Source organism: Streptomyces sp. NPDC046900, from assembly GCF_040644975.1.
Taxonomy (GTDB): domain Bacteria; phylum Actinomycetota; class Actinomycetes; order Streptomycetales; family Streptomycetaceae; genus Streptomyces.
In genome coordinates, this window is sequence record NZ_JBEYXD010000011.1 from 1 (window position 1) to 208598 (window position 208598).

The following is a 208598-nucleotide window of genomic DNA, read 5'->3' on the forward strand; positions in this document are numbered from 1 at the left end:
GGTCGCGTGAACATGATTGCGGCGCAGCACGTCCAGGATCCGTGGCGTCCAGACGGGGTCCGGGCCGTCGTCGAAGGTCAGCGCGATGGTACGGGACTTGACCCGGGCGGTATGCGGAGAGGTGGCGGCGTCCGCGATCACCGGGCCACCGTGGACCACCTGGGTGGGCACCGTGTCGTTGCGGCCACGGGCGCCGGTCACGCTGTCCGAGGTGATACCGAACATGTGGTGGGTGTAGCCCTGCAGCAGCAGGGCCGTCGACAAGGTCACCGCGAACACACTCAGCAGCAGCCAATGGGCGCGAGGTGTGATCTGGCGGATGCGGCTGCGCCGACGGGGACGAGCGTCGTGGCGTCTTCGGTTGATCACGTCAGTGGGCCTTGGGTCACTTCACGGGGTTGTGGGACGAGCCGACCGCGCGGCCCTTGGAGTGGGGATTGGTAGTGGCGGTGGCGGTAGCGGTGGCGGATGCGGTCGGCGTCGAGGTCGGGGACGCGACACCGGTGGACGCCGCAGTAGGACCGGGTGCGGCCGCCGCAGAGGCGGCGGAGGCTGCCGACCCGTCGGTGGAGCCGGGGGCTTTCTGCGTCGGCGTGGGGCGAGAGTTCGTCTGCGCCGCGGCAGGACTCTCATTCCTCGCGGAGTGGTCGGTGCCGGAAGAGGCGTCGGGAGAGGTCGCCCGGGGCGTGTGCGGGGAGTCCGGTTGCGGGACGAACGGGGCGTTGAGGGTGGGGCCGCCCAGCAGGGCGCTGATCAACAGGGCCACGTAGCCGCCGGCGGGGATCACCAGCAGCCGGGCGGCGCGCAGCACGCGACGCTGGCGTCGCCCCGAGGAGTCGACGAAGACGGGCCGAACCGACTCGCTCTTCGGCGCACCCGGTTCTGGTGCGGGAGGGCCGGACGGGTCGAGTTCTGGAGGCGGCACGGTGAGCACGTCGCCATGGGGAGCGTCCCACCCCGTAGTGGCAGGGTGTGGCCCGGCGGCGTAGGGATCCGTAGCGATGACGTAGAGATTCGGCCTGGTGGTGTAGGGGTCCGTCCCCTCCGCAGAGACGTCTTCATGCATCGGGGTTGTCCGCTGCGCGAGTTGTTCCAGGTCCCGAGGCGTCGTGGCTGTGTCAGTGGTGGCGCTGCCGCCGTGCTCGTAGCCGTAGGCATCCGCGTGCCCGATGCCGCCGTACGGGTCCTCGCCGTACGACCTGCCGCTTTCGTCCGTGCGCTGCACGAGTCGTGCTCCTTGTCCTGGCCGACCGACACAGTCGCCCGCATAGACAGAGCGAACTCGACCAGAAGTGTTACACCTGACCTCCGAGCATTGAACGAATCGATTGAAAGGGATGAGTCGGTCGGCAAAAGGGGCCAACGCGGCGACGGAGTGAGGAGGGCTTCCGCCGCTCCCCCGCACACGGCTCGCTGCGGCTGTTGTGCCGGCTCGCGACGGCGGGCGTATCCGCACCCCCCGGGACCGGCGGCCCCGACGAGGACCGCGACCCCGCCTGACGTCGATCCCCCTGACGTCCCGTCTGAACCACCGTCGGTGCGAAGCGCGTGGGGCTGCCGGAACACTTCACCCCGCCGGCCGACTGACGCAGGCGGGTGACCGGTCACCGGTCGCGGATCGGGTCACCGGCCGCCGTGCGCGTGGTGCGGCAGCCGCTGGTTCAGCCGGCGGGCCGCGCGATCGTTGAGGGCGCTGCGTGGAAGGCATGCGCGTACTTCGTAGCCGATTCGTGACGCTGGCAAATGCCCTCTGTTCGACGCCGCCCCCGGCCACCCTTGACCGACGGGCCGTGCAGTCGGATGTCGGGGCGGCCGGCCGCGCGGCCCGGACTGCAGGCAGGTGGCCAGCGGCGAGCGGTCAAAGTTGAGTGAGGTCAGTCAGGTTCAGTGAGGTCGGACAGCCGCCGCCCCTGCCTCGAAGAGCTGGCCTGGGCGCATCACGTGGCAGTGGCGCCCATCTTTCTCTTCAGTGTGCGGGGTGGCTCGGCCGCACACCGGACTGCAACGGGCGACTAAGACTTGTCCCGTAACTGATCTTCGACTGCAGCAGGTGGATCCCCTGCACTCGGGAGCTCCGAGCCATGCGACCAGAGTGGGTTGTGTAGGTGGCGGCGCCAAGCATGGCGTGGACGGCGTCGTCCTTGATGTGGTAGCCGCGAGGGAACTTAGGCTTGGGTCGCGCTGCTGGGCACTTGCTGGCTGAAGCTGCTGCTCGTGGAGGAGCGGAGTCTCAGCTGTTCTGGATGCGCCGGGCCGCAGCCACGAGTTCGGCAGGCAGCGCGGGACCAGCACACGCGTGATCAATCAGCAGGTCCCGGTACGAGTCGTTCGGCAGATTCGGCGCCAGTTCGATGAGTTCGCTCAGATCGGCAGGCGAGCCGGTCAGTCGTGCACGGTAGGCAGCCCCGGCCGCGCGAAGTGAGAGCTCAGTCGGCTCGTACCTCATCCCCTGATCGATCAGCCGGACCGCAGAGGTGAAGTCGCCCTGCTCAGCACGCACATCGGCCAGGTCGAGGTAGAGCGACCAGTTGGCCGGTTCTAGGGCAAGAGCGCGCTCGAACGCCGCCACGGTCTGCTGAACATCACCCTGCTTGCGCCACGTGCCCGCTCGCACAACCTCCGTCAGCATGATCCGTTCAACGGAGTCTGCCTGGTCGCAGAGGGCAAACGATGCATCGGTGAGACCGCATGCCCGCAGCAGGATCGCCATCTTGGCCAACGCCTCCGGCAACGGCTGACGGGCAGAGACCACGTCGATGGCTTCGAACCAGGGCCGAAATCGTTCCCGCATGCTTTCGGTGTCCAGATCATGGCCATAGTCCATCGTCCGCATCGCGGCCTCGGCCAGCGCATCGGCACTCACCACACCGAGAAATCGTTCATCGCTGAACCAAGGGGCTTCGGCCCAGGCGATGTCGGGTCGCACACCCGTGACCGATCCGATCGCCAGCGCCGCGCCGTCCATGTCGTCCTGAAGGAAGCTGATGTACGACTGCGCCAGTACCGTCCTCAACGAGTCGGCACCCTGAACGACCTCGGCCAGCTCCGACGACTTGTCCCTCCACAACTCGGCAAGAACCGTATAGGGCTCGGGGTTCTCAGGTGCGGAGGCGATGGCACCCGCCAGATAGTGCACGGCTGCTGATGGGCTGCCCCCGCAGTGCGCCATCACCCGCGCGAGACCTACTCCAGCTGCTACCGCCCGATTCGACATCGTCCGAGGGTATCCCTGGCCCGAACTCTGTCGGCCGTCCCCCCTGGCTCGCTGGACACGATGCCATGACCTGCTGTCCCGCTTCTGTTGAACCTCCGCGTTGGCACTTGGAGCAAACCCCGTCAGTGGCAGATGGCACGCTTACGGCGTGCTGATTGAGGGATACAACAGCGGCCCGCTGGTCGCCGGAGAGCCACTGGTAGACCGTCCGGGCTTCTGGTCGAACCACCTGTGGGGCCCGTGTTGTCGCGATGCGGGTGCCGAGCCCGAGTGGTTCGGCGATGACGGAGCTGATGTCGACGCCATGTCCGACCTGCTCATGGACCCGGAGCGGTGGCCGGTGTTCCGGATGCCGGTTGAGAACGGGTACGAGGCCGTGGTGGTCTACCGCAATCTTGTCGGCGACTACGGAGTCGACTACATGTTTACGCATCCGAGCTGGAGCAGCGCCCAGCAAATCGCCAGCTGGGACGGCGACTTGCATGGGGACACACTGATGTGGCGTGAACTCATCCGCATCGTCGACAGTCCGAGCTCAATAGCCGAAGGGATCGAGGACCCAGCTGCCCGTCTCCTGCTGCTTCTTCCCTTGCTCACCGACCATGCCCTATCGGACGAGGCAGTTGCGACGCTTACCGCCGCTCTGATTGCGGTAGGAGCCTCTCAGGACACCGCCCCGACCACTGCACAGCACCTGCTCGAGCACTCAGCCGGGAGCGCGTGGCATGACCCCACGTGGGGCTCGCCCCTCAGTGGTAGCTCAGGCCCTCCTAGCCCTACCGTAAGCGGAGTCCTGGCGCGCCTGGGCATCACCTGAGAGCACTCGATCCATTCCTCCGCACCTCAAAGACCAGCCCGTCTGCACTTACGGCTCCGCCAAGACCGTCCACATCCACAGCGGTAGAGCCGAGTGGAATGATCACTGTGGTCGTCGCCGCCCGAAGCAGCCACGACAGCGCCGTCACTCGTCGAAGGACAGATCGATGTCCGGTCGGCAGACGGCGCACGGGTCCAGGCCCTCGCGCAGCGCAGCGAGGGCATCGTGCGCGTCGACCTGGTGGGCCGGACCGGCGTCGACGTCGCAGGCGCCGATGTGCAGGGTCAGCCGTGCCGGTTCGTTCTCGCCTCCCCGCTCGACGACCTTGAAGGCGGGCCTGTGATCGCCGGTGGAGGTCGGCAGCGAGGTGGGGCGCGGCGGCCTCGCCGGCGGCGGCGGTGCCGGCGCCGGTGCCGGCCGCTCGGTGGGCTGCTGCTCGCCCTCCGCCTGCTCGAGGGCCTGGGCGACGGTGTCGCGCTGCAGCCGCAGGAAGATGCCGACGGTCTCGTTGTCGGTGACCTGTTCCTCGAGCCAGGCCAGGATGACGCGCAGGCGCGCGGGATCCGGTGGCAGCTCGCTCATGGGGGTCATTCTTCCGCGTGGCGCCGGTAGGCGCGGCGGCCCTCGAGGGCCTGGGCGATCGTGTCGCCGTACCAGCGGCGCGCGCTCGGAGTGGTCGTGCGGCTCAGGCCACCGTCCCGAGCCGCACGTGGAATGGCCAGCGCAGTTACCGCCTGACGTCGAGCTCGGTATACATACCTGCGGCGTAGTGGCCGGGAAGGTTGCACACCAGCTCGTACCGGCCGGGCTCCAGCGTCACCGTGGACCAGCCTGTCGCACCGGGGGCAATGCCGTCCCCGCTACCCGTGCCGCAAGTCCGCGAGGCTTCGCCGAGGCTGCCTGTCTCGGCAACTTTGCCGTTGGAGCCGACGGCACGCTCCCCCACAACCTGGCCCGCCGGCAGCGGCAAGACGACGACCTCGTGCGTGAGCGCACCCCTGTTGGACACCCGCAGTGTCACCTTCCCGGCCGAGACCGTAGATGGGTGGGCCACCAAGCGCATCATGCCCATGCCCTGCCAGGCCGGACGGCCACCCGTCGGCGTTGGCCCGCCTGGGCCACGCATCATGCGCCCCATGTCGTCCACCGTCACGTCCACCACGCGAGCTACCGACGGGGGTGCACTACACCGTGTGCCCTGTGTGGATGCGGGTCTCGTAGCGCGGAATGCGCCGGTGGCGGCTAGGAATGCCGTCGTGGCGAGGCCCAGCACCAACGCGGCGGCCATGGCGATCAACAACCACATTCCTCGGCGGCGGCCGGTGATCACGAGTGCTCCCGCAGTACTGTGAGACGGCGTCGGTACTCGTCCTCGTCGATTTCCCCGCGGGCAAACCGCTCAGCAAGCAGGGCCTCAGCTCGCTGGCTCCCCCCTCGGGGTTCGCCGGAGGGCGGTCGCGTGCCGGGCTGCTGATGGTGATGAGTGCCGGTGAGGTAGCGCACAAGTGCGATGACTCCGGCGATGATCAAGGCCCAGAACAGCACCAGGAACACCGCCATGGCGAACCAGCCGCCCCACCCCCATCCGCCGTCGTACCACATCATGCCGATCACGTCCCTCGGCTGGTGGCCCCGTGAATTCCAGCGTGGGCCAGCGGAGCGTCGGCGGAGTAGGGCCGTAGTTCCCAGCCAGGGGGCCGGACGACCCCATGCGGCGGCTCAAACCTCTCCGGGAACGCTGCCGACAAGGGCATGCCCGCCCGGGAGGACACTCGCCCCGTGCCCTATCACAGGGCCCATCACGGGGCAGAGTCCGCCGGTGTGTTGCGCTGACGGCTCGGGCCGGGTGGAGGAGCCGGATGCAAGGGTTCCTTAGGGCCGTTCACGCACCTGAGCAGGTGGAACGCGTGACCGACAGCAGCGTGATCACCGTGCGTATTCACTCAAAAGGGTCACGTGAAGGGGCGGCGGTGTACGTGTGCGGGTCGCATGGGACGGGGCGCCCACGCAGAGGAGTGCCCCGGAAGGAGACATCATGTTCCGCCACTCGATACGAACGCTTGTGGTCGGCCTGTGCACCCTGACCGCCGCGTCCCAGGCTGCAACAGCCGTGGCGCTTACCCTGCCGGGTGATCACCACCAGGCCACGTACGCCGCCACCCAGACTCTCCGCTCGCAGACCCTCTCCGACCTGACGACCGCCATGGAAGGGGAGGCGTTCGCCTACGCCTCCTACAACCTCTTCGGTACTCAAGCCGACAGCCAGGCCTACCCGACCGTCGACGAGCTCTTCCGCACCACGGCACAGACCGAACTGAACGAGCACCTGCACGAGGCGGCCACCCTGGCCGGTGTGGTCGGCACGAACGCGGCCAACCTGCGCCAAGCCATCAACGGCGAAACCTACGAGCACCAGGTCATGTACCGCCGCTTCGCCGACCAGGCCCGCAACGACGGAGACCTCGAGGCCGCGAAGCTGTTCACGGAGATCGCCGCGGACGAGGGACGCCACCGCGACGCCTACCGCACCGCGCTGACGGTCCTGACCACCGGCCGAGGCACCATCCCGGCGCCGCCGAAGGCCGACACGGTGTCGGTCCCCGCCGGACTGCCGAAGGTGAAGGCCGCCCGCACCCGGGCCAACCTCGACACCGCCATGCACGGTGAGGCGCTCGCACACGCCAAGTACATGCTCTTCGCCGCACGCGCCCAGCAGACCGGCAATCCTGCGCTGGCCCACCTGTTCGAAGGGACCGCCGGGGTCGAACTGCACGAGCACTTCGCCGGCGAAGCGGTCCTGGTCGGCCTGGTCAGCGCGACGAAGGACAACCTGAGCAGGGCCATCGCTGGAGAGCACAACGAAGCGACCATCCTGTACCCCGGGTTCGCCAAGCGAGCCACCGCCGTCGGCGACACCGCCGTCGCCGGCTACTTCCGCGACACCGCCGCCGACGAGGCCAAGCACGCCACCGCCTTCCAGCAGGCACTCGACCAGCTGCACTGATCCTGGTCGAAGGAACGCCCGGCCGGTCGACGTCGCATGGCCCGGCCGGGCTGCCACGTCACCCCCTGGAGCCAGATCCGCTTGTTGAGAAACGGCCATGCCAGAACGCCTTCACGCCGGAGTCACCGATGCGGTACACGTCCGCCGCGAAGCCGCCGCGGGAAGTGGTCTCACTTTTGGCATCGCCGTCGCCGCGAACACCGACGCCTTGCCACCCAACCGGTCGCCCGCGACGACCTCCGTACCGTCCGCTGCAATGATCGACTCGTCGTTGACGGACCAGGGGCCCTCGGTGGCCGCGCGGGCAATCCGTGCGTCCTCATCGAGTTGGACGCGCAGCCACTCAATCACCATCTGCCGCTGCATCCGCGACGGCGCCAGCCGGGAAAGGGCACGACGGCACAAGGGCCAACCGCACAAGGCCGGGCACGGCGCCGGCGAGGGCAAGGGACGGAACTCGGACGATTGACGGCCCTGGCGGCGCGTCGGGGCGCTATGGCGTCAGACGACGTCAGATCCGTTAAAGCAATTGGCACGAGTCCTCGGCGATGACACGTATATGGGCGACCACTACATCCCGCGCAAGCACGGCCGTGGCCGCACGCCTGGAGGCGAAGCTGTGTCAGCCTCGGCCTGCGGTGCCGTCGTCTGAAGTCGCCCAGGCGGGTCGGGCGGGCGAGGCCGCCTGCCGCGGTCGCCGTGGCAGGCCGGAGCGCAAGTGGGAAGCAGGGGCGGCGCCCGGCCGCGTAAGCGCGGACATGGGGGCGCGATGCCCTGCGCTTTGCCCTGGGCCGGCGGTCGTCGAGCCGCGTTGTGGCGTGAAGTGGGCCACCTCGCTCGGGGGCATGCCGAGCAGACGCGCGGCATCACCCTGGCTCACGTGCAGCTTGTCTACGAGCTCGTGAACAGCTGCGGTGATCGCCTGATCCTCGGCGGCGACCGCGGCCCCCCGACGGTGCCGCGCTTCGGCCACCAAATCGAGCACGGGCGCGAGTTCGGGCACCACCATGTTCAGGACGATCACCTCCGGAGGCACCCCGACGGCTTCAGCGACCAGGCCGCGCGCCAGGTCCTCCGCACCTTCCAGCGTGCGGCACTGGGTGTGGAGGTCGAGGCTGGGAATGCCGACGGCCCACCATCGGCCGATGCGGCGCAGGAGGACTTGGAATTCGTCGCGGGGACTCATGGGCTCTGCCTCCTCTCCTTCTGGGGCCGTTGCTCACAGACTGACACACAACCCCGCGAACTCCGAAAATCGTTCGACCGTGAACGGATCGGGTGCAGGCGTGGTCAGCCAAGGCACAGTCCGAGCAGACAGACCTCCGTCGGCGATGTCGATACCCGTGCGGGGCCTGTCTGGGACGTACCCGAATCCGTGCGGTCGGTGGGCGCGGGCGTCGACGGCTGTTGCGCCGTTGTATCGGAGCGGTCGGGAGCTCTGTCGCCGGCAGACGGGGCGGTGCTCTGCGGCTGTCGGGTCGGCGTCGCTGCCGGGCGGGAAGGCGCGGACGGCTCTAGCCGGTCGATCGGCGGCGTCGCGCGGGGCGAGACCGCGCGGGTCTGCGCTCGCGAGGTATTGGTCCTCGTCGGCGGCCGCGGCCGGGAAGGGGCGTGTGACGACCGATGAGTGCGCTGATCGGTCACTGGCGCCGAGACCGAACGATTCTGCTCGGGCGTCTGCTCCTCCACTGCGCCGCTGCTCTGGTCGTCCGGCGCCGTGGCTGCCTCGGCCCGGTCTGCGGAGGTCCGGTCCATCATGGCGACGGTCAGGCCGCCCCCGACGAGTGCGACAGCGCCTGCGACCGCCGCCCGGCGCTTGTTCTTCTTCCAGCGGGCCAGCTGGCGCCGGCGTGCCGCACGCCCCTGCCGCGCGGGCGGCAGGTCCTCAACCTCGGCGGTAACGTGCGGGGCCCCGTCAGTGGCAGCGTTGGACTCCGCGTCACCGTCGAGGAATGTGTCATGCCACGTGTCGGCGGTCGCAGTGTCCCGGTGAGCAGTTGTGGCCGGTCCGGCGCTTGCGCTCGTCAACTTCGGGGCCGACCTGCTGCAGCCGTCGGCGGCGTGCGGGTCTATGTCTGGGGCGTAGGCGCCGCACCCGGGGCACACCAGGGCGCCATTGAGATGCCGACGGCATGAGGTGCAGTAATTCATCCGCGGTCTTCCGGCCTTTCTGGTTCGGCGCGCCGTCGGCCCGCCTGAGCCACGGCCTGGTCACGTTCGCACATGTAATCGAGCAGCCAGCAACGCTAACGAGGCTCCCGAAACGCTATGTGCAGCATGTGTGATGCTCCTGCGCGGATTCCTTGTGTGGAGACGGGATAGTTGGAGGTATCCGCGCCGGATCCACTTGCGGCGGTGACCCGCGCCACTCTCGCTAACCAGCCGCAGCGGCTCCAGCCGAGGGCCGCTTCCTCGACAGGTATGTCGGTGGGCTTCTTTGGTTACAGCCCGCAGGATCCGCGGTCGAGGTGGAAGTATCGGGCGTTGGCCCAGCGGCACAGCCGGATGCCGGCGGTGACGCCGACGATGGTGACCAAGGCGGGCAGGTATCCGCTGGCGGCCTGGACGATCGGGATTGCCGGGCATCCACCTGAGATCGCCCAGCCCGTACCGAACAGGACCGCGCCGGGGATCACGCCGGCGTGGATGCGCCCCGGGGTGCGGCGGACCCGCAGCAGAGCGAATGCGCACACGATGATTACGACGGCGCCCGCGAAGGACAGGAGCATGCGCAGGTCTTGGAAGGTGAACATGCGGTTCAGCTCGGCGTAGTCGCCGAAGCCGATGTTGGAGACGGTGTAGCCGAGCGTCAGTCCGGTGATGATGTTGGCCAGCAGGAGCGCGCCCCGAGTACGCATCAGATCACCTTCCACAGCAGGAACGACACCGCGACGGCGGTGGCGAAGAACACGGCGGTCGCGACGAGGCTGACCGGGCGTAGGCGGCCGCATCCGTTGAGTCCGTGGCCGGAGCTGCACCCGCCGGCCAGCCGAGTGCCGAAGCCGACCAGCACGCCTCCGACGAACAGCAGGACGATCATGGTGGTTGGATTGGCGGTGACCAGGTTCTTGAATCCCGGGCCCATGTCGAAGCGGAGGTGGAACCGCCCGGAGGTGACCGCGGCAATCAATCCGCCGAGGAAAATCGATATCAGCAGGGCAGCCTGGGTGGCCAGCGGGGCCGGGCCCGGGGCTGTTACCGAGGTGTCCTCGCTTGCCGTTGGTTCGACTTCCGTTTCGAGCTGCTGGGACGTCCCGTGCGGGCTCGGCGGCACCGCGGGCGCGGCGGGGCTGGTGCCGAAGTGCTCCGCTGTAGCTGCGGCGAGAGCGTCAACGAGAGCACGCTCGTCGGTGAACTCCTCGTCCATCTGCTCGAGCCGGCGCTCCCTGCGCCAGTGCAGCACGCGATCCCACGCGGACGACACCCCGAAAGAGCGGTCCGTGGTGAGGGCGTAGTTGATGGTGACCAGAGCGAGCCCGGCAGCGCCGGCCCACCAGGGCCAGTAGTTACTCATGCGGGGCCTCCCATCCATTCGGTGAATCGGGCCCACCATCCGCGCTTCGTGCTGGGCGCTTGCCGCGCGTGTTGGGAGGGGCGGTCTGGAGGCTGGGGAATCTGTAGGGGTGGTGACGGTTGGTGATGCGAGACCGGTATCGGTGGAGATGCCGCCCCGAACTGAGCCACGGTCTCCGGTGCCGCGGTCACGGGTACATGCGGCTGAGGTAGCTGGGCCGGCGCTGACTGCGACCAAGGCGCGCTCTCCGCTGACCATGGATCGTGCGGTGGAGGCGGGGCCTGCTGGGATCTCTGCTCTGGGTTGGCGGCGCCGTACCGGTCCGCCTCGGCCGCGTCTTCGAGGTGTCGCGCGCGGGCCCCGTTGGGCAGCAGACTGATCGGCACGCGCTCACCGGTGAGCGACAACTGGTAGCGCGCACAGCCGAGCCACTGATCCTCGCTGTCGCAGTAGTAGTCACGCCAACCTTGCAAGCTCGCCCTAAGCAGCGGGAAAAGGGGGCATCCTACGGCGTGCGAGCAACCCACGTTGCTCCCTTCCGAGCGGCCCACACCACCCATTCGGTGAGGGCGGTCGCCGTTCTCGAAATCTTGCCCTCGCCGCGCCCGGTCGACGATCTCAAAACGACGCGATGACGGCCTGTCACACTACGGAGCTGTGCCTCCCTTCTTCGACCGGGCGTGATGGAACCATTGATTCGGCGTCCCAAGCAACCTGAAGGAGGAATCCAAGCGTGACTGCTGGATATCGCTAAGTGAGATATACCGCACCGCGCTTACGTTTCTTTTTGTCGCTCATGTCAGGATTTTCCCGCCCGAAACGCGAGCCTACTTGGAGCGTGATTGGATCTCAGGGCTAGCCCTCGCGCCAGCCGTAGGGCAGTTGTTTGTAGAGCCGGTGCGAATATGGGCGCCAGTCGTGGCGAAATTGTGAATTTTGCTGTGACGAAACTGTTGCTTTGCAAGTCGTAGATGAAGACGCTGATGCGGGGAAATCATGTGCCAACGTGCTGTCTGTCCGTCGTGCGGGAAGGTGACCTATGAGGGCTGCGGGAGACATGTAGAGCAAGTGCTCGCCGGCGTTCCAACACTTCAGCGGTGCATGTGCGAGTCGACGGAGCGCAGTCATGCACGCGCAGCCGAGGGGGTGACTCGATCGGGGACGGTGCCGGTCCGGCCGGGTGAGTCGGCGCGACGCACACATATTCCTCGACGCTCAGACAGTTCACCGAGCCGATCGAAAGATGGCTGGTGGGCCCGGCTCCTCGTTTGGGCGAAAACGCCGGCATGAACCGGAACCATCCACCACACGGGCCGTCATACGCGCTGGTCACGGGCGCCAGTCGTCGCGGTAGCCGGGCCGGTCCACGTAGGGCAGGGCGAGCATGCGCAGCAGGTCGTCCCAAACGCCACCTGTGGGTGGCAATTCCGTCCGTCGGACGTGGTTCCCGCGCACCTCGAACTCGTACAGCAGCCGCTGCTTGGCGTCGACCTCGCGCATCACCCGCACCGGATCATGCTCCACGATATGCAGGGCATCCGCCGTCGACGCGAACACCGACGCCTTGCCACCGGACCGGTCGTCCGCGACGACCTCCGTACCGTCCGCTGCAATGATCGACTCGTCGTTGACGGACCAGGGGCCCTCGGTGGCCGCGCGGGCAATCCGTGCGTCCTCATCGAGTTGGACGCGCAGCCACTGGATCAAGTCATCCATGACGTTCACTCTGCGCCGGTAGACGCGTCAGCGCTCGACGGCCTGGGCGACGGTGCCGCTGTACCAACGGTGTGCGCGGATCACGTCGTCTATGTGCAGGGACGTTGCGGCCCCGGGGGCCGCTCGACGGCCGTGCGGTCGACGTGATCACGGAGGAACACGGCGACGGTGGCCGCGTCATACGTCTGCTGTTTCGTCGAGCTCGCGTGAGGGCTCACCGCGTCTCGATCATGCGAGCGCGCCTCCCACCCCATCGTGTCGCGAAGTTGCGGGGTGGGAGACGCGCGCGGCGTGGACAACCGGCAGCCGGAGTTCGCGACCGCGTGGCGTCACGCCCAGCCTGACCCGGCAGCACGACGGCGGCCACCCGGAGCAGCCATACGGGGAAGGCAGCACGATGAAACGCCCCCGCATAGCCCGCGCCAAGCCGGAAGCATGCGCATTCGACCTCGCGAGCGAGGCCGAAGCTATGGCTTAGTCATGGGGCCGCCCTCGCACGATTGCAGTCGTTGGGGTGGCCTGCCATGGAGGGTTAAGTAACCTTTAACTACAGGCGCCGAAGGATAGCTGCAGAGGCTAGTGACGGCGGGCGATACATCACACGGCAGGCTTCCGTGATCATCAAGGACGTTGGGTTTTTCCTTAGCATCCTAGGGATCATTCTTGTGGTTGCCGGCGTCGTCTTTCTAATTACCGGCCGAGGTTCTGTCAAGGTGGAGAAAGGGGCGGCACTTATCGGCCTAGCGATAGGAGCAGTCGGCCTTTGGCTGCAAGTTCACCCGCCTGGACAGAAGTCCCAGGAGCTTGGCAGCTTGGATCAGCTCACCCAATACTGTCAGTCCAAAGGATATGCGAGAACCAGCTATCCGCGAGACGTTAAGTACGTTAAGGACTGGCAGTGCGTCGGGCCGGGAAAAACGGCGACATACATCACTAACCATGGATATCTGAAGTGGGATGATGCGTGCGCATTCGAGTACGGTCTCGGCGCATATGCCGTAGGTACAGACGCCTGGGACACGGCCTTCGGCGTGAAATGCATGAAGTGAATCTGGCCTTGCAGGGCCATGCATACGTCACTCCATGCTCCTCAATCGGCGGCGTGTTCGGTTCCGTCCTGGAAGTACACAGCAGTGCCCACCTGGGGCGCGATACCGCGGGGGCATTTCTCGTAGTCCCACGCAGTGCGGTAGGACTCGGCTCGTCGACGTCTGGAGGTGCCAGCGGCGTGTAGGCGGCGACGATGACGGTGGTGTGCCGGCCCGGGGTGCGGTCGGCGAGCCGGTGTCGGTCGGCCATGGTGATGCGGGCGGCTCTGCGGCCGGGGCGGGCTGCGGCTCGGACTGGGGTGGCTCGGGGGCGAGGACGTGCAGGCAGCGGTGATGCTGGGCAACGCTTCGCTCGGCTCCCCTCCGATACCTGATGATCAGGGGCTCAGTGTGGCGCTGCGCGGGCTTTCCGTGGAGGAGTGTGGCGGCGTTGTGATGTGCGCAAGTGACGCCTTTTACATGGACGTTGATCTCGCGCCGATCCGCCGTCACCTGTGACACTCCACTCGCACGGAGCGCTGGAGAGAGTGACCCCGGGTGGGGTTCAGGCGCCCGCCTTCTTGGGGGAGGCTCACGGGCGCCGTCGTGCAGGGGCAGGCTCGTATCCCCCGTGACGGGTGTGCCCCTGCACGAAAGGGCCGGCCTGGGCGCCCAACACGTGGCAGGGCGCCCAGGCCTTCATCGTTGACGGAGTGTGCGGGCTCGCCGCCTGGTCGCCCGAACACCCCGCAGCGGCTCGGGGTCAAATTGGCACCTTCGAATGCCACACCGACACGTCCGAACGCAGGCGTCAGTTTGATCCAAATGGGTGGGGGTTACTCGGTGATGGTCGCCGGTGGCAGTCGCTACCGCGGATCTCGTGCGGAAGCGGCCGCCGGGCTGGAGCGATAGCCAGGGATAGGCAAAGGAGCTGGTCAGGGTGAGTGTGGCGGCAGCGCAAGGCGGGGGTGGGGGAGGCTCCAGTGGCCTGTACGACGTACTAGAGCTAGTTCTGGACCGAGGGTTGGTGATCGACGCGTTCGTGCGCGTCTCCCTGGTCGGAATCGAGATCCTGAAGATCGATGTGCGGGTCGTGGTGGCGAGCGTGGACACCTATCTGCGGTTCGCCGAGGCTTGCAACCGCCTGGACCTGGAGGCGGGGCCGCACAAGCCAGCCGGTCTACCGGAGTTGGTCGGCGGCCAGCCCACCGGTTCCGGCAGTCAAGCCAAGACGAAGGGGGCTCTGTCCGGCGCTGAGCAGACCATCTCGGATGCTTTCCAGCAGGGGCGTGACGACGGCCGCGAGAGGGAAACCGCACGGCCGCGCCACCGCCGGGATGAGGAACGGTGAACGCTTGGGTCTACGGCCTCATCCACAGCTCACATCGCCCGGTGCCTGAGCGCACGGCCGTCATCGGCGAGCCGCCAAGCCCAGTGGTGCGCATTCTTCGGCAGGGCGACTGAACACGCGCGGGGCCTCGCCACCGCTGTGCGACTGGCGTCACGGCCCTAAGCGGCCGACCACGGCACCGCCCGGATCATCGGCCAGCACGATGGCTGCGGTGATCCGCTTGCCTACCGGCTCGCGGTAGACGGCGAAACTGGCGGAGACCGCCATCACAATCTCCAGACCATGCTGTCCCACCCGGCCCGGGTCGCGCGCCAAGACTGTCGGCAGTGTCGTGCTGCTGTCCCACACACTGATCTGCACGGCCCCGTCTTCGATCTCCAGCGTCAGCAGGCACGGCCCGGGCGCGTATTTGCGGACATTGGTCACCAGCTCGCTGACCACGAGCTGCGCCATGCCCATCGCACGCCCCGACACGGGAAACCCGTGAACGGCCTGCGCATCGGTCAGGAAGGAGCGGGTCAGGTCCCGGGCCTCAGCGATCTCACCGCTGCCCTCGAAGGCCGCGGACACAGAAATCGACCCACCGACCAGCGACATCGAGTCGCCGTCCCCCGCTTGATCCATAGGGTCCGTCCTGATCTCCTCACAGCCATACGTCACCTGCCGCGCTTACCCGGAAAACGTCATGCAATGCAGCGGGGTCCATCAATCAGTCGTCCGTCGCAGACGAGCATCTCTTCATCGGTCAATAGCCACGGCGCCGTCGCCGCTCTCGCGGGAGCGGTCGGCGGCGCAGCGGCGTTCGACGCGGCCTCTGAGTGCGCAGCCGGGCACAGGCCAAAGGCGTCGCGGTAGAGGCGGCAGCGTTCCTCCTCCAGGGCGGCGATCTCGGGCGGCAGGAAAAACCTGCGCCTGCCTGCGCAGCCGTGCAGGCATGGCTGCGGCATACACGAGGTCGGCACGGTCTCGGCGACGACACACTCGCACTGGCGTTTGAACGTAGGTTGTGACGGCTACTCGCACCCCGGAAGCCTCGTAGCCAGGGACGGGAACACCGAGGCCAACGCACCGCTACCGGAAGTCTCAGCCGACGGGACCACACAAGACAGATGACAAGGGGTGGTCGCTATGACCGTGGCGACGACGCAGCAGGGCGGCGGGGGCGGTTCCAGCGGCCTGTATGACGTTCTGGAACTCATTCTCGACCGCGGGCTGGTGATCGACGCGTTCGTGCGGGTGTCCCTTGTCGGTATCGAGATACTCAAGATCGACATACGGGTCGTGGTCGCCAGCGTCGACACTTACCTCCGCTTCGCCGAGGCGTGCAACCGCCTCGACCTGGAGGCAGGGCCCCGCAAGCCGGCCGGGCTTCCGGAGCTCACGGGGAAACTGACGGAGTCCGGCGCCCGAGGCAAGACCAAGGGAGCCCTGTCCGGCGCCGCGGAGACCATCTCCGATGCCTTCAAGCAGGCGCGCGACGAGGGCCGGGAGCGTCAGGAGGACCGGGCCGCACGCAGGAGAGGGGAATGAGAGATGAGCACCTATGTCTACGGGATCATGCGTGCTTCACACTCCCCGCTCCGCCAGGACTTGGACGGCATCGGAGACCCGCCGCGGCCGGTACGCCGGCTGCGCCAGGGCGAGTTGGCCGCGATCGTTGGTGACGCCCCCGAGGAGCTCCGGCCCAAGCGCCGTGATCTGCTGGCGCACCAGCGTGTGCTGGGCGAAGCCGGAGCGGATGGCGTGGTGTTGCCGATGCGGTTCGGCAGCGTCTCTCCGGATGACGACACGGTGACCACGGTGCTCGCCGAGCGTGCAGACCACTTCCTCGAGCGCTTGGAGGCACTGGACGGCACGGCGGAGTACAACATCAAGGCAAACCATGACGAGGAGTCCATGCTCCGACTGATCATGGCCGATCACGAGGACATCCGGTCCCTCGCGGAAGCGAACCGCGAGGCCGGCGGCGGCACGCAGGAGCAGAAGATCTCGCTCGGGGAGATGATCGCCGCCGCCGTCCAGGAACGCGAGGCGACGGACGCAGAGTTGCTTCACCAGGCGCTGACACCGATTGCCAAGGCAGCCAGCGCCGGACCGCACAGCACCGGCTGGCTGGCCAACCTCTCCTTCCTGGTGGAGCGCCGATCAGCGGAGCACTTCCTGGCCGCGGTCGACGAATTCCGCCACAAGCACCCGCACCTCGAACTCCATGTCAACGGCCCGCTGCCGCCATACAGCTTCGTGGAGCCCTCATCCCAGCAGCCCGAAGGCGCTACCGCGGAAGCGTTCAGGAACGCGGCAGCCCAGCCGAACGAATGAGAGGCGCCCCTCGCTCGACCGCGCGCAGAGGGCCTACCTCAGGTCATGATCCAATCGCGTGAGACCGTTGCCGGTGAGGTGGCGGATCCGGCGATTGTGCGACTCCTGCGGGCCTGCGCGGCCCACACCAGCCTGGCTCACCGCCTGCGTCGAGAGCCCCTCGAACCTAGGCCGCCCTGATGCGGAATGGCCATGCAGTAGGTGCTGTCTTCCGGCTGCGGTTGGGCCGCCCACCTGGCGGGGCGGCCGGCCGGGGGTGGGGGTGGGGTCAGTAGGTGGCGGGCTCGGCAGTGGTGCGCTTACGGGCGTGACGCGGCTTGGGCTCGCTCTCGACAACAGCTGGGGGGCTGCCTTGGGGCGGCGGGTCCCCTTCGAGGCGGGCTTCTACTCGGGCGCGGGCTTGGCAGCGGGCTTGGGCCGCTCGGCCGGGTCCTACGGCTCGGCTGGGTGTGCAGCAGCGGGCCGTGTGCCGAGGAGGATGCGCGGGGGCGTTTGGTCAGGCGAACGGCTGTCTGCACGTACGAGGTGTGGAAGCCGTTGGCAGCGATGACCTGGACCAGGCATGGGTCATCGCCCGGGAGGTCGCACCGGCGCCCCGCCGGCGCTGACCTGTGCGGCTGGAAGATGGGGCACACACACTGGTGTAGCCCCTTTCACCCGGGCAACAAACGACCCCGGCCGGTAGCCATCCGACCGGGGTCTCTCTATGCGTTGTTACTCGGGGCGGATGTGCTCCGCCTGCGGGCCCTTCTGCCCCTGCGTGACATCGAACGTGACCCGCTGGCCCTCTTCCAGGGAGCGGAAGCCGGAGGCGTCGATGTTCGAGTAGTGGGCGAAGACGTCGGGGCCGCCGCCGTCCTGCTCGATGAAGCCGAAGCCCTTTTCGCCGTTGAACCACTTGACGGTACCGCTGGCCATGCCTGTCTCCCTCAAGGAAATTCGAGATCCCGCACCGTGCGGGATCCGGAGGTGATCGCCTTGGTCCGGAGAAGTGCTGAACAGCGAGAACGCCCGAGACATGTGTCACGGGCGATCGGGACTTCGGAACCACGACTACTGGTATCGACGCTACACCGGGCACAGCCACCGTCACAGGCCTTAACGGGATCGCATGAGCGAGACGCTGGGTCACGGCGGCCGCGCAGGTCAGGAGCCGAGCTGTGGCTGCCTCGCCGTCCGCTACCGGCTGACGTCGCGGCGGCTGCGGACGGCTTTTCACGCCAACCAGGTGAGGGGGCGTGAGATGACAGCACGACGGCGACGGGGACTACCGGCGAGCCGTCACAGCACGGGGCTGGGGGGCAGGCGAAGGCCGCTTGCCCCGTCGTAACGGCCGAGGCTCTGGCTGGTGTTGAGACCGTCGGGGTCGGTGACGTGGACGGCGATGGTGTGGGTGCCCCGGGTGAGGGTGCGTACGTCCAGGGAGCCGCCGCCGGTGGTTGTGGGTGCGCCGTCGACGAGCCAGGTGATGGCGGTGCCGGTGAGGGCGCCGTGCTGCGGGGAGGTGCCCTGGGCGTACAGCAGCGGGCCGTCGGTGGTGCCGAGGAGGATGCGCGGGGGTCGTTTGGTGAGGGCGAACTGCGGTGTCTGCACGTACGAGGTGTGGAAGCCGTTGGTGGCGATGACCTGGACCAGGCAGCGGTCGTCGCCCGGAAGGCCGCGCAGGTCGAGGTCGAAGGAGGTGTCTGTGAGGTTCACCCCTACCCATTGGGCGATGGTGCCGGCCGCATTGGTGAAGCGGACGTAGTAGGTGGCCGGTGAAGTGCCTGGCCCGTCGCCGACGGGCCGCCAGCGCAGGTGGAGTACGCCTTCGGTGTCGATCTCGTGCAGCGCGTCGCCGTGGGTGAGAACGAAGTGGGGCGGGTTCGGCGGGACGACAAGGGCGCCGAGTTCGGTGCCGTCGCGGCGCAGGACGATGCGGTGGGTCCGCGCCTGGTAGGGGAGACGGGCGCTGAAGAGGGCGCTGTCGAACTCGGCTGACCAGAAGACGGGGTCGGTCGGAACGGTGGCCAGGACGTGCCCGGCATGGTCCTCCAGCGAGACCGTGTAGGCCGGGGCGGCAGCCGCGTCCGTCGCTTTCAGCTGCTGGGGTGGTGGGGCGGTGAAGGTGCGCACGGCGGGGCTGAAGCGCACGCTGCCGGAGCGGGAGAGGCGTCCGCGGATGCGCACGTAGGGGCCGGGGAAGGGCCGACTGGCGGCGATGGAGTGGGTCGGCATCGCGGAGGGGGGCGAGGCGGCCTCGTCGGCGGTGTCGGCGGCCAGGGGGAAAATGGGGTGGTTCAGCTGCAGCCACAGTTTGGTCCAGTGGTAGCCGCTGATCCACCTGAACTCGGGCGGGCCGCACTCACCCATGAGGTCGAAGGTGGAGGCCGGCCAGGGAAACATGAGGTGCGGGTCGACTCCGACGTCGCCAAGTGTGCCGTCCGTGGGCACGAAGTGGTCGTCGACGGAATCGGCGGTGCCGCACGGTGCGTGGAGGAGGCCCCACAGGTGGGCCAGCTCATGGGCGAAGACGGCCACGCCCGTCAGTCCGAAGGCGACGTGATCGGGCGGGTGGGAAATGCCTTCAATGCCGTCCAAGTCCACGGTGTTGGCCACCATCGCGTACATGAAGTGGGAGTCGGGGGCCTCTTCCTGGATGTCCTCCAGGTCCTCGAGGAACTCATGGTGGCCGTCATGACTGGTCAGATCGCGGTTGCAGGTGATGACCTCCTGTCCGGGCAGGATCCAGTACCGGATGCTGGTGGCGGGGTCGTCGGCGATCGGGTAGTAGCGCAGCGGGAGGGTATTGCCGGTCCTGATGTAGTCGGCGTCCGACGGTGGTGCGATCGATCCGACCTGGACCCGCACCTCGAGGATGTCGATCACCGGGGACGGGTGGAACTCGACCGTGATCTCCATGGGGTTGCTGACCGTGCCCGCCACGGTGGCCTGTGCCATCAGTGTGACTGTCCCGGTTGCTTTGTCGGCCGGGATGAGGAAGTTGAGGGTGTGGGCGATGTTGCTGCGGTCGACCTGGGCGATCGGGCGGGCCGTGAAGGGGTCGGTGGGCCCGGTGCTGAAGGCGCCGCCGTTGACGGTCAGGGTGCCGGTCACTCCGTCGACGGTGCCGCCGCCCTCGCTGGGGTCGATTCCTGAGTCGAGGTAGGCCCGCACGAGAGTCGCTTTTCCCGCGACCAGGGGCAGGGAGTTGTCGGCGCCGAGCGTGGAGTGGAAGTGCTGGATGGCCTGGGTGACTTCCAGACCGGTGATCTCCAGGTCCGGGGTGGCGTCGAACGGCAGGACCTCGCTGGTCATGGTGATCAGGAAGCCGGCGTTGCCGTTGTCGGTCTCCGTGGGGCCCAACTGCCGGTTGCCCAGGGTGAGCGGATCGGCGGGATCGATGACCGCCACGGCGCCACCGAGCACGTTCTCGTGGGTGGCGTTGTCGGGCCAGTCATTGTCGTCGGCGGCGTAGCCCAGCACGGCGATCTGGGTAGGCCCACCCACGGTCAGGTCCACGACCGGGGTGACGGCACCGGTGCTCATCGGATAGCTGTGCACCTCGTCGACCTTGGCGCCACCGTTGTTCCAGCGCAGCAACTCCTCGTCGATGGCCTCCACACCGCCCTGCGCCGGGGCGAAGGCGCGGATGTAGACGGCCACATGCGTGTCGCCGGCCTCCTCGTCCTCCAGCAGGAGCAAATCCTTGAAGGTCAGGCGTATCTGGGCGCGTTGTGATGGCTCCACCACGCGGGCCTGCACCGTCATGTCGTAGCCGGTGTTGCCCTGGTCGGTGGTGGTCGGGCCCAGCAGGAGACGTCCCAGCGTGCTGGGATCGCGCGGGTCGATCAGCGCATCCGCGGTGCCGAGGAAGTTCTCGTGTCCGCCTGCGTCGGGCCACGGATTGGCGTCGTCCGTGTAGCCGTTGACGGTGATCGTGGCGACCGAGTCCAGCTCGAAGTCGACCACCGGTGAATTCGTCGTGTCGACCTGCAGGCTGTAACTGCGGACCTCGTCGACCTTCTGGGACTGGTTGTTCCAGCGGAACGCAGCCAGTTGATTGCCGGCCGTGTCCTTGACTGTGACGTACACCGCCATGTGGGTGTCGCCGGCCTCTTCGTCTTGGAACAGCGTCAGGGATTCGAACGTCAGACGGATCCGTGCCATGGTCGTGCCTCCGACGGTGAAGCGGCAGCGCAGGGCCATAGACCCGCCTGGGGCGGAACTGCTGCCGTGGCCTCGAAAAACGCTCCTCCCCGACCTGGAGGACCGTCAAGACGGAACGGAATTAGTAGTACGGAACTAGGGCGCGAATTTGATTGTGATCAAGGGGTGGTCCGTGTGAGGACCTTGATCCAGATCATCGAGGCATGAAGGTGGAGGCCGACGAGGTAGCTTTGGAGGGCTTGTCGTAGCGAGTGGTGATGTCTCGCCAGGCCATCTGCGGTAAGCAGGTAATTCGTGTGCCTGCTCCTACTCGCGTGTCGCGATGGTCGCGCGGACAGTGAGGGTCATGCCGAGCGAGCCAAGGCCGAAGATGTCCTCGCCGACCGGTCAAACTCCTCCCGAACGGCGGCGTCGCCCTCGGCACCGACCTCGCCACCTTCTACCGGCCCGCCGGTGGCACCCAGTGGCAGGTTCTGGGCCACAGCCTGCCCACCACGGGCGTGATGCAGCTGCGCCTCGGCCTGGACGGCAATCTCTACGCCGCCCACGGACGCGGCATCTGGTTCTTCGACGTACCGCGCCTCAAGGGCCGTAGCGGCTGGCTACGACGGACGCCCGTCATACGGCGACGGCCGGTGCGAACCCCCTTTCGGGGGCGCATCGGCCGTCTGACGTTGTAGCTCACTGCACCGGATACGCCGCAACGTTCAGCCGGAGCATGAAGGCGGGCGCGCTCTGCGGGCCCCAGGTCACCGTCACCGATCCGGTACGCGCGGCCCGCACGGTGACGCGCGTGACGCCGTTGCCGTCGGTACTGGTTGAGGTCACGAGCGCGAACATCGGATTGCTGCTGCGCGGCTGGGGCCAGGGGCCCTCGGGGCGGGGCTCCAGGACCACGGTCACGGTCGCGCCGGGGCGCATGCACAGGGTGTGGGTGGAGGCGTCCCCAGGGCCGTGGGTGACGATGGCAGAGCCTGCGATGCAGCTGGGTGACGCGGGGGCAGTGCTGGGTGCTCTTCCGGGCCCCGTCGGGGTTTCTGCCGGGGTCGACGATGGCCTTGCCGGTGGTGTCGCGGAGGGTGAGCTCGGGAGTGGCGGCGCGCTGGGGCCAGGCTCCGACGGCGTCGCGCTGAGGGGATCGGCGGATGGGCTCGGCGGTGCCGAGTCGGCCTGTGAGCCGCTGCCGCTGCCTCCGCAGGCGGTCAGGAGACACGAAACAGCAACCAGGACAGCCCCGAACCAAGGCCAGGTCGTCCCATGTCCGCGGCCGCGTCTGCCGTACTTCATCGCCACAACTGCCCCCTTACGCCTCCGCACGCCACTGTGACGTCCTGGCCGGTGGCTCGGTTCCTGGGGTTCCAGCCCGGCCAGGATCCCATGCCCCAATCAGGCGTGAGGTGCGTTCCGGGGGATGCCGGAACGCACCTCACGTGGTGGAGTCGGAGCCTCAGCGGCGGGTCGGGCAGGGGCCCGGTTACGGACCCGTGCGGTGCGGAAACGGTGGCCGCGCCGTGGGTGGTGGAGGCCAGGCTGCCGCCGGTGGCAGAGAGCGGGCCAGCCGTGTAGAGCGCCTCGTCAAAGGCCTGCCCGTTGGTCGGAGCCTTCCGACGGCGAAGACGGAGACCGGCTTGCCGCCGACGACGGAGGTGGAGATGTAGTCGCCGACTGCTCCCCTGAGTACTGCTGGCGATCTGGGACAGGGACATGGGGCCGGCGATGGTGGTCGGGCTGCTCCAGGTGCTACCGCCATTGGCAGATGAGACGTAGCCGACCTCCAACTGGCAGGTGGAAGCTGAACAGTTCGCGGTCGGGTAGAAGTAGTAGTACAGGCCGATCTTCGCTGTGCTGCGGGAGGTAGTGGGGTCGACGCCGATACCGGGGATGAAGTGGTCCACGCCGCTGGTGGTGGCGCCGATCGGCACCCGGGTTACGGCCGACCAGCTGGTGCCGTTGGTGGAGGTGGCGTACACCATGTCGTTGGCTGGGCAGCCGGAGCGGAAGCGGCAGTCCTGCCAGGCGACGTAGAGCTTGCCGGATCCGTCGATCTCGGCGGACGGCAGGCCCTCTCCGTCGCGCAGGTTGCCGGTCACACCGTGGCTGGAGACGTTGGCGACCAGTGTGCTGGAGGACCAGCTGGAGCCGCCGTTGGTCGAGTTGAAGGCGCGCACGGCGCTGCCGTTGGCGGAGTAGGGGACGACGACCGTGCCGTTGGGCTGGACCAGGGGCTGGCCGCCCAGGCCGGTGGGGGTCCCGGAGGGCGAGGCGGGCGCGGACCAGGTGGCGCCGCCGTCGGTCGAACGGCTCATCACCACGGCATTGCCCGAGGACGTGACGTCGAGGTGATGTAGTACGCGTCCGGCCACACCGAGAGCTTCGGGTAGTCCGGGAAGTTCGAGTACTGGAACGAGTATGCGGGCTGCGGTCGCTTCTCTTTCCAGGATGCTGAAGGCCTTCTCAGCCGTGGCCACTGGCCCGGCGAGCCGACCTGCATCTGCGATCTTGGCGATGCGACGACAGGTCCGACCCTGGGGCTTCTGGTGAGGCCTATGCCCTCTTCCGTCGAAGGTCGTGACCGACGCTGATGGCCGTGGCGGTCAGAAAACCCAGTGCCAGCGTCTCGGCGAGGGAGGCCGGGCGAGGAGCGGTCTCGATGGCGGCGAGGAGGTTCTGGCCCGTTGCGACGGCCAGTCCGGTCCCGATGCACAGAAGGGCCGCGGACAGCCGGCGTGCGGTCGGCAGGGCGGCGGCCTGGGCAATGCGGGCGACGAGGACGCACAGGCGGAGTGCGACGAATCCGAGCGTGAGCCAGTAGTAAATGACGACGACGATGTCGGCGAAGCCGGTGAGATGTTCGGCCATGCCACTCCATGCCGCCAGGCACAGGACCACGACCGCGGCGGTTGGGGCGGCCAGGGTGCGGACCGCAGTGGCGGTCATGCTGCGAAGTGCCCGTCCGTTCAGTGGTGGAAGCGGTGCCGCGAGGACGACGCCCAGCAAGAGCGGGATCAGCCAGAGGCTGGTCGCGGGGTGACGGATGTCGGCGGTGAAGGTTGTGGAGGGCTCGGCAGAGCGCAGCAGCAGCCCGGTGGCCGCGGTGAGCGCGAACAGGGCGACGGTCAGCACCCGGCGGGTCTGGCCGGTGAATGTCTCGGGCCAGTCTGCTGGGTGGAGCCAGAGCCGGGCGGCGCCGGTGAGAGTGTCGGGCCAGGAGCGAATTCCGCAGGCGGACACCGCGTTACTGATGTCCTCGCCCCATCGCTCGCGCACGGCCGGCGGGTAGAGCCGGGTCAGGAGTGGGGCCGCGTTCATGCCGGGGCGATCCCGAGTGCGCGCAGGCCGGAGGCGGAGATGCGGGCCATCTGCTGGAGTTCGGCTTGCAGTTGGTCGCGGCCCGCATCGGTGATCCGCATGGTGCGGTGCCGTTCCCGGGCATCGCCCTCTTCGCCCGCGGCCTGGATAAGCCCGCGCCCCTCAAGCCGGGACAGCGCGCCGTAGAGGCTGCCGGGGCCGAGCCTGCGGCCGGTCAGTTCCTCGATCGCGGCGTTGATGGCGTATCCGTGCAGCGGCCGGTCCGCGAGGACGGTGAGCACGAGCATCTGGGCGTCGTTGCTGTGCATGGGTCTCCTTGGCTTCCGTCCTCATACTACGATCCGCGATACTACTTGTCACGTAGTACGAGGCGCGTACTATGGCGGCTCATGGAAAGCATGGAGGAGAGCGGGCGAGTATCCTCGGCCGTGGTCTGGGTGCCCCTCGGTGCCGCCGCTGTGTTCGAAGCGTTGACGGTGCTGGAGACCCAGGACAAGCCGGTCAGGGCGGCGAGCCCGTGGCAGGACGACCCGTACGACGTGATGGTGTCCCTGGCTCAGTTCACGGTGCCGATGCTCGCGCTGGTCATCGCCTTACGACTGCTCGCGTGGCGGGCGCCGTGCGGTGCGGACCGGGCGCAGCAGACGGTGCGTGCGGCGGGAGCGATGCTCACGCTGACCGGGCTCACGCTGGCCTCCGAGTGGGCTGCGGTCGTCGCCAGGAGCCCTTTCCCAGTCTCGGGATGGGCATCGGTACTGATCGGCGGGCTGGTCGTCAACTCCGTGCTCACCGTGGTGGCAGCGGCATCGCTCGTACGATGGCGCCGCCGGCTCGGGTCGTCCGGCGGTTGGCGGCACGACTGGCTCGGCGATGCCGTCATCGTCTGCCGGCGCGTTCCCGTGCTGCGGCGCTGGGTCGGTCCGGACGTCACGGCCTGGGTGCGCCGCCGCGCAATGACTGTGTTCGTCGTGCTGAGCATGCTGGCAGCCGCAGTGGTAACGGGTGCGCAGGCCATCGGCGAAGGCTGGACGAATCCGCTGCTCGTCGCCTGGTTTCTCGTCGTCGCGGCCACCTCCAACCTCGCGTTCTGCGTGATCAGCAACGCGGTGGCCGGATTCATCGCGCGTCCGCCGCGCACCAGGCTTCGCCGCATCGGCGAGGCGTCGGTGGTCGCCGGCTGCGTGGCGGTCAGCGTGGCGACCGCGTTCCGCGATGCGCTGTGGCCCGTCTCCGGAACGGGATCGCTGACGTCCGTACCGGCTCTGGTCGCTCTCACGCTCGGCGCCGGTCTGGCCACGTCCATGATCACGGCGGTACTCCTGCTCGCCCGCGCGCACGGCGCCTCGTCTCGAGATCGCCACGGTGCCGCTTCGGCGTGATCGCTGCCGCCCATCCCACATCCGACGTTCCGTTGCGCACCGGCAAAACGCGGGCCCATCTGTTCGCCCCCGCCGAGCCCGCCCGCTTCGGTGGGGGGGCATCGTGGTCCAGGTCGCCACCATCATCCCGGCGTCCTGTGCCGCCGTCCTCGAGCTCTTCCGGCGGGCGCAGCCTGACCGCGTGGTGCGCCTGCGATACCCGAAGTCCGCGACGCTGCCTGCCTGCGAACCGGCGCCGTGGGTGAGGCAGTACCCACCGCCGCGTCGGCCGCAGCTGCTGCGACGCGCCTACGCGGCGGCGATGACGATGTAAAACGTCACCGCAGCGAAACGCTCCTCCAGCCACTCCTGCAGGAGAAGTTGCCCGGCCAGCCCATGCGGCGCCATACGGCGATCCGCACCCATCTGCTTCTGGTAGGGCATCTCCAGGCCCGCCACGCGCATCGCATCCGCCAGCCCATCCACCTGACACGGGAACGCCGGCGTCGCCTTCCCCACGTCATGAATCCCGGCCAGCCACACCACAAGCCGTCGCGCGTCCGCCTCATCCCCGGCAAACGGCTCGGCCACCATGCGCCGTGCCGCAGCCGGCAGCCACCGGTCCCACAACAAACCGGCTACCGCCGCGCTGTCGTCGATGTGCTGCCACAGCGGCAGCCACCCATCAGAGGCCCGGTCATGCTTCGCCCATACTCGACGCGTCGGCCCGGCCAGCCGACCCCCCAAGCCCGCCCTATCAAACCCCACCGCAACCGCCATCCCACCCCAGACAGCAACTGAACACCCTCATCGACACAGATTGCAGGAGCGTTGCTTTCTGCACTATCCCCGCGGAAGCGGGGACGAGGCGTGCGGGCAGCTCCTCCCCGCGAGATCGAGATCCATCCATGGCGCGGTCACCAATTACAACGGGGCTTCAGGGTGGGCATGAGAACTGAACACAGGCTTCGACGCGGTCGTCGGCGAGCCAGTTTGACGACACGCGCGTAGGCGGCGCTAGATGCCGACGGACAGCATCGCCCCGACCGACACCGCGACGGCCACAACAGACAGCGACGAGCGGGATCGCCGAGCGAGCGCGTCGTCTGCTCAGAGACGATGAGGAACGCGACGAGGAAAGCTGGGTGAGCGTCGACCGTCAGCCACGTGCGCAGCCCGCCTACACCCTCAACCGCGAAGGGCCCGTAAAGGATGCTCGGCCGGATCTTCGGCTGGCCGACGTAGCCGGAGTCATGCGAGCGGGGCACCTACTTCCACGGCTGCACGTGTGGTCCTGACCGGTCCCCTCCCAGGGGCATCTGAACGGCGTACTAATCTGACCGTCCCTCATTTGCCCACAACAGAGGATGGTTAATGTCCCGTACCACCCGTCTTGCCGGTGCCGCGCTGGTTGCCGGCCTGGCGCTGGCCGTCTCGGGCTGCTCCAGCAGCGGCACGGCGACCGGCGGTGCTGCTGCCTCCCCCGCCGCCTCCACTCCGGCCCCCGCAGCCTCGGCGCCGGCTTCTGCGTCACCTGTCGACCACACGCTGACCAAGGCTGCGCTGCAGCAGGCCCTGCTGACCAGTGCGGAGGTACCGGCCGGCTTCAAGGCGTCCAAGCCCGACAAGGGTGAGGACATGTTCGGCAAGGCCGACACCACAATGCCCGCCAGCTGCCAGCCCATCGCCGACATCGCGGCCAACGACGCGGTCATCAGGCCGTCCGCCGCGGTGGACCAGGACTATCCGCAGCCTGCGAAGGCATCAGCGATGATCTTCAGCCGCCTCGTCTCTTACCCGGCGGGCGACGCCGAGAAGGCCATGACCGCCCTCAAGGTGGCTGTGAAGTCCTGCCCCACCTACAAGAGCAAGAGCCCGGACGACGGGAGCCTCACCCGGGTGCGGCTCGCCGTCCAGCCGGGTCCCGCGCTGGGCGACGACGCCGTCACCCTGGACGCGACGGGCGACGTCCAGGGCCACGCCCTGACGATACGCCTGGTCGACATCCGTATCGGCTCGTCCATGGCCGTCTTTGCGAGCTTCGACTTCAAGGCCGCCAAGGTGCCTGCGGTTCCGCAGCTGCTGATGGCCAAGCAGGTCGAGAAGCTGAAGGCGGCAGCCACCGGCTGACTCGGGACCGGTCCGGTGGTGCGCGGCCGCACCACCGGTCCGGACATCCCACCGACCCTGAGAGGCATTGGCGGTCAGTGGTCGTCGGTGAGGTCGGCGCGGATGGCCTCCATATCGGCGATGTACTGCTGGGCACCGGCGACGTCGTTGCGGCGGGACAGGAGGAGGGCGTCGAGGAGGTACCGCTTGCGGGCCGGTGTGAAGTCGGCGGGGGCGATGACCGGGTTGGGGTGCAGCTCGGTGGCGGGCGGAAGGATGCGGAGCCGGCAGAAGGTTTCAGTGATGTGCCAGCAGTTGGCGTCGGTGGTGAGGGGCCATAGGCCGTGTTCCATGTCGCCGGTGAGGATGAGGGCCACGGGCAGGTCGGCGATGGCGACGGCTGCCTGCTCGGGGTCGAGGTGCAGGGCGAGGGAGTAGTAGAAGAACTCGCCGGTGGGAGCGGTGCGGTTGCCGTAGGCGGTGGTGTGCTCGCCGCTGTAGGCGACGTACCGGCCTGCGTTGTGCTCCAGGGCGGTGACGGGGCCCAGTTTGTCGCGGGTCACGGGTTTTCTTCCTTCCGGATGGGGGCGGCCCGGCCGGTTGGCCGGGCCGTGTGGGTGGTCGGGTGTTGGTCAGGCGATGAGCGAGCCCATGGCGTCGATGAGGGCTTTGTTTTTGGTGGCCACGGTGTTGTCGTCGGCGCTGTCCCAGTGGCCGCTCATGACCTGGTCGCCGCCGTGCTGGTAGAGGGCCCAGGACCACATCTCGCCGGGGAAGTCGGTGAGTTCCATGCGGGCGGACTCGGTGAGGGTGATGGAGGAGGCCCAGCAGTTGCCGCCGGTGTTGATGGTTTGGGCGCGGACGCCGAGGGCGACGAGCAGGGCCGTCATCGCTTCGGCCGACTGGTGCTCGCTACGTGAGGGGTCGGGCTTGGCACCGGTGTCGGGCGCGATGGCGGGCGATTGCGGGCCAGCCTGGCGCTGTTCCCGCAGTCGGCCCTGGGCCACGATCAGGTGGCTGCGGACCTGGGCGATGGTGGTACACGGGCTCCACGTGCAGGAGCAGGCCAGTTCCCCAGTGCTGGGCCCGCTCCTGTATGTGCGCAGGGCGGCCCGGGCGCCTACACCGATAGCTGAAGCGGACCACCGCCCACGAGTACGAGCGCGACATGGAGCTGTACCTGGTGCCGCACCTGGGCGCGCTGAAGATGCGCGACCTGCGCGCCCGCCACGCCCAGGGTATGTTCGACTGGATCATCTCCGACAACGAGCGCCGTCTGGAGCACCGGGCCACCGTCGAGCAGCTGCAGCAGGCCGCCGACAAGGCGTCCGCCGCCTGGCGCGAGGCACCCACCGGCACACCCGAGGAGAAGAAGGAACGGGCGCGCCGGCGGGCGGCGTGGACGCAGGCCCGCGACCAGTACCTCGCCGAGCGCAAGCAGCTGCAGCGGGCCACCGGCCCGGCCACCATGGTCAGCATCAAAGCCACCCTGTCCTCGGCGCTCAGCGACGCGGTGAAAGAGGAGCTGATCGCCAAGAACTACGCCGCGCTGGTGACCCTGCCCAAGGTGACCAAGCCGCGCGCCTTCGCCTGGACCCCGCCGCGCGTGGCCCGCTGGAAACGCACCGGGGAGAAGCCGTCCCCGGTGATGGTGTGGACGCTGCAGCAGACGGCCGAGTTCCTCGACTTCATCGTCGACGACCGCCACTTCCCCGCCTGGCACCTGGTCCTCTTCCACGGCCTGCGCCGCGGCGAGCTGGCCGCCCTCGCCTGGGACGAGGTGGACCTGGCCGAGGAGATCATCCACATCAGTGAGCAGCTGGTGTCGATCTCCTACGAGGTCCACGAGGACGACCCGAAGGCCGACAGCGTCCGCGACATCAAGCTGAACCGGGACTCGGTGATGCTGCTGAAGGCGTGGCGCAAGAAGCAGGCCGCCGAACGCGAGGAGTGGGCGTCGGCCGTGGTGCCCGCAGAGTCCGCAACCGGCTCTTCACCAGGGAGGACGGTACGACGTACCACCCGCAGTCCTTCACCGACCGCTGGGACCGGCTGGTGGAACTGTCCGGGCTGCCGCCGATCCGGCTCCACGACGGCCGCCACGAGGCGGCAAGCCTGGCACTGGCCGCAGGCGTCGCCCCGAAGGCCGTACAGGCGATGCTCGGGCACGCCTTGATGCGGATGACGACCGACACCTACCAGACCGTCCTGCCCGAGATGCACGCCGCGACCGCCTCGGCCTCCCTGGACCTCATCACCGCCTACCGGAAGGCGGAGGAGGCGGCGAAGGTGACACTCGGGGAGGCCGCGGTGGAAACAACCGACAGCTACCAGGTGCAGCCCGCGCAGCCAGGGAAGGCGGCCGTGAAGAGGGCGAAGAGACAGCGCAGGCGGGTGGCCTGACAGGCCGCGGGGCCCCACTGGGCCCCGCGCGGGCCCCATCTTGGCCCCATCGGGCCGCTTTCCGGATCTCACAGGGCAGTGGGCTGGACCGCGAGCCGATCAAGGAAACAGTAAAGGCCCAGGTCAGAGTAGGTGACCTGGGCCTTTGTGGATGAGCCGCTTTCGGGATTCGAACCCGAGACCTACGCATTACGAGTGCGTTGCTCTGGCCATCTGAGCTAAAGCGGCACGCTGCCCGCACTATGGTGCGATCAGCAACGTCGGTAAGTCTACACAGTTTCCCGGGGCGCTCCGACCAGGCCCCCGGAGGCGTCGGCTCCGGGGGCGCCAGGGCGGCTACGAGCAGCGCTTCCCCTTCGCCGGAGGCATGCCCTGGAGCAGATAGGTGTCGACCGCCCCCTCGACGCACTTGCTGCCCCGGCCGTAGGCGGTGTGGCCGTCGCCGTCGAAGGTGAGCAGCCTGCCGGAGGCGAGCTGGGCGGCGAGGGACTGCGCCCAGCGGTACGGAGTCGCCGGGTCCCGGGTCGTGCCCACCACCACGATCGGCGGCGCTCCCTTCGCTTGGATCCGGTGCGCCTGACCCGTCGCCCTGACGGGCCAGTAGGCGCAGTTCAGTGCCGACCAGGCCAGCCCCTTTCCGAACACCGGTGACGCCTTCTGGAACTCCGGGAGCGCCTTCTCCACATCCTCGGGACTCGAGAACGCCGAAGGCAGATCCAGGCAGTTCACGGCCGCGTTCGCGAACATCAGGTTGGAGTACCTGCCGTTCGCGTCCCGCTCGTAGTAGGTGTCCGACAGGACGAGCAGTCCCGCGCCGTCGTTGCTCTTCATCGCCGAGGTCAGCGCCTCCCGCAGCTGCGGCCAGGTCGCCTGGTCGTACATCGCGGCGATCACCCCGCTGGTGGCCAGGGCCTCGCCGAGCTTGCGTCCGTCCGCGTCGCCGGCCGGGATGGGGGACGCGTCCAGCTTCGTGAAGAAGGCCTCGAGGTTCTCGCCGACCTTCGCCGGTGTCGTGCCCGGGCCGCCCAGCGGGCAGTCCGCGTGCTTGACGCAGTCCTTCGCGAAGGACCGGAACGCCGTGTCGAAGCCCGCGGTCTGGTCCTCGTTCAGTTGGCGGGCGGACAGGGAGGGGTCCATCGCCCCGTCCAGCACCATCCGGCCCACGCGCTCCGGGTACAGCCCCGCGTACGTCGCCCCGAGGAACGTCCCGTACGAGGCCCCCACGAAGTTCAGCCTCCGGTCGCCCAGCACCGCGCGCAGGACGTCCATGTCCCGGGCGGCCTCCACCGTGGAGACATGGCGGAGCAGGTCCCCCGACCGCTGCCCGCAGCCCTCGGCGAACTGCCGGTACGCGTCGACCAGCTGGTTCGTCTCCCGCTGGTCGTCGGGAGTCATGTCGGTCTGTGTGAACGCGTCCATCGCGCGGCCGCCCAGGCATTCGACCGGATCGCTGCGCCCCACGCCGCGCGGGTCGACGGCGACCATGTCGTAGCGGGCGCGGACCTCCGCCGGGTAGCTGACGGCCGCGTACTGCTGTAGATAGCCGATGGCCGACCCGCCCGGGCCACCCGGGTTCACCAGCAGCGAGCCGAGGGACTGGCCCAGACTGCCCGTGGCCCTCTTGCGGGAGACGGCCAGACTGACGTCGCCGGAGAGCGGCTTGTCGTAGTCGAGCGGCACCTTCATCGTGGCGCACTCGAAGCCGGAGGCTCCACAGGAGCGCCAGTTCAGCCTCTGCGCGTAGTAGGGAGACAGCGCCGACGGTGTGGACCGGGGCAGCGCGGGCAGCGCCACATCCACCGTCGCGGATGTCAAACTCCCAGCTGAGCAGGCCGACATGAACAGCGCGGCGGCGGCCAGCAGCGTGCCGCCCGCCCGCCTCACCTGATGCGGGCGGGCGGAAGGGAGAGAGCGGGTCCGGCGGGGACGGCGAGATGGTCCAGGAATGCGCCTGATGTGCATCTGGTGAGCGTAACCCTGCGCAATGGATTGATCACGACAGGTGGCCAAGGCACTTCGTACGAGTGACGAAGTCAATCCCCCGCAGGCGGTATCAGCCTGCCCGCAGGGCCATGGTCATCGCTTCGACCGCCAGCAGGGGGGCCACATTGCGGTCCAGGGCGTCCCGGCACGCGGCGATCGCCTCGATACGGCGGAGCGTGGACTCGGGCGTGCCGCCGCGGGCCAGGCGCTCCAGCACCTCCGTGTCCGCGGTGGCCAGGGCGAGGCGGGAGCCGAGCTGCAGGGCGAGGACGTCACGGTAGAAACCCGTGAGGTCGGAGAGCGCCTGGTCCAGGCTGTCCCGCTGGGTACGCGTCCTCCTGCGCTTCTGCCGCTCCTCCAGCTCCTTCATCACGCCCGCGGTGCCGCGCGGCATCCGGCCGCCCTGCACCGCGCCGAGCGCCACCTTCAGCTCCTCGGTCTCCTTGGCGTCGACCTCCTCCGCGAGCTGTTTGGAGTCCTCCGTGGCCGCGTCGACCAGCTCCTGGGCCGCCCTGAGGCAGTCACCGATGTCGTCCGTCCTGAACGGAAGCTTCAGTACGGCGGCGCGGCGGGCACGGGCGCCCTCGTCCGTGGCCAGCCTGCGGGCGCGCTCGACGTGCCCCTGCGTGGCGCGGGCGGCGGCGAGGGCGATGTCCGGCTCGATGCCGTCGCGCCGGACGAGCATGTCCGCCACCGCGTCAGCCGAGGGCGTGCGCAGGCTCAGGTGGCGGCAGCGGGAGCGGATCGTCGGCAGGACGTCTTCCAGGGACGGGGCGCACAGCAGCCAGACCGTACGGGGAGCGGGCTCCTCCACGGCCTTCAGGACCGCGTTGGCCGATCTCTCGTTCAGCCGCTCGGCGTCCTCGACGAGGATCACCTGCCAGCGGCCGTTCGCCGGCGCGGTGAACGACTTGCGGACCGTGTCGCGCATGTCGGCGACGAGGATCTGGGTGCCCACGGCGGCGACCGTGGACACGTCCGCGTGCGTACCGACCAGAGCGGTGTGGCAGCCGTCGCAGAAGCCGCAGCCCGGGGCGCCGCCGAGCGCGCGGTCGGGGCTCACGCACTGCAACGCGGCCGCGAAGGCCCGCGCCACCTGCGTATGCCCCGCACCGGGCGGTCCCGTGAACAGCCACGCGTGCGTCATCTTGGACGCCTCGGGCGGCGGGGCTCCGTCGGCGGCAGCGGTGACCAGGGCGTCGGCGTCACGGGCAGCCGCGCCGAGCTGCTCGCTCACCTTCTCCTGTCCCACCAGGTCGTCCCACACGGTCATGGGACACCGCCCTTCCGTCGCACTCCGCCCAACGCGATCCATTGTGCGGGTGACCACTGACAACGAACGAGGCACCCGCACGGCCCCGGGCCCCTCCGCCACGCGAGGCACCCCTTGTGGCCACGAGGCACCCCAGGGCGCGACCGGCTCAGCGCCGCACCGCGCCACGTGCCCGGCTCAAGCCGCGACCCGTGTCGCGCCGGGCTCAGCGGCGCCGACCGCGCCGCGGGCCGTCGTCGTCCCGCTCCTCCTCGTCCCGGGGACCGAGCAGCTCGTCCGCCAGGCTCGGGAGGTCGTCCAGCGAGGTCTCCTCCGCCCACTCCGGGCGAGACCGGCGCTGGGGGCGGCCCTCGGCGTCCAGCTGCGGCAGCTCGCGCGTGCGCTCCTCGGCTCCGTCGGGACGCGCCGCGGGGCGCTCGTCGCGGAAGAAGCCCGGCGGCACCCGGTCCTCGGGAGCACCGGCACCGCCGTCCCGTACCGCAGGCAGCACGGCCGTCTCGTCGGCGGCACCCGGCACCACCGGCGGGAGCACCGCCGTCTCGTCGGCCGCGCCCTTCGGCTCGGGCGGCTTCGGCAGCTTCGCCGTGGTCTCCGCCTCGGTCTCCCGCCCGCGAACCTGAGGCAGGACGGCGGTCTCGTCCACCGGACCGCCCGACGCGTTCGTCGGCGTCACGAACGGGGTGGGGACGGTGATCTCGTTGTCCGGCGAGGAGCTCTTCGGGGCAGCGCCCCCCGCGTCACCGGCAGCGGACGCGGAAGCACCGCTCGCCGCACCGGAACCGGACACCGTGGCGCCGGGACCCGCCGTGTCCGAGGCCGCCACCGCGGCCGACGCCGCCGCCTCGGCCGCGGCCCGGCGCGCCTCCTCGGCCCGCAGCAGCGCCTCCTCGGCCTTCCGCTGCTTCTCTATCCGGCGCGCCTCGGCCTCGGCCCGCAGCCGGGCCTCCTCCTCGGCCTGCTTGCGGCGCCGTTCCTCCTCGGCCTTCCTGCGCGCCTCCTCGGCCGCCCGCGCCTGCTCCTCCGCGAGCAGCCGTGCCTGCTCCTCCTCGGCACGCCGACGGGCTTCCTCGGCCCTCTGCCGGGCCTCCTCCGCCTGGCGCTCGGCCTCGCGGCGCTGAGCCTCCTCGAGCTCGCGCCGTTCGCGCTCCTCCTCCTCGGCCCGCAACCTGGCGAGCTGCTCCTGGCGCTCTCGCTCCAGCCGCTCCTCCTCGGCCTTGCGCGCGGCCTCCTCCTCGGCCTTGCGCCGAGCCTCCTCCTCGGCCTTCCTGCGTGCCTCCTCCTGGGCCTTCACCTCGGCCTCGGAGAGCGGAAGCATCTGGTCGAGCCGGTGCCGGATCACGGTCGTGACCGCCTCGGGCTCCTGTGCGGCGTCGACGACGAGATAGCGCCCGGGATCGGCGGCGGCCAGCGTGAGGAAACCGGACCGCACGCGCGCGTGGAACTCGGCCGGCTCCGACTCCAGCCGGTCCGGTGCTTCGGTGAACCGCTCGCGCGCCGTCTCCGGTGCCACGTCGAGCAGAACCGTCAGATGCGGCACGAGGCCATTGGTCGCCCACCGATTGATGCGGGCGATCTCCGTCGGGGACAGGTCGCGCCCGGCTCCCTGGTAGGCGACGGAGGAGTCGATGTAGCGGTCCGAGATCACGACCGCGCCCCGCTCCAGGGCCGGCCGTACGACCGTGTCCACGTGCTCCGCGCGATCCGCCGCGTACAGCAGTGCCTCCGCGCGGTGCGACAGCCCGGCGCTCGAGACGTCCAGCAGGATCGACCGCAGCCTCTTGCCGACCGGCGTCGCACCCGGCTCGCGGGTCAGCACGACCTCGTGCCCCTTGGCGCGGATCCACTCGGCGAGCGCCTCCGCCTGGGTGGACTTCCCGGCGCCGTCGCCGCCCTCCAGGACGATGAAGAATCCGCTCACCGCGGGCACTTCCACGGGTTCGTCGCCGCCGCGCAGCGCATCGCGCAGGTCGTGCCGCAGCGGCACGCCGGAACGGTCGTCGGCCTTCGCGAGGACGAGCGCCGCCACGGGCAGCAGCAACGCGCCGACCAGCATCAGCGTGAAAGCAGCGCCCCCGTGCGCGAACACGAACTTGCCGTTGTCCAGCCGGTGCGGCCCGATGCCTCCGGCGACCACCGGGGCCACCAGCGCACCCACGGCGATGAAGACCCGGACGACCGCGTGCAGATGCTCGGTCGTGCGCACCCGCCGGTGGTCCTCGGCCTCCTGGTCGAGCAGCGTGTGCCCGGTGTTGGCCGCGACACCGGCACCGATGCCCGCGAGAGCCAGGACGAGCAGCACGGTGGTGACGTCCGGGACGAGCCCGGCGGCGAGCAGCGCGACGCCGGTGAAGGCGATCGCCAGCGCGAGCAGCCGGCGCCGGGACAGCGACGGCAGCATCCGGGGCGCCGTACGGATGCCCACGCCGGTGCCGCCGGTCACCGCGAGGACCAGCAGGCCGTAGAGCACCGGGCCGCCGCCCAGGTCCTTGGCCTGCAGCACGGCGACGGCGACGGAGGCCGAGACCGCCCCCGCGACGGCCGCGCAGGCCGGCACCAGCAGCGGGATCGCGCCCGTACGGCCCTTGTCGACGCCCGTACCCGTCCTGGGGCGGCGCAGCCCCTCCAGCGGGGACCGCGCCCGGGGGGTGCGGGTGGCGGGCAGTTCGAGGGAGGTGATCACCGACAGCGAGGCGGCGAACAGCCCGGCGGCCACGTACGAGGCCAGGGCCACCTGGTGCTGGTCGAACCAGGCGACGCCCGTGCCCAGCAGGTTGTTCAGCAGCGACACGACGGCGAGCCCGGCGGCGGCCAGCGGGACCGCCATGAATCCGGTACGCAACGTCAGGCGCCGCAGCGCGTCCATGTGGTCCGGCAGCGGCCGCACCGTCGCGCCCTCCAGGGGCGGCGCGGGCAGCAGGGCGGGGGCCGCGCTCTCGCGGCACACCGCCCACAGACGCTCCGCCACACCGGTCACGAACGCGGTGACGAGCACGAGCGCGAGCGCGGTGTCCGGCGTCCACTCGATCCACAGGGGGGCGACGATCAGCAGGGCGGCCCGCAGCCCGTCCGCGCCGATCATGCTCCAGCGACGGTCGAGTGGCCCTTCCTTGGAGGTCAGCGCGTTGAGCGGACCCAGCAGGACGGCTCCGAACAGCAGGACCGCGAGGATCCGCGCGCCGAAGACAGTCGCGATCGCGAACGCCACGCCGCGGTAACCGCCGCCGAAGGAACCCTGGGCGATGGCCGCCTGGAGGGCGAGCGCGACCAGGACGAGCAGGGCGAGGGAGTCTCCGATGCCGCCCACGAGCTGGGCGCTCCACAACCGCTTCAGCTGCGGCCGGCGCAGCAGGGCGCGGACGGCGCGCTCTCGGGAATCTGCGACCAGGGCGTCGTCGGGGGCCGGATTCTGGGCCGTTGGCTGCTCGGCTCGCGTCATGCGTTCAGCCTATCGGCAGCCGCCGACAGCCCGGGGCCGCCGCCCGAACGTGCGCACGCCCCGACACCAAAATGATGCCGGGGCGCGCGTTTCGCGAACGGGTTGTGAAGAACTCGCGTCGGTTGTTCGGCCCGCGCGCCCGGCTCTCCCACCCGGACCCGCGGCCGACCCGTGTCCTCAGCCCTCGGCGCCGTCCTTCGACGCCGCCGTCTTCGCGGCAGCGGTCTTCTTCGCCGTCGTCTTCTTGGCGGCCGTCTTCTTAGCAGCGGTCTTCTTGGCAGCGGTCTTCTTCGCCGCCGTCGCCGCCGTCTTCTTGGCCGGAGCCTTCTTCGCCGTCTTCTTGGCCGGTCCCTTGGCGCGCTTCTCCGCGAGCAGTTCGAAGCCCCGCTCCGGGGTGATCATCTCGACGCTGTCCGCGGAGCGCAGGGTCGCGTTGGTCTCGCCGTCGGTGACGTACGGCCCGAAGCGGCCGTCCTTGACGACGACCGGCTTGCCGCTGACCGGGTCCTCGCCCAGCTCCTTCAGCGGCGGCTTGGCGGCCGCCCGGCCACGCTGCTTGGGCTGGGCGTAGATCGCGTGCGCCTCCTCCAGCGTGATCGTGAAGAGCTGGTCCTCGGACTGCAGGGAACGCGAGTCCGTGCCCTTCTTCAGGTACGGCCCGTAGCGCCCGTTCTGCGCCGTGATCTCGACGCCTTCCGCGTCGGTGCCGACGACCCGGGGCAGCGACATCAGCTTCAGCGCGTCCTCGAGCGTCACCGTGTCCAGGGACATCGACGCGAACAGCGAGGCCGTACGCGGCTTGATCGCGTTCTTGCCCGTCTTCGGGGTGCCCTCGGGGAGGATCTCCGTGACGTACGGGCCGTAGCGGCCGGCCTTGGCGACGATCGGCCGTCCCGTGTCCGGGTCGGTGCCCAGCGGGCGCTCGCCGCTGGGCTTGGCGAGCAGTTCCTCGGCCAGCTCGACGGTCAGCTCGTCCGGCGCCAGGTCGGTCGGGATGTCGGCGCGCTGGTGCTCCTCTGTGTCCTTCTCGCCGCGTTCGATGTACGGGCCGTAGCGGCCGACCCGCAGCACGATGTCGTTGCCGACGGGGAACGACGACACCTCGCGCGCGTCGATCGCGCCCAGGTCGGTCACCAGTTCCTTGAGGCCGCCGAGGTGGTCGCCGTCGCCGTTCCCGGCGTCCGCGGCGACTCCCTCGACCGTGCCCTCACCGAAGTAGAACCGCTTCAGCCACGGCACGGCCTGCGCCTCGCCGCGCGCGATGCGGTCGAGATCGTCCTCCATCTTGGCGGTGAAGTCGTAGTCGACGAGCCGCCCGAAGTGCTTCTCCAGGAGGTTGACCACGGCGAAGGACAGGAAGGACGGCACGAGGGCCGTGCCCTTCTTGAACACATAGCCGCGGTCCAGGATCGTGCCGATGATCGACGCGTACGTCGACGGGCGGCCGATCTCTCGCTCTTCCAGCTCCTTGACCAGCGAGGCCTCGGTGTAACGGGCCGGGGGCTTGGTCGAGTGGCCGTCGGCGGTGATCTCCTCGGCGGTCAGCGCGTCGCCCTCGGTGACCTGCGGCAGCCGGCGCTCGCGGTCGTCCAGCTCGGCGTTCGGGTCGTCTGCGCCCTCGACGTACGCCTTCAGGAAGCCGTGGAAGGTGATCGTCTTGCCGGACGCCGTGAACTCGGCGTCCCGCCCGTCGGCGGCGATGCCGCCGATCCTGACGGTGACCGAGTTGCCGATCGCGTCCTTCATCTGGGAGGCGACGGTCCGCTTCCAGATCAGCTCGTAGAGCTTGAACTGGTCACCGGTCAGTCCCGTCTCCGCCGGGGTGCGGAAACGATCACCCGAGGGCCGGATCGCCTCGTGCGCCTCCTGCGCGTTCTTGACCTTGGCCGCGTAGGTGCGCGGCTGCTCGGGCAGGTAATCGGCGCCGTACAGCTGCGTGACCTGCGCGCGGGCGGCGGTGATCGCCGTGTCCGACAGGGTCGTGGAGTCCGTACGCATATACGTGATGAAGCCGTTCTCGTACAGCTTCTGCGCGATCTGCATGGTCGCCTTCGCGCCGTAGCCGAGCTTGCGGCTGGCCTCCTGCTGCAGCGTCGTCGTACGGAACGGCGCGTACGGCGAGCGGCGATAGGGCTTCGACTCGACCGACCGGACCGAGAACCGCGTGTCCTGAAGGGCGGCGGCGAGCGCACGGGCGTTCGCCTCGTCGAGATGGAGGGTGTTCGCGCCCTTCAGCCGGCCCAGCGAGTCGAAGTCACGGCCCTGCGCCACGCGCTTGCCGTCGACCGTCGCCAGCCGTGCCAACAGCGTCGACGGGTCGGACGGGTCGCCCGCGCGGCCGGTGCCGAAGACACCCGTCAGGTCCCAGTACTCGGCGGAGCGGAACGCGATGCGCTCGCGCTCCCGCTCCACGACGAGCCGGGTCGCCACGGACTGCACGCGGCCCGCCGACAGGCGCGGCATGACCTTCTTCCACAGGACCGGCGAGACCTCGTAGCCGTAGAGGCGGTCGAGGATGCGGCGGGTCTCCTGGGCGTCGACGAGCTTCTGGTTCAGCTCGCGCGGATTGCGCACGGCCTGCTGGATCGCGTCCTTGGTGATCTCGTGGAACACCATCCGCTTGACCGGGACCTTGGGCTTGAGCACCTCCTGGAGGTGCCAGGCGATGGCCTCGCCCTCGCGGTCCTCATCGGTGGCGAGGAAGAGCTCGTCGGAATCCCGCAGCAGGTCCTTGAGCTTCTTGACCTGCGCCCGCTTGTCGGCGTTGACGACATAGATCGGCTGGAAGTCGTGTTCGACGTCCACACCGAGGCGGCGCACCTCACCCGTGTACTTGTCCGGCACCTCGGCGGCGCCGTTCGGAAGGTCGCGGATGTGCCCGACGCTCGCCTCGACGATGTAGCCGGGGCCAAGGTAGCCCTTGATCGTCTTCGCCTTGGCAGGCGACTCGACGATGACGAGTCGGCGGCCGCCCTGTGCGGTCTCGCTGGTCGGGGACAACTTCGCTCTTCTCTCCGGTCGACTGCGGCCTCCCCAGGCCTTCGTCCCGGGGTCGGGTCATGGTGACGCTGCGGAGTGTGACGGTACAGCCCGCCCCCGTGTCAAACGGGAAAAGCCCGCAACGGCCACTCGAACGGTAACCCGACTACCGGCATTCCTGCCGCCCGGAGTGGCCGGCAGCCCCATCGGCTCTATCCGGAGGGTAATCCGCCGGTTACCGGGGCCCCGTCGTGCTGCGGACGGGAATCGCGATGTCACAGCAGCGTGAAGCACCATGCGCCGAGTGCGAGCGCGGCCATCGCGGCGAGGCTTGTGAGGGCGGCGGATGCGACGCGGTTCACACCCTCGGCGACGGGCTCGCGACGTCGCAGCCGGGCCGCGGTCCAGGTCAGCAGCCCGATACCGAACACGCTGAACACTGTCCCCGCGTAGGCCGCCGGTCCGCTCCCCATGTCCCGCTCCTTCCGATTCCTTCCGATCCTGGCCGCCCGCGACAGGAGGCTGACCCGCACCCGCAGCACCCTGGCGACCTCGGAGAGAGCGGGCGGCGCGAGTCCGTCCGTCGCCGCCCTGGACATCCGGGACGGGGTTCGGGTCGCGCCGGAGGGTGATGCCGGGAGTCCCTGACGCGCGACCGACCGTATACGCCGAGGCGGGGACGCGGGGCGGGTTCGCGCTCCCGACTCGGCTCGAACTGGTCGCTGCGGGGCCGGTTCCGGCGCCCTCCGGAGGATCCAGGTGTCCGGTGACACCCGGTTGCCGCCGCAGGAGCCCTCGCTCCCGTGGATCCCGCGCTCCGCACGATCATCTGACTCACCCACAGATTCGTGTACGAAACCCGGCCCGGGACGCAGCCGGGCGGCGGACAAAGCCGCCGGGGCCCCGGGGTGTGCCCCCGCGCTCCCTTGCGCGCCGGTTACCGCGCGGGCTCCAGGAACCCCTGTTCGACCAGCAGCCGGATCTGAGCAGGCGTCCGGTCACGCAGCAAGACGGGGTCCTCGCCGACCAGTTGAGCGATGGCGTCGAGGATGCGCCCCGCGCTCAGCGTGCCGTCGCAGACGCCGGCGAAGCCCGCACCGACCGTGTCCACCTTGGTGGCCCGGCGCATTCCGCGGTTCTGGCGCAGCACGACGTGCTCGGGGTCCTCGGCACCGGGCAGCCCGACCTGCTCCTGGACGACCTCGGCGGCGAGCTTGAAGTGCCCGGCGAGCAAGGCCGCGTCGTCGTGCGTCCGCAGGTAGTCGATGCGGTCGAAGTGCGCGCGCACCGTGTCGCCGAGCGGCTGCTCGACCGGGTGCGGCCACTCCTCGACCGTGATCGAGGGCTCGGCGGCGTCCGTCCGGTGCAGTGCGATCCAGCCAAAGCCGACCGCCCGCACCTTGCGCGCCTCGAACTCGTCCAGCCACGCGTCGTACCGCGCCTGGTACCGGGCCGTCTCGTCGCGGTGGTCGCCCGCGTCCCGCAACCACAACTCGGTGTACTGCGTGATGTCCTGGACCTCCCGCTGCACGATCCAGGCGTCGCATCCGCGCGGCACCCACGAACGCAGCCGATCCTGCCAGTCCTCCCCCTCCACGTGCTGCCAGTTGGCGAGGAACTGCGCGAACCCGCCCTCGTTCAGCCGCTCCCCCGCCTGCTGAACGAGCGTCCGGCACAGATCGTCCCCGCCCATCCCGCCGTCCCGGTAGGTGAGGCGGGCGCCGGGCGAGATCACGAAGGGCGGGTTCGACACGATCAGGTCGAACGTCTCGTCGTCCCTGACCGGCTCGAAGAGGGAACCCTGGCGCAGGTCCGCGGCCGGGACAGCGGACAGGGCCAGGGTGAGCCCCGCGATGTGCAGGGCGCGCGGATTGACGTCGGTCGCGGTCACGCGGGTGGCGTGCCGGGCCGCGTGCAGCGCCTGGATCCCGGAGCCGGTACCGAGGTCGAGGGCGGAACCGATGGGGGTCCGCACGGTGATTCCGGCGAGGGTGGTGGAGGCGCCGCCGACCCCGAGGACGACATCCTCGTCCCGGCTGCCGATGCCGCCGGCTCCGCCCACCGCGCACCCCAGGTCCGAGACGATGAACCAGTCCTCGCCCCCAGGCCCGCCGAACGGCCGGACGTCGACCGTCGCGGCCACCTCGTCGCCGGCGGTGCGGACCAGCCAGCCGGCGTCCAGGCATGCGTCGACAGGCAGCACGTCCGCCACGCGCGCGTACGGCACGGGCTGTTGCAGCAGGAAGAGCCGTACGAGCGTTTCCAGCGGCGTGTCACCGCGTGTCGCCCGGAGCGCAGGCACTGTTTCGCTCCGGGCGAGCGCCGCGTACGCGGGCGCACCGAGCAGGTCGAGCAGCCCGTCCGCGGTGAACGAGGCCGCGAGCAGGGCGTCCCGCAGCCACGCGATCACGTCGGTGCGGTCGTTGGAGGGCAGGGTGGCCGGACTGGAGTTACTCACGCCCCCATTGTGGCGCGGGCGCCCCCGCGACGCGCCGCTCAGCCGGCCGTCGCCGAAGCCGAGGCAGAGGTGGACTTGCAGCTCGCCTGCTGCGCCATGGCCTTGCCGACGTCGCCGGCCTCCAGCTCCTTCAGCGCGTCGTTGCCGCTCTGGCTGAGCTTGTCGAGCCGGGTCGCGATGTTCTTCAGGCCCTCGGCGAACTTCCCCTGGTCCTTCGTGTCGAGCCCGTCCACCTGCTTCTTCAGGTCGGCGTAGGCGGTGGAGATGTCGTTGAGCTCCTTGACCGCGTTCTTCTGCTTCGCCGCGCCGTTGTCGACCTCGGGCGCGCCCGCCCCCTGGACGGCGGCGCCGATCGCCTTGTAGGCGTCGGACATGTCCTGGAAAGCCTGCGAGTCGGTCTTCTGGACCTGATCCGGCGTGCTGTTGTCCGAGGTCTCCTTCTGGATCGCGGTGCTGGCGGACGCAATCTTCTTGGCCTGCGGCTGCACCGCGTCGCACACCTGCTTGGCCCAGGTGCTCAGCTTGTCGTCGACTGCGCCGCTGCTGCTGCTGGAGCATCCCGACAGCGCCAGTACCAGTACCGCACCGCCGGACAGCGCGGCCGCGAGCTTCTTGTTCACCGGATTGGTCCCTTCCATGGCTCTCTCGGCCCCGGAACATACACGCCAACCGGGTGACAGCCGCATGCTGAATATTACTTATGTCAGCCATTGCGGCCATAAGCACCATGCGAGAGAAGGCTCACGAAGAGGCACGGGACACGGACAGGGCGGGCGTACGGCTCCCGAAGACGCCGTACGCCCGCCCCTTGATCCTTGTCCGACCAGCCGGAAGCCCGGAGGCCGGAGGAACCGGCTAGGAAACCACCGCCGGATCCGCCGAATTGGACACCTGCTCGGCGTTGCCTTCGTCACCCACGGCGATCCCGCGCCGCTTGGAGAGGTACACCGCCACCACGATCACGACGATCGCGAGCACGGCGATCAGGATCCGCACGCCGAGACTCTTGTCGCTGCCGTACGAGAACCTGACGATCGCGGGCGCGATGAGCAACGACACCAGGTTCATCACCTTCAGCAGCGGGTTGATCGCGGGCCCCGCGGTGTCCTTGAAGGGATCGCCGACCGTGTCGCCGATCACCGTCGCCGCGTGCGCCTCGCTGCCCTTGCCGCCGTGATGGCCGTCCTCGACGAGCTTCTTGGCGTTGTCCCAGGCACCGCCGGAGTTGGCGAGGAAGACCGCCATCAGCGTGCCCGTGCCGATCGCGCCCGCCAGGTACGCGCCGAGCGCGCCGACACCGAAGGTGAACCCGAGTGCGATGGGCGCCAGGACAGCGAGCAGACCGGGGGTGGCCAGCTCCCTGAGGGCGTCCTTGGTGCAGATGTCGACGACCCTGCCGTACTCGGGCGTCTCCGTGTAGGTCATGATCCCGGGCTTCTCCCGGAACTGCCGGCGCACCTCGAAGACCACCGCGCCCGCCGACCTGGACACCGCGTTGATCGCCAGCCCCGAGAAGAGGAAGACGACCGCCGCGCCCACGATGAGGCCGACCAGGTTGTTGGGCTGGGAGATGTCCATGACGAGGCTCAGCGGGCCGCCGTCGCCGACCTGCACGCCCACGTCCTGCGCGGCCGTGGTGATGGCGTCGCGATACGAACCGAAGAGCGCCGACGCCGCGAGTACGGCGGTGGCGATGGCGATGCCCTTGGTGATCGCCTTGGTGGTGTTGCCCACCGCGTCCAGGTCGGTGAGGACCTGAGCGCCCGCGCCCTGGACGTCACCGGACATCTCGGCGATGCCCTGTGCGTTGTCCGAGACCGGCCCGAACGTGTCCATGGCGACGATCACCCCGACCGTGGTGAGCAGACCCGTGCCGGCCAGCGCCACCGCGAACAGTGCGAGCATGATCGACGTGCCACCGAGCAGGAACGCGCCGTACACCGCGAGTCCGATGAGCAGCGCCGTGTAGACGGCCGACTCGAGACCCACGGAGATACCGGCGAGCACCACGGTGGCGGGGCCGGTCAGCGACGTCTTGCCGATGTCCCGCACCGGCCGCCGGGCGGTCTCGGTGAAGTAGCCCGTCAGCTGCTGGATCAGGGCGGCGAGCACGATGCCGATGGCCACCGCGACGAGCGCGAGGATCCGCGGATCCCCGTCCTTGAGCCGGATCGCCGAGTCGGTGACGCCCTTGAGGTCGGCGTACGAGGACGGCAGATAGCTGTAGACGGCCGCCGCGACCAGTGCCAGCGAGATCACCGCGGAGATGAAGAAGCCCCGGTTGATCGCGGACATGCCGCTGCGGTCGGAGCGGCGCGGAGCCACAGCGAAGATGCCGATCATCGCGGTCAGGACCCCGATCGCGGGCACGATCAGCGGGAACGCCAGCCCCGAGTCGCCGAACGCCGCCTTGCCGAGGATCAGCGCGGCGACGAGCGTCACGGCGTACGACTCGAAGAGGTCGGCTGCCATGCCCGCGCAGTCGCCGACGTTGTCGCCCACATTGTCGGCAATGGTCGCGGCATTGCGCGGGTCGTCCTCCGGAATGCCCTGCTCGACCTTGCCGACCAGGTCGGCGCCGACGTCGGCGGCCTTGGTGAAGATGCCGCCACCGACACGCATGAACATGGCGATCAGTGCCGCGCCGAGACCGAAGCCCTCCAGGACCTTCGGTGCGTTCGCCGCGTACACCAGCACCACGCAGGAGGCGCCCAGCAGACCGAGCCCCACCGTGAACATGCCGACGACGCCACCCGTGCGGAACGCGATCTTCATCGCCTTGTGCGAGACAGCGGTGAGATCCTTTTCCGGCTCACCCTTCGCCGGTGTGGCCTCACGCGCCGCCGCGGCGACCCGCACATTGCTCCGTACGGCAAGCCACATGCCGATATAACCGGTGGCCGCGGAGAACGCCGCACCGATCAGGAAGAACACCGACCGTCCGGCGCGCTGACTCCAGTCGTCCGCGGGCAGCAGCATGAGCAGGAAGAACACGACCACGGCGAATACGCCGAGCGTGCGCAGCTGCCGGGCCAGATAGGCGTTGGCGCCTTCCTGGACCGCCGCCGCGATCTTCTTCATGCTTTCGGTGCCCTCGCCCGCCGCGAGAACCTGGCGCACCAGGATCCCGGCGACCACCAGGGCCGCGAGGGCCACGGCCCCGATGACCACGATGATCAGGCGGTTGCTGTCGGTCAGGACAGCGGCTGCGAGGGTTGTGGGGTGATCAAACTGTTGAGGGGTAGAAAGCCCCGCCATTCGTCCTCCTTGACGCTTGGGCTGAGCTCAAGAGATGTGGACGGATTGTAGGTACCGGAACCTGATCAAAACAGTGCTCGGCAAACGGAATTGGTCTTCACGCGCTCTTCAGCTAAAGATCGCAGGGCAGTTACTGAACCCGAAAGTGGTAATGCCCCAAAACCATTGACTGGGTTGGCCCTTGATCCAATTATCACGCGATTGATCGTGAAGCAATTCACGACCACAGTGCGACTGTACAAAAAAGAAGAGCCCTGCACAGGCAGGGCTCTTCGAAACCGAACGAGAAGTACGAGGCAGGGAGGCCTACGGGAAGGTCAGGCCGGGAGCGTGGCGGGCGGCAGGGTCGGCCAGCTCATCCTGATCTGTCCGCCGCTCTCCCCAGCGGTGACCTCGACGTCGTCGACGAGACCGCTGATGACCGCGAGGCCCATTTCGTCCTCTTCGGCCTCGGCGTCCGTCTCGTGGGCGCCCCCGGCACCCGGCGACCTCTCGCCGGGCACCGCGTGCGGCGCCTCGTCGCCGACCTCGATGGAGAACTGCTTCTCCTCCTCCGTCAGCAGCACCCGCACCGGCGCCGAGATGCCGTTGCTCTGGTGCAGTCCGACGGCTCGGGTGCAGGCCTCGCCTACGGCGAGCCTGACCTCGTCGAGTACGGCCTCCTCCACTCCAGCCCGGCGCGCCACCGCTGCCGCCACGAGTCGGGCGGTCCTGACGTGTTCGGGCAGCGCGCTGAAGAGGAGTTCAACGGTGGCCATGCATCCCCCTCGGTACTTCGGGCGTGCGGTCAGGGGGCCGGGCCGCAAAACAGTCCGGCCCCCCGCCTTGCTTCTGCCGTCCGGGCCAAGCGGCCCGGCACGGGTCAGTCGGTGGCCGCCACCGCTTCCTCGACCGAGGTGTGAATCGGGAACACCTTGGTGAGGCCGGTGATGCGGAAGATCTTGAGAATGCGCTCCTGGTTGCACACCAGGCGCAGGGAGCCCTCATGGGCCCGGACACGCTTCAAGCCGCCCACCAGAACTCCGAGCCCGGTGGAGTCGAGGAAGTCCACGCCCTCCATGTCGACGACGAGGTGAAAATTCCCGTCGTTCACCAGCTCGACCAGCTGCTCGCGCAGCTTGGGCGCGGTATATACGTCGATTTCGCCACCGACCTCGACGACCGTACGATCGCCGACGGTACGGGTCGACAGGGACAGGTCCACGGATCCTCCAGCACCTTGCTATCGAGCGGTCGCCCCTCGGGACACCTCGGCGGAGCCCCGGGACGGTTCGCCAGCCGCGATGGCATTCAATCACTTACCGGCAGGCGTGCACGACGCCTTGGTCCCATTGTCCGTCACGCCAGTGACACACTCGGTGCCGATGGCCAAGAATCACCGATCCGATCGACCCTCGACGGGCCCCGTGTCCCGCCTGTCGCCGAGCACAGTCCTGGACCGGCTCAGCGCAGGACCGAGCCGAGCTGCGCGCATCACTCATACGGAGCACTTGCCCCCGCGAGAGGGCCGCCATGCCGTCTGGCCGGACCGGATCCGCGCCGAGGTCATCGCCGCCGTGCAAGCCGCGGGCATCGAGCACCCCTGGGCCCATCAGGCGCTCGCCGCCGAGCACGCCCTCGACGGCGACTCGGTGGTCGTCGCCACGGGCACCGCGTCGGGCAAGTCGCTCGCCTACCTGGTCCCGGTCCTCTCCCGTCTGCTGGACGGCGCACAGGCCCCGAACGGGCGTGGCGCGACCGCCCTCTACCTCGCCCCGACGAAGGCCCTGGCGGCGGACCAGTGCCGATCCGTGAAGGAACTTTCACAACCTCTGGGGCCGGCAGTGCGCCCAGCGGTGTACGACGGCGACACGCCGCCCGAAGAACGCGAATGGGTGCGCCAGTACGCCAACTACGTCCTGACCAACCCCGACATGCTGCACCGGGGCATATTGCCCTCACACCCGCGCTGGTCCTCCTTCCTGCGTGCCCTGAAGTACGTCGTCATCGACGAGTGCCACACCTACCGCGGAGTCTTCGGCTCGCACGTCGCCCAGGTCCTGCGCCGCCTGCGCCGCCTCTGCGCCCGCTACGGCGCCTCCCCCGTCTTCCTGCTGGCCTCCGCGACCGCCGCCGACCCCGCGGTGGCCGCACGGCGCCTCACCGGCCTTCCGGTCGTGGAGGTCGCCGACGACGCCTCCCCGCGCGGGGAACTGGTGTTCGCCCTGTGGGAGCCCCCGCTCACCGAGCTGCACGGGGAGAAGGGCGCGCCCGTCCGGCGCACGGCCACCGCCGAGACCGCCGACCTGCTGACCGACCTGGCCGTGCAGGGCGTGCGCTCGGTCGCCTTCGTCCGCTCCCGGCGCGGCGCCGAGCTGATCTCGGTCATCGCCCAGGAACGCCTGGCGGAGGTGGACCGCTCCCTCGCCCGTCGTGTGGCCGCCTACCGCGGCGGCTACCTTCCCGAGGAGCGCCGCGCCCTCGAGCGCGCTCTCCACTCCGGAGAACTCCTCGGCCTCGCCGCCACCACCGCCCTGGAGCTCGGCGTCGACGTCTCGGGCCTGGACGCCGTGCTGATCGCCGGATACCCGGGGACCCGGGCGTCGCTGTGGCAGCAGGCCGGGCGCGCCGGCCGGTCCGGGCAGGGTGCCCTGGCGGTGCTGGTCGCCCGGGACGACCCGCTGGACACCTTCCTCGTCCACCATCCCGAGGCCCTCTTCGACCAACCGGTGGAATCCACCGTCCTCGACCCGGACAACCCGTACGTCCTCGCCCCGCACCTGTGTGCGGCGGCCGCCGAGCTTCCGCTGGCGGAGGAGGACCTGGAGCTGTTCGGCCCGGCCAGCGCGGAGCTGCTGCCGCAGCTGGAGGCCGCGAAGCTGCTGCGCCGCCGGACGAAGACCTGGCACTGGACCCGCCGGGAACGGGCCGCCGACCTAACGGACATCCGTGGGGAGGGCGGGCGCCCCGTGCAGATCGTCGAGGCCGGCACCGGACGGCTGCTCGGCACGGTCGACGCGGGCTCCGCCCACACGACGGTGCACGAGGGGGCTGTCCACCTGCATCAGGGCCGTACGTATCTGGTGCGGACGCTCGACCTGGAGGACTCCGTCGCCCTGGTCGAGGAGGCCAACCCGCCGTATTCGACGGTCGCGCGCGACACGACCTCCATCTCCGTCCTGGAGACGGACACCGAGATCCCCTGGGGCGAGGGCCGGCTCTGCTACGGCTCCGTCGAGGTCACCAATCAGGTCGTCTCCTTTCTGCGCCGGCGTCTGATCACCGGTGAGGTGCTGGGCGAGTCGAAACTCGACCTCCCTCCCCGAACGCTGCGCACGCGCGCGGTGTGGTGGACGGTCACCGAGGACCATCTGGACGAGGCCCGGATCAACCCCGAGATCCTCGGCGGCGCCCTGCACGCCGCCGAACACGCCTCGATCGGCATGCTCCCGCTCTTCGCCACCTGCGACCGCTGGGACATCGGTGGCGTCTCCGTCCCGCTCCATCCCGACACCCTCCTCCCCACGGTCTTCGTCTACGACGGCCATCCCGGCGGCGCGGGCTTCGCGGAGCGCGCCTTCCACACGGCCCGTGCCTGGCTGACCGCCACCCGTCAGGCCATCGCGTCCTGTGAGTGCGATGCGGGCTGCCCGTCCTGCATCCAGTCCCCCAAGTGCGGCAACGGCAACGATCCGCTGCACAAGCGGGGCGCCGTCCGGCTCCTCACGGTGCTCTTGCGCGGAGCCCCGGAGGAGACGGAGACCCAGACGCACGGCCCGCGAACGGCAGGGAACACGACGGACCGTAGGGACAGGGCCGGGGACGAGGCGGTGGCCGCAGTGACTATGGACGAGAAGAAGACCGAGGCGGGGGCCCCGCAGGTCCCCGCGGCGCCGTCGGTTCCGCCGGGCCGGCCCTCGCCCTAACCTCGGCAGCGAACGGCCCCGCGACCGACGCCGTCGTGACATCGGAGACCTGGCCCACCACGGCCCACCGCACAAGTCGGCTGCCCTGAGCCACTGCGACGCGCACCGCCGTGTCGCAAGCCTGCTTGTCACCCTCGATCCAGTGGTCGGCGGCCACGAGCGCCGCCAGGTTGGCCGCTCCGGCCGGACCAGGACGGCCTCGCCCTGGGCCACAGCACCCCGAACACGGCACACAGCGCGCCGATCACGCACACGACCCATACCGTCGCCGGGGCCCCGGTCCCCGGCCGGCTGACGACGACCCACCGTCCCTCTCATCAGCTGACGGCACCTCACCACTCCACCCCTTCCTCACCCCGCGTACCTCCTCCGCACCCAGCGCCCTCTGAGGGCCACACCCCTTCATCCGTCCGGCTCCCGCCATCGGTTCACGTCCCGTCACCGATTCACTCCCACGGTGTCCTCGGCCAACGCCACCGCCTCGTGACGCAGTTCGAGCGGCAGCGCGTCCGGGCCCGGCGGGCGGACGATCACCAGCGCATGAACCAGGTCGCTCTGACGGCTCACCGTGACCCTCGCGCCGTCGGGCGCCGCCTGCCGGGCGACCTCCCGCACTACACCCGGCGGCTCCTACCGCGCCGCCGCCCGGGCCCCTGCCCGGGCCGCGTCCACGCACTGGATCTGCGCGGACGCGGCCAGCAGGGCCCAGACGAGGGCCGTCGCGAACAGCACCAGGGCCGCCAGGACGACGGCTGTCTCCGCCGTCACAAAGCCGCGGTCCCGGGCAGGCGCCCTCCCCGGCGGCCCCGCACCCCTTCACATCCGGACATCGAGCGCCCGAGGCCCCTGACCGCTTCCCACGTGGGAGGTGGCCAGGGGCCTTTCTGCCATCAACGGCTGCCTGTCACCAGGTTGATTCGGTGAGGGCTTCCAGCGGCTCCTGGTCCAGGCCTAGACGCTCCCCGCGGAGGTCTGCGACCAGGGCCGCGTCTTCCACGGCGCGTGCGAGGTACTGGACGGCCATGCGGAGTTCAGCGCGCGACGCTGCCGAGTCCGCTGCGAGGGCCTGGGCCCGCCGGACGTCGTTGCGTGCCGTAACCAGGATGCTGGCCTCCATGGCGTCCGCGATGGCGTTCACGGGACCGTCGCCGGGCGTGACGTAGGCCGGCTTGCCGTTGTCTTCCCAGGGAAGGCGTCGAAGATTGCTCATGCTGCTGCTGCCCCCTCCACGGCTTCCGCGGCCGACGCTGCGAGGCCAGCGCTGCGAGGCCAAGTCACGCTCTTGTTCGCGTGCTCCGTCCACTGGTCGTGTCCCCGGGCCAGGAAGCAAGGTTCCAGGCCGTCTCGTGTCAGGCCCTCCGCCAGGTCCGTGGGTACGGCCGCGTCGCATGTGTTGTCCAACGTGCTGTCCGCTGACGCCCAGGGCATGCCCAGCACGTCCCTGTGGTCCCCGTCATGCCCTTCGCCGCGGAGGCACGGCAGGCTGGGAATGTGGCCCCGGTCCAGGCATCGGGGACGCTGGCTTATTTTGTCTGCGATCAGGAACTTCATGCCACACCTGCCTGGGGGCCGTACGGGTAGTCCACGCCGAACGAGGCCAGCGCTGCCGCCGTACGCCTTTCCCGCTGTGCTTCCCGCTCCTGCCTCCGCTCCCAGGCGACCAGGTACGGACGGACCAGCGGCAGAGTGTCAGCGTCGATGGCGTCTCCGGCCGGACGCTGGGCAGGTGCGCGCAGGATCGGCGCTGCCGGCTCAGATTCGGCCCGGCGCTTCCCCTGCGCGGGGAGGAGGAGGCTCAGAAGCCATTCCAGTAGGGTTCGCATTGTCAGTCGCTCCTTCGTAGCGCTGGCCATGCCCCGGGACGTTCGCCGCGTCGCCGGGGCTCTTCGTCGCTCATCATACGCCACGGTTAGCCATGGTGCACCATGGTCTGTCAATGCGGACCCCGGTAGGCCACGCGACGCTGAAGCCATGGCCGAATACACCTGGGAGCGCGTAGCACGCGAGATTGCCCAAGACATCAGCTCAGGGCGTATCCCGGCAGGCGCAGCCTTGCCCAGCATCATCCGCCTGGCCTCGCAGTACGGCGTAGCCGATCACACGATCAGGCGTGCGCTCCGGGACCTACGTGAGCGGGGACTCATCGAAACGCTGCCGCACAAGGGCAGCTTCGTGACCGCGGGGAGCGGGGAGGGCAGCGGCGGGAGCCTCCCGTTAACGACTGACTCCTGTAACGGTTGTCCCGATCAGCCGCCCTTGTGACCGGTGTTGAGCGCTGCCAGCAGGGAGACCACCTCACGGCCGCGTACCTCGCCGACGACGAGCCGCTCGGGTCTCGTCCGCAGCGCCTGCCGCACCAGATCATGGAGCTCGACGAGTCCCACGCCTTCCTGGTTCGCGGGCCGTCCTTCGAGGCGCGCCACATGCGGGTGGTCGGGCCGCAGTTCCGCCGAGTCCTCGGCCAGCACGATCCGTTCCGTGGGCCTCACCACCCCGAGCAGCGCGCTCAGGAGCGTGGTCTTGCCCGAACCGGTGCCGCCGCTGATGACGTAGGAGAGCCGCGAGGCGATCAGTGCCCGCAGCACCCGGTCCCCGCCCGGCGGCACCGTCCTCGCGGCCACCAGCTCGTCGAGGTGAAGGCCCGCGGCCGAACGACCCGGAGGGACAGGCACGTGGAGCCGACCGCGACCGGCGGCAGCACCGCGTGCAGCCGGGTGCCGTCCGGCAGATGGGCGTCGTCCAGCCGCCGCCCGGCCACCGTCGCCAGCCGCTGAGCGAGGCGTCGTACGGCCGCCGCGTCGGCGAAGGACACCGCGGTCAGCTCGAGTCCGCCGCCCCGGTCCACCGACACGCGATCGGGTGCCGAGACCAGGACATCGGTCACGGAGGGATCGGCGAGCAGCGGTTCCAGCGGTCCGCTGCCGACCAGCTCCGAGCGCAGCTGCCGTGCCGCGCTCAGCACCTCGGCGTCCTCGAGCACCCGCCCCTGCTCACGCAGCGCCTGTGCCACGCGCGCAGGGGTCGGCTCGGCCCCGCTCTCGGCCAGCCATTGGCGTACTCCGTCCAGCAGCCGCGTGCTCTCACTGAGTCCGGCCGCCTGCTCACGGCTTCCGCTCACCCCGGCACCGCCTGCCGCGCCGCGTTGCGCCATCGCCGTCACGCCCCAGCCCGTGTTCATACGTCAGTCACCCGCCTCGGCCAGCGCCCGCTCCCAGAAGGCGGAGCAAAACCGGGCGAGCGGCCCCCGCGCCGCTCCTCCGGGCGGCACGGACCGTCCTGCGGCGGTGTGTCGAAAGGCACCTCACCGACCAGCGGCAGCCCCAGCAGACGGGCCACCTCGCGGTCGTCCAGTCCCGGGGCGTGCGGCCCCCTGACCGCGATCCGCAGGTCGCCGAGGACCATGCCGACGGCCGAGGCCACCCGCCGTGCGGCCGCGACGGCTCGCAGCTCGGCGGGAAGGACCAGGATCCCGACGTCCACCTGGGCGAGGACTTCGGCGACCCCCTCGTCGACACGGCGCGGCAGGTCGACGACGACCGCACCGCCGCGCCGCCGGGCCGCGGCCAGAACCGCGCGCACCGCCTGCGGCGGGACCGCCACGGTGTCGCCGCGGTCCCAGCTGAGCACCCGCAGCTCGGGCAGGGACTCCTCCAGAGCGCCTCCGCCGACCCGGCCACGGGAGGCGGCGAACGCCGGCCCAGCGCAATCCTGCGGTGGTCTCGCCGCCGAGGAGCACGTCGAGTCCGCCGCCCAGGGGATCCGCGTCCACGAGCAGGGTGTGCCTGCCCTCACGCGCGGAGGTGACGGCCAGCGCGCAGGCGAGCGTGGACGCACCGGCCCCGCCACGGCCGCCGATCACGCCCACGGTGAGCGCCGGACGGCCGACGCCCTCCGCCACGTCGGCGATACGGTCGACGAGCCACTGCTCGCCGTCCGGCAGCAGCAGGACATGGTCGGCGCCGATTTCCACGGCACGCCGCCACACGCCGGAATCGCCCTGATCCCGCCCCACCAGCACGACCCCTCGCCTGCGCACGGCTCCCCGCACGCGGCACGCCGCATCGTCGCCGACCAGGACCAGCGGCCCCGCCTCCCAGCTGCCGCGATGTCGCGGGACGCCGGGGTGCACCTCCGGTCTGGCACCCGCGGCCGCGCACAGACGGAGCAGGTCGTCGAGGAGTTCCGCGTCCTCGGTGACGATCAGAGGTCCGCTCCGACGCCCCTCTGCGACGGCCGACCCGTCGCGTGTGATGGCTCCCGCCACGATCTCCAGCCCCCTTCACTGCTTCGTCCGCGGCGCCCACTTGAACCCCGCGCTTCCCGTTAAGGTGAAGAACCGGTAACCGGTCTCCTTATGAGAGGCCGATAGGAACCGGCCATACGCCTCCGGGAAACGGAACGGTCATGAACTCGCCGCCGCCGGACGCGCTGGAATCACGGTGCGGCGTTCCGGAAAATCATGTGGATCTTGGTCGAAAACTGTGGACAACTCAGTGGATGTGAATATCGCCTTCACCCCTACAGCGCCGGCCTGGGCGACTTTCACAGAGCAGCGATGTGACTACTGAGCGTGTCGGATCATGGGCATGCCGCCGCCGCGCCCGCGAGGCCGCACCACGGCCGCGAGACCGCACAGGAAACGGGGAAAATGCATCCGGACATGCGACGACCCCCGCCGGGGGGGAGAGCGGGGGTCGTCCCCACGGCCGACTCGGGGGGGGAGGAGTCGGGCCGGGTTAGCACGGTCGCGAACGATCCGTGACTTCCATGGTGTACCCGAGAGGCCTCTCAGGCAAACCCACGCGCCCCACCTTACGCCGAATGGTGGGCGCCTATGCTCAGGCCCGTGGAAAACCACTCCTTGCCCCGCACAGCGGCCTTCTTTGACCTGGACAAGACGGTCATTGCGAAGTCAAGCACGCTCACCTTCAGCAGGTCCTTCTACCAAGGAGGACTGATCAATCGCAGGGCCGCGTTGCGTACCGCCTATGTCCAGTTCGTGTTCCTGGCGGGCGGCGCGGACCACGACCAGATGGAGCGGATGCGCGAGTACCTGTCCGCGATGTGCCGCGGCTGGAACGTCCAGCAGGTCAAGGAGATCGTCGCCGAGACGCTCCACGACCTGATCGACCCGATCATCTACGACGAGGCCGCCTCCCTGATCGAGGAGCACCACACCGCCGGACGCGATGTCGTGATCGTGTCCACGTCCGGCGCGGAGGTGGTCGAGCCGATCGGCGAACTGCTCGGCTCGGACCGGGTGGTGGCCACCCGCATGGTCGTGGGCGAGGACGGCTGCTTCACCGGCGAGGTGGAGTACTACGCGTACGGCCCGACGAAGGCCGATGCGATCAAGGAGCTCGCGGAGTCCGAGGGATACGACCTCGCACGCTGCTACGCGTACAGCGACTCCGCCACCGATCTGCCGATGCTGCGGTCGGTCGGCCATCCGCACGCCGTGAATCCGGACCGGACCCTACGACGCGAGGCGCTCGCGCAAGGCTGGCCGATTCTGGACTTCCACCGCCCGGTCCGGCTGAAGCAGCGGCTGTCCGTGCCGCCCAGGCCGGCACTTCTCGCCATGGCGGCGATAGGCGCGGCGGCGGCCACCGCGGGGTTCGTCTGGTACACGAGCCGACGACGCGCATCGGCCGTGTGAACCGCGTACCGCCACGGACACGCCCGTCCGATTCACTCCTCTTTGAACCTGAAAGTAAAGAAGTGCATCGAGGGCTTCCGCTTGGCCGACCCCAGGAGTACAAAAGGGGTTAGCGGCCCGCGAGACCAAAGGACATCCGAAAGGATCACCTTTAATACACGCAATTGGCCCCACGGACCGAGCATGGACGCAGGGCACCCACGCGACGTCGACCCGTCGATTACGGGCCAGCCGCACCAGGTGACGGGCAAGAGTTCCCGACCTGATGGGCGACATATCGAGGACGCTTGGTAACTCTGCGGGCGTGCCAGCGGCGGTACGAGCCCTCGTACCGCCGCAACCATGCGCTGGGCCCCCAGGGGCCCTTTCCCATGTCCGGCCGTGGCCGCCCGAGAGCTACGCCGCTCCGCGCTGCAAGGCCTCGCAGACCGCGGTCGACTCGCGCGCCCCCAGTTCGACTGCCTTCGCGCAGTGGGCGATCCACGCCGCCATGCCGTCCGGGGTCCCCGACACATAACCGTCGAGCGCGGCCACATAGGCCGCGCGGCCCAGTTCGGCGTGGCCGACCTCGGCCGCACAGATCGCCTTCGGGTCGAGCCCGCTGCCGACCAGCACGATGCGCTGCGCCGCACGCGCGACGAGGCCGTTGTGAGAGCCGAAGGGACGCAGGGCGAGCAGTTCGCCGTGCACGACGGCCGCGGTCACGAGAGCCGGGGCCGAACCACCGGCGACGATCAGCTCGGAGAGCCCCTCGAGGCGGCCGGAGACCTCGGCGGCGCCCGGCAACGGCAGTTCGATGAGCGGCTCGTCCACCGGTTCGCCGTCCTGGCGCGGGCGTCCCACCCGCGCGTCGGACTCCGCGGCCGCCACCAGGTGCAGCCGCGCCAGCACCCGCAGCGGTGACTGCCGCCAGATGGACAGCAGTTGCCCCGCCTCGGCGGTCAGCCTGAGAGCCGCACCGACCGTCCGGGCTCCGTCGTCGCCACTGAAGTCCGTACGCCGGCGCACCTCCTCCAGCGCCCAGTCGGCGCCGGACAGTGCCGCCGAACCGCGTGCGCCGCGCAGCGCCGCCTCGGAGGTGATCTCGTTGCTGCGGCGTCGCATGATCCGGTGCCCGTAGACCCGGTCCACGGCTTTGCGCACGGACTCCACGGACTCGGCCACACCGGGCAGCGCCCCCAGGACCGCGAGCGGATCGGCTGTCGCACCTGTCGTACTCATGAGTACGACACTACGCACCTCCACGCCCGCTCCTTCGATGGAGTGGTCTTCCTCACCTATGACTGTCACTCATAGCTACATCAAGACTACCCTTGGTGAACATGAAAATTGCTTTCGTAGGGAAGGGCGGCAGCGGCAAGACGACCCTGTCCTCCTTGTTCATCCGCCACCTCACCGCCGTCGGTGCGCCCGTGGTCGCCATCGACGCCGACATCAACCAGCACCTCGGGGCCGCGCTGGGCCTCGATGAGGACGAGGCCGCCGCGCTGCCCTCCATGGGCGAGCGGCTGGGGCTGATCAAGGACTGCCTGCGTGGCTCCAACCCGCGGATCGCATCAGCGGAGAGCATGATCAAGACCACGCCGCCCGGCGAGGGCTCGCGGCTGTTGCGGGTGCGGGAGGACAACCCGGTCTACGACGCGTGCGCCCGCCCGGTGGAACTCGACGGCGGCACCGCCCGTTTGATGGTCACCGGCCCCTTCACCGATGCCGACCTGGGAGTCTCCTGCTACCACTCCAAGACGGGAGCGGTGGAGCTGTGCCTGAACCATCTGGTGGACGGCCGCGGCGAGTATGTGGTGGTCGACATGACGGCGGGCTCGGACTCGTTCGCCTCCGGCATGTTCACTCGCTTCGACATCACGTTCCTCGTCGCCGAGCCGACCCGTAAGGGGGTCTCCGTCTACCGGCAGTACAAGGAGTACGCCCGCGACTTCGGCATCGCTCTGAAGGTCGTCGGCAACAAGGTGCAGGGTCGGGACGACCTCGACTTCCTCGGTGCCGAGGTCGGTGACGACCTGCTGGTCTCAGTCGGGCACTCGGACTGGGTGCGCGCCATGGAGAAGGGCCGCCCGTCCAGGTTCGAGGTCCTCGAGAACGCGAACCGCCGCTGCCTGCACGCTCTTCAGGTAGCCGCCGACGCCACCTACGAACTGCGCGACCCGGAGCGCTACATGCGTCAGATGGTGCACTTCCACCTGAAGAACGCGGCCAGTTGGGGCAACGAACGCACCGGGACCGATCTGGCGGCGCAGATCGACCCCGGATTCGTCCTCGGCGAGGGTCTGGCGGCCACCGTGTGACCGAGAGCCGCCCGGCGACTACCGCTTGGCCGCCGACACCTTGGGTGCACTGTTCGGAGACGGGGCGGGCGAACGCCCCAGGAAGGCCTCCCAGCCCTCGGCCGGGGCCTGCCCGACATCGAGTGTGCGCAGCTTCTCCAGGACCTGCGGGTCCTGCGCGTCCAGCCAGTTGACGAGCTGGTGGAAGGAGACGCAGCGCACCTCGGGCTGGGTGCAGACGCGTTCGATCACCTCCTGCACGGCACGCATGTAGGCGCCGCCGTTCCAGGACTCGAAGTGATTGCCGATGATCAAAGGTGCCCTGTTTCCGTCGTAAGCCCGCTGGAACCCCTGGAGCAGGCCGTCACGGAACTGGGCGCCCCACTCCTCGAACTTGTCGGGGTCGCCCTGCGTCCGGTTGCCCGACTGGCTGACCATGAAGCTGTAGTCCCTGCTCAACTGCTCGTCGCTGTGCCCGGGAAAAGGCACGAGCTGCATCGACAGGTCCCACACGCCGTCCTTCTTCGGCCAGACCTGCTTGCCTGTACCGGAGCTGTCGTACCGGAAGCCCAGGTCCCGGGCCGCCTTCACAAAGTTCTCCTGTCCCTCCAGACAAGGCGTGCGGGCGCCGATGAGCTCCTTGTCGTAGTCGAAGGGCAGCGGGGGCTCCTCCTTGAGGCCGGAGTTCGTCTTCCAGGACTTGACGAACGCCTTCGCCTGGACGACCTCGTCCTTCCACTCCTCGACCGACCACTGGCCGACCCCGCCCTCGTTGCCGCAGAAGTGGCCGTTGAAGTGGGTGCCGATCTCGTTCCCCTCCAACCAGGCCATACGCAACTGCTCGGCGGTGTCCTTGACGCCCTTCTGGTCGTTGAAGCCGATGTCCGAACGGCCCGGCGAGTGCTCCGGCGGCCGGTAGAGCTCGCGCTTCTCCTCGGGCAGCATGTACAGACCACTGAGGAAGTACGTCATCGTCACGTTGTTGGCCTTGGCGACCTTGCGGAAGTGCGAGAACAGCTTCTGACTGTCCTCGGCGGCCCCGTCCCAGGAGAGGACCACGAACTGAGGTGGCCGCTGACCGGGCTTCAGCCGCTGGGGCCTGGGCAGATGGGGCTGGGAGCCGGTGTACGCCGTGGAGCCGTCGCCGATCAGGCGGACCGCACTCCCCGGCAGAGGACCGGCGGCCGGCCTCCTCGGGCCCTCCTCGGAGCCGTTGCGGCCGCTCGAACAGCTGCAGAGCACGGTGGCGCAGACCGCGGCCAGTGCGACGCCCGCGGTGATCCTCTGGGTGGCGGCCATTTCGGCCCACCTTCTTCCTTCAGTCGGGGCCACGCCGATCAGGTGATGTGCGCCGCCGTGCGGGCGGAGCCCACAGTCACGCGCAGCCCCGCCAAGATCGCACGCGAGGCCGACAGGATTTCGTGGGACGAGCCGATGAAATGAGTTATTCACCCCAATAGGTGATTTATTGCCCTATTTGATCCGGTGTCGAATGCATTGCCTTTACTCGGCATTACGATTCATTTGCCGAATATTTGAGATCCCGCCGCTGTACGCCGTGACCCACGGCCGCGTCAGACCCCGGCCCCAGCCGGGGAGCCCCAGTTCCGCGACCGCGCCGCACCGGAGGAGACGGGAACCATGCCCGCCTGCGTACCCGCCCGCGCCGCCGAATCGACTCGGACCAAGCGCATGCACCAGCCCCACAGCCCACCGCCGAACCGCCCCCGCCGCTTCCACGTCGCGGGCGCCGATCTCTCGGCCTCCATCGCGGTCTTCCTGATCGCTCTCCCACTCTCCCTCGGCATCGCACTGGCCACCGGTGCCCCGCTCCAGTCCGGCCTCGTCGCCGCAGCCGTCGGCGGTATCGTCGCCGGCCGGCTCGGCGGCTCCCCGCTCCAGGTCAGCGGCCCGGCCGCCGGACTCACCGTGGTCACCGCCGACCTCATCCACCGCTACGGATGGCGTACCACGTGCGCCATCACCGTCCTCGCCGGCCTCACGCAACTGGGCCTCGGCTGCCTGAGCGTGGCGCGTACGGCGCTCGCCGTCAGCCCGGCCATCGTGCACGGCATGCTCGCCGGCATCGGCGTGACCATCGCCGTCGCCCAGCTGCACATCGTGCTCGGCGGCACACCGCAGAGTGCCGTCCTCGACAACTTCCGCGCGCTGCCTGCCCAGTTGGCGCATCTGCAACCGGCCGCCGTGTCGGTGAGCGCGCTGACCCTGGCCCTGCTGTTCGCCTGGCCACGGATTCCCGGACGTGCGGGAGACCTGCTGCGCAGGATCCCGGCCGCGCTCGTCGCCGTCACCGGCGCCACCGGGGCCGCCTCGCTCGCCGGGCTCACCCTGCCCAGGGTCGATCTGCCGTCCTGGCGCAGCCATGCGTTGGCCGGGCTGCCCGAGGGCCCTGTGCTCGGCATCGCCGCCGCCGTCCTCACCATCACTCTTGTCTGCAGCGTGCAGTCGCTGCTCGGCGCCGTCGCCGTGGACAAGCTGGCGGCCGGGCGGCACCAGCATCTCGGCCGCTCCGACCTGGACCGCGAGCTGCTGGGGCAGGGCGCCGCGAACATCGCCTCGGGGGCCCTCGGGGGACTGCCGCTCGCGGGCGTCGCCGTCCGGAGCTCGGCGAACGTGCAAGCCGGCGCCGTCAGCCGGAACTCCACGATGCTCCACGGTGTTTGGGTAGTGGTAGCCGCGCTGCTGATGGTCCCGGTGCTCGAGCTGATCCCCCTCGCCTCACTCGCCGCTCTGGTGATGGCCATCGGCATCCAGATGGTGTCCCTGCACCACATCCGCGCGGTCACCCGTCACCGAGAGGTGCTGGTGTACGCCGTCACCACGCTCGGCGTCGTCTTCCTGGGCGTCCTGCAGGGCGTGGCGTTCGGGATCGCCGCGGCCGTCGCCGTCGCCCTGCACCGCCTGGCCCGCACCCGTATCACGCACGAGGAGAGAAACGGGGTTCATCACGTACGCGTTCGCGGCCAGTTGACGTTCCTCGCGGTACCCCGGCTCAGCCGGGCGCTCCACCTGGTGCCCGCGGGTGCGGACGCCGTCGTGGAGCTGGACGGGTCGTTCATGGACCACGCGGCGTACGAGACCCTGCACGACTGGCAGCGGAGCCATCTCGCGCGCAGCGGCACGGTCGCCCTCGCCGGCCGCGCCGGAACGCCCATCACCATGCCCTCGCTCAGCTCGCCCGCCGTCACGGAAGGCCAGGAGCCGACGGAGGCGTCCACGTGCCGGTGCCGGCCCTGGACGCCGTGGCGCAACCACCAGTGCGAGCGTCCGCCGACCGCACAGTCCGGCGGCCGGCCGGGCACGTCGGAGGCGGGGGCCGGACCGAGCGCGCAGCAGCTCGCGCGTGGGATCAGCGCCTTCCAGCGGAACACCGCCCCGCTGGTGCGCGGCGAGCTGGCCCGGCTGGCGCGTGAGGGGCAGCAGCCGTCTCAGCTCTTCCTGACCTGCGCCGACTCGCGGCTCATCACGTCGATGATCACCTCCAGTGGTCCCGGTGATCTCTTCGTGGTCCGCAATGTCGGCAATCTGGTGCCGCTGCCGGGGGCGGAGAGCGGGGACGATTCGGTGGCCGCCGCCATCGAGTACGCGGTGGAGGTCCTGAAGGTGCGGTCCATCACCGTGTGCGGACATTCCGGGTGCGGTGCGATGCAAGCCCTGCTCACTTCGGAGCCCGGCGGCGTGCAGACCCCGCTCAAGCGGTGGCTGCGGCACGGGCTGCCGAGTCTGGAGCGGATGGCCGGACAGGACCGGCGCCGGCCCCGGATCACCGGACGGGAGCCTGCCGACGCGATCGAACAGTTGTGTCTGACCAATGTGGTGCAGCAGCTGGAGCATCTAGGGGGCCACGAGTCCGTGGCCCGTGCCCTGGGCGAGGGGGATCTCGAGCTGCACGGGATGTACTTCCACGTCGGCGAGGCACAGGCGTATCTGCTCGACGCGTCCGACGAGGGCGATGTCTTCGGGCGGGTGGGTGCGGCCGGGGAACTGCGCAGCCCGGCGTGACACCACGGGGGTGCGCGACCCGGGTCGCGCACCCATGGCCGAGGAGGCCGGGCTCCGGTCGAGCCGGCCCGTCGTAGACGCGCACCGCCTACCGGGCGATGCCGCCACGGCTCGGGAGGCTGCGGAGGCATCACCAAATGAACCGGAGCGTCGGCGTGTACGTGACCTCAGGTGACCTGGCTGATCAGCGTCAGACCTGACAGGTCTAAACCAATTTTCGGCCGACCCTTGTCATCGAGCCCTTCGGTCTGATGAGCTGTGGCCTGGGACACAACGGACACCCTGGGAAAGGGAGATGTCGTGAGCAACGAAAGCCTGGCCAACCTGCTCAAGGAAGAGCGCAGGTTCGCGCCCCCTGCCGACCTGGCCGCGGGCGCCAACGTCACGGCCGAGGCGTACGAACAGGCCAAGGCTGACAGGCTGGGCTTCTGGGCCGAGCAGGCCCGTCGGCTGACCTGGGCCGTGGAGCCCACCGAGACCCTCGACTGGTCGAATCCGCCCTTCGCCAAGTGGTTCAAGGACGGCAAGCTCAACGTCGCGTACAACTGCGTCGACCGGCATGTGGAGGCCGGTCACGGAGACCGCGTCGCCATCCACTTCGAGGGCGAACCCGGCGACAGCCGCGCCATCACCTACGCCGAGCTCAAGGACGAGGTCTCCAAGACCGCCAACGCCCTGCTCGAACTCGGTGTCCGCAAGGGCGACCGGGTCGCGGTGTACTTGCCGATGATCCCGGAGACCGCGATCGCGATGCTGGCCTGCGCCCGCATCGGAGCCGCGCACTCCGTCGTCTTCGGCGGCTTCTCGGCCGACGCCCTCGCCACCCGCATCCAGGACGCCGACGCCAAGGTCGTCATCACCTCCGACGGGGGCTACCGCCGGGGCAAGCCGTCCGCGCTCAAGCCGGCCGTCGACGACGCGATCGAGCGCGTGGACAACGTCGAGCACGTGCTCGTCGTACGGCGCACGGGCCAGGAAATCGCCTGGACCGAGGGCCGGGACGTGTGGTGGCACGAGATCGTCGAGCGGCAGTCCGCGGAGCACACGCCCGAGGCGTTCGACGCGGAGCACCCGCTGTTCATCCTCTACACGTCCGGTACGACGGGTAAGCCCAAGGGCATCCTGCACACCTCGGGCGGCTACCTCACGCAGACGTCGTACACGCACTGGGCGGTCTTCGACCTCAAGCCGGAGAGCGACGTCTACTGGTGCACCGCGGACGTCGGCTGGGTCACCGGGCACTCGTACATCGTGTACGGGCCGCTGGCCAACGGCGCGACCCAGGTCATGTACGAGGGCACGCCGGACACCCCGCACCAGGGCCGGTTCTGGGAGATCGTGCAGAAGTACGGGGTGACCATCCTGTACACGGCGCCGACGGCCATCCGCACGTTCATGAAGTGGGGCGACGACATCCCCGCCAAGTTCGATCTGAGCACCCTGCGGGTCCTCGGGTCCGTGGGCGAGCCCATCAACCCCGAGGCCTGGATCTGGTATCGCAAGAACATCGGTGCCGACCGCACGCCGATCGTGGACACCTGGTGGCAGACCGAGACCGGCGCGATGATGATCTCGCCGCTCCCGGGCGTGACCGAGACCAAGCCGGGTTCGGCGCAGCGGCCCCTGCCGGGCATCTCCGCGACCGTGGTCGACGACGAGGCGAACGAGGTGTCGAACGGGGGCGGCGGCTATCTGGTGCTCACCGAGCCGTGGCCGTCGATGCTGCGCACCATCTGGGGTGACGACCAGCGGTTCATCGACACGTACTGGTCGCGCTTCGAAGGCAAGTACTTCGCCGGGGACGGCGCGAAGAAGGACGACGACGGCGACACCTGGCTGCTCGGGCGGGTCGACGACGTGATGCTCGTGTCCGGGCACAACATCTCCACCACGGAGGTCGAGTCGGCACTGGTGTCGCATCCCGCGGTCGCCGAGGCGGCGGTCGTGGGTGCCGCGGACGAGACCACCGGGCAGGCGATCGTGGCGTTCGTGATCCTGCGGGGCACGGCGTCCGAGGACGACGGTCTCGTCGCCGAGCTGCGCAACCACGTCGGCGCGACGCTCGGCCCCATCGCCAAGCCGAAGCGGATCCTTCCGGTGGGGGAGCTGCCGAAGACGCGGTCGGGCAAGATCATGCGGCGTCTGCTGCGCGATGTCGCCGAGAACCGTCAGCTGGGTGACGTCACCACGCTGACGGACTCGACCGTGATGGACCTGATCCAGGCGAAGCTGCCGGCGGCGCCCGGCGAGGACTGAGCAGTCCCCTGGTTCACGACGGGGCGCCCGGCAGCAGCCGGGCGCCCCGTTTTTCTGCTCTTCATGCCCGAGCCCTCCCCCGCCTCGCGCTCACTGCGCTTCCGTTCGGCGTCCGCCTGACCCCGCTTCCGCAGATAAGCGCATATTTAATTCGTATGGGTCAGGTAAAATGACTGACGGGTGTGCCGGGAAGTCTGGTCGGCGAGCCGTCCGCGATCCCGGACGGTGATCAGCCGTCGTACCGACCCGGAGGTCTTCACCGTGGCCACGCCCCGCACCCGTGACCGCACGTTCCTCGGACGTCTCTCCCTTCCCGAGCGGACGATCGTCACGAATGCGCTGCGCGCCGAGACCGTCGGTGGTGTGCTGCTCCTGCTCGCCGCGGTCGTGGCCCTGATCTGGTCCAACACAGGCGTGCTGCACAGCGCCTACGAGAACATCGGCCACTTCAGCTTCGGGCCCGCCACGCTCGGACTGCATCTGTCCGTCCAGCACTGGGCTGCCGACGGCCTCCTCGCAATCTTCTTCTTCGTCGCCGGCATCGAACTCAAGCGCGAACTGGTCGCGGGCGATCTCCGGGACCCCCGCGCCGCGGTACTCCCCGTGATCGCCGCGCTCTGCGGTATGGCCGTACCCGCGGTCGTCTACGCCCTCACCAACGCTGCCGACGGCGGCTCCTTCGCCGGCTGGGCGGTCCCCACGGCCACCGACATCGCGTTCGCGCTCGCGGTCCTCGCGGTCATCGGCACCTCCCTGCCCTCGGCCCTGCGCGCCTTCCTGCTCACCCTCGCCGTCGTCGACGACCTGTTCGCGATCCTGATCATCGCCGTCTTCTTCACGAACCGTCTCGACTTCGTGGCCCTCGGCGGCGCCATGGTCGGGCTCGTCGTGTTCTGGGTGCTGCTGCGCAAGGGCGTACGCGGCTGGTACGTGTATGTCCCGCTCGCGCTGGTCATCTGGGGCCTGATGCACAACAGCGGTGTCCACGCCACCATCGCCGGCGTGGCCATGGGGCTGATGCTGCGCTGCCACCGCCACGAGGACGAGGAGCACTCCCCCGGCGAGTACATCGAACATCTCGTACGGCCCCTGTCAGCAGGGCTCGCTGTGCCGCTGTTCGCCCTGTTCAACGCGGGCGTCGTGATCTCGGGCGGGGCCCTCGAGGACGTCTTCACCAGACCGGAGACCCTCGGCGTCGTACTCGGCCTCGTCGTAGGGAAGACGGTCGGCATCTTCGGCGGTACATGGCTGGCGGTCCGCTTCACACGCGCCACGCTCAGCGAAGGGCTCGCCTGGGCGGACGTGTTCGCGGTCGCCACCCTGGCGGGGATCGGATTCACCGTCTCCCTGCTCATAGGCGAACTCGCGTTCGCGGGCGACGCCGTGCTCACCGACGAGGTCAAGACGGCGGTCCTCGTCGGGTCCCTGATCGCAGCCCTGTGCGCCACCGTGCTGCTGAAGATACGGAACGCCAAGTACCGCGCACTCTGCGCGGACGAGGAGCGCGACGAGGACCTCGACGGCATTCCGGACGTCTACGCGGACGACGATCCGGCCTACCACCTGCGGATGGCCGAGATCCTCGAACGCAGGGCCGCCGAGCACCGCAGGCTCGCCGCACTCAAGGGAGCGGTGAGCGGGTCGCCGTCCGACGCCGGGAAGCAGCCGTCCTCCGGTCGCTGAGACGCCGCGTCCGGCTGAGCGGGCGGCGCCCGCCGTCCGGACGCGGACAGCGGCACGCTTGCCGAAGTAGCGGGCGGGGCAAGCGAGGAGAACGACCGTCCGGCATGATCTGACACATCCACACAACTCCGCAGCGGCGCGGAGCAGACACGCAGAGAGCAGGGAGACCGCGATGAGCGCACCCGACGGCAGCCCGGTCGGCGCCGAACGCAGCATCGGCCAGCTGTTCGCCTCGGCGACGACCGAAATGTCCGCGCTGGTGCACGACGAGATCGCGCTGGCCAAGGCCCAGCTCCGGCAGGACATCAAGCGCGGCGCGACGAGCGGCGGCGCGTTCTCGGCCGCGGGCGCCGTACTACTGTTCTCCCTGCCCATGCTCAACTTCGCGCTGGCGTACGGGATCCGGACCTGGAGCGGCTGGAACATGGCCGTCTGCTTCCTGCTGTCCTTCGCCGCCAACGTGCTCGTCGCCGCGCTGCTCGCGCTCATCGGCACGGTCTTCGCGAAGAAGGCCAAGAAGAGCAAGGGCCCGCAGAAGGTCGCCGCCTCGATGAAGGAGACCGCGGGCGTGCTGCAGCACGCCAAGCCGCACCCCCGTCAGCCGAACTCGACCGACAAGGCTGCCGAGGCTGTGGCACGCTCGTCCTCATGACGGACCCCGCCACTCCTTCGGCGCAACCCACCTCGGTCGTACGGCTCGACGTGCCCGGCGAAAAGCAGGTGACGCACCGGGACGTCGCGGCCAACGGCGCACGCTTCCACATCGCGGAACTGGGCGACGGCCCGCTGGTCCTCCTGTTGCACGGTTTCCCGCAGTTCTGGTGGGCCTGGCGGCATCAGCTGGCCGCTCTCGCCGACGCCGGCTTCAGGGCCGTGGCGATGGATCTGCGGGGGGTGGGCGGCAGCGACCGTACGCCCCGCGGTTACGACCCGGCGAACCTGGCGCTCGACATCACCGGGGTCGTACGGTCCCTGGGCGAGCCCGACGCCGCGCTCGTCGGCCACGATCTGGGCGGGTACCTCGCCTGGACGGCGGCCGCCATGCGCCCCAAGCTCGTGCGGCGGCTCGTGGTCGCCTCGATGCCGCACCCGCGACGCTGGCGCTCGGCGATGCTCGGCGACTTCAGGCAGACGGCCGCGGGCTCCTACATATGGGGGTTCCAGCGGCCCTGGATCCCCGAGCGCCACCTCACCGCCGACAACGCCGCCTTGGTCGGACGGCTGATCCGGGACTGGTCGGGCCCGCGACTGCCCGACGACGAGGCCGTGGAGGTGTACCGGCGCGCCATGTCCATCCCGTCGACGGCACACTGCTCGATCGAGCCGTACCGCTGGATGGTGCGCTCGCTGGCCCGCCCCGACGGCATCCAGTTCAACCGGCGCATGAAGCGGCCGGTGCGGGTGCCCACGCTGCATCTGCACGGCTCCCTGGACCCCGTGATGCGCACGAGGAGCGCGGCAGGATCGGGCGAGTACGTCGAGGCGCCGTACCGCTGGCGGCTGTTCGACGGGCTGGGCCACTTCCCGCACGAGGAGGACCCGGTGGCGTTCTCCGCCGAGCTGATCAACTGGCTCCGGGATCCCGAACCCGACCGCTGACCCACGTCCGAGCCACGTCCGGCCTCCGCCGGATCGGGCCCCGGGGAGATCACATGCGACCCCGTTCGGTGACCTCGCGGATGCGCTCGGTGGCTGGACGGGAACGCCCGTTCCCCGACCGGCCACATGCCCGCCGCATAAGCCAATTGGGGGGTGCAGGGGCGGTTATCGACCTTGGGGCGGGGGCAGACGTCGGGGTATGGGCTGGACGCACGACTACAGTGACGTAGCACGCAACCGCAGCTCGGCCGCAGGGCCGGGCTCCCACGAGGGGGGCGCCCCGCAGCTGGCGGGCACCGACCCCCGCGTCAGCATCCACCACATTCTGCGCCGCCGGGCCCGCTGGGTCTCGGTACGTCTGCGTCACCAACGCGGCTGACCCGGTCTTCCGGAAAGCCGGTGCCCCCCGCTCTCCGGAGTCAGAGCGCACAGCTGTCGCTGTCCACCTGCTGATTCGCCGTACGCCCCTTGGAGATGTCCTCCCGGACCTCGTCCGCGGTGAGCGCGTACCCGGTGTCGGGGTCGTCGAGGGACTTGGCGAAGACCACTCCGTAGACCCTGCCCTCGGATGTGAGCAAGGGGCCTCCGGAGTTGCCCTGGCGGACGGTCGCGAACAGCGAGTACACATCGCGGCGGACCGTGCCGCGGTGGTAGATGTCCGGGCCGTTGGCCGTGATGCGGCCTCGGACGCGCGCGGGCTGGACGTTGTACGAGCCGTTCTCCGGGAATCCGGCGACGATCGCGTTGCTGCCGCCGGCCGCGTCCTTGGACGTGAACTGCAGCGCCGGCGCACTCAGGTCGGGCACGTCGAGTACGGCGATGTCGCGGTGCCAGTCGTAGAGGACGACCTTCGCGTCGTACCTCCTGCCCTCGCCGCCTATCTGGACGGTGGGCTCGTCGACCCCGCCGACCACGTGCGCGTTGGTCATCACGCGGCGGTTGCCGAAGACGAAGCCGGTGCCTTCGAGGACCTTGCCGCAGCGCTGCGCCGTACCCATGACCTTGACGATGGACCGCTGTGCGCGCGTGGCAACCTCACTCTTCGCGAGGGCCGGGTCGGGGGGCCGCACCTCGGTGATGGGCTCGTTCGCGAACGGACTGAAAACCTGCGGGAAGCCGTTCTGCGCGAGGACCGTGGAGAAGTCGGCGAACCAGGTGTCCGCCTGCTCGGGCAGGGCACGGGAGACCCCGAGGAGCACCTTGGAGCTGCGGACCTCCTTGCCGAGCGTCGGCAGCGTCGTACCGGCGAGGGCCGAGCCGATCAGCCAGGCGACCAGGAGCATCGCCACCACGTTGACGAGGGCGCCGCCCGTGGCGTCCAGGGCGCGTGCCGGGGACCAGGTGATGTACCGGCGCAGCTTGTTGCCGAGGTGCGTGGTCAGAGCCTGGCCGACGGAAGCGCAGACGATCACGACGACGACAGCGACGACGGCGGCGGTCGTGCTCACCTTGTGGTCACTCGTCGCCCTGTCCCAGAGGAAGGGCAGCAGATAGACCGCAAGCAGCCCGCCCCCCAGAAAGCCGATCACCGACAGGATGCCGACGACGAAACCCTGGCGGTAGCCGACGATCGCGAACCACACGGCGGCGACCAGCAACAGGATGTCCAGCACGTTCACTGATTCGAGCCTCGCCTCGTCACATTCGGGCCGTCTTCGTCCGGCCGGGGACCCGGCCCGTCACACAACGGCAAGAGGGCACGGCGTCCCCCGGAAAAAGACAGCACGGGGGTCACCTTGTCATGCGCGCCAGTCCAGCGGGACCTGCTTGTCACGGTCCCAGGGGCGCTCCCAGCCCGCGTAGTGCAGCAGGCGGTCGATGACGCCCGCCGTGAAACCCCAGACAAGGGCGGATTCGACCAGGAATGCCGGACCCCGATGGCCACTGGGATGAACGGTGGTGGCTCTGTTGGCCGGATCCGTGAGATCCGCCACGGGCACGGTGAAGACCCGCGCAGTCTCATTGGGATCGACGACACCCACCGGGCTCCTCTCGCGCCACCAGCCTAGGACGGGGGTCACGACGAAACCGCTGACCGGGATGTACAGCTTGGGCAGCACGCCGAAGAGCTGGACACCGCTCGGATCGAGCCCGGTCTCCTCCTCGGCCTCGCGGAGAGCGGCCCGCAGCGGGCCGTCGGCCTTCGGGTCGCCGTCCTCGGGGTCGAGGGCGCCACCGGGGAACGAGGGCTGGCCCGCGTGCGAGCGCAGCGAACCGGCGCGCTCCATCAGCAGCATCTCGGGGCCGTGATCGCCCTCGCCGAACAGGATCAGCACGGCCGACTGGCGCCCCGCGCCGTCCTCCGGCGGCAGAAATCGGCTGAGCTGGAGCGGCTCGACGGTCTGCACCGCCCGCACGACCGGGTCCAGCCAGTCGGGCAGTCCCTCCGTGTTCAGACGCAGCCGTTCGCCGTCCGTGTCGCTCATGCGATCCGTATTACTCGCGTGTGTCATCGCCACCCCCGTTCTGCCGATCCCAACGCCCGCGGAAGCGTGAATCGTTCCGCACGTCCCCCGTGTGGGTGTCCTGGGAACCGGCCCGCCGTGCGCCGTCCCTCGCCTGACCGGCGCGCGCTCCCGCCCCGGCGCCTCACCCGGCCCCCAGCGGCGGCGCAGGCTTGCCGCCCGCGTCCAGATAGGCCTGCGGAGGCTTGAGCCGCTGGCCCGGGAAGCCGCCCTTCTCGTACTTCAGGAGCTTCTTCGCCTTCTCGGGATCGGTCTCGCCCTCCCCGTACGCCGGGCACAGCGGGGCGATCGGGCAGGCGCCGCAGGCCGGCTTGCGGGCATGGCAGATCCGGCGGCCGTGGAAGATCACATGGTGCGACAGCATCGTCCACTCGCTCTTCGGGAAGAGCGCACCGACCGCCGCCTCGATCTTGTCGGGGTCGGTCTGGTCGGTCCACTGCCACCGGCGTACGAGCCGCTGGAAATGCGTGTCGACGGTGATGCCGGGGTGGCCGAAGGCGTTCCCCAGCACCACGAAAGCGGTCTTGCGGCCCACGCCGGGCAGCTTGACGAGGTCCTCCACGGTGTCGGGCACCTCGCCGCCGAACTGCTCCACCAGCGCCTTGGAGAGACCGATCACGGACTTGGTCTTGGCCCGGAAGAAGCCGGTCGGGCGCAGGATCTCCTCGACCTCCTCCGGATTGGCCGCCGCGAGATCCTCGGGGGTCGGGTACCTGGCGAAGAGTCCCGGGGTGGTCTGGTTCACCCGCAGGTCGGTGGTCTGCGCGGACAGGACCGTCGCCACGATCAGCTGGAAGGGGTTCTCGAAGTCCAGCTCCGGGTGGGCGTACGGGTACACCTCGGCGAGTTCGCGGTTGATACGGCGGGCGCGGCGGACGAGAGCTGCGCGTGACTCGTTGCCGGGTGGCTTCGCGGCGATCGTCCTGGCCGGAGCGGCTGCCTTCACGGCGACCGTGCCCTTCTCGTAGACGGCCTCCGGCGTGGCGGCCTTCTTCGCCGTGGTGGCCTTCTTGACCGCGGCCTTCGCCGCCGGGGTCTTCTTGGCGGCCGTCTTCTTCGCCGGCGCCGTCTTCTTCGCCGCCGGGCTCTTCTTGGCAGCCGTCTTGCCGGGAGCCGTCTTCTTCACCGACGCCGTTTTCGCGGGAGTGGCGGTCTTGGCCGATGCGGCCGTCCCGGAAGCGGCGGAGGCCGTCTCCGAGGTGGCCTTCTTGGCGGTCGCCTTCCTGGCAGGCCGCTTCGACGGCGCCCGCTCAGGCGTCGCCTTCGCCGTCTTTGCCGTTTTCCTGCCGCCGCCGGAGCCCTGTTCGCCCACAGCGGAATCGCGACGTACAACCACCCGCCCAGCCCCCTTGGCCTGTGCTCTCACCGGCGATTTGGACACCCGGCCAGCCTAAAGCCCGGCACCGACATCCGCCCCGAAGCCAGAAGATCGGCCCCCGATTGGACCCCTGCCGCATACCCCGGCACATCCGTGCGGCATCCTTGTGACAGATCACACTGTTTGGACCGTCCGGCAAAATGGGGAACACGGTCCCCTGGTATACGGGGGAGCAAGATCCCCTGAGCAGGTCGACAAGGAGAGAACTCGTGGACGACGTTCTGCGGCGCGCCCCGCTCTTCGCGGCGCTCGATGACGAGCAGGCCGCGGAGCTCCGCGCCTCCATGAGTGAGGTGACCCTCGCCCGCGGCGACTCGCTGTTCCACGAGGGCGACCCCGGTGACCGCCTGTACGTGGTCATGGAGGGCAAGGTCAAGCTTCACCGCACCTCACCCGACGGCCGCGAGAACATGCTCGCGGTCCTCGGCCCCGGTGAGCTGATCGGCGAGCTGTCGCTGTTCGACCCCGGTCCGCGTACGGCGACGGCCACCGCGCTGACCGAGGTCAAGCTGCTGGGCCTGGGCCACGGCGACCTCCAGCCGTGGCTGAACGCGCGGCCCGAGGTGGCCGCGGCCCTGCTGCGCGCCGTCGCACGACGGCTGCGCAAGACCAACGACCAGATGTCCGACCTGGTCTTCTCGGACGTGCCCGGCCGTGTGGCCCGCGCGCTGCTGGACCTCTCGCGACGGTTCGGCGTGCAGTCCGAGGAGGGCATCCACGTCGTGCACGACCTCACCCAGGAGGAGCTGGCTCAGCTGGTCGGCGCGTCCCGGGAGACGGTCAACAAGGCGCTGGCGGACTTCGCCGGGCGTGGCTGGCTCCGTCTGGAGGCCCGCGCGGTGATCCTGCTGGACGTGGAGCGGCTGGCCAAGCGCTCCCGCTGACGCCTGGTCCCGGCCGGTACGACCCTGGGCCCCGTCCTCCGAGGAGGCGGGGCCCGTTGTCGTCGCTGTCAGGGCCTTCGCCCGCGCATCCTCGCTCCGGCCTGAACGGCCTCGCCGCCGAGCGGCGTCTTGCGGCCCGTCGTCGACCAGGTTCGTGGGCGGCTTCCGGGCGCCTCAGATCAGCCCGTGTTCCCGCAGGTAGTCCAGTTGCGCCCGTACGGACAGCTCGGCCGCCGGCCACAGGGAACGGTCCACGTCCGCGTAGACGTGTGCCACGACCGCCTCGGGTGTGCGGTGACCGTTCTCGACCGCGGTCTCGACCTGGGCGAGTCGGTGGGCGCGGTGGGCGAGGTAGAACTCCACGGCGCCCTGGGCGTCCTCCAGGACGGGCCCGTGGCCCGGCAGCACGGTGTGGACGCCGTCGTCGACGGTCAGCGACCTCAGGCGGCGCAGGGAGTCCAGATAGTCCCCGAGGCGGCCGTCGGGGTGCGCCACGACGGCCGTACCGCGGCCGAGGATGGTGTCACCCGTCAGGACGGCGCGATCGGCCGGGAGGTGGAAGCTCAGCGAGTCCGCGGTATGGCCCGGCGTCGACACGACGCGCAGTTCCAGGCCGCCGACCGTGACGACATCGCCGTGGCCGAGTCCCTCGTCGCCGAGCCGGAGCGCCGGGTCCAGGGCGCGCACATGGGTGCGGGTCAGTTCGGCGAACCGTACGGCGCCCTCCGCGTGGTCCGGGTGGCCGTGCGTGAGCAGCGTGAGCGCGACCTGTTTGCCGGCCTTCTCCACCGTGTCGATCACATTGCTCAGGTGTCCGTCGTCGAGCGGCCCGGGATCGATCACCACCGCGAGCCCGGAGTCGGGCTCGGAGACGATCCAGGTGTTGGTGCCGTCGAGGGTCATCGCCGACGCGTTGGGGGCGAGGACGTTGACGGCACGCTCGGTGGCGGGACCCGAGAGGACCCCGCCGCGCGGCTGTCCGGGGAGAGCTGCGGCGTCCGTCATGCGGAGGCACCTTCCGTGGCGTGGTTCATGCGGGCGCTCCACCCGTCGGGATGTGCTTGGTGAACTCGTCGTGGCCCGGCCAGCTCAGCACCACCTCGCCGTCCTCCAGGCGGGCCCGGGCCAGAACCGGGGTCAGATCGCGGTCCGGCGCGGCCCGCAGAGCGTCGGCCGCGGTGGCGTAGGGCACCAGCTGGCGCAGGGTCGCGACGGTCGGCGGCATCATGAGCAGTTCGCCCTTGTCGTACGCGGCCGCCGCCTCCGACGGACGGATCCACACCGTGCGGTCGGCCTCCGTGGAGGCGTTCCGGGTGCGCTGCCCCTCGGGGAGCGCGGCCACGAAGAACCAGGTGTCGTAGCGGCGGGGCTCGAACTCGGGGGTGATCCAGCGCGTCCACGCGCCCAGCAGGTCCGAGCGCAGGACGAGCCCCCGGCGGTCGAGGAACTCGGCGAAGGAGAGGTCGCGGGCGACCAGCGAGGCGCGGTCCGCCTCCCAGTCCGTGCCCGTGGTGTCCCCCACGACGGTCTCCGGGGTGGGCCCGGCCAGCAGGACACCGGCCTCCTCGTACGTCTCCCGTACGGCGGCGCAGACGATGGCCTGGGCGGACGTCTCGTCGACACCGAGGCGGTCCGCCCACCACGCGCGCGTGGGACCCGCCCAGCGGATCGTGCGGTCGTGGTCGCGCGGGTCGACACCGCCGCCCGGGTAGGCGTACGCGCCTCCGGCGAAGGCCATGGAGGCGCGTCTGCGCAACATGTGGACGGCGGGGAACCCGTCGGTGTCCCGGAGGAGCATCACGGTGGCCGCGCGCTTCGGGACGACCGGAGTGAGCGTGCCCTCCGCGAGTGCGCGGATCCGCTCTGGCCACTCCGGTGGAAACCACTGACCATTCCCCATGGGCGGAGGCTATCCCGTAGTGAGCTGATGTTCGAGAGGCAATGATCGTCTCCTCCAGGGGACCAGCGCCTCTCCAGCACCCGTATCCGGGCGGGACGGCCGTCACCCTGGGGGGTCGATCACGCCTCGGTCAGCTCCACCTGGATCTCCACCTCGACCGGCGCGTCCAGCGGAAGCACCGCCACGCCGACCGCGCTGCGGGCGTGCACGCCCTTGTCGCCGAGCACCTCGGCGAGCAGCTCGCTGGCACCGTTGACCACGCCCGGCTGGCCCGTGAAGTCCGACGCCGACGCCACGAAGCCGACGACCTTCACGACGCGCGCGATACGGTCGAGGTCGCCCGTCACGGACTTGACCGCGGCCAGAGCGTTCAACGCGCAGGTGCGGGCCAGGTCCTTGGCCTCCTCGGCGGTGACCTCGGCGCCCACCTTGCCGGTCACCGGAAGCTTGCCCTCGACCATCGGGAGCTGGCCGGCGGTGTACACATACGCCCCGGACCGCACGGCCGGCTGGTAGGCGGCGAGCGGCGGCACGACCTCTGGCAGCGTCAGCCCCAGTTCGGCAAGGCGTGACTCGACCGCGCTCATGCCTGCTTCTCCCGCTTCAGGTAGGCCACCAGCTGCTCGGGGTTCGGCCCGGGCACGACCTGGACGAGCTCCCAGCCGTCCTCGCCCCAGGTGTCCAGAATCTGCTTCGTGGCGTGGACGAGCAGCGGCACGGTTGCGTATTCCCACTTGGTCATGGGCCGACTGTAGCCGTTGCGGGGACCGGGTCATGTGGCCGACCACGGTCCTGGTGGGACCAGCGGCATCCGTTCGACCACGACCCCGATGTGACCGGCGGTATCCGGCCGTCCGGCGCGTCGGTTCGAGGGGACATGGGGCCGACGGCGGAGGGAGTTGTCCACAGCCTCCCGCGTAGGGCGCACACAGACTGGTTAGGCTCGAAGACGTGAGCAGGCTCCAGGTCGTAAGCGGCAAGGGCGGCACCGGTAAGACCACGGTGGCCGCCGCACTGGCGCTCGCCCTCGCGACCGAGGGCAAGCGCACTCTCCTCGTCGAGGTGGAGGGCAGACAAGGCATCGCACAACTCTTCGAGACGGAGGCGCTGCCGTACGAGGAGCGCAAGATCGCCGTCGCCCCGGGCGGCGGCGAGGTGTACGCGCTGGCCATCGACCCCGAACTCGCCCTGCTGGACTACCTCCAGATGTTCTACAAACTGGGGGGCGCCGGGCGGGCGCTGAGGAAGCTCGGTGCCATCGACTTCGCCACCACCATCGCGCCCGGCCTGAGGGATGTGCTCCTGACCGGCAAGGCGTGCGAGGCCGTCCGCAGGAAGGACCGCGAGGGCCGGTTCGTGTACGACTACGTGGTGATGGACGCGCCGCCCACCGGACGCATCGCCCGCTTCCTGAACGTGAACGACGAGGTGGCCGGCCTCGCCAAGATCGGCCCGATACACAATCAGGCCCAGGCCGTGATGCGGGTGCTCAAGTCCCGGGAGACGGCCGTGCATCTGGTGGCGCTCCTGGAGGAGATGCCCGTCCAGGAGACGGCGGACGGGATCACCGAACTGCGTGCCGCGAAGCTGCAGGTGGGCCGGATCATCGTGAACATGGTGCGGCCCATGGTGCTGGACGAGTCGGACCTCGACCTCGCGCGGGCCGTGCCGCGAACGGCCGTCGCCAAGTCCCTGTCGGCCGCCGGCCTCGGCGGGGCGCGCCGTGGCGGGCTCGCGGAGCGACTGGTGGACCCGCTGCTCGAGCAGGCCGACGAGTACGCGGAGCGGTTCGCCCTGGAGCGCGAGCAGCGGAGCACGCTCACGGAACTGGGCCTGCCCCTGCACGAACTGCCGCTGCTCGCCGAAGGAATGGACCTGGCGGGCCTGTACGAACTTGCCACGGAACTGCGTCAGCAAGGGATCTCATGACATCGGACCCCGCCCCCGCGAGCGACGACACGGCCTCCGCCCAGGACGGGGCCAATCCCCTCGACACGAACTCCACGCGCGCGTTGAACCCGGGCCCCGTCCTGGAGGTCGACCCGCTCCTCGACGACCCGAACACCCGCATCGTCGTGTGCTGCGGCTCCGGCGGCGTCGGCAAGACGACGACGGCGGCCGCCCTGGGGCTGCGCGCCGCCGAGCGCGGCCGCAAGGTGGTCGTGCTGACCATCGACCCGGCTCGCCGGCTCGCCCAGTCCATGGGCATCGACGCGCTCGACAACACCCCCCGGCGGGTGAAGGGCATCGACGAGAGCGCGGGCGGCGAACTGCACGCCATGATGCTCGACATGAAGCGCACCTTCGACGAGATCGTCGAGGCGCACGCGGATCGCGAGCGGGCCGCCGCCATTCTGGGCAACCCCTTCTACCAGTCGCTCTCGGCGGGCTTCGCGGGCACGCAGGAGTACATGGCGATGGAGAAGCTGGGGCAGCTGCGGGCGCGGGACGAATGGGACCTGATCGTCGTCGACACCCCGCCCTCTCGGTCCGCACTGGACTTCCTGGATGCCCCCAAGCGCCTCGGGTCCTTCCTCGACGGCAAGCTGATCCGGGTCCTGATGGCCCCGGCGAAGGTGGGCGGCCGTGCGGGGATGAAGTTCCTGAACGTCGGGATGTCGATGATGACGGGCGCCCTGGGCAAGCTGCTCGGGGGCCAGCTCCTGAAGGACGTCCAGACGTTCGTGGCCGCCATGGACACCATGTTCGGAGGGTTCCGCACGCGCGCGGACGCCACCTACAAGCTGCTCCAGGCGCCCGGTACGGCGTTCCTGGTGGTGGCGGCGCCCGAGCGGGACGCACTGCGGGAGGCGGCGTACTTCGTGCAGCGCCTGGCCGCCGAGGACATGCCGCTGGCCGGCCTGGTGCTGAACCGTGTCCACGGCAGCGGCGCCGCCCAGCTCTCCGCCGAGCGAGCGCTCGGCGCCGCCGAAAATCTTGAAGAGTCCCGCATTGTGGATCAGCGGGGCGGGAAAGCTGGAATTCGTAACTCTCCCGACACGCACGGCAGTTCAGAAGCTTCTCCATCCGGAGCACCGGACCGTGACGCAGGCTCCCCCGCCGCCGCGGACCAGGACCGGAGCGTCGAGCAACTCACCGCAGGCCTGTTGAGGCTGCATGCGGAGCGTATGCACCTGCTCTCCCGCGAGCAGCGCACCCGTGACCGTTTCACCGCACGTCACCCGGAGGTGCCTGTGGCGGAAGTGGCCGCGCTGCCCGGCGACGTCCACGACCTGCCGGGACTGCGGAACATCGGGGACCGGCTCGCGGCCAACCAACTCGGTGGCACCGAGGAGGACGAGGCGTACGCGTAGGGAGCCTTGGGCGCCCGCCCTGGGCGCCCCGGGCCCTGTGGCGCCGTGTCCTTCTGCACGCCGGGCCCACGCGAGGGTGCCGACGGCACCCGGCCACGGCTGCGACCAGGCCGGCGACATCCGCCCGAGTCCTGTCCGCCCCACACCAAGGCGGCCGTAGGAACGAGACCTGTGCGCGGATGCCCTCTGCCGACCCACAACTCAACAGCGAGCCGGCCACGAACCCCCGTGGCCAGAGAGCCGCAAGAGGCTGCGGGGAGCGCCCCGCAGGCCCAACGTGCGACCCAATGACCGAAATGCCCGTTGTAAAGGCATATTTGTGACGACCGCAACACAGGCCAAGCCGTTCACGGCGACAACCGCCCCACCAGGCAGGCCCCCAAGACGTCACCGCCTCGGCGAATCAGCTCCCGTGGATCCCGCGAACACCACGGGTTCCGCGAATGCCACCAAGGGCAGGCCGGGGCGCCCGAGGGCGCCCCGCATCCGGCCATGGGCGCGCGTACCGAACATCCAGCAATGGCCAGGCGCGCCGGCCGCGGACAGCCATACGCCGGGGTGACCAACGGCCCCCTCCGGCGGCGAACTCCGCACCCGGAAGCGACTCCGCCCGTCAGCCCACAGCGGCGTAGTTCTCGTAGACCTCTTCCTCGTCAAGTGGCAGCAGACCCGCTCCGCGCTCGTACTCGGTGCGCGCGGTCTCCAGTAGGTGGCGCCACGAGGTGACGGTCGGCCGCCTGCGCAGCAGTGCGCGGCGCTCCCGCTCCGTCATGCCTCCCCACACGCCGAACTCGACGCGGTTGTCCAAAGCATCGGCCAGACATTCCGTGCGTACCGGACATCCGGTGCACACTGCCTTGGCCCTGTTCTGCGCTGCTCCTTGCACAAACAGTTCATCTGGATCGGTAGTGCGGCAGGCCGCCTGCGCACTCCAGTCGGTTACCCAGCCCATACCGGCGCCGTCCTCTCCCGAATCGAGGCTCCCCCACGGCGGCAGCGGCATATTCACCGCCGCCAGTTGAGGACGTTACGGAAGGTGGGCACAGCGCAACACCCCCTTCGGGCCCAATCTTGAATGGCCCGAACGGACTATGGGTAAACGGCAGATCACCCGGGGGAGTGAGCTGACGACATACGCGACTTACCGGAAAAACCGGGCAGTTCGGCTGCGTCACAACGGATGCCTGGTGACACACAAGGCGGATTCGGACACGTACCCAACATAAAAGTTGGGGAACACCGGAACGATTCGGGTTCGCCGGACGTACTTGATACGTGGCCCTACTGCTGTGACAGTTGAGATCAGCTTAGGCCAAGGCCTATACGCGTGTCCGGCGAATGAGAACGTAGGCTTCCCTCATGCCAAAGAAGCGCTCGGGCGGGGGGCTGTCCCCCGTGCAGCAGGCCGCCAAGTTCCTCGGAGTGAGTGTGCTCGCGGGGGCGGTGATGGCCGGCATCGCGCTGCCCGCCGCAGGCGCGCTCGGGCTTGCCGCCAAGGGGTCGGTCAAGGGATTCGACGAGATCCCGGCCAATCTCAAGAGCCCGCAGCTGAGCCAGCGCACCACCATCCTCGACAACGAGGGGAGCGCGATCGCCACGGTCTACTCGCGCGACCGCACGGTGGTGGAACTCAAGGACATCTCGCCGTACGTGCAGAAGGCGATCGTCGCGATCGAGGACTCGCGGTTCTACCAGCACGGCGCGATCGACCTGAAGGGCGTCCTGCGCGCGCTGAACCAGAACGCGCAGAACGGCGGAGTGGCCCAGGGCGCCTCCACGCTCACCCAGCAGCTGGTGAAGAACTACTTCGTGGAGGAGGCCGGCGACGACCCGACGAAGGTCGCCCAGGCCACCCAGCAGACGTTCGGCCGGAAGATCCGCGAGCTGAAGTACGCGATCCAGATCGAGCAGAAGCTCGGCAAGAAGAAGATCCTCGAGAACTACCTGAACATCACGTTCTTCGGTCAGCAGGCGTACGGCGTCGAGGCCGCCTCCCAGCGCTACTTCTCCAAGCACGCCAAGGATCTCAACCTTCAGGAGTCCGCGCTGCTCGCGGGTCTCGTCCAGTCGCCCACCCGGTACGACCCGGTGAGCGACGAGGCGGAGGCCAAGAAGCGGCGCGACGTGGTGCTTCAGCGCATGGCCGAGGTGCACGACATCACGCAGGGCGAAGCCGACAAGGCCAAGGCGACCCCCCTCGGGCTGCACGTCAGCCAGCCGAAGAACGGCTGCATCACGGCGGTCAAGGGCGCGGGCTTCTTCTGCGACTACGTCCGCGAGGTGTTCCTGAACAACCCGGTCTTCGGCAAGACCCAGACGGACCGGGCGAAGATCTGGAACCGCGGCGGCCTCACGATCCGCACGACGCTGGACCCGCAGGCGCAGGACTCGGTGCAGAAGTCCATCAAGGAGCACGTCAACCAGAGCGACGACGTGGCCACGGCCGCGACCATCGTCGAGCCCGGCACCGGCAAGATCCTCGGTATGGGCCAGTCCCGCCCGTACGGCTTCGGCAAGAACGAGACGCAGATCAACCTCTCGGTGGACAAGGCGATGGGCGGTGGCGCGGGCTACCAGCCCGGTTCGACGTTCAAGCCGATCGTTGCCGCCGCCGCCATCGAGGGCGGCATGCCCGCCACCCAGGAGTACCCGTCGCCCTACGAGATGGCGTACCCCAGCCCGGTGTCGACCTGCGACGGCAAGCAGTGGGTGAACACCGACGGCACCAAGCTCACCAACGAGGACGAGTCGGAGCACGGTCCGTACGGCATGAAGGAAGCGACCGCCAAGTCGGTCAACACCTACTACGTGCAGTTGATCAGTGACATCGGCATCTGTCCGGTCACGCAGATGGCCAAGAAGATGGGCGTGAACCGCGCGGACGGCGGGCAGATCAACCAGGCCCCGTCGATCGCGCTCGGCACCCAGGAGATGTCCCCACTGACCATGGCGAGCGCGTACGCGACCTTCGCCGACCGCGGCACGTACTGCACCCCGGTCGCCATCGAGTCGATCACACAGACCGTCGGCAACCAGAAGAAGTCGCTGCCCGTTCCGAAGACGACGTGCTCACGCGCGATGTCGGAGACCACCGCGGACACGATCAACACCATCCTGAAGGGCGTGGTCGAGGACGGTACCGGCACGCAGGCCGGCCTCGGCGACCGCCCCAGCGCGGGCAAGACCGGTACGACGGACTTCCGCTACGCGGCCTGGTTCGTCGGCTACACGCCGAACATGGCGGGCGCGGTCTGGGTCGGCGATCCGGCGCACAAGCGGCAGATGACCCACATCACCATCGGCGGCGTCACCTACGACAAGGTCTACGGCGGCCAGGTCCCGGGCCCGATCTGGCGCGACATGATGTCGAGCGCGCTGTCGGGCAAGCCGGTCGAGGACTTCAACCTGGTCAACATCCCCGACAGCCCCGACCGGAGGGACGGCGGAGACGGGCACGGCAACGGCGACACCAACGGGAACCAGAACGGCGGACAGATCGGCGGTCTGATCGACGGCGGGCTGACCATCGGCGGGACCACAGGGGCCACCAACGGATCGACCAACGGCGGCGCGAACCCGCAACCGTCCTTCTCCATCCCCGAGGGATTTCTCCAGGGGAACGGGAACGGAACCGGCGGCCGGAGGGGCTGACCAGCCCGAGTTCCGCGTTTCCCCTCCTTGTACGACGACGGGGGCGTCCCTCCTGTGAAGGGACGCCTCCGCTGTCGTACGCACCCGTAGGCGCCGGCGCGAGGCCGGAGCGGTCAGCCGCCCGCGAGGAGCTCCTTGACCACGGCGGCGACCCGGCCGCCCTCCGCCTGGCCCGCCACCTTCGGGTTCACGATCTTCATGACCTGTCCCATGGCGCGCGGGCCCTCTGCACCGGCCGCCTTCGCCTCCTCCACGGCCTGGGCGACGATCTGTCGCAGCTCGTCGTCGGACATCGGCTTGGGCAGGTACCCGGCGAGCACCTCTCCCTCCGCCTTCTCCCGCTCGGCCTGCTCGGGGCGCCCGCCCTGCGCGAAGGCATCGGCGGCCTCCCGGCGCTTCTTCGCCTCGCGGGTGATCACCTTGGTGACCTCGTCGTCGGAGAGTTCGCGCTTCTCCTTGCCCGCGACCTCCTCCTTGGTGATGGCGGCGAGCGTCAGCCGGAGCGTCGAGGAGCGGAGCTCGTCGCGCTCCTTGATCGCGGCGTTGAGGTCTTCGTGCAGCTTCGACTTGAGCGTGGTCATGGCTCCGATTGTGGCAGGTACGACATGGCGGCTGCCCGTCGATTTCCACAGGCGCGGCCGTTGTCCGCACGTCCGGACCCCCATGGGCTCCCGTTCTGCACACGCGCCTGCGCGGGCGATGCGCCGTTGTCCACAGGTGAGTCGAGGTGCCCTCGTGTTCTGACACGATGGTCCTATGCGCGCGCTATACGGAGTACCCCTGGGAATCACGGCGGTTGCCGCCGCCGGACTGCTGTACTCGGCCGGGTTCGAGACCCGTTCCTTCCGGCTGCGCCGGGTGACGGTCCCGGTGCTGCCCCCAGGGGCCCGTCCCTTGCGCGTACTCCAGATCTCCGACATCCACATGGTGAGCGGGCAGCGCAAGAAGCAGCGCTGGCTGCGTTCGCTGGCGGGCCTGGCCCCGGACTTCGTGATCAACACCGGAGACAACCTCTCCGACCCTGAGGGCGTTCCGGAGGTGCTGGACGCACTGGGCCCGCTGATGGAGTTCCCGGGGGCGTACGTCTTCGGTTCGAACGACTACTACGGCCCCACACTGCGCAACCCCGGACGCTACTTGGTGGAGAAGGCGAGGGGGCAGCACGGCCTGAACGGCAATGCGCCCGTGGTCGGTGTGATCCACAACCCCTGGGAGGACCTGCGCGACGGCTTCGACGCGGCGGGCTGGGTGAACCTGACGAACACCCGGGGCACACTCAAGATCGACGACCTGGACATCGAGCTGACAGGTCTGGACGACCCGCACATCAAGCGCGACCGGTACGCGCGCGTCGCGGGGGGCCCGTCCTCGTCGGCGGACTTCTCCATGGGCGTGGTCCACGCGCCGTATCTGCGCAGCCTCGACGCGTTCACGGCCGACGGCTATCCGCTGATCCTGGCGGGCCACACCCACGGCGGCCAGTTGTGCATCCCCTTCTACGGCGCCCTGGTCACCAACTGCGACCTGGACACGGACCGGGTGAAGGGCCTGTCCCGGCACGCGGCGGAGGGTCAGTCGTCCTACCTGCATGTGTCGGCGGGCTGCGGGACGAGCCGCTATACGCCCGTACGGTTCGCGTGCCCGCCGGAGGCGTCGCTGCTGACGCTGATCGCCAAGGAGTAGCGGCCGAAGGAGACGCAGCAGGGCCGGGCACCGACCGAGGATGTCACCTGCCCGGACTACCCGTATCGCCCGTTTTGCCCTCCCCGCTTAACGTGAGGGCATGACCTCGCCGATACCCAAGGAGATCCCGGACCTCCCGGCGGTGCCGGGCAGGCGAGGGCTGCGGCCGTCTGTCGTGCCCGTAGCCGCCGTGGTGGCTCCCGTGTTCCGCCCGATGGCGGCCTCCTACCGCATGCTGCTCGCGGCAGCGGCCGGGGCGGCGGTGGCCGTCGACCTTCTCCTGGGCAGCCCGGTCCAGGTGCTGAGCTACTTCACGATCCAGGCGAACATACTCGTCGCACTCGTCTTCGCGGTGTCGGCCTGGCGAGCGTGGACGGCTCGCCGCCCGCTGCCCCCGCTGGTGACCGGCGGCACGCTGTTGTACGCCTTGATCGCCGGCCTGGTCTACCACGTGCTGATCGTGAACGAACCCGGCCGCTTCTCCATGACGGGCCAGACCAGCCCACACCCCGGCTGGTCGTGGCTCGCCAACCAGGTGATGCACACGCTGACGCCGGTCGCGGCACTGCTGGACTGGCTCCTGCTGACGCGCCCGTCCGCGCTGACCCTGCGGCACGCACGGAAATGGCTGCTCTACCCCATGGCGTACCTGGTCTTCTCCCTGACGCGCGGCGAGCTGCTCCCGCCGGGTACGGAGGGCCGCTACCTCTACGCGTTCCTCGACGTGGGTCGGCTCGGCTACCGGAGCGTGCTCGCCAACGCACTCCTGATCGGCCTGGCGTGCTTCACCCTGGCTGTGCTCCTGGTCGCCCTCGACCACGTCCGCCCGGACCCGACCCGCTGCGGCTCGAAAACCGGATTTCGTCTCCAGCCCCCGGTGGGCTAAAGTAAACGTCGTCGCAGCGACAAGCAGCGACATCGGGGTGTAGCGCAGCTTGGCAGCGCGCTTCGTTCGGGACGAAGAGGTCGTGGGTTCAAATCCCGCCACCCCGACACAGGTCAGGCCACCTACTAGTCGCTAGTAGGTGGCCTGAGTGTTTCCCGTACTGCAGCGGAGTACAGCAACCGCTATGGCTCTTGGTAGCCGTCCCTGTACGGCTCCTCTTGCTGCTTGCGCTTGCCCCTCTTCTGCTTTCTGCCGCCGCCCAGAGCCTTGCCAAGCGCTTCGCCAAGGCCGCGCCCTGGCCGCGCGACGAGGCGGCCGGCGACCTGTTCGCCAGCTGACGGCCCGGGAACGGGACGTCTTTCGCCTCATCGCCACCGGCCTGACGAACGCCGAGATCGCCCAGCGCCTCCACCTCACCGAGGCCACCGTCAAGACCCACATCACGCGCATCCTGGCCAAGCCGCAGCTCCGGGACCGGGTCCAGGTGGTGATCTTCGCGTACGAACCCCAGCTGTGCCCGCGCGGAGCCTGACAGCTCGCGCCCGCGAGGCGGCGGCAGAAAAGGACGCCTCCCGGGCCTTCCCGGACGGACGATTTCACACAAACTGCTTACCGGCTACAGCCTTGTAGACACCAGGTGAACTGTAGATGATCGAACAGGGGCGTCCATTCGTCCCTGCCCTGAACGGTGGATGCGCGCATCCCCTGCCGGGGCGGTCGGATGAACCTCCGGCCCGGCGGGACCTCGCCACATGTGGTTGCCGCCCAACGGAGGCGAGGCAGAGGAGGCAGTCCTTGGCTGACACCCATCGTGGCGGAATGGGCGTCGAGATCCGTCGTCGTGCCGCGGCGCACCGTCCGGCACCGTCCCCGACCCCCACCGTGGGTGTCCCGGACGCCGAGCCCCAGCAGCTGCACCGCGGACTGACCCTGGTGGCCACGGTCAGCCTGTTCATCGGCACGCGCGCCGCCTGGACCACCGCGATGGCGTCGAGCCCGCCGGTCGCCGCCGCCATCTCCGTCTGCTACGCCTCGATCCTCGTCTGCGCCGTCCTCAGCCTCCTCGTGCGCACCCGCCGGGCACTGATCCGGGTCGACGCGGGCGTACTGGTCACCGCCGTCGCGCTGGTGATCTGCGGCTACCTGCTCGACCACGCCGGCAACGACGAAGGCGCGCTGACCGCCCAGGCCGCGAACCAGATCCTGCACGGCCAGCCGCTCTACGGCCAGCCATGGCCCTGGCTGTTCGCCAGGCACGGCGTCGGGATCACCAAGACCATGTCCGGCGGCGCCGACTACACCTACGGCTATCCCCCGCTGACCGCCCTGCTCGCCGCCCCGGTACACGCCATCGTCCACTCGACGACGGCCGCCACTCTGGTCCCCACAGGCGCGCTCCTGCTTTCCTCCATCCTGCTGTGGATCCTGCTGCCGGCACCCTGGCGATCCGCCGCCACGGCCGTGTGCCTCGGCTTCGGCCTCCTGCCCCACTACGCCTACGCCGGCTACCCGGCCATCACGGCCCTCGCCCTGCTCATCCCCGTCGTGGTCCGCTGGCCCGGCACGGGCGAGGGCGGCCGCCTCGGGCCGGCGGGCGTACTGCGGGCAGCCTGCCTGGGGGCCGCCTGCGCCGCCCAGCAACTGGCCTGGTTCCTCGCCCCGTTCCTCCTGATCGGCCTGTACGCCCTCCGGCGCGGCGAACTCGGCCCCCGGCGCGCCCTGGCAGTCACCGCCCGGTACACCGCCACCGCCGCCCTCACCTGGTCCGCGGTCAACGCGTACTTCGCCGTCCAGGACTTCCCGGACTGGCTGCACGGAATCCTGCTGCCACTGGAACAGAAGGCGATCCTGCACGGGCAGGGCGTGATGGGCATCTCCTACTACTTCACCGCAGGCAGCAGCCGCCTCGACTACTACTCCTACGGCAGCCAACTGCTCCTGTTCGGCCTGCTCGCAGCCACGCTGCTGTTCGTCCGGCGGCTGGGCCCCGCCCTCACCGTCCTGCCCTGGATCGCGTTCTACCTGGCCACGCGCTCCCAGGACGGCTACTTCCTGATGATGACCCCGCTGTGGCTGGCAGCCGCCGCGACCGTCCCGGCCGCCGCGTTCGCCACCGCCTGGCAGCCACGCCTGCCCCGCCTCACCGGCCGACGCGCGAAGGCCGTCGTCGCGGCCGGGTTGCTCGCCCCCGCCTTCGTGTGCGTCGTGATCGCTGCGGTGAGTACCCCTCCTCTGCGCATGAGCCTCACGCCGCACTTCGCCATGCACGGGTCACGTGCCGGTGTCACCGCCATCGAGGTCAGGGCCGTCAACACCACCGGTACGGCGCTTGAGCCGCACTTCGCGAGCCGTACCGGCCAGGGCGCCTCCAACTGGTGGACGATCGCCTCGGGTCCCGCCGTGCTGGCCCCGCACACCTCCGCGAACTATCGCGTGGAGCCCGAGGGGGGGTTCCGTGCGATGCCCGGTGGTCATGGGCCGGGAAACTATCTCATCGCCGTAACCGGCACACCGATGACGATCACCACCGCCCACATCCCGGCCGCCACTTCCGCCGTTCCGTAGGAGGGGGCGCACTTCCAGACCCCGCTCGCAGGAGTTCCGGCCGACCTGATCAGCGCGGGTGTGTACTGCAGACCGGGTATACACATGGCTTTTGGGACGTCGACGAGCACCCTGTATGCTCGGCGGCTGCGAAGGGGAGTAGCCCCGCAATACCGGTCGTCGACACACTGGAGCCCAGCGCCGGGTTCCCGGTGACCGGGCCCGCACGGTTCGTGTGCGGGCGGGCGAGACCTTCGGCCCTTTGTCGACGACGTATGCGCGTTGGCGGGGTCGAAGCTGCCGCCATCTCCCCTCGCGCGGTCGTTCTCGAAGCCCCCGCCGGTGCGGGAAGGTTTGGACGAGACCCGTGATTCATTTCGTTCTGTTGATCGTCTGCGCGGTGGCGATCTATCTGTCCTGCGAGTGGTTCGTCAATGCCGTGGAGTGGCTGGGCGAGCGCTTGAACGTGGGGAAGACGGCGGTCGGTACGATCCTGGCCGCCTTTGGTACCGCGCTGCCCGAGTCCGTGGTCACTCTCGTCGCGGTCACCACCGGTGGCACCGAAGAGGCCAAGAACATCGGCGTGGGTGCCGCGATGGGCGGCCCGCTGGCACTGGCCACCGTCGCCTACGGCGTGACCGGCGCAGTGCTGCTGCTCAAGCGCCGCAAGGAGCGCACGTCAGCGTTGGTCGCCGCGGGCGGCGTAGGGCCGGACCGCTTCGATCCGCAGGCGCCTCACACTGAGCAGGCGCTCGGCAGCGAAAAGGACATGCAGCGGCTGGCCAAGGACCAGAAGTGGTTCCTGCCGATCTTCATCGTCAAGGTGGCACTCGGCCTGGTCGCCTTCGCTTTCAAGCCCGCGCTCGGTCTGCTGTTCTTCGCCGCATACGCGGTCTACTTCTGGCGGGAGATCCGCGGTGGCCAAGCCGAGGACGGCGAAGAGGAGGAGCTGGAGCCGCTGAAGTTCCAGCCCAAGGCCGTCTCCCCCGCCACCTGGGCCGTCATCGCGCAGACGCTCGTCACCCTCGTCGTGATCTTCTTCGCCTCGCAGTTGTTCGTGAAGCAGCTGGACGCCATCGGTCCGATGCTGGGCCTGTCCGCCTCGGTCACCGCCCTGTTGCTCTCCCCGATCGCCACAGAACTCCCGGAGATCATGAACGCGATCATCTGGGTACGGCAGGGCAAGACCAAGCTGGCGCTCGCCAATATCTCGGGCGCCATGATGATCCAGGCCACCGTGCCCTCCGGCCTGGGTCTGCTGTTCACGACGTGGCATTTCGACGGCGCTCTGCTGTGGTCGGGTCTGATCACCATGGCGGCGATCGTCTACCTGCTGCTGACCATGCGCGCCCACAAGCTCACCCCAGCGCGTCTCGCGGTCGCGGCCGGCTTCTACGTGCTCTTCGCTCTCGGCCTGATACCCATCCTGCGCTGAGCGGGTGCCCCGTGCTGCCACCTGGGCCCGCGTGGCCGCACGGGACGGTGCTGTCGGTCGGACTTGCCTCCGACAGCCGGGCCACTTCCCGTCCGCGCGAATCAGCACTCGCCACAGCGAAGGAGCGTCTCCCTGTCATGGCAGGACACGCGCGCAGTACATCCGGCTTCCAGGAACCCACGAGCAGGCGGCGCCGGCGCCCCAAACGACGCATTGGCCGGTGGATCGCGTTGACCGTCTCGGTCCTGATCCTGGGGACCGCTGCCGTGGGTGGCTGGGTATATACGCACCTCAACGGCAACATCACGGGCGCCGACGTGGGCGATTCGCTCGGCGACAACCGGCCCAAGGCCGCCGTCGGGGGCCAGAACATCCTGGTCATCGGATCCGACAGCCGCAAAGGGCTCGGCGACGCCTACGGCAAGAACCTCACCACCATGCAGTCCGACACCCTGATGCTGCTGCACACCGGCGGCGACGGGAAATGGGCCACGGTCGTCTCCTTCCCCCGCGACTCCTGGGTGCAGATCCCCGCCTGCGACCGGGGCAACGGCACCCAGTCCACCGCCCACCACTTCAAGATCAACGAGGCGTTCGCGATCGGCGGCTCGACCGGCGACACCGCGAAGGCCGCCGCCTGCGCCATCAAGACCGTCGAGACGAACACCCACGTGCGGATCGACCACTTCCTGATCGTCGACTTCCGTGGCTTCACCGGCATGGTCAACGCGCTCGGCGGCGTCCAGGTCTGCCCGAAGCAGGCCATCCATGACAAGAAGGCTCACCTCGATCTGAAGGCCGGATGCCATATCGTCAAGGACGAGAAGGCCCTGGGCTATGTCCGCGCCCGCTACAGCATCGGCGACGGCTCCGACATCGGACGCATCGGCCGTCAGCAGGAATTCATGCAGTCCCTGGCCACCCGCGCCAAGTCCAAGCTCTACAACCCCACCGCCCTCTACGGCTTTCTGAACTCCGCCACCAAGTCCTTGACCGCAGACCCCGGCCTGGCCGGCCTCAAGCAGCTCTACAGTCTGGCCACCAGCGTCAAAGGCATAGCCACCGATCGCATCTCGTTCCTGACCGTCCCCAACTACCCGCGCGAGCGGGACGTGCCCACCGACAAGGCCAACGTCGCCTGGCAACTGCCCGCAGCCCAAGACCTGTTCACCGCTCTCAACCACGACCGGGAAATGACCAAGGCCGACCTGAAGAAGGCCACCGTCCACCTACCCGCGCCGGCGAGCACGGTGCACGTCACCGTCCTCAACGGCACCGGCACCAAAGGCGAAGCGTTGAAGGTCGCCGACCAACTCCGCGCCCTCGGCTTCCAGATCACCTCCACCGGCAACGCACGCGCCACGGTCGGCAAGACCACGCTCACCTACGCCCAGGGCCAGTCGGAGCAGGCCCAGGCACTCGCCGCCCGCCTGCCCGGCCTCACGCCCACCCTGTCGAGGCAGGCCGCCGCTGGAGCGGTCACGTTGACCATAGGCCCCGACCTGCCCGCCCTCAGCGGCTGACCCGCCCCGCAGACCGAAGGACCAAGCCGAACACCCCGCGCAGTCCGGGCCCGGGCACGGATGTCAGCACACCCACAACGGCAAGAGGCCTACTTCGTCCGGAGAACCGTGGCCGTGGACGACATCACACGGGCCGGCCCGGGCATGGATCCGCCATCGAACGGCTTCATGCCCGTGCCGGACGGCTGGATCTGCGCGGTCGTCCAGACCGTCGCGGAAGCGGCCTGGCACGGAGAGGACGGTCTGACTCTGCACACCTGGCTGTCGGTGACAGGCAGCGGCATGCGGCACCGAATGACAGATCACGGACTGCCTCCCGAAGGGCGCGTTGCGCACGAGTAACGCGCGCCACCTCAACGGCACATGACGACGCCCACCGGGGCTTCGATGGGCCCGGCCCCGGTGCGCTCCGTTCGCGGATCGCCTTGTTTCGGACCTTGGGCTCAGCGGTACCCGCGGCTGTCCCCTCCCCGAGCCAGACGAGGAACGCGAGGACGAAGATTCCCTCGACGATCAAGGAAAGGGCGCCGTAGGGAGGCTCCCATCCGGGTTCGTAGTAACCGCCCGGCAGGCCGACGGTGCGCGACAGCGCGAAACCGGTGATCATGCCGAGGCTCACGAGGGCCCCGACCAGCCACGCGGCCGGGGAACGCTTCAAGGTGACGAGTCCCACCGCCACGACCAGCATGACGGCACTTCCCACGGCGAACAGAACGCCGATGTAGAACTTCTCCTTGAGGTGATCAGGGACGAGCAGGGTGTGCAGCACCGTGTTGCCGGCCGCACAGCACACTCCCAGTCCTCTGAGGCGGGCTTCGGCGGAGTGCGTGGAGTTCATGGCGACTCCAACCGTTCGCTGGCATTGGAGGGTTCAAAGACTCAGCACGACGGCGGCAGCGATCCCTCCCAGGCTCAAGGCGAAGGCGCCCGCGGCCCAGCCGCCGACGCCCCAGCGGAAGATCCGGTCAACGGCCAGCCGGCCGGGACCCATCAGGGCGACGGCCAGGGCGACGACGGCGATGCAGACGCTGTACTCCACGCCGCCGCGGGTCTCCCACAGACCGTGGGAGCCGGTCACGGTGACCATGGCGTTGATCATCACGCCGATGAGGGCGGCGGCCGCGAGCGGGGTGAGCAGCCCCACAGCCAGGCCGAGGCCACCGAGGAACTCGGACAGACCGCCGACCAGGGCGTAGACCTTTCCCGGGTGGTAACCAAGGGCTGCGAACCCCCGACCGGTCGCCGTCAGCCCCTTGCCCCCGAAAAGCCCGAACAGCTTCTGAGCGCCGTGGCCGGCCATCAGCAGTCCGAAGGCCAGCCTGATCAGCAAAAGCCCCCAGTCGGAGGCGGACGACCTCGGCGTCACGGTGTGCCGCGCTGCCGGTTCCAGGGGAGCCGAGGTCTGGTGCACATAAATCTTCGTAGCCATGGCATGCTCCGGTGAGCATGTGAACTAGGGCGCTTCCTCAGCCCGGCCCGCGCCGAGCCATCGGCGGCGGGCATTCACGCCACATCGCTGGCGGATGCTTCCCGGCCGCAGCCTCTGCGCCGGTTCACCGCCCGCAGGCGGTTCCGGGTTCCGAGGGGCCTTGAGCCTCGCCGTCGGCGCGGAGTTCGACGCAGCATGCGTCGGGCCGCGGGGCGAGCACCGCTGTGGTCTTGTCACTTCCCAGGCCGTGCAGATAGCCGGCCAGGAAAGCCTGGTTGACGGCGCAGACCAGGGTGGGGGCTTTGGCCGCCAAAGGGTGGAAGGGGCAGTTGCGCAGCCGCAGCAGGGTGGGCGCGGAACGCTCCGGCTCGTACCCGAGCCCCTCCAGCGTGTCGGCGGCCAGGCTGAGCCCCTGCTCGGCGTCGAGTCGGCCGGGACGTACCTGTTCCCGTTCGGCGCCGCCCAGGGTCTCACCGCGCCGATACGCCACGCGGAGCGCGGTGTCGCGGGCCGATTCGCCCCCGGCCTCGGTCATGACGGCCTCGGTCAGGACGTCGGCGAGCATGCCGTAGCGGCGCTCGGGAATGCTCACCGCGATGGCCTCCGCCACCGGCTCGTAGACCTTGGGCCTGCGGCCGACCTTGTGGATCATTCCCGCAGGCGTCTGGCTGTGAGATCGGAGCAGACCGACTGCCACCATCTTGTCCAGGTGGAACGCCGCCAGCTTGCGGGAGATCCCGAGGCTCGCGGCCACCTCCTCGCGCGTGACCGGACGCCGCTCCTGCCGGATGAAGTCGAACATGCGGCGGCGCAGATCGTCGCCAAGGGCGGCAAGAGTGGTCAACGAGGTGTGATCCAGTCCCACGACGCCATGATATCGCCAATAAAGTCGGGTGAAACTCCCGAAATGCCATTTTTTCGGCGAACCCAGCGGTAACTGGATCCTCCACCCGACACTTCCGGCGAGAGCGCCGGCCCCAACGCCCCCATGCCCACCGGAGAACCAACCGTAAGCGAGCCCGCCGTCCACTGATCCCACCGGCGCAGGGGGTGAGCCAATGGCGGATTGCCGGAGGTTCCCGGCAGTCCGGCGACCGAAGTCCTGGTGCTTGCCGCTCCGCCTCAGGCCCAGGCGGCTGATCCCTGGGCAGTCTCTGGGCCGTGCGAGGCGTGGGAGTCGCTTCCCTCGGCGGCGGTTCGCGCTCACCAGCGCTCCCGCAGCAGTGTGAGACGGCGTTTGTACTCGTCCTCGTCGATCTCTCCGCGGGCGAACCGCTCGGCAAGCAGGTCCTCAGCCTGTCGGCTTCCCCCTCCGGGTCCGCCCGAAGCCGGATGCGGGCCGGACTGGTGATGGGTTCCGGTGAGGTAGCGCACGAGCGCGATGACTCCAACGATGATCAGAGCCCAGAGCAGCACCATAAACACGATCATGGCGAACCAGCCGCCCCAGCCCCATCCGCCGTCATACCACATCATGCCGACCACTTCCCTCGGCTGGTGGCTGTGTGAATTCCAGGATGGCCAGCGGAGGCATCTCAGGAGTGGGGCCATCCTTCCCCGCGAGGGGGCCGGACGGGCCAACAACCGCCCTCGCCCCGGGGAATGTCCCCGGGAATGCGACCGCGCGCCAGCCAGTGGCGGAGATGGGCAGGAAGGCTCCGAGGGCGTAGATGTCCGCTTCCTGTGTCGGTTCGGCTAGTCCCGTGGCGAGCACGCTGCGCGCGATCTTCGGAGCCAGCCGCTCGCGCGGCCGTTGGAGACGTCCTCGTGATCGAGATAGCCGTTTTTCTACGTCTCGTAGTAGCTTGAGCGGTCGACGATGACCTGGCAGAAGCAGCGAGGGAGGTTCCAGATGACGGGCGGTAAGGACGACCGGGGCGAGGCCCGACGACGTGCGCGGGGTGAGCTGGAAGCAGAGGTGCTGGCTGCCTTGTGGTCCGTCGGCGGCCCGGTGCCCGCGGCTGTGGTCCAGGAACAGGTGCCCGGTGCCGCGTATACGACGGTGCTGACCATCCTGACTCGGCTGTGCGACAAGGGGATGGTGACCCGGCAACGGGAGGGGCGCAGCCATGTCTACGCCCCCGTGGATGACCAGGCCGGGCATGCGGCTGCGGGAATGCACTCGCTGCTGGACGAGGGTGGAGACCGTGCGGCGGTGCTGGCCCGGTTCGTTTCGGATCTGTCGTCGGAGGACGAGCAACTGCTGGAGCAGTTGTTGCACGGCGATTTTCCTGACCGGGGGTGAGTCGTGTTCTGGCCGGTGCCGATGTATCTGCCGTTGCTGGTGAGCGCGGCGCTGGCGCTGGTTGCGCCATGGGTGGGGCGCCGGATGCCCCCGCGCGTGGGCGCGTGGGCGATGTTGTGCGCGGCAGTAGTGGTGGCCGGAACCTGGGTGACCGAGCTGGCGATTCTGGCCTTCACCGCGGTGGGCCAGGTGCCGCTGGTGGCGGAACAGGGGCCGTGGTCGGTGAGTGTGCTGGCGGCGGAGGATCCGGTGAGCCGGAAGATGGCCGCGGTGTGTGCCGGGGTGGTCCTGCTCGTAGTGGTGAGCCTGACCGTGGCGTCCTGGCGTCGTGGACGTGCCTTGGTCGATGCCTGGCGGGAATGTCGGCACATCGCGGCAGGCGGGGATTTGGCCGTGCTCGACGATCCGATGCCGGCGGCGTTCGCTGTGCTCGGCATGCCGGGGCGGGTGGTCGTCTCCTCCGGGATGCTGCGGCTGCTGGACGGCCTGGAGCGGCGCGCTCTGCTCGCCCATGAACGGGCGCATCTGCGGCATCGGCACCATCTGTTTTCGCTGGTGCTGCATCTGACAGCGGTGGTGAACCCGCTGTTGCGGCCCTCGGAGCGGGCAGGGGCGTTTGCCGTGGAGCGCTGGGCGGATGAGGAGGCCGGGGCTGTGGTGGGCGACCGGCGGCTGGTCGCGAGGGCCATCGCGCGGGCAGCACTGGCATCGAGCCGGGCCAAGCAGGCGGCGCTGTCCGCGACCGGCGGGCCGGTGCCCCAACGTGTCCAGGCGCTGCTGGCTCCGCCGCTCCGCCGCTCCGCCGCTCCAACATGATGATGGCGGCGTTCGTCGTCCTGATGGGGACCTGCTGCGCAAGCCTGGCCGTCACGGCACACGACACAGAGCGGTTGTTCGAGGCCGCGATGCACGCTCACGCCACCGCAGCGCAGCTGCGCACGCGCTGACCGCTCTCCCAGGGGCCCTCGGCACCAGACTCCCGGCGGTCGGGCATGAGTGCCGGCCTGCCGGGGGATCGTGTCCGATGTGAGCGGACGCTATCTACCGTGGCTGGGCGTGCCGTTGCAGCACGGCCCCCGGGTCGCCGCGTTAGCGGCCTTCGCTGTCACGCCGGGTGGTCTGTGGTTGTTGGCGCTCGTGCTGGAGCGCCGGCTGATGGGTGTTCGTACCGGGTTCATGGCGGTGCTGCTCGGCGATCCGCTGCTGGCCGTGGCCGTCGCGCTGGGCGTGTGGCGAATGGGGGCGGCGGCGCCGGGCGGGCCGGCGGGGCGGTGGTGAAAACTGGCCTGCGGCGGGGTCTGGCTGTGCTTCGGCCTGGTGCAGTGGTGGGGAGAGCTGCGGGCAGGATTCTTCACCCGTGAGCAGGCGATGGCGCCGACCAAGATCTGGCACCAGTTGGTGGTCTATCCGCTGCTCGGGTACTGGCTGTGGAGGGCCGGCGTGGGTGGCCTGCTGGCGCCCGGTGCGCGTCTGAGCGATGTCGCCGGGCGCGTGCTGATCATGGCGTGTGTCGCGGGCTGGATGCTGATCAACGGCTACGACCGGCGCCGTCCGAAGCTCGGACATCCTCCGTACGACTGGCGAAGGCTTCGCCCCTTCTCACAGTCCTGGTCGGCTTCGTCCCGCACACTGAGCGCCTACCGGACCGAGATCGGCGCCGAGGAGCGGGTCGGCCGTCGCTGAGGGAAACCGTCCGCGTTCCAGCCAGTGTCCACGGAAGGCCGGGGCGTGGAAGCGACGGCGATCGCGATGTCCGTCAGCGCGGACTGGTAGGGCTCGGAGCGCCGGATGGCCTGAGCGGCTGGTCCAGGACAGCCGGAAGGTCGGTGCAGGCTCCGGGCAGTTGAGGAGTGCTCGGCGCGGGTCCCCTTCGGGCGCCGATCACTGTGCGTGCTGAGCGACGGCAGGGGGTTCGGCGGTCAGCACCGGACGGAGCGCGCCGCGGTTCAGGGCCGCGACCAGTGGGGTGGCCCAGCGGCGCAGCGCGAGGCTGGTGAGGTAGGCGACAGGAAGGGCGAGGATCGCGGAACCGAGGACGTCGTGGAGGTAGTGGGCGCCGACGTAGACCCGGGAGAAGCCCTCCACGACGGCGAACACCGCGGCGATGGCGCTCAGGCGGCGGTCCAGCAGGAACAGCGCGGCCACGGTCGCGGCGGCCACGGTGGAGTGGCCGCTGGGAAAGGCGTAGTCCGACGGTGCCGGGCAGGAGTCGACCAGGTAGGCGTGGGGCATCGACCGGCAGGGCCGTACCTCGGCAACGATCTTCTTGACCACCTCGGCGGCCGCGAAGGCAATCACCACCGCGACCGGTGCGGCAAGCGCGACAGTCATCGCCTGTGTGCCGCGGCGGCGCGCATGCCACCAGCCCATGACCATGAGGACCGCGAAGACGCCCAGGCCGAGGTTGGTCCATACCTCCATCGGGGTGTTGAGCCACTTGGTGTCGCGGGCGAAGTCGGTGACGGTGGTGAACAACGAACCGTCGATGCCGGATCCGTCGAAGGCCAGCTGCGCGGTGGCGGCCGCGGTCATGGGCACGTCCTTCCATGTGAGCAGGAGGCGCCGTGGAACGGCCCGGCGCCGTCGGCCGATCTCCACGCCCGCGATGGCATGCTGGTGACATCACGGTGAATCAGTGGTGGCCGTAAAGCCAAACTACTACATGTTGTAGAACTTTGTGGTCCGCAGCCCGAGCGACTCCGTCGCCGGATCACTGCCGGCATCCATCCGTGAATGCCTTGAGGGCCCTTGTGCGCATTCCGGCGCCCGGGCCTGCCACGCGTCGCCGCGGCAGCCTGCAGAAGCGGGGTGGTGCCGTGTCACTGACGGGCCCTCCGCCTCTCTTCGGCACACCCTCACCACGCTTCTACATCATGTAGTAGTTTTGCCGGTATCCAGCCCTCCGTCGGCCGTACCGTTGGAGCCCGCCCCTGTGATCGCCGCCCTCCTGTGCACATTTACCGTCGCCATTGAGGTCGGAGTGCAGGTCGTCGCTGTGCTCACCCCGCTCGTCGCGCTCCTGGCCACCGCCGCCATGAGTTCGGCCAGAGTGCGCCGCCAGTTCGGCTGTGCTGGTTATCTGTTCACGCTGGCCCTGTATGCCTTGGCCCCAGTGGCGATTCGTGCGGCGGGGTGGGCGACGCAAGGTCCCGATGAGTTCGTGCTATGGCTGCCAAATTTCTACATCATGTAGTAGCTTCGGCCTTCGATGTCCGCCGAGACCGAGTAGCCGCACTCGGCCGTGAAGGTGTGCGCCCCGCCCTGCGCACGGCACCGTCGAGGCTTCGAGCATCTCCGGCCGTGCGCTGTTCCGTCAGGAGGCTGAACAAACGTGCCCCACCGTGATGACCTGGCGTCCCAGCCGGCACTCTCTGCGCTCCAGCTGGGCTCGGGCCCCAGGCGGATCGTCCTCATCTCCGCGAGTGTCGGCGCAGGACACGACGGGGCCGCCACCGGGCTCGCCGACCGGCTGACCGCGCACGGGTTTGTGGTCGACCGTCACGACTTCCTCGACCTCCTGCCCGCGCGGGCCGGCAGGTTGCTGTGCAGCGGCTACCACCGCCTGCTGACCTGGGCGCCGGAGAGTTACCAGCGCCTCTACAAGGCCACCGATCAGGCCTCACGCCCCGGCGCGCTCTGGCGGGCGCTGTTCCGCAGCGCCGAACACCGCACCCTCGCGGTACTGCCACCGGACACGTGCGCGGTGATCTCGACGTACCCGGGGGCCGGCCAGGTCCTCGGCGCACTGCGGCGGCGCGGCCTGCTGAGGGTGCCCGCCTTCACCTACCTGACCGACTTCTCCGTTCATGCCATGTGGGTCGCCCCCGGCGTCGACGCGCATTTGGCCGTGCACCCGGTTCCGGCAGCCCAGGCCCACGCACAAGGTGCGGCCGGCGTCACGGTCGCCGGTCCCGTCACCGACCCGTGCTTCACTCCCGCCACCGCGGAGCAACGGCCCGCCGCACGTACCCGGTTCGGTCTTCCGGCGCCCGCGCCGCTGGCCTTGCTGGTCGCGGGCTCTTGGGGCGTCGGCCCGGTGAGGCAGGCGGCCGTCGAGATACAAAAGACGGGCGTCGCCGTCCCGGTGGTGGTGTGCGGACGAAACCAGGCCCTCGCCGAGCAGTTGCGACGGGACGGCATCGAGCACGCCTTCGGCTGGGTCGACGACATGCCGGGCTTGATGCACGCCTGCGACGTGCTGGTCCAGAATGCCGGCGGGCTGACCTCACTGGAGGCGTTGGCCGCTGGTCTGCCGGTGGCCAGCTACCGCTGCATCCCCGGCCATGGCCAGACCAACGCCCAAGCGCTGGAGGAGGCGGGTCTCGCGGCCTGGATCCGCGAACCGGCACGACTCGGCCCCGTGCTCACCGAACTCCTGCACGGGCCGCGCGGCCAGGCCCAACGCGCGGCGGGGATCGCCCTGCACGAATCCGCCCCCGGCCCGGTGCCCGCCATCACTGGACGAACCGGACATGGGCTCACACCAACCGCACCGTCCCCAGCGGTTCGTCACACCGGCAGGCGGCGGCTGGCTCTGACCGCCACCATCGCGGCGGCGACCGTGTCGCTGGCTGTCGGCGCCCCGCTGGCCTATGCCTACGCCGAAGCCCCCACCCGCTTCATCGCCGTCACCCACTACCTGCACGGAGACAGGCGATGACCCAGGCACGCCCTGCCCTGTTCGCCGCTGCCGCGGCTCTGCCCGCGCTCGCCGCCCTGCACGCCGCACCCGTGATCTCCACGTTCGGTCCGCTCCGCAACACGGCCATGCCGCGTCTGGCCGGCCAGGGCCGCCCGGACCACGTCGCCCTCACCTTCGACGACGGCCCCGACCACCTGTCCACCCCGCTCTTCCTCCGCTTCCTCGAAGCACGCGGGATCCATGCCACCTTCTTCCTGCTCGGCTCGATGCTCGCCCGCTCTCCCGGGCTCGCGAAGGAGATGGCCGCCGCCGGGCACGAAATCGCCGTCCACGGCTGGCACCACCGCCCCCTGCTGGTGCGCGGCCCCCGTACCACCTACGACGACCTCGCCCGCGCCCGCGACGCGGTAGCCGACGTCACCGGCCGGCCACCGGTGCTCTTCCGGCCGCCGTACGGGGTGATGACCACCGCCGCCCATCTGGCCTGCCGCCGCCTCGGCTTGACCCCTGTGCTGTGGACCTGCTGGGGCGAGGACTGGCGCAAGCGGGCCACCCCCCGTTCCGTCGAGGACACCGTCCTGAGGGACCTGCGCGGCGGCGGCACCATCCTGCTGCACGACTCCGACTGCACTTCCGCCACCGGCTCCTGGCGCACCACCCTGCAGGCACTGCCCCGCATCCTCGACACGTGCCAGGCTCACGGTTGGCAGGTCGGTCCCCTGCGCGAGCACGGACACCGAGCGCAGTGAAGTCGCGAACCTCGGTGTGGGAAGGGTGTGCGCCTCAGAGGTTGCGGTCGGTTGGTCACCCGGTCAGGGCGATGAGTCGGTATGCCACATAGGCGGCAGCCGGTCCAAGTGCCAGGAAGGTGGCGGCCACCGGTCCAGCCCGGGTCGCGAGCCTCTCGCGGACCCTCTCCGAGACGAACGCCACGACCTCCAGCAGCATGACGGACGGCAGTATCAACTCGACGCTCAGATCCAGCAGGATCGCCGCGTCGAAGGCAGCGGTGTGGGGAATCGAGGGGCTCATCCGACGTGCTCCGACTCGGGAGTGGGCTGGGCGGGCATCGCTTTCCTCTCGGCGGTGAGGTCCGCCAACAGGTCCTCGCTCATCTCCCGCGTGCGCGCAACGGTGCTGTGAGAATGCCCAGCCCCCCGGCTGTCCCCCCGTGCAAGGCGGCATGAGGGCAGCAGCAACCCCAGGCCCATCAGGAGTACCGGAGATCACTTCCTGGTAACCGCGGGCCCCTAGGTGGCCGAACGGCCCGCGGGTTCGCTCGGTGCTGCGGGTACGGCGCCGCGGCAGCGGGAGGTCGGCTCCGCGGCCGTATGCCGCAGCCAGCGGGAGTCGATCTCGCGGCCGTCCGCCAGGGTGTGGCGTGGCGGCCCGTCGTCCGCGACGAAGCCGGCGCCCGCCAGCGCCCGCGCGGACGCGGTGTTCGTCGTCTCGTGTCCTGCCCGCGCCGTCTGAAGTCCCAGGTGAGCATGGCCGAGGATCACAGCGGCCCCGAACAACTCCGCGCCGAACCCCTGGCCACGCGCATGGGGGGCCAGCCACCCGCCGATCTCCCCGGTGCTGACATCCAGCCCCGTGACCCCGGCGTATCTGCCATCGTCCAGGCGCACGCCGATCAGTATCTCTCCCTGGTCGGGACGGGGTTCGAAGGGATGGGCCAGCAGGCGCTGGGCCACCGGGGACGAACGAAGGGAGTTGGTGTCACCGGGACGTAGCTGGAGCACTGCCTCGCGGACGTGCGCGTCGGTCACGATGCCTTTGTCCCACCCGAGCCATCGCTGGGCCTCAGAGTCCGAGCCGGCGGCCGCGGCGGCGGCAAGGTCCAGCGACGTCTCCGGGGTGTAGAAGAGGAGGCGCTCCATGTACAGAGTGTGCCGCCGTTGCCAGCATGGGCCGGGCAGCGGGAGCTTGGGCGTAGGCCGCTCCCGACGCCGGCGCAGCAGTGACCAGACCATGCGCCCCCCTGGAAACCCCTCGGCCGACTCGGCCGCGTTCGACGTCGGCCGGGAGTCTAATGCCACCTGTGCGGGCATCCGTCTGGTGTCGACGTCGGCTGGGGAAGCACCGCTCGTTCGATCTTCGCAAGTTGCACGCCGACGGCGGGAGTTGCTGTACAGAAGCGGACTACAGCGACCTCTGATTCTCGTCGGCCTACCTGATCGGCGGCAAGGAGGGCAAACGCAAACAGGAAGAGCCGCCGGATGGGGCCCTGGAATCACGGAGGTTGTGTACGCGGATCCGGCGAACCCCGGCCCGGTCGCTGCTCGAACTCGCAAGTGTCGTTCCGCGGCTCCGTACCACCGCGCGGATACTCCACCTGCGAATCGGCCACAGGCGAGCTTGACCTCAAGTCCCCTTGAGGTAAGAGGCTCTGATCATGACTACGCAGACGGATCACGCGGAGATCAGCATGCTCGTCGACCGGTTCTTCCGGGTTCTGGACGAACGGAAGTTCGCGGCGGACTGGACCCGCGACTTCCTCACGGACGACGCGCGTATGGAAACACCCTTGGGGACGTCCCAGGGTGCCGAGGCCATCCGCGCCGCAGAGGAAGCGCTCGAGCGCTACGACCGCACTCAGCACATCGCCTCCGGGATCATCACCGATGCAGACACCGGGGCGGAGCGGGCCACCGCCTCGTGGAATGCCCTGATGACCCACGTCCATCATGACGCCACGCTCCAGGAGCGCGGCGGTGACGCCGACCCTCTGTTCACAGTGGGCGGCCGCTTCGAGGCTGATCTCCGCCGCACCCCCGACGGCTGGCGCTTCAGCCGCGTGGTGGTCCGGCCGATCTGGACGAAGGGACAGCCGCCGTCGGGCGTCGGCGCCCAGTCGTAGCGCGGCGTGGCTGAATCTCATCAGATGGGTCTGGTTTCCGCCGGTTTATCTTGCCGGCTTTCTCGACCTGTGTCCTCGACGTCGTGGGCGCCGAGGTCTCCGAGAGCGTCGAGGTCCGCGAAAGCGTCGAAGCTGGAGTCGTATGCGAGCCCGGTGGGCTGGAGGGGTTGTTCGGACCAGATGGTCTTGCCGTTCCTGTCGTATCTGGTGCCCCAGCGCTGGGCGAATTGGGCGATCAGGAAGAGGCCGCGGCCGCCCTCGTCGGTCGTCCGGGCGTGCCGCAGGTGAGGTGAGGTGCTGCTGCCGTCGGAGACCTCGCAGATGAGGGTGCGGTCGCGGATCATGCGCAGCCGGATGGGTTCCGAGGCGTAGCGGATGGCGTTGGTGACGAGTTCGCTGACCACCAGTTCCGTGGTGAAGGCGAGGTCCTCCAGCCCCCAGGCCGCGAGTTGCCGGTCTGCCTCGGTGCGGGCCGGAGCGACGGCGACGGAATCCTTGGGGATGTCCCAGGAGGCGACGTTGTCCTCGCCCAGGGCGTGGGTGCGCGCCAGGAGCAGCGCCGCGTCGTCTCCCGGCCGGTTGGCCCAGAGCTTTCCCACCGCGGCGTCGCAGACGTCCTCCAGCCGGGTCTGTGGCGCGGACAGGGCGTCCAGTAGCTGCTGGACACCTTGGTCGGCGTCCAGGGAAGAGCTGTGGATGAGGCCGTCGGTGTAGAGGACGAGGATGCTGTCTTCGGGGACCGTCATCTGAGTGGATTCGAACGGCAGACCGCCGAGGCCCAAGGGAGGGCCGCTCGGAAGGTCCATGAGCCGGGCGGCGCCGGAGGGAGTGACGAGTACCGGCGAGGGGTGGCCCGCGCGGGCGAGGGTGCACAGGCGGCTCACCGGGTCGTAGACCGCGTAGAGGCAGGTCGCTCCGGTCACGCCGGATTCGTCGCCGGCCTCCTCGGCGATCCGGCTGACCATGTCGTCCAGGTGGGCCAGTACTTCGTCGGGGGCGAGGTCGATGTCGGCAAGGGTCTGTACGGCCGCGCGGAAGCGTCCCATGGTGGCGGCGGCGTGGATGCCGTGTCCGACGACGTCGCCGACGACCAGGGCGACGCGGGCTCCGGAGAGCGGGATGACGTCGAACCAGTCGCCGCCCACGCCGGCTTCCATGTCGGCCGGCAGGTAGCGGTAGGCGGCGTCGACCGCGTTCTGTTCGGGCAGTTCCCGGGGCAGGAGGCTGCGCTGGAGGGCCAGTGCGGCAGCGTGCTCATGGGTGTAGCGGCGGGCGTTGTCGATGCAGACCGCGGCGTGTCCGACCAGCTCTTCCGCGAGGACCAGGTCGTCGGGCTGGAACGGCCCTTTGGGCTGCCAGCGGCCGATGGTGACCGCTCCGAGGGTGGTGCCGCGTGCGCGGATGGGCACGACCATCAGGGAGTGGGTGCCGAGGTCGAGGTCGCGCAGGTGGGCGCTGCGGGCGGGGTCCTCGGCGACCAGGTGGCGGTCCATGGGGTCCAGTGCCGGGATCAGTGCGGCGGCGCCGTCGATCAGAGCTCGCGCGATGGGCGATGACGGAGGGTAGCCGCATGGCTCACCCAACGGGACGGGCGGCGAGGCGCCTCTCCGGAGGGAGCGATGTCCGGCACAGCGGAGGGAGGCCGCGGTGGTGGCGTCGGCGGGGCCGGGTGGGGGCTCTTCGCCGCGGAGCACCGAGTCGAGGAGGTCGACCGTGACGTGGTCGGCGAGTCCGGGGACGGCGGCGTCGGCCAGTTCCTGTGCTGTGCGGGGGATGTCCAGCGTGCCGCCCATGCGCTTGCGTGCCTCGTTCAGGAGGGTGAGCTTCTTCCGGGCGCGGTAGTGCTCGGTGGTGGAGAGGACGATGTAGCAGGCGCCCAGCGGCTCGCCGTCCTCGCTCTCCAGGCGGAAGCACGAGGTGGAGTAGCTGACCTGGTCCGGATCGGACAGGACGTGGCCGAAGTATTCACAGCCCATCGAGGGGCGGCCGGTCTCCAGAACCTGGCGTATCTCCGCTTCGGTGTGCTCTATGTCCAGGCCTGGCAGGACGTCTCCCAGGCGCCGCCCGAGGAAACGCTCACGGGGGATGCCGCACAGGTGCTCCATGGCGTCGTTCACCCAGGTGGGCCGCAGTTCGGTGTCGAGCATGATCATGCCTACCGGCGCGGTATGGGTGACCCCTTCCAGCAGGGACCGGCTGGCGCTCCACCACCAGGTCCGAGTCGCGTCGGAGGCGAGGACAAGGCGTAGTGAGCAGTCGCCGGAGTCCTGGAGGGGCAGGACCTTGATCTCCAGGTCGAGATGATGGCCGTCCCGATGGCGTACGATCTGCCGGCCCTCCCAGCCCTGTGGTGATCCGAGTCGCGCCGCAAGGTCAGGGGTGTCCGCCTGATGCGCCGCACTTTCCACCGGCCGGATCAGGTCCGACAGGGGTCTGCCCAGCGCCTCCGGGATCGAGTGGCCGAGAAGTTTCGCAGCTCCCTCGCTCCATCCCCGTACCACCCCCGCGCCGTCGGCCACGGCCACGGCGGTCGAGGTGCCCAAAGGGGTGTCCGCTGCTGTGGAACGAGTTCTCAAGGGAGCACCCATGCCCGCCATCCAGTACCGTCGCGTTCCCAGCGCGCAGCCGCTTGCGCCTGAGCGGCTGCCGGACTTGTTCCACTTTACCTGCGGCAGCTGTTTTCGGCCGGGTCCACAACAGGCCGCTGACCAGCTTCGATGCCGCATCGACCAGCTCCGAAGCCGCATCGAGCCACTACACCGGACGCGTCCCTGAGCGACTCGCCGAACACGCCTGACCCCTCCGGTCACTCCTCGTCCGAGGTCCGCACGGGATCGGCCCGGCCGGGCTCGGGGGGCGCGTTCGACTGCGCCCGGATGTGCAGGACGTCACCGATGAACAGGTCATAGACCAGAACGCCGATCACGCCGCCGACAAGAGGTCCGACGATGGGGATCCAGAAGTAGTCGTGGAAGGAACCGGCCAGCGTGCCAGGCAGCGCAAGTTCCTGCCACCCCGCCAGCCAGGTGAACAGACGCGGCCCGAAGTCGCGGGCCGGGTTGATGGCGTAGCCGGCGTTCGCGCCGTACGACATCCCCACGGCCGCGACGACGAAGCCGATCACCAGTGGCCCGAGGTTGGCCTTCACCGCCGTGTTGCGCAGATCGACCACCGCCACCACGAACATGACCAGGAACGCCGTGCCGACGATCTGATCCACCAGCGGTCCCCAGACGCCGCCGTGGAAGTACTGCGCGGGGAAGGTTCCGAAGATCGAGAAGGTGGCGAGGGTGTGACCGTTCGTCTTCGGCCCCGTCATGGCACGGTCGAAAGTGTTGATCGCGTCGTGGTACACGGCATACACCAGCGCAGCCCCGGCGAACGCACCCACCAGCTGCGACAACATGTACGACGGGACCTTGGACCAGGGGAATCGGCGACGCACCGCGAAAGCGAGCGTGACCGCCGGATTCAGGTGTGCGCCGCTGACCCCGCCGGCCACGTAGATGCCGAAGGCCACGGCCAGGGCCCAGCCCCAGGTGATGAGGAGCCAGTCACCGGCGGCGACGAAGATGGTGGTGGGTCCCGCGGTCCGGCCCGATCCCGGCAGTGCCGCAACCGCCGTGGCCACCGAGCCGCACCCGAAGGAGACGAGCACGAACGTGCCCAGGAATTCTGCGAGGCATTCACCGAAGAGGCCACCTCGGCTCCTGAGACGTGAGGGTCTTACCAAGGGCGGATTTTCCACAGCCATGAAAGGCCCCCTAAGGGACTAATCCGGCCAGCGGCGGCGGCCCCTCCCCTCGCCGAGCACTCCGCGATCCGGCCGCCTCGCTCCTTGTGGCGGGGCAAGCCGATGCCACTCGTCCGGGCCTGACTATTCGAATGGAACGACCTCCGCATTCCGAGCCAGGTGCCGGATCTGGGACGTGCGCTCCCATCCGTGGCCGCGGTCGAGGCATACACACGAGTATGGCTCACGGCATGCAGCCGCGCGCTTCACCGAACGGGCTCCTGCGCCGTATGGGCGAGTCGACCGCTCGGCTCAGGAAGGCGAGCCGTTCAGGGGCGCTTTGCCGGGTCCTCCCGACCCACCACTGTGCCCTGGATGACACGGCCCTCGCCGGGCGCTCCGGCGTCCTGATCCCTCAGGGCTTTCGCCTCGCCCTTGAAGATCCGCGTCGCCTTTCCCGCCGAACGCGCCAGTTCCGGCAGCTTCTTGATCTCGAGGACCACGACCACCACCAGGAGGATCACGGCCAGCTCACTCATGCCGAACATCAGGCTTGCTCCCAGGACAGGTGTGTGGATCCACAAGGCTGTGGAAGTCTCTCCCGGTGGTGAGCGACCCACAAGTCCCGCTGTGGGCCGGACGCTCTCAGCCGGCGGGCGGCGGCACCCACGGTGCCCTGCGGCCGGTCCCGCCCCGGCGCCCGTCACGCCCCGCACCCCTATGGAACCAGCGCCATCAGTAAGGCAGTCTTTCTCCCCGTGGCAGGCGTTCCGCAACAGAATGGTTCGAGCGACCCCGTCGCGCACATGGTGGTGTGCGGCGACGACGGGCTCGCGCACCGGCTCGCCGCCGAGTTGCGCGGGGTGTACGACGAGCAGGTGACGCTCGTCGTGCCGCCCTCCCAACGGCTCGCACGGCAGCCGGTGGTGGGCCGCGCCCGCGCCTCGGGGCTGCTGGACCGGGTCTCCGCCGCGGTCACACGGGCGGCAGGCAACGGCAACGGGGGAAACGGTCACGGCAGCGGTGCGGACGGACGCGTCCCGGGGGCGGGGAGCCGCACGACGGGAGCGACGAGCCGCACCGCCGGAACGCCTTCCGACATAACGACGTTGGAGGCTTTCGAAGCGTCCGAGGCCGTCCTCGCCGAGGCAGGAGTGGAACGGGCGACGGCGCTGGCGCTCGTCTATGACGACGACGAGACCAACATCCGCGCCGCGCTCACCGCCCGTCGCCTCAACCCGCGACTCCGGCTTGTCCTGCGCCTGTACAACCGGCGTCTCGGGCAGCACATCGAGGCGCTCCTCGACCAGGCCGCCGCGCTGGCCTCCGGCGGGCCCGACGTGGAGTCCGAGGGCTTCGACGCCTCCACGACCGTCCTGTCCGACGCCGATACCGCGGCGCCCGCACTGGCCGCGACCGCCGTCGCCGGCACCACCAAGGTCGTACAGACCGACGGACTGATCCTGCGGGCCGCCGAGCGACCGCCACCGGGGCCGGACCAGGTCGCCGACCCAGGACTGTGCACACTGGCGCTGCTGTCCGCGACGACCAACGATCCGGCCGGAGCCTACGGCCCGGAGGGCAGCGGTGAGCAGGGGCCCCAACTCCTGCCCGACGAAAGGGCGGTCGCGGCGGCCACCGGACGCGGCACCATCGTCCTGGAGACCGTCTCCTACGCGGGACCCGCACTGCCGGCCGGGCGCAGCGTCGTCCCGCTCGCCTCGCTGCTGTCGCGGCGGCTGCGCTGGTCGGTCGCCGGTGTCGTGGGGTGTGTCGTCGCACTCGCCGTCGCGTCGATGGCCGTGACGGGCGAACCCCCGCTGCAAGCCACGTACTTGACGCTGCTCGACCTGTTCGCCATCAACAACCCGGCCATCGGTGAACCTCTCGGACGGCAGATTCTGCAGTTGCTGTCCGGGCTGATGGGGTTGTTGCTGCTGCCCGTGTTGCTGGCCGCCGTGCTTGAGGCGCTCGGCACGTTCCGCAGCGGGTCCGCGCTGCGGAAACCGGCACGCGGCCTGTCCGGGCACGTCGTGCTGCTCGGCGTCGGAAAGATCGGCACACGGGTCATGACCCGGCTGCGCGAACTGAGGATTCCCGTGGTGTGCGTCGAGGGCGATCCGGAGGCACGCGGACTCGCCACAGCACGCCGGCTGGGGGTGCCCGTCGTACTCGGGGACGTGACGCAGGAAGGCGTCCTGGAAGCCGCCAAGATCCATCGAGCCCATGCGCTGCTCGCGCTGACCAGCGCCGACACCACGAACCTCGAGGCCGTTCTGTACGCACGGTCCGTACGCCCCGACCTGCAGGTGGTCCTGCGTCTGTACGACGACGACTTCGCGACCGCGGTCTACCGCACGTTGCGTGTCGCGTACCCGCACGCGGTGACCCGCAGCCGCAGCGTGTCCCACCTGGCCGCGCCCGCGTTCGCCGGAGCCATGCTGGGGCGGCAGATCCTCGGTGCGATCCCGGTGGAGCGGCGGGTGCTGCTGTTCGCCTCCGTGGACGTGGGCGGCCATCCGCAGTTGGAGGGACAGACGGTCGCCGAGGCGTTCCGTGCGGGAGCGTGGCGTGTGCTGGCCCTGGACACCGCGGCGCCCGATGAATGGAACCAGACGCCGGACCCCGAGACGGACTCCCCCACCCAGGCCTCGGGTCTGGTCTGGGACCTGCCGGCCACCTATGTCCTGCGCCCCGAGGACCGGGTGGTCCTGGCGGCGACCCGCCGTGGCCTGGCCGAACTCCTCGGCCGCAGGCGCCGCGAGCCGGCCGGCGCGTAGGAAACGGAGCGCGCGACCAAGGGGGAGCAGTCGCCCCGCGGCCGTCAGAAACGCTCGGCCAAGTGCTCGCGGCCCGTCGGCGGCTCGTACGGCTCGGGCCAGAAGTCCGTCACCGTGGCTATATGTCCCTCCCGGTCGGCCGTGAAGAACGTGATGCCGTACATCTCGTCCAGGCCCACCGTGACGTGCAGCCAGGTGACGACCTGGTCGGGCTCGGCGACGACGCGCTCGACGCGCAGGTGCCAGTCGCCCGGGTACTCGCGGTTGAACTGGACGTACCTCTCCCGCCCGCGGATGCGCTCGCGCGTCTGCGGCAGGGTGTAGACGACGTCCTCGGCCAGCGTGGCAGCGAACGCGTCCCATTCACGGGCCTCCGCGGCGGCCCAGAAGCTCTCCACGGTCTTGCGCAGATCGGTCATCGAGGTCATGTCGCGAGTGTGCATCCCGCCACTGACAATCGGTTCGGACCTGCGCACATCGGATCTCGGCGGGGTTGCGGAGCCGTCGGGTGCGGGCCTCGGGCCCGAGTCGTCCACACCCCTGCCACGCGGACGGCCCTCCTCACGCGGGGCGCGCAAGCCACCCAGGCCACGGAACCCGCGCAAGCCACCCAGGCCACGGAACCCGCGCAAGCCACGCACGCTGCAGTGGCGAGCGCCTCAGGTGACGCAAGGCACACGAGCCAAAGAGACGAGCGCCTCGGATGCCGAGTGCGCCGCGGAGGCCACACCGCGGACGCCGAACACCGTCACGCACGCCGAACCACGCCACATGGGCCACGCACGTCGCCAGTCTTTACGGACTCCGTGATCACGCCTGGTCAAGGCGGTTTGCCGGGAAGTTGTCCACAGGCTCGGGACCTTGCCCGCGGAAAATCGGCGGGGCCAGGCACTATGGGGCCATGACTGAGAGCAACGGGTCCAGCTCGCCGAAGCGCGACGCGGACATGCCGGACTGGGAGAAGCGCTTCCGGGCGCCGAGGGTGTCGCTGCCCGACTGGGCGGAGGACGCGCCGCACCGCTCGCTGTTCGTCTCCAACGCGACGGGGACGTACGAGCTGTACGCGTGGGACCGGGTCACGGGCGCGCAGCGCCAGGTCACGGACCGGCCGAACGGCACGACGGACGGCCTGCTCTCGCCGGACGGCGAGTGGATCTGGTGGTTCGACGACACGGACGGCGACGAGTTCGGGATCTGGAGACGCCAGCGGTTCGCGCCCGGCGCATCCGGCAAGGACTCCGGGACCGACGAGCCGGCGGCTCCCGGGCTCGAGCCCTCGTACCCGGCCGGGCTCGCGATCGGGCGCGACGGGTGGACGGCGGTCGTGGGTCGCTCGACCGACCAGGACGGGTCCACGATCCACCTCGTGCGAAACGACGGGGACCCGGTGGAGATCTACCGGCACCGGGAGTCGGCCGGCGTGGGCGACTTCTCGCGGGACGGCTCGCTGATCGCCCTCGAGCACACCGAGCACGGCGACGCGATGCACTCCGCCCTGCGCGTGCTGCGGCCGGACGGTTCGACGGTGGCGGAGCTGGACGACACCAAGGGTGGTACGGCCGAGCTGGGCCTGGAGGTGCTGGGCTTCGCACCGGTCGACGGCGACACACGGCTGCTGGTCGGGCACCAGCGGCGCGGCCGGTGGGAGCCGATGGTGTGGGACGTCGCCTCGGGCGAGGAGACGGACCTGGCGCTCGAGCTGCCGGGTGACGTGGCCGCGGAGTGGTATCCCGACGGCTCGGCGCTGCTGATCGTGCACAGCTTCGAGGCGCGCAGCGAGCTGTTCCGCTACGACCTGGCGGCACGGGAGCTGACGCGGGTGCCGACTCCCCCGGGCTCGGTGTCGGGGGCCACCGCGCGTCCCGACGGGAGCGTGGAGTACCTGTGGTCGTCGGCGGCCGAGCCGCCGGTGGTGCGGTCGACGTCGGGCGACGTCGTGCTGGATCCGCCGGGGATGAAGTCACCGGAGTCGGTGCCCGTCGAGGACGTGTGGGTGGAAGGGCCGGGCGGCCGTATCCACGCGCTGGTGCAGAGACCGGCCGGGGCGAGCGGGCCGCTGCCGACGGTGTTCGACATCCACGGCGGCCCGACGTGGCACGACAGCGACTCGTTCGCGGCGGGTCCGGCGGCCTGGGTGGATCACGGGTATGCGGTCGTGCGGGTCAACTACCGCGGCTCGACGGGATACGGGCGTGAGTGGACGGACGCGCTCAAGCACCGGGTCGGGCTGATCGAGCTGGAGGACATCGCGGCGGTCCGGGAGTGGGCGGTGTCGTCCGGGCTCGCGGATCCGGAGCGGCTCATCCTGACGGGTGGTTCGTGGGGCGGGTATCTGACGCTGCTCGGGCTCGGTACACGGCCGGACGCGTGGACCATCGGTATCGCGGCGGTCCCGGTCGCGGACTACGTCACGGCGTACCACGACGAGATGGAGGCGCTGAAGGCGATGGACCGGACACTGCTCGGGGGCACGCCCGAGGAGGTGCCGGAGCGGTTCGAGGCCTCGTCGCCGCTGACGTACGTCGACGCGGTGAAGGCACCGGTGTACATCTCTGCCGGGGTGAACGACCCGCGGTGCCCGATCCGCCAGGTCGAGAACTATGTGGACCGGCTGACGGCACGCGATGCGGTGCACGAGGTCTACAGGTACGACGCCGGGCACGGCTCGCTGGTGGTGGACGAGCGGATCAAGCAGGTACGGCTGGAGCTGGACTTCGCCGCGCGGCACCTGGGGACGGCAGCGGAGGAGGTGAAGGGAGCGGCGACCGTGGCCTAGGGGCGGACGGCACAGGGCGGTGTGACGCCGGAGTGCGGTGACCGGGAAGTGACCCGTCGGACAGGTGACGCCTCGACGTCACCTGTCCGAGGGCGGCGGTCGGCCGGCCAGGTGGCGAACGGGTAGGTGTGGCCGAGCGGGGAGTACGGGGCATGCGCGCGTGCACCGTAGCCACGTAGCCACCTCGTGCAGACAGGCCGACCTCCGCCCTCCGGCGCCTCGTCCAACGGGGCACACCGGCGGGCCACAGACCCCCCACGGGGTGATCCGCCGGGGCGGCCCCGTACCGTTTAAGGCGTGTACCGGTTTCTGCTGACGTCCCGCTGGTGGGGGATCAACGTCTTCGTGCTGCTGGCCATCCCCTTCTGCATCTTCATGGGGTCATGGCAGCTGAGCCGGTTCGAGGCCCGGGTCCAGGACCACAGGACCCAGACAGAGCGGGCCGCCGCGGACCAGAAGGAGGCGGCCCGGCCGCTCGGCGAGCTGCTGCCGGTGGACCAGCGGACATCCGGGATGAAGGCCACGGCCAAGGGGCGGTACGGGAAGCAGCTGCTGGTACCGGAGCGTGAGCTGGACGGCAGGCGCGGCTTCTACGTGCTGACCATGCTGCAGACCGACTCGGGCAAGGCGCTGCCGGTCGTACGGGGCTGGCTGCCGGGTGACGCGAACCCCGCCAAGGCGCCGGCCGCGCCTACCGGCGAGGTCACGGTCACGGGAGCCCTGCAGGCGTCCGAGAGCCCCGGCGCGAACGGGGTTGGCGCGGCCGGCGGGCTGCCCACCGGCCAGACCGCGGCGATCAGCGCGGCCTCGCTGGTCAATCTGGTGCCGTACGACCTCTACGACGCCTGGATCACCCTCGACAAGGCGGACAGCGGTATGAAGGCCGTGCCGGCGACGGCACCCCAGGGGTCCGGACTTGATCTGAAGGCGTTCCAGAACCTGGGCTACACCGGCGAGTGGTTCGTCTTCGCGGGCTTCACGGTCTTCATGTGGTTCAGGCTGTTGCGACGCGAGGTCGAGTACGCCCGGGACGCTGAGCTGGGGCTCGTGGCGGAGGGAACGGAAGGGACGGGCTCCGGGACGGAGACCGCCGGGGACGACAGTCCGGAGGACGGCCCTGCGGGGCGGACCGGGGCCGAGGAGACCGGAGGCAAGACGGCCGAGGGCGAAGAAGCCACCGCCGAGAGCCAGGCCCCCACCGCGACGGCCTGAACCCTCCAGAGGACGCTGACGCCACACGGGACTCGCCTGGCCCCACGGCCACGGCTGGCGCCCGCCCCAAGCTCACACCGCGGCCCTGGCCTGTCCGGCCCTACACCACCGCTGGCACGCGCCCTCACGCCGCTACCGGCCCTGCTGAGCCCCCGTACGCCACGACACTGGCACCCGGCCACGACACCGGCACCCGCTCCCAGCCCCGCACGCCACGACCGGCACCCGCTCCACCGCACGCGCACGCCCACACCCGAGCCCCGCTCAGCCCTCGCGCAAGGAATGTGCCCGTCCCCCGGCCCCCCGGCCCGAGGCGGCTCGCCCCCCCCGTAATGGGACGGACCGTAATGGGACAGAACAGCCGGGCCGTGCCCAGGCTTCAGGGCGTCGGCGAAAGCATTCCCGTGCGGTAAACCGTGCCGGCGCACGCGTTGGTGACCGTCGCCGTGGCCGAGGCGGAGCCGATCTCCGGCGTGTGGGAGACCACCACACTGCCGTCGGCCACGCCGTCCTCCAGCATCAACTGTGGTGCTGTGCCGCTGCTGCCCGAGCCCGTGCTGCCGCTCGGCGCGCTGGTCGAGGGGGACGGGTCCAGGGTCGGGCCGCCGGTGTTGCCGCCCGTGGTGGGACAGGTCTCGGACGGGACCCAGGCGAACTTGACCTCGTACGCCGCCCCGGGCTTGAGCACCAGGGAGGTGACTTCCTGGGACGGGGCGGGCAGTCCGGTGGCCGGGTCGCCCGCGGTGTGGTTCACCACGCTGATCTTGGACGCGTCCGCGGCACCCTGGGCGGCGGTGGACACGTTGCCGGCGCCGGAGACGGTACAGGTCGTGGTGGAGATGTTGGTCACGCGGAAGGTGCCGTAGACCACACCGGTGGCGTCCGGGGCGCCCGCGGTGCCGGTCGCGCCGCCGAGCTGTACCGCCGTGCAGGTGGGTGCGCTCTCCGTCGAGGCGGTCGGCCCGACCCCGTCGGTGGACCCGCTGCCGACGCCCTTGCCCTTGTCGTCCTTGCCCTTGTCGCCTTCCTTGCCGCCCGTGCCCTTGGTGGTGTCCGAGGAGCCGACGGCGCCGTTGGATCCACCGTCCGGGCCCTTGCCCTGGTTGGTGTCGCCCTGGGCCTGTGAGGCCTTCGCGGCCATGGAGGGGTCGACGTCGGAGCCGGTGGCATTCGAGACGTGCACGAGAGCGGGGATCGCCGTACCGATGAACAGGGCGGCGGCCGCCATGCCCACCAGCGCCTGCCGCTTCCGCGCACGGCGGGCCGGAACCGCGCGCCGCAGATGCTCCAGAGCGCCGTCGCGCGGCTCGATCTCGAGCACTGCCTGATGCAGCATCCGGCGCAGCGCCAGCTCGTCCGAACCGAGATCCTCGGGTGCCGCTTCCGGCTCGTCGGGACCGGCCGCGCTCCCCTCGGTCGGGGAGTCACCGCGGTCGAGTCCTGCGAGCGCCGCCATGAGCCGGTCCCGCCCCGCGCCCAGGCCCTCGACGGCGTCGCCGAAAGGACCACGCCCGTCGTCCGGGTCCGCCCCGGCGCCGAAGCCTCCCGCAGCGCCAGAACCGGCACCCGAGTCGCCCCGGTCCTCGACGTCACCTCGTCCCCGTGCGAAGCGGTCGGGTTCGGTCGCGTCGGGGGCGACGTGGTCCGGTCCGGCTTCGTACTGGCCTTGGTCGTCGGGTCGGTGGCTCACAGTTCCGTTCCCAGCATGCTGCTTGTGTTCGTCCTCGGGGAGCTCGGGCCGGTCTGTCGGCTCATGCCACTCATAGGGCTCGTGTTGCTGATGGGCGTCGCTGCCCCAGGAGGCGGCGCGACGCTCCTCGTGGCCGCTCATGCCGGTGCCCCCATGGCGATACGGAGCGCCGCTATGCCGCGCGAGCCGTAGGCCTTCACCGACCCCAGCGAGATCCCCAGTGTCGCCGCGACCTGGGCCTCGGTCATGTCCGCGAAGTAGCGCAGCACCAGGACCTCGCGCTGACGGCGCTGGAGGCCCTTCATCGCCTTGATCAGCGAGTCCCGCTCCAGCTGGTCGTACGCGCCTTCCTCGGCGCTCGCCATGTCCGGCATGGGCTTGGAGAGCAGCTTGAGACCGATGATGCGGCGGCGCAGTGCCGAACGCGACAGATTGACCACGGTCTGACGCAGGTACGCGAGCGTCTTCTCCGGGTCACGGACGCGCTTGCGTGCCGAGTGGACGCGGATGAACGCCTCCTGGACGACGTCCTCGCAGGACGCGGTGTCGTCGAGGAGGAGCGCCGCCAGGCCGAGGAGGGAGCGGTAGTGGGCGCGGTAGGTCTCGGTGAGATGGTCGACCGTGGTGCCGGCCACCGCCGACTCGTCCGCGCTCTCGCGCTGATTGGGGATGCGGGTAGGCCGCGCTGTGGGCATGGGGGCGATCACCGGCATGCCGCCGGGCAAGCGGGGACGACTGGGTGGACGCAGGGCCGCGCCCCTCGTCCGTACCGCGGTGAATTCGAGTACCTCTGCCACGTCAGTTGGACACGTCTCCACGCGCCAGGGTTGTACGCGACAGGCATCACTTTTGCGACAGGCTTCGCATCCGTCTGCACGTCCTGCCATGTGCCCCCCAGCACACCGGACCGTGCGTCAAGTGCCCTCATGCGTACCAGCTCTTCCCCTATGCCCCGTGTGTGTCGTGCCCGGCCCCCCAGAGGGCGACCGCAAAGACGCTCCTGGCCCTGTGCGCGGTTGCAGGGCGGGAGGGGAAATCTTCGAACGCCGAGAGGCTTCGATTCAAGTGGTTTGGACCACAGGCCGACCCGCTGAACCGAAAGAGATCCTACAAACGATTCAGCCAGCGGCCAGTGAGGGATTCCGGCCATCGGACAGCCGGCACCGGAAAACGTACGCGCACGGGCACCGAACGCACCGGGCGGCACCCCGTCGACCACGCGCGAACGCCGGTCCCCGGCGTCTGTGCCGGCCGGGGTCCGGCGACCCCGGCCTTCGCGGCCGCCCTAGGACGCCCCGAGTTCCGCCGCCACCAGCTCCGCGATCTGCGCCGTGTTCAGCGCCGCGCCCTTGCGCAGGTTGTCACCGCACACGAACAGTTCCAGCGCGGTCGGATCGTCCAGGGCGCGGCGCACCCGGCCCACCCAGGTCGGGTCCGTGCCCACCACGTCCGCGGGCGTGGGGAATTCACCCGCCGCCGGGTTGTCGAAGAGGACCACGCCGGGCGCCGTGTCGAGGATCTCGCGGGCGTGGTCGACCGTCACATCGCCCTCGAAGCGGGCGTGGACCGTCAGCGAATGCACCGTGACCACGGGTACGCGGACACAGGTGACGGCCACCCGCAGTTCCGGCAGCCCGAGGATCTTGCGGGACTCGTCGCGGACCTTCATCTCCTCCGAGGACCACCCGTCCTCGCGCAGCGACCCGGCCCACGGCACCACATTGAGCGCGACCGGCTCCGGGAAGGGCCCCGTGCTGTCGCCCACCGCGCGCCGTACGTCACCCGGGTTGGTCCCCAGCTCCGTGCCGGCGACCAGCGACAGCTGCTGCCGCAGGGTGTCGATGCCCGCGCGGCCGGCGCCGCTGACGGCCTGGTACGAGGAGACGACCAGCTCCCGCAGCCCGAACTCGGCGTGCAGCGCGCCGAGCGCCACGATCATCGAGAGGGTCGTGCAGTTGGGGTTGGCGATGATGCCGCGCGGACGCAGCCGGGCGGCATGCGGATTGACCTCCGGCACGACCAGGGGGACCTCGGGGTCCATCCGGAACGCGCCCGAGTTGTCCACCACGACCGCGCCCAGGCTCGCGGCGATCGGTGCCCACTGCGCGGCGATCTCGTCCGGGACGTCGAACATCGCCACGTCGACGCCGGCCAGCGCTTCCTCGCCGAGCGCCATGACCTCGACCTCCTCGCCGCGCACGGCCAGCTTGCGGCCGGCGGAGCGCGGCGAGGCGATCAGACGGATCTCGCCCCAGATGTCCGCGTGCTGGGACAGGATCTGGAGCATGACCCTGCCGACGGCTCCGGTCGCGCCCACGACCGCGAGCGTCGGCTTCTCGGTTCGCGTTGTCATCGACGCCCCATACGGCCCGTGCCCCCGCGGGGGAGGCCGGTCATCGCCCGGTGCCTCCGTAGACAACGGCCTCATCGGTCTCGGAGTCCAGGCCGAACGCGCTGTGCACCGCGCGGACGGCCTCCGCCACGTCGTCCGCACGTGTGACCACCGAGATACGGATCTCGGAGGTCGAGATCAGCTCGATGTTCACACCGGCGTCGCTCAGCGCCTCGAAGAAGGCCGCCGTGACACCCGGGTTCGTCTTCATGCCCGCGCCGACCAGCGAGATCTTGCCGATCTGGTCGTCGTAGCGCAGCGAGTCGAAGCCGATCGCGGTCCTGCCCTTCTCCAGGGCGTCGATCGCCTTGCGCCCCTCGGTCTTCGGAAGGGTGAAGGAGATGTCCGTGAGACCGGTCGCCGCGGCGGACACGTTCTGCACGACCATGTCGATGTTGATCTCGGCGTCGGCGATGGCACGGAAGATCGAGGCGGCCTCGCCCGGCTTGTCCGGCACGCCGACGACCGTGATCTTGGCCTCGGAGGTGTCGTGCGCGACACCGGAGATGATGGCCTGCTCCACCTTCACGTCCCCTTGCTGAATCGGCTCGCTGCTGACCCACGTGCCCTGCAGTCCGCTGAAGGATGAGCGGACGTGGATCGGGATGTTGTAACGGCGTGCGTACTCCACACAGCGGTGGAGCAGCACCTTGGACCCGGACGCGGCCAGTTCCAGCATGTCCTCGAAGGAGATCCAGTCGATCTTCCGGGCCTTCTTCACCACACGCGGGTCGGCGGTGAACACGCCGTCGACGTCGGTGTAGATCTCGCACACCTCGGCGTCGAGGGCCGCGGCCAGCGCGACCGCGGTCGTGTCGGAACCACCGCGACCCAGGGTCGTGATGTCCTTCTTGTCCTGGCTGACGCCCTGGAAACCGGCGACGATGGCGATGTTGCCCTCGTCCAGCGCGGTGCGGATGCGGCCCGGCGTGACGTCGATGATCCGGGCTTTGTTGTGGACCGAGTCGGTGATGACGCCTGCCTGGCTGCCGGTGAAACTCTGAGCCTCGTGACCCAGGTTTTTGATCGCCATGGCCAGCAGGGCCATGGAGATCCGCTCTCCGGCGGTCAGCAGCATGTCGAACTCACGCCCGGCAGGCATGGGGGAAACCTGCTCGGCGAGATCGATCAACTCGTCCGTCGTGTCGCCCATCGCGGAGACCACGACAACCACCTGGTTGCCGTTCTTCTTGGCTTCCACGATCCGCTTGGCGACGCGCTTGATGCCCTCGGCATCGGCTACGGAGGAGCCTCCGTACTTCTGCACGACAAGGCCCACGTGCGCTCCTCGCTCAGTCCGTCTCTTTCCGCACCCGCGTATCTGCACGTGCGGTCGGCTCAGTCTATCGAGCGACCGAATTTCCCTTCCGGGATATCGCATGGTGAGATGTCCCGCTCACGCCGGGATCACCCCGGTTTTCTTCGTACGTACGACAGGCGTACGACGGTTTTCACCGAAGGTTTCCAGCGTGCGACCCGGCCGCTCCAGGAGCGCATCTGCCCCGGTGCGACGAGAGGTACTCGAAAAGTGCCGCGTGTCACAGGAGACCGGTGTGCACCGGGTTCCGGGCATGCGGACGCGGGCCGTGCACACGTTCAGGACGAGTCGGGGACCGGTCCCCGATCCGCCAGGGAAAGGGGTGACCGGGCCTACTTGACCGGTCGCAGCCCCAGCGGCCGGGCGATCTCCCGGGCCATGACCCGGCCCGCCTCCTCGGCGAGGACCTCGTCGCCGAGGCCCTGGTCGGTGTCGAGGCCGTCGAGCTCCTCCAGCGGCTGGTTCAGTCGCACATGGGCGACCAGCGACTGGAGCGCGCGGAGGGTCGCGGACGCCGTCGAACCCCAGTTGGAGAAGTACGAGAACTGCCACCACCACAGGGCTTCCGTGGTGCGGCCGGCCCGGTAGTGGGCCATGCCGTGGCGCAGGTCCGTGATGACGTCCGCCAGGTCGTCGGAGATACGGGCCGGAACCGGCGCCTTGCGCGGCTCGTACGGGTCGAAGACCTCCGAGTACACGTCGACCGGGTCCAGCATGGTGGCAAGGCGTTCGCGCAGCTCGTCCGCGTCCGCGTCCGGGCCCGAGTCCGGCTCGTAGCGCTCGTCCGGCACGATGTCCTCGTGTGCGCCGAGGCGGCCGCCCGCGAGGAGCAGCTGGGAGACCTCCAGCAAGAGGAACGGAATAGCGGAGTCCGGCTCGTCACCCTTCGCGACCTCCGTGACGGCGACCAGGAAACTCTCGATCTGGTCCGCGATCTGCACCGCGAAGTCGTCGGGGTCCATCGTCGTGGAGTGCAGCGTGGCGTCAGACATCTAGGAGTCGTCTCCCCTCGAAGGCGCGGCCGAGGGTGACCTCGTCCGCGTATTCCAGGTCGCCACCCACCGGGAGGCCGCTGGCCAGGCGGGTGACCTTGAGGCCCATGGGCTTGATCATCCGGGCGAGGTACGTGGCCGTGGCCTCGCCCTCCAGGTTGGGATCCGTGGCCAGGATGAGCTCGGTGACCGTGCCGTCGGCCAGCCTCGCGAGCAGTTCCCTGATCCTCAGGTCGTCCGGGCCCACGCCCTCGATCGGGCTGATCGCTCCGCCCAGAACGTGGTAGCGGCCCCGGAACTCACGGGTCCGCTCGACCGCGACGACATCCTTCGGCTCCTCCACCACACAGATCACCGACGGGTCGCGGCGGGCGTCACGGCAGATACCGCACAACTCCTCCTGTGCGACGTTGCCGCAGGTCGCGCAGAAGCGGACCTTGGCCTTCACCTCGAGCAGTGCCTGGGCGAGCCGACGCACATCCGTCGGCTCGGCCTGGAGGATGTGGAAGGCGATCCGCTGCGCGCTCTTGGGACCGACGCCGGGCAGCCGCCCCAGCTCGTCGATGAGGTCCTGAACCACGCCTTCGTACAACGGACTGCCTTTCCTGGAGAGCTTCGGTACGTACCGTAGCCGGGCTCGGTTTCTTGGTACGTACGGTAGTTGGCCCTTGCCCCACTTAGAAGGGACGGGCCGGTGGACTCAGAACGGCAAGCCGGGGATGCCGCCGCCCAGCCCCTGGGCCAGCGGGCCGAGCTTCTGCTGCTGGAGGGCCTGCGCGTTCTCGTTGGCCGCCTGGACGGCCGCGACGATCAGGTCGGCGAGGGTCTCCGTGTCCTCCGGGTCCACCGCCTTGGGATCGATGGCCAGGGCCCGCAGTTCGCCGGCGCCGGTGACCGTGGCCTTCACCAGACCACCGCCCGCCTGGCCCTCGACCTCGGTCCGAGCCAGCTCCTCCTGCGCCTGCGCGAGGTCCTGCTGCATCTTCTGGGCCTGCTGGAGCAACTGCTGCATGTTGGGCTGGCCACCACCGGGAATCACGATCAGCTCCTGGTCTCGTACGGTACGGCTGTCAGGGTTTCGTACGGCTTTCCGGGCGGGTTTTTGCCGCCTGGCACGAGCCTACGTGGTCACCGTCACGCGCGCTCCGGTAGTCCGACCGGACCCTGACCTGGACCGTGGCGCCACTCTTTCGAGTGAGATTGTCAGCCGTCCCCTACCTACCCAGGACCCACTTCCGGGCGGAAAAGCGCTGAAACCCGGGTGCCCGCCCCCCATTGGGCGGTAGGAAGGGTCCGCTTCAGCACCATGCGTCACCTGAGCAGGGCGGAGCGTGCACGGAGCGGGGGACGCGCGCACCGCGGAGGGTGCATCGCGGAAGTCATGGCCGTATGTAGGGAGTGTCGGGTGAGCCAGCCGGAGATGCAGCCCGAGAGTCCGCTCCAGGACGGGCGGGGCGAGGGTGCGGCGGGGCTGCGGCCGGACGACCTCACGGGAGGGCCGTTCCCGCACGGCGACTGGGGGGAGCCCGCGCAGCGGCTCGACGAGCTGTACCGGTGGGTGGAGGACCGGGCGCTGGAGACGGTGGCCTGGTATCTCGCGAACCGGGTGTGGAAGCGGCGGGGGGCGCTCGCGCTGCGAGTGGGTGCGGCGTCCGGTGCCGTGTGCGGGGCCGCGCTGCCGCTGCTCGAGCTGACCGGGGCGGTCGACGGGGTCGCACCCTGGGCCTATCTGTCGCTGCTGCTCGGGGTGTCCTGTGTGGCCGGGGACCGGTTCTTCGGGGTGACGTCCGGCTGGATAAGGGACGTGGCGACCGCTCAGGCCGTGCAACGGCGGCTCCAGGCCCTGCAGTTCGACTGGGCGACCGAGAGCGTGCGGGAGGTGCTGGGGCCGACGGAGGGGACCGCCGGGGAGGCGGCGGAGCGGTGCCTGTCGGTCCTGCGGCGGTTCTCGGAGGACCTGACGGAACTGGTACGGGCGGAGACGGCGGACTGGATGGTGGAATTCCGGACGAGGTCGGGCCCCCTGGGCATCCAGTCGGTGGGGGCGGCCGCGCCGCGGGGGGACGTACTGGCGCTGGGGAGGTTGGCGCCGCCGAACGGGACCCGCCCGAACATGCCCCGGCAGCGGCCACCCGAGCCGAGGTGAGCGCGCCGGCACGGGCCCAGCGCCCCACCAGAACCAGGCGCGTACCGCAGAGGCCCGACGCCCACCGGCAAAACACCTCCGCATCGGCCCGGCAACCCTCTGGCGCAGTCCCTCGTACGGGTCAGCTTCCGCCGTCGTCGTCGCACAGCGGCAGCACGGCCGGCGCGGAGCACGGCAGGTTGCCGTGGCTGCGGATCACGGTCTCGCCGACGCTCTGGCCGAGATAGGCGAGGAAGCCGGCGGCCAGGGAACCGGCGGGCGGGTGACCGTAGGTGTAGGCGTACTCGACCCCGCGGTACGGGTAGTCGCTCCTGCCGTACTCGATGTCCTGGACGGAGGCCACGGCGCCGCCCAGGGGCACCCGGCGCAGCCCCTTGTGGCCCAGGGCGAAGTTGAGCTCGCTGTAGCCGATGGCGCCGGGGATCGCGGCCACCTTGTCCAGCACCTCCTGCGTGGAGTCGAGTTCACAGCGCATGACCGGCGCTGTCCCGTCGTCCTTGTGGAGGCAGTCCAGCGACGTGCTGGGGGCCCGCTCCCAGCTGCCCAGCACCCGCCGCTGGAAGATCTGACGCGTGCCGGAGTCGGCGTTGCGACTGACGAGCACCACGGGCAGATTCGGCAGATGCGGGTCGAGTTGCCTCCAGCGGGTGATCTGCCCGCGGTAGATGCGGCGTACGTCGGTCAGCGACAGCCCGCGCCCGAGATCGAGGCCCTGGTTGACGACCAGGGTGAAGGCCAGCACCGCGACCCTGTTCCCCTCGAGGTCACGGGACTCGTCGGCGGTGGGCCCGTCGGAGAACGCGATCATGGACGGGGACCTCTTCGACTGGGCGCCCCGGGCGGCGAGTTCACCCACACCCGCCTCGCTGCCCCGCGCGTCCACTTTGATGTCGGAGCCCTCGCACTTCTTCTCGTACTGCTTCGCCACTTCCCGTGCCACGGGGGCGAAGGCCGTCGAGCCCGTGATCGCCAGGGAGCCGCGGGCACATTCGATGGGGGGCGGGTTGTCGTCCCGGGCGACGACGATGCCGGCGAGCGTGACGACGCTGAGCGTGAGCGTGATGCTGATCAGCCGGGCGGCGCGGCTGAACAGCGGCGGCTTCTCGTCCGGGGTGGCGCTGCGGTTCGGGTGCACCTCGCCTTCCCGGATGCCGCCGATGAGCCGTATCTCGCGGCCCACATCGCCGCCCGACAGCAGCACGAGCAGCTTGAAGTGGTCGCCGCGGTTGAGCGGGACCCGCGGGATGCGCAGCGTGTTGCCCTCGTACCCGAAGCCGCGATCCGGGATGAAGTGGTCCATGAGGTGGTCGGCGTCGGTCGGCTGCGTGACCGAGACACCGCGGATGGTGCGGTCGGTGAACACCGCGGTCAGACCGTGGATTTCGGGGCCGGTGTAGTCGTCGCGGTCGATGCCCTGCGAGCCGTCGTTCTCGATGCGCAGGAGGACGAGCGTCGCGTCCACCATGCCCGGGTCATCGTCGAAGAGGCCGAGGCGTCTGTTCGCACGGCCCGAGCGGACGTCGTCGCCTATCGGGTTGTCCATCTGGACGCGGTAGCCGATGCGCTTGCGGCGCGGCACCCGGCGTTCGTACCAGACCATGACACCGGAAGCGACGATGCCGAGCACCGCGGTCCCCACGGCCACGACGTTCTCTGCGCTCAACCACTCCACCGTGGGTCCCCCGCTACTCACCGGAGCCGATCGTGCGGTCACCGTACGGCCCGTCGGCGAAAACACGCAGGGGCCCTCCGCCGAAGTTCATGTGACGTTCAACGGGTGGGCGTACGTGGGGAGTTCAGTCCCCCTTCGTGTACGTCAGGGACTCTCCGGTGCTGGTGTTCAGGCGTTTGAGGCGGCCGTCCGGGAGGATCGTCAGCTCGGTGGCCTGGCCCGGGGTGCAGGACGAAGCCGGTCTGCCGACCGTGACCGTGGACGGGCCGATCTCCAACGGGCTCCCTGCGGTGGGCTTTTCGGCCAGCTTCGCCTGGAAGACGCAGTGGTACGTGCCGCTGCCGGGCGGGCCGTCCGCCGTCAGGGAGAGCACCGTGTCGCCCACCTTGCCCTGCTGGACGACCAGTTGGCGGGTGCTGTGCCCACCGGCGTTGTCGATGGCGGCGTTCCAGGTGCCGAGGTAGGCCGAGGGGACGGTGCCGGCGGCCGGTGACTGCGAGCCGGAGCTCGCGCTCTTCGAGGCCGAGGGCGCCGGCGTGGTCGGGTGCTGGGCCGTGGGCGCCCCGGCGGTGTGCGAGGGGCCCGCGGCGCCCTTCGTACCGTGCCCGTCGCCCCGCATCAGCGCGTACACCGAGCCGCCCGCGCCGAGCGCGACGACCAGGGCGACGGCGACCAGCACGGCGGTGGAGCGGCGGTTCCCGCGCCGGGACTGCGGTTCCAGGTCGCCGTAGGGCAGGGCGCCGTACGGCACAGACCCGTACGGCGGGACCGGACCGCGGGCCGGCGTACCGGTCCAGCCGCCGGCGTTCTGCGGGTCGCCGTGCACCGGGGGCTGAGGGTGCTGCTGCGGGTGACCGTAGGCGGGCGGGGCACCCGGCGCGGGCGTGTGGCCGGGACCGGCGGCCTGGACGGGCAGCCGGTCGGGGACGGCGGGCGCACCCGGCGCGGGCGCCGCGTCCGCCGCGGCGGCGTGCTCGGGAGCGACCTGCGGGTCCGGGAGCCGCTTGGTCAGGTCGACGGGGTCCTGCGGGGCACCGGAATCGCCCGTCCTGGGCCCCGGAAGGGCGGCCTTCACCGCGTCCTGCGGATCCTCCGCGTCCAGCAGCCGCACGGCATGACGGCCGAGCTGGGCGACCAGGGAACCGGGCAGCCAGGGTTCCCGGCTCCGGCCGTCCGAGACCGTGTCCTCCGCGCCGATCCGCTCCAGGATCTGCGCGGGCGTGGGCCGGGCGGCCGGGTCCTTGCGCAGACAGTCCCGTACGAGAGCGGCGAACTCCTCGGGCATGCCGCCCAGTTCCGGTTCCTGCTGCGCGATGCGGAACATCAGGGCGTGCACGCCGCTGTCGACGGTGCCGAAGGGAAAGGCGCCCGTGGCGGCGTAGGTGAGGACGGACCCGAGGCAGAAGACGTCGCACGCGGGTGTGATGCGGTCGCCGCGCACCTGCTCCGGCGACATGAACCCGGGCGATCCGACGAGCGCCCCGGTACGCGTGAGCCAGGCGCCGGTGAGCGTCTCCATGGCGCGGGCGATGCCGAAGTCGATGACCCGCGGCCCGTCGATGGTGACGAGGACGTTGGAGGGCTTGAGGTCGCGGTGGATCAGCCCCGCCGCGTGGATGTCCTGAAGGGCGTGGGCGAGACCGGCGGCCAGCACGCGCACGGAGCGCTCCGGCAGGGTGCCGTGGTCCTGCGAGACGACGGTGTGCAGGGTCGGGCCCGCCACGTACCCGGTGGCGACCCAGGGGATGTCGGCCTCGGTGTCGGCGTCCAGGACGGGCGCCGTCCAGTGCCCGCCGACCCGCCGGGCGACCTGCACCTCGTGCCGGAAACGCGCCCGGAACTCCTCCTGCTCGGCCAGCTCCCGCCGGACGAGCTTCACCGCGACGGTGCGGCCCCGGTCGGAGCGGGCCAGATACACGTTCCCCATACCGCCGGTCCCGAGCCGCCTGAGCAGCCGATAGGACCCGGCACTCCCCCGGAGGTCCGTTCCGGGAGCCGTCCCCACCGGATCCCCCGCCTTCGGCTTGTCCATCGCCGTGTCACCTACCCCCCTGATTACCCCCCTGCGTGCGACAGCCCGAGGATAATGCCGCCGTACGGGGAGTCTGTCAGGGTGGTGTCTACGGTTCCGTAACAGGCCGGGCGGACGGCTTCCGGTCCCCGGAAGGCGCCCCGTACACGCGGGACCTCGGCGAACACCTGGTGGCGGGCAGTGCGGGGCGTGGCCCGCCCGGATCCGGTACCCGGCGCGGGGCAGGCCGGCCCTCGGGCGGCATCCATACGACAACCTGTCGCGGAAAGTCCCCGACCGCAGACAGGACGCCGATGTCGCGCCCGCACCGCGGACACCTACGCTTCGGCGCATGACCCCTCAGACCGACCCTCAGGCCGGTGCCGCCGTCAAGGCCGCGGACCGTGCGCACGTCTTCCACTCCTGGTCAGCGCAGGATCTCATCGACCCGCTCGCCGTCGCCGGTGCGGAGGGGTCGTACTTCTGGGACTACGACGGCAACCGCTACCTGGACTTCACCAGCGGCCTCGTCTTCACGAACATCGGCTACCAGCACCCGAAGGTCGTCGCCGCGATACAGGAGCAGGCCGCCACCCTGACCACGTTCGCGCCTGCCTTCGCCGTCGAGGCCCGCTCGGAGGCCGCCCGACTGATCGCCGAACGCACCCCCGGCGACCTCGACAAGATCTTCTTCACCAACGGCGGTGCCGACGCGAACGAGCACGCGGTGCGCATGGCGCGCCTGCACACCGGCCGGCCCAAGGTGCTGTCCGCCTACCGCTCGTACCACGGTGGCACCCAGCAGGCCGTGAACATCACCGGCGACCCGCGCCGCTGGGCCTCCGACAGCGGCTCCGCCGGGGTGGTGCACTTCTGGGCGCCGTTCCTGTACCGCTCGCGCTTCTACGCCGAGACCGAGCAGCAGGAGTGCGAGCGGGCGCTCGAGCACCTGGAGACGACCATCGCATTCGAGGGCCCGGGGACCATCGCCGCCATCGTCCTGGAGACCATCCCCGGGACGGCCGGGATCATGGTCCCGCCGCGCGGCTATCTCACGGGCGTCCGCGATCTGTGCGACAAGTACGGCATCGTCTTCGTCCTCGACGAGGTCATGGCCGGGTTCGGGCGCACCGGCGAGTGGTTCGCCGCTGACCTCTTCGAGGTGACCCCGGACCTGATGACCTTCGCGAAGGGCGTGAACTCCGGCTATGTGCCGCTCGGCGGCGTCGCCATCTCCGGCAAGATCGCGGAGACCTTCGGCAAGCGGCCCTATCCGGGCGGTCTGACGTACTCCGGGCACCCACTGGCCTGTGCCGCGGCCGTGGCCACGATCAACGTGATGGCCGAGGAGGGCGTCGTCGCGAACGCGGCGGTCGTCGGTGCGCAGGTCATCGAACCCGGGCTGCGCGAACTGGCCGAACGGCACCCGTCGGTGGGCGACGTGCGCGGTGTGGGCATGTTCTGGGCCCTGGAACTGGTGCGGAACCGGGAGACCCGCGAGCCGCTCGTGCCGTACAACGCGGCCGGTGAGGCGAACGCGCCGATGGCCGCGTTCGCCGCCGCCGCGAAGGCCAACGGTCTGTGGCCCTTCGTGAACATGAACCGCACGCACGTCGTTCCGCCCTGCACCGTCACGGAGGCGGAGGCCAAGGAGGGCCTCGCGGCCCTGGACGCGGCGCTGGCCGTCGCGGACGAGTACACCGCGTAGCCGGTACGGCGGGACCCATCGCGCCGGCCCCCGCCACAGGCGCCGCATACGGCACTCGTGCAACCCCCACCGCGTAAGGTGACGTGCTCGATGAGGAACACGGAACCGTACGCGGATGGGGGATCCAGACCACGATGCCCGGCAATGGCACCGTTACCCGTAGCACCCTGCGGCAGCAGATCGCGGACGCGCTCCGCGACGAGGTGCTGGCCGGCCGGCTGCAGCCGGGCCAGGAGTTCACGGTGAAGGAGATCGCCGAGCAGTACGGCGTCTCCGCGACCCCCGTCCGCGAGGCGCTGGTCGACCTGTCGGCCCAGGGCCTCCTGGACGCCGTGCAGCACCGCGGTTTCGAGGTGCACGCCTACTCCCTCGACGACTACCGCGAGATGATCGAGGCCCGCAGCCTCGTGACCGACGGAATCTTCCGCCACCTCATCGAGGGCGGCGGGCGCATCGCGGTGGACCTCCCGGGCCTGCCGGCCGCCCTCGGGGCGGTGCGGAGGCGCGGCGAGGAGGCCCAGCGCGCCGCCGCGGCCGGCGAACTGAACATCCTGATCGGCTACGACCTGCGCTTCTGGCGGGAGCTCAGCTCCCTGTACGGCAATTCCTACCTCGGCGACTTCCTGCACCGGCTGCGCGTGCAGACCTGGGTCTGCACGGTCCAGCACCTGCGCAAGGCCACCGACCTCAGGGGCCGGCTCTGGGCCGGGCACACCGAGCTCGTGGACGCGCTGGCGCGCCGCGACCCCGCCACGGCGCAGTCCGTGGTCGCCGCGTACAACGCGCACTCCCTCGCGCTGCTCGAAAGACGCGCCGCCGGATGAGCGCGACGCAGGCCACCGACGTCATACAGGACATGCAGGCCATCTCCATCGACCTGTCCGTCGTCGTCCCCGCCTACAACGAGGAGGAACGCCTCGGACCCACCCTCGACGCGATCGTGGGGTATCTGCGCGAGCACGAGGGCCGCTTCGGCGAGTGGGAGGTCGTCGTCGTCGACGACGGGTCCACCGACGGCACACGGGACATCGTCGCCGCGGTCACGGCCCGCGACCGGCGCGTGCAGCTCCTCACCAGCCCCCGCAACCGCGGCAAGGGCCACGCCCTGCGCCTGGGCGTCCTCGCCTCCTACGGCCGCCGGGTCCTGATCACGGACGCCGACCTGGCGGCACCGATCGAGGAGCTGGAGGCCCTGGAGAAGGCGCTGGCCGACGGGCACTCGGCGGCGATCGGCTCCCGTTCGGCACCGGGGGCGACCATAGAGCGGCACCAGAGCCATCTGCGTGAACTGCTCGGGCGCGCGGGCAATCTCCTGATACGCGGGATCGCCGTGCCGGGCATACGCGACACCCAGTGCGGCTTCAAACTCTTCGACGGCGACCGCGCCCGTGAGGCGTTCACCGGGTCCCGCCTCAGCGGCTGGGGCATCGACGTCGAGATACTCCAGCACTTCCGGCGCTCGGGCTGGCCGGTCACCGAGGTGCCGGTGCGCTGGGCCCACCAGCCGGGTTCCAAGGTCCGCCCCCTCGACTACCTCCGTGTGCTGGCCGAACTGGCCGGCCTGAAGATCCGCTCCGTGCGCCCCGCGGACCTCCTCGCCGTCGCCGTGTTCCTGTTGATGTCGGTGGGCCTGTACTCGGGCCGCTGGGCCGACCCGGGCCACCGCTACCTCCCGGACTCGCTCCAGGACCAGAACCAGTGGGAGTGGTTCTTCGCGGTGACGGCCGACAACGTGGCCCATCTCCGCAACCCCCTCTTCACCACGCTGCAGGGCTTCCCCGACGGCGTGAACCTCATGGCCAACACGGTGATGCTGGGCCTGACCGTCCCCCTGACGCCGGTCACGCTGTTCCTCGGCCCCGCGGTCACGCTCGCGCTGGTGATGACGCTGGGCCTCGCCGCGACGGCCTTCGGCTGGTACCGGCTGATCGTGAAACGGGTCGTGCGGCACCGGGGTGCCGCCTTCACCGGTGCGGCGCTCGCGGCCTTCGCGCCCCCGATGGTCAGCCACGCCAACGCGCACCCGAACTTCACCGTCCTGTTCATGATCCCGCTGCTCATCGAGCGCGCCCTGCGCCTGTGTTCGGGTACAAGAGTCGTCCGGGACGGGGTCGTCCTCGGGCTGATGGCGGCGTATCAGGTCTTCCTCGGCGAGGAGCCGCTGCTGCTGGCGTCCCTCGGCATGGCGCTGTTCGCCGCCGCGTACGGGGTCGTACGCCGGGACGTGGCGAAGAAGGCCTGGCAGCCGCTGCTGAAGGGGCTGGCGATCGGCGCGGCGGTGTGCCTGCCCCTGGTGGCGCTCCCTCTGTACTGGCAGTTCTTCGGTCCGCAGAGCTACAAGAGCGTTCTGCACGGCGACAACGCGGGCAACAGTCCGCTCGCCCTGCTCTCCTTCGCCGAGCGCTCGCTGGTCGCGGGCAACGAGGTGACCGCGAACGCCCTGTCGCTGAACCCCACGGAGCAGAACGCCTTCTACGGCTGGCCGCTGGTGGCCCTCGCCTTCGCGATCACCGTTCGGCTGTGGGACCGCCCCCTCGTCAAGGCGCTCGCGTTCACGGCGCTGGCCGCCGCCTTCCTGTCCCTGGGTCCCAGATTCCGGATCCCGCTCAGCCAGACCACTCTCCCGGGCCCCTGGGCCCTGCTCGCGGACAAGCCTCTGTTCGAATCGGTCATCGAGGGCCGGGTCGCGATGATCTGCGCGCCGGCACTGGGCATGCTGCTGGCCGTGGCGATCGAGCGGCTGCTGCGCACGCCGAACATCGCGAACCAGTTCATCGGTCTGACCGCGGTCGCGGCGGCGCTCATCCCGATCCTGCCCGCCCCGCTGAAGACGGTGGAGCGCGCCGAGGTGCCGGCGTTCATCGCGGACGGGACGTGGAAGTCCTACGTCGGCAAGGACGAGACGCTCGTGCCGATCCCGCTGCCGGACTCGGGCAACGCGGAGGCCCTGCACTGGCAGACCGCGACCGGCCTGAAGTTCAGTGTGCCGGGCGGCTACTTCAACGGCCCCTACGGCAGCGACCGCATCGGCATCTACACCGCGCAGCCCCGCTACACGTCCAGCATGCTGCGGGACGTCAGCTTCACCGGAGTGGCCCCCACCATCGGCAAGAACTGGCGGGCACAGGCGCGCGTCGACTTCGCGTACTGGAAGGCGGGTGCTCTGGTGCTGGCCCCGCAGCCGTACCAGGACCAGCTGCGCCAGGCCGTGGACGCGCTCGTGGGGCGGCCGGGTAAGTGGGTGGGCGGCGTATGGGTATGGGACCTGCACGGTTGAGACACCCCGGCTTCGCGCCCATTACGCTGCCTGCACCACTCCGATAACCCGAGGAGCTTACTGTTGGCCTGTGACCTGTGGCTGGTCCCGCTCGTCGACGTGTTGTGCCACACACCCGACAATCCGTTCGCGGAAGAACTCGCCCTCTACGACAAGGTGCTGGGCGAGGCAGGACTGCCGCCGGTGCCGGTGTACCAGTACATGCCGGGGCTGACGGGTGAGGTGGCGCCGGTCGCGGGCTTCGACTACGACGCGCTGCACTTCCTGCGCCGCGCCTATCTGCTCCAGGTGTGCGGTCTGGCGGTGACGCCGGTCGACGAGCTGGGCGGCGACTACGAGCAGCTGCTCGAGATGTTCGAGTCGACGGCCCAGCAGTCGCATCTGGTGTGGCACTACGACCACGCGGGCGCGTACGTCCCGGTGGACTTCCCGCAGCCGCTGTCGAACGACGAACTCCTCGCGGGCGGCGGTCCGCTGGGGTCCTCCCAGGCCCTGCTGCGGGAGCTGGAGGCGGTGGGGCAGGCGATCGGCATCGACCCGGCGAACCCGCCCGCCGCGCCGGATCCCCCGCTCGCGCCCACGGCGTTGGAGGAACCGGCGCTCCCGGCCCCGTACGACCCGAGCCCCTTCGCCCGCGAGCGGCACGTGTGGCTCGGCCTGCACTCGGCGGCGACGCGGAGCCTGGCCCAGGGATCGATGATCATCTTCAGCTGAGGCGGCAGGTGGGGGACCGCTAGGCCCGGTCGTCGGGCACCGCGACCTCCACCTCTCGCAGGCGCTCCGGGTCGGCGATCACGTCGATCGCGGTGATCAGGCCGTCGGTGTCGGAGAGGGTGAAGCTCAGCACCAGGCGCAGCCGGCCGGCCCGGAGCATCGCCAGGCCGGCCCGGCCGTCGACCAGGACGCGCGTGGTGAACCAGGCCCGGCCCATGGAGGCCATCGCGCCCTTGGCCACCGGGTGGGCGCCGGTGATGCGGAAGGGCTCGGGGGTCGGGACGACCGCCCGGTCGGCCCGGAGCACCACATCCGGATGGAGCAGGGCGAGGAGCGCCTCGAAGTCTCCGCCGCGCGTCGCGGCCAGGTACGCGTCCACGACCCGGCGCCGGCGGGGCGGATCGGCCTCGGGCGCCGCGGTCCCCCGTACCCGGCGGCGCGCCCGGCTCGCCAGCTGGCGGGTCGCGGCCGGGGTCTTGTCGATCATCGGGCCGATCTCGTCGAACGGCACGGCGAACATGTCGTGCAGCACGAAGGCGAGCCGCTCGGCGGGCGTCAGCGTGTCGAGGACGACCAGCAGCGCGAGCCCGACCGATTCGGCCAGCAGCGCCTCCTCCTCGGGGTCGACCACCGTGTCCGCGACCGGGCTCCCGCCCGCCTCCAGCGGCTCCTCGCGCCGCGTCTCGCGCGAGCGCAGCATGTTCAGGCACACCCGGGCCACCACCGTGGTCAGCCACGCGGCCGGGTTCTGGATGTCCTTAGTGTCGGCGCGGTCGACGCGCAGCCACGCGTCCTGGAGGGCGTCGTCGGCCTCGCTGAGCGAGCCGAGCATCCGGTGGGCCACCGCCCGCAGCCTGGGCCGCTGCTCCTCGAACCGCTCGGTCATCAGCTGGCGTTCGGACACCGTGTCACATTCCTTCCGGACGGCGGGTCGTCCCAGTAGATCACCCGCACGGGTGAGAACCGACCGCTTGGGAGGAAGATCATGAACTCGACGACCGCGCCCGTCCTCGTCACCGGCGGCACCGGCACGCTCGGCCGCCACGTCGTACCGCTCCTGCGGGAGGCGGGCCGCGAGGTGCGGATGCTGAGCAGGCACGCGCACGAGCCCGCGGCCGGCGTCACTCACGTGGCCGTCGACCTGCGCACGGGTGAGGGTCTCGACGCGGCGGTGGCGGGCGCCGGGACCGTGCTGCACCTCGCGGGCGGCCCCAAGGGCGACGACGAGGCGACCCGGAATCTGGTGCGGGCCGCGCAGGCGGCCGGGGTGCGGCACCTGCTGTACATCTCGGTCATCGGTGCGGACCGGGTCCCGCTGGCCTGGCTGCGCTCCAAGCTGGAGGCCGAGCGGGCCGTCGCCGCGTCGGGCCTGCCGTGGACGACGCTGCGGGCCGCCCAGTTCCACGACCTGGCGCTGCTGATGGCTGAGAAGATGGCGAAGCTGCCGGTCGTCCCGGTCCCGGGCGGCCTGCGGCTGCAGCCGGTCGACGCGCGGGACGTGGCCGCCCGGCTCGTGGAGCTGACGCTCGGCGAGCCGGCCGGCCTGGTCCCCGATCTGGCCGGGCCGACGGTGTACGGCCTGGCGGACCTGCTCCGCACCTACCTGACCGCACGCGGCAGGCGCCGCCCGATGCTGCCGGTCCGTATGCCCGGCAAGGCGGGCCGCGCCTACCGGGCCGGGGCCAACCTGACCCTCGAAGGGGCCGAGACGGGCACCCGGACCTGGGAGGACTTCCTGGCGGAACGGCTGGAGGGCGCCCCGGGGAAAGCGGTCGTCTAGAAGACGGGCGTGCCGTTCTGGGTCAGCTTCCAGTTGGTGACCGCGAAGTCCGCCGGGTTCAGGGTGCCCTTCGACGTGACGTAGTCGATCATCAGCTGGCGGATCTCGTTGGTGGAGCTGTACGCGATGTCCGCGGCGGCGATGTGCGGGTAGCCGCTGCCGCCGTTGGCGCGGTAGTTGTTCACGGCGACGACGAAGACCTGGTCGTCGGCGACCGCGGCGCCCTTGTAGGTGAGGTTCTTGATCCGCGAGCCCTCGGGCTGGGCGATGTCGATCTCGTAGTCGACGCCGGCGGCGGTGTCGTACATGTAGTCCCAGAAGTTGTTGGCGTTGGTGAGGGTCGCGGTGTCGACCTTCGTGCCGGACGGGACCTGGTGGTAGTACTTCGCCGCGTACTCCAGGTAGTCCTTGAGCTGGGCGCCGGTGAGCTTCTTGCCGTACAGGGTGTTGTCGTAGATGTAGAGCCCGGCGATGTCCTTGATCGTCACATTCCCGGCCGGGATGTCGGCGGTGCGGCTGAAGGGCGCGGCGACCGAGATGAGCGGGAGGGCGGCGTCGGCGGTGGAGAGGCCGGTGGCGACCGCCGCCATCTGGACCTGGTGGATGAAGTCCATGATGGGGACGTCCTGCCAGCAGGACTCGGCCGCCGAGAGGTCCTGGGTACAGGTGCCGACGGGTGTGTTGACGTACTTCACGACGAGGTCGTGGTCGGCCTTGAGGAGCCGGGTGATCTCCGGGTCCTCCTCGACGCCGTTGGGGTTGAGGGTCTGGGCCTTCTTGCTCGTGACCTTCCACTGGCCGTGGTGCAGTTCGACCTCGAAGTCGAAGACGGTCAGCCGCATGCCCCAGCAGTACGGCTCGGACAGCAGGACGTCCTCGCCGGTCTCCTCGTTCTTGACGGTGTAGGAGGGGACCTCGACGTGGGTGTGGCCGACGAGGATGGCGTCGATGCCGGGGACCTGCTCGGCGACGAGGTTGGAGGCGTTCTCGACGTACGGGAGTTCACTGCCGTACGAGGACGAGCCGTCGAGGCCGGAGTGGTCGGTCAGGAAGACGATGTCGCAGCCGAGGGCGCGCAGTCGCGGCACGTACTTCTTCGCCTGCTCCACCAGCCCGGGGAAGACCATCTTGCCGCTGACGTTGTCCTTGTCCCACAGCGCGATACCGGGGTTGGTGAGTCCGAGGACGCCGACCTTGATGTCGGGCGCGCCCGGCACGCAGATGCGCTTCACCGTGTACGGCTGGAAGGCGGGGCGCAGCGTCCTGGCGTCGAGGGCGTTGGCGCCGAGCAGCGGGAAGCGGCACTGGCTCTCGAACTTGCGCAGCACGTCGATGCCGTAGTTGAACTCGTGGTTGCCGAGCGCGGCGGCGTCGTAGCGCATGTGGTTCATGGCGACGGCCATGGGGTGCTTGGGGGCGTCCTTGCCCGTGATCGGGTCGACGCGGGCGTAGTAGTACGCGAGCGAGGTCCCCTGGATGATGTCGCCCGCGTCGACCAGCAGGACGCGCTCCTCGCCCTTCGCCTCCCGCTGCTGCTTGATGAGCGTGGCGACGCGCGCGACACCGACGGAGTTGCCTGCCTTGTCGCTGTAGGCCGCGTCCAGGTAGTAGTCCCAGTCGAAGACGTGGCTGTGCAGGTCGGTGGTGCCCAGGATGGAGAACGACCAGGTGCGGGGCGCGTGTTCGGGCGTGCGGCCGGCCGCCTCGGCGGGCGCGGCGGCGACGCTTCCCGCCGCTGCCACGGCCGCTCCGGTGACGGCCGACTTCTGCATGAACTCCCGGCGGTTCATGGGACTGACGGGCATTCGAGGCTCCTGGAGCTGAGGTGACGGAGGTCAACTGCGCTTGCTGAGCGGGCAGTACGGGGACTACACGCGTAGAAGGTTGCGTCACTCCAGTTGCGTACGGAACCTCCAATGGTTCATGTACAGGTCAAGGATGGCCCATGAAACGACCACGCCCCCGGGTCGGCCGGAGCCTCACCGAGGGCGTGAGAGAGGGGGAAACCGCGGACTAGCGGACTACAGGAACGAGTTGATCTCGATCGTCTCGTCGCGGCCAGGGCCGACGCCGATCGCCGAGATCGGCGCACCCGACATCTCCTCCAGGGCCTTGACGTAGTTCTGGGCGTTCTTGGGGAGATCGCTGAAGGTCTTCGCCTTCGTGATGTCCTCCTGCCAGCCCGGCAGGTACTCGTAGATCGGCTTCGCGTGGTGGAAGTCGGTCTGGGAGTAGGGGAGTTCCTCGACCCGCTTGCCGTCGATCTCGTAGGCGACGCAGACCGGGATCTGCTCCCAGCCGTCCAGCACGTCGAGCTTGGTGAGGAAGAAGTCCGTCAGCCCGTTGACCCGGGTCGCGTAACGGGCGATCACCGCGTCGAACCAGCCGCAGCGGCGGTCACGTCCGGTGGTCACGCCCCGCTCGCCGCCGATGCGGCGCAGCGCCTCGCCGTCCTCGTCGAACAGCTCGGTCGGGAAGGGACCGGAGCCGACGCGGGTCGTGTACGCCTTCAGGATGCCGATGACGCGGCTGATCTTCGTGGGACCGACACCGGAGCCGGTGCAGGCGCCGCCCGCGGTCGGGTTCGACGAGGTGACGAAGGGGTACGTCCCGTGGTCGATGTCGAGGAGCGTGCCCTGGCCGCCCTCGAAGAGGACGACCTTGTCGTCGTCGAGCGCCTGGTTGAGGACCAGGACGGTGTCGGCGACATACGGCTCGATCTTCTCGGCGTAGCCCAGCAGTTCCTCGACCACCTGGTCGACGACGATCGCGCGCCGGTTGTACAGCTTGGTGAGGATCTGGTTCTTGACGTCGAGGGCCGCCTCGACCTTCTGGGTCAGGATCGACTCGTCGTACAGGTCCTGGACCCGGATGCCGACGCGGTTGATCTTGTCGGAGTAGGTCGGGCCGATGCCGCGGCCGGTGGTGCCGATCTTGCGCTTGCCGAGGAAGCGCTCCGTCACCTTGTCCATGGTGACGTTGTACGGCGTGATGATGTGCGCGTTCCCGCTGATCATCAGCTTCGACGTGTCGACGCCGCGCTCGTTCAGACCGCTCAGCTCGGAGAGCAGGACCGAGGGGTCGACGACGACTCCGTTGCCGATGACGGGCGTGCATCCGGGCGAGAGGATTCCGGAAGGGAGGAGGTGGAGGGCATACTTCTGGTCACCCACGACCACCGTGTGACCGGCGTTGTTGCCGCCCTGGTAGCGCACCACATAGTCCACGGAGCCACCGAGCAGGTCGGTGGCCTTTCCCTTGCCCTCGTCACCCCACTGAGCACCGAGCAGCACAAGTGCTGGCACGCGCGTACACCCCTTCCGGGCGGGGCATGTCCAGGGTCGGGGGCGTACGCGGCGGTTCCACCGCCGCGTGCACCGCGGCCGTCATTGGCCGCAAACCGTCGGACCGGATGCCCCGGAATAGACGAAGCCCCTGGCGCAATAGCGCAAGGGGCTCTTGCACAAAGATGCTACCCGAGGAAGCGAGGCAGGACCGAGGTGGCGACTTCCGACCAGCTCCTCGTGGTGATCGACCCGGTTGCCCGTCACAGTGACGGTGAGTCGGTACTGATTGCAAAAGACGTGCTCAGCGCGGGTGCGGCGACCAAGGTGTGCCTCCCGGAGAACCCGGAGGAATTCGCCCGGGCACTGGACCGCCGAGGGGCACGGCGCCCCGTGGTCGTGGGCGACGACCGGGCCCTGCTCCGTGCGGTGACCCTGCTGCACCGCAGACGTGAGCTGCAGACGACGGCGCTGTCGCTGGTGCCGGTGGGCACCGCGCAGTCCCTGGCGCGCTCGCTGGGGGTGCCCGAGGGGGCGGTGGCGGCGGCCAGAGCCGTACTGGACGGGGTGGAACGGCGGCTGGATCTGCTGGTGGACGACAGTGACGGTGTGGTCCTCGGCGATCTGCGGATCCCGTCGGTACCGGCCGTGCCGGCCCAGCGGGACGGGACGCCGGACGACGAGCGGATCTCTTCGGGACGGCCCTGGCTGCGGGTGGGGCGGTCCCTGGTGCGGACGCTGGCGGTGCGCCCGCCCCGGCTCACGACGCCGCCCCCGCCCGGACCCTCCCGGCTGCGGGTGGAGGTGGACGGGGTGCTGCTGGTGGACCTGGACGAGCCCGTTCAAGGGGTGTCGGTGACGCCGGGTTCCTCCGGTACGGCGGTCGTGGAGGTGCGGCCGGTGTCGGTGGGGGCGGAGGCGTCGCCGCTGGAGGCGCGCGGACGGGCCGTGACCGTGAGCGGAGCGGACTTCCGGTACCGGGCGGACGCGGTGGTGGCCGGACCGGTGCGCAGCCGGACGTGGACGGTGTGGGCGGGGGCCTGGGGGCTCACGGTGCCGGCTTCGCCATAGCTTGTGACTCCGGAGCCCGGAAGCCTGTGGTGCCACCGGCTTCCGGACGGGATGCTCAGCCCTGGCGGAACGTCCTGTCCCGGTGCACGCGCCAGCGCTCCATCATGGCCACGACCTCACCCTCGACGAACTCGAAGAAGGCGAGGGTCTCCTCGAGCCTGCGGCCCGCCGGGGTGTCGGCGCCCAGGCTGGTGACCCCTTCCCGCAGGGCTTCCTCCCACCGCTTGATGATCGCCTCGCGATTGGTGAGCGCCTCGTACCACTGGTCGCTGTGCACCCGGTAGCGCTCCCGGCGCGACCCCGGCTCCCGCTCCCGTGACACCAGGTGCACCTGCGCCAGATAGCGCACCGCCCCGGACACCGCGGCCGGGCTGATCTGCAACTGCTCGCCCAGTTCGGCGGAGGTGAGAGTGCCGGTGTCGGAGGCGAGCAGCGCACCGAAGACCCGGGCCGGCATGCGCGGCACGCCCGCCTCGACAAGCTGTGCGGCGAAGTGTTCCACGAACCGCGAGACCGACTCCGGATCCCGCTCTGCGGCCTGCGGCTCCGTCATCCCTGGATCATCTCCCCTGGTCAGACACCACGTCGAGTCTACCCACGTTTTCTACGCTTCCTTAACTTCACAATTTTCTGAAAACAGCGTACCTTCCGAATCATGACGAAGGCCAACCCCGCCATCGAGGTTTCCGGACTGCACAAGTCGTTCGGCAGGACGCATGCGCTGGACGGACTCGACCTGCACGTCGAGGCCGGTGAGGTCCACGGGTTCCTGGGCCCGAACGGCGCCGGCAAGTCCACCACCATCCGGGTCCTGCTGGGCCTGCTGCGCGCCGACTCGGGGACCACGCAGGTGCTCGGCCGCGATCCGTGGTCGGACGCGGTGGAACTCCACCGCCGGGTCGCGTACGTCCCCGGCGACGTCACCCTGTGGCGCAACCTGTCCGGAGGCGAGGTCATCGACCTGTACGGCCGGCTGCGCGGTGGCCTCGACCGGGCGCGCCGGGCGGAGCTGATCGAGCGGTTCGAACTGGACCCGACCAAGAAGGGGCGGACGTACTCGAAGGGCAACCGGCAGAAGGTCGCCCTCGTCGCCGCCTTCTCATCGGACGTCGACCTGCTGATCCTCGACGAGCCGACGTCCGGGCTCGACCCGCTGATGGAGGAGGTCTTCCAGCGCTGCGTCGAGGAGGAGCGGGAGCGCGGCCGGACGATCCTGCTGTCCTCGCACATCCTGAGCGAGGTCGAGGAGCTCTGCGACCGGGTCAGCATCATCCGCAAGGGGCGGACGGTCGAGAGCGGCTCGCTCGCCGAACTGCGCCATCTGACCCGGACGAGCGTCACCGCCGAACTCGCCGGGGCGCCCAACGGGCTGGCCGGCCTGCCCGGCGTGCACGACCTCGACATACAGGGCCGGCGGGTCAGGCTCCAGGTCGACACCGACAAGCTGAACGCGGTGCTCAGGTCGCTGAGCGAGTCGGGGGTGCGGTCGCTGACGTCGACGCCGCCCACGCTGGAGGAGCTGTTCCTGCGGCACTACCAGGAAGAGGGGACCCGATGACCGCCGCGGCACCGGCCTTGACCGTACGGACCGGGGGGTCTCGTCAACTCGCCGGCACCGGGACGCTGTTGCGGTTCGCACTGCGCCGGGACCGGCTGGTGATCCCCCTCTGGATCGCGGTCAACGCCCTGATGGTGCTGTCCATGCCGGGCACGCTCAAGGGCCTGTACGGCACGGCGGCCCAACGCGCGGACCTGGCCGACCAGATGGCCACCAACACCTCACTGCGCGCGATGGTCGGCCCGGTCTTCGGCGAGTCGCTCGGCGCGCTCACCGCCTGGCGCATCGGCGTCTACGCCGGACTGCTGGCCGCCGTGATGAGCCTGCTCGTCGTCGTACGGCACACCCGCGACGAGGAGGAGAGCGGACGGCAGGAGCTGATCTCCTCGGCGATGGTGGGGCGGCGCGCCCCGCTGACGGCGGCGCTGCTCGCTGCCGCGGTCGCGAACGCCGTACTGGCGCTGGTGATCACGGTCGGTCTGGCCGGGCAGGGCGCCGCGGGGTCACTGGCGCTGGGCCTGGGCATCGGCGGGGTCGGGATGGTCTTCGCCACGATGGCGGCGATCGTCGCACAGCTGACGGAGAGCGCACGGCTGGCGCGCGGACTCACGGGCGCGGTGCTGGGCGCCGCCTTCGTGCTGCGCGCGGCGGGCGACGCCGGGGCGAACGACGGCTCGTCCGTGCTGACCTGGCTCTCCCCGCTCGGCTGGCTGGAGAACGAGCGCCCGTACGCCGGTGAACGCTGGTGGGTGCTGCTGCCGTTCGCTGCGGCGGCGCTCGTCCAGGGAGCGGTGGCGTACGCGCTCGCCGGACGGCGCGACATCGGCATGAGCTTCCTGCCCACCCGGCCCGGACCCGCCACCGGCCGTCTGGGCTCGGCGGGCGCGCTGGCCTGGCGGCTGCAGCGCGGCGGTGTGCTCGGCTGGAGCCTCGGCTTCTTCCTCGCCGGGGTCGTCTACGGCGGGATGACGGACGGCGCGACGAAGCTCGTCAGCGACAACGACAAGGCCCGGGAGATCTTCGAGCGGATGGGCGGGCAGTCCGGGCTGACGGACACGTTCCTCTCCGCGATGGTCGGCGTCATGGGCCTGGTCGCCGCCCTGTACATCGTCGCGTCGGTCCTGCGTCTGGGCGGCGAGGAGTCCTCGGGGCGGGCGGAACCGGTGCTGGCGAACGCGGTGGGACGGCTGCGCTGGGCCGCCGGCCATCTGGTGATCGCCTTCGGCGGAGCCGCGCTGATCATGCTCCTGGCGGGCCTCGGCTTCGCGGCGGGCTACGGCAAGGAGATCGGCCCGATCCTGGGTGCCTGTCTGGTGCAGCTCCCGGCGGTGTGGGTGATCGGCGGCCTGGCGGTCCTGCTGTACGGGCTGCTGCCGCAGGGTGCGATGGCGGCGTGGGGCGTGGCGGGCGCGGCACTGCTCATCGGCTGGGTGGGACCGGCGCTGAACCTTCCTCAGGTGGTGCTGGACCTGTCGCCCTTCGGGCATCTGCCGAAGCTGCCGGGCGGGGAGATGGACTGGCCGCCGGTGCTCATCCTGACGGGGCTCGCGGTGGTGCTGGTGGCCGGGGGGCTGGTGGGGTTGCGGAGGCGGGACGTGAGCACCTGACGGTGGGCCGCCTGTCAGTCGGCGTACTGCTTCAGTTCCTCGGTGTCGAGTTCGATGCCGACGGGGTTAGGGAGGGCAACCTTGCCGCCGAGCCTGATCACATGGATGTCTCGGTAGCCATCCTCAGGGTCAGGGTCGGTGTGCACGAGGGTCGAGAGGTTTTCCCGGTCGATCAGCAAGTAGACGGGGATACCCGCCTCTGCGTACACCCTGGCAGTGGTCTGGGAGGCGTGCCGGTAGGCGTCGCGACGTTCCTGTAACGCGCCGTTGTAGAGCGAGCAGTGATCACGCAGCATCTCCGCGAGCGCGACCTGCTGGCCCACGGTGGGCCGCATCAAGAACTTGTACGCACGGATCATTCGGCCCACCCCCTCCCACGTTGCCCAAGATGAGCATCCTACTCTTGGTTTATGTCACCCCGCTGGGAGCCAGACCCTGACGTACGGCGCGGTCGTCATGTCGTCTACGACCTCCATGCACATTTGGTGTTTGTCACTACGTACCGAGGGAATGTCTTCAACGACGAGATGCTGACGCGCTGCGAAGAGATCATGCGCAACGTCTGCACTGACTTCGGCGCCGACCTGATCGACTTCAACGGCGAAGAGGATCACGTGCATCTGTTGGTGCAGTATCCACCCAAGGTCGCCCTGTCCAGCCTCGTGAACAGCCTCAAGGGCGTCAGCTCGCGGTACCTGCGCACCGAGTTCACCGGCCGCGTGAACCGGGCCACCATGCACGGACGCTTCTGGTCCGGCTCCTACTTCGCCGGATCATGTGGGGGCGCACCACTCCAGGTGGTCAAGGACTCCATCGAGAGCCAGAAGCGCCCCACCTGAACACGGCAGCATTCTGCAGCGGTCAGGATCGGATTCCCTCCCCGCCTGAAGGCGGGTACTTCCTCCGAATAAGGGCGGGTACTTCCTCCGAATAAGAAGGATGGTGCCTCCCTCCACAGGCACACACCAGCTTGCCGAGCCGGCGATGACCACCGGCCCGGATCAACTGCGTGATCATCCAAACGGGTGATCAGCCGATCTCCACGCTCAGCCCTTCCAGCCCCCGGATCACGAAGTTCGGCTTGCGCTCCGGCTCCGCCGCAGCCCGCAGCGTCGGCGCCTTCTCCAGCAGAGCCGTCATCGACGCCGCCAGTTCGATGCGGGCGAGCGGGGCGCCGATGCAGTAGTGGATGCCCGCGCCGAAGGAGATGTGCGGGTTCTCCTCGCGGGTCAGGTCCAGCTTCTCGGGGGCGGTGAAGACCGCCGGGTCGTGGTTGGCCGAGCCGAACAGCATGGCGATCTCCGCGCCCCGGGGGACGGTCGTGCCGTCGATCTCGATCTCGTCCAGCACCCAGCGCTCGAAAAGCTGGAGCGGGGTGTCGTAGCGCATCAGCTCCTCGACGGCGGACGGGACGAGTGAGTGGTCGGCGCGGAGAGCGGCCAGCTGGTCCGGGTTGCGGAACAGCGCCCACCAGCCGTTGACCGTCGCGTTCACCGTCGCCTCGTGCCCCGCGTTCAGCAGCAGCACGCAGGTCGAGATCATCTCCTGCTCGGTGAGCCGGTCGCCCTCGTCGTACGCCGCGATCAGACCCGAGATCAGGTCCTCCCCGGGCTCCTTGCGACGCGTCGCGATCAGCTCCCGGAGGTAGTCCGAGAACTCGACCGACGCCCGTACCGCCTTCCGCGCCGTCTCCTCCGAAGGACCCAGCTCGTACATCCCGCAGATGTCTGCCGACCAGGGCCGCAGCTGCCCGCGGTCCGCCTCCGGGATGCCCAGCATCTCGGCGATCACCGCGACCGGCAGCGGCTCGGCGACGTCCCTCAGCAGGTCGCCCCCGCCCGCCTCCACCAGCCGGGACACCAGGTCGCCGGCCAGCCCGTGCACATAGGGCTTGAGCCGCTCCACCGTGCGCGGTGTGAACGCCTTCGACACCAGCCGCCGGATACGGGTGTGGTCCGGCGGCTCCAGGTCGAGCATGCCGTGGTCGTTGAGCGTGTGGAACGGCTCGTGCTCGGGCGGCGGCGCCGTCCGGCCGAAGTCCTCATGGGTGAACCGGTGCTGGTACGTCCGGCCCAGACGCCGGTCGCGCAGCAGCGCCGACACATCCGCGTGGTGCGGGACCAGCCACTGGTCGGTGGGCTCGTAGTAGTGCACCCGCCCCCGGGCGCGCAGCTCGGCGTAGGCGGGGTAGGGGTCGGCGACGAACGCCGGGTCCCAGGGGTCGAACGTGAGGTCGGATCGGGCTGCCATGTCCGGACGCTAGCCCGGTCTGCCCCTCTCTGACCAGAGGCGTTCCACCGGCCGAGGCACCGGCGCGGGGTCAGCCAGGCGTCACCAGACGTGCCTCGTACGCGAACACCGCCGCCTGCGTCCGGTCCCGCAGCCCCAGCTTCACCAGGATCCGGCTCACATGCGTCTTGATCGTCGACTCGGCGACCACCAGGCGCCCGGCGATCTCCAAGTTCGACAGACCCTGCGCGATGAGGACCAGCACCTCCGTCTCCCGCTCGGTCAGCTCCCCGTACGCCGCGTGCGCGGAGGGAGCGAGGCGCGGGCCCTCGGACAGCTTGGAGAACTCCGTGATCAGCCGCTTCGTGACCGAGGGGGCGAGCAGCGCCTCGCCGGCCGCCACGATCCGCACTCCGTCGGCCAGCTGCCGTGCGGAGGCGTCCTTGAGCAGAAAGCCCGAGGCCCCCGCCCGCAGCGCCTGGTACACGTACTCGTCGAGGTCGAACGTCGTCAGCACCAGCACCTTCGCCGACCCGTCCGCGGCGACGATCTCCCGGGTCGCCTCGATGCCGTTCATCTCCGGCATGCGGATGTCCATCAGCACGACGTCCGGGGACAGTTCACGGACCCGCTCGACCGCTTCCCTGCCGTTGACCGCCTCCCCGACGACCTCGATGTCCGGCATCGCCCCGAGGAGCACCGAGAAGCCCTCCCGGACCATCATCTGGTCGTCGGCGATCAGTACGCGGATGGCGCCCGTCGTCACGCGGAGTCCTCCGCCGTGGCCACCGGCAGGTACACCGTCACCTCATACCCTCCGTCGTCCGTCCGCCCCGCCGTCATCTCCCCGTTCAGCATCGCGACCCGCTCGCGCATGCCCGTGATGCCGTGTCCCGCACCGTGCGTCGACTTCTTCAGGGTGTCCTGCGGCGCCGGTCCGTTGACCACGCGCAGGCCGAGCCCGCCGAGCACATAGCCGATCTCCACGCGGGCAGGCGCCCCCGGGGCGTGCCGCAGCGCATTGCTGAGGGCCTCCTGGACGATGCGGTACGCCGACAGCTCGACGCCCTGCGGAAGTTCCCGCACCGCGCCCGTGACCACCTTTTCCACGTCCAGGCCCGCCTCACGCACGTTCGCCAGCAGGGCGTCCAGGTCGGCGAGGGTGGGCTGCGGGGCGTCCGGGGACTCGTAGTCCTCCGCCCGTACGACACCGAGCACCCGGCGGAGCTCGGTCAGGGCCGCCACCGCGTTCTCCCGGATCGTGGCGAACGCCTTCTCCAGCTCCGGCGGCGGGTTCTCCACTCGGTAGGGAGCGGCCTCCGCCTGGATGGCGACCACCGACATGTGGTGGGCGACCACGTCGTGCAACTCGCGGGCGATCGTGGTGCGCTCCTCGAGCAGCGTGCGCCGGGAGCGCTCGTGCGCGGTCACCGTCTGCTGGGCGGTCATCTCCTGCTCGGCGCTGCGGCGGGTGTGCCAGATGGTGACGGCCAGCAGCGCCAGGGCGGACAGGACGAGCATGGGCGCCGAGTTGTTGCTGAAGTGGTAGCCGAACGCGGCCTCGACGACGAAGGCGTAGACCGCGGTGATCACCCACATCCAGGCCGCCGTGCGCGGCCGGGTGCGTATCGCCACCACGGTGAGCACCGTCAGATGCGCGATGAAGCTGCCGGGCTGCCAGGGCCAGTCGCCGAAGACGCCGGCGACCACCGAGGAGGCCGCGGTCGCCATCAGGGACACCCAGAAGGCCCCGACCGGGCGGACCAGGGTGAGCAGCACCGGCACCAGGGCCAGCAGGCCGGACACCGAGGCCGCGGGGCCGCTGCCCTCACCGGCCCAGCCGGCGAACATCGCCAGCAGTCCGGCCGCGACCACCAGGGCGTGCGGCCACCAGGCCGCGTACTCCCGCGCGCGGCCGGACATCCGCCGGCTCAGCACGCCGTCGACGCTCCTGCGAGGCAGCGGACGGTAGGCGAACGCGTCGTGGAAGAGGTCCTGTCGCAGCCCGCGCAGGGCCTCCACGGCCGCCCGGTACTCCGGGCTGCGCGGTATGTACGGGCCGGACGCACCGTCCGGTGCCGTCTGCCTCTGGGTCGTCTCGGTCACGCTTGACACGGTAGGCGGAGGCGGGGCCGGGGGTCGTCACCAGTGAGGGGGCCTTGGGCATCCGTCTCAAGTACTACGGGCCGGGGTCTCCCCGCCGGGCTCAGTACCCCGCCGGCCGGACCAGCCCCGACTCGTAGGCGAACACCGCCGCCTGCGTCCGGTCCCGCAGCCCCAGCTTCACCAGGATGCGGCCCACATGGGTCTTCACGGTCAGCTCGGCCACCACGAGCCGTCCGGCGATGTCCGCGTTCGCCAGACCCTGGGCGCCGGCGCTCCCGCACCACCAGGTCCTCGGCGGACCGCCTCCGACGCCGAGGCTCCCCGCCTTCGGCCCGATCGTCTCCCTCGCTCCCGGGAGCGCCCCGCGCCCCGGCGTCCTGCCGGTGCCGCTGGACGTCCCCGGCGCTGCGGCCGCCTCCGGTCCGCCCGTCCGCGTCCGTGACCGCGGCCTCGTGCCTCCGCCGCAACCCCATGGTGTCCTTCCCTCCCGCTCGGCCCGCACATCGGACCGTCACGGGAAGTTACGGAGCCTCACACGTCGTCGGCGTCACACTGTGGAGCTCACATCCGGGGTGGCTCCCAGGTACTACGGGTCTGACCGGGGACTCCCGGGCGACCCTCGACCCGCCTCTTTCATCGCCGGCTCGGGAGCTACCACGCCAACTGGGCGATCTCCTCCGCCACCACGGCGCACGCGTCCGCCGCCGGGTCGATCAGCGGGAAGTGACCGACGTCCTCGAGCAGCGTGAAGCCGACGACCTCGCCCGCCTTCGCCGCCGCATCCGCGTACGCCTCGGCGACCACATGCGGGACCACGACATCCGCGCGTCCCTGGACGAGGGTGGTGGCGATACCGGTGGGCAGCAGCAACGCCGGGTCCACATGCGGACGCCGCTCCGCGAACTGCGCCTGGCCGCCCAGGAACTGGGTCACCGCCCCGCCGCACACGTCCAGCTTCTCGGCGGCGTGGAAGTCCGCGATCGGGGCCAGCGCCACCACACCGCGCAGCGGTGCCGGACGGTCCGTGCGCCACGGGGAGCCGGACGGGAGGACATGGCGGGCCGCCGCCCACAGCGCGAGGTGGCCGCCCGCCGAGTGCCCGGTGATCACCATGCGGCGCGGATCGGCCTGCGGCAGCGCCTCGCGGACCAGCGCCGGAAGCGCGTCGAAGGCGGCCGCGACATCGTCGAGCGTGTCGGGCCAGCGGCCCGCGACCGCTCCCGTGGCACCGCCCGCGCCCGCGTCCGGGGCCGACGACCCGTCGGTCTGGGACGGGATGAGCGCGCCCCTGCGGTACTCGACGTTGGCCACGGCGAAGCCCCGGCGGGCCAGGAAGTCCGCGAAGGGGGTGATGTGCCGCCGGTCGTAGGCCGACCGCCACGCGCCGCCGTGCAGAACGACGACGAGGGGGGCCTGGTCCGGCGCCCCGCCCGGCTCCGTCCCGCGCGGTGCGTAGAAGTCGATCACTTGGTCGGGATGGGCGCCGTAGGCGGCGGTGGCGTCCGGCTCCACCGGCGGATGGGAGAAGGCGGACGCCTCCTCGGCGGCGTCGCGTGCCGCGGCGTCCCGGGCTGCGGCGGCACGCGCGGCGGCCTGCCCGTCCAGGGCGTCTCCCCGGCCGGTCGCGTCCCCTGCGGTCGCGCCGGCTCCGGTGGACGCGTCGTCCGGTTCTGCGGCATCGCGGGGGGCGGCGTCGGACATGCTCCAACCTCTCAGCGGCGAAACGAGATTCGTGCGCGGTGGCCGGAAGGTGATCGGCCGTTGGCGGGGACGGTATCAGGCGTCCGGCGTGCACCGGCGGGGGGTGGTCACGCTCGGTGAGGAGCACACGCTTCTGCGATCTCCGCGTGACATCTGCGGAGTCGGCACGGGTGCCGAGACCCTGCGGATCTGGGGGCCCGTTGCCATGCCAGGCCACGGGTGCCGAGACCCCACGGATCCGCCGGGCCCCGCTCCCCTGCCAGGCACGGGTGCCGAGACCCCACGGATCCGCCGAACACGCTCCCACGCCCAGCACGGATGCCGGAACCACACGGATCCGCCGGGCCCCGCTCCCCTGCCAGGCACGGGTACCGAGACCCCACGGATCCGCCGAACACGCTCCCACGCCCAGCACGGATGCCGGAACCACACGGATCCGCCGGGCCCGCTCCCCTGCCAGGCACGGATGCCGAGACCACACGCCGACCGGCCCCCGGCGGAGACCCGCCGGTGCCTCCATGCTCGCCCCCGCCCGCCCGACTGTCACGCCTGACGCCACCGAACTCCGCCGCACGGCCTCCCCGGCGTACCACTGGGCAGCCGGGAGGGCCGATCACGGACGACGCCGTCTGTGAGGACGGGCGCGCCCCGCAGTCAGGACACGCCCCCTCAGGGTCAGCAGGACAGGCCCGGCGGACCCGTCCCTCTCTCAGGACAGTGTCTCCGCCAGGATCCTGGCCGCACGCTCGGCGTCCGCGAATCCCACGTACAGCGGCGTGAAACCGAAGCGCAGCACGTCCGGCGGCCGGAAGTCGCCGACCACGCCGTTGTCGATCAGCCGCTTCATCACGGTCCCGGCGTCCCGGCACCGCAGCGCCACCTGACTGCCCCGCTCAGCGTGCCCGGCCGGGGTCAGTGACTCCACCGCGCCCTCGGGAACGTAGGCCGCCACGCACTCCAGGAAGAAGTCCGTGAGCGCCAGCGACTTGGCGCGCACCGCGTCGATCGAGACGCCGTCCCACACCTCCAGCGCCGCCTCCAGGGCGAGCATGGACAGGATGTCCGGGGTGCCGACACGACCGCGCAGGGCGCCCGCCACCGGTGCGTAGGCCGGCCGCATGCCGAAGGGTTCCGCGTGCGAGTTCCAGCCCGGCAGCGGGGAGTCGAAGCGTTCCTGCAGGTCCTGCCGTACATACAGGTACGCGGGCGAGCCGGGGCCCCCGTTCAGGTACTTGTAGGTGCAGCCGACCGCCAGGTCGACCCCGTGCTCGTCCAGGCCCACCGGCAGCGCACCCGCGCTGTGGCACAGGTCCCAGACCGCGACGGCGCCCGCCGCGTGCACGGCGGCCGTCAGCCCGGGCAGGTCGTGCAGCCGGCCCGTGCGGTAGTCGACGTGGTTGAGCAGCACCGCCGCCGTACGTCCGGTGAGGGCTCCGGGCACCTCGGCCGGGGGCACCGGGCGCAGGGTGCAGCCGGTCATCCGGGCCGCCGACTCGGCGATGTACCCGTCCGTGGGGAACGTGGTCGCGTCGACCACGATCTCGTCCCGGCCCTCGCCGCCCTCCGCGGCCAGCCGTACGGCCGCCACCAGTGCCTTGAAGACGTTGACGCTGGTCGAGTCGCCCACCACGATCTGCCCGGGCGCCGCTCCGACCAGCGGCGCGATCAGGTCGCCGATCCGCTCCGGCGCCGTCCACCAGCCGCTCTCGTCCCAGGACCGGATCCGCAGTGACCCCCACTGCCTGCGGACCACATCCTGCATGCGCTCCGGCACGGCGGCCGGCAGCGCGCCCAGCGAGTTCCCGTCCAGGTAGACGGTCTCGTCGAGCACGAACTTGGTGCGCAGTGCGGCCAGTTCGTCGGCCGCGTCCAGCTTCTGCGCTCTCAGGATGGATTCAGACATACGACCGCGCCGTCCACAGCTCGGGGAACACGTTCTTCTGCGTCCGCTTCTCCAGCCAGGCCACGCCGGCCGAACCGCCCGTGCCGGACTTGGCGCCCATCGCGCGGCGGGTGGCCACCAGGTGGTCGTTGCGCCAGCGCCAGACCAGCTCGGCCACATCGGTCATCGTCTCGCCCAGCCGCGCGAGCTCGTCCATCGGATCCCCGGAGTAGAGGGCGACCCACGCCGCCTCGACCTCGGCCGACGGCTCGTAGCGCTGGGAGACGTCACGGCGCAGCACGGTGTCCGGGATCGCGTGTCCGCGCCGTGCGAGCAGCCGCAGCACCTCGTCGTACAGGCTCGGCTCGTGCAGGGCCTTCTCCAGCTCCGCGTGGACACGCGGCGCGCCCCGGTGCGGGACCAGCATGGAGGCGGACTTCTCGCCGAGCAGGAACTCCATACGGCGGTACATGGCGGACTGGAAGCCTGAGCCCTCGCCGAGGGCGGAGCGGTAGGAGTTGAACTGGGCCGGGGTCAACTGGCCGAGCGGCCGCCAGGACGCGTTCAGCGCCTCCAGCTCCCGCACGGACCTCTTCAGCGCGTCGATCGCCACCGGCACCCGGTCCTCGCGCAGAGCCCGCGCCGCGGTCTCCCACTCGTGGACGATGACCGTGAACCACAGCTCCATCACCTGGGTCGTGACCAGGAAGACCATCTCCCCGGGATCTTCGGAGAGGGTGTGCTGGAGATGGGTGAGCACATCCGCCTTGACGTAGTCCTCGTACGGAGTCGTGCCCTGGAAGTCGAGATGCGGGGTCTCGGGCTCCTGAGTCTCCTCGGACTGATGAGCCTTGTGGGACATCCCTGTCTCCTGATGTGTGCTCTGGGTAGCGGTCCGCCCCTGCCGATGCCGGCACGGGGGCCCCGGTCCCCACCCGCATCCTGCGCAACACACCCGGACATCGCAAGGCCCGCCTGGTCACAGGCGGGCCTTGGCACTCTTCGGGGCTAGCCGAGCGTCTGGGCCGCCGTCGGGGAGGAGTCCTTCAGGAACTGCGTGCAGCGCTCGTACTCCTCCTGCTCGCCGATCGTCTGCGCGGCGCGCGCGAGGGCGTGCAGGGCGCGCAGGAAGCCGCGGTTCGGCTCGTGCTCCCAGGGCACGGGGCCATGGCCCTTCCAGCCGTTGCGGCGCAGGGCGTCCAGGCCGCGGTGGTAGCCCGTACGCGCGTAGGCGTACGACTCGACGACCGAGCCCCGCTCGAACGCGTCGTCGGCCAGCTGGGCCCAGGCGAGCGAGGAGGAGGGGTGCTTGGCGGCGACGTCGGCGGGCGCCGTGCCGCTCGCAAGGAGCTCGCGCGGCCCCGGGTCGTCCGGCAGGTGGGTCGGGGGCGGACCCCCGAGGAGGTTCTCGTGAACGGTCATGGGGTCCAGTGTGAGGCATCGGCCTTGATCGGTGCCGGTTGCGCAGGTCCCTCAGGAACGGAAGGTTCCGCCAGGTCCGGGAGGTGCCGCAGACGGTGCGCCGTCCGGCCGCCGGCCGGCGTCGTCGCCCCCGCGCCGCCGCCCACGGTGCACCGGGTGAGGCGGGCGGACGATCAAGCCGGCTTCTCGCCGGGGTCCGTGGCCCTGTGCTGCGGCTCCAGCGGCGGCGCCGTCACGGAGCCGTGGGTGTGGCATTCGGGTCGGCAGCAGTGCGGCACCGGGCGGCGGACGGTCGCGAAGGCGAGGACCGTGCCGGCCGCCAGGACGCCCGCGCACAGCGGCATGGCCCGGCGGAAGGCGGCGTCGAACGCGTCCGCCGAGCGGTACGCCTCCGGGCCCATTCCGGTCAGGAGCGGCAACGCGGCCACGGCGATCAGACCGGCCGCGCGGGCCGCCGCGTTGTTGATGCCGCTGGCCAGGCCCGCCCGGCCGGTGTCCACGGAGGCGAGCACGGTGGCGGTGAGCGGGGCGACCAGCGTGACCATGCCCGCGCCCATGACGAGCACGGCGGGCAGTACGTCGGCGACGTACGAGGCGTCCTTGCCGACGCGCAGCATGAGCAGCATGCCGCCCGCGCAGAGCAGGGGACCGACGGTGAGCGGGATACGCGGCCCGATGCGCTCGGCGAGGGCGCCCGAGCGGGAGGAGAGGAGCAGCATCAGCACGGTCGTGGGCAGCAGGGCCGTACCGGCCCGCAGCGGCGAGTAGCCCGCCACCACCTGGAGCTGGAGCGCGGTGAGGAAGAAGAAGCCGCCGAACGCCGCATAGACGCAGAAGGTGACCAGGTTGACGGCCGTGAACTGGCGGGACGCGAAGATGTCGAGCGGCATCATCGGATTGGCACGGTGCCTTTCGACGTACACGAAGGCGACTCCGGCGGCCACGCCCGCGATCGCCGTGAGGGGCACGGCCACGGAGCCGCCGCGGGCCTCGATCAGGGCGTAGGTGACGAGGGCGAGGGCCAGGGCGCCGAGGGCGGCACCGAGGACGTCGAAACGGCCGTGGGCGCGCGGATCCGCGGATTCCGGTACGTGCTTGACGGCGATGGGCGCGCAGAGCAGTGCGAGCGGGACGTTGAGGAGGAAGACCCAGCGCCAGCCCGGCCCGTCGACGAGCCAGCCGCCGAGGAAGGGACCGACGGCGGCGCCGATACCGCCGAACCCGGACCACAGTCCCACCGCGCGTGCGCGGTCGTCGGGGTGGAAGGAGCCTTGGATCAGCGCGAGCGAGCCGGGGGTCAGAAGGGCGCCGCCGATGCCCTGCAGGGCGCGGGCGGCGATGAGGACACCCGGATGGGGGGCGAGGCCGCACAGGAGGGAGGCGCTCGCGAACCAGACGACTCCGACGACGAAGACCTTGCGGCGGCCGAAGCGGTCTCCGAGGGCCCCGCCCAGCAGGATCAGACCCGCGAGCGTGACCAGGTACGCGTTGACGGTCCACTGCAGGGCGGCGAGGTTCGTATGGAGATCCTTGCCGATGCGGGGCAGGGCGACATTGACGACGGTGGAGTCCAGCAGGGCCATGCTGGAGCCGAGGACGGTCGTCAGGAGAATCCATTTCCCCTGCGCGGAGCCGATCCTTATGGCGGGTACCTGCTGTGCGGTGGTGGCCATGTTCGGATCATCCCGCGTCCGCTGCCGCCGGACCAGACCCGCTCCGGCGGCGGCCACGGGACGGGCGCGCGACCCGGCGGCGGCGGAGGGCCGCCGGGCGCGCACCCGGGCGATCGGTCTTACTTGATCTTCGTGCCCGCGGAACGGAGGTTGTCGCAGGCCTCGATGACGCGCTTGGACATCGACACCTCCGCCAGCTTGCCCCAGGTACGCGGGTCATAGGCCTTCTTGGAGCCGACCTCGCCGTCGACCTTCAGGACGCCGTCGTAGTTCTTCAGCATGTGGTCGGCGACCGGACGCGTGAAGGCGTACTGGGTGTCCGTGTCGATGTTCATCTTGACCACGCCGTTCTCCAGCGCCGTCAGGATCTCCTCCTTGCTGGAGCCCGAACCGCCGTGGAAGACGAAGTTGAACGGCTTGCTCTCGGCCGGCAGGCCGAACTTGGCGACCACGCCGTCGGTCAGCTCCTTCAGCAGGTCGGGGCGCAGCACCACGTTGCCCGGCTTGTACACGCCGTGGACATTGCCGAACGAGGCGGCCAGCAGGTAGCGGCCCTTGTCGCCGAGGCCCAGCGCCTCCGCTGTGCGGATCGCGTCCTCGGCCGTGGTGTAGAGGGAGTCGTTGATCTCGTGCGAGACGCCGTCCTCCTCACCGCCGGTGGGGGTGATCTCGACCTCGAGGATGATCTTGGCGGCGCGGGCGCGCTCCAGCAGCTCCTGAGCGATCTTCAGGTTGTCGGAGAGGGTCTCCGCCGATCCGTCCCACATGTGGGACTGGAAGAGCGGGTTCTCGCCGCGGGCGACGCGCTCCTCGGAGATCGCGAGCAGCGGACGTACGTACCCGTCGAGCTTGTCCTTCGGGCAGTGGTCCGTGTGCAGGGCGATGTTGACCGGGTACTTCTCGGCAACGATGTGCGCGAACTCGGCCAGGGCCACGGCGCCGGTGACCATGTCCTTCTGGTACTGGCCGCCCAGGAACTCGGCGCCGCCCGTCGAGATCTGGACGATGCCGTCGCTCTCGGCCTCCGCGAAGCCGCGCAGAGCAGCGTGCAGGGTCTGGGACGAGGTCACGTTGATGGCCGGGTAGGCGAACTTGCCTGCCTTCGCCCGGTCGAGCATCTCGTTGTAGACCTCGGGGGTTGCGATGGGCATGGTCCGCTCCTTGTATGTGCGGGTGCGTTCTGCGTACTTACGGCCCTGACCTAGGGTGCGACGTCATCGTCGGGCCCATCTTCCCAGACGGGACCGGATGCTTCGGACACCCTGTCCAGCCTGTGGATGACCTCGTCGTCAGTCCAGCCCCAGTTCGTCCTTCGAGTACGCGAACCGGTACGGGACCCCGGCTCCCGCCTCGATCTTCTCGGCCGCGCCCGTGGCCCGGTCGACGATCGTCGCGACGGCGACCACCTCGGCCCCCGCCTCGCGCACCGCCTCCACCGCGGTGAGCGGGGACCCGCCGGTGGTGGAGGTGTCCTCGACGACCAGGACGCGGCGCCCCTCGATCTCCGGGCCCTCCACCCGCCGCTGCAGCCCGTGGGCCTTGGCGGCCTTGCGCACGACGAAGGCGTCCAGCTTCCGGCCGCGTGCTGCCGCCGCGTGCAGCATGGCTGCCGCGACCGGGTCCGCGCCCATGGTCAGCCCGCCCACCGCGTCGAAGTCCAGGTCGGCGGTCAGGTCCAGCAGCACCTGGCCCACCAGCGGGGCGGCCTCGCCGTCGAGGGTGATGCGGCGCAGGTCGACGTAGTAGTCGGCTTCCAGGCCCGAGGAGAGGGTCACCTTGCCGTGCACCACGGCCTTGTCCTTGATCTGCTGCAGCAGCGCGGTGCGCGCACCTGACGGCGTTCCTGCGTAGACATCACTCATACGAGTCAGCTTAAGCGCGCCCCCGACCCCCCCGGACTCCCCCGAGCCTACGGACGGCGCCAGGTCCACGTCGTCGTGGCCTCCAGCGGCTCGATGGGGGTGACCAGCCGCGGAAGGGTGTTGAGACCGTTCGGCGGACCCGTCTGCGGCTCCACGCACACCGCCTCGGACTGCTCGTCGTAGACCACCACCCACTCCTCACGGCTGGTGACCCTCAGTTCCAGCCGCTCCGGCCAGGTGAGGGTGACGTCGACGCCGCCGGGCATCCCGAAGCAGTCGTCCCAGGGGCCGGGCCGCGGGTCGATGCGGTTGCCGGTGGGCAGATGGTCCTCACCGCGCTCCTCCTGCCAGGCGGGGCTGAAGTCGATGCGCGCGTCCTGGCCGTCGAGGGTGCGGTTGAACCAGGGGTGCCAGCCGATCTGGGCCGGGAACGAGGAGTCGTACGTCTCCACGGACATGGTGAGCGTGAGTGAGTCCTCGGCGAGCGTGACGAGCTGGGTGACGCGGCCCGGATAGGGCCAGGGGGCGACCAGGTCGTAGGTGAGGACGGCCTCGGCGGGGTCGGCGCGCGCCACGCGCCAGGCGCCGTCGCGCGCGGTGCCGTGGATGGCGTGCGGCGGCGAGTTGAGGGGCATCCGGTGGACCGTGCCGCCGTCGCGGAACATGCCGTCCCGGATCCGGCCGCACCAGGGGACCATGGGGAAGCACCCGAACCGCTCGCCCTGCCGCAGCAGTTCCGTACCGCCGACGCGCAGACTCCGCACGCGTCCGCCGTTCCCGGGTGCCAGCGCGACCTCCGCGTCTCCCGCGGTCAACGTGATCTCGTCGTTACTCACGAGGCGACCCTACTGGGCCGATCAAGAGCGCGTGCGACGGCGCCGGTGTGCCGTGGCCCGCGGGTCAGCGGCGGCGCCGGAGCATCCGGCCGGCCACGATGGCGGAGGCCACGATCAGGGCCGCCGCCGGGGCCGCCCAGCGCAGGGTCGTACCGGCCGACATGGCCTCGGGGGCGGGGACGGGGGCATAGCGGCCACGCGGGGGCGCGTGGTCGACCTCTTCCGCGCTACGGCCGATCATGGTGCGCCGGGCGTGTGCCGCCTCCGCGGGCGGCTCGCCCTCCACGTCGAAGCCGTCGACCACGAGCCCCTCCTCGGGCTCGTCCTCGTCCACGAAGTCGTCCTCGTCGGCGAAGTCGTCGTCGGCGAAGGGATCGAGGGACGACGGGGGGATCTCGGCGTCGTGGACCGACGGGGCGACGGCAGGGGGTTCCACGGCCGCCTCCGGGGTGTCCTGCGAGGCGGGGGGCGTCTCCCGCGACGCGGCCTCCGGTTTCCCGGCGGGCGCCTGACCCGCTGTGTCCTGCGGCCCCTCGGCCACCGGCTTCTCCGACGGCCCGTCAGTTTCCTTGCCCCCGGCGGACTCCGCGGCCGTATCGGCCTGCTCCGCCGCCAGGCCCTCCGCGAACCGCCCCAGCAGCCGGGCCCCCGCGGAGGCCACCGCATCGCCGGGCAGTTCCGTGATCCGGCCGTCGGCGGCCGCCGTGCCCGAGAACGCGACGGTCGTGCCGCCCTCGGCCGGGAGCAGGCGCACGGTCAGGGACAGCTTCACCGTGCCGGTGCCCCGGGCCTCCGTCGCCTCGGCCTCCACGGCGTACGAGCCGTCGTCCTGTCCGGTGACCCGCAGAGCGCCGCGGTAGGTGATCGTGTGGCCGGCGACGCGCACCTTCAGCCGGCCCGCGACCCGCCCGGTGTCCGCGTCCCGCTGGAGCCCGGGGATCCCACGGGCCAGCCGCGCGGGATCGGCCAGCGCCTCACTGAGCCGCTCGGCAGGAACCGGAACGAACACCTCGTACTCCATACCAGCCGAGCCTACCCAGCAGGGCCCGAACCGCACCCCTGCATCACGGGTTTTGTCCCGGCCGGGGAACCGGGCGGGCTCAGCCGGCGTACCTGGGATGCACCAGCGTCGACGGGGGCAGTCCCGGCACCCGGGTACGGGCCGCCCCCCGTGCGTCCGCCCGCAGGGACGCCTCGGTCAGCGTGCGCGGGCGGGGGGCGTCCGGGTCGAGGCCCAGGACGGGACGGGTACGGGCGGCGAGCACGAAGCCCCAGTCGCCCGGTGCGGCGGCCGCGCCGGGCGAGCGGCCGGGGTCCTTCGTAGGACCGGAGGCGCGTCCGCCGACGCGGTACGGGGCCGTGCGCAGCCCGGCCGCCCGTATCGTCGCCTCGACCGTCCAGAAGACGCGTGGGCGGGAGGTCACCGGGCCCGCGTGCACCACCAGCCGGCCACCGGGCGCGAGCACGCGGAGGGACAGGCCGTAGAACTCCTGCGAGTACAGCTTCGTGCTCGCCGTGCTGCCCGGGTCGGGGAGGTCGGCGATCACCACGTCGTAGGTGCGCCGGGTATGTCTGAGCCAGCGGAACACGTCCGCCGTGCACACATGGACACGCGGGTCGGCGAGGGCGTGACCGTTCAGCGCGGACAGCGCCGGGTCGCGGCGGGCGAGCCGGACCACCGCCGGATCGGGCTCGATCACGTCGACCCGTGAGACTCCCGGATGGCGCAGCACCTCGCGCGCCGCGAGGCCGTCGCCGCCGCCGAGGACGAGCACGCGCGCCTGCGGGCCGCCGCTCATCGCCGGGTGCACCAGCGCCTCGTGGTAGAGGCGCTCGTCAAGGCCGCTCACCCGCAGCCGTCCGTCGAGGAACAGGGCCAGCGGGCGGCCGTGGGTGCCACCGCTCAGCACCACCTCGTGCAGGCCGCTGTGCACCGCGACCCGCACATGGCCGCCGTACACCGCCTGACGGGCCGCTCGTTCGAAGTCGTCGACCAGGACGGCCGCCGCGGCGAGCACGCCCAGCACCACGAGGTTGACGACCAGGAGCAGCCTGCGGCCGCGGCGGGAGAGGTCGCGGCGGAACAGGCCGAGGACGAGGGCGCCGCCCGCGACCGCGTTGATCGCGCCGGTGAGCAGGGCGCCGGTCAGCTGACCGAGCTGCGGGAGCAGCAGCAAGGGGAAGGCGAGCCCGCCGACCAGCGCCCCCACGTAGTCCGCCGCGAACAGATCGGCCACCGCCCCGCCCGCGTCCTGGCGGCGGATCCGCTGGATCAGCTCCATCAGCAGGGGGACCTCGGCACCGATGAGCAGGCCGATGGCCAGCGAGAAGGCGACCAGCAGGCAGCGCGGCCCGCCGGACCAGACGCCACCCCAGTCGCCGGTCCAGGCGAAGACCGCGTACAGGGCCATCGCACTGCAGCCGCCGACGAGGGCGAGCGCCGCCTCCACCGCGCCGAAGCCGGCCGCGGCACGACAGCGGAGCCGTTTCGCGGCCAGTGAGCCGACGCCCATCGCGAAGACCATCACCGAGAGCACGACCGAGGCCTGGGTGACCGAGTCCCCGATCAAGTACGAGGCCAGGGCGACCAGTTCGAGTTCGTACACGAGACCGCAGGCCGCACAGACGAACACGCCGGCGAGCACCAGGAACCGTCCGGTGCCGGGGCGTACGGGCAGCCGCGACCGGTTCTGGCCGCCCTCGCCCCTGGGCCGTGGCACCCCGAGGGGTGCGGGCGCGTGCGGTTCGATCACGGTCGGAACGCTACGTCACACCTGCGCTGGGCCTCGTCACCCACACGTGTGGAAATGCCCGGCACGACGTGACCTCTCCTCACACTCCGGAGGGGCTCAGCCGGGACCGGGTGGGACCCGGCCGGGCCGGCACCTTCACCCCGACCCGGGTCCGCGTCGCCACCAACTGCCCGTCCTGCGGGTACGCGTGCCAGGTGCGCCAGTGGACCTGGCCCTCGTGGTGCTGGGCCAGCATCGCCGTGAACGCGTGCGGGCTGCCCGGGAAGACGCCTGCCAGGCCGTGGGGATGGTCGGAGACCAGGGCCAGCAGCTCCTGGGCGCGGCCCGCGAAGGAGCCGGGAGACAGCACCTCGACCCGTGCCGCGAACTCGTACTCCCAGTCGCCGAGCCGCTTGGCGACGCCCAGGGGCAGGGGTGTGCTGGAGCCCGCGATGCACGCCACCGTCTCCGAGCACGTGCCACGCTCCTCCTCCAGAAGTACCTGGTGGGACGCGCCGAGCAGTCTCAACTGAAGCTGTGTGTCCTCGAGTTCCAGGTCGAGCGTGGCCAGCGCCGGGAGCGGCTCGCGCCCCAGGGTCCAGGCGAGGTCGGCCGCGCGCGTGTCGGTGTAGGAGGTGTTCAGGGTCGTGAGCATGGATCGGCTCCGCTAGCACGCAAAAAAACGGGGAGGGGTGCCGGCGCTCCCCGGTCGGCACCGGAGGTTCGGCCGGCTCAGCCGGTCGGCGCGCCGTCCGGGTCGGCCCGGACGGGCAGAACGCCTTCAGGACGGGCGTCCAGGGGCTGCGTTGATAGTTGAAAGGGAATCATGAACTGTGGCGCCGCAACAGCGTTTTTACCCAAGTTCGTAGGGTTTCCATCCCACCGGGGGCTCAGCAGCGCAATTGTTCAACTATGGCGTGCGCCTGGAGCGTTGATCCGCAGGTCGGAGGCGTTTCCGCCGGGAGGCCGTGAGCGCGCGCCCAAGACAAAGCGCCGATGACGTGCGCCGTCACGCCCCCTGGTCGGGTGATATGCCGAGTGCCCGCCGCACTAGCCCCGGCGGGCACTCGGCATACCGCGGACGCGTCTCCCCCGCGGAGCCGGGCTGCCCCGTGTCAGCTGCCTCCGCCGCATCCGCCCCCGCCGCACGACGACCCGCAGGACGAGTGGCCGCCGCACGAAGAGTGGCCACCGCCGCAGGAGTGATGGCCGCCCGAGTGGTGTCCGCCCGAGGAGGACTCGCTGCCCGCCGAGGCCGCCCCGGCCGCCCACCAGCTGCTGTCGCTGCCGCCGCGGCGCCAGGACGCCCCCCGCGCCCCGCGCGACGAACGGGCCTTCCCGTTCCTGCGGCCGGCCACGATGAGCGCGACCAAAGCGATGCAGATGATCGCCAGACCGATACCGAAGACCATGGCACCGTCCCCCTTTCGAACCCCCGGACCGGCCCCCCGTGGGCCCCTGTGTGTTCCTGGGTGCACGGGGGATGCCCCCACGCTCCCCACGCCAAAGCAGAGTTGAGGAAATTCTGAGGGTCACGACGCGAAAAAGGCCCCTGACCTGCACCGAAGAAGGGACCTTGCAGAGGGGTCCGCAGAGAGGGTGCGTGAAGACGCGGGCGTCGTCATGTGCGTCGGATGACCAGCACGGCCACATCGTCGAGGTGGTCGACCGCGACCGCCGCGTCGAGGATGCGGTCGGCGGTCTCCTCGACGCTCAGCCCTTCGTGGACGGCCTGGGCGGCCAGTGTTCCGGCTCGCTCCAGTCCGGCCTCCAGCGTCAGGCCCGGTCCCTCGACCACCCCGTCGGTGACCATGACCAGCGCACTGTCCTCGCCCAGGGTGAAGGTCCCCTCGCGGTACTCGGTACCGGGCACGACTCCCAGGACCGGCCCGCCCGGCAGCTCACGGACCTCGTGGCTGCCGTCCCTGTGCGCGCACAGCACCGGCACATGGCCCGCGCTGGTGCCGGTGACCCGTCCGTCGTGCGGATCGACCTGCAGCATGGTGCAGCTGGCGAATCGTGTGGGATCCATCGTGGTCAGCAGCTTGTTGGTACGGGTCAGCACGGCTGCCGGATCCGGTTCCTGGGCGGCGATCGCACGGATGGACAAACGGACCTGCCCCATGAAGGCGGCGGCGTCCACGTCGTGCCCCTGGACATCGCCGATCTCCAGCGCGATCGCGCCGTCGGGCATGACAAAGGCGTCGTACCAGTCCCCGCCGATGTCCAGCCCGTCCCGGCTCGGCCGGTAGCCGGCGGCGACCTCCAGGCCCGGGAGGTGCTCGGGCAGCATGGGAAGCATGGTCTGCTGCAAGGCCGTGGCCAGCTCGACGCGTGTCTGCTGCAGTCTGATGCGCCGCAGCGCCTGGCCTGCCAGGTCGGCCAGCGTGTCCATGAGGGTCCGCTCCTCAAGCGAGGGGCGGTGTCCGCTGCCGTAGAACACCATCCACGCCCCCAGTGGCGGATCGCCGGTCTCGCTGAGGGGCGTGACGGAGACCGTGTAGTCGGAGCCGAGCCGGCCGAGCCGCGGATATCCGACCCCGTGCGGCCAGCGGCGGATGTAGTCCTCACGCCCGGTGATGAAGAGCTGCTTGCCGGTGCGGATCGCCTCGGGCAGCGCGCTGGGATGGTCCAGCGGCATGCCCTGCCGGGCCTGGGCTTCCCGCATGGATATCCCGGCGTCGGAGGAGACGTTCAGGCGGCCGTCGTCGACGAGTGCGAGCAGGGCACCCCTGGCGGCGAAGGTCGCGGCGAGCCGGGTCAGGACGACCTGCCGCAGTTCCTGCTCCGTGGCCGCGGTGATCAAGGCGGAGGAGAAGTCCGCGACCTCCTTGGCGCGCTGCCGCTCGGCGGTCAGTGCGGCCTGCGCCTTCTTCTTGCGCTCCTCCTGCTTGGTGTCGTCGCGGATCAACCCGAAGATCCGTTCAGGGCCGCCGTACCCCAGCTGGATCCGGCGGGTCTGAACGGCCAGGTGGTGCCAGCCGTCGTGCGGGGTGAGATACCACAGCCTCACCCAAAGGGGCTGGGCGGGGGCCGAGCGCAGCAGCTGCCGGAAGTCCTCCCGGTCGTCGGCGTGCACCGCCGAGATCACTCGGGAGAGCGGCGCGGTGGGATCCGGGTAGAGCGCGACCAGGGCGGGCAGGCCACTGAGCCACTCCATCTGCTGCTCGCCGGGCGAGTACATCCACAGGCCGAGGTCGCAGGCCTCGGTGGCCAGCCGGAACGGGATCAGCAGGCTGGCCAGGTCGTTGCGCGCGTCCAGGGCATGCACCCAGACCAGATGCTCGTCAGTGGAGGGATCCTTCACCGGCTGCGCCTGGAGCAAGCAGGCGACGGATGCTCCGCCCGGCCCGGGGAACTCCAGCACCCGCATCGCGACCGTCTCCGTCCTGGCGGCGGTCGCCACGAGAATCCCGGCCGACATCCGCTGGCTCGCGGGACACAGATCGCCGAAGTCGCGTCCCAGGCACTGCTCCGCCGGCCTGCCCAGCGCCGTGGCCATCGCCGCGTTGAGGCTGTGGATGGCACCGCCCATCGTCAAGAGAGCCGACGGGTCATCCCTGTGAAGAAGTTCGTCCGAGGCGTCCATCCAGTGGCTCCCTGGCACATACCGAAACAGCCTCTTCCCTTATGTTCGCGCATTTTGTGGCGATTTCTCGGTGAGGGGTGCGTCTGACCGCCCTGCGACGAGTGGCGACGACGGGGAACCGCAGAAAACGGTTGACGGTGGCCTGCGGTACAGGAGCGGAGTACAGCACCCCGGCACCGGCCTCCGTAGACGTGTGCGCGCCAGGCCGGCTGTGGGCCGTCCGGGGGGTGGCCGGCGACGGCGGATGACGGCAGCCCACGACGACTCTCCCCTCCTCGGAGGCGGTGCTTCGGGTTCCGGCGCGGACGGCCGTCCGTGAAGGTGAGTTGAGGAAATCCAGAGCTTGGGCGCAGGATGGCGGCCATGACCTCGAGCGCACGCCCCCTCCTCAACCGCCGGCTCGCCGAGTTCGGGACGACGATCTTCGCCGAGATGTCGGCCCTCGCGGTGAGCACGGGGTCCATCAACCTCGGACAGGGCTTCCCCGACACCGACGGCCCCGAGGAGGTCCGCGAGGCCGCCGTACGGGCGCTGCGCGACGGGCGCGGCAACCAGTACCCGCCGGGCCCCGGCATCCCCGAACTGCGCGAGGCGATCGCCGCGCACCAGCAGCGCCGCTACGGCCTGTCGTACGACCCCGGCACCGAGGTGCTGGTCACCGCGGGCGCCACCGAGGCCATCGCGGCGACCCTGCTGGCGCTCCTGGAGCCCGGCGACGAGGTGATCGCCCTGGAGCCGTACTACGACTCCTACGCCGCCTGCATCGCGATGGCGGGAGGCAGGCGCGTACCGGTCACCCTGCGGCCGCACCACGAGGAGGGTGGCGGCTTCCGGCTCGACCTCGACGAACTGCGCGACGCCGTCACCGACTGCACCCGCCTGCTGCTGATCAACACTCCGCACAACCCGACCGGCACCGTGCTCACCCGCGAGGAACTGCGCGCGATCGCCGCCCTCGCCGTCGAACGCGATCTGCTCGTGATCACCGACGAGGTGTACGAGCACCTGGTCTTCGACGACGCCGAGCACGTGCCGCTCGCCACGTTCCCGGGCATGCGCGAGCGGACCGTCACGATCGGCTCGGCCGGGAAGACCTTCTCCTTCACGGGCTGGAAGGTCGGCTGGGTGACCGCCGCGCCCGGGCTCGTCACGGCGGTGCGCTCGGCCAAGCAGTTCCTGACCTATGTGTCGTCCGGCCCGTTCCAGTACGCCGTCGCCGAGGCCCTCGCCCTGCCCGAGACCTACTTCGAGAACTTCCGGGAGGACATGCGGGCCAAGCGGGACCTGCTCGCCGCCGGGCTCGCGGAGGCGGGCTTCCACGTCTTCAGGACGGCCGGCACGTATTTCGTCACCACCGACATCCGGCCCCTCGGCGAGAGCGACGGCTTCGCCTTCTGCCGCACCCTGCCGGAGCGGGCGGGCGTCGTCGCCATCCCCAACGCGGTCTTCTACGACCACCGCGAGGCCGGGGCCCCGTTCGTCCGCTTCGCCTTCTGCAAGCGCGTGGAGGTCCTGGAGGAGGCCGCCCAGCGGCTCAAGGCCCTCGCCGGCTGAGACCGCCGGCCGCATGCCGGATACCCGGCTCGCCGCCCCGTAGCCCGTGGCACCCCTGGCCGTCAACCGAGTGCACCCCCAGGCGTGGGATTTCCCGTCCGCACGGCCGTGCAAGGTTCGCAAAACGGTCGTGACCGACGCATGGTGCGGGTGTGACCCACGCCAGCACCATTCCGGCCCCTTCCGTAAGGGGCACGGACAACCGCGACCGTGTCCGGCCGGCCGAGCGGAGACAGCGGCGAGTACCGGCCTCGGCCCTCACCGCCCTGGGGCTCTTCGTGGCCGCCCGGCTGTGCGGCGGCCTCGTGCTCGTGGTCGTCGCCCGGGCCGCGGGCAAGCGGCCCCTGCTCCTGTTCGGACGCTCCTGGGACTCCGTCTGGTACCTGCACATCGCGACGCACGGCTACGGGCTCACCCAGCACACCCGCCACGGCATCCACAGCGACCTGGCGTTCTTCCCGTTGTACCCGGCGCTGATCCGCGCCCTGACCACGCTCGGCCTGCTCGACCGGATCACGGCCGGACTTCTGGTGTCCTGGACGGCCGCCGCGGTCGCCGCGTACGGCATCCACCAGCTCGGCCTGCGGCTGTACGGCCCCGCCGTGGCCATCGTCCTCGTCGCCCTCTGGGGGCTCCTCCCGCACTCCGTGGTGCTGTCGATGGCCTACACGGAGCCGTTGCTGACCGCGTTCGCCGCCTGGTCGCTGTACTCGGCCCTCACCGGCCGCTGGATCTGGGCGGGGACGCTCGCGGCGCTCGCCGGGCTGTCCCGGCCCAACGGTTTCGCGGTCGCGGCGGCGGTCCTCGCGGCGGCCGCCCAGGAGGTGTGGCTCAGACGCGGGCGGGGAGTTTCCCACAGGCTGTGGATGGGCGCGGCGCTCGCACCCCTCGGCTGGGCCGGCTATGTGCTGTGGGTGGGCCACCGCAGGCACGACCTGTTCGGCGGCTACTTCACCGTGCAGCGACTGTGGGGGTCGCGCTTCGACTTCGGCCAGGGATCGCTGCGGTTCGCCGAGCACATGATGCTGCACGGCAGCCGTGTGCTCTTCCCGATGGCGCTGGCGATCGCCGCCGTGAGCGCGGTGCTGTTCGCGCTGCTCCTCGCCGACCGGGCCCCGCTGCCACTGGTCGTCTACAGCGGCGTGCTGCTGGTCGTCGCGCTCGGCGGTTCCGGGTTCTTCGAGTGCAAGCCGCGTTTCCTGCTGCCGGCGTTCCCGCTGCTGATCGTGGTGGCGCGGGCACTGGTGCGGACGGCGAGAGCCCGGCCGTGGCACGCCACCGTGGTGGCGAGCGCCCTGGCCGGGCTCTCGTTCATCTATGGGGCGTATGTCGTGGTGCTGGCCCGGTCGCCCCTCTAGCCGGGTCTGGTCTGCCGGCCGGATCTACTCCTCGTCGTCCTCGGGCTTCTCCGAGTCGTCGACGTCCTCCGCAAGACCGAGCTGCTCGACGAGCCACCGGTCGAACTCGATGGCGGCCCGCACCCAGCTGACGGTCGACGAGACGAAGTGCTCGAGGCTGACGCCCGTGCCGATCAGCATCTGCGCCTCACCGATGAGGCGGACGGTGCCGTCGTCGTGCGTGTGGGTGTAGACCTTGGGCCACAGGGTGCGCCGGTTCCAGTCGTCGATGGACTCCAGCAGCTGCGGCTTCTCATCGATCTTGTGCGGCCGGTCGTAGAACGTGCGTACCGAGAAGACCTGCTGGTCGGCCTCGCCGCGGAACATGAAGTATGTCCGGAACTGCTCCCACGGCGCGACGAGGTCTCCCTCTTCGTCGACGAGGTGCTTGAGCTCCATCTGGTCCAGGAGCTGCTTCACGAGGTCCTGATCCGGAACCACGGGGCCCGCCGGTCCTTGCGGCTGCGGTTCGGGCTGGCCCCCGAAGTTCGGAATCGAGGACGGGTCGATGCTCACCGTGTTCTTCCCTTCGTACGGATTCCGCCATCCTCCCCCATGCGGGGAGGGGGGTGGCAACCCCGGGCACGGTGTGTCCGCCGGGGGCGGACAGGATCCGACCGCTCGCCGCCGCCCGGCGGTGTGGAGGCGGAGCATGTCCGCACGATCCGTCGGCGGCTGTGCGCGGCTTTCGCGACGGTGTGTCCGCTGTGGTCATCCTCCGTGTACGCGTGCACGGAGGACCGGGACGACCCGTTCCCGACGCCTTGCCCCACGTCGGCGAGGTGGGAGATCACGTCGGACGGACGAGGGCGGAGGCACCGCCCTCGTCCGTCCACAGGCCCGCGCCGGGGTCCGGCGCCCACGCTCAGAGCGTCTTGCCGGACGCCGGGCCCACGATCAGCCCGTCGCCGAAGGTGTCCACCCGGACCGTGTCGCCGTCCTTGATCTCGCCGGCCAGGATCTCCTTGGCCAGCCGATCGCCGATAGCCGTCTGGACCAGGCGGCGCAGCGGGCGGGCGCCGTACGCCGGGTCGTTGCCCTCGTCCGCCAGCCAGGCCAGCGCCTCGGGCGTGATCTCCAGCGTCAGGCGCCGCTCGGCCAGGCGCTTGGCCAGGCGGTCGATCTGGAGCTGGGCGATCCGGCTCAGCTCGGCCTTCGACAGCGCCGAGAAGACCACGAAGTCGTCGAGCCGGTTGAGGAACTCGGGCTTGAAGGAGGCCCGGACCACCTCGAGGACCTGCTCCTTCTTCTCCTCCTCGCTGGTCAGCGGGTCCACCAGGAACTGGCTGCCGAGGTTGGAGGTCAGCACCAGGATGGTGTTACGGAAGTCGACCGTGCGTCCCTGACCATCCGTCAGACGGCCGTCGTCCAGTACCTGGAGAAGGATGTCGAAGACCTCGGGGTGGGCCTTCTCCACCTCGTCCAGCAGCACCACGCTGTACGGGCGCCGGCGCACGGCCTCGGTGAGCTGTCCGCCCTCCTCGTAGCCGACGTACCCGGGGGGCGCGCCGACCAGCCGGGCGACGCTGTGCTTCTCGCCGTACTCCGACATGTCGATGCGGACCATCGCCCGCTCGTCGTCGAAGAGGAAGTCGGCCAGCGCCTTGGCCAGTTCGGTCTTGCCGACACCGGTGGGGCCGAGGAAGAGGAACGAGCCGGTCGGGCGGTCCGGGTCGGCGATACCGGCCCGGCTGCGACGCACTGCGTCCGACACCGCGCGCACGGCCTCGCCCTGGCCGATGAGCCGCTTGCCGATCTCGTCCTCCATGCGCAGCAGCTTCTGCGTCTCGCCCTCGAGGAGCCGTCCGGCGGGGATACCGGTCCAGGAGGCCACGACGTCCGCGATGTCGTCGGGGCCGACCTCGTCCTTGACCATCGTGCCCTTGGACGCCTCCTCCTCGGCCTCCGAGGCCGCCTCCAGCTCCTTCTCGACGGCCGGGATCTCGCCGTACAGCAGCTTGGACGCGCTGTCGAAGTCGCCGTCGCGCTGGGCCCTTTCGGCCTGGCCGCGCAGCTCGTCGAGCTTCTCCTTCAGCTCACCGACGCGGTTGAGGGACTGCTTCTCCTTCTCCCAGCGGGCGGTCAGGCCGCGCAGCTCCTCCTCCTTGTCGGCGAGGTCGCGGCGCAGCTTCTCCAGCCGCTCCTTGGAGGCCTGGTCGGTCTCCTTGCTCAGGGCCAGCTCCTCCATGCGCAGCCGGTCCACGGCGCGCTGGAGCTCGTCGATCTCGACCGGGGACGAGTCGATCTCCATACGCAGCCGCGAGGCCGACTCGTCGACCAGGTCGATGGCCTTGTCGGGCAGGAAGCGGGAGGTGATGTACCGATCCGAGAGGGTGGCGGCCGCGACCAGCGCGCTGTCCGCGATCTGCACCTTGTGGTGCGCCTCGTACCGGCCCTTGAGCCCGCGCAGAATCGCGATGGTGTCCTCGACGGTCGGCTCGGCGACCAGCACCTGCTGGAAGCGCCGCTCCAGCGCGGGGTCCTTCTCGATCCGCTCGCGGTACTCGTCCAGGGTCGTGGCACCGACCATGCGCAGCTCACCGCGGGCCAGCATCGGCTTGAGCATGTTGCCGGCGTCCATGGCGGAGTCGCCGCCGGCGCCGGTGCCCACGACGGTGTGCAGTTCGTCGATGAAGGTGATGATCTGGCCGTCGGAGTCCTTGATCTCGGCGAGGACCGTCTTCAGGCGCTCCTCGAACTCGCCGCGGTACTTGGCACCCGCGACCATGGCGCCGAGGTCCAGCGCGACCAGCCGCTTGTCCTTCAGGGACTCGGGCACGTCGCCCTTCACGATCCGCTGGGCGAGCCCCTCCACGACGGCGGTCTTGCCGACGCCGGGCTCACCGATCAGCACCGGGTTGTTCTTCGTGCGGCGGGAGAGCACCTGCACCACGCGGCGGATCTCCTGGTCCCGGCCGATGACCGGGTCCAGCTTGCCGTCGCGCGCGGCGGCGGTGAAGTCGGTGCCGAACTTCTCGAGCGCCTTGTACTGGCCCTCCGGGTCCGGGGTCGTCACCCGGCGTCCTCCCCTGGTCTTCTGGAATGCGTCCAGGAGCTTCTTGGCGTTCGCTCCCTGCCGGGACAGTACGTCCCCGGCGGCGCCGCCCTTCGCGGCGATGCCGATGAGCAGGTGCTCGGTGGAAAGGTAGTCGTCACCGAGGTCCTTGGCGCGCTGGGTCGCATCGGCGATCACGGCCAGCAGCTCGCGGTTGGGCTGGGGCGGCGCGACGGTCGAGCCGGTCACGCTGGGCAGACCGGCGAGTACGCGCTCCGCACCGGCCCGCACGGAGGCCTGGTCGGCGTCGACGGCGGCCAGCAGGTCGATGATGTTCTCGTTGTCCTGCCCCTCGAGCAGCGCGAGGAGCAGATGGGCGGGGGTGAGGTCCGGGTGGCCCTCGGACACGGCCCGGTTACTGGCCGCATTGATCGCGTCCCGGCTCCTGTTGGTCAGCTCCGCGTCCACGTTCGCCTTCTCCTCCTTGCGTCGGCCGCGCTCAGACGTTCTCTTCCAGGTCTTTCAGGTCTTCCAGTGTGACTGAAGCAACCTGCACAAAGTTGAGTCTATTCCACTCAAGGCGGTGAACGGGAGGGACAACCACTAAGTTCCGAACCATGGCCACGTACTCCGTAGACCCGGGCGCACCCGACACCTCGTACCTCAGGTTCTGGCGGGAGCGGCACCTGTGCACGCTGACCACCCTGCGCCCGGACGGCAGCCCGCACGTCGTTCCGGTCGGAGTGACGTACGACCCCGAGGCGGGGCTGGCGCGGGTGATCACCAACAAGGCGAGCGCGAAGGTGGGGCACGTGGCGGCCGCGGGCCCGGACGGGGCACAGGTCGCGGTCTGCCAGGTGGACGGACGGCGCTGGGCGACGCTGGAGGGCCGCGCCCGGATCTCGGCGGACCCGGAGCGGATCGCCGACGCGGAGCGGCGCTACGCCGAGCGCTACGGACGGGTGCCGTCGCCCAACCCCTCACGAGTGGTGATCGAGATCACCCTGACCCGGGCGTCGGGGCGCGGCTGATTCCGGCCATCTACGGCTTCGGTGGATATCCGGAGATGTCCCGGGAAACTGCAGCGGCGTCACCGTGTTCAGGTCACGGTGACGCCGCTGCGGGGGGAAGCACCTGAGCGATCTGTTACGACGGGGGAATCGCGTCAGGCACTGCGGGGGGTGGCTGAGATGGCCCTCACTTCCGGAGTGCCCGGCTCGGCCAGCCGGTGGTCACCCCGGTCGAGGTTCACAAAGATCATTCCGTACCGTATGGCACACCGCACCGGCTGTGGCGCCCCCCGAGGCCGCCGCAGAAGACGGTATGCCCGCACGTCCTCTTCATCGTCCCGGGTGACGACCACAGGTTCTCCGAACACCGTCACCATCAACGAGTCGCCACTGTGGGGAATGGCTGTGACCAGGTCGATGAAGTGCCAGCCGGAACGGTAGGCGGTGGCCATTTCCCGCCGGAACGAGCGGTCGTCGGGAGGATTGGTCACGTCAGCCCCTCACACGGCCGTCCGCGGGCATCACGGGCCAGCTGGTGTCGTTGACGTGTGCAGTGGACTTGACCACCGCCGGCCAGCTGGTGTCAGCTCGACTGTCACCCTTCTCGCCGGTGAGGCCGCTCAGCGCGCCCAAGGCCACAACGGCGGTGAAGGCGACGGCAAGCACCGAGCGAAGCATTTTCTTACCCATAGTCGGCCTCGTCCTCACGTGAAGGTCCCCTCTTCCCCCGTCCGGTACGACGATGGCTCATTCGGGCACATGGTGGCCACATAATCGATGCATCATGTTCCTGCATGTTCAGGACCCTGGGGGGTGGAGATTTGGCGACGAATCGGACTGAAGTTGCACATCCCCATCCGGTGACCGAGATGTGCGAGGAAGGGGGTCGCCTCTACGCGATTGCCCTCCGCACGGGACGGATCGCCCGCGCCGAGGTGGAGCCGGCTCCCTGCCTCATGGAGTTCGCGCTTCTCCACCCCGACCCCGACGACTCGGACTGGCTGCGCCCCGTCCCCGCGTCGGTGGCCCTGGCTCAGCGTCTCAATCCCATAGAGCGCGAGATCAGCGACCGCCGACGGCAGTCGATCGAACTCGCCGACGCGTTCCAGCCGTTCATGGCCCTGAGCGCGCACACGGGCTCCGCCGGCGACTCCCTCACCGTCCTGGAGGGCGGCGAACGCATCAACGCGGCGCTCAACCTGGCCACTTCACAGTGCCAGACCGAGGTGCTCACGATCCAGCCCAGCGACCGCTACACCGAACGCAGCCTGCTGCGCGGGCTGGAACGCGACCGGCCGCTGGTCGACCGCGGGGTGCGGATCCGGACCCTGTACCAGCACACGGCCAGGCACAACCCGGAGAAGCTGGCGTACGTCGCCCAGCTGGCCGCCGGCAAGGTGGAGTACCGCACCATCGACGAACTGGTCGAACGCCTCATCATCTGCGACGAGACCGTGGCCTTCATCCCCACCCGGGACGACCAGCAGGTCGCGCTGGAGCTGCGGCAGCCGGGACTCGTCCGCTATCTGATCAAGGTGTTCGAGTTCATGTGGGACCGGGCGGTCCCGCTGAGTGCGGGCGCCCCCTACGAAACCGCCGCCGGCGGCATCACGAACATCCAGCACTCCATCGCGAAACTCCTCGTGGAGGGCCACGTCGACGAGGCCATCGCCCGCCGGCTGGGCATGAACGTGCGCACCTGCCGCGCTCACATAGCCAAGCTGGCCACAGTCCTGGGCAGCGGCAGCAGGGCCCAACTCGGCTACCTCATAGCGCAGTCGGGGATCCTGAGCCGGGACGAACCGGGCGACGACCGGGCGCAGTGACGCGGCCGCACCCGCGCGACGGGTCGCGGGGACGCCAGGGCCGAACCGCACCGACCGGGGGCCCAGCGCGGAATCGGGAGCCCGCGGGCTCCGGCTCCGGCCCTGAGCCATGGATGCCGAAGTCGCTGCCGAGCGCGGCCGGTTCGGCATTAGCGGCCGCACGGGGGCACAACGCCTCGACCGGAGAGCGCAGTGCGGTCTTGCCATCATCCAACGTCTTGACCAGGGCGGGCAGATCGGCCTCACGGCGGTGTCGATACGTCACTACGACGCAACTCGGTCGGCCACGCGCCCCCGTGGGTCACTCTGCTTCTCGAGTCACCCCGAGGATCCCCGCAAGGAGGCATCGCCGCCGCAGTCGGCAGCGGGCGCCCGGCGCACCCCGTATCGCTCACAGATCGGCCGGAGATCCCGGAACGGCGGGAGCGGTGGCCGGGAGCAGCTCCGTCGCGCGCACGGGGCCGTCCAGGCCCGCCTGGGCGATACGGACCCCGAGCTGCGTCCGGCTCGCCGCTCCCAGGGTCTCCGAGAGCCGGGCGATGTGCGCGCGGCAGGTACGGACGCTGATGCCCAGGCGTTCGGCGACCACCGCGTCCTGGTGGCCCTCCGCGAGCAGCGCCGCGATGGAGCGCTCCCTGTGGGTGATGCCGTCGATGCCCGTCTCGGGGAGCGGCGAGGTGAGCGGGATCGCGAGGCGCCACAGGCGCTCGAAGACGGTCATCAGGTAGTCGACCAGCGCCGGATGGCGCAGTTCGAGCGCGATCGTGCGGTCCGCGTTCGCCGGGATGAAGGCGACCTTGCGGTCGAAGAGGATCAGGCGCTCGGGCACCTCGTCGAGGGTGCGCGCCTCGGCCGCGTCGCCCATCAGCTCCATGTAGTTGTGCAGGCCCTGGCCGTGCCGGGCGACATGCGTGTACAGGTCGCGCATGCGCACGCCCCTGCGGCGCATCGCCATGGCCCGGTGCAGGCCCTCGGAGAGCTCGTCCTCGCGGCGGATACCGCCCGGCTGCACCGTCAGCACCTCGGACGCGCACTGCTCCGTCGCCTCGTCCATGGCGGCGCGGATCCGCGACAGCCCGTCCAGGACCCTGATCGCCACGCCCTCCCCGGGACCCTGTTCGCGGCCGCCGAGCCCTCCGTACCACTCGACCGCGGCCACCGCGGTCCCGAGGCGCGCCTGACTCGCGCTGACCTCCTCGTACACGCCGCGCAGCAGCCGGGTCATGACCTCCTGCGGGGAGGTCGGCACCAGCCAGTCCATGTCGTCGGGGTCCGGGTGCAGCAGCGCGAGTTCCAGCAGGCAGGGCACCGGCTCGGCGTCCGCGCGGGGCAACCGGCCCCGGCGTACGGCCCGGGAGTACACGCGGTTGCCGGCCTCGCAGAGCCGGTCAGCGCCGTGCGGATGCGTCTCCGTCCCATCCCCGGCCATCTTCCACCCCTGGCTCCGACTCCTGGCTCCGGCGTCCTGAGCTGCTCAGCTCACCAGCGACGTCCTCGCGCGCGTCCGGACACGGCCGTTTGCACCGTGTCCGCACGCCTTCGCAGCGCAACTATGCGCGGAGCCGCCCGCCTCCGCAACACAGGTCCCTCACCGGAGCACCCAGGAATGACCTGATGTATCCCTGATCATCCGGGCCTCAGGAACTTTCACTGCAGCAAGCTGACGGAGTCGCGGCAGGCACCGCGCCGCGCGGTCGTGTGCGCTTCCGGAAACCACCGGGGGACCGGCGCGCCGAGTGAGGCACTCGGCGTCCGGGCATGGCAGACATGTTCGACGTTCACACGTTGGCCGACGCGTGGTGGGTGGCCGAGAGGACGGCGGGAGGACCGCCGGGAGCGGCGGTGGAGTTCACCCGGGCGATGTGAGAACGCCCGGACCGCCGGTGGGCGGACGCCGTCGCCCGCCCACCGCGTGGGTCACTTGATGCGGTTGGCGTCGCAGTACGCCTTGTACTTGGGGGTGCAGATCTCCTGGACGGTGTAGATGCTGTCCTGGAGCACCGTGTCCTTGATGTTGTCCTTGGTGAGCGCGACCACCGGCACCAGCATCGACGGGATCTGCTTCTGCGTCGGGCTGTCGACCTTGTCGCGGGTCAGCGCGTCGAACTCGATCGAGCGGCCCTGGACCTTGGACACCGCCATCTCCGCGGCGTTGTTGGCCTCTTCGGGGTACGACTTGTACACACTCATGTACTGCTCGCCCGAAAGGATCCGCTGCACCGCGTCCAGCGCCGCGTCCTGTCCGGTCACCGGCGGAATCTTGGTGGCGCCGGCCTCCTTCAGCGCGTCGATGATGGCGCCCGCCATGCCGTCGTTCGCGGAGTAGACACCAGCGATGTTGCTCAGCCCGATGGCCCGGATCGCCGCCTGCATGTTCGCCTTGGCGTTCTCCGGCTTCCAGTCCTTGGTGTCGTACGACTTGGCGAGGTTCACCTTGCCGGAGAGCTCGCTGAGCGCGCCCTTCTTGAACTGGGCCGCGTTCGGGTCGGTGGGCGAGCCGTTCATCATGATGATCTTGCTGTTGGAGGCGTTGGCGCCGAGCTTGTCGACGAGGGCGCGCCCCTGCACCTGGCCGACCAGCTCGTTGTCGAAGGAGATGTACGCGTCGATCGGGCCCTGCGCGAGCCGGTCGTAGGCGATGACCGGAATGCCCGCGTCCTTCGCCTTCTGCACACCGGGGGCGATGGCCTTGGCGTCCACCGCGTCCACCAGGAGCACGTCCACCTTGTCGGCGATCATCTGGTCGAGCTGCTGGTTCTGCTTGGCCGCGTCCGCGTCGGCGTTCTCGTAGACGACCTTGCCCTTGTTGTCGGTGAGGGAACGGACCTGCTCCTTGATGATGGGGTAGTCGAACTTGTCGTACCGGGGGTTCTCCTTCTCGGGCAGAAGGAGGCCCACTGTGATGTCGTTGCCCTTCTTAGGGGTCGCGGAGCTGCTGCCCCCGCCGACTCCGTCGATGACGCCGCATGCGGCGAGCGAGATGGCCGACGCCGCGGCGGCCAGAGCTATCGCGGTACGACGCACAGCGGTCCTACGGGTGGTACGAGCGTTCACATCAGAAGCCTTCCGGGCGTGGGAGCAGCGTTGCGACCCAGGTGGCTGAAAGCCAACGCGGGGACAGTATGCAACGTCAAGAACTACCGGTTAACGAGATGGCAACAGCACCCGGGTGGAAGTCAAGTGAAGACCAAGGCATAACGGTGCGAGGACGGTTCCCAAACCTCCGTGTGATGAAGATTTCGCCCGCCACCTGCGGGGATCCGGAAACCGACGAACCGTCAACTTGTTGACCACGGCGTGCGGTTCACCACCTCACTGCAAACGTGATCTACCTCACGTTCCGTCGGCCGGGTCACCGCCTGCCGCAGTCGCCGTGCGCCAGGAGGAGTCGAACCGCGCATCCCCCGGGCCACATACGGCAGTTCGCCATCAACAGCATGTTTCCGGGCAGATCGAAGAAGACGGACAACTGCCGCGCGATCGAAACGGAAGCCGGGAAGGCCGTGAGGACCTCGGCCTACGGCATCCGGGACCGGCTCCTGGCTCCGGCCTTCTGGCTCTTGCCGCACGCGAAGGGGCGGCACCGGAAGAGTTCCGGTGCCGCCCCTTCGGTATGACCTCAGTCGGTCTGCTGCTGCCGCTTGGGTCGCCACACCACCAGCGCGCTGGTCTGCTGCACCTCCTGGTACGGCACCAGGTCACGGCGGTACGAGGCGTGTACCGCGGCCTCGCGCTGGCGCATCGTCGCCGCCGCGCCGTCCAGCGCGGACTGGAGCTCGGCGACGCGGGCCTGGAGCGCGACGACCTGGTTCTCCAGTTCGATGATGCGCTTGATGCCGGCCAGGTTGATGCCCTCGTCCTGCGACAACTGCTGCACCTGACGGAGCAGTTCGATGTCGCGGGCCGAGTAGCGCCGGCCCCGGCCGGCCGTGCGGTCGGGGGACACGAGTCCCAGGCGGTCGTACTGGCGCAGCGTCTGCGGGTGCAGTCCGGAGAGCTGGGCCGCCACCGAGATGACGTAGACCGGGCTGTCCTCGGTCAGTTCGTACGGGTTGCGTCGACGGCCGTCCATCTCGTCATGCTCCCTTCGCCGCCTGGAACAGCTCCGCCCGCGGATCCTCGCCCGCGGTCGCCTCGCGATACGCCTCAAGCGCGTCACGAGCCTTCCCCGACAGGTCCTTCGGGACACTCACCTCGACGGTGACCAGCAGATCGCCGCGGGTGCCGTCCTTGCGGACCGCGCCCTTGCCACGGGCACGCATGGTGCGCCCGTTGGGCGTGCCCGGGGGCAGCTTCAGCGTCACCGGGGGCCCGCCGAGGGTGGGCACCCGGATGTCGGCGCCGAGCGCCGCCTCCGCGAACGTCACGGGCACGGTCACCGTCAGGTTGTCGCCCTTGCGGCCGAAGACGGGGTGCGCGTCCACGTGCACGACGACGTACAGATCGCCGGCCGGGCCGCCCCGCTCGCCGGGACCGCCCTTGCCGCGCAGCCGGATGCGCTGCCCGTCCGTGACGCCCGCCGGGATGCGGACCTGCATCGTCCGTGACGACTTCGCCCGGCCGCTGCCCTTGCACTCCAGGCAGGGGTGCTCGGCGATGAGTCCGCGGCCCTTGCAGTCCGGGCAGGGGTCGGTCAGCGAGAAGCCGCCGCCGGAGCCGCGCGCCACCTGGCCGGTGCCGACGCAGGTCGGGCACACACGCGGTGTGCCGTTCTTGTCGCCGGTTCCCGAACAGGCCTTGCACGGCGCCTGCGAGGACATGCGCAGCGGTACCGTCGCGCCGTCCACCGCCTCCATGAAGCTCAGCGTGACCTCGGACTCGATGTCCTGGCCGCGCCTCGGCTGCGTACGCGTGCCCGCGCCGCCGCCGCGGTTGAACAGGCCCCCGAAGACGTCACCGATGCCGCCGCCGAAATTCCCTCCGCCGGCGCTCCCCTGGCCGCCGAAGAGGTCGCCGAGGTCGAAGTTGAACGAGCCACCCGCTCCGGGACCGGGGCGGAAGCCGCCGTTCCCGAAGAGGGTGCGGGCCTCGTCGTACTCCTTGCGCTTCTTGGGGTCGCCGAGGACGTCGTTCGCCTCGGAGATCTCCTTGAAACGTTCCTCCGCCTTGGCGTTGCCCTTGTTGGCGTCCGGGTGGAACTCGCGGGCGAGCTTCCGGTACGCCTTCTTGATCTCGGCCTCAGTGGCGTCCTTGGGGACGCCGAGGACCTTGTAGTAGTCCTTCTCGATGAAGTCCTTGGTGCTCATCCCCGACGTCCCTCCTTCCCTACGCCGTATGGGTGTACGTCAGCCCTCGTCCGGGCCACCGCTCTCCTTGTCGTCGCCCGCCTCGTCCGTCTCCTCGGCCTTGACCGTCTGCGCCCCCGGCTGCGGCTCGGCGACGGCCACCCGCGCGGGGCGGATGGTGCGCTCGCCGAAGCGATACCCGGGCTGCAGAATCGCCACGCACGTCGTCTCCGTGACGTCCGGCGCGTACGAGTGCATCAGGGCCTCGTGGATCGTCGGGTCGAAGGGCTCGCCCTCCTTGCCGAACTGCTGCAGACCCATCTTCGCCGCGACGGTCTCCAGCGACTCGGCGACGGACTTGAATCCGCCGACGAGCTCGCCGTGGTCCCGCGCGCGGCCGATGTCGTCGAGCACCGGCAGGAGCTCGGTCAGGAGGTTCGCGATGGCGATCTCCTTGACCGTGATCCGGTCGCGCTCGACGCGGCGACGGTAGTTCTGGTACTCGGCCTGGAGGCGCTGGAGGTCCAGGGTGCGCTCGTTGAGCGCAGTGCGCACCTGGTCCAGCTGTGCCATCAGACCGGCGGTCTGGGCGTTCGCGTCCCCTGCCGGGGCCGCCGCCTCCTTCGGAGAGGAAGAGGCGGCCTGCGGCTCGGCGTCATCAGGGGTGGCGCCGGAGGGGACGTCGGGCTTCTCCTCGAAGCCCGGGGTCTCCTCCGTCACGCGGCACCGTCCTTACGGTCCTCGTCGACGATCTCGGCGTCGACGACATCGTCGTCGGCCTTCGCCTGGCCGGCACCGGCGTCACCGGCACCGCCCGCGGCCTGCGCGGCCTGGGCGTCGGCGTACATGGCCTGGCCGAGCTTCTGGGAGACGGCCGCGACCTTCTCCGTGGCGCTGCGGATCTCGGCCGTGTCCTCGCCCTTGAGCGTCTCCTTCAGCTCGGCGACGGCGGCCTCGACCTCGGTCTTGATCTCGCCCGGGACCTTGTCCTCGTTGTCCTTGAGGAACTTCTCCGTCTGGTAGACGAGCTGCTCGCCCTGGTTGCGGGTCTCGGCGGCCTCGCGGCGGCGGTGGTCCTCCTCCGCGTACTGCTCGGCCTCCTGGCGCATCCGGTCGACCTCGTCCTTCGGCAGCGAGGAGCCGCCGGTGACGGTCATCTTCTGCTCCTTGCCGGTGCCGAGGTCCTTCGCCGTGACATGCATGATGCCGTTGGCGTCGATGTCGAAGGACACCTCGATCTGCGGGACACCGCGCGGGGCCGGCGGCAGACCGGTCAGCTCGAACATGCCGAGCTTCTTGTTGTACGCCGCGATCTCACGCTCGCCCTGGTAGACCTGGATCTGCACGGACGGCTGGTTGTCCTCGGCCGTGGTGAAGATCTCGGACCGCTTGGTCGGGATCGTGGTGTTGCGCTCGATGAGCTTGGTCATGATGCCGCCCTTGGTCTCGATACCGAGGGACAGCGGGGTGACGTCGAGGAGCAGGACGTCCTTGACCTCGCCCTTGAGGACACCGGCCTGGAGCGAGGCGCCGATGGCGACGACCTCGTCCGGGTTCACGCCCTTGTTGGCCTCTTTGCCGCCGGTCAGCTCCTTGACGAGCTCGGCGACGGCGGGCATACGGGTGGAGCCACCCACGAGGACGACGTGGTCGATCTCACCGATGGAGATGCCGGCGTCCTTGATGACGTTGTGGAACGGCGTCTTGCAGCGCTCGAGCAGGTCGGCCGTCAGCTGCTGGAACTGAGCCCGGGTGAGCTTCTCGTCCAGGTGCAGCGGGCCCTCGGCGGACGCGGTGATGTACGGCAGGTTGATCGAGGTCTCGGTGGACGAGGACAGCTCGATCTTGGCCTTCTCCGCAGCCTCACGCAGGCGCTGGAGGGCCATCTTGTCCTTGCCGAGGTCGACGCCGTGGCCGGCGGCGAACTGCTTGACCAGGTAGTCGACGACGCGCTGGTCCCAGTCGTCACCACCGAGGTGGTTGTCACCGTTGGTGGCCTTCACCTCGACGACGCCGTCACCGATCTCCAGGAGGGACACGTCGAAGGTGCCGCCACCGAGGTCGAAGACGAGGATGGTCTGGTCGTCCTTGTCGAGGCCGTAGGCGAGGGCGGCCGCGGTCGGCTCGTTGACGATGCGCAGGACGTTGAGGCCCGCGATCTCACCGGCCTCCTTGGTGGCCTGCCGCTCGGAGTCGTTGAAGTAGGCCGGGACGGTGATGACCGCGTCGGTCACCTTCTCGCCCAGGTAGGCCTCCGCGTCCCGCTTCAGCTTCTGCAGGATGAACGCGGAGATCTGCTGCGGGTTGAAGTCCTTGCCGTCGAGCTGGATCTTCCAGTCCGTGCCCATGTGACGCTTCACGGAGCGGATGGTCCGGTCCACGTTGGTGACCGCCTGACGCTTGGCCACCTCTCCGACGAGCACCTCACCGTTCTTGGCGAAGGCGACGACGGACGGCGTGGTCCTGGCGCCCTCGGCGTTGGTGATGACGGTGGGCTCGCCGCCTTCCAGAACGCTGACGACGGAGTTAGTCGTGCCCAGGTCGATGCCGACCGCACGTGCCATTTCGATTCCTCCAGCTGACTTGAGTGGAACAGGCTCAAGGATGCACGAGGGATCGGTGCTGCGTCAACAGACCTGAGTCGAGCAGACTCAACTTTTGTCCGGGGCCGCCCGGCAACCAGGGAAACACCCTGCGTGGCGGCCCTCCGGGGACCACACCAAGGGCCCGGACACCGCGACCGGCAGGACCGCCCGCACGCACCGGGCCCCCGCGCCCTCAAGCGCTCGCGCCACCGCTGCCCAGCAGCAGGGCCAGCCGGCTCACCGCCCGGTCGATCTCGCGGGCGCAGTCGTACAGCACGTCGTGCGGCTGCGCCCAGGGGTCGGGGACGTCGTCCTCGGCGGCGGCGACCGGGGCGGTGGCACCTCTGCGGGCGGCCACGGCTGCCACCACTCCATCGAAACCACCCGCAACCCCGAGGTCTTCCCCGTCCATCATCCCGCCGGACACCGCCCACCGCCCCGCACCGCCCGCAGCACTGCCGGCCGCCGCGCGCAGGCCGTCCACGGCACCCATGGCGATGGAGCCGTCCACGGCGACCGCGGCATCCCGGGCCCGCGCGCCGTCCACTCCGCCGGCGGCGAGACGGACGAACTCCTTCAGCGTGAAGCAGCGGCGCATCGCCGACGGCGCGAGCCGCACGGCCGCCTCCCGGTGCTCGCGCGCGAGCCCGAGCACCAGAGCCGCCTCGGCGACGAGTAGCGCGGTGAGCGGGCGGGCCGAGAACCCGGATCCGTCCCCGCCCAGCCTCTCCAGCACGGCCCTCGTGGAGTTCTCCATACCGGGCCGGGGCCGCGCCTCGGTGCCCGCGCTCTCCGGCCGCACGGCCGACCCGGGCGGGAGCCGCGCGGCCAGCAACCGCTCGGCGAACACCGAGCGGTGCACGTTGCCCGTGCAGACGAACAGGACCCGGGTCATTTCTCACCCGTGCGCCGCGTCGCCGCGGGCGCGACGGCCTCCTCCCCGGGGGCAGACGCACGAGGTGCGGGCAGCTCGCCGTACCGCCCGTAGGCGCCGTAGCGGCCGTAGCCGTATCGCCCCCCCTTGGGAACAGGCGCCATGCTGAAGACCGTGCCGAGGACGCGGACGCCCACGCGCTCCAGCGACTGGGCGGCGGTGCGCACCTGGTCCCGGCTGGTCTTGGCCGCGCGGACGACGAGCAACGCCCCTTGAGCGAGCGAGGCGAGGCCGACGGTGTCGGCGACCGGCAGCAGCGGCGCGGTGTCGACGATCACGACCTCGTAGGTGCCGGCCAGCTCGCGCAGCACCTCCTCCATGCGTGCCGAGGCCAGCAGTTCCGTGGGGTTCGGCGGTACGGCGCCGGCGGCGAGCACGGAGAGCCGGCCGGCCTGCTGCATCACCTCCTCGATACGGGCCTGCCCGATGAGCACCGTGGTCAGACCGGCGTCCTGGACGAGGCCGAAGGCCGGGGCCACACACGGCCGGCGCAGGTCGCCGTCGACCAGACAGGTGGACACGCCCGCCTCGGCGAGCGACAGCGCGAGGTTCACGGCGGTGTTGGTCTTGCCCTCGCCCGGCACGGAACTCGTCACCACGATGATCCGGGGCGGGTCGTCGACCTGTGAGAACTGCAGGTTGGTGCGCAGCTTGCGGAAGGCCTCGGCGCGCCTCGAGTGCGCGTCCGCCGTGACGAGCGGCCGCTTGGGGGCGTTCCTGTCGTACGGGATCGTGCCGAGGCCGGGCAGTGCGGTGAACTCGCCGAGCGCCTCGCTCGCCTTGAACGTGGTGTCGAGCGTCTCGCGCAGGGCGACGATCCCGGCACCGAGCAGCAGGCCGCCGAGCACGCCCGCGGCCAGGTTCACCATGGGACGCGGCGAGACCGGAGCGGTGGGGGCCACGGCCTCCTGGGTGATGCCCAGGGAGACGGGAGAAGTGCTCGCAGCGGTGCGGCTCCTGACGGGCCGTTCGGAGGTCACCACACGCTTGGGCGTCTCCAGCCGCTCGACGACCGCACTGAATCGCGTCGCCACGGCGTTGGCGATGCGCGCCGCCCGCCGGGGAGCGGTGTCCCGCACGGTGATGTCGATGAGCACGGTGTTGAGCGGGGCGACGGCCGTGATCCGGGACGCGAGCTCCTCGGGCGTGGTGCGCAGCTGCAGCTTCCGCACGACGGACTCCGTCACCTGACGGGTCGTCACAATAGCGGCGTACGACTGTACTCTCGCCTGCGAGAAGCTCTGCCCCTGGTTGAGCTGGGTGGTGTCCTCGCCGGTGCGGGTCGCGACGAAGAGCTGGGTCCTGGCCTCATAGACCGGGGTGCTCAAGGCCGTTGCGGCGATCGCCGCCCCGATTGCGAGAACCAGACAGACCGCGACGGTCGGCCAGCGTCTGGCAAGGGCCTTCAGGAAACCGTGGAGATCCAAGCTGCACCCCTCAGAGAACTGACGAAATCAGTTGAAATGCCGTCTTACTTCCCGTTTCGCACCGCCGACGATAGGGACTCATGCACAGCGAAAGGGGGAGCCACCCCCGCACGGGCCCGTCGAACGCCCCTGTCGACGCACATCGCCGCGTCACCCCGTGGGTGCACCGCTTGGGCCATCGAGAAGCGAGCGCTACCCCATCCGGTCACTCCTGAGCGACGCCCCGTCAACCGATGTAGATATGTCCCATTTATTCGATGTATCTAGATCTTGATGACGGCCGACGCGCAGCCGCCTGGCCCGGACTGAAGTCGAGAAGAGCGAAGAAGGAGAGTGAACAAAATGACGACATCGCCCAGATGGCGGGTCGCGTTGGCATCGGCAGCATCGGTTGCCATGCTCGTCGCCGCACCGCTGGCAGGGGCGCAGGCCGCTCACGCGCAGCCGTACCCGCCGTCCTCGGCACTGGGCCTCGGCCTCACCACGGTGGCGCGGGGACAGCAGCTGCACTTCCACACCGCCGCGGGACTGTTCCGTTTCCGGCAGAGGGTCCTGGCGATCCTGGAGTCGACGCCGATCATCCTTGGCCGGTTCCATGCCCACCACGACGGATCGGTGTCCGGGACCGTGACCATCCCGAGGAGGGCCCCGGCCGGCTGGCACGTCTTCCGGCTCGCCGCGGACCATCCCGACATCAGCCTGGGCGCCACCATCTACGTCCTGGGCGGGACGGCGACCACCCCTCCGGGCGGGCACAACGCAACCGGCGGAGGACGCAACGGGTCCCGGGGGCGCGGCGCGACCGGCGGCACGGTGAACTACCGGCACCAGAACCAGCACGTGAACCAGAACCGCAGCAGCCTCGCGGCGACGGGCGACGACCAGGCCCTGGCACTCGGCGGCACCGCTGCGGCACTGCTCCTGGCGGGTGGTGGCACGCTCCTGGCCGTGCGTCGCCGCCACGGCTCATGACGGACAGTCGATGACGAAGCAAGGCATCCGTATGGCGGAAGCACGGCGTCCCGGCACCGGCCGGGACGCCGTCGCCATGCCCGGATCCGGCGGTTCCGGCGATCGGGCACCACACCGCCCTCGAGCGCTCAGGGTTGCTCTGCTGGCCGCTGCGCTGATCCCGCTGGCCTGCGCCGTCTGGATCGGCATCACCGGACTGTTCGCCCGCCAGGAACTCCTCGCCGCCCAGCGGGACCTCGACGCGCTGCGGCACTCGCTGTCGCCCAGAGCCGCCTCCGGCGCGGCGACCGCGTCCCCCTCGCAACGGCTGCGGCTGGTGCAGTCCGCCGCCGTCCACGCGGCTCGGGCGCGCCGTCTCACCTCCGGACCGGCCTGGGACGCGGCCGCCGAGGTCCCCTACTTCGGCAGCCCGGTCACCAGCATGAGTGGTACCGCCCATGCGGTGGACCGGCTGACCCGCAGGGTGCTGACCCCGCTGGTCGGTGTCCTTCCGGCGTCCGCCCCGGGCGGAAGCGGCGGCGGGATGGCCCAGGCCGTGGCGGCGCTGCAGCTCTACACGCCGTACCTCGCCCGGGCCGCGGACGTCACCGCCGGGGTACGGGCTCAGGTGGACGGCCTGCCTCACTCCACCTGGCTGCCCGAGGCCGACCGGGCCCGTGCCGATCTGAAACAGCAGCTCGACCATCTCGCCCCCGTGATGACCGACGTCTCCCTGGCCGCCCGTGTCCTGCCGCCCATGCTCGGCATGCAAGGGGAGAGACGTTACTTCCTCGCGTTCCAGAACCCGGCCGAGGCACGCGGCACCGGAGGTCTTCCGGGCGCCTTCGCCGTGCTGCGGGCCGACCGGGGCCGGCTGTCGTTCGAGCGGTTCGGCAGCACCGAGATGGCCAAGGTGAAGTCGGCCGTCGACCTCGGATCGGAATTCAAGGCCCAGTACCGGGCCAGCAACCCCACCACGGTGTGGGCCAACTCCAACATGAGCCCGCACTTCCCCTACGCGGCCCGCATCTGGGCAGCGGCTTGGCAGAAACACACCGGCGAAGACGTGGACGGGGCGATCGCCGTCGACCCGGTGGTGCTGAGCCGCCTCCTGCGGGTCACCGGCCCGGTCCGCACGGCCGGCGGCACCGAGCTCACCGCCGACAACGTGGTGGACCTCACCGAGAGGTCCGGCTACGCGGAGTACCACGACGTCATCAAGCGCAGGGACTTCTTCGTCGACGCGGCCCGTGTCGCTGCCGGCGGGGTGCTGGGGGCGCTCGACGACGCACGCCGGCTGCCCGCGCTGCTCGTCGCCGTGGACGACGTCCAGCGGGACGGACGGCTGAAGGTGTGGAGCGCCCACGAGGAAGAGCAGAGCCTCATCCAGTCCCGCCCTCTGGCGGGGACGCTCCCGGAGACCGCCGGCCCCTTCGCCGGACTGGTGGTGAACAACAAGGCCGGCGGCAAGTTGGACTACTACCTCGACCGGAGCCTGGTCTGGGAAGCGGGCGGCTGCGCCGCCGGCGGCCGTCCGGTGACGGTGACCGTGACCCTGGCCAACCGGGCGCCGACCGCAGGTCTGCCCGCCTTCGTCACGATGAGGTCCGACTACCCGCTCTACCGCACCCGGCCCGGGGACAACCGGCTCCTGGTCTCCTACTACGCCGGGGTCGGAGCCACCTTGAGCAGTGCCACCCTGGACGGCCGGCCCGCGCTGCTCGCGCCGGGCATCGAGCGCGGCCACTCGGTCTTCACGCTGGACCTGGAGCTGCCGGCCGGCTCGCAGCGCACCCTCGTGCTCCACTTGCGGGAGCCGAGCGCCGAGGGCACCCCCACCCTGCTGCGGCAGCCGCTGGTGACACCGCTGCGGGCCACGTTGAAGCCGGGAGTCGGCTGCTATGTCTGAGCGCGTACGCCGTGCGACGGCCGAGCGCGTGCGCCCCGGGACGGCGCGGCCTGTGCGCCGCGCCGCGGCAGCCGTGCTCGCCTCCGTGCTGCTGCTCGCGTTCCGTCCCGCGGGGGACCGCACCCCCGGCGTCGCGGCGAACCCGGCTGTCAGTGGGCGGCATGCCTCCGCCCACCGGGTCGAGCGATTGCGGGTCAAGGTGCTCGAGGTCCTGCCGCACGACCGGCGCGCGTTCACCGAGGGACTGGAGATGGCCGGCGGCACCCTCTACGAGGGCACCGGTCTGGCGGGCGGGTCCTCGGTGCAGGCAGGCCCTCCCGGCAAACCGCCCAAGGCCCGGGTGAAGCTCCCCTCCCCCTTGTTCGGGGAGGGGATCACCGTGCTGGGCCGGACCCTGTGGCAGCTCACCTGGCGTGACGGGATCGCCATCGAGCGGGACGCCACGACGCTCAAGGAGCTGCGCCGCGTCCCGTATCCGGACGAGGGCTGGGGCATGTGCCTCCAGCGGGGGACACAGCGGCTGATCACCAGCGACGGCTCGGCGCGCCTGACGTTCCGCAGCCCTGGCAGGCTCGCGAGGACGGGCGCCGTCACGGTGACGGAGTCGGGGCGGCCGGTCACCGAGCTGAACGAGCTGGAGTGCGTCGGCTCCACCGTGTACGCGAATGTGCTGCCCACCGACCGGATCGTGCGCATCGATCCCGCCACCGGCGCGGTGACGGCGACCATCGACGCCTCGGGCCTCATGTCCGGTGAGGACCTAGCCCCCGGGGCCGTACTGAACGGCATCGCGGCCGTCCCCGGAACGGATCAGTTCCTCGTCACCGGGAAGTTCTGGCCCAGAATGTTCCGTGTCGAGTTCGTTCCGGCCTGATCCCGCGGACGGGCCGGACCAGCGGCCGAGCCGGAACCGGCGCCGGCCCCACAGCGACGCAGATCACCGCTTGCGCCACTACAGTGCGGCGGGATAAGTGGGTAGTCTCAAACGGACTGCATAAGTTACCGCTTAGTAATCGCATCTTCGGAGTACACGGACGTACAACGGAGGTGACCCCCCTCGCAGGCCCGAGGAGCCCCCAAATGCAACTCGCCGCGATCATCGTGTCGCTGGTCCTGGCTGTGGTCGGCGTGGCGTTGTTCGCCCGAGCCATCGGCCAGATCTACCGCTTCGTGCGGCTCGGACAGAACGTGCCCGCCGGCACCCGCACCAACGACCCCAAGCAGCGCACCGTCACCGTGGTCAAGGAGTTCCTCGGCCACACCCGTATGAACCGCTGGGGCATCGTCGGCGTCGCGCACTGGTTCGTGGCGGTGGGCTTCTTCACCCTGGTCCTGACCCTGGTCAACGCCTTCGGCCAGCTCTTCCAGGCCGACTGGTACATCCCCGTCATCGGCGACTGGCCGCCGTACGAGGTCTTCACCGAGCTCGTGGGCCTGCTCACCACGCTCGGCATCCTGACGCTCATCGCGATCCGCCAGCTGTCGCGGCCGGGCCGCCCGGGCCGCAAGTCCCGCTTCGCGGGCTCCAACACCGGGCAGGCGTACTTCGTCGAGGCCGTCATCCTCATCATCGGCCTGGCGATCCTCACGCTGCGCGGCCTGGAGGGTGCCCTCCACCACGTGACGGGCTACGAGGCGTCGTACCTGATCTCGTACCCGCTGGTCGCGGCCTTCAAGGGCCTGAGCGTGGGCACGCTGCAGAACGTGGTCTACCTGGTCGCGATGATCAAGATCGCGACGTCCTTCATCTGGATGATCACCGTCTCGCTGAAGACGGACATGGGCGTGGCCTGGCACCGCTTCCTCGCCTTCCCCAACATCTGGTTCAAGCGGGAGAGCGACGGCGGTACGGCCCTCGGCGCCCTCCAGCCGATGACGAGCGGCGGCAAGCCGATCGACTTCACCGACCCGGGCGAGGACGACGTCTTCGGCGTCTCCCAGGTCGAGCAGTTCTCCTGGAAGGGTCTGCTGGACTTCTCCACCTGCACCGAGTGCGGCCGCTGCCAGTCGCAGTGCCCGGCCTGGAACACGGGCAAGCCGCTCTCCCCCAAGCTCCTGATCATGTCCCTGAGGGACCACGCCCACGCCAAGGCTCCGTACCTGCTGGCCGGCGGCGGCAAGACCATGGAGGGCGAGGAGAAGGCGTCCGCCGAGCAGCTCAAGGACGTTCCGGCCGCCGCCCTCGCCGAGGCCGAGCGCCCGATGATCGGCACCGCCGAGGAGAACGGCGTCATCGACCCGGACGTGCTGTGGTCCTGCACCACCTGCGGTGCGTGCGTGGAGCAGTGCCCGGTGGACATCGAGCACGTCGACCACATCGTCGACATGCGCCGCTACCAGGTCATGATCGAGTCCTCGTTCCCGTCCGAGGCGGGCACGATGCTCAAGAACCTGGAGAAGAAGGGGAACCCCTGGGGACTGGCCAAGAAGCAGCGCCTGGAGTGGACCAAGGAGGTCGACTTCGAGGTGCCGGTCGTGGGCCAGGACATCGAGGACCTGTCCGAGGTCGAGTACCTGTACTGGGTCGGCTGCGCGGGCGCCCTCGAGGACCGCGCCAAGAAGACCACGAAGGCGTTCGCCGAGCTCCTCCACATCGCGGGCGTCAAGTTCGCGATCATGGGCGGCGACGAGAAGTGCACCGGTGACTCCGCCCGCCGCCTCGGCAACGAGCCCCTGTTCCAGGAACTCGGCATGGAGAACGTGGCCGCGCTGAACATGGCCTTCGGTGAGGACGACGAGGACCCGGCGACGAAGAAGCCGCGGTCGGCCAAGAAGATCGTCGCGACCTGCCCCCACTGCCTCAACACGATCGGCAACGAGTACCCGCAGATCGGCGGCGACTACGAGGTCGTCCACCACACCCAGCTGCTCCAGCATCTGGTGGACGAGGGCAAGCTGATCCCGGTCACCCCGGTCGAGGGCATCATCACCTACCACGACCCGTGCTACCTGGGCCGCCACAACAAGATCTACACGCCACCGCGCGAGATCATCGGCAAGGTCCCGGGCCTGCGCAACGAGGAGATGCACCGCCACAAGGAGCGCGGCTTCTGCTGCGGCGCCGGCGGCGCCCGGATGTGGATGGAGGAGCGGATCGGCAAGCGCATCAACAACGAGCGCGTGGACGAGGCCCTCTCCCTGAACCCGGACATCGTCTCCACGGCCTGCCCGTTCTGCCTGGTCATGCTGACCGACTCGGTCAACGGCAAGAAGAACGAAGGCAAGGCCAAGGAGTCCATTCAGGTCGTGGACGTGGCCCAGCTGCTGCTGGACTCCGTCAGGACGCCGGTCGACCCGGCGGGCGAGGCGGAGACGGAGAGCGAGCCGGAGCCGCAGCCGGTGAAGTAGCCGGCGCTCGAACAACGGCCGAGGGGCCGAGGTCGCAGTACGCGACCTCGGCCCCTCGGCCGTTCACGGCCGGCGCCGCTGCACCGGGCTCCACCAGGGCTCTTCGGCGATGTCCGCAGGCCTGTAGGCCGTAGGTGTGTTCTTCTCCTGGTGGGCGGTACGCCGCCCACGCCGCTCTGTCCTGTGCTGCCAGCATGACTGCCTGTCGTGATCATGAATCGCTGCCGCCTCAGCGGTCGGCCAGGAACGCGGTGAGGCTGAATGCCGATGGCCCGGAGAGCCGGCCCCGATGACTCCCGTATCCGGGTGATGACTGTCATCGCGAGAATGAACGTCGGCGGTCCGGCCCTCCTGGTCGCCACGCTGATGCGCGGGATCGACAATGAACGGTTCGACCACCGGCTGTACGCGGGGTTCGTGGGCCCGGACGAGGCCGACTACGTCGACCAGCGGGCTCCGGACGTTCCGGTCTGCAGGGTGCCCACCCTCGGCCGCGCCGTGCGGCCCACCGACGAGCTGCGGGCGCTGACCGCGCTGACGGCGGCCATGCGTCGGTTCCGACCGCACATCGTGCATACGCACACCGCCAAGGCAGGGGCACTGGGACGTGTGGCGGCCGTGCTCGCGCGAGTGCCCGCGTGTGTGCACACGTTTCACGGCCACCTCCTACAGGGTTACTTCTCACCGGCGAAGACCCGGATCGTCGTACAGGCCGAGCGTGGTCTGGCAGCCGTCACCGACCGGCTCGTGGCAGTGGGTTGCACCGTGCGCGATGACCTCCTGGCCGCCGGCATCGGCCGGCCCCGGCAGTACGTCGTAATGCCGCCCGGGACCACGTCGGCCGTGCCTCCCCCACGCTCGGAGGCACGCAGGCAGCTCGGCCTCCCGCAGGACGGCCTAGTCGTGGCTTACGTCGGACGGCTGACGAGGATCAAGCGGCCCGACCGATTCCTGTCGGTGGCCCGGGAAGTGCGCCGGACCGTGCCGACCGCTCGGTTCCTGGTGTGCGGGGACGGAGACCTGCATGACGACCTGGAACGCGCCGCCGGTCTAGGTGACTCGCTTCACCTGCTGGGCTGGCGCGCCGACGTCGAGACCGTGTACGCGGCCGCGGACCTGGTGCTGCTGACGTCGGACAACGAAGGCATGCCGGTCAGTCTCATCGAGGCGGGCCTTGCCGGTGTGCCGACCGTGGCGACGAACGTGGGCAGCGTGTCGGAGGTGGTGCAGGACGGGCAGACCGGCCTGCTGGCTCCCCCCGACGCCCAGGAACTCACCCGTCACGCCATCAGGCTGCTCAGCGACGACGGGCTCCGTTCACGCATGGGGCAGCAGGCCCGCGCGTGGACGGCGCGGAAGTTCGGGGCGGAGCGCCTGGTCCAGGACACCCATGACCTCTATGCCTCCATCGCTGTGGAACGCGGCTGGTGGCCCTCAGCCCTACCGAAAGGTGTCAACCGTTGAACGTCGTAGTGACCGGCGGCGCCGGGTTCATCGGAGCGAACCTCTGCCGCGAGCTTGCCTCCAGCCCCTCCGTCGGCAAGGTCGTCGCCCTGGACGACCTGAGCACCGGTTCGGCGGCCAATCTGGCAGGCACGGACGTGGAGTTGGTCGAGGGCAGCATCCTCGACCAGGCCCTGCTCGAAGACGTGGTGGACAGCGCCGACGCCGTGGTCCACCTGGCCGCCCGGCCGTCCGTACCGCGCTCCCTGGCGGATCCGTTCGCCAGCCATGACGTCAACGCCACCGGCACCGTGCGCGTGCTCGAGGCGTGCCGCCGCCGTCACACCCACCTCGTCGCCGCGTCGTCGTCCTCGGTGTACGGCTCGGTCACCGACCTGCCCAAGCACGAGGACCTGCCGACCCGTCCGCTCAGCCCCTACGCCGCCAGCAAACTCGCGACCGAGTCCTATGTGCTCTCCTACGGACCGGCCTTCGGTCTGCCGGCGCTCGTGTTCCGCTTCTTCAACGTCTACGGCCCGCTGCAGCCCGCCGGGCACGCGTACGCAGCGGTCGTTCCGTCGTTCATCGATGCGGCGCTGCGCGGTCACCCGCTCACGGTCTTCGGGGACGGCCACCAGACCCGCGACTTCACCTACGTCGGAACGGTCGTCCGGGTGCTCGCCGACGCCGTCCTGCGGAAGGTCACCTGCGCGAGCCCCGTCAACCTGGCCTTCGGTACCCGGGTCAGCGTCCTGGAACTGGCCCATCACCTCGCCAAAGCAATGGAGTTGGCAGTGGAGATCCGCCACGAGGCACCGCGCCCCGGTGATGTGCGGGACTCCCAGGCCGACGACGGGGTGCTCCGCGGTCTCTTCGCGGGTCTCCAGGCGGTTCCCCTGGAGCAGGGTCTGGCCGAGACCGTCCGGTGGTTCCGCTCCCTGCCCGCTTACGCCTGACAGCGGCAGAGGCAGAAGCAGCCACTGGGCTCCGCGCAACAGGCTGAGGAAACGGGTCGCGGTCCTTGATAGCGGCCCGTTTCGCGGTCAGGACCGCGATGTTCGCCGCGTCGGGTGCGCACACCGCGGCGAACCGCGGTGCGCGAGCAGCAGAAAAGCGACCGGGACCCGCCACGGCCGCGCAGCCGGCACATGGCGGGCACCGGCCGGCTCGGACCGGGGCAGCCCCTCGTCAGAGGATCTCGACCCTCTCTCCCCGGCATCGATTGCGGGTGTCGAGCACGTATGCCCCGGCACGCTCGACGAGCGCGTAGTCGAAGGCGTCGTGGTCGGTCGCCACAACGACCACGTCGGCCGCCCGGATCTCCGCCTCGTTGAATTCCACCCGGGTGATGTCCAGCGGAACGAGATACGCGTCGGTGTGCGGCTCGGACACCACCAGCCGGGCACCGAGGGCGAGCAGCGACCGGGCGAGGACGAGCGCCGGCGACTCACGGATGTCACCGGTGTTCTTCTTGTAGGCGAGGCCGAGTTGGAGTACCCGCGACCCCTTGACCGACTTGCCGCGTTCGTTCAGCCCGCGGGTGATCCGCCGGACGACGTGGTCCGGCATGTGGTCGTTGATCTCGTTGGCCAACGAGATGAACCGGAGATCCCGCTTCAGCAACCTCTTGACCTGCCAGAACAGATAGGAGGGATCCACCGGCAGACAGTGCCCGCCCACGCCCGGGCCGGGCCTGAACGGCATGAAGCCGAACGGCTTGGTGCTGGCGGCGTCCACGGCCTCCCAGATGTCGGCACCCAACTGCCTTGACACCATGGCCATTTCGTTGACCAGCGCGATGTTGACATGACGGTAGGTGTTCTCGAGCAGCTTGGTCAGCTCGGCGGTCCGACAGGAACTCACGGACACGGTGCGCTCCACGATGTCGCCGTAGAAACGCTCGACGCGGCTCAGCGACGCGGCGTCGATTCCGGAGATCACCTTGGGGGTGTTCTCCAGGTGCCAGTCGGGATTGCCGGGGTCGATGCGCTCGGGGCTGTAGCCCAGGTGGAAGTGGTCGCCCGCCGTCAGCCCGCTGCCCGCCTCCAGCAGCGGACGCAGCAGGCTCTCGGTCGTCCCGGGATACGTGGTGGACTCCAGGACCACGGTGGCGCCGGGGGTGAGGTGCGGGGCGACGCTCCGTCCGGCACACTCCACGAAGCTCAGGTCGGGTACGCCCTCACGCAGCGGCGTCGGCACGGTGATGACGCACACGTCGAAACCGTCGATGTACTTGTACTCGGTCGTGGCGTGGAAACGGCCGCTGTCGGCCGCGGCCACGAGACGTGCGTCGTCGACGCCTTCGATGTAGGAGTCGCAAGCACCCAGGCGCTTCACACGCAATTCGTCCGTGTCCACGCCGACGACCGAATAGCCCACTTCGACGGCACGCACGGCCAGGGGAAGGCCTACGTAGCCCAGGCCCACCACAATCAGCTTGCCCTTGTCGACATCACTTCTCTGACGCACGGTCACCACTCCGTTGCTGTAGAGGAATCGGCATACGCCGGCCTTCATTCACGCATGTATGACGGCCCTTTCGAGGTCCTGTGGAATGTGTCCGCCCCGCATCACCCTGTTTCCGTAACGAAACAGACGCGCCGAAGGGACCGACGTTCACCTGGGAGGTTTCAACTTCCGCTATTCATCGCATATGTGAACGTCGGCTCGGCGATCGATCGAGCTGTGTCGGACCCCAGTCTCCACCCCCGAAACCGGAGTGAAGCCGCACATGGATCGCAGTTCGAAGTACCTGGTCACGGGTGGAGCCGGCTTCATCGGCTCCCATCTCGTGGACGCATTGCTAGCCAACGGACACAACGTGGTGGTCCTCGACGACCTCACCACCGGACGGCAGGAGAACCTCGCCAAGGCCCAGAACAACCCGCGTTTCCGGTTCTTCCGCGGATCGGTCCTGGACGCGTCGCTCGTCGACGAACTCGTAGAGGAAAGCGATGCGGTCATCCATCTGGCCGCCGCCGTCGGGGTCAAACTGATCGTCGAGCACCCGCTGGAGTCGTTCGTCACGAACACAAAAGGCACCGAGAACGTCATCGAGTCGACGCAGCGGCACGGGCGCAGGATTCTGATCGCCAGCACCTCGGAAATCTACGGAAAGAATTCGTCCGGACCGCTCAACGAGACCTCCGACCGCATCCTGGGAAGTCCGTCCGTGGCCCGGTGGTCCTACAGCACGGCCAAGGCGGTGGACGAGATCATGGCCGTCCTCTACCACCGGGAGCGCGGACTGCGGTCGACGGTCGTCCGGTTCTTCAACACCGTGGGGCCCCGCCAGAGCCCGGCGTACGGGATGGTCATCCCGCGGTTCGCCCGGCAGGCGGTGCGCGGGGAGCCCCTCACCATCCATGCGGACGGCCGGCAGAGGCGCTGCTTCCTGCACGTCCACGACGCCGTCGCGGCACTGCTGCTCCTGCTGGAGCACCCGGGGGCGGAGGGAGAGACCTTCAACATCGGCGCGGACGACGAGATCAGCATCCGTGAGCTGGCCGACCGGATCATCGCTCAGGCCGGAAGCGTCTCCCGGCTGGAGCACCTGTCGTACGCCGACGCGTACGGCCCGGGCTTCGAGGACATGGAACGACGCGTCCCCGACACCGGCAAGCTCCGTGCCCTGACGGGCTGGCAGCCCCTGCGCACACTCGCCGACGTCCTCGCGGACGCGGTCGCGGACGCCCGGGCCGATTGGCGCGGCGGCCGGCCGCTGCGGGTGCCGAGCACCCCGGAGCAACGTCTCCCGCTGACCTGCGGGCCCGTTGCCGAGACCGCTCTGGCAGGACGGTGACAGGCATGAGCACAGCGCTCGCGACGACGGGCGCGGGCCTCGCGGCCCTGCTGCTCGGCCTGCTGCTGACGGAGCCCCTGAGACGATTCGCCCTGCGTCATGGGATCACCGACCGTCCCAGCGCCCGCAAGGCGCACACCTCGCCGACGCCCTACCTCGGTGGTGTCGCCATCGCGACCGCCACTCTGGCGGCGACCGCGGTCGCCGCACTCGCCACCGACGTCTTCGACCCGGTTCTCGGGGCCCTGCTCGGCGGTTCCGCGCTCATGTGCGTCCTCGGACTCGTCGACGATCTGCGCCAGCTCAGCCCACGGCTGCGGCTGTGCGTCGAGACGTCGGCCGCCGCGGTGGTCGTACTGGCAGGGGGGCATCCCACCATCCTCGGCGGCAGGATCGACGTGGTGCTCGCCGTCGTATGGATCGTCTTCGTGACCAACGCGTTCAATCTGCTCGACAACATGGACGGTGCGGCGTCGTCAGTGGGCGTCGTCATCGGCGGATTCCTCTGCCTGGCCGCCCTGGCCGACGGCTCGGTCGGCCAGGGCGTGGTGATGGCGGCCCTTGCCGGGTCCTGCCTCGGCTTCCTCTTTCACAACAGGCATCCGGCACGGATCTTTCTGGGCGACGCCGGCTCGCTCTTCCTCGGCTTCACGCTGGCCTCCGCGATGATGGTGGTGCACGACGACGTCGAGGGCCTTTCCGGGCCCGCCGTCCTTCTGCTCACCACCCTCGTCCCGACCTTGGACACCACCCTGGTGATGGTGTCGCGCTATCGGGAGTCGAGGCCCCTGCTGCAGGGTGGCACGGACCATGTCGCCCACCGGCTTCGGCGCATGGGCTTGACGGTACGTCAGGTCGTGCGATTCCTGAGTGCGTTCGCGGTGGCGAGCTGCCTGTCGGCAACTCTGGTGGCTCGCGGGTGGCTCCCTCCCGGAGTCGCGCTCGTCATCGCCTGTCTGGTGGGGGCCGGGGCGGTGCGGCTGCTGCTCAACGTCCCTGCCACGGCACCGGCTTCACCGGTCGCAGAGGTCCCGGTCGGGACTTCGGCGGCCGACGGACCCCGTATGGCCCCGCCGTTGAGACCTGCTGGCAGATTCGGACGCCGTCACCGGCCACTCCGGCCGACGGCGGTGCCTCATTCGCGGGGAGCCCGGAAGGCCACCACGCTGTCCCCGACCGCGGGCAGCCCGGCGGGGCCGCAGTGACTCCCTAGGCGCTGCGGCGCCGCCGTCCGGTTCGGACAAAGGTCCCGCGCCCCCGCGCGGGACCGACCCGAGCGTCGATGTGCGTCTCCGGATGCCTGTCCCGGGGCAACTCGACGGCCGTGAGGACATCCGTGACGTGGGCCACCTGCACACGCTCACGCCACCGCGGCACCCATACGGTCACGGCATCAGAGGGCATCAGAGTGCCAGGACGAGGGCGTCGCTCGGCTCACATGGGACGCCGAAGTGCGGCGAACGTCGTGTGTCCGTACTCACCTCGTGTCAGGAAGTGGCCCTTCGCCAGCAAGCGCTCATAGCGACGTCGAGGCATCCGCAGACGGCCCACGACCCGGGCAACCTGACGCGCCGGCCAAGGGCCCATCGCCGATTCCAAAGCTTCCCGGACCGGTTCCTGGCGCGGGGCTCTCGCATAGGCCAGCGATGGGGGCTGATGGCGGACCAGGACCAAATCCAAACCGATGATCTCGGCTGCGGCCGCGAACTGACAAGCGCTCCACCTGGTGAGGTGGTGCGGCGGACAGTCCATCGGCTCCAAACCCCTGCGAAACCGCTGACGGTTCGGCACCGACAGAAGGACTTCACCCCCCGGCACGACGATAGCCGCGAGGGCCGAAAGGAAACCGCGGACGTCTGCGACGTGCTCCAGGACCTGGAAGGCACACACGACGTCCGCTCGACCGGGTCGGGCGACTGCGTCCTCTCGGACGTCGGTGTCCCTCACTTTGATGCCGGCCGCACGCAGCCTCTCGGCGGCGTCGGGGTTCTTCTCAAGTGCCTCGACAGAACCGCACCGTGGCAGCAGGGACCGAAGAAAGGCTCCCTCGCCGGCACCCACTTCGACGACTCTTGCTTGGTTCGGAATTCGCTGCGCGGCCTGATCGAACTCCCATCGCCACGGCTGATACTTGATCCCGCCGGTGAAGAGTTCGGAGTAAAATCCGCCGTCTCCTTCGAGTGCGGGGTGGAACCAGCCCAGGTCACAGCGAGAGCAGGAGTGAAGAGTGACGGGACCGTCTCCATACTTGCTGATCACTTGGTCTGAAAATGAAGTGGCCCACTGTTCCCTGTATGCCTGCCACACATTGGAAAGGTTGATTTCAGAGGAACCTTCCACCGGCGAGGCCTCGCAAAGAGGGCAGCGGTCTCGTGAGGAATTCAGCACCGAGCCAACCTATCAGCGTGTACACCCCCTCCCGCCCTAAGCCACGCCGTCCGGTTTTGTCGCACCGCCCGAGTAGCTCGGCCTTTGTCTCAGCCGAATCGGTGGACTCTCGTGAACTCCTCGCGAGATCACGTCCAAAGGTCTTGGAATCAAAGCAAGAAGCGCACCCACGATCATCACACAGAGGGCCATAACCTTACTCCACACCGTAGGCGTAAGAGAGCGGCTTTGCAGCACAGCCAGGCCCGCCACAACGGCGAGCCACACTTGGACCTTCGCGATCAATGAGATCAGTGAGAGCCGGGGCGAGTACACCACAATAAGAATGGCCAGCACACACTCGAGAAGAGAACGCTGTCGGTAAAAGGTTGCACCGAAGGTAACGACGTACGTCGCAGCATAGGAAAAGGAGGCCACAACAGCTGACCGGCCGATTCCGATGGAGTCCGCCCATGCCCTGCGCAGCGACATTGGTGCAAGCGCAAGGCTGGCAATCCAGATGATGGTTCCTGGGCGCAGCCATTGTGTCGGCCCAGGATCGAGCTTCCATGGGAGTGGATCGAATAGAACGACCCCAAAGTACTGAGGATGGCTCAATAGATTCCTTGAGCCGTATCCCGCAGCGAACTCCAGTGGGACCCCGTGTACAACCTCGAGACTATGCACAAAACCGAGCAGCGTTAGAGCCCGCGGGAGAACAAAGACCACGCCGGTGGCCATGATGATCAACCAACCCGTGAGATGAGCGCGGCGCAACCGCGCGCGAGCGAGCAAGGCCACAGCGATGAACAGCGCTGTCGGCGGCCGGGTATACAAACAGGCCTGGGTGCTGAGCAAGGTGCCCACGCACGCCAATGAGAAACGAGCACGGGCCTGGAGCAGCAAGGTCCACAGAACAAGACTTGTAATCAAGCCTTCTTTGAGGCCCCAAGCGTCCCACAGTAGGAGGTTGGGGCTGACGCCTACGACGAGTCCGGCGATTGCGGCACGCCTGCGGCCGCATCCCGAGGCGAGAGCCAATCCGCGGGCCGCTACCGCCCCGGTCGCCGCCATGAGAGCCAGGACGACCTTGGCCGCCAGCCAACCACCTCCGGTAAAGACCTTGCCGAGCGCCATGGCCGCTTGGTAACCCCAGAGGTTGGATCCGGACCACCAAGCCAGGTCCCTTACGCTGAGGATGTTTCCATGGCTCCAGGCAAGAGCTAGCGCAGTGCTGGCTCGATCGTACCCGCGAGCATCAGGGAACTGTGCCACGCCATTTGTTTGCTGATGGACCATGAGGACCACGCAGACGTGGGCCACGGCTGCGATCGCGAAAATAGCCACAGGCGCACTAATGGGCGCCTTGTCGCGACGCTTGGAGGCAGGGTACTTAGCAGCGAGTGGCCTGGTCATGCCTGCAGTCCCTGGTCCCATACCGTCTTTACCCTTTGCGCCGAGCGGAAATATTGGCTGGAGGGGTTTGTCGGTGCCGTGGTCTGGTTCGCAGATGCTGCGAGCGCACCAACGCCATGCAAGTTCCCACTTTCAAGCCCCTCAGGGTTTAGCGACCATACGCTGGTAGCCCAATCCCTACTGTCATTTGGCCACGCTGGACACCGGAGGCCACTGGATTGGAGCACAGGGTGCAGTAGTGTTGCGAGAGCCTGCCAGAAAGCTTCGACATTGTAAACGCCCTGCGAACGCCACCAACTACGTTCGGTTGATGAGCCATTGGAGATTTGCGCAGCGGGTGTCGTGGTCGTCATGCTCACTTCGCCCGAGCACGGATCACTCTGGCTGGATTTCCCGCCACGACCGTATCGGCAGACACGTTCTTCGTCACCACACTTCCGGCGCCGACGGCAGCACCACGCCCGATGGTCACGCCCGGTAGAACCGTCACCCGTGCCCCATCGACACGGGCATTGATCGTGACCGGCAGTCGCACTTCCTCGCACATCTTCTGCGCACACCAGCCGCGCAGGCCGAGTGCTCCGGGCACGCGCCGATGCAACCGCTGCGCGATCAGCTTGTAGAAGCAGCGAACACTCAGGATGACGATTCGATTTTTCAAGACGCCGTTCCTTCGGTTGGCGCCGAGTTCGAGGTCAACTGGGACACGTTGAGAAAGAATCGCCTCTGCCCTGACACGCGGACGTGCAGCAACCAAAACCGCGGCTTCGCGCAATTTGCACCATACGCTATGGCATCACATCCACGATTCGCGGCCAAAAAATGGGTTGTGCGGCATGTCATTGACCGACAAAACATCAGCATCCCCCGCTCCGGACGCCCAGGGCACACGACAGAGTCACTTTCCCTCCCGGGTCTGCCTGTTGATCGGTCAGCTCGGTCTCGGTGGCGCGGAGAAACAGCTCGTCCTGCTCGCCCGGGAGCTGAGCGCCCGTGGCGTTCGGACACATCTGCTGGTCATGCTCGAGAGGGGGCCCCGGGAGGAAGAACTCCGCAACTCCAGCGTGTCCCTGGTGGAACTGGGGTTCCGCCACCGTTCCCTGGGGTGGCGGTCATACCTCGCCAACATCCGGGCCTTCGTCCGCTTTGTAGCCTTCCTCCGCAAAGAGAGGCCACAAGTTCTCCAAGCCTTCCTGTTCCATGCCTACGTGATGGCAGCCCCCGCCGCGCGGCTGGCACGCGTGCCGGTGTTCCTCGCGGGGCGGAGGAGCCTCGGCTTCTACAAGAAGGGCAACCGCGCGGCACTCGTGGCGGAGCGGGTCGCTACTCGCTTGACCGACTTCCTGGTCGCCAACGCGTCCGCGATCGCGGACGAGGTACGACACGACGAGGGAGTACCGGCGGCAAAGATCTCCGTCATCCCCAATGGAATGAGGCCGGAGGAATTCGAGATCACCGAGCCTGCCGAGATCTCCACCTCGCTGCCCGTGGTGCTGTGTGTCGCCAATCTCGCGGTTCACAAGGGTCACCGATACCTCCTGGAGGCCTGTGCGGCGCTCCGGGACACCGGAAAGCCGTGCACCCTCGTCCTGATCGGCGACGGGGCGGAGCGCCCAGGGCTGCAGCGGATGGCGGAGCGCCTGGGTATCGACGTCCGCTTCCTCGGTGCCCGTACCGACGTGGCCGGCTATCTGGCCAGGGCCGACGTGGTGGTTCTCCCGTCCCTGTCCGAGGGGTCCAGCAATGCCGTCGCGGAGGCCATGGCAGCGGGCCGTCCGGTGGTTGCCACGGCCGTGGGCGGTACCCCGGAACTGCTCAGGGGACGCGGAATCCTGGTCCCTCCCTCGGATCCGGCCGCCCTTGCCGAGGGACTTCAACAGATGCTCGGCGACCGGGATACCGCCCTCGCCCTGGGGCAGCGGGCACGGGAGTGGGCCATGGCCAACCTCACGGCTGAGGTCATGGTGGACCGGTACATCGCTCTCTACCGGCAACTGCTGGAAGGCCAGCCCTCGGCGTAGTGGACAGGCCGACGCGGTTCAAGAAACCGGCGTGGTTCACAGCGTGTCACCGCATGCTTTCCGACCAACCTCGCAGGACCGGTCGCAACCAGGGAGGTCCCCCGACACTGTGACTGACCGCAGACCTCAATTCGTCTGGATGCTGGTGGCTCGCGCAGGCACCCTCGTCATGGGCATTCTCGCCAGCGTCGTCGTGGCCAGAGCACTACCCCCCGAGGAACGCGGAACCTACTACATGGCCGTCAGCGTCGCCACGGCCGCCATGGCGCTGGGCCATCTGTCCGTCGAACATGCTCAGACGGCCATGTGGTCCGAGAAGAGGCAACGGCTTTCTCTCAGCGCCAACAGCGTGCCGCTTGGGCTCACCGTCGGTACCGTCGCGGCTGTACTGGCGATCGGGCTGGGCCTGGTGTTCCAGGGGCACGGCAACACCCCGGACGTGTGGCTCCTGACCACGGCCTGCGCGGGCGTACCCCTGGGAACGGGCGTGCTGTACGGCACCAACATCACCCTGCTGCGCGACCGTACGCATGTCGCGGGATGGGCGATGCTGATGAGCGCGGTCGCCCAGTGCATGTGTCTGATTGTCCTCGGGTTGTCCGGACTGCTCACCGTCCAGATGGTGGTGGCCGCCTGGGTCGCCTCGTACACCGTCTCCCTGGCCGTACTGATCGCGGCGGGCGGAGTCACCATGGGTCGGCCCAATCTGCGCCTCGCCGGGGCGACATGTGTCAAGGGGCTGCGCTTTCACGCCGGTACGGCGGCCGGGTACCTACTGCTCCGGTCTGACGTTTTCCTGCTCAATGCCTTGAGCGGCCCGCGCGAAGTCGGGATCTACACACTCGCGGTGACTTTGGCGGAGCTGAGCCGATTGGCGGTGGACGTCTTCGCACAAGTCACGCTTTCCCTCCAGTTCGACGACACCGCCGGCGACTCCGCGGTGGTCACGGCGAGGATCGTCCGGTTCATGGTGCTGCTGGGCGTCGCCTCCGCGCTCACGACGGTGGTCGCGGTGGCGGCTCTGATCACCACGTTGTACGGCCATGCGTACGCGGACGCAGCCACGCTCGTCGCATGGCTGGTCCCCGGTGTCGTGCTCTTGTCGGCCGGCCGGCCGCTGTCCAGTTTTCTGCTGCGTAAGCGGTCGTCTCGCGTCATCGTGCTGCCCTCGCTGACGGCCCTTGTGGTGAACGCCGGACTGAACGCCCTACTCATTCCGGCCTGGGGTGCGGTCGGCTGCGCCATCGCTTCCACCGTGGCTTACACATCACTGATCGGCATCCAGGTGGTGTACTTCAGCCGGATGAGCGGCATCGGCTGGAGGTGCCTGCTCCCGACGAGCGCCGAAGCGACCCGGTTCACGATGGAGGTGAAGCGTCATTGCAGAGAACTGCACATCGGCCGGGTGTCGTGACTCAGGGGACCGTTGCGTCCCGCGAATCAGCCCCGGAGGCCGGAGGTCTCACCCGATGGTGGCCGAAGCGAGAGTGAACACAAACTCGTTGCAGCCGATCCCGCCCCTGCAGGTCTTCAGATGGCGCAGTTCGAAGTCGCGCTCGCGACAGAAGGCGAAGATGTCTTCGGGCGTTGCGACCTCGAAGGGATAGCCTCCCACCCAGTCGACGAGGTCGTGCTTCCGGGACATGCCCCGGGGCCGGGGGATGGGCCCGCTCGAGGTGCCCCGGAGGTGCTTGGCCACTCCCAGCATGGCCCGCAGCGGGTAGTGCCGGTCGAGATAGAGCCGGCTGCCGGTCAGCAGCAGACGGCGCCCGAAGGCACCGGACATGTTGTAGCGCCGCTTCACCGACGTCCAGACGCGGCTCTCCACTCCCTGGTCGTTGTAGATCGACACGTACAGCGTCCCGCCGGGAGCGACCAGGCCGCAGGCGGCCTCCAACGCGCGCCAGAGCGACCCGGTGTGGTGAAGCACGCCCCAGGAGTAGACGATGTCGGCCTGACCCAGCTCCTTCACGAATGACGCGTCGAGGATCGAGCCGCGGCAGACGCTCCAGTCCCCGTCCGGGGCGAACTCCAGGCGCACCTTCTCGGCCGCGCTCACCGAGTCCGGGTCGTAGTCGAACGAACGCACTCGCGCTCCCATGCGCAGGGCTGCCAGGGAGAACAGTCCGCTCCCGCAACCGACGTCCAGGAAAGTGCGGCCCGTCAGGTCCTTGGTGCCGAGGGCCGACTCCAGCGATCTTCTGGCGAGGGTGACACGTTCTTCGTCGATCAATTGTTCAAATCGGAGCCAATTCCGGCCGAAGGCGAAGCGCCGGCCCTGACTGATCTCGGTCTCGCAGTCGATCATTCGGCTTTCCTTACGCTGCGGAGGGAAGGGGTGAGGGATCTGCCTTCGGGCCCGCGGAACGGGTCGGCAGACAGCCGGGGGAGATCCGGAAGGAAGTGGAGATCTCGAGCTCCGTCAGAGCGTCAGCGAAGAGCAGCCCGGCCGCCCAGGGCCTCCGACACATGACTGCGGACATCGCATAGGGTGCAGGAGCATGGGGGCCGGTCAGCCGGTCCGCCGCAGCGGCTGACCGTCGACCGTCGGCGACCCGGGCAGCGGCTGGTCGACGAATCTGCGGTGCCAGAGTTCGAACTGCATCAGCGCCCAGATGCGGCGCGCGTGGTCCTCTCCGGCCTGGTGTTCCTTGAGCAGGGTTCTCACCGCTTCCGGCCGGAACAGTCCCCGTTCCACGGCCGTCCGGTCGGTGAGCACGTCCCATGCCACGTCCTTCAGATCCGTGCGCAGCCAGTGGCCCATCGGCACCCCGAAACCCTGCTTCGGCCGGTAGAGCACCTCGTGCGGGAGCCAGTCCCGCAACGCCTTCTTGAGCAGGTACTTGGTGGTGCCGCCGCGGACCTTCAGCTCCGCGGGCAGCCCTGCCGCCCACTCCATCAGGCGATGGTCAAGGAAGGGCGACCGGGCCTCCAGCGAGTTGGCCATCGTGCTGATGTCCACCTTGACCAGGAGGTCGCCGGGCAGGTAGCTGTTCACGTCCACGTCCATCAGCTGGTTCATCCGGCTGACCGCGCGTGACCCGCGAAAGGCCTGATCCAGAAGTTCGTAGCTGTCGATTCCGGCCGTTTCCTCGAGCAGCTGCTCCGCGTAGAGGTCCTGCTTCTGCTCCGGCATGAAGTACGACATCAACCGGGCATAGCGCCGCTGCGGCGTCTCGCTCAGTGCGGTGAGGGCGCGGCCGGCCCTGCGCCGCTTCGAGCAGGCCGGAGCGACGGCGAGGAGGGACCGGCCCATGTGCTTGACGGCCGGGCGCAGGGAGGTGTGGACCCGGAACTTCTCCATGCGGGCCATTTGCGCATAGCGGGCATATCCACCGAACGACTCGTCGCCACCGTCCCCGTTCAGGGCGACAGTCACATGCCGGCGGCTCAACTGGGCCACGTAGAACGAGGGAATCGCGGACGAGTCGGCGAACGGCTCGTCGAAGTACCACGCGAGGGTGGGCAGGATCTCCAACGCCGAGGCGTCCACGACGAATTCATGGTGATCGGTCCCGTACTGCCGCGCCACCGCCCGGGCGTGCGCCCGCTCGTCGAACTGGGCGTCCTCGAAACCGATGGAGAAGGTCTTCACGGGCTTCGGGGACAGCCTCGCCATGGCCGCGACGACGGCGGAGGAGTCGATGCCACCGGACAGAAAAGCGCCCAGGGGCCGCTCCGACAGCATGCGGATGGCCGTGGCCTCGAGGAGGAGCTCCCGGGCCCGTTCGGCCGCCTCCTGTTCGCTGGTGACGGCGCCCGGGGTGAAGTCGAGCTCCCAGTAGCGCCGCACCTGAACCCGCCCGCCCTGCCAGGTGAGCAGACAGCCAGGCGGCAGTTTGCGGACGTCGCGGAGGATCGACCAAGGTGCGGGCACGTACTGGTAGGTCAAGTAGTGGTGCAGGGCCACCGGGTCGACCTCGCCGCGGCCGGGGGCGATCGCGCTCAGCGCCTTGAGTTCGGAGGCGAAGGCCAGCGAGCCACCGGCATCCCGGTAGTACAACGGCTTCTTGCCGACCCGGTCGCGAGCGAGCAGCAGCCGTCCTTTGCCTGCGTCCCACACAGCGAAGGCGAACATGCCGCGAAGGTGATGGACGAGGTCCTCTCCGTGTTCTTCGTAGAGATGGACGAGGCATTCGCTGTCGCCGTTCGTGCGGAATCTGTGCCCGCGGCTCAGCAGGTCCCTGCGCAGTTCCGGGAAGTTGTAGATCTCTCCGTTGAAGACCGCGATCACACTGCGGTCTTCGTTGAAGACGGGCTGGTCGCCTCCGCTGACGTCGATGACGGCCAGTCGCCGCATGCCCAGGGCGACATGGTCATCGATGTGGAACCCCTCACCGTCCGGGCCGCGATGGGCGAGGACATCGCACATCGTCCTCACGGCCGCCGGATCGGGTGACGCCGTCGACACCATCCCCGCTACGCCGCACATCGGCCCTCCCTCATTGGGTGTAAGAAGTGAACGAACTACCGAATGCAACCCCGATGGCACCATACCGGTGCAATCGGCACATACCTGGCAACCCGCAAGGGGGTGGTGCCATCGGGTGACGGCCCCGGCGGCGCCGGAACCGCTCCTCGCCGTGCCGCAGCTGACGAACGGGGGTCTACGCTCCGTTTCCTCCGCATCGGGGCCCGGGACGTACCGTGACCTGCATCGGGCGGGTCAGTCGTTGCCGAAGCACTGTGGGGACGTGATCGGACGGCGGTTCCAGCAAGTGCAGCGTCAGCGTGCGACTCTCGCCCCGGGGCACTTCGACGTCGAACGTGAACACCGGGTGTCCCCGTTCGGTGCCCGGCGATGCGAAAGGTCGTTTCCCGCCGACGCTCGCCTCGACCAGTCGCGCCCCGGCGGTCGCGAAGTACGAGACGAGCAGGCGGTTGTCGCCCGGGCGGGCCGCGTAGGAGGGCTTGTCCAGCCGGTCGGTGACATAGGTGGGAAGCCCTGTGGACGGCGCACGGTTGGTAAGGACCGCTTTGACCGTCACCTCGCGGCCGGCAGCGGTGCAGCGCCCGGAGGACCACTCCAGGGTGCGGTCGAGGTAGTAGTCCAGCTTTGTGCCGGCGGCGTTGTTGACCACCAGACCGGCGTAGGGCTCGGACCCCTGCGGCACAGAGCCGCCGACCGGGCGCGCGGCCAGCTCGTGCTGCTCGTGCGCGTGAGCGCTCCACACGGACATCTGCCCGCTGCGCAGCACTTCGTACAGGCCTCGAAGCAGGGCGGGCCGCCTTTGGTTATCCCCGGCTGCGGTCAGTAGCCGTCCGGCAGCCGCACGGGCCACATCCAGCAGAAAAGCCTTGCGCCTGAACTGGTCCGAGTACATTACGTAGTTGGTTCGCTCGGTGAGGTCCACCACGTTGGCCGCCGTGACGAGTGTGCCGTCGGTCATCCGCGCCGGTCCGACCGCGGCCAGCAGTCCGGCCACCGCACCCGGATCCAGTGAGAGCACGCCGTCCACGTGCTCCCCGCTCTTGGCGTGCCACGCAGCGGACCAGATGCGCGCGGCGTAGGGGAAGTGCGGACTCATGTTGGAATTCGGCCAGGTCATCACCGAGTCGTACTGCCCGTACATGGCCGTGAACTCGGCACCCAGGTCGATCTTGGGCCGGGCAGCCATCATCTCGGAGTCCGGTCCGAACTCCGGCAGCGCCAAGGCGCCCTTGTCGGCCGTCAGCACCGCATAGGCACCCGGCATCCCGCCCGTACCGCGTGCCTCGGCGGGGTTCTGGAACACCAGGAGGTAGCGGCGCAGGCCGCCCTCTCCCAGCATCGGCGGCAGCAGACGGGCGCCGACGGCGGCGTTCTCCATCGTGGGGGCCACCCGGTCCAGGGTGGCGAGGAGTTGGCCGCGGACCCGGTCGACCGGAGGCAACCAGGTGCGTCGCGGCAGGCTGTCCGCCTCCGTCCGGGCCAGGGCCGCCTCGTGCGCCGCATGCTCGAGATCCGGTGCGGCCCTGCGCAGTTCGGCGAGGTTGAGGTGTTTGCCCCCCGCGTTCGCGGTGAGGCGGCCCACGGTGCGTACCACGGCGGGCAACGCCTTTCCGGCCAGCCGATCGACCACTTCGGCCGTCCCGCGCACGGTCTCGAAGGAGCCTCCGGCGAAGGGAAGTCGGGCCGCCACGTACCACGCGGGGCCGGTGGTGAGCCAGTGCGCGCGTTCGGCGTGCGCCGCGGCGGAACGGGCCGTCCGCAGGGCGAGTTCGCTGCGACTCGCCCCTCGTTCGGCCGTCGAGGCGGGCCCACCGGTCCCCGTCATCGAACTGCGCAAGGTCCTCAAGTCGTTGCGGCTCCCGACGAGTTCGGCCCGGGCCATCAGGCCGGTGACGACGATCCACACCAGTCCTGTGAGGAGAAGGCCCATGAGCACCCACAGCAGCAGCCGGACACGTCGGCGTTTCCGCCGCGCCGGGCTCTCCGGGACTGCCGGGGCGGCACTGCTCAGGAGTGTGTCGGTGATCGGCGGCATGCCCGGCCCTCAGCTCCCACTCGCGCCGGTGCTTCGGTATCGGGCGATCGGCGCTCGGCCGCACGAAGGGCGTCTCGTGGCGTGCGTGGGCTGTTCCACGTTCGGTTGCACCTCACCGCTGTAGCGTCCGTCGTCCCTGCCTCGATGCGCCCTGGACCGATGCGAGCCGTTCGGGAACCGTGGACCACCGAACAGCGCCACCATCGAGTGGCATCAGGCATGAAAATCCATAGGCAGTAATCGTTTGCGGCGAAAACAGACGCGCTCGGGCACGCCACAGACGGCGGAGCGGTGGCACTCGTTCGGCGGCGCCGGGACTCCGGCGGAGTGCGCAGCTCAAGCGGGCCGCCAGGTACGCCGGAGTGCGGCCGCGAGGCCACCCGGGGGTGGGCAGCTGATATGTCCCTGATGACGCGCCGGGCGGACCCCTAGGGGATGTCACAGGTCGGCAGCAATGCCGGTCCCGTCGCCCCGGGCCCCCACGCCACTCTTCAGGAGCAGGTACGTTCGAAGACGTGGCTGGATTCAGGATCGGACGCGACCGGGCGGGCCGCGCACCTCAAGCGCGACCGCAGCAACCCCCGTACGGACAGCAGGCGCCGCAGGGCCCGTCGTACGGCTATCCCTCCCCGCCGCAGCAGCAGTACGGCGGCCGGCAGCCCCATCGCGGGCAACCGCTGTGGAGGGCGCCCCAGGGCCAGGGTGAGCCGGAGTACTTCGGCGACGACGGTCACGGCTATCCAGGCCGGCCGGATCCGTACGCGGCCAACAACCCGGGTCACACCCAGGCTTTCTCCGTCGGCGACGACCCCTACAACGCCGGCGAGACCTACCGCGCCGGCCAGGCCGCCGCGCCGCCCATCGGTCCGCGACTGCACTGGAAGGACCTGCTGCGGGGCATCGTCATATCCCCGACCCGGACGTTTCTGCAGATGAGGGACTACACGATGTGGGCCCCGGCCCTCATCGTGACCTTCCTCTACGGCCTGCTCGCGGTCTTCGGCTTCGACGGCGCCCGCCAGGACGCGATCCACGCCACGCTCTCGAGCGCCATCCCGATCGTCCTGACGACGGCCGTGGCGATGGTGATCAGCTCCTTCGTGCTGGGCGTGGTCACCCACACCCTGGCCCGCCAGCTCGGCGGCGACGGCGCCTGGCAGCCCACGGTCGGCCTCTCCATGCTGATCATGTCCATCACGGACGCACCGCGCCTGGTCGTCGCCATGTTCCTGGGCGGCGACGCACCCTTCGTCCAGCTCCTGGGCTGGGTGACCTGGGTCGCGGCAGGCGCGCTGCTGACCCAGATGGTCTCCAAGTCCCACGATCTGCCGTGGCCGAAGGCGCTCGGCGCGTCGGCGATACAGCTGATCGCGATCCTGTCGATCGTGAAGCTGGGCACGTTCTAGTACCCGTTCGTACGCGAAGGCCTCCGGCGGACGTGCTGCCGGGGGCCTTCGCGTGCCCGGGGTGAGGCCTGCGGGACTCGGGACACGCAACCCGGCCGGTTCGGCACTCTCAGTGACATCCCGGGCAGATACAAGTCCCCGGCCGCGCCCGGTCGAGAGCGGCTGAGCGGATCGCTCGTGACGCGGGTGGAACATCGCGGGGCGACGAGGGACGCTGGTGGTATGCGGTGGATCTTCCGCACTTCCGCCCGGTCAGGAGGGGGCGATCACGACCGAGGCCTCCTCAGGCTGGGGCAATGCCTGCCCTTCGCGGTCCTGCTCATCGGGCTGGCCATCGAGCTCTCACCCCTGCACACCATATACACGGGGCCGCTCCTCACGGGGATGCCGGCGGTCGCCGCACTCACCGTGGGCCCGCTGGGCACCTTGTCGGCAGCGGTCGGCGCCCTGGCCGTCAGCGTTATCTCCGCCACCCTCCATCATTCATGGGGCGACGAGCAGGTCTACGGGAACCTTCTCGGCCTCGTCGTGGTTGCCGTCGCCTGCGTCACGATCAGCAACGTCATGCGGACCCGCAGGCAACAGGAGCTGGACCGGATCCGCCGTGTCTCCAAAGCGGCTCAGGACGCCCTGCTGCGGCCCGTGAGCCCCCGCCTGGGCCCGCTCCGTGCCGCCAGCATCTACCTGGCGGCCGAGTCCGGGGCCCAGATCGGCGGTGACCTGTACGAAGCCGTCCAGACCCGGTTCGGGGTCCGGATGATCGTGGGCGATGTCAGGGGCAAGGGCCTACCGGCCGTACGCGCGGCCGCAGCCGTGCTGGGCGCGTTCAGAGAGACCGTCCACTACGAGCGCGATCTGGCCGAGGTCGTCAATCACTGCGCGGCGGCCATGCAGAGAGAACGCGCAGCCGCCGACCACGACGAGGAATACCGGATGGAGTGCTTCGCCTCCGCGCTCGTCGGCCAAGTGGCGAACGGGTCCGTGGTCCAGCTCGTCAACCGCGGCCATCCGGCTCCGCTGATGCTGCACCAGGGCACGGTCCGCGCCCTCGGACCTCGCGCGCCCACGCCACCCCTGGGTCTGGAGGACCTGATGACCGGCCCTCCGACTCCCACCGAGAGCTACACCTTCGGGCCAGGTGACCGGCTTCTCCTCTACACGGACGGCGTGGCCGAAGCCCGCAACGGCTCCGGCGACTTCTTCCCGCTGCCCGAGGCCATGGAATCCGTGCACGCAGCGACTCCGCAGCAGTTCCTGGAAGAGCTCCATCGGCGATTGATCTGCCACACCGCCGATTCCCTGGTGGATGACGTGGCCATGATTCTCATCGACCGGTTTTCGGAGGGCGCGGATGAGCGAGGCCCCGTTGCCCACCCGGGCCGCGCTCTGGATCACTCACGCTAGGAACGCGGTCAGAGAGCCTCTTTCGAGGGCGTGACGGGCTCCCCGGACTTGCGTACCACGGGCAGGACGCTCCACGGGAAGTTGATCCAGTCGTCCGTCCGCTTCCACACGTACTCGCACTTCACGAGGGAGTGGGACTTCTCGTAGATCACGGCGGAGCGGACCTCGGCGACGGTCTCCAGGCAGAAGTCGTGCACCAGCTTGAGCGTCTTGCCCGTGTCGGCCACGTCGTCGGCGATCAGGACCTTCTTGTCGGTGAAGTCGATCGCGTTGGGTACCGGCGCGAGCATCACCGGCATCTCCAGCGTGGTGCCCACACCCGTGTAGAACTCGACGTTCACAAGGTGGATGTTCTTGCAGTCCAGGGCGTACGCGAGACCGCCCGCCACGAAGACGCCGCCGCGCGCGATGCTGAGCACGATATCGGGCTGGTAGCCGTCGTCGGCGATGGCCTGGGCGAGATCGCGGACGGCCTGGCCGAACTCCTCGTAGGTCAGGTTCTCCCTTGTCCCGGTCATGTCCCGCTCACACCTGCGTCCGGTGGAAGTTGACGAAGGAGCGGGAGGCCGTGGGCCCGCGCTGCCCCTGGTAGCGGGATCCGTACCGCTCGCTGCCGTAGGGGAACTCGGCCGGCGAAGTGAGCCGGAACATGCACAGCTGCCCGATCTTCATACCTGGCCAGAGCTTGATCGGGAGCGTGGCCAGGTTGGACAGCTCGAGCGTCACGTGCCCCGAGAAGCCGGGGTCGATGAACCCGGCGGTGGAGTGGGTGACCAGCCCGAGCCGGCCGAGGGAGCTCTTGCCCTCGAGCCTGGAGGCGAGGTCGTCGGGCAGCGTGATGACCTCGTACGTGGAGGCCAGGACGAACTCCCCGGGGTGGAGGATGAACGGCTCGTCGCCCTCGGGCTCGACGAGGCGCGTGAGGTCGACCTGCTCGATGGAGGGATCGATGTGGGGGTACTTGTGGTTCTCGAACACCCGGAAGTAGCGGTCGAGCCGCACGTCGATGCTCGAGGGCTGCACCATGGTCGGTTCGAACGGGTCGATCCGAACCCGCCCCTTGTCGATCTCGGTCCGGAGGTCCTTGTCTGAGAGAAGCACGTCCTGAGAATACGCAAGGCGCGCGGAGCCGCCACAATCATGGCGTCCCCGCGCGCCTGTACTGCTAGGCCGCTACTGCTTCTCCAAGGCCACCGGCACCACACTGCGCAGCCGGGCGCAGCGAGGGCACCGGACGAGCCGGCCGGGCCCGAGGCGCTCGGCCTGCTGCATCGGGAACGAAGCGGTGCTGAACACGTGCCCCTCGGCACAACGGACGACGGTGCGCTCCATCAAGTCCTCTGAGTCCCTTCCCCAAGAGCCTTCGTCTCACGTGCGTGACGGACGACGAAAGCCACATTACGGGATGAAAAGGACGGCCCTCCAGGCGGCACTCCGGCCGTCCACGACCCCTCTTCGCCACCCCCACCGTACGCCCCAACTCCTGTCCCCCGCAGCAGCATCCACACCCGGGAAAGCGTTCGGACCCCACGGCATCAGCACCGGGGGTCCGACATGAGGTACAGTGAGCGAGCATTACGGATCCGGATCAACCGGTCTCCTACGCGGGTGTAGTTTAATGGTAGAACATCAGCTTCCCAAGCTGAGAGCGCGAGTTCGATTCTCGTCACCCGCTCCAGTGCGAACCCCCAGGTCAGAGACCCGGGGGTTCTTTGTTGTCCAGGCCGACCGGCGTGCGCCCCATCGCGAGGCACAGACTCAGTCGATGGACCCCGGATTGAGCAATCCGGGACGACGCATGAAGCGGTGCTGTTCGATCGCGGCCACGAAGGCGTCGGCGATGTCATCGGCACCGTTGCCGCTGATCACGCCCTGCTCCGTCCCGGAGCCGTTCAGCACCTCGGCCGGCAGCCTGGCCGCGGCGAGCAGCTGCTCGCCTTCACCCTGAATGGCGATCGGCTTGCCGTGGCGGTAGCTCTCCTCCACGAAACGCACCGCGGCCGGGTCGTCCAGCAGGGTCTGCGCGGCTTGCTTGCCGCCGGGCACCAGAAGGGCGTCGTACAGCACGGACCCCATCGTCGGCAGGGCTCGGTCCACGTCGAGTGCCGCGCTGTCGGCGCCGCGCACGGTGCCCTCGCCGGCCGCGAGTACCTCGACCACGGCACCGTCCCCGGTCAGCCTGCCGCGCACCGCTTCGACGTGCTCGACATCGGTGCCGTCGGCCGCCAGCACGGCGACCTTGCGGGTGCTGATGGTGCTGCCGCCGAGGTTCTCCTGGCTCAGTGCCGGCGACGAGGTGGAGGCGATGCCGGAGGCTGTCTGCGGCGCGGGCAGCCCGAGGCCCGCTGCCACGGCGCCGCACAGATCGCCGTGGACGTTGGCCAGATTGGCCACCATGCGTTCGCGTACCTCGGCCGAACCGACCTTGCCGAGTTCGAAGCGGAACGCTTCGACAATGTGCGCCTTCTCCCAGTCCGACATGCTGTTCCAGAACAACGTGGCCTGGCTGTAGTGGTCGCGGAAGCTCTCGCTGCGCACCCGGATCTTTTCGCCCGCCACCCGTTCCTGGTAGTGACGGAACACCCCGCTGTCGACCCCTGCGCCGGCGTGCGCCGGACAGCCGCCGCTCAGCGAGTTCGGGAAGTAGCTGTTGCCCGGCTGTATGACCTGCTGGCCATAGCCGTCACGGTGGTTCGTGTTGACGTCGGCGATGGGCCGGTTGACCGGCAGCTGGGCGAAGTTGGGCCCGCCCAGACGGATCAACTGGGTGTCCAGATACGAGAAGTTGCGGCCTTGGAGCAGAGGGTCGTTGGTGAAGTCGATACCGGGGACGATGTTGGCGGTGTGGAAGGCGACCTGCTCGGTCTCGGCAAAGAAGTTCTGCGGGTTGCGGTCGAGGACCATGCGCCCTATGGGCTGCACGGGAACCTGCTCCTCCGGAATGATCTTGGTCGCGTCCAGGAGATCGAAGTCGAAGGCGTCTTCGTCCTCCTCGGCCACCAACTGCACACCCAGCTCGTACTGCGGGTAGTTGCCCGACTCGATGGCCTCCCACAGATCCCGGCGGTTGAAGTCGGGGTCCCGGCCGGCGGCGATCTGCGCCTCGTCCCACACAAGGGAGTTCACACCGAGCACAGGCTTCCAGTGGAACTTGACGAAAGTCCCGCGTCCGGCGGCGTCGACGAACCGGAAGGTGTGCACGCCGAAGCCCTGCATCATCCGGAAACTGCGCGGAATGGCCCGGTCGGACATCAACCACATCAGCATGTGGGTGGACTCCGGCTGCAGCGAACAGAAGTCCCAGAAGGTGTCGTGCGCCGAGGCGCCCGTGGGTATCTCGTTGTGCGGTTCCATCTTCACCGCGTGCACGAAGTCGGGGAACTTGATGGCGTCCTGGATGAAGAACACCGGGAAGTTGTTGCCCACGAGGTCGTAGTTGCCCTCGCGGGTGTAGAACTTCGTCGCGAAGCCGCGCACGTCACGCACGGTGTCCGCCGAGCCCCGGGGCCCCTGCACAGTGGAGAAGCGTACGAACACCGGGGTGCGCCGCCCCGGCTCCTGGAGGAAGTCCGCACAGGTGTACTCGGCCAGCGAGTTGTACGGCTCGAAGTAGCCGTACGCGCCCGCACCACGCGCGTGCACCACGCGTTCCGGAATGCGTTCATGATCGAAGTGGGTGAGCTTCTCCCTGTTGTGGAAGTCCTCCAGCAGGGTCGGACCGCGTTCACCGACGCGCAGTGCGTTGTCCGTGTCGTCGACCCGTACTCCCTGGTCGGTGGTGAGTGCGTCGGACTCGGGTGCCGCGCGGAAGCGGTCGAGCTGCCTGTCCTTCTCGTCCTGGTCACGCCGCTCGGGATGTGGAGTTCCGGAAGTCATGACTGATGTCCTTCGCTGTCGGCAAGCGTCCGCACCTTCGCCTCGGGCCTGCGACGTCGTGGCCGACCGGGACGTCCTTCGTCCGGACCACCAGGAACGCCAAGGGCCCGGTGGCCCACAGCGGCATGGGCGAGCCCGTCGTTGCGGGATGCGGGTGGATGATCACGGTCCTCGGTTGCGGGCACTGGCCGGAGGGCACACCGACCGGTGCCCGTGGGCACGTCGCTTCTCGACCGGTCAGGCGAGAGAGCCGGGGTCTTCGGGCCGGATGCGGCCGCGCCAGGCTCCGCTCTCGCCACCGCGACGTTCGATGAAGTCCTTGAAGCGGTGCAGATCCCCCTTGACCCGCCGGTCGATCACGCCCAGCATGTCGGCGCCCTTCTCGGCGACACCCGTGGGGTCGACGTCCATGGTGAGTTCCACCCGGGTGTGTGCGTCGTCCAGGCGCTGGAAGCGGACCGATCCCCGTTGCCGGGTCTCGCCGCCGATGGTCCGCCAGGTGATCCTGTCGTCCGGTAGCTGGTCGACGATCTCGGTGTCGAACTCGCGCCGCGCCCCGCCCATGCTGGTGATCCAGTGGTTGTGCCGGGCGTCGAGCTGCCGGACTTCCTCGACGCCTTCCATGAAGTTCGGGAACTCCGCGAACTGGGTCCACTGGTTGTACGCCATGCGGACCGGGACCTCGACATCCACTGATTCCTTGACCGTGCTCATCTCTTCCTCCTTGCTGGCGTTCGACGGCGCCGGGCCACCCCTTGCACGTCTGCGCGGCACCGGATGACCCAAGGGGGCAGCACGAAGACCTTCTCCAGCGCCTGACGGGCGGTGTTCGCCCGTGCCTGTGGGGCCGGTGGTGGCTCCGGGCCTCATGTCCCCGGCGCGGACTGGCCTCGGGTACCACTCGTCGCCCGGATCACACTCGGATGGGCCCCCCCGGGTGGAGCGCGGCACGAAGTCCGGACGCCGGTCGGCCGAGTCTCGCCGGAGCATGCCGTCGACGAGTGCCGTGGTCAGGGGGACGTCCCGGCGGCGCACCCGCCATGAGCCTCGGGGCGGGAGCCATTGCGTGCCCGGGAAATCAGGTGTCGCGGGGTATCCGGGTCGCGGGCAGCGTGCCCCGGGCCGTCCGGACGGGTGATGGACGCCTGACATGTGCGTCGGACGACTGCTCCTGGGAACTCGTCGTCCGAACGAACACCGATACGAGGACGAGCGGGGTTCCTCAGATGTCCGCTCCACAGCACCCCGAGCAGCGGGGCAGTGGCAAGGGCGGCGCCACACCGCAGCCGGCCGTCGAGCGCACGGCGCGGGAGGCTCGGGCGAAAGGCGGACAGCCCCACGGCACGGACAAGGGCGACAGGGGCGGAGGAGAGGGCGGCAGCGTGCCGCCGGAGCATCCGTGAGCCAGGACCGAGCACCCACTGCCGTAGAGGGACCTTGAACGTCACCTCAGGACGCAGGATAGGAGAGGCGCCATGCCGGCCGGATCGAGTTCCAAGCGCGAGCGGCAATACGAGCACATCAAGAAGAGCGCCGAGGACCGCGGCGAGTCGTCCAA

At 69.8% G+C, this 208598-nt stretch carries 175 protein-coding genes, 3 tRNA genes and 9 pseudogenes; 74 read left to right on the plus strand and 113 right to left on the minus strand.

Going from position 1 to position 208598, the window contains the following annotated elements:
• The 3 genes from ABZ904_RS13570 to ABZ904_RS13580 all read right to left on the minus strand — a co-directional run.
• The coding region (locus tag ABZ904_RS13570) for a polysaccharide deacetylase family protein (protein ID WP_361823115.1) at nucleotides 1-270 on the minus strand (270 nt) is incomplete at its 3' end.
• A gap of 115 nt (nucleotides 271-385) precedes the next feature.
• Complete coding sequence (locus ABZ904_RS13575; protein ID WP_361823117.1) at nucleotides 386-1225, minus strand: hypothetical protein; 840 nt, start codon at nucleotides 1223-1225, stop codon at nucleotides 386-388.
• A gap of 1005 nt (nucleotides 1226-2230) precedes the next feature.
• Nucleotides 2231-3136: a tetratricopeptide repeat protein gene (locus ABZ904_RS13580; RefSeq protein ID WP_361823119.1), complete on the minus strand. Its 906-nt coding sequence runs from the start codon at nucleotides 3134-3136 to the stop codon at nucleotides 2231-2233.
• A gap of 226 nt (nucleotides 3137-3362) precedes the next feature.
• Between ABZ904_RS13580 and ABZ904_RS13585 the strand changes: the two genes are divergently transcribed.
• Nucleotides 3363-4031, plus strand: coding sequence for a hypothetical protein (locus ABZ904_RS13585; protein WP_361823122.1), 669 nt, complete (start codon nucleotides 3363-3365; stop codon nucleotides 4029-4031).
• A 144-nt stretch (nucleotides 4032-4175) separates the two neighbouring features.
• Here ABZ904_RS13585 and ABZ904_RS13590 read toward each other — a convergent pair whose 3' ends face one another.
• From ABZ904_RS13590 to ABZ904_RS13600, 3 genes are all read right to left on the minus strand, one after another.
• Nucleotides 4176-4613 carry a DUF6233 domain-containing protein gene (locus ABZ904_RS13590; protein WP_359410321.1) on the minus strand — a complete coding sequence of 146 codons (438 nt, stop codon included), beginning with the start codon at nucleotides 4611-4613 and terminating at the stop codon, nucleotides 4176-4178.
• A 145-nt stretch (nucleotides 4614-4758) separates the two neighbouring features.
• On the minus strand, nucleotides 4759-5085 hold the full coding sequence (locus ABZ904_RS13595) for a sulfocyanin-like copper-binding protein (RefSeq protein ID WP_360995984.1): 327 nt from the start codon (nucleotides 5083-5085) through the stop codon (nucleotides 4759-4761).
• Between the two features lie 272 nt (nucleotides 5086-5357).
• Nucleotides 5358-5636 carry an SHOCT domain-containing protein gene (locus ABZ904_RS13600; protein WP_361823126.1) on the minus strand — a complete coding sequence of 93 codons (279 nt, stop codon included), beginning with the start codon at nucleotides 5634-5636 and terminating at the stop codon, nucleotides 5358-5360.
• 430 nt (nucleotides 5637-6066) lie between these two features.
• Here ABZ904_RS13600 and ABZ904_RS13605 point away from each other — a divergent pair, with 430 nt between their 5' ends.
• Entirely contained in the window at nucleotides 6067-7035 is a 969-nt protein-coding gene (locus ABZ904_RS13605) for a rubrerythrin family protein (protein ID WP_359410324.1), read from the plus strand.
• 111 nt (nucleotides 7036-7146) lie between these two features.
• On the opposite strand, the gene ABZ904_RS13610 is transcribed toward ABZ904_RS13605, so the two are convergent.
• The 5 genes from ABZ904_RS13610 to ABZ904_RS13630 form a co-directional block, all read right to left on the minus strand.
• Nucleotides 7147-7389, minus strand: coding sequence for a DUF6221 family protein (locus ABZ904_RS13610; protein ID WP_361823129.1), 243 nt, complete (start codon nucleotides 7387-7389; stop codon nucleotides 7147-7149).
• Between the two features lie 268 nt (nucleotides 7390-7657).
• Nucleotides 7658-8221 carry a hypothetical protein gene (locus tag ABZ904_RS13615; RefSeq protein ID WP_361823132.1) on the minus strand — a complete coding sequence of 188 codons (564 nt, stop codon included), beginning with the start codon at nucleotides 8219-8221 and terminating at the stop codon, nucleotides 7658-7660.
• Between the two features lie 1255 nt (nucleotides 8222-9476).
• Nucleotides 9477-9893: a YeeE/YedE thiosulfate transporter family protein gene (locus tag ABZ904_RS13620; protein WP_359410327.1), complete on the minus strand. Its 417-nt coding sequence runs from the start codon at nucleotides 9891-9893 to the stop codon at nucleotides 9477-9479.
• A complete protein-coding gene (locus tag ABZ904_RS13625; protein WP_360995994.1) occupies nucleotides 9893-10549 on the minus strand; it encodes a YeeE/YedE thiosulfate transporter family protein in 657 nt (218 codons plus the stop codon). Before ABZ904_RS13625 ends, ABZ904_RS13620 begins: the two co-directional genes overlap by 1 nt.
• Before the next feature lie 1329 nt (nucleotides 10550-11878).
• On the minus strand, nucleotides 11879-12265 hold the full coding sequence (locus tag ABZ904_RS13630) for a DUF6221 family protein (RefSeq protein ID WP_359410329.1): 387 nt from the start codon (nucleotides 12263-12265) through the stop codon (nucleotides 11879-11881).
• Between the two features lie 614 nt (nucleotides 12266-12879).
• Here ABZ904_RS13630 and ABZ904_RS13635 point away from each other — a divergent pair.
• The 3 genes from ABZ904_RS13635 to ABZ904_RS13645 all read left to right on the plus strand — a co-directional run bounded on the left by ABZ904_RS13635 (nucleotide 12880) and on the right by ABZ904_RS13645 (nucleotide 14644).
• Nucleotides 12880-13314: a hypothetical protein gene (locus ABZ904_RS13635; protein ID WP_361823136.1), complete on the plus strand. Its 435-nt coding sequence runs from the start codon at nucleotides 12880-12882 to the stop codon at nucleotides 13312-13314.
• A gap of 333 nt (nucleotides 13315-13647) precedes the next feature.
• Nucleotides 13648-13812 carry a hypothetical protein gene (locus ABZ904_RS13640; RefSeq protein WP_361823139.1) on the plus strand — a complete coding sequence of 55 codons (165 nt, stop codon included), beginning with the start codon at nucleotides 13648-13650 and terminating at the stop codon, nucleotides 13810-13812.
• Between the two features lie 421 nt (nucleotides 13813-14233).
• Nucleotides 14234-14644, plus strand: a complete 411-nt coding sequence (locus ABZ904_RS13645) for a gas vesicle structural protein GvpA (protein WP_359410331.1) — start codon at nucleotides 14234-14236, stop codon at nucleotides 14642-14644.
• A gap of 150 nt (nucleotides 14645-14794) precedes the next feature.
• Here the strand turns inward: ABZ904_RS13645 and ABZ904_RS13650 are convergent, their stop codons facing one another.
• Nucleotides 14795-15268, minus strand: coding sequence for an ATP-binding protein (locus tag ABZ904_RS13650; protein ID WP_361823142.1), 474 nt, complete (start codon nucleotides 15266-15268; stop codon nucleotides 14795-14797).
• 504 nt (nucleotides 15269-15772) lie between these two features.
• On the opposite strand from ABZ904_RS13650, the gene ABZ904_RS13655 reads away from it, so the two are divergent.
• Complete coding sequence (locus ABZ904_RS13655) at nucleotides 15773-16174, plus strand: gas vesicle structural protein GvpA (RefSeq protein WP_360996010.1); 402 nt, start codon at nucleotides 15773-15775, stop codon at nucleotides 16172-16174.
• Between the two features lie 3 nt (nucleotides 16175-16177).
• Nucleotides 16178-16963 carry a GvpL/GvpF family gas vesicle protein gene (locus tag ABZ904_RS13660; protein WP_360996013.1) on the plus strand — a complete coding sequence of 262 codons (786 nt, stop codon included), beginning with the start codon at nucleotides 16178-16180 and terminating at the stop codon, nucleotides 16961-16963.
• Between the two features lie 714 nt (nucleotides 16964-17677).
• On the opposite strand, the gene ABZ904_RS13665 is transcribed toward ABZ904_RS13660, so the two are convergent.
• A complete protein-coding gene (locus ABZ904_RS13665; RefSeq protein ID WP_055489114.1) occupies nucleotides 17678-17881 on the minus strand; it encodes a cold-shock protein in 204 nt (67 codons plus the stop codon).
• Nucleotides 17882-18244: 363 nt separating this feature from the next.
• Nucleotides 18245-21112: a fibronectin type III domain-containing protein gene (locus tag ABZ904_RS13670; RefSeq protein WP_359407753.1), complete on the minus strand. Its 2868-nt coding sequence runs from the start codon at nucleotides 21110-21112 to the stop codon at nucleotides 18245-18247.
• A gap of 503 nt (nucleotides 21113-21615) precedes the next feature.
• On the opposite strand from ABZ904_RS13670, the gene ABZ904_RS13675 reads away from it, so the two are divergent.
• Complete coding sequence (locus ABZ904_RS13675; RefSeq protein ID WP_359407750.1) at nucleotides 21616-21792, plus strand: hypothetical protein; 177 nt, start codon at nucleotides 21616-21618, stop codon at nucleotides 21790-21792.
• A gap of 1 nt (nucleotide 21793) precedes the next feature.
• Here ABZ904_RS13675 and ABZ904_RS13680 read toward each other — a convergent pair whose 3' ends face one another.
• From ABZ904_RS13680 to ABZ904_RS13695, 4 genes are all read right to left on the minus strand, one after another.
• Nucleotides 21794-22033 (minus strand): hypothetical protein, encoded by a 240-nt coding sequence (locus tag ABZ904_RS13680; RefSeq protein WP_359407747.1) that lies wholly within the window; start codon nucleotides 22031-22033, stop codon nucleotides 21794-21796.
• Nucleotides 22034-22395: 362 nt separating this feature from the next.
• A complete protein-coding gene (locus ABZ904_RS13685) occupies nucleotides 22396-23418 on the minus strand; it encodes a hypothetical protein (protein ID WP_361823148.1) in 1023 nt (340 codons plus the stop codon).
• Nucleotides 23419-23656: 238 nt separating this feature from the next.
• The gene (locus ABZ904_RS13690; RefSeq protein WP_359407741.1) at nucleotides 23657-24421 is read right to left on the minus strand and encodes a hypothetical protein; all 765 of its coding nucleotides are present in this window, start codon (nucleotides 24419-24421) and stop codon (nucleotides 23657-23659) included.
• Nucleotides 24418-24729, minus strand: coding sequence for a helix-turn-helix transcriptional regulator (locus ABZ904_RS13695; RefSeq protein WP_359407738.1), 312 nt, complete (start codon nucleotides 24727-24729; stop codon nucleotides 24418-24420). Before ABZ904_RS13695 ends, ABZ904_RS13690 begins: the two co-directional genes overlap by 4 nt.
• Before the next feature lie 81 nt (nucleotides 24730-24810).
• Between ABZ904_RS13695 and ABZ904_RS13700 the strand changes: the two genes are divergently transcribed.
• A complete protein-coding gene (locus tag ABZ904_RS13700) occupies nucleotides 24811-25800 on the plus strand; it encodes a hypothetical protein (protein WP_360996026.1) in 990 nt (329 codons plus the stop codon).
• Nucleotides 25801-26091: 291 nt separating this feature from the next.
• Here ABZ904_RS13700 and ABZ904_RS13705 read toward each other — a convergent pair.
• Nucleotides 26092-26559, minus strand: a pseudogene (locus ABZ904_RS13705) (CRISPR-associated endonuclease Cas3''); the annotation flags it as partial.
• 594 nt (nucleotides 26560-27153) lie between these two features.
• Here ABZ904_RS13705 and ABZ904_RS13710 point away from each other — a divergent pair.
• Entirely contained in the window at nucleotides 27154-27909 is a 756-nt protein-coding gene (locus tag ABZ904_RS13710; RefSeq protein WP_360996029.1) for a hypothetical protein, read from the plus strand.
• A gap of 74 nt (nucleotides 27910-27983) precedes the next feature.
• Here the strand turns inward: ABZ904_RS13710 and ABZ904_RS13715 are convergent, their stop codons facing one another.
• Both ABZ904_RS13715 and ABZ904_RS13720 read right to left on the minus strand, forming a co-directional pair.
• Nucleotides 27984-28451 carry a hypothetical protein gene (locus ABZ904_RS13715; RefSeq protein WP_360996032.1) on the minus strand — a complete coding sequence of 156 codons (468 nt, stop codon included), beginning with the start codon at nucleotides 28449-28451 and terminating at the stop codon, nucleotides 27984-27986.
• 69 nt (nucleotides 28452-28520) lie between these two features.
• Nucleotides 28521-28895: a hypothetical protein gene (locus ABZ904_RS13720; protein ID WP_361823154.1), complete on the minus strand. Its 375-nt coding sequence runs from the start codon at nucleotides 28893-28895 to the stop codon at nucleotides 28521-28523.
• 943 nt (nucleotides 28896-29838) lie between these two features.
• Between ABZ904_RS13720 and ABZ904_RS13725 the strand changes: the two are divergent.
• Together ABZ904_RS13725 and ABZ904_RS13730 are read left to right on the plus strand one after the other, a co-directional pair.
• Nucleotides 29839-30036, plus strand: a pseudogene (locus tag ABZ904_RS13725) (hypothetical protein); the annotation flags it as partial.
• A gap of 33 nt (nucleotides 30037-30069) precedes the next feature.
• Nucleotides 30070-30291, plus strand: a complete 222-nt coding sequence (locus ABZ904_RS13730) for a hypothetical protein (RefSeq protein ID WP_360996245.1) — start codon at nucleotides 30070-30072, stop codon at nucleotides 30289-30291.
• A gap of 154 nt (nucleotides 30292-30445) precedes the next feature.
• Here the strand turns inward: ABZ904_RS13730 and ABZ904_RS13735 are convergent.
• From ABZ904_RS13735 to bldG, 11 genes are all read right to left on the minus strand, one after another.
• Nucleotides 30446-30519: transfer RNA gene (locus ABZ904_RS13735), tRNA-Thr, on the minus strand.
• A gap of 108 nt (nucleotides 30520-30627) precedes the next feature.
• Nucleotides 30628-32253 (minus strand): alpha/beta hydrolase, encoded by a 1626-nt coding sequence (locus ABZ904_RS13740; protein ID WP_361823157.1) that lies wholly within the window; start codon nucleotides 32251-32253, stop codon nucleotides 30628-30630.
• Between the two features lie 91 nt (nucleotides 32254-32344).
• The gene (locus ABZ904_RS13745) at nucleotides 32345-33547 is read right to left on the minus strand and encodes a DNA polymerase III subunit delta' (protein WP_361823160.1); all 1203 of its coding nucleotides are present in this window, start codon (nucleotides 33545-33547) and stop codon (nucleotides 32345-32347) included.
• Nucleotides 33548-33752: 205 nt separating this feature from the next.
• On the minus strand, nucleotides 33753-36983 hold the full coding sequence (tmk, locus tag ABZ904_RS13750; protein ID WP_359407713.1) for a dTMP kinase: 3231 nt from the start codon (nucleotides 36981-36983) through the stop codon (nucleotides 33753-33755).
• A 177-nt stretch (nucleotides 36984-37160) separates the two neighbouring features.
• Nucleotides 37161-39983, minus strand: a complete 2823-nt coding sequence (gene topA / locus ABZ904_RS13755) for a type I DNA topoisomerase (RefSeq protein ID WP_360996042.1) — start codon at nucleotides 39981-39983, stop codon at nucleotides 37161-37163.
• A gap of 254 nt (nucleotides 39984-40237) precedes the next feature.
• Nucleotides 40238-40435 carry a hypothetical protein gene (locus ABZ904_RS13760; RefSeq protein ID WP_359407707.1) on the minus strand — a complete coding sequence of 66 codons (198 nt, stop codon included), beginning with the start codon at nucleotides 40433-40435 and terminating at the stop codon, nucleotides 40238-40240.
• A 464-nt stretch (nucleotides 40436-40899) separates the two neighbouring features.
• Complete coding sequence (locus ABZ904_RS13765; RefSeq protein ID WP_359407704.1) at nucleotides 40900-42420, minus strand: methyltransferase; 1521 nt, start codon at nucleotides 42418-42420, stop codon at nucleotides 40900-40902.
• Between the two features lie 38 nt (nucleotides 42421-42458).
• The gene (locus tag ABZ904_RS13770) at nucleotides 42459-43058 is read right to left on the minus strand and encodes a small secreted protein (protein ID WP_359407701.1); all 600 of its coding nucleotides are present in this window, start codon (nucleotides 43056-43058) and stop codon (nucleotides 42459-42461) included.
• Between the two features lie 217 nt (nucleotides 43059-43275).
• Entirely contained in the window at nucleotides 43276-45678 is a 2403-nt protein-coding gene (locus ABZ904_RS13775; protein ID WP_359407698.1) for a sodium-translocating pyrophosphatase, read from the minus strand.
• Between the two features lie 317 nt (nucleotides 45679-45995).
• On the minus strand, nucleotides 45996-46436 hold the full coding sequence (locus tag ABZ904_RS13780) for an ATP-binding protein (RefSeq protein WP_359407695.1): 441 nt from the start codon (nucleotides 46434-46436) through the stop codon (nucleotides 45996-45998).
• A gap of 104 nt (nucleotides 46437-46540) precedes the next feature.
• Nucleotides 46541-46882 (minus strand): anti-sigma factor antagonist BldG, encoded by a 342-nt coding sequence (gene bldG, locus ABZ904_RS13785; RefSeq protein ID WP_010986038.1) that lies wholly within the window; start codon nucleotides 46880-46882, stop codon nucleotides 46541-46543.
• 79 nt (nucleotides 46883-46961) lie between these two features.
• Between bldG and ABZ904_RS13790 the strand changes: the two genes are divergently transcribed.
• Nucleotides 46962-49583: a DEAD/DEAH box helicase gene (locus ABZ904_RS13790; RefSeq protein ID WP_361823166.1), complete on the plus strand. Its 2622-nt coding sequence runs from the start codon at nucleotides 46962-46964 to the stop codon at nucleotides 49581-49583.
• 438 nt (nucleotides 49584-50021) lie between these two features.
• Here the strand turns inward: ABZ904_RS13790 and ABZ904_RS13795 are convergent.
• From ABZ904_RS13795 to ABZ904_RS13805, 3 genes and pseudogenes are all read right to left on the minus strand, one after another.
• Nucleotides 50022-50351 (minus strand): annotated as a pseudogene (locus tag ABZ904_RS13795) (TadE family type IV pilus minor pilin).
• Between the two features lie 136 nt (nucleotides 50352-50487).
• A complete protein-coding gene (locus tag ABZ904_RS13800; RefSeq protein WP_361823169.1) occupies nucleotides 50488-50793 on the minus strand; it encodes a hypothetical protein in 306 nt (101 codons plus the stop codon).
• A gap of 337 nt (nucleotides 50794-51130) precedes the next feature.
• Nucleotides 51131-51406 (minus strand): hypothetical protein, encoded by a 276-nt coding sequence (locus tag ABZ904_RS13805; RefSeq protein ID WP_361823172.1) that lies wholly within the window; start codon nucleotides 51404-51406, stop codon nucleotides 51131-51133.
• Between the two features lie 148 nt (nucleotides 51407-51554).
• On the opposite strand from ABZ904_RS13805, the gene ABZ904_RS13810 reads away from it, so the two are divergent.
• Complete coding sequence (locus ABZ904_RS13810; RefSeq protein WP_361823175.1) at nucleotides 51555-51845, plus strand: winged helix-turn-helix domain-containing protein; 291 nt, start codon at nucleotides 51555-51557, stop codon at nucleotides 51843-51845.
• On the opposite strand, the pseudogene ABZ904_RS13815 reads toward ABZ904_RS13810, so the two are convergent.
• Together ABZ904_RS13815 and ssd are read right to left on the minus strand one after the other, a co-directional pair.
• Nucleotides 51833-52653: pseudogene (locus ABZ904_RS13815) on the minus strand (TadA family conjugal transfer-associated ATPase); the annotation flags it as partial. The gene ABZ904_RS13810 and the pseudogene ABZ904_RS13815 overlap by 13 nt on opposite strands.
• A 231-nt stretch (nucleotides 52654-52884) precedes the next feature.
• Complete coding sequence (gene ssd, locus ABZ904_RS13820; protein WP_361823178.1) at nucleotides 52885-53847, minus strand: septum site-determining protein Ssd; 963 nt, start codon at nucleotides 53845-53847, stop codon at nucleotides 52885-52887.
• 570 nt (nucleotides 53848-54417) lie between these two features.
• Between ssd and ABZ904_RS13825 the strand changes: the two genes are divergently transcribed.
• Nucleotides 54418-55242 carry an HAD-IB family hydrolase gene (locus ABZ904_RS13825; RefSeq protein ID WP_361823181.1) on the plus strand — a complete coding sequence of 275 codons (825 nt, stop codon included), beginning with the start codon at nucleotides 54418-54420 and terminating at the stop codon, nucleotides 55240-55242.
• 396 nt (nucleotides 55243-55638) lie between these two features.
• Here the strand turns inward: ABZ904_RS13825 and ABZ904_RS13830 are convergent, their stop codons facing one another.
• A complete protein-coding gene (locus tag ABZ904_RS13830) occupies nucleotides 55639-56463 on the minus strand; it encodes an oxidoreductase (protein WP_361823184.1) in 825 nt (274 codons plus the stop codon).
• Nucleotides 56464-56564: 101 nt separating this feature from the next.
• Here ABZ904_RS13830 and ABZ904_RS13835 point away from each other — a divergent pair, with 101 nt between their 5' ends.
• Nucleotides 56565-57545 carry an ATP-binding protein gene (locus tag ABZ904_RS13835; RefSeq protein ID WP_361823187.1) on the plus strand — a complete coding sequence of 327 codons (981 nt, stop codon included), beginning with the start codon at nucleotides 56565-56567 and terminating at the stop codon, nucleotides 57543-57545.
• An 18-nt stretch (nucleotides 57546-57563) separates the two neighbouring features.
• On the opposite strand, the gene ABZ904_RS13840 is transcribed toward ABZ904_RS13835, so the two are convergent.
• Complete coding sequence (locus ABZ904_RS13840) at nucleotides 57564-58823, minus strand: hypothetical protein (protein ID WP_361823190.1); 1260 nt, start codon at nucleotides 58821-58823, stop codon at nucleotides 57564-57566.
• A 342-nt stretch (nucleotides 58824-59165) separates the two neighbouring features.
• Here ABZ904_RS13840 and ABZ904_RS13845 point away from each other — a divergent pair, with 342 nt between their 5' ends.
• The 6 genes from ABZ904_RS13845 (at nucleotide 59166) to ABZ904_RS13870 (ending at nucleotide 67464) form a co-directional block, all read left to right on the plus strand.
• Nucleotides 59166-61547, plus strand: coding sequence for a bifunctional SulP family inorganic anion transporter/carbonic anhydrase (locus tag ABZ904_RS13845; RefSeq protein ID WP_361823193.1), 2382 nt, complete (start codon nucleotides 59166-59168; stop codon nucleotides 61545-61547).
• Between the two features lie 300 nt (nucleotides 61548-61847).
• The gene (gene acs, locus ABZ904_RS13850) at nucleotides 61848-63803 is read left to right on the plus strand and encodes an acetate--CoA ligase (protein WP_361823196.1); all 1956 of its coding nucleotides are present in this window, start codon (nucleotides 61848-61850) and stop codon (nucleotides 63801-63803) included.
• A gap of 261 nt (nucleotides 63804-64064) precedes the next feature.
• Entirely contained in the window at nucleotides 64065-65486 is a 1422-nt protein-coding gene (nhaA, locus tag ABZ904_RS13855) for a Na+/H+ antiporter NhaA (RefSeq protein ID WP_360996231.1), read from the plus strand.
• Nucleotides 65487-65658: 172 nt separating this feature from the next.
• Nucleotides 65659-66138 carry a phage holin family protein gene (locus ABZ904_RS13860; protein ID WP_359402007.1) on the plus strand — a complete coding sequence of 160 codons (480 nt, stop codon included), beginning with the start codon at nucleotides 65659-65661 and terminating at the stop codon, nucleotides 66136-66138.
• Nucleotides 66135-67085: an alpha/beta hydrolase gene (locus tag ABZ904_RS13865; protein WP_361823198.1), complete on the plus strand. Its 951-nt coding sequence runs from the start codon at nucleotides 66135-66137 to the stop codon at nucleotides 67083-67085. Before ABZ904_RS13860 ends, ABZ904_RS13865 begins: the two co-directional genes overlap by 4 nt.
• Nucleotides 67086-67284: 199 nt before the next feature.
• Nucleotides 67285-67464 (plus strand): hypothetical protein, encoded by a 180-nt coding sequence (locus ABZ904_RS13870; protein ID WP_359402001.1) that lies wholly within the window; start codon nucleotides 67285-67287, stop codon nucleotides 67462-67464.
• Nucleotides 67465-67504: 40 nt separating this feature from the next.
• On the opposite strand, the gene ABZ904_RS13875 is transcribed toward ABZ904_RS13870, so the two are convergent.
• The 3 genes from ABZ904_RS13875 to nth all read right to left on the minus strand — a co-directional run bounded on the left by ABZ904_RS13875 (nucleotide 67505) and on the right by nth (nucleotide 70886).
• Entirely contained in the window at nucleotides 67505-68704 is a 1200-nt protein-coding gene (locus ABZ904_RS13875; protein WP_359401998.1) for a MarP family serine protease, read from the minus strand.
• Between the two features lie 120 nt (nucleotides 68705-68824).
• Nucleotides 68825-69511, minus strand: coding sequence for a CoA pyrophosphatase (locus ABZ904_RS13880; protein ID WP_359401995.1), 687 nt, complete (start codon nucleotides 69509-69511; stop codon nucleotides 68825-68827).
• A gap of 163 nt (nucleotides 69512-69674) precedes the next feature.
• Nucleotides 69675-70886 (minus strand): endonuclease III, encoded by a 1212-nt coding sequence (gene nth / locus ABZ904_RS13885; RefSeq protein ID WP_360996092.1) that lies wholly within the window; start codon nucleotides 70884-70886, stop codon nucleotides 69675-69677.
• Nucleotides 70887-71137: 251 nt separating this feature from the next.
• Between nth and ABZ904_RS13890 the strand changes: the two genes are divergently transcribed.
• On the plus strand, nucleotides 71138-71812 hold the full coding sequence (locus tag ABZ904_RS13890; protein WP_030573597.1) for a Crp/Fnr family transcriptional regulator: 675 nt from the start codon (nucleotides 71138-71140) through the stop codon (nucleotides 71810-71812).
• 174 nt (nucleotides 71813-71986) lie between these two features.
• Here the strand turns inward: ABZ904_RS13890 and ABZ904_RS13895 are convergent, their stop codons facing one another.
• From ABZ904_RS13895 to ABZ904_RS13910, 4 genes are all read right to left on the minus strand, one after another.
• Complete coding sequence (locus ABZ904_RS13895) at nucleotides 71987-72817, minus strand: MBL fold metallo-hydrolase (protein WP_360996095.1); 831 nt, start codon at nucleotides 72815-72817, stop codon at nucleotides 71987-71989.
• A gap of 25 nt (nucleotides 72818-72842) precedes the next feature.
• Complete coding sequence (locus ABZ904_RS13900) at nucleotides 72843-73712, minus strand: NUDIX hydrolase (RefSeq protein WP_360996098.1); 870 nt, start codon at nucleotides 73710-73712, stop codon at nucleotides 72843-72845.
• Nucleotides 73713-73831: 119 nt separating this feature from the next.
• The gene (locus tag ABZ904_RS13905; protein ID WP_360996101.1) at nucleotides 73832-74299 is read right to left on the minus strand and encodes a RidA family protein; all 468 of its coding nucleotides are present in this window, start codon (nucleotides 74297-74299) and stop codon (nucleotides 73832-73834) included.
• Nucleotides 74296-74454 (minus strand): DUF4177 domain-containing protein, encoded by a 159-nt coding sequence (locus ABZ904_RS13910; protein WP_009189813.1) that lies wholly within the window; start codon nucleotides 74452-74454, stop codon nucleotides 74296-74298. The genes ABZ904_RS13905 and ABZ904_RS13910 overlap by 4 nt, the downstream gene beginning before the upstream one ends.
• 209 nt (nucleotides 74455-74663) lie before the next feature.
• On the opposite strand from ABZ904_RS13910, the gene ABZ904_RS13915 reads away from it, so the two are divergent.
• Together ABZ904_RS13915 and ABZ904_RS13920 are read left to right on the plus strand one after the other, a co-directional pair.
• Complete coding sequence (locus tag ABZ904_RS13915; RefSeq protein WP_360996104.1) at nucleotides 74664-75641, plus strand: ArsA-related P-loop ATPase; 978 nt, start codon at nucleotides 74664-74666, stop codon at nucleotides 75639-75641.
• Entirely contained in the window at nucleotides 75638-77026 is a 1389-nt protein-coding gene (locus ABZ904_RS13920) for an ArsA family ATPase (protein WP_360996107.1), read from the plus strand. The genes ABZ904_RS13915 and ABZ904_RS13920 overlap by 4 nt, the downstream gene beginning before the upstream one ends.
• A 613-nt stretch (nucleotides 77027-77639) precedes the next feature.
• Here the strand turns inward: ABZ904_RS13920 and wblA are convergent.
• Nucleotides 77640-77978, minus strand: coding sequence for a transcriptional regulator WblA (gene wblA / locus ABZ904_RS13925; RefSeq protein ID WP_037649120.1), 339 nt, complete (start codon nucleotides 77976-77978; stop codon nucleotides 77640-77642).
• Nucleotides 77979-78385: 407 nt separating this feature from the next.
• On the opposite strand from wblA, the gene ABZ904_RS13930 reads away from it, so the two are divergent.
• Nucleotides 78386-80677 (plus strand): transglycosylase domain-containing protein, encoded by a 2292-nt coding sequence (locus ABZ904_RS13930; protein ID WP_359401966.1) that lies wholly within the window; start codon nucleotides 78386-78388, stop codon nucleotides 80675-80677.
• A 113-nt stretch (nucleotides 80678-80790) separates the two neighbouring features.
• On the opposite strand, the gene ABZ904_RS13935 is transcribed toward ABZ904_RS13930, so the two are convergent.
• The gene (locus tag ABZ904_RS13935) at nucleotides 80791-81258 is read right to left on the minus strand and encodes a GatB/YqeY domain-containing protein (RefSeq protein WP_359401963.1); all 468 of its coding nucleotides are present in this window, start codon (nucleotides 81256-81258) and stop codon (nucleotides 80791-80793) included.
• Between the two features lie 175 nt (nucleotides 81259-81433).
• Here ABZ904_RS13935 and ABZ904_RS13940 point away from each other — a divergent pair, with 175 nt between their 5' ends.
• The 8 genes and pseudogenes from ABZ904_RS13940 to ABZ904_RS13975 all read left to right on the plus strand — a co-directional run bounded on the left by ABZ904_RS13940 (nucleotide 81434) and on the right by ABZ904_RS13975 (nucleotide 89090).
• A complete protein-coding gene (locus tag ABZ904_RS13940; protein WP_359401960.1) occupies nucleotides 81434-82360 on the plus strand; it encodes a metallophosphoesterase in 927 nt (308 codons plus the stop codon).
• A 100-nt stretch (nucleotides 82361-82460) separates the two neighbouring features.
• Nucleotides 82461-83246, plus strand: coding sequence for a Pr6Pr family membrane protein (locus ABZ904_RS13945; protein WP_359401957.1), 786 nt, complete (start codon nucleotides 82461-82463; stop codon nucleotides 83244-83246).
• Nucleotides 83247-83279: 33 nt separating this feature from the next.
• A tRNA-Pro gene (locus tag ABZ904_RS13950) sits at nucleotides 83280-83353 on the plus strand.
• A gap of 227 nt (nucleotides 83354-83580) precedes the next feature.
• Nucleotides 83581-83778 (plus strand): annotated as a pseudogene (locus ABZ904_RS13955) (LuxR C-terminal-related transcriptional regulator); the annotation flags it as partial.
• 263 nt (nucleotides 83779-84041) lie between these two features.
• Nucleotides 84042-85811, plus strand: coding sequence for a hypothetical protein (locus ABZ904_RS13960; RefSeq protein WP_359395747.1), 1770 nt, complete (start codon nucleotides 84042-84044; stop codon nucleotides 85809-85811).
• Nucleotides 85812-86157: 346 nt separating this feature from the next.
• On the plus strand, nucleotides 86158-87225 hold the full coding sequence (locus ABZ904_RS13965; RefSeq protein WP_360996114.1) for a sodium:calcium antiporter: 1068 nt from the start codon (nucleotides 86158-86160) through the stop codon (nucleotides 87223-87225).
• A 137-nt stretch (nucleotides 87226-87362) separates the two neighbouring features.
• The gene (locus ABZ904_RS13970; RefSeq protein WP_360996117.1) at nucleotides 87363-88748 is read left to right on the plus strand and encodes an LCP family protein; all 1386 of its coding nucleotides are present in this window, start codon (nucleotides 87363-87365) and stop codon (nucleotides 88746-88748) included.
• Nucleotides 88749-88862: 114 nt separating this feature from the next.
• Nucleotides 88863-89090 (plus strand): hypothetical protein, encoded by a 228-nt coding sequence (locus ABZ904_RS13975; RefSeq protein WP_360996120.1) that lies wholly within the window; start codon nucleotides 88863-88865, stop codon nucleotides 89088-89090.
• A 529-nt stretch (nucleotides 89091-89619) separates the two neighbouring features.
• Here the strand turns inward: ABZ904_RS13975 and ABZ904_RS13980 are convergent.
• The 4 genes and pseudogenes from ABZ904_RS13980 to ABZ904_RS13995 all read right to left on the minus strand — a co-directional run.
• On the minus strand, nucleotides 89620-90177 hold the full coding sequence (locus ABZ904_RS13980) for a DoxX family protein (protein WP_360996123.1): 558 nt from the start codon (nucleotides 90175-90177) through the stop codon (nucleotides 89620-89622).
• A 124-nt stretch (nucleotides 90178-90301) separates the two neighbouring features.
• Nucleotides 90302-91042 (minus strand): helix-turn-helix domain-containing protein, encoded by a 741-nt coding sequence (locus ABZ904_RS13985; protein WP_359395735.1) that lies wholly within the window; start codon nucleotides 91040-91042, stop codon nucleotides 90302-90304.
• Nucleotides 91043-91380: 338 nt separating this feature from the next.
• Nucleotides 91381-91653, minus strand: coding sequence for a hypothetical protein (locus ABZ904_RS13990; protein ID WP_360996126.1), 273 nt, complete (start codon nucleotides 91651-91653; stop codon nucleotides 91381-91383).
• A gap of 133 nt (nucleotides 91654-91786) precedes the next feature.
• Nucleotides 91787-91912, minus strand: a pseudogene (locus ABZ904_RS13995) (protein kinase); the annotation flags it as partial.
• Nucleotides 91913-92029: 117 nt separating this feature from the next.
• On the opposite strand from ABZ904_RS13995, the gene ABZ904_RS14000 reads away from it, so the two are divergent.
• The 4 genes from ABZ904_RS14000 (at nucleotide 92030) to ABZ904_RS14015 (ending at nucleotide 94105) form a co-directional block, all read left to right on the plus strand.
• Complete coding sequence (locus ABZ904_RS14000) at nucleotides 92030-92422, plus strand: BlaI/MecI/CopY family transcriptional regulator (protein ID WP_360996129.1); 393 nt, start codon at nucleotides 92030-92032, stop codon at nucleotides 92420-92422.
• A 3-nt stretch (nucleotides 92423-92425) separates the two neighbouring features.
• Nucleotides 92426-93238: a M56 family metallopeptidase gene (locus ABZ904_RS14005; RefSeq protein ID WP_361823212.1), complete on the plus strand. Its 813-nt coding sequence runs from the start codon at nucleotides 92426-92428 to the stop codon at nucleotides 93236-93238.
• Between the two features lie 210 nt (nucleotides 93239-93448).
• The gene (locus tag ABZ904_RS14010; protein WP_360996135.1) at nucleotides 93449-93700 is read left to right on the plus strand and encodes a hypothetical protein; all 252 of its coding nucleotides are present in this window, start codon (nucleotides 93449-93451) and stop codon (nucleotides 93698-93700) included.
• 39 nt (nucleotides 93701-93739) lie between these two features.
• Nucleotides 93740-94105, plus strand: a complete 366-nt coding sequence (locus ABZ904_RS14015) for a hypothetical protein (RefSeq protein WP_360996138.1) — start codon at nucleotides 93740-93742, stop codon at nucleotides 94103-94105.
• A 198-nt stretch (nucleotides 94106-94303) separates the two neighbouring features.
• Here the strand turns inward: ABZ904_RS14015 and ABZ904_RS14020 are convergent, their stop codons facing one another.
• On the minus strand, nucleotides 94304-94954 hold the full coding sequence (locus ABZ904_RS14020) for a phosphatase PAP2 family protein (protein ID WP_360996141.1): 651 nt from the start codon (nucleotides 94952-94954) through the stop codon (nucleotides 94304-94306).
• A 400-nt stretch (nucleotides 94955-95354) separates the two neighbouring features.
• On the opposite strand from ABZ904_RS14020, the gene ABZ904_RS14025 reads away from it, so the two are divergent.
• From ABZ904_RS14025 to ABZ904_RS14035, 3 genes are all read left to right on the plus strand, one after another.
• Nucleotides 95355-95615 (plus strand): hypothetical protein, encoded by a 261-nt coding sequence (locus ABZ904_RS14025; RefSeq protein ID WP_360996144.1) that lies wholly within the window; start codon nucleotides 95355-95357, stop codon nucleotides 95613-95615.
• Nucleotides 95616-95753: 138 nt separating this feature from the next.
• Nucleotides 95754-97082, plus strand: coding sequence for a glycosyltransferase (locus ABZ904_RS14030; protein ID WP_361823217.1), 1329 nt, complete (start codon nucleotides 95754-95756; stop codon nucleotides 97080-97082).
• Entirely contained in the window at nucleotides 97079-97813 is a 735-nt protein-coding gene (locus ABZ904_RS14035; protein WP_359395717.1) for a polysaccharide deacetylase family protein, read from the plus strand. The genes ABZ904_RS14030 and ABZ904_RS14035 overlap by 4 nt, the downstream gene beginning before the upstream one ends.
• A 55-nt stretch (nucleotides 97814-97868) precedes the next feature.
• On the opposite strand, the gene ABZ904_RS14040 is transcribed toward ABZ904_RS14035, so the two are convergent.
• Nucleotides 97869-98096: a hypothetical protein gene (locus ABZ904_RS14040; protein WP_359395714.1), complete on the minus strand. Its 228-nt coding sequence runs from the start codon at nucleotides 98094-98096 to the stop codon at nucleotides 97869-97871.
• A gap of 218 nt (nucleotides 98097-98314) precedes the next feature.
• Nucleotides 98315-98944, minus strand: coding sequence for a GNAT family protein (locus ABZ904_RS14045; protein ID WP_360996153.1), 630 nt, complete (start codon nucleotides 98942-98944; stop codon nucleotides 98315-98317).
• Between the two features lie 515 nt (nucleotides 98945-99459).
• Between ABZ904_RS14045 and ABZ904_RS14050 the strand changes: the two genes are divergently transcribed.
• Nucleotides 99460-99924 carry a nuclear transport factor 2 family protein gene (locus ABZ904_RS14050; protein WP_359395710.1) on the plus strand — a complete coding sequence of 155 codons (465 nt, stop codon included), beginning with the start codon at nucleotides 99460-99462 and terminating at the stop codon, nucleotides 99922-99924.
• 20 nt (nucleotides 99925-99944) lie between these two features.
• On the opposite strand, the gene ABZ904_RS14055 is transcribed toward ABZ904_RS14050, so the two are convergent.
• The 3 genes from ABZ904_RS14055 to ABZ904_RS14065 all read right to left on the minus strand — a co-directional run bounded on the left by ABZ904_RS14055 (nucleotide 99945) and on the right by ABZ904_RS14065 (nucleotide 104196).
• Entirely contained in the window at nucleotides 99945-102467 is a 2523-nt protein-coding gene (locus ABZ904_RS14055; protein ID WP_361823222.1) for a SpoIIE family protein phosphatase, read from the minus strand.
• Nucleotides 102468-102730: 263 nt separating this feature from the next.
• Nucleotides 102731-103678, minus strand: coding sequence for an MIP family channel protein (locus ABZ904_RS14060; protein ID WP_359395706.1), 948 nt, complete (start codon nucleotides 103676-103678; stop codon nucleotides 102731-102733).
• A gap of 308 nt (nucleotides 103679-103986) precedes the next feature.
• Complete coding sequence (locus tag ABZ904_RS14065; protein ID WP_360996160.1) at nucleotides 103987-104196, minus strand: twin-arginine translocase TatA/TatE family subunit; 210 nt, start codon at nucleotides 104194-104196, stop codon at nucleotides 103987-103989.
• 267 nt (nucleotides 104197-104463) lie between these two features.
• On the opposite strand from ABZ904_RS14065, the gene ABZ904_RS14070 reads away from it, so the two are divergent.
• On the plus strand, nucleotides 104464-106437 hold the full coding sequence (locus tag ABZ904_RS14070; RefSeq protein WP_359395786.1) for an NAD-binding protein: 1974 nt from the start codon (nucleotides 104464-104466) through the stop codon (nucleotides 106435-106437).
• A 44-nt stretch (nucleotides 106438-106481) separates the two neighbouring features.
• Here ABZ904_RS14070 and ABZ904_RS14075 read toward each other — a convergent pair whose 3' ends face one another.
• Nucleotides 106482-106856, minus strand: coding sequence for a nuclear transport factor 2 family protein (locus ABZ904_RS14075; protein WP_361823345.1), 375 nt, complete (start codon nucleotides 106854-106856; stop codon nucleotides 106482-106484).
• Between the two features lie 482 nt (nucleotides 106857-107338).
• Between ABZ904_RS14075 and ABZ904_RS14080 the strand changes: the two genes are divergently transcribed.
• Nucleotides 107339-109213, plus strand: coding sequence for a prolyl oligopeptidase family serine peptidase (locus ABZ904_RS14080; protein ID WP_361823227.1), 1875 nt, complete (start codon nucleotides 107339-107341; stop codon nucleotides 109211-109213).
• Nucleotides 109214-109510: 297 nt separating this feature from the next.
• Nucleotides 109511-110425, plus strand: coding sequence for an SURF1 family protein (locus ABZ904_RS14085; RefSeq protein WP_359395700.1), 915 nt, complete (start codon nucleotides 109511-109513; stop codon nucleotides 110423-110425).
• Between the two features lie 379 nt (nucleotides 110426-110804).
• On the opposite strand, the gene ABZ904_RS14090 is transcribed toward ABZ904_RS14085, so the two are convergent.
• The 7 genes from ABZ904_RS14090 to ABZ904_RS14120 form a co-directional block, all read right to left on the minus strand.
• Nucleotides 110805-112256 (minus strand): hypothetical protein, encoded by a 1452-nt coding sequence (locus ABZ904_RS14090; RefSeq protein ID WP_359395698.1) that lies wholly within the window; start codon nucleotides 112254-112256, stop codon nucleotides 110805-110807.
• Nucleotides 112253-112912, minus strand: a complete 660-nt coding sequence (locus ABZ904_RS14095; protein WP_359395695.1) for a SigE family RNA polymerase sigma factor — start codon at nucleotides 112910-112912, stop codon at nucleotides 112253-112255. The genes ABZ904_RS14090 and ABZ904_RS14095 overlap by 4 nt, the downstream gene beginning before the upstream one ends.
• A 488-nt stretch (nucleotides 112913-113400) precedes the next feature.
• Nucleotides 113401-114468: an aspartate-semialdehyde dehydrogenase gene (locus ABZ904_RS14100; protein WP_359395692.1), complete on the minus strand. Its 1068-nt coding sequence runs from the start codon at nucleotides 114466-114468 to the stop codon at nucleotides 113401-113403.
• Nucleotides 114469-114508: 40 nt separating this feature from the next.
• Entirely contained in the window at nucleotides 114509-115786 is a 1278-nt protein-coding gene (locus tag ABZ904_RS14105) for an aspartate kinase (protein ID WP_359395690.1), read from the minus strand.
• Nucleotides 115787-116157: 371 nt separating this feature from the next.
• Nucleotides 116158-116817, minus strand: coding sequence for a DUF5063 domain-containing protein (locus tag ABZ904_RS14110; protein ID WP_360996170.1), 660 nt, complete (start codon nucleotides 116815-116817; stop codon nucleotides 116158-116160).
• Complete coding sequence (recR, locus tag ABZ904_RS14115; protein ID WP_359395686.1) at nucleotides 116810-117409, minus strand: recombination mediator RecR; 600 nt, start codon at nucleotides 117407-117409, stop codon at nucleotides 116810-116812. The genes ABZ904_RS14110 and recR overlap by 8 nt, the downstream gene beginning before the upstream one ends.
• 108 nt (nucleotides 117410-117517) lie before the next feature.
• Nucleotides 117518-117856, minus strand: a complete 339-nt coding sequence (locus ABZ904_RS14120) for a YbaB/EbfC family nucleoid-associated protein (protein ID WP_359395684.1) — start codon at nucleotides 117854-117856, stop codon at nucleotides 117518-117520.
• A 366-nt stretch (nucleotides 117857-118222) separates the two neighbouring features.
• Here ABZ904_RS14120 and ABZ904_RS14125 point away from each other — a divergent pair, with 366 nt between their 5' ends.
• Nucleotides 118223-118963, plus strand: coding sequence for an SLATT domain-containing protein (locus tag ABZ904_RS14125; protein WP_359395682.1), 741 nt, complete (start codon nucleotides 118223-118225; stop codon nucleotides 118961-118963).
• Nucleotides 118964-119084: 121 nt separating this feature from the next.
• Here ABZ904_RS14125 and ABZ904_RS14130 read toward each other — a convergent pair whose 3' ends face one another.
• Both ABZ904_RS14130 and ABZ904_RS14135 read right to left on the minus strand, forming a co-directional pair.
• Nucleotides 119085-120635, minus strand: a complete 1551-nt coding sequence (locus ABZ904_RS14130) for a substrate-binding domain-containing protein (RefSeq protein ID WP_361823348.1) — start codon at nucleotides 120633-120635, stop codon at nucleotides 119085-119087.
• Nucleotides 120636-120759: 124 nt separating this feature from the next.
• Nucleotides 120760-122667, minus strand: a complete 1908-nt coding sequence (locus ABZ904_RS14135; protein WP_361823235.1) for a serine/threonine-protein kinase — start codon at nucleotides 122665-122667, stop codon at nucleotides 120760-120762.
• Between the two features lie 331 nt (nucleotides 122668-122998).
• On the opposite strand from ABZ904_RS14135, the gene ABZ904_RS14140 reads away from it, so the two are divergent.
• From ABZ904_RS14140 to ABZ904_RS14155, 4 genes are all read left to right on the plus strand, one after another.
• Nucleotides 122999-124354 carry an aspartate aminotransferase family protein gene (locus ABZ904_RS14140; protein WP_360996179.1) on the plus strand — a complete coding sequence of 452 codons (1356 nt, stop codon included), beginning with the start codon at nucleotides 122999-123001 and terminating at the stop codon, nucleotides 124352-124354.
• Nucleotides 124355-124488: 134 nt separating this feature from the next.
• Nucleotides 124489-125178, plus strand: coding sequence for a GntR family transcriptional regulator (locus ABZ904_RS14145; protein WP_359395775.1), 690 nt, complete (start codon nucleotides 124489-124491; stop codon nucleotides 125176-125178).
• Nucleotides 125175-127631, plus strand: coding sequence for a dolichyl-phosphate beta-glucosyltransferase (locus tag ABZ904_RS14150; RefSeq protein ID WP_361823237.1), 2457 nt, complete (start codon nucleotides 125175-125177; stop codon nucleotides 127629-127631). Before ABZ904_RS14145 ends, ABZ904_RS14150 begins: the two co-directional genes overlap by 4 nt.
• 63 nt (nucleotides 127632-127694) lie before the next feature.
• On the plus strand, nucleotides 127695-128345 hold the full coding sequence (locus ABZ904_RS14155; protein WP_360996185.1) for a hypothetical protein: 651 nt from the start codon (nucleotides 127695-127697) through the stop codon (nucleotides 128343-128345).
• A 19-nt stretch (nucleotides 128346-128364) separates the two neighbouring features.
• Here ABZ904_RS14155 and ABZ904_RS14160 read toward each other — a convergent pair whose 3' ends face one another.
• Nucleotides 128365-129231 carry a sigma-70 family RNA polymerase sigma factor gene (locus ABZ904_RS14160; RefSeq protein WP_361823351.1) on the minus strand — a complete coding sequence of 289 codons (867 nt, stop codon included), beginning with the start codon at nucleotides 129229-129231 and terminating at the stop codon, nucleotides 128365-128367.
• A gap of 99 nt (nucleotides 129232-129330) precedes the next feature.
• On the opposite strand from ABZ904_RS14160, the gene ABZ904_RS14165 reads away from it, so the two are divergent.
• A complete protein-coding gene (locus ABZ904_RS14165) occupies nucleotides 129331-130125 on the plus strand; it encodes an NAD(P)H-binding protein (RefSeq protein WP_360996188.1) in 795 nt (264 codons plus the stop codon).
• Here the strand turns inward: ABZ904_RS14165 and ABZ904_RS14170 are convergent.
• Together ABZ904_RS14170 and ABZ904_RS14175 are read right to left on the minus strand one after the other, a co-directional pair.
• The gene (locus tag ABZ904_RS14170; RefSeq protein ID WP_361823241.1) at nucleotides 130122-131930 is read right to left on the minus strand and encodes a 5'-nucleotidase C-terminal domain-containing protein; all 1809 of its coding nucleotides are present in this window, start codon (nucleotides 131928-131930) and stop codon (nucleotides 130122-130124) included. The genes ABZ904_RS14165 and ABZ904_RS14170 overlap by 4 nt on opposite strands.
• Before the next feature lie 216 nt (nucleotides 131931-132146).
• Nucleotides 132147-133430, minus strand: a complete 1284-nt coding sequence (locus ABZ904_RS14175) for an adenylosuccinate synthase (RefSeq protein ID WP_359395669.1) — start codon at nucleotides 133428-133430, stop codon at nucleotides 132147-132149.
• Between the two features lie 195 nt (nucleotides 133431-133625).
• On the opposite strand from ABZ904_RS14175, the gene ABZ904_RS14180 reads away from it, so the two are divergent.
• Nucleotides 133626-134480, plus strand: a complete 855-nt coding sequence (locus ABZ904_RS14180) for a diacylglycerol kinase family protein (RefSeq protein WP_359395667.1) — start codon at nucleotides 133626-133628, stop codon at nucleotides 134478-134480.
• Nucleotides 134481-134535: 55 nt separating this feature from the next.
• Here the strand turns inward: ABZ904_RS14180 and ABZ904_RS14185 are convergent, their stop codons facing one another.
• Nucleotides 134536-135033, minus strand: a complete 498-nt coding sequence (locus ABZ904_RS14185; RefSeq protein ID WP_359395665.1) for a MarR family transcriptional regulator — start codon at nucleotides 135031-135033, stop codon at nucleotides 134536-134538.
• 102 nt (nucleotides 135034-135135) lie between these two features.
• Between ABZ904_RS14185 and ABZ904_RS14190 the strand changes: the two genes are divergently transcribed.
• On the plus strand, nucleotides 135136-136038 hold the full coding sequence (locus ABZ904_RS14190; protein ID WP_359395662.1) for an ABC transporter ATP-binding protein: 903 nt from the start codon (nucleotides 135136-135138) through the stop codon (nucleotides 136036-136038).
• Nucleotides 136035-137645, plus strand: a complete 1611-nt coding sequence (locus ABZ904_RS14195) for an ABC transporter permease (protein WP_361823246.1) — start codon at nucleotides 136035-136037, stop codon at nucleotides 137643-137645. Before ABZ904_RS14190 ends, ABZ904_RS14195 begins: the two co-directional genes overlap by 4 nt.
• A 218-nt stretch (nucleotides 137646-137863) precedes the next feature.
• Here the strand turns inward: ABZ904_RS14195 and ABZ904_RS14200 are convergent.
• Nucleotides 137864-138004: pseudogene (locus ABZ904_RS14200) on the minus strand (helix-turn-helix domain-containing protein); the annotation flags it as partial.
• Between the two features lie 51 nt (nucleotides 138005-138055).
• Between ABZ904_RS14200 and tnpA the strand changes: the two are divergent.
• Nucleotides 138056-138484, plus strand: a complete 429-nt coding sequence (gene tnpA / locus ABZ904_RS14205) for an IS200/IS605 family transposase (RefSeq protein WP_359395656.1) — start codon at nucleotides 138056-138058, stop codon at nucleotides 138482-138484.
• A 190-nt stretch (nucleotides 138485-138674) separates the two neighbouring features.
• Here the strand turns inward: tnpA and ABZ904_RS14210 are convergent, their stop codons facing one another.
• From ABZ904_RS14210 to ABZ904_RS14285, 16 genes and pseudogenes are all read right to left on the minus strand, one after another.
• Nucleotides 138675-139895, minus strand: a complete 1221-nt coding sequence (locus ABZ904_RS14210; RefSeq protein ID WP_361823249.1) for a cytochrome P450 — start codon at nucleotides 139893-139895, stop codon at nucleotides 138675-138677.
• 70 nt (nucleotides 139896-139965) lie between these two features.
• Entirely contained in the window at nucleotides 139966-140640 is a 675-nt protein-coding gene (locus tag ABZ904_RS14215) for a response regulator transcription factor (protein WP_359395652.1), read from the minus strand.
• Nucleotides 140637-141980 carry a histidine kinase gene (locus ABZ904_RS14220; RefSeq protein ID WP_361823252.1) on the minus strand — a complete coding sequence of 448 codons (1344 nt, stop codon included), beginning with the start codon at nucleotides 141978-141980 and terminating at the stop codon, nucleotides 140637-140639. The genes ABZ904_RS14215 and ABZ904_RS14220 overlap by 4 nt, the downstream gene beginning before the upstream one ends.
• Nucleotides 141981-142080: 100 nt before the next feature.
• Nucleotides 142081-142245: pseudogene (locus ABZ904_RS14225) on the minus strand (LuxR C-terminal-related transcriptional regulator); the annotation flags it as partial.
• A 386-nt stretch (nucleotides 142246-142631) separates the two neighbouring features.
• A complete protein-coding gene (locus ABZ904_RS14230) occupies nucleotides 142632-143681 on the minus strand; it encodes an alpha/beta hydrolase (RefSeq protein ID WP_359395648.1) in 1050 nt (349 codons plus the stop codon).
• A gap of 709 nt (nucleotides 143682-144390) precedes the next feature.
• A complete protein-coding gene (gene kynU / locus ABZ904_RS14235; protein WP_361823255.1) occupies nucleotides 144391-145584 on the minus strand; it encodes a kynureninase in 1194 nt (397 codons plus the stop codon).
• Nucleotides 145577-146425, minus strand: a complete 849-nt coding sequence (locus ABZ904_RS14240) for a tryptophan 2,3-dioxygenase family protein (protein ID WP_359395644.1) — start codon at nucleotides 146423-146425, stop codon at nucleotides 145577-145579. Before ABZ904_RS14240 ends, kynU begins: the two co-directional genes overlap by 8 nt.
• A gap of 146 nt (nucleotides 146426-146571) precedes the next feature.
• Complete coding sequence (locus tag ABZ904_RS14245) at nucleotides 146572-146985, minus strand: DUF3151 domain-containing protein (RefSeq protein WP_359395641.1); 414 nt, start codon at nucleotides 146983-146985, stop codon at nucleotides 146572-146574.
• Nucleotides 146986-147158: 173 nt separating this feature from the next.
• On the minus strand, nucleotides 147159-148658 hold the full coding sequence (locus ABZ904_RS14250; RefSeq protein ID WP_361823258.1) for an MFS transporter: 1500 nt from the start codon (nucleotides 148656-148658) through the stop codon (nucleotides 147159-147161).
• A 119-nt stretch (nucleotides 148659-148777) separates the two neighbouring features.
• On the minus strand, nucleotides 148778-149809 hold the full coding sequence (fbaA, locus tag ABZ904_RS14255; protein WP_359395637.1) for a class II fructose-bisphosphate aldolase: 1032 nt from the start codon (nucleotides 149807-149809) through the stop codon (nucleotides 148778-148780).
• A gap of 138 nt (nucleotides 149810-149947) precedes the next feature.
• Nucleotides 149948-150520: an orotate phosphoribosyltransferase gene (pyrE, locus tag ABZ904_RS14260; RefSeq protein WP_359395635.1), complete on the minus strand. Its 573-nt coding sequence runs from the start codon at nucleotides 150518-150520 to the stop codon at nucleotides 149948-149950.
• A gap of 47 nt (nucleotides 150521-150567) precedes the next feature.
• Nucleotides 150568-151356 (minus strand): aldose 1-epimerase, encoded by a 789-nt coding sequence (locus tag ABZ904_RS14265; protein ID WP_359395633.1) that lies wholly within the window; start codon nucleotides 151354-151356, stop codon nucleotides 150568-150570.
• Nucleotides 151357-151420: 64 nt separating this feature from the next.
• Nucleotides 151421-152377, minus strand: a complete 957-nt coding sequence (locus ABZ904_RS14270; RefSeq protein ID WP_361823262.1) for an SRPBCC family protein — start codon at nucleotides 152375-152377, stop codon at nucleotides 151421-151423.
• A 79-nt stretch (nucleotides 152378-152456) separates the two neighbouring features.
• A complete protein-coding gene (locus ABZ904_RS14275; RefSeq protein WP_361823265.1) occupies nucleotides 152457-154109 on the minus strand; it encodes a polyamine aminopropyltransferase in 1653 nt (550 codons plus the stop codon).
• 79 nt (nucleotides 154110-154188) lie between these two features.
• Complete coding sequence (locus tag ABZ904_RS14280) at nucleotides 154189-154743, minus strand: DUF2617 family protein (protein WP_361823268.1); 555 nt, start codon at nucleotides 154741-154743, stop codon at nucleotides 154189-154191.
• Between the two features lie 966 nt (nucleotides 154744-155709).
• Nucleotides 155710-157677 (minus strand): SpoIIE family protein phosphatase, encoded by a 1968-nt coding sequence (locus ABZ904_RS14285; protein WP_361823271.1) that lies wholly within the window; start codon nucleotides 157675-157677, stop codon nucleotides 155710-155712.
• Nucleotides 157678-158031: 354 nt separating this feature from the next.
• On the opposite strand from ABZ904_RS14285, the gene ABZ904_RS14290 reads away from it, so the two are divergent.
• Together ABZ904_RS14290 and ABZ904_RS14295 are read left to right on the plus strand one after the other, a co-directional pair.
• A complete protein-coding gene (locus ABZ904_RS14290; RefSeq protein ID WP_361823274.1) occupies nucleotides 158032-159231 on the plus strand; it encodes a pyridoxal phosphate-dependent aminotransferase in 1200 nt (399 codons plus the stop codon).
• A gap of 266 nt (nucleotides 159232-159497) precedes the next feature.
• Nucleotides 159498-160589: a mannosyltransferase family protein gene (locus ABZ904_RS14295; protein ID WP_360999933.1), complete on the plus strand. Its 1092-nt coding sequence runs from the start codon at nucleotides 159498-159500 to the stop codon at nucleotides 160587-160589.
• 24 nt (nucleotides 160590-160613) lie between these two features.
• On the opposite strand, the gene ABZ904_RS14300 is transcribed toward ABZ904_RS14295, so the two are convergent.
• Nucleotides 160614-161144: a YbjN domain-containing protein gene (locus ABZ904_RS14300; RefSeq protein ID WP_359395617.1), complete on the minus strand. Its 531-nt coding sequence runs from the start codon at nucleotides 161142-161144 to the stop codon at nucleotides 160614-160616.
• A 349-nt stretch (nucleotides 161145-161493) separates the two neighbouring features.
• Nucleotides 161494-164091: an ATP-dependent chaperone ClpB gene (gene clpB, locus ABZ904_RS14305; RefSeq protein ID WP_360999921.1), complete on the minus strand. Its 2598-nt coding sequence runs from the start codon at nucleotides 164089-164091 to the stop codon at nucleotides 161494-161496.
• Nucleotides 164092-164240: 149 nt separating this feature from the next.
• Between clpB and ABZ904_RS14310 the strand changes: the two genes are divergently transcribed.
• A complete protein-coding gene (locus ABZ904_RS14310) occupies nucleotides 164241-164654 on the plus strand; it encodes a TIGR03618 family F420-dependent PPOX class oxidoreductase (protein ID WP_359395613.1) in 414 nt (137 codons plus the stop codon).
• A gap of 134 nt (nucleotides 164655-164788) precedes the next feature.
• On the opposite strand, the gene ABZ904_RS14315 is transcribed toward ABZ904_RS14310, so the two are convergent.
• Both ABZ904_RS14315 and ABZ904_RS14320 read right to left on the minus strand, forming a co-directional pair.
• Complete coding sequence (locus tag ABZ904_RS14315) at nucleotides 164789-165085, minus strand: (2Fe-2S)-binding protein (protein WP_361823354.1); 297 nt, start codon at nucleotides 165083-165085, stop codon at nucleotides 164789-164791.
• Between the two features lie 40 nt (nucleotides 165086-165125).
• The gene (locus ABZ904_RS14320; RefSeq protein WP_359395609.1) at nucleotides 165126-165323 is read right to left on the minus strand and encodes a hypothetical protein; all 198 of its coding nucleotides are present in this window, start codon (nucleotides 165321-165323) and stop codon (nucleotides 165126-165128) included.
• 104 nt (nucleotides 165324-165427) lie between these two features.
• On the opposite strand from ABZ904_RS14320, the gene ABZ904_RS14325 reads away from it, so the two are divergent.
• Entirely contained in the window at nucleotides 165428-166459 is a 1032-nt protein-coding gene (locus ABZ904_RS14325; protein ID WP_359395607.1) for a helix-turn-helix transcriptional regulator, read from the plus strand.
• A 391-nt stretch (nucleotides 166460-166850) separates the two neighbouring features.
• Here ABZ904_RS14325 and ABZ904_RS14330 read toward each other — a convergent pair whose 3' ends face one another.
• The 8 genes from ABZ904_RS14330 to ABZ904_RS14365 all read right to left on the minus strand — a co-directional run bounded on the left by ABZ904_RS14330 (nucleotide 166851) and on the right by ABZ904_RS14365 (nucleotide 176630).
• Nucleotides 166851-167888 (minus strand): LuxR C-terminal-related transcriptional regulator, encoded by a 1038-nt coding sequence (locus ABZ904_RS14330; RefSeq protein WP_359395604.1) that lies wholly within the window; start codon nucleotides 167886-167888, stop codon nucleotides 166851-166853.
• Nucleotides 167889-168376: 488 nt separating this feature from the next.
• Nucleotides 168377-169513: a substrate-binding domain-containing protein gene (locus tag ABZ904_RS14335; protein ID WP_361823280.1), complete on the minus strand. Its 1137-nt coding sequence runs from the start codon at nucleotides 169511-169513 to the stop codon at nucleotides 168377-168379.
• A gap of 565 nt (nucleotides 169514-170078) precedes the next feature.
• The gene (locus tag ABZ904_RS14340; RefSeq protein ID WP_359409229.1) at nucleotides 170079-170531 is read right to left on the minus strand and encodes a helix-turn-helix domain-containing protein; all 453 of its coding nucleotides are present in this window, start codon (nucleotides 170529-170531) and stop codon (nucleotides 170079-170081) included.
• Nucleotides 170532-170535: 4 nt separating this feature from the next.
• Nucleotides 170536-171705: a molecular chaperone DnaJ gene (gene dnaJ, locus ABZ904_RS14345; protein WP_359409227.1), complete on the minus strand. Its 1170-nt coding sequence runs from the start codon at nucleotides 171703-171705 to the stop codon at nucleotides 170536-170538.
• 39 nt (nucleotides 171706-171744) lie between these two features.
• Nucleotides 171745-172404, minus strand: a complete 660-nt coding sequence (grpE, locus tag ABZ904_RS14350) for a nucleotide exchange factor GrpE (RefSeq protein WP_359409225.1) — start codon at nucleotides 172402-172404, stop codon at nucleotides 171745-171747.
• Nucleotides 172401-174248 carry a molecular chaperone DnaK gene (dnaK, locus tag ABZ904_RS14355; protein WP_359409223.1) on the minus strand — a complete coding sequence of 616 codons (1848 nt, stop codon included), beginning with the start codon at nucleotides 174246-174248 and terminating at the stop codon, nucleotides 172401-172403. The genes grpE and dnaK overlap by 4 nt, the downstream gene beginning before the upstream one ends.
• Before the next feature lie 214 nt (nucleotides 174249-174462).
• Nucleotides 174463-175164, minus strand: a complete 702-nt coding sequence (locus ABZ904_RS14360) for a low molecular weight phosphatase family protein (protein WP_361823285.1) — start codon at nucleotides 175162-175164, stop codon at nucleotides 174463-174465.
• Nucleotides 175161-176630 (minus strand): polysaccharide biosynthesis tyrosine autokinase, encoded by a 1470-nt coding sequence (locus tag ABZ904_RS14365; protein WP_361823288.1) that lies wholly within the window; start codon nucleotides 176628-176630, stop codon nucleotides 175161-175163. Before ABZ904_RS14365 ends, ABZ904_RS14360 begins: the two co-directional genes overlap by 4 nt.
• Nucleotides 176631-177026: 396 nt before the next feature.
• Between ABZ904_RS14365 and ABZ904_RS14370 the strand changes: the two genes are divergently transcribed.
• The 6 genes from ABZ904_RS14370 to ABZ904_RS14395 all read left to right on the plus strand — a co-directional run bounded on the left by ABZ904_RS14370 (nucleotide 177027) and on the right by ABZ904_RS14395 (nucleotide 185237).
• Nucleotides 177027-177602 (plus strand): LPXTG cell wall anchor domain-containing protein, encoded by a 576-nt coding sequence (locus tag ABZ904_RS14370; protein ID WP_361823291.1) that lies wholly within the window; start codon nucleotides 177027-177029, stop codon nucleotides 177600-177602.
• A 10-nt stretch (nucleotides 177603-177612) separates the two neighbouring features.
• Nucleotides 177613-179490, plus strand: coding sequence for a DUF4012 domain-containing protein (locus ABZ904_RS14375; protein WP_359409215.1), 1878 nt, complete (start codon nucleotides 177613-177615; stop codon nucleotides 179488-179490).
• Nucleotides 179483-180364, plus strand: coding sequence for a glutaminyl-peptide cyclotransferase (locus tag ABZ904_RS14380; RefSeq protein ID WP_361823294.1), 882 nt, complete (start codon nucleotides 179483-179485; stop codon nucleotides 180362-180364). Before ABZ904_RS14375 ends, ABZ904_RS14380 begins: the two co-directional genes overlap by 8 nt.
• Before the next feature lie 206 nt (nucleotides 180365-180570).
• On the plus strand, nucleotides 180571-182838 hold the full coding sequence (locus ABZ904_RS14385) for a (Fe-S)-binding protein (protein ID WP_359409211.1): 2268 nt from the start codon (nucleotides 180571-180573) through the stop codon (nucleotides 182836-182838).
• 327 nt (nucleotides 182839-183165) lie between these two features.
• Complete coding sequence (locus ABZ904_RS14390; protein WP_361823297.1) at nucleotides 183166-184302, plus strand: glycosyltransferase; 1137 nt, start codon at nucleotides 183166-183168, stop codon at nucleotides 184300-184302.
• Nucleotides 184299-185237 (plus strand): NAD-dependent epimerase/dehydratase family protein, encoded by a 939-nt coding sequence (locus tag ABZ904_RS14395; protein ID WP_361823300.1) that lies wholly within the window; start codon nucleotides 184299-184301, stop codon nucleotides 185235-185237. Before ABZ904_RS14390 ends, ABZ904_RS14395 begins: the two co-directional genes overlap by 4 nt.
• 232 nt (nucleotides 185238-185469) lie before the next feature.
• Here ABZ904_RS14395 and ABZ904_RS14400 read toward each other — a convergent pair whose 3' ends face one another.
• Entirely contained in the window at nucleotides 185470-186750 is a 1281-nt protein-coding gene (locus ABZ904_RS14400; RefSeq protein ID WP_361823304.1) for a nucleotide sugar dehydrogenase, read from the minus strand.
• 262 nt (nucleotides 186751-187012) lie between these two features.
• On the opposite strand from ABZ904_RS14400, the gene ABZ904_RS14405 reads away from it, so the two are divergent.
• Both ABZ904_RS14405 and ABZ904_RS14410 read left to right on the plus strand, forming a co-directional pair.
• Nucleotides 187013-188083 carry an NAD-dependent epimerase/dehydratase family protein gene (locus tag ABZ904_RS14405; protein ID WP_361823307.1) on the plus strand — a complete coding sequence of 357 codons (1071 nt, stop codon included), beginning with the start codon at nucleotides 187013-187015 and terminating at the stop codon, nucleotides 188081-188083.
• A 5-nt stretch (nucleotides 188084-188088) separates the two neighbouring features.
• Complete coding sequence (locus ABZ904_RS14410) at nucleotides 188089-189288, plus strand: MraY family glycosyltransferase (protein ID WP_361823310.1); 1200 nt, start codon at nucleotides 188089-188091, stop codon at nucleotides 189286-189288.
• A gap of 229 nt (nucleotides 189289-189517) precedes the next feature.
• Here ABZ904_RS14410 and ABZ904_RS14415 read toward each other — a convergent pair whose 3' ends face one another.
• From ABZ904_RS14415 to ABZ904_RS14425, 3 genes are all read right to left on the minus strand, one after another.
• On the minus strand, nucleotides 189518-190471 hold the full coding sequence (locus tag ABZ904_RS14415) for a methyltransferase domain-containing protein (protein WP_361823313.1): 954 nt from the start codon (nucleotides 190469-190471) through the stop codon (nucleotides 189518-189520).
• A gap of 36 nt (nucleotides 190472-190507) precedes the next feature.
• Nucleotides 190508-191587: a hypothetical protein gene (locus tag ABZ904_RS14420; protein WP_359407237.1), complete on the minus strand. Its 1080-nt coding sequence runs from the start codon at nucleotides 191585-191587 to the stop codon at nucleotides 190508-190510.
• A gap of 634 nt (nucleotides 191588-192221) precedes the next feature.
• Complete coding sequence (locus ABZ904_RS14425; protein ID WP_359407234.1) at nucleotides 192222-192527, minus strand: hypothetical protein; 306 nt, start codon at nucleotides 192525-192527, stop codon at nucleotides 192222-192224.
• A gap of 262 nt (nucleotides 192528-192789) precedes the next feature.
• Between ABZ904_RS14425 and ABZ904_RS14430 the strand changes: the two genes are divergently transcribed.
• A complete protein-coding gene (locus ABZ904_RS14430) occupies nucleotides 192790-193887 on the plus strand; it encodes a glycosyltransferase (protein ID WP_361823316.1) in 1098 nt (365 codons plus the stop codon).
• Nucleotides 193888-193996: 109 nt separating this feature from the next.
• The gene (locus tag ABZ904_RS14435; protein ID WP_361823318.1) at nucleotides 193997-195301 is read left to right on the plus strand and encodes an oligosaccharide flippase family protein; all 1305 of its coding nucleotides are present in this window, start codon (nucleotides 193997-193999) and stop codon (nucleotides 195299-195301) included.
• A 48-nt stretch (nucleotides 195302-195349) separates the two neighbouring features.
• On the opposite strand, the gene ABZ904_RS14440 is transcribed toward ABZ904_RS14435, so the two are convergent.
• From ABZ904_RS14440 to ABZ904_RS14450, 3 genes are all read right to left on the minus strand, one after another.
• On the minus strand, nucleotides 195350-196195 hold the full coding sequence (locus ABZ904_RS14440) for a class I SAM-dependent methyltransferase (protein ID WP_359407225.1): 846 nt from the start codon (nucleotides 196193-196195) through the stop codon (nucleotides 195350-195352).
• Between the two features lie 204 nt (nucleotides 196196-196399).
• The gene (gene asnB, locus ABZ904_RS14445; RefSeq protein WP_361823321.1) at nucleotides 196400-198319 is read right to left on the minus strand and encodes an asparagine synthase (glutamine-hydrolyzing); all 1920 of its coding nucleotides are present in this window, start codon (nucleotides 198317-198319) and stop codon (nucleotides 196400-196402) included.
• Nucleotides 198320-198494: 175 nt separating this feature from the next.
• Nucleotides 198495-200354: a DUF4012 domain-containing protein gene (locus tag ABZ904_RS14450; RefSeq protein ID WP_361823324.1), complete on the minus strand. Its 1860-nt coding sequence runs from the start codon at nucleotides 200352-200354 to the stop codon at nucleotides 198495-198497.
• Between the two features lie 515 nt (nucleotides 200355-200869).
• Between ABZ904_RS14450 and ABZ904_RS14455 the strand changes: the two genes are divergently transcribed.
• Nucleotides 200870-201760 (plus strand): YIP1 family protein, encoded by an 891-nt coding sequence (locus tag ABZ904_RS14455; protein WP_361823327.1) that lies wholly within the window; start codon nucleotides 200870-200872, stop codon nucleotides 201758-201760.
• Nucleotides 201761-201982: 222 nt separating this feature from the next.
• A complete protein-coding gene (locus ABZ904_RS14460) occupies nucleotides 201983-203164 on the plus strand; it encodes a PP2C family protein-serine/threonine phosphatase (RefSeq protein WP_361823330.1) in 1182 nt (393 codons plus the stop codon).
• An 8-nt stretch (nucleotides 203165-203172) separates the two neighbouring features.
• Here ABZ904_RS14460 and ABZ904_RS14465 read toward each other — a convergent pair whose 3' ends face one another.
• From ABZ904_RS14465 to ABZ904_RS14475, 3 genes are all read right to left on the minus strand, one after another.
• Nucleotides 203173-203682, minus strand: coding sequence for a phosphoribosyltransferase (locus ABZ904_RS14465; RefSeq protein WP_359407210.1), 510 nt, complete (start codon nucleotides 203680-203682; stop codon nucleotides 203173-203175).
• Between the two features lie 7 nt (nucleotides 203683-203689).
• Complete coding sequence (dcd, locus tag ABZ904_RS14470; protein ID WP_359407207.1) at nucleotides 203690-204265, minus strand: dCTP deaminase; 576 nt, start codon at nucleotides 204263-204265, stop codon at nucleotides 203690-203692.
• 72 nt (nucleotides 204266-204337) lie between these two features.
• Entirely contained in the window at nucleotides 204338-204496 is a 159-nt protein-coding gene (locus ABZ904_RS14475; protein WP_329511857.1) for a hypothetical protein, read from the minus strand.
• A gap of 272 nt (nucleotides 204497-204768) precedes the next feature.
• Between ABZ904_RS14475 and ABZ904_RS14480 the strand changes: the two genes are divergently transcribed.
• A tRNA-Gly gene (locus ABZ904_RS14480) sits at nucleotides 204769-204842 on the plus strand.
• A gap of 80 nt (nucleotides 204843-204922) precedes the next feature.
• Here ABZ904_RS14480 and ABZ904_RS14485 read toward each other — a convergent pair.
• Entirely contained in the window at nucleotides 204923-207040 is a 2118-nt protein-coding gene (locus ABZ904_RS14485) for a catalase (protein ID WP_361823335.1), read from the minus strand.
• Nucleotides 207041-207277: 237 nt separating this feature from the next.
• Nucleotides 207278-207754, minus strand: coding sequence for an SRPBCC family protein (locus tag ABZ904_RS14490; protein WP_361823338.1), 477 nt, complete (start codon nucleotides 207752-207754; stop codon nucleotides 207278-207280).
• 512 nt (nucleotides 207755-208266) lie between these two features.
• Here ABZ904_RS14490 and ABZ904_RS14495 point away from each other — a divergent pair.
• Nucleotides 208267-208443, plus strand: coding sequence for a hypothetical protein (locus tag ABZ904_RS14495; RefSeq protein ID WP_361823341.1), 177 nt, complete (start codon nucleotides 208267-208269; stop codon nucleotides 208441-208443).
• A 72-nt stretch (nucleotides 208444-208515) separates the two neighbouring features.
• Nucleotides 208516-208598 (plus strand): annotated as a pseudogene (locus ABZ904_RS14500) (plasmid stabilization protein); the annotation flags it as partial.

Coding starts and splice junctions, on each gene's coding strand:
- ABZ904_RS13590 (WP_359410321.1), bottom strand. CDS start 4,613: ATGAGCGAGCTGCCACCGGATCCCGCGCGCCTGCGCGTCATCCTGGCC.
- ABZ904_RS13600 (WP_361823126.1), bottom strand. CDS start 5,636: ATGATGTGGTACGACGGCGGATGGGGGTGGGGCGGCTGGTTCGCCATG.
- ABZ904_RS13605 (WP_359410324.1), top strand. CDS start 6,067: ATGTTCCGCCACTCGATACGAACGCTTGTGGTCGGCCTGTGCACCCTG.
- ABZ904_RS13610 (WP_361823129.1), bottom strand. CDS start 7,389: ATGGTGATTGAGTGGCTGCGCGTCCAACTCGATGAGGACGCACGGATT.
- ABZ904_RS13615 (WP_361823132.1), bottom strand. CDS start 8,221: ATGAGTCCCCGCGACGAATTCCAAGTCCTCCTGCGCCGCATCGGCCGA.
- ABZ904_RS13620 (WP_359410327.1), bottom strand. CDS start 9,893: ATGCGTACTCGGGGCGCGCTCCTGCTGGCCAACATCATCACCGGACTG.
- ABZ904_RS13625 (WP_360995994.1), bottom strand. CDS start 10,549: ATGAGTAACTACTGGCCCTGGTGGGCCGGCGCTGCCGGGCTCGCTCTG.
- ABZ904_RS13630 (WP_359410329.1), bottom strand. CDS start 12,265: ATGGATGACTTGATCCAGTGGCTGCGCGTCCAACTCGATGAGGACGCA.
- ABZ904_RS13640 (WP_361823139.1), top strand. CDS start 13,648: ATGCTGGGCAACGCTTCGCTCGGCTCCCCTCCGATACCTGATGATCAG.
- ABZ904_RS13650 (WP_361823142.1), bottom strand. CDS start 15,268: ATGGATCAAGCGGGGGACGGCGACTCGATGTCGCTGGTCGGTGGGTCG.
- ABZ904_RS13655 (WP_360996010.1), top strand. CDS start 15,773: ATGACCGTGGCGACGACGCAGCAGGGCGGCGGGGGCGGTTCCAGCGGC.
- ABZ904_RS13660 (WP_360996013.1), top strand. CDS start 16,178: ATGAGCACCTATGTCTACGGGATCATGCGTGCTTCACACTCCCCGCTC.
- ABZ904_RS13665 (WP_055489114.1), bottom strand. CDS start 17,881: ATGGCCAGCGGTACCGTCAAGTGGTTCAACGGCGAAAAGGGCTTCGGC.
- ABZ904_RS13670 (WP_359407753.1), bottom strand. CDS start 21,112: ATGGCACGGATCCGTCTGACGTTCGAATCCCTGACGCTGTTCCAAGAC.
- ABZ904_RS13675 (WP_359407750.1), top strand. CDS start 21,616: ATGCAGCTGCGCCTCGGCCTGGACGGCAATCTCTACGCCGCCCACGGA.
- ABZ904_RS13680 (WP_359407747.1), bottom strand. CDS start 22,033: ATGCGCCCCGGCGCGACCGTGACCGTGGTCCTGGAGCCCCGCCCCGAG.
- ABZ904_RS13685 (WP_361823148.1), bottom strand. CDS start 23,418: ATGAGCCGTTCGACCGACGGCGGCGCCACCTGGTCCGCGCCCGCCTCG.
- ABZ904_RS13690 (WP_359407741.1), bottom strand. CDS start 24,421: ATGAACGCGGCCCCACTCCTGACCCGGCTCTACCCGCCGGCCGTGCGC.
- ABZ904_RS13695 (WP_359407738.1), bottom strand. CDS start 24,729: ATGCACAGCAACGACGCCCAGATGCTCGTGCTCACCGTCCTCGCGGAC.
- ABZ904_RS13700 (WP_360996026.1), top strand. CDS start 24,811: ATGGAAAGCATGGAGGAGAGCGGGCGAGTATCCTCGGCCGTGGTCTGG.
- ABZ904_RS13710 (WP_360996029.1), top strand. CDS start 27,154: ATGTCCCGTACCACCCGTCTTGCCGGTGCCGCGCTGGTTGCCGGCCTG.
- ABZ904_RS13730 (WP_360996245.1), top strand. CDS start 30,070: ATGACGACCGACACCTACCAGACCGTCCTGCCCGAGATGCACGCCGCG.
- ABZ904_RS13740 (WP_361823157.1), bottom strand. CDS start 32,253: ATGCACATCAGGCGCATTCCTGGACCATCTCGCCGTCCCCGCCGGACC.
- ABZ904_RS13745 (WP_361823160.1), bottom strand. CDS start 33,547: ATGACCGTGTGGGACGACCTGGTGGGACAGGAGAAGGTGAGCGAGCAG.
- tmk (WP_359407713.1), bottom strand. CDS start 36,983: ATGACGCGAGCCGAGCAGCCAACGGCCCAGAATCCGGCCCCCGACGAC.
- ABZ904_RS13760 (WP_359407707.1), bottom strand. CDS start 40,435: ATGGGGAGCGGACCGGCGGCCTACGCGGGGACAGTGTTCAGCGTGTTC.
- ABZ904_RS13770 (WP_359407701.1), bottom strand. CDS start 43,058: ATGGAAGGGACCAATCCGGTGAACAAGAAGCTCGCGGCCGCGCTGTCC.
- ABZ904_RS13775 (WP_359407698.1), bottom strand. CDS start 45,678: ATGGCGGGGCTTTCTACCCCTCAACAGTTTGATCACCCCACAACCCTC.
- ABZ904_RS13780 (WP_359407695.1), bottom strand. CDS start 46,436: ATGGCCACCGTTGAACTCCTCTTCAGCGCGCTGCCCGAACACGTCAGG.
- ABZ904_RS13790 (WP_361823166.1), top strand. CDS start 46,962: ATGGCATTCAATCACTTACCGGCAGGCGTGCACGACGCCTTGGTCCCA.
- ABZ904_RS13800 (WP_361823169.1), bottom strand. CDS start 50,793: ATGAGCAATCTTCGACGCCTTCCCTGGGAAGACAACGGCAAGCCGGCC.
- ABZ904_RS13805 (WP_361823172.1), bottom strand. CDS start 51,406: ATGCGAACCCTACTGGAATGGCTTCTGAGCCTCCTCCTCCCCGCGCAG.
- ABZ904_RS13810 (WP_361823175.1), top strand. CDS start 51,555: ATGGCCGAATACACCTGGGAGCGCGTAGCACGCGAGATTGCCCAAGAC.
- ABZ904_RS13825 (WP_361823181.1), top strand. CDS start 54,418: ATGCTCAGGCCCGTGGAAAACCACTCCTTGCCCCGCACAGCGGCCTTC.
- ABZ904_RS13830 (WP_361823184.1), bottom strand. CDS start 56,463: ATGAGTACGACAGGTGCGACAGCCGATCCGCTCGCGGTCCTGGGGGCG.
- ABZ904_RS13835 (WP_361823187.1), top strand. CDS start 56,565: ATGAAAATTGCTTTCGTAGGGAAGGGCGGCAGCGGCAAGACGACCCTG.
- ABZ904_RS13840 (WP_361823190.1), bottom strand. CDS start 58,823: ATGGCCGCCACCCAGAGGATCACCGCGGGCGTCGCACTGGCCGCGGTC.
- ABZ904_RS13845 (WP_361823193.1), top strand. CDS start 59,166: ATGCCCGCCTGCGTACCCGCCCGCGCCGCCGAATCGACTCGGACCAAG.
- ABZ904_RS13860 (WP_359402007.1), top strand. CDS start 65,659: ATGAGCGCACCCGACGGCAGCCCGGTCGGCGCCGAACGCAGCATCGGC.
- ABZ904_RS13865 (WP_361823198.1), top strand. CDS start 66,135: ATGACGGACCCCGCCACTCCTTCGGCGCAACCCACCTCGGTCGTACGG.
- ABZ904_RS13870 (WP_359402001.1), top strand. CDS start 67,285: ATGGGCTGGACGCACGACTACAGTGACGTAGCACGCAACCGCAGCTCG.
- ABZ904_RS13880 (WP_359401995.1), bottom strand. CDS start 69,511: ATGAGCGACACGGACGGCGAACGGCTGCGTCTGAACACGGAGGGACTG.
- ABZ904_RS13895 (WP_360996095.1), bottom strand. CDS start 72,817: ATGACGGACGCCGCAGCTCTCCCCGGACAGCCGCGCGGCGGGGTCCTC.
- ABZ904_RS13900 (WP_360996098.1), bottom strand. CDS start 73,712: ATGGGGAATGGTCAGTGGTTTCCACCGGAGTGGCCAGAGCGGATCCGC.
- ABZ904_RS13905 (WP_360996101.1), bottom strand. CDS start 74,299: ATGAGCGCGGTCGAGTCACGCCTTGCCGAACTGGGGCTGACGCTGCCA.
- ABZ904_RS13910 (WP_009189813.1), bottom strand. CDS start 74,454: ATGACCAAGTGGGAATACGCAACCGTGCCGCTGCTCGTCCACGCCACG.
- ABZ904_RS13920 (WP_360996107.1), top strand. CDS start 75,638: ATGACATCGGACCCCGCCCCCGCGAGCGACGACACGGCCTCCGCCCAG.
- wblA (WP_037649120.1), bottom strand. CDS start 77,978: ATGGGCTGGGTAACCGACTGGAGTGCGCAGGCGGCCTGCCGCACTACC.
- ABZ904_RS13930 (WP_359401966.1), top strand. CDS start 78,386: ATGCCAAAGAAGCGCTCGGGCGGGGGGCTGTCCCCCGTGCAGCAGGCC.
- ABZ904_RS13935 (WP_359401963.1), bottom strand. CDS start 81,258: ATGACCACGCTCAAGTCGAAGCTGCACGAAGACCTCAACGCCGCGATC.
- ABZ904_RS13940 (WP_359401960.1), top strand. CDS start 81,434: ATGCGCGCGCTATACGGAGTACCCCTGGGAATCACGGCGGTTGCCGCC.
- ABZ904_RS13945 (WP_359401957.1), top strand. CDS start 82,461: ATGACCTCGCCGATACCCAAGGAGATCCCGGACCTCCCGGCGGTGCCG.
- ABZ904_RS13970 (WP_360996117.1), top strand. CDS start 87,363: ATGGCAGGACACGCGCGCAGTACATCCGGCTTCCAGGAACCCACGAGC.
- ABZ904_RS13980 (WP_360996123.1), bottom strand. CDS start 90,177: ATGGCTACGAAGATTTATGTGCACCAGACCTCGGCTCCCCTGGAACCG.
- ABZ904_RS13990 (WP_360996126.1), bottom strand. CDS start 91,653: ATGATGTGGTATGACGGCGGATGGGGCTGGGGCGGCTGGTTCGCCATG.
- ABZ904_RS14000 (WP_360996129.1), top strand. CDS start 92,030: ATGACGGGCGGTAAGGACGACCGGGGCGAGGCCCGACGACGTGCGCGG.
- ABZ904_RS14020 (WP_360996141.1), bottom strand. CDS start 94,954: ATGACCGCGGCCGCCACCGCGCAGCTGGCCTTCGACGGATCCGGCATC.
- ABZ904_RS14035 (WP_359395717.1), top strand. CDS start 97,079: ATGACCCAGGCACGCCCTGCCCTGTTCGCCGCTGCCGCGGCTCTGCCC.
- ABZ904_RS14040 (WP_359395714.1), bottom strand. CDS start 98,096: ATGAGCCCCTCGATTCCCCACACCGCTGCCTTCGACGCGGCGATCCTG.
- ABZ904_RS14045 (WP_360996153.1), bottom strand. CDS start 98,944: ATGGAGCGCCTCCTCTTCTACACCCCGGAGACGTCGCTGGACCTTGCC.
- ABZ904_RS14050 (WP_359395710.1), top strand. CDS start 99,460: ATGACTACGCAGACGGATCACGCGGAGATCAGCATGCTCGTCGACCGG.
- ABZ904_RS14060 (WP_359395706.1), bottom strand. CDS start 103,678: ATGGCTGTGGAAAATCCGCCCTTGGTAAGACCCTCACGTCTCAGGAGC.
- ABZ904_RS14065 (WP_360996160.1), bottom strand. CDS start 104,196: ATGAGTGAGCTGGCCGTGATCCTCCTGGTGGTGGTCGTGGTCCTCGAG.
- ABZ904_RS14070 (WP_359395786.1), top strand. CDS start 104,464: ATGGTGGTGTGCGGCGACGACGGGCTCGCGCACCGGCTCGCCGCCGAG.
- ABZ904_RS14075 (WP_361823345.1), bottom strand. CDS start 106,856: ATGACCGATCTGCGCAAGACCGTGGAGAGCTTCTGGGCCGCCGCGGAG.
- ABZ904_RS14080 (WP_361823227.1), top strand. CDS start 107,339: ATGACTGAGAGCAACGGGTCCAGCTCGCCGAAGCGCGACGCGGACATG.
- ABZ904_RS14090 (WP_359395698.1), bottom strand. CDS start 112,256: ATGAGCGGCCACGAGGAGCGTCGCGCCGCCTCCTGGGGCAGCGACGCC.
- ABZ904_RS14100 (WP_359395692.1), bottom strand. CDS start 114,468: ATGACAACGCGAACCGAGAAGCCGACGCTCGCGGTCGTGGGCGCGACC.
- ABZ904_RS14110 (WP_360996170.1), bottom strand. CDS start 116,817: ATGTCTGACGCCACGCTGCACTCCACGACGATGGACCCCGACGACTTC.
- ABZ904_RS14135 (WP_361823235.1), bottom strand. CDS start 122,667: ATGGACAAGCCGAAGGCGGGGGATCCGGTGGGGACGGCTCCCGGAACG.
- ABZ904_RS14140 (WP_360996179.1), top strand. CDS start 122,999: ATGACCCCTCAGACCGACCCTCAGGCCGGTGCCGCCGTCAAGGCCGCG.
- ABZ904_RS14145 (WP_359395775.1), top strand. CDS start 124,489: ATGCCCGGCAATGGCACCGTTACCCGTAGCACCCTGCGGCAGCAGATC.
- ABZ904_RS14150 (WP_361823237.1), top strand. CDS start 125,175: ATGAGCGCGACGCAGGCCACCGACGTCATACAGGACATGCAGGCCATC.
- ABZ904_RS14160 (WP_361823351.1), bottom strand. CDS start 129,231: ATGACCGAGCGGTTCGAGGAGCAGCGGCCCAGGCTGCGGGCGGTGGCC.
- ABZ904_RS14165 (WP_360996188.1), top strand. CDS start 129,331: ATGAACTCGACGACCGCGCCCGTCCTCGTCACCGGCGGCACCGGCACG.
- ABZ904_RS14170 (WP_361823241.1), bottom strand. CDS start 131,930: ATGCCCGTCAGTCCCATGAACCGCCGGGAGTTCATGCAGAAGTCGGCC.
- ABZ904_RS14185 (WP_359395665.1), bottom strand. CDS start 135,033: ATGACGGAGCCGCAGGCCGCAGAGCGGGATCCGGAGTCGGTCTCGCGG.
- ABZ904_RS14190 (WP_359395662.1), top strand. CDS start 135,136: ATGACGAAGGCCAACCCCGCCATCGAGGTTTCCGGACTGCACAAGTCG.
- ABZ904_RS14195 (WP_361823246.1), top strand. CDS start 136,035: ATGACCGCCGCGGCACCGGCCTTGACCGTACGGACCGGGGGGTCTCGT.
- tnpA (WP_359395656.1), top strand. CDS start 138,056: ATGTCACCCCGCTGGGAGCCAGACCCTGACGTACGGCGCGGTCGTCAT.
- ABZ904_RS14210 (WP_361823249.1), bottom strand. CDS start 139,895: ATGGCAGCCCGATCCGACCTCACGTTCGACCCCTGGGACCCGGCGTTC.
- ABZ904_RS14230 (WP_359395648.1), bottom strand. CDS start 143,681: ATGTCCGACGCCGCCCCCCGCGATGCCGCAGAACCGGACGACGCGTCC.
- kynU (WP_361823255.1), bottom strand. CDS start 145,584: ATGTCTGAATCCATCCTGAGAGCGCAGAAGCTGGACGCGGCCGACGAA.
- ABZ904_RS14240 (WP_359395644.1), bottom strand. CDS start 146,425: ATGTCCCACAAGGCTCATCAGTCCGAGGAGACTCAGGAGCCCGAGACC.
- ABZ904_RS14245 (WP_359395641.1), bottom strand. CDS start 146,985: ATGACCGTTCACGAGAACCTCCTCGGGGGTCCGCCCCCGACCCACCTG.
- ABZ904_RS14250 (WP_361823258.1), bottom strand. CDS start 148,658: ATGGCCACCACCGCACAGCAGGTACCCGCCATAAGGATCGGCTCCGCG.
- fbaA (WP_359395637.1), bottom strand. CDS start 149,809: ATGCCCATCGCAACCCCCGAGGTCTACAACGAGATGCTCGACCGGGCG.
- pyrE (WP_359395635.1), bottom strand. CDS start 150,520: ATGAGTGATGTCTACGCAGGAACGCCGTCAGGTGCGCGCACCGCGCTG.
- ABZ904_RS14270 (WP_361823262.1), bottom strand. CDS start 152,377: ATGGAGTACGAGGTGTTCGTTCCGGTTCCTGCCGAGCGGCTCAGTGAG.
- ABZ904_RS14280 (WP_361823268.1), bottom strand. CDS start 154,743: ATGCTCACGACCCTGAACACCTCCTACACCGACACGCGCGCGGCCGAC.
- ABZ904_RS14285 (WP_361823271.1), bottom strand. CDS start 157,677: ATGGACGCCTCGGACGAACTTCTTCACAGGGATGACCCGTCGGCTCTC.
- ABZ904_RS14290 (WP_361823274.1), top strand. CDS start 158,032: ATGGCGGCCATGACCTCGAGCGCACGCCCCCTCCTCAACCGCCGGCTC.
- ABZ904_RS14310 (WP_359395613.1), top strand. CDS start 164,241: ATGGCCACGTACTCCGTAGACCCGGGCGCACCCGACACCTCGTACCTC.
- ABZ904_RS14315 (WP_361823354.1), bottom strand. CDS start 165,085: ATGGCCACCGCCTACCGTTCCGGCTGGCACTTCATCGACCTGGTCACA.
- ABZ904_RS14320 (WP_359395609.1), bottom strand. CDS start 165,323: ATGGGTAAGAAAATGCTTCGCTCGGTGCTTGCCGTCGCCTTCACCGCC.
- ABZ904_RS14325 (WP_359395607.1), top strand. CDS start 165,428: ATGTTCAGGACCCTGGGGGGTGGAGATTTGGCGACGAATCGGACTGAA.
- ABZ904_RS14330 (WP_359395604.1), bottom strand. CDS start 167,888: ATGGCCGGGGATGGGACGGAGACGCATCCGCACGGCGCTGACCGGCTC.
- ABZ904_RS14340 (WP_359409229.1), bottom strand. CDS start 170,531: ATGGACGGCCGTCGACGCAACCCGTACGAACTGACCGAGGACAGCCCG.
- dnaJ (WP_359409227.1), bottom strand. CDS start 171,705: ATGAGCACCAAGGACTTCATCGAGAAGGACTACTACAAGGTCCTCGGC.
- dnaK (WP_359409223.1), bottom strand. CDS start 174,248: ATGGCACGTGCGGTCGGCATCGACCTGGGCACGACTAACTCCGTCGTC.
- ABZ904_RS14360 (WP_361823285.1), bottom strand. CDS start 175,164: ATGACCCGGGTCCTGTTCGTCTGCACGGGCAACGTGCACCGCTCGGTG.
- ABZ904_RS14370 (WP_361823291.1), top strand. CDS start 177,027: ATGCTCGTCGCCGCACCGCTGGCAGGGGCGCAGGCCGCTCACGCGCAG.
- ABZ904_RS14375 (WP_359409215.1), top strand. CDS start 177,613: ATGACGAAGCAAGGCATCCGTATGGCGGAAGCACGGCGTCCCGGCACC.
- ABZ904_RS14380 (WP_361823294.1), top strand. CDS start 179,483: ATGTCTGAGCGCGTACGCCGTGCGACGGCCGAGCGCGTGCGCCCCGGG.
- ABZ904_RS14385 (WP_359409211.1), top strand. CDS start 180,571: ATGCAACTCGCCGCGATCATCGTGTCGCTGGTCCTGGCTGTGGTCGGC.
- ABZ904_RS14390 (WP_361823297.1), top strand. CDS start 183,166: ATGAACGTCGGCGGTCCGGCCCTCCTGGTCGCCACGCTGATGCGCGGG.
- ABZ904_RS14405 (WP_361823307.1), top strand. CDS start 187,013: ATGGATCGCAGTTCGAAGTACCTGGTCACGGGTGGAGCCGGCTTCATC.
- ABZ904_RS14410 (WP_361823310.1), top strand. CDS start 188,089: ATGAGCACAGCGCTCGCGACGACGGGCGCGGGCCTCGCGGCCCTGCTG.
- ABZ904_RS14420 (WP_359407237.1), bottom strand. CDS start 191,587: ATGGCGCTCGGCAAGGTCTTTACCGGAGGTGGTTGGCTGGCGGCCAAG.
- ABZ904_RS14440 (WP_359407225.1), bottom strand. CDS start 196,195: ATGATCGACTGCGAGACCGAGATCAGTCAGGGCCGGCGCTTCGCCTTC.
- asnB (WP_361823321.1), bottom strand. CDS start 198,319: ATGTGCGGCGTAGCGGGGATGGTGTCGACGGCGTCACCCGATCCGGCG.
- ABZ904_RS14450 (WP_361823324.1), bottom strand. CDS start 200,354: ATGCCGCCGATCACCGACACACTCCTGAGCAGTGCCGCCCCGGCAGTC.
- ABZ904_RS14460 (WP_361823330.1), top strand. CDS start 201,983: ATGCGGTGGATCTTCCGCACTTCCGCCCGGTCAGGAGGGGGCGATCAC.
- ABZ904_RS14465 (WP_359407210.1), bottom strand. CDS start 203,682: ATGACCGGGACAAGGGAGAACCTGACCTACGAGGAGTTCGGCCAGGCC.
- ABZ904_RS14475 (WP_329511857.1), bottom strand. CDS start 204,496: ATGGAGCGCACCGTCGTCCGTTGTGCCGAGGGGCACGTGTTCAGCACC.
- ABZ904_RS14485 (WP_361823335.1), bottom strand. CDS start 207,040: ATGACTTCCGGAACTCCACATCCCGAGCGGCGTGACCAGGACGAGAAG.
- ABZ904_RS14490 (WP_361823338.1), bottom strand. CDS start 207,754: ATGAGCACGGTCAAGGAATCAGTGGATGTCGAGGTCCCGGTCCGCATG.
- ABZ904_RS14495 (WP_361823341.1), top strand. CDS start 208,267: ATGTCCGCTCCACAGCACCCCGAGCAGCGGGGCAGTGGCAAGGGCGGC.